The organism is Kitasatospora papulosa (assembly GCF_000717245.1).
Classification (GTDB): domain Bacteria; phylum Actinomycetota; class Actinomycetes; order Streptomycetales; family Streptomycetaceae; genus Streptomyces; species Streptomyces papulosus.
The window spans coordinates 1-226,070 of record NZ_JNYQ01000003.1 but is presented as its reverse complement, the minus strand read 5'-3'; the positions used below and the strand labels follow the sequence as shown (position 1 = coordinate 226,070).

Here is a 226,070-nt window from a genome sequence, read left to right as displayed (position 1 = left end):
GCCTTCTCGAAGGCCGCACGGTAGAAGCCGACGTTCTCGTAGGCGTGCCGCAGGGTGGCCCGGAGGCGCTCCAACTGCAGGGACTCGAGCTCGGCGCGGCCGAGCCGCTCGCCGGCGTCCAGCACCGCGGTCATACGGATCATCCCCTCGGCGAACGGCGACCGACCATTCGGTCGCCTCCTGGGAGCAGTAATTCAGGAGGCCGGGGGTTCTGGCAAGGGGGAAGGCGTGGCCTGTGGAAAACTCCTGTTCGGAGACCGCGCTCGGTGGGCCCGGGGTGACGGTCCGGCCGCCGTCCTGCGTTCTCCCCGCCGAGGCGCGACGGCCACCGCGACCGTCGCCGGAACCCCGAGCCCGCGTGCGGGGCGGGCCCGACGGCCGCCCGGCTCCTGGCGGGGAGCACGGTCGAGTGCTTCGCTGTGGGCGTACGCACCCGCCCCGGGCCGTTCGGCCTGTTTGGATGACACCCATGCCGATCTTCAGCTCGTACGACGGAACCGAACTCGCCTACCGTCTGGTCGGCGAGGGAGAACCTCTGATCTGCCTGCCCGGCGGCCCCATGCGGGCCGCCCGCTACTTCGGCGACCTCGGCGGCCTGTCCCGGGTGCGGCAGCTCGTGCTGCTCGACCTGAGGGGCACCGGGGAATCAGCTGTTCCCGAGGACACGTCGACCTACCGGATCGACCGCCTCGTCGACGACGTCGAGGCTCTCCGCGCGCACCTCGGCATCGACCGGGCCGACGTGCTCGGCCACTCCGCCGCCGGGGAACTCGCGGCGCTCTACGCCGCGACGCATCCGCAGCGGCTGCGCTCCCTCACCCTGGTCACCCCGGCGGCGGCGACCCTGGGTCTCCCCGCCACCGACCAGGACCGGCGCGACGCCGCCGCGCTACGCGCCCGCGAACCCTGGTACGCCGAGGCCAGGGCCGCGCTCGACGAGATCCAGGCCGGACGTGCCACCCCCGACACCTGGGCCGGCATCAGGCCGTTCATGTACGGGCGCTGGGACGCCGCCGCACAGGCGCACGCCGCGGAATCCCCCGCGCAGCGGAACGCCGTCGCTGGTTCGCTCTACTATCCCGCGAGCGGTGTGGACCTCGCCTCCTCCGCGGTCGCCGCGCTCCGGGAACTGCAGGTGCCCGTGCTCGTCCTCGCGGGGGAGTACGACGGCGGCCCCACCCCCGACCGAGCGGCGGAGCTCGCCGCACTCTTTCCCCACGCGGAGTTCGTCGTACAGCGCGGTGCCGGCCACTTCCCGTGGATGGACGGCCCCGGTGACTTCGTCCGCGCGGTCGCCGCCTTCCTCGACCCCGGCGTCAGCAGCGTCCAGGCGGGAGGGACCCGTCTCGCCTACCGGACCTGGGGCGATCCCTCCGCACCGCCCGTCGTGCTCGCGCACGGGCGGGGCGGGAGCAGCCTGGACTGGACGGAGATCGCCGAGCAGCTCGCGGCCCGTCACCGGGTGTACGCGCTCGACTTCCGGGGACACGGCCTCAGCGACTGGCCGGGCCGTTACTCCTTCGAGTTCTTCCGCGACGACCTGCACGCCTTCCTGGAGGCCCGCAACCTCTCCGGCGCCACCGTGATCGGACACTCCATGGGTGGCGTGGCGGCGCTCCTGCTCGCCGAACGGCACCCGGCGCTGATCGGGGCACTGGTGGTCGAGGACGCACCACTCCTGCTCCCGCTCGACCCGCCCCGCCCGCCGGCCGAGCGGCCGTCGGAGGAGCTCGGATTCGACTGGCAGGTCGTGGCGTCCATCGACGCCCAGCTGAACGACCCGGACCCGGGAGCGCGGGAGCGCCTGGGCGAGATCACAGCTCCCACGCTCGTCGTCGGAGGCTCCCGCAGCCACGTCGACCAGGTCCAGCTGGAGTGGACGGCCCGGCAGATACCCGGAGGGCGGTTCGCCTCCGTCGACGCCGGCCACCTGGTGCACACCGACAACCCGAAGGCCTTCCTCGCCGCCCTCGAGGCGTTCGGGATCGGCTGACGAGCACGGCGGGCCCCCGCGGGGCCCACCGCGTGTCCGTCGCTTCAGTCGCGGTGGAGCAGGGTCATCATGACCTCGTACAACGTCGCCTCCGGGTCCGCCGCGGCGCCCTCGGAGCGCCAGGCCACGAAACCGTCCGGGCGCACCAGGACGGCTCCCTCGTCCGACGTCCCGTGGGCGGCCGCCCAGTCCGCCCCGCCCTCGGGCTTCAGGTCCGCACCCGGCACTGAACCGATGCCGAAGGCACGCAGGGGGACCGAGAGGCGCTTCGCCACCGCCTCCGCCGCCGGACGCCACTCCTGGTACCGGGCGTCGCACAGCAGGACGAACGACTTCTCGTACAGGTCCAGGGTCGACACGCGCCCACCGTCACGGCCGAGCCACATGTGAGGTGCCCGTGTGCCGGGTTCGCCCGTCAGACCCATGCCCTCGGGGACCACCGGGAGGTCCGGGTCGACACCGAGTACGGCACCCCGCACATAGCGGTATCCGAGCGCGACCGTGAGCATGCCGCCCTTGCGGCCGCCGCCCGGGCCGGGCGTGCCGGCGTATCCCGGGTGACTGTGCTCGCTCGAACGGGCCGACGCACGCGCGCTCGTGGCCCGCGCCACCGGCAGTCGTTCCGCCTCGTAGGTCCGGAGCAGCCCCGGACCCGCCGCCTCGTCGAGCACAGCGGCCAGCTTCCACGCCAGGTTGTGCGCGTCCTGGATACCGGTGTTGGAGCCGAACGCCCCGGTGGGTGACATCTCGTGCGCCGAGTCGCCCGCCAGGAAGACCCGGCCGGAGCCGTACCGCTCGGCGACCCGCTCGGCCGCGTGCCACGGAGCCTTGCCCGTGATCTCGACGTCCAGGTCGGGGGCTCCGACCGCCTTGCGGATGTGCTCCGCGCACCGCTCGTCGGTGAAGTCCTCCAGCTTCTCGCCCCGGTCGGGCTGCCACGGCGCGTGGAACACCCAGCGCTCCACGTTGTCCACCGGCAGCAGCGCCCCGTCGGCCTCCGGGTTGGTCAGATAGCAGACGATGAACCGCCGGTCGCCCACCACGGACGCGAGCCGACGGGAGCGGAACGTGATGCTCACGTTGTGGAAGAGGTCGCCCGGACCCGTCTGACCGATACCCAACCGCTCCCGCACCGGGCTGCGGGGCCCGTCGGCGGCCACGAGGTAGTCGGCCCGCACCGTGGTGTGCTCCCCGGTCTCCCGGTCCTTCACCACGGCGGTGACCCCGTCCGCGCCCTGCTCGAAGGACAGCAGCTCCGTGGAGAAGCGCAGCTCGCTCCCCTGGGCACGGGCATGGGTCACCAGTACCGGCTCCAGGTCGTTCTGGCTGCACAGGCACCAGCCGCTCGGGCTGAACCTGGCCAGCCCGCCGCCCGGGTCGATCTCCTTGAACAGCCACTCCTGGTCGTCCCCGGTCAGCGACCCGGCCTGGAGGATGCCGTGGTTGTCCGCCAGGACGGACGCGGCGTCGCGGATCAGCCGCTCCGCACCCGCGGTACGGAACACCTCCATCGTGCGGACGTTGTTCCCGCGTCCTCGGGGGTGCGTCGAGGTGCTGCTGTGCTTCTCGACCAGCAGGTGGCGTACTCCGAGCCGGCTCAGGAAGAGGGAAGTGGACAGGCCCACCAGGGACCCGCCCACGATGAGGACCGGTACGCGGAGGTCGGCGTTCTCGTTCATCTGTTGCTCCAGCTCGGACGCGTGACGGATGCAGTGTCCATGCCCTCGCGCGGAGCCCTCGGCCGGACTTCGGACGACTCCTCACCTGAACGGTTCATAAATCTCGCGCCGCCCGTACCAGCGTTCCACGATCAGTCGCGGGAGCGATGTCCGTGCCGCGGAGGAGTACCTCACGCCGACGTGCAGGAACTGCGCAGCCCCCACCGAAACGACGGATGACGAGGGGCCACAGGATGTGGCCGCCGCACTGTCCCGAAGGAGAGCGCACCATGGCGAACGTCTCGGAACGCATATCCCAGTCGGCCTTCGACGGATCGAGGCTCCGGGTCATATTGATGATGGACCTGTACGACGGTGCTCAGAACGAGTTCCTCGAAGCGTACGAGCACATGCGCAACCAGGTGGCCTCGATCCCCGGACACATCAGTGACCAGCTGTGCCAGTCCATCGAGAATCCTTCGCAGTGGCTCATCACCAGTGAGTGGGAGAGCGCGCCGCCGTTCCTCGCCTGGGTGAACAGCGAGGAGCACGTGGCCACGGTGCAGCCGCTGCACAACTGCGTCCGCGACACCCGCTCCCTGCGCTTCAGCGTCCTGCGGGAGACCGGCGCCGCCTTCGAGAGCACCTCGGAGAGGGCCAAGGGCGGCCTCCAGGCCGCACCGCGTCTCGGTGACGGCGTCGTACGGCACGCACTCACCTTCACGGTGAAGCCGGGCACGGAGGAGATGGTCGCGAAGATCCTCGCCGACTACGACTCGCCCCAGGCGCGCGTCGACGAGAACACCCGGCTGCGCCGTACCTCGCTCTTCATGCACGGCAACCGTGTCGTGCGCGCGGTCGAGGTCGAAGGAGACCTCATGGCGGCGCTCCGCCACGTCTCCCGTCAGCCCGAGGTCAGGGCCGTCGAGGAGGCCATCAACCCGTACCTGGAGCAGGACCGCGACCTCAGCGACCCCGATTCCGCCCGGATGTTCTTCACCCGTGCGGCGCTCCCGACCGTCCACCACGTGAAGGCGGGGCGTCACGCCCCCGAGGACGTGGAGCGGCACTCGCTGTTCTACCAGGCCAAGGAAGGCTGTGGCATGGCACTGGCCAGGCTGCTCGCCGGCCAGGACGAGGAGGCGGCCGACGACGCCTCGAGTCCCATCGAGAGCAGCACGATCTTCCAGCGCGACGACGTCGTGGTGCGGCTCCTCGAAGTGAACGGCCCGCTCGGCGCGGAGCCGACGCAGGCCCTCGGCATCGGCGGACCCCGCAAGGCGGCCATGCTGGGCCGGCTGCTCGACGGCGGTGCGAACGGCATGCCGACGACCGACCAGGAGGCCTCGCGCTTCCTCGCGCAGGCCGAGATGAACCTGATCACCGACCGTCGGGCCACCGAGTCCTGACGCGTCACCGGCGGCGGGGCCACCCCGTGCCGCCCCCACACCGCACAACGTGCCTGGAGGAGAACAGCCATGACCACCCACCGGCCTCGCATCGTGGACCTCAGCGAGACTCAGCCCAACCGCAGGCGCGGAGGCGACCTGCGCGCCCTGCTCACCCCCACGGCCGTGGGCGCCACCAGCGGTTTCATGGGGCTGGCCATCGTCGAACCCGGTGACCGCATCGGTGAGCACTACCACCCGTACTCCGAGGAGTTCGTGTACGTCGTGGACGGACTCCTCGAAGTCGACCTGGACGGGGAGACGCTCGCCATGCGGCGCGACCAGGGTCTGCTGATCCCGCCGCACGTGCGCCACCGCTTCCGCAACGTGGGTGACGTGGAGGCGCGCATGGTCTTCCACCTCGGCCCGCTCGCCCCGCGCCCCGAACTCGGGCACGTGGACACCGAGGTCACCGAGACCACGGACTCCCGTGACGGCTACGCGCCGCCAGAACGAACGGGGGCTGCCTCGTGACCCGGCGTCGTGTGGCCGTGACCGGGGTCGGCGTCGTCGCCCCCGGGGGCATCGGAGTCCCGGCGTTCTGGGACCTGCTCGCCAACGGCCGTACCGCCACACGCGGCATCACACTCTTCGACCCGGCCCAGTTCCGTTCGCGCATCGCCGCGGAGTGCGACTTCGATCCCGTCGCCCACGGCCTGGACGCCGACCTGATCGCCCGCTCGGACCGCTACATCCAGTTCGCCCTGGTGGCGGCCAGGGAGGCGCTGGGCGACGCCGGCCTCGACCTCGAGAAGGAGGACCCCTGGCGCATCGGGGTCTCCCTCGGGACCGCGGTCGGCGGCACCACCCGGCTGGAGCACGACTACGTCGCCGTCAGCGGCAGCGGCGCACGCTGGGACGTCGACCACAGGCCGGCGGGAGCCCATCTCCAACGGGCTTTCGCTCCGAGTACCCTCGCCTCCGCGGTCGCGGAGGAGGTCGGGGCGCACGGTCCCGTGCAGACGGTCTCGACCGGCTGCACCTCCGGCCTCGACGCGATCGGCTACGCCTTCCACTCCGTCGAGGAGGGCCGGGTGGACGTCTGCGTCGCCGGGGCTTCCGACACGCCGATCACCCCGATCACGGTGGCCTGCTTCGACGCGATCAAGGCGACCTCGGCGAACAACGACGATCCGGAGCACGCCTCCAGGCCGTTCGACGCCCGCCGGGACGGCTTCGTCATGGGCGAGGGCGGCGCCGTCCTCATCCTCGAGGAGCTGGAGCACGCCCGCGCACGCGGGGCGACGGTCTACTGCGAGATATCGGGCTACGCCACCTTCGGCAACGCCTACCACATGACCGGGCTGACCAGCGAAGGACTGGAGATGGCCGAGGCCATCAACACCGCCCTCGCCCACGCCCGGATCGACGGATCGCAGGTCGACTACGTCAACGCGCACGGTTCGGGCACCAAGCAGAACGACCGGCACGAGACCGCGGCGGTGAAGCGGGCCCTGGGCGCACACGCGTACAAGGTGCCGATGAGTTCGATCAAGTCGATGGTCGGCCACTCGCTGGGCGCCATCGGAGCGATCGAGATCGCCGCCTGCGTCCTGGCCCTCGAGCACCAGACGGTGCCGCCGACGGCCAACTACGAGACCGCCGACCCCGAGTGCGATCTCGACTACGTACCGCGCACCGCACGGCCCCTCAAGCTGCGCAGCGTGCTCTCGGTCGGCAGCGGCTTCGGCGGGTTCCAGTCCGCCGTCGCCATGACCCGATCAGGCGGGAGGACCCCATGAACGGCCCGGCAAGTCCGGCACGCCGCAGCTCCGTCATCACGGGGATCGGAGTCGTCGCCCCCAACGGGACCGGCGCCGGTGCCTTCTGGAAACAGACCCAGGAAGGTGTCAGCGTCCTCGACCGCGTGTCCCGCGAGGGCTGCGAGAACCTCCCGCTGAGGGTCGCGGGCGAGGTCAGGGACTTCGATCCGGTCGCGTTCATCGAGGAGCGCTTCCTGGTCCAGACCGACCGCTTCACGCACTACGCGATGGCCGCGGCCGACCTCGCCCTGGACGACGCACGCCTGGGACGCGCGGACTACGAGGGCGCGCCGTTCAAGGTGGGCGTGGTCACCGCCGCCGGATCCGGCGGCGGTGAGTTCGGCCAGCGCGAGCTGCAACGGCTGTGGGGCGAGGGCTCACGGTACGTCGGCCCCTACCAGTCCATCGCCTGGTTCTACGCGGCCAGCACGGGCCAGATATCGATCCGGGGCGGCTTCAAGGGGCCGTGCGCCGTCGTGGCCAGCGACGAGGCCGGCGGCCTCGACGCGCTCATGCACGCCGGACGTTCCATCCGGCGGGGCACGGACGCCGTCGTCGTGGGCGCGGCCGAGGCACCGCTCGCCCCGTACTCCGTCGTCTGCCAGCTCGGCTACTCAGACCTCAGCCTCTGTGACGAACCCACCCGCGCCTACCGGCCGTTCACCGCGGACGCCTGCGGGTTCGTCCCGGCCGAGGGGGGAGCCATGCTGGTGGTGGAGGAGGAGACGGCGGCCCGCGCACGCGGTGCCAAGGCCCGCGCCGAACTGGCCGGTCACGCCGCCACCTTCACCGGTGCGGCCCGCTGGGAGGAGTCCCGCGCGGGACTCGCCCGGGCGATCGAAGGGGCGCTCCGCGAGGCGGACTGCGCGCCTGAGGAGATCGACGTCGTCTTCGCGGACGCGATGGGCGTGCCCTCCGCGGACCGCGCCGAGGCCTTGGCGATCGCCGACGCCCTCGGCGCGCATGGGCGCCGTGTCCCCGTGACGGCCCCGAAGACCGGGACCGGCCGCGCCTACTGCGGCGCACCCGTGCTCGACACGGCCGCCGCGGTGCTCGCCATGGAGCACGGCCTGATCCCGCCGACGCCCAACGTCTTCGAGGTGTGCCACGACCTCGACGTCGTCACCGGGCGCGCACGCCCCGCCGAACTGCGGACGGCGCTCGTGCTGAGCCGAGGCCTCATGGGTTCGAACGCGGCCCTGGTGCTGCGGCGACCCACCGACAACCCAGTGTGAGAAGGAGCAGTCCCTCATGAACGATCAACTGACCTACGAAGAGCTGGCCGTGCTCATGAAGAACGGCGCCGGCCTCACCGTGGACCCGTCCGAGATGGCCGCCCGCCCCGGCTCGGCCTTCGACGAGTACGGCCTGGACTCGCTCGGCCTGCTCGGCATCGTGGCCGCGCTCGAGAACCGCTTCGGGCGCCCCCTGCCGGCCGACGCCGACCGCTGCAGGACGCCGGGCGAGTTCCTCGACCTCGTGAACAACACCCCAGTGACAGGAGTCTGACGTGTCCGGACACACCGAGAACGAGATCACCATCGCCGCGCCCCTGGACCTCGTCTGGGACATGACGAACGATCTCGAGAACTGGCCGCAGCTGTTCAGCGAGTACGCGGCCGTCGAGGTGATGAAGCGGGAGGGCCAGAAGACGACCTTCCGGCTCACCATGCACCCCGACGACAACGGCAAGGTCTGGAGCTGGGTCTCCGAGCGCACCACGGACCGTCAGGGCCGCAACGTCCGCGCACGGAGGGTCGAGCCCGGTCCCTTCCAGCACATGGACATCCGGTGGGAGTACTCGGAGGTCCCGGGCGGCACGCGCATGCACTGGCGCCAGGACTTCGCGATGCGGCCCGACGCGCCGGTCGACGACGCGTGGATGACCGACAACATCAACCGCAACTCGCGCGTCCAGCTGGAGCTCATCCGCGACAAGATCGAGCAGCGGGACCGGGAACGCCGCTCCGCCTCGGTCCCCGCCAACTGATGCCCCGAAAGGCAGCCAGATGCACCACGCACTGATCGTCGCCCGGATGGCACCCGAGTCCGCGCCGGACATCGCGAAGCTGTTCGAGGCCTCGGACAACACCGATCTCCCGCACCTCGTCGGCGTCAACCGGCGCACGCTGTTCCAGTTCGGCGACGTGTACCTGCACCTGATCGAATCCGACAGGCCCCCGGGCCCGGAGATCGCCAAGGTGATGGAGCACCCGGAGTTCAAGGCCATCAGCGACCGGCTCACCTCCTTCGTGAGCCCCTACGACCCGCAGACCTGGCGCGGTCCGAAGGACGCGATGGCGCAGCAGTTCTACCGGTGGGAGAGCGACAGCTCCGCCTGACACACGATGATCGCCCCGGGTCCGGCACTCAGGTGCCGGACCCGGGGCGATCTCCGTGCGCCGGAGCGAGGCGCTACGGCACGGTGCACTCGAACGCGTGCAGGTACGCGTTGACGGGGTGGACCTCGCCCACCCGCAGGCCCGCGTCGGACATCCGCCCGACCAGACTCTCCCGGGTGTGCTTGGCGCCCCCGACGTTGAGCAGGAGCAGCAGGTCCATGGCCGTGGTGAACCTCATCGACGGGGTGTCGTCGACGAGGTTCTCGATGATCACCACACGGGCACCGGGACGGGCGGCGGCGACCACGTTGCGCAGCGTCCTGCGGGTGCTCTCGTCGTCCCATTCGAGGATGTTCTTGATGATGTAGAGATCCACCTCGAAGGGGATGTCCTCGCGGCAGTCACCGGGCACGATCCGCACACGGTCGGCCAGCTTGCCACCGTCCCGCAGCCTGGCGTCCGCGCGGGCCACGACGCCCGGCAGGTCCAGGAGGGTCCCGTGGACCGAGGGGTGCTTCTCCAGCAGGCTCGCGAGGACGTGTCCCTGGCCGCCACCGATGTCGGCGACCGAGGTCACCCCGGTGAGGTCCAGGAGGTCCGCGACGTCCTGCGCCGACTGCACGCTGGACGTGGTCATGGCCCGGTTGAACACCTGGGCGGACTCGCCGGCGTCCTGGTGGAGGTACTCGAAGAAGCCCTTGCCGAACGTCTCCGGGAAGACGGTCGTGCCGGAGCGCACCGCGTCGTCGAGCCGCGGCCAGACCTCCCAGGTCCAGGGCTCCGTGCACCACAGGGAGATGTAGCGAAGACTGTTCGGGTCGTCCTCGCGCAGCAGCCGGGACATCTCCGTGTGCGTGAACGTGCCGTCCGCGGTCTCACTGAAGATCCCGTAGCAGCACAGCGCGCGCATCAGGCGCCGCAGAGGCACGGGCTCGGCGTCCACGACCAGGGCGAGCTCCGCGGCCGAGGCCGGAGTCTCGCCCAGCGCGTCGGCCACGCCCAGCCTGGCCGCCGCGCGGACGGCCCCGGCCACGGCCGCTCCGAACGCGAGCTCCCGGAGCCGCATGGACGGCGGCGGGTTGTGGGTGGCGGAGACCTGCGGTGTGCCGAGGGCGGTCGCCACAGGTGTGGTGTCGGGGGTGGGGCTCACGGTGGTCATACCGTCTCGTTCCTCCTTGTGCGGCGCGGCGCCGTCATCCGGCACACATCCCGGCCGGGACGGACGTCCCGCAGGTGTTGCTGACGAAGGTGTTGCCGGTGCCCGAGGTGTCGCGGTCGGCGAGGTCGGCCGGCTTGTTGCCCTCCACGAGGTTGCGGCTGATGGTGTTGTCGGTGTTGAGAGCGCCCGCGAAGCTCTTGAACAGCAGGATGCCGCCGGAGAGCGGGGTCGAGCCGACGTTGTCCCGGATGATGTTGGAACGTACGTCCGTGGCCTCGCTGCCCGTCAGGACGATGCCGGATCCCTGGATCGCGGACAGCCGAGGGGTCGCCGCACAGAACTTGTTGTTCTCGAGGATCCGGTTGCCGCTGATCGTCATCGCCCCTGCCGCCGGCTTGGACTCGTCCCCGACGACGAAGACCCCGCTGCAGTTGCCCGTCAGCAGGTTGCCGTCGATGACGAGGTTCCTCACCCGGCGGGCCGTCACGCCGATGCGGTTGCCGCTCACCGAGTTGTCCAGGACGAGCGTCCCTCCGGTGTCGGTCGCCCCGCCCTCCTCGCTGACCGAGTTGGCGATGAAGATCCCCGCGTCCCCGTTCCCGGTGGCGGTGTTGCGCCGGAAGTCACCACGGGTCGAACGCTCCTGGGCGATGCCCCAGGTGCCGTTGCTCCGGGCGGTGACCTTGCGGACGCTGAGTCCGTCGGTCCAGGACGCCCAGATGCCGCTCTTGTCGAAGCCCGAGACGGTCAGCGAGCGGATGCTGACGTCGTCGACGGTGTGGCCCTTGGTCCCGATGACGCAGATGCCGTTCCCACCGGTGGCGCACGCGTTGGCGGCCTTGGCGCCGTCGGCCGCCGGCGGCGCGACGACCGTGCGGCCACGGGTGCCGAGCAGGGTCAGGCCGGGCTTGGTGATCAGGACGCTCTCACGGTAGGTACCGGGCAGGACGACGATGGTGTCACCCGGGCGGGCGGCGTCCACCGCTCTCTGGATGGAGTCGCCCGGGCGCACCACGAGATCACCCGGTCCGGCCGCGCTGGAGGGGACGGCGGCGAGACCCAGGGCGGTGGCCGTGGAGAGGGTGATCCCCGCCAGGCATTTCATGTGTCTTTTCCTCATGAGCCGAAGCTATGGGCGAACAACCACCGGTGCCACGCAAGGTGAGCGTATGGACACATGGCGTGCCTGAATGGCTTACCCGCGCGTGCGTTCCGGCCGGGGCGCGGGTGCGTCCGGGTGGCCGTAGCGTGGTCCCATGACGGGCGAGCGCGATCTTCGAGTACTGCTGCACGGCATGCGGCCCGAGCTGAGGCCCGGCCGCTACGTCTACGCGACCCTGCCCGCCGGAGAGTTGCCACCCGGTGTCACCCCCGTGGTCACCGTCTCCGAGCGGGAGGGGACGACGCTCGTGGTGCCCGAGGCGCAGGCCGTGGCGGCGGGGCTGCCGTACGGGTTCGTCGCCGGCTGGATCACTCTGCGTGTGCACTCCGCGCTCGACGCCGTCGGACTCACCGCAGCGGTCTCCCTCGCCCTCACGGACGCCGGGATCAGCTGCAACGTGGTCGCCGGATACCACCACGACCACCTGTTCGTGCCGCACGCGCGTGCGACCGAGGCGGTCCGGGTGCTCGAAGCGCTGGCGGCGGAGTCCGGGTAGCAGTGCCCGGCTCCGCGAGGTGAGCCGGGACACGTAACATGGCCCCATGTCCTTCCTCCGCCGCCGTAGCGCCGCCACACCCGCGGGCCCGGACTTCGACGTCCTGGCCATGGACCCGGGGGACTGGCCCGGCAACCTCGGCGCCGGTCTGCTCCCCGCTCCCGACGGGAGCTGCCAGGGCGTGTTCCTGCGCTACGACCTGTTCGGCGGCCGCGGCCCCGCGATGATCATCGGGAATCTCCCCGAGGGTTCACCGGCCCGCGAGACCGAGGAGGGCCAGGTCCCCTTCGAGGTCGCCCAGCTGCTCCTCGCCCTCGAGAACGACGAGCCGGTCGAGGTGACGGACACGGAGGACGTGCCGGTCATGCAGGGCGACAGCCTGCTGATCGTGCGCCGCATCAAGCTCTCCGAGAGCCGGATCTCCTGCGTGCAGTTCGACCGGAGCGACGGTGTGCTCGTCACCATCGCCAGCTGGGACCGGCCCATCACCGACGACCTGTACGCACTGCTCAAACCGCTGCCCGCCGAACTCTTCCAGCAGGGCTGAAACGTCCCTGCTCCGTCAGCAGCCGGATCACCTGGGCGGCCGACGTCCCCAACCCCGTGGGCCCGCCGAGGTGCCACGGGGCGCCGCTTCCCCGCCGCAGGTCCTCCTCGCGGTAGCGCCTGCAGCCCCGGTGCCAGATCAGGATTCCCGCCAGCCAGTGCCGGAGCTCCCGCACATAGCCCGACAGTGTCTCCCGCGCCTCCGTGTCCAGGCCGAACTCTTCGCAGAGAAGGGGAAGTTCGTGCTCGGCCACATGCTGGAACTGCTCCATCCGCCCCTTCATGAGGTCGTGCACGATCGCCACCCCCGTCGGGTAGTCCACCCCGAAGAAGTTCTGCACGACCAGGACGCCGTTGTGCACCTCACCCTCGTACTCGATCTCCTTCTGGTAGGAGAACAGGTCGTTCATCAGACACGCGTAGTCGGCCGCCGCGTTCTCCAGTGACCGCAGCGGACCACTGCGGTAGACCTCGTCCGGCACCTTCCTGCCGTGGCCCAGCCGGCACAGGCTCATCGTGAGGTCCGAACCGAACGTGGCGCGGCGCATCTCCATGTAGTCGACCGGGTCGGGGATCCGGTTCTGCGCCTGGTTCGCCAGCTCCCACAGCCAGCTCGCCGTCATCGATTCCACGGCGGCCCGGAACATGCGCCGCGCCGCGCCGTCCATCGGTGCCGCCGTCCGCCTCCACAGATCGGCCAGCCCCCGTTCCAGCGCGTTGGCCGGCTCGGGCGCGGAGGCCCCGTCGAGCGGCATGAACAGCGACAGCCGCTCGTTGGCGACGCGTGCCCCCGCCAGATCGCGGGACCGGCCGTGCACCACAGGGAACCAGTCGTCGCCGTACGTCCCCCAGGTCAGCCAGCCCGACGACAGGTCCAGTTCCTCCGGTGTCGCGTCGGGGTGCAGGCCTGCCGCGCACAGCGGCAGGTCCGTGGCGATCAGCCGGGCCTCGTCCCAGATGTACGAACCCGGTACCCCCGGCTGCGCCTCCAGCAGCCCCATCCGCCGTGACCACTCCACGATCCGCACCCGTGCCCCGCCGAGATGGGGGCTCAGCGTGGTGGTGAAAGGCATCTCGAAGTCCGGCAGCAGTGACGGGCCGACGTGCCTGTACGGGACATGGGTCAGGCTCCTGAGCCGAGCCGACTCCGAGCGGGGCGTGAGGCGGACGGACGCGGCGGCCATCCCGAAGCCGGACGTGGTCCCGGTGGCCGAGGGCCCGCCGTTCATGTACCGGCTGGAGCGCATGTGCCACTCGTGCCCGCCGGACTGCCAGTCCTGAAGACCCTTGACGTACGCGAGAACGGCGGCCGTCTCGTCCGGGCCGAGGCCCTTCTCCGCGCAGAGCGGGGGCAGTTCGGTCAGGGCGGTGTTCTCGAACTGGTGGAGACGTGAGGTCAGCAGATCGTTGACGGCGTCCGCCGCCTCCTGGGTCGAGCAGTCGAGGAACCTCTCCAGGACCAGCACGCCGTTGCTGTTCTCGCCCTCGTCCTCGACCTCACGCTGGTAGGAGAAGAGGTCGTTGCGCAGATGGACCCCGTCGGAGAACGCGTCCCGCAGCACCCGCAGCGGACGGGCGTCCGCCAGCGAGGCGGGAACCTCCGCGTTCGCCGCGTACTCCACCAGGCCCGCCGACCAGGGGGCCCCGCCCACCTTGCGCCGCATCTCGATGTACTCGACCGGATTCGCGATCCTGCCCTCGTTGATGTTCGAGAGCTCCCACAAGGACTCGTTGAGCAGGTTCGCCGTCGACTCCGCGAACCGGGCCCGCCAGGCGTCCGACATCGCCGGAACGGTCCTCGTCCACAGGTCGGCCAGTCCCGCCTCCACCGGATTGGCCGGCTCGGGTGTCGCCGCACCCCTCTCCATCGGCATGAAGGCGGGCAGCCGGTCGAGGTACTTCCTGCCGCCCTCCCTGTCCGGAGTGCGTTTGAAGAGCTCCAGGAAATGGTCGTCGAAGAAGAAGACCCACACATACCAGTCGGTGACCAGGGACAGCGCCTCGGACGAGCAGTCGGGATGGGTGTACGCGCAGAGCAGCGCGTAGTCGTGGGACTCGAGGTCCTTCTCCTCCCAGATTCCGGACCCCTCCAGCATCCCCATCCCGCGCGCCCACTCCCGGGTGTGGCTGCGGGCCGCGTCCAGGTGAGGGTTGAGACGCGCCGGATACGGCACGTAGAACTCCGGCAGTGAGAAGGGCTGTGCCATGTGCGTCCGGCCTTTCCGAGAACTCCGTGCGGTCCACGCGGACCCGTCCTGTCGGCGCCAGCACTACCCCTCGGCCATCCGGGGCACGCGCAGCGCGGAATAGTCACACAAGCTCAGGTCCACGGCACACTGCACTCTTGACTCACCAACACCTCCCGCCACAGAGTGTGCGCCGACCGATGAACGCGGGGACGCCGACAGGTGAACGCTCTCCCGCCCCTGGCCCAAGAAGGGTTGTCATGACGTCGAAGCAGAGGATGAGACTCGCGCTCGCACTGACCGCGGCCGGGGCGCTGAGCGTGGCGCTCCTCTCCCCGGCCGCAGCCGGCGCGGACACCGTACGACCGGAATGCCCGCGGTCCCTGGCCTGCGACTGGGTCCCCGCGGCCTACCAGCAGACCGGAGATCCGGAAGACAAGGACACCTACGGCAACTACGACACGGCGAACCGCCCCGACAGCAACGCCGTCAAGTTCATCGTCCTGCACGACACCGAGGTCGACTACGACACCACCCTGAAGATCTTCCAGAACCCGGCCAACCAGACGTCCGCCCACTACGTGGTGCGCTCGGCGGACGGCCACGTCACACAGATGGTGAAGAACAAGGACGTCGCCTGGCAGGCGGGCAACTGGTACCTCAACACCCACTCCATCGGCATCGAGCAGGAGGGCGTCGCAGCGGAGGGTGCCACGTGGTACACCTCCGAGATGTACCGGTCGACCGCGCGCCTGGTGCGGTACCTGGCCGCGAAGTACGATATCCCGCTCGACCGGCAGCACATCCTCGGGCACGACGGTGTGCCGCCCACCAGCGCCGCCGGAACGAAGAACATGCACTGGGACCCGGGACCCTACTGGGACTGGAACCGCTTCATGGCGCTGCTCGGCGCGCCCACCGCGCCCAGCGCCCCGAAGCGCAGCGAACTGGTCACCGTCAGCGCGGACTTCGCGAGGAACCAGCAGGAGTTCCGCGACTGCGAGAAGAACGTCGACCTTCCCCGGCAGGGGAGCAGCGCGGTCCCTCTGCACACGGAGCCGTCGGCGGACGCGCCTCTCTTCTCCGACCCGGGGCTGCACCCGGACGGCTCGCCGGGGACGAACTGCGCCGCTGACTGGGGCAGCAAGATCAGTGCGACCCAGCAGGCCGTCGTCGCCGACCGGGTACCCGGCTGGACGGCGATCTGGTGGTACGGGGAGAAGGCTTGGTTCAGCACTCCGCCCGGTACCAGGGTCACCACCCCGACCCGCGGCAGTGTGGTGCGGCCGAAGCCGGGCACGTCCGAAGTGCCGGTGTACGGCGTCGCCTACCCCGAGAAGGCCGAGTACCCCACGGACTTCGTCAAGCCGACCGTGGGCACGCCGCTCGTCTACACCATCAAGGCGGGTCAGGCCTTCCCCGGCGGCGGCGAGGCGCCCACCGGCTACTACTACGCACCGACGATCGACGCCTCGAAGCCGTACGACCACACGTACTTCGGTGGTGCGCAGAAGTACGTGACGGTCCAGATCGGCCACCGCATCGGCTTCGTCAAGGCATCCGACGTGGACGTGGTCCGAGCCGGCTCATGAACGAGGGCTGACAACGAGGGCTGAGACGGAGAACGGCGCGCTGCGGGACCCATGTGTCGGCATCGGTCCCGCAGCGCGCTTCCCCCGTTCGTCAGGCCGGTCGAGCCGACGTGGTCAGCGTGTGCCCACCGCCGCGCGCACGGCCCGCCTGGCCATGGCGCAGTCGTCGTGCAGCCTGCGCAGCAGCAGCCGCTGTTCCTCCCCGGAGGACAGCACGCCCTGCCGCCCCTGGCCGGCCCCGGCCGGAGCGCCGTCGCGCATGGCGCGCTGGACAGCCGTCTCGTACGTACGGATCTCCCGCGTCAGCACGATCATGAGGTTGACCAGGAAGGCGTCACGGGCCGCGGCGCCCGATGCCTGCGCCAGCTGGCTGATCTGGCGTCGCGACGCGGGCGCGTCCCCGAGCACGGTCCAGAGTGTCGCCAGGTCGTATCCGGGCAGATACCAGCCGGCGTGCTCCCAGTCGACGAGCACTGGCCCGGTGGGCGGTAGCAGGATGTTCGAGAGGAGGGCGTCGCCGTGGCAGAACTGGCCCATCCCCTGCCGTCCGCCCGCGTGGGCCAGACCGTGCAGCAGCTTCTGCAGGTCACCCAGATCACGGTCGGTGAAGAGTCCCAGCTCGTGATAGCGCGCGATGCGCGCGGCGTAGTCGAGGGGCGCGTCGAAGAGGCCGGCCGGCGGCCTCCAGGCGTTGACCTGACTGATCGCTCCGAGAACGGCGCGTAGGTCGGCGCGGGGCGGCGCCTCCGCCGGATGCCTCGTCAGCGCGGCGACACGGCCGGGCATCCGCTCGATCACCAGGGTGCAGTTCTCCGGGTCCGCGGCGATGAGCCGAGGCACGCGGACCGGCGGACGGTGCCTGACGAAGGCACGGTATGCAGCTATTTCGTGCCGGAACCGCTCGGTCCACGCGGGGGAGTGGTCGAGTAAGCACTTCGCCACCGCGGTCGCGCGGCCGGTGGTGCCCACGATGAGCACCGAGCGCCCGCTCCGCCGCAGCACCTGCACCGGATTGAACTCAGGGCAGATGCGGTGCACCGAGGCGATGGCCATCCGGAGCTGCGCGCCCTGGGCACCGGACAGGTCCAGTCTTCCGCTGAGCGGTTGGGAGCCCGGCCCCGCCGCCCGCCGGGTCCGGCCCGGGGCGGACGCCTGTGGCGCGGCGCGGGGGGCGAGATACGGCCCGCCGCCCGCGCCCAGAGGACGAAGCGGCCGGGGCGGGGCGGACACGGAGGACGATGCTGTGTACATGGGCTAGACAGATCCCTTCGTGCGCCGACAAGTTGCGTGCGCCGCCCCGGCCGGCGGCCGTTCGGCACCCTGGGGAGTACCTAGGGCTGCCGGGCGGGGTGGCGCGTTCCTACCTGACACCGGCGTGCGGGTGGCACAACATCTAGCGACCCCTGGCGAACCCTGGCGAATATTCGCCCGGCATCCGCCTGGGGGCTAGGGTCAAGTCAGCCGAGAACCTGGGGGCTTGACGTGACCGGAGAACCCAACACCCGCCTGTCCGACCTGTTCGGCCTGGCCGGCTGGTCCAAAGGCGAACTGGCGAGAATGGTGAACAGGCAGGCGGCGGCCATGGGCCACCTCCAGCTGGCCACCGACACCTCGCGGGTGCGGCGCTGGATCGACATGGGGGAGTCCCCCCGTGATCCCGTGCCGGAAGTGCTGGCGGCTCTGTTCACCGAGCGACTCGGCCGTGTCGTGACCATCGAGGACCTCGGGTTCGGCCGGCGCGGGCGTGTGGGGAAACGGCGAAAGGCCGGGACCGAAGACAATCCCGACGGCTTGCCGTGGGCGCCCGAACGGACGGCAGCGGTCCTCACCGAATTCACGGGAATGGACCTCATGCTCAACCGACGCGGATTGGTCAGCGCGGGCGCCGCGCTCGCCGCCGGCTCAGCCATCACCGGCGCCATGCACGACTGGCTGCACTCCGAGCCCGCTCCGGCGGCCCGGGCCACCCGCCTCCACGACCCCCTGTACGCCGACAACGCCGGCTTCGACCTGTACGAGGCCGCGCCCATCGGCTCCGAGGAGATCGAGGCACTCGAGCGCTCGGTCGAGGTGTTCCGCGCCTGGGACGCCTCCAGAGGCGGCGGACTCCAGCGCAAGGCCGTCGTGGGCCAGCTCAACGAAGTGGGCGGCATGCTCGCCTACCGCCACCCCGAGCACCTGCAGCGCCGCCTCTGGGGTGTCGCCGCCAACCTCGCTGTCCTCGCCGGCTGGATGTCCCACGACGTCGGCCTCGAACCCACCGCCCAGAAGTACTTCGTGATCGCCGCGCACGCGGCGCGCGAAGGCGGCGACCGGCCGCGCGCCGGTGAGGCGCTCTCCCGCGCCGCTCGTCAGATGGTCCACCTGGGCCGGCCGGACGACGCCCTGGACCTGATGAAGCTCGCCAGAACCGGATCCGGGGAGGAGACCCTGCCGCGTACCCGGGCGATGCTGCACACCATCGAGGCCTGGGCACAGGCGGCGATGGGCCACGGGCAGGCCATGAAGCGCACGCTCGGCGAGGCCGAGGAGCTCTTCGTGTCGGACAAGGGCGATGTACCGCCGCCGAGTTGGATGCAGATGTTCGACGATGCGGACATGCACGGGATGCAGGCTCTCGCCTACCGGACGCTGGCCGAACACGACCCCGCCGCTGCCTCCACGGCCCAGCGGCACGCCAAGCAGGCGCTGGATCTGAGGGTGAACGGCCGCCAGCGGTCCAAGATCTTCGACTACATCTCGCTCGCCTCGGCGTGCTTCATCGCCGACGACCCCGAACAGGCCGACCGCTACGCACGGCTGGCCCTGGTGTCGATGGGCGAGACGTCCTCGCACCGGACCTGGGACCGGCTGCGGGAGATGTACCGGCTCACCGGCCAGTTCGCGGGGTACGCCAGGATCGAGGACCTGCGCGAGGAGATCGAACGCGTTCTGCCGCCGCGTACGTCCGACAAGAAGGCCAGAGGCTCGAGGATCTGACCCGCTCTCTTCGTCAGGTCCGTCGCACCGGCTGCCGAGGGTTCGGACAGGCCCCGCCGAGTACATCTCAGGGCATCACGCGCTCAGGAAGCCCCTGTAGGACCGGATCAAAGGCCTTTATGTGGCCGGCAGGACCCGGTCATGCCTCGACGCGGGCCACCAACACGCAAGCATCGTCCACTCGTTCGTCCGTACCGAGCTGCTCCACCAGCATGCGCACGCACTCCTCTGCGGTCCGCGCCTGCGCGAACCGGGGCGCCAGCCGCAGAAGCACGTCCGGACCGGCGCTCCGATCGGCGCGAGGCGTCAGACCGTCGGTGTGGAGCACGAGCACATCGCCCGGCAGCAGGTCCATCCGGTCCTGCTCGTAGGTGACTCCGGAGGTCGCACCGAGCAGAACCCCGTCCGGTGCGGGCAGAGGACACCCCACTCCGTTGCGGAAGAGCAGCGGCGCGGGGTGCCCTGCCTGCGCCCACACGAGAGTCCTGGTCGCGGGATCGAAGCGGCAGCACACGGCGCTGCCCAGAGCAGGCTGGGCCGAGCACTCGATCAGCTGGTTCAGATGACCCATCGCCGGCCCCGGGTCGATACCTGCCAAGGCCGTGCCGCGCAGCGCTCCGAGCAGCATCGTCATGGCCGAGGTCGCCGGGATACCGCGGCCGGTGAGGCCCCCGACGGTGAACAGCGTCCTGCCGTCCGGGAGCGGCAGCGCGTCGTACCAGTCACCGCCGATCAGTTCACCCGACCCCGACGGCAGATAACGGGCGGCGATGTCCAGACCGCTCGCCCCCCGGCCCGGTATCGGCAGCGAGCCGCGCCACGACGGCAGCACGGCCTCCTGCAGCTCCGCCGCCATCCGGTGTTCGGCCCGGGCCATCTGTTCCTGGTGCCGCAGGGTGTCCTGGGTCCTGCCCACCAGGTGTGCGCCGCGACGCAGTGTGCTGACGTCGCGCAGGACCGCCCACATCGACGCGGTGCAGCCGTCCGTGTCGAGAACGGGTTCGCCCATCATGTGCAGCGTCCGCATGTCGCCGTCGGGCAGCAGGATCCGGAATTCGCCGTCTATCGGCCGGCCGTCCACCAGGCAGTCGGTCACCATGGACGTCAGGAGGGGCTGGTCCTCGGCGAGGAGCACCGACGGCAGCTCGTCGAGGGACAGGCCTCCGACGCCCGGAGCCCTGCCGAAGATCTGACAGAGCTCGTCGGACCAGCTGACCTCGTCGGTGAGCAGGTTCCACTCCGCGCTTCCCACTCGGCTCAACAAGGAGCCCGTCGACGGCCCGGCCGGCGTCCGGGCGGGCCCGTCTCCCGGGGGCTCGGCGGCAGGCATGTCGGGGATGCCGTCCCGCAGCTGTCCCAGATTCTCGCCGAGGTCGTCCAGCTGATGGACGGCGAGGTCGCAGAGTGCCCGCTGCCAGCGCAGCTGGGGATCGTCGTCGTCGATGACGGAGGCGTCGCGCCGTACCGCGTCCACATCGCCGCGCAGCAGCCGGGTCCGGTTGATCAGGGCGTCGACGGCGTCCCGCTCGGGCGGTTGTGGGGCGGGGGGGTCCGCAAACAGATGGGACGGCATCTGGTACTCCGATACAGGCGGTACGGCCGGTTCGTGGGGGTGGACCGAACACGACTGTTGCACAGGCTCGAAGGCCCCGTAAGGGCTTTGGCAACACTCGATACGTTCTTGCTTCTGGCATATGCCGTCGGCGGGGTGGGGCGGGGGTCCGCCGAACACCCTTGCCCCTGGCGGCTGGTTGACGCAAGTACACCGGCGCATGCGGCCCGGCGCGCGCCCGCGCGCGCCATTCCGTGCGACGCACATGGCTCGGGAGCAGGGCGCATGCGGGGTGGTGCGGGCTCACGGATCGACGGCGTCCGTCGCCGTGGGTCGGAGAGGGTGCGGAAGGTTTCCGATGGTGCGGTCGAAGGTTCGTCGGCCGGGTGTTCGGGGTCTGGTCGCGCGGGACGAGAGGGAGTCCCCCTGCCGAGGGAATGGCTGCGCACCTGTGCGTGTTGTGCCGACCAGAAGTGAAAACGACACCCATTCCCAGTTCCGGGAACGGGGTCGGATCCCGTCTGGAGGTCCCATGGCCCGCAGTGAGACCAGGCCTGTCGTCCTGCTCCGGTCCACGGCCGGAACCGGCCACACCTATGCGACGCGGAAGAATCGGCGCAACGACCCCGACCGGCTGGAGCTGAGGAAGTTCGACCCTGCCGCGGGCCGCCACGTCGTGTTCCGCGAGACCCGCTGACTGTCGGCGTAGCCGTGTCCCGTCTGCCGTCGGAGCCGCTCCGGCCTGCGCGAACGTGGCGTGGATCACATCTGGTGGGGCGATTTCCGGGAACGGTGGACGGTGGTTTATCGTTCATCTACACGTGGGGGTGAACGGCCTGACACCAGTCGCCCTTCGCCTCCGCACACGAGCCGCCCCGGCTGGATTCCCCCGATCCGGCCGGGGCTTCTTTCTGTCTCCTGGCCCGCCGCGGGCGGGATCCGGGCGGCCCGCGCTCGAGAAGCGGGAGGCGCGGCGCCGCTCCCGGACGGCCTGCGCCTCACATGGTCCGGGTGAGATCCGCCGCGTAGTGCTCGATGGCGGGCCGGTACCGCTGCACGTGTGGACTGTCGCTGGTCGCCGCGACCAGTCGCAACAGGAGCTGCGTGGCCTCGTGGTGCTCCCCCGTGTTGAACAGCGCCATGGCCAGGAAGGTCTGCAGCGCCCCGTCGTCCGGGAACTCCGACACCCCCTGCCGGAGCGTCTCGACGGCCTGCCCGAACCTGCCCAGGACGCGGTAGGTGCTGCCGAGCCCCAGCAGCGCACCCCTGCGGTCCTCCTCCCCGAGTCCGTCGTCCTGCAGACTCCGCTCGTAATAGGGGACCGCCTCCGCCTCCAGACCCAGCACATCGTGGACCCAGGCGGTCTGATAGGCGACGTCCACGGCCTCGGGGAACGCCGCAGTGAGGGAGAGAAGACGTTCCCGGGCCTGTTCGGGATGTCCCTCTTCGCGCAGCCTCACGGCCTGCGCCAGCAGTTCGTCCTTCTCCTGTGCGTTCATGCGCCCATCGTCGCACCCGATACCGGGTGTGGCGGACAGGGTTGGGGGCATCCGTTCCGCCATGACAGCAGAGGCGGATCGTAGTGCACGACGCAGAAGTTTGGGACGACGGCTGCTGCGTGCGGCAGTTCTGGCCGCGGCATTCGTGGCACTGGTGGCGTTCTCCGTCGTCCTGGCGAAGGTGACGCTCACGCCGTCACCGGCGTCGGAGGACATCGTGACGTCCAATTTGAGGCCGGGGCGCTCCCTGCGGCAGTACGCGGAGGACTACACCTTCCTCGCCGCCTGCAAGCAGGCGGGCGGAAATCTGTTGCTGGGCGCGCCGTTCGGCGTCCTGCTTCCGATCCTGGTGCCGCGCCGTCTGCGGATGATCCGGATGACGGTGCTGACCGTCCTGGTCATCGCCGTCGTCGAACTCGTGCAGGGCGCGCTCGTGGCGGGACGGGCCTTCGACGTCGACGACGTCATCCTCAACACCGCCGGAGCGCTCCTCGGGTACGCGATTCTGGGGCGGCGCCTCAGTCACCACTACCACGCGCTCTCCGACGAACGGCCCGCGGCCGAGGCGGCGAAGAACGCGCCGCGTTCCCCGGCAGGGGCCGAGCCGGGCGACAAGGCGAGGCAGGGCTGGTGGTCGAAGCCCGGCACGGCCGCGAAGCCCGTGACAAAGGCGAAGGCCGACACCGGGACGAAGGCCGGCACGACGAAGGCCGGCGCCAAGGCGAAGCCCGCTGCGGGGACGAAGACAGCCGGAACGTCGAAGACCGCGAGCAAGGCGAAGCCCGCAGGCGAACCGGTGGCACGCCGGAGCGCGTCCGCGCAGATGGCTCGCGGACGCGCTCTGTTCGACAGGTGGCGCGGTCGCCGGGAGGGCCCGGGCGGGGGAGCGCCCGGGGCCCGACGACGCGGAGCCTAGAGCGCCGGGTAGGCGTTCTTCATGAGCTCCTGGAACTGGGCGGAGAACCACTTCCCGGAGATCGGGGCGTCGCCCAGGGCCCCGGACATGTTGTTGTTGTTACGCGCGTTGCCCGTGTACGTCGGGTCGCACATCCGGTCGAATCCCTTGCCCTCGGTGTTCGGGATCTCCTTGCTGGACCCGTCCGACTCCCCCGGGGGCTTCATCCAGACGTACGCGTCGATGCCGGCCTCCGGGGCGGCCTTCGGCCGCTCGCCGAGCCCGGCCCCTGCCTGGTTGCACCAGTTGCCGAGGTGGATGCGCCGGTCGTTACGGCCGCCGTCCACGTAGGTGTCGACGCTGGTGGTGGCACCCGGACCGGTCGGCCGGGCCGCCCCGCCCCACCCGTTGCGCGAGGTGTCGATGAGCATGCCGATGTCCGACTTGAAGCCGACCGAGACCAGCTTGGTCCGGAAGGCCTGCGCGAACGAGAGCTCATCCGTGTAGCGGTTCCAGTCGACCCACTTCGACTGGCGCACCGAGGTCCCGTTGACGGAGTCCTCGATCTTGAAGTTGGTCTCCTTCAAGGCGCTGTAGTTGGCCGTGTTGGTGATGAAGCCCTGGACGTCGTCGACGGTCGCGCCCTCGGCGGTCGCGGCCTGGTGGAAGACATCGGCGGAGGCACCGAAGTTGTCGTCCCAGCCGATCCAGCCGTGGTGCCCGGCGTCGATGTAGTTGTAGACGTTGCCGGCGTCTCCGAGCTTGTTGAGCGCGTAGCCGACCCCCTTGACGTAGTTGCCGTTGGCCTTCATGACGTCACAGGCGGGGGTGGCCGTGGGGCGGCCACCCGCGTTGGTCACGAGGTTCGGCAGGGAGTCGATCTCGACAGTGGTGACGATGCGCAGGCCGGCGTACTTCGAGTCGGCCAGGATCGCCGCGATGGGGTCGATGTACTCCGTCTTGTAGCGTCCGATCTCGGTGGGGCCGAGCTCACCGTTGGAGGCGAGCGCCGAACAGTCGCGTCCGGGCAGGTTGTAGATGACGAGCTGGACGACGAGCTCGCCGGAGCCCTTCTGCGCCAGGGCCGCGTCGAGGTGGTCGCGCAGACCCATCCCGCCGTTCGCTCCCTCGATCGCGGCGATGCGGTCGAGCCAGACACCCGTCGGCTGGTTCGCGACCCGGCTGCCGCCCGGCTCGGCAGCCGCGTTCGCGGACCATTCCGGGTTCACGTAGACCTTGGCGCCCGCGTAGGGGTTGTTCACCTTGCTGCCCGCAGGAGGATCGGTCGGCGGATCGGTCGGGTCCGGCGGGTCGGTCGGACCCGTCGAGTCGCCGTTGCAGGTGACTCCGTTCAGCTTGAAGGTCGCGGGGACGGTGCTGTTGCCGTTGCCGGACGCGTTGAAGCCGAAGGAGGCGGAGCCGCCGGTGGCGAGAGCGCCGTTGTAGGAGAGGCTCTTCGCGGTCACGGCGGCGCCGCTCTGCGAGACGGTGGCGTTCCAGCCCTGACTGATCTGCTCACTGCCGGCGAACGACCACTGCAACTGCCAGCTGGAGAGGGCGGCACCGTTGTTGGTGACACTCACCGCAGCGGTGAGACCGCCGTTCCACTGGTTCTGGATCTTGTAGTCGACCGTGCAGCCCGCCGCCGCTGCGGCAGTGGCTCCGAAGGGCGCCACCGCGGCGGCGGAGCCCGCGGCTGCGGCGACGAGGGCTCCCGCGGCTATGAGCGCCATGCGGGATCGGCGCAGGTTGGTGCGGCTCGTGCGGCTCATGCGTATTCCGTTTCCTCAGCTGTAGAGGGCGCGCGAACGTCGCGCAGCCCGATCCGTACGGGGTGGGGGTAACCGTCGTGGTCGCTGATCAAGGCCGGGGCCGTGGAGTGGTCCCAGGTGTTCCAGGTCCGTCCGTGCGGGGATTCCGGTCCGGTCCATGAGGCCGGGGACGCGGGCGTCCTCGGTCCTCACGGATGGCGCGCGTCCGTGTGGGCGCCACCGGGTGGCGGGCTGGTCCGCGTGCCCGCCCTTCCTTGTGGCCGGTGCCGTGTACCTCTGCCCACAGGGGCGTCGTCGACTGTCGCGGGTCTGTGGTCATCGGGCCAAGCAGGTACTCCTCGCTCAGGGGATGGGGGACAGCGCGGTCGTCGAGCTCGTCGCTCGGACGACCGCTCCCGGTGATCGGTCCACGAGGGACGGGGGATCCGGCGGACCTGTGGAGCCGGTCGGATCCATGGTGCGGAGAGTGCTGTCGAGCCTGGACGGAGCGGGCGCGTGGCCCGGTTCCGTACCGGAGGCCTAAAGGCCGCCGCGGAACCCGCACCGTTCGCCTGTGTCCTGTTCGTGCCCTCGCCGACCGCGGTGCCCGTTCCCGGAGATCCGCCGTCGCAGCCGTGTGTGGTGCTGTTCGGGCACCGTGCGTACGTGGACGGATCCGGAAGCCGTGCGCATGGCCGGGAAAGTGCTGCCGGCCATGTCGGGCACCACTCCGAGGAGCGGTCTGAACAGGTGCGACACGTGCGGGAGATGACACATGAGCGACTCCTTGCAGACCGGGCGTGCCCCCTACGGCACGTCGACTGGTGGAACCGCTCCCACTGGTGTGGCTTGACGTTAGAGCGTCAAGTGGTGTCGGTCAACACACCAGTTCCCATCTCTTGTCATCGAAATAATTCGACTCTTCAAGTCTCTTGACTCTCTTTTTCCTCCTCCCCATGCTGGGAGCGCTCCCACTGGTTCAAGGCTTGTGCTCAACTCCGCACGCCCCCCATGTCGCCGAGCCGCGAGGAGGTACCGCGCATGCCATCGGTACGCGCACGAAGAACGTGGTTACCGAGAAGACCGGGTAGAACCGGAGCCGGAAACCGACGCTTGATGACCGCATTGGTGGCCGCGCTGGCCCTCCCTCTGGGAATGACCGCCGCAGCCGGTACGCCCGCCCAGGCCGCCGCCGTCCAGTGCAGTGTCGACTACAAGGCGAACGACTGGGGTTCGGGCTTCAGCACCGAACTCACCGTCACCAACAGAAGCACCGCCGCGATCGCGGGATGGACCCTGACCTACGCGTACGCCGGCAACCAGCAGCTGACCAACGGCTGGAACGGGACCTGGTCCCAGTCGGGCAAGAACATCACCGTCAAGAACGCCGCCTGGAACGGCTCCATCGCCGCAGGCGCCGCCGTCACGACGGGTGCGCAGTTCTCCTACAGCGGCACCAACGCCGCTCCCACCTCCTTCGCGGTCAACGGCACCGCCTGCGTCGGTGCCCATCAGCCGCCGATCACCGTCCTCACGAGTCCGGCGGCGGGCGCCGTCTTCTCCGCCGGGAACGCCGTTCCGCTGGCAGCCACCGCGGCAGCCGCGGACGGGGCCGGGATCAGCAAGGTCGAGTTCTACGACAACACGACCCTCCTGGGTACCGACACCACCTCTCCCTACACCTACAGCGCCCAGGGGCTCGCCGCCGGTGCGCACTCGGTGTACGCGAGGGCCTACGACAGCCTCGGCGCGTCGGCGGAGTCCACCCCCGCGGGCATCACGGTCGTCGCCGGCCCCGCCGTCGTCGCGACCCCCGCGCAACTCGGCGTACAGCAGGGCAAGTCCGGGACCTTCAACGTGTCCTTGTCCACCGCGCCCTCGGCCAGCGTCACCGCGACGGTGGCCCGCACCGCGGGCAACACCGGACTCAGCGTCGCCGGCGGCGCGAGTCTGACATTCACGCCGTCGAACTGGTCCACGCCGCAGAAGGTCACCGTGGCCGCCGCCGCGTCCGGCACGGGAGCCGCGACCTTCACGGTGACGGCCCCCGGCCACAGCAAGGCCGAGGTCACCGTCACCCAGCTCGCCGCCGCCAAGGACTACGACGCACGGTTCCTCGACCTCTACGGGAAGATCACCGACCCGGCGAACGGCTACTTCTCCTCGGAGGGCATCCCCTACCACTCCGTGGAGACGCTGATCGTGGAGGCTCCCGACCAGGGCCACGAGACGACGTCGGAGGCGTACAGCTATCTGATCTGGCTCCAGGCGATGTACGGGAAGATCACCGGGGACTGGACGAAGTTCAACGGTGCGTGGGCCACCATGGAGAAGTACATGATCCCCACCCACGCCGACCAGCCCACGAACTCCTTCTACAACGCCTCGAAGCCCGCCACCTACGCGCCCGAGCACGACACACCGAACCAGTACCCCGCCGTCCTCGACGGGTCGGCCACCTCCGGCTCGGACCCGATCGCGGGCGAACTGAAGAGCGCGTACGGCACCGACGACATCTACGGGATGCACTGGATCCAGGATGTCGACAACGTCTACGGGTACGGGAACACACCCGGCAAGTGCTCGGCCGGCCCCAACGCGACCGGACCGTCGTACATCAACACCTTCCAGCGCGGTTCGCAGGAGTCGGTCTGGGAGACCGTCACCCACCCGACCTGCGACAACTTCACCTACGGCGGGAAGAACGGCTACCTCGACCTGTTCACCGGGGACGCCTCCTACGCCAAGCAGTGGAAGTTCACGAACGCCCCGGACGCGGACGCCCGAGCCGTGCAGGCGGCCTACTGGGCCGACGTCTGGGCCAAGGAGCAGGGCAAGTCGAGCGAGGTCTCGGCGACCGTCGGCAAGGCGGCGAAGATGGGTGACTATCTCCGCTACTCCATGTTCGACAAGTACTTCAAGAAGGTCGGCAACTGCGTCGGCCCGACCACCTGCCCCGCCGGCAGTGGCAAGGACAGCGCTCACTACCTGATGTCCTGGTACTACGCCTGGGGCGGCGCCACCGACACCTCGGCGGGCTGGTCCTGGCGCATCGGATCCAGCCACGCCCACGGCGGCTACCAGAACCCTATGGCCGCCTACGCGCTGAGCTCGGTCGCGGACCTCAAGCCCAAGTCGGCCACGGGTCAGCAGGACTGGGCCAAGAGCCTGGACCGGCAGATGGACTTCTACCAGTGGCTCCAGTCCGACGAGGGGGCCATCGCGGGCGGCGCGACCAACAGCTGGAAGGGCAGTTACTCCCAGCCCCCGGCCGGTACACCCACCTTCCACGGCATGTACTACGACGAGAAGCCCGTCTACCACGACCCGCCGTCCAACCAGTGGTTCGGGTTCCAGGCGTGGTCCATGGAGCGCGTCGCCGAGTACTACCACGAGTCGGGCGACGCCCAGGCCAAGGCCGTACTCGACAAGTGGGTCGACTGGGCGCTGTCGGAGACGACCATCAATCCGGACGGCACCTACCTCATGCCGTCCACCCTCAAGTGGTCCGGCGCCCCCGACACATGGAACGCGTCGAGCCCCGGCGCCAACTCCGGGCTCCACGTGACGGTCGCCGACTACACCAACGACGTGGGAGTGGCCGGTGCGTACGCCAGGACGCTGACCTACTACGCCGCGAAGTCCGGTGACGCGGCGGCGAAGGCCACGGCCAAGGGGCTGCTCGACGGCATGTGGAGCCACTACCAGGACGACGCCGGTGTCGCGGTGCCGGAGACACGTGCCGACTACAACCGGTTCGACGACCCGGTGTACGTCCCCAGCGGCTGGACGGGCGCCATGCCCAACGGGGACACCGTCGACAAGAACTCGACGTTCCTCTCCATCCGGTCGTTCTACAAGGACGACCCGAACTGGCCGAAGGTGCAGGCATACCTGGACGGCGGCGCCGCCCCGGTCTTCACCTACCACCGGTTCTGGGCGCAGACCGACGTGGCACTGGCTCTGGGGGCGTACGCCGACCTTCTGGAGTGAGACCGCCCGGCACCCAGGGGTCCCGGCCGCCGGCCGTCCAGCCGGCGGCCGGGACCCCGCTCGCGCGTCCGGTCCGCAGGCGAGGACGTTCGGCGACGACGGGCCAACACCCCTCGCCCGTAAAGGATCTGACGTATTCGGTCCCCGGGCGGACTGAAATCGCCCGACCGGGTCACACGGAAGGAATGACGTCCACTGACGTAAGGACAGACAGCACCGGTGACCCCGGTCAGGGCAGCGCACCGCACCGTCGCGGCCGCATGCGAGGGTGTCTGCCGTTCGCCGGGGTATGCGCCGCGGCGCTGGTCCTGCTGTTCCTCGGCTCCCGGCTGAGCCTGCTGCCAGGGCTCGGTGACCTCTTCGAGGAGAAGACCACGGACCGCTCCGGCCCCGCCGTGCTCAAGTCCATCCAGGACATGAGTGCGTACGAGGCCGCGTCCGGGAACTTCCAGGTCGTCGTCGACCTGGAGAAGGACGCGAAGTACCTGCCCGACGCGATCCGGGGCACCCGGACGCTGTACGTCGGCGCGGGCACCGTCGGAGCGTCCGTCGACCTCGGCGACGTCGGGGCCGACGGGGTGACCGTGAACGAGGACCGGACCACTGCCGAACTCGTGCTGCCCCACGCGGTGCTGGGAAAGCCCGCACTGGATCCGGACCGCTCCTACGCCGTGTCCAAGCAGCGCGGCATCCTGGACCGGCTCGGCGACTTCTTCTCCGACAACCCCGGGAGCGAGCAGGCGGTCAACAAACTCGCCGCCAAGCACATCGGGAAGGCGGCCGAGGAGAGCGGGCTGACGAAGCGCGCCGAGAAGAACACCACCTCCATGCTCCAGGGCCTGCTGGGCTCCCTCGGATTCGAGAGGGTCACGGTCCGCTACGCCGATCCGCCGCGCTGACCCCTTCACGACGCCCCGGTGGATGCCGACACGCCGCTGACGGAGCGGCCGCACCCGTGCGGCCGCTCCGTCAGCGTGTCGCAGCCGGGGCCCTGTCGGCGGACCGGGGAGGGTGGGCATATGAACAGTTCAGGCATTCTCGTCGATGCGTTCGAACGCATTCATGAAGCGGTACACGCCGCGGTCGAGGGCCTCCCGCCCGAGGACCTCAACGCCCGGCTCGACGACGACGCGAACTCCATCGCCTGGCTCGTGTGGCACCTCACACGGGTCCAGGACGACCACATCGCCGACGCGGCGGGCACCGAACAGCTGTGGTTCGCCGAGGAGTGGGCGTCCCGCTTCGAGCTCCCCCTGGAGGAGGGCTCGACCGGCTACGGCCACAACAGCACACAGGCCGGGTCCGTGAAGGTCGGATCGGCGGACCTCCTCCTCGGCTACTTCGACGCCGTGCACGAGCACACTCTCGCCTTCGTCCGGGACCTGGACGGCCGCTCCCTCGACCGGGTCGTGGACGACGCCTGGTCGCCGCCGGTGACCCTCGGCGTGCGGCTGGTCAGCGTCGTCGCCGACGACCTGCAGCACGCGGGGCAGGCCGCGTTCGTCCGGGGCGCGCTGGAGCGCCGTTAGGAGCGTGTGAAGGCCGCGACTCCGGTGCGCGCGTAGTGGCCGGGGCTCGTGCCGACCACGCGCTTGAAGTGCCGGGAGAAGTGGGACTGGTCGTAGAAGCCGGCCGAGGCCGCGACCTCCGGCACGCGCATGCCGCCGAGCAGCAGGCGCCGTGCCAGATCCACGCGCCGCCCTGTCAGGTACTGGTGCGGCGCCATGCCGAACTCGCGGCTGAAAGCGCGCACCAGGTGCGTGTGATGGCTGTGCAGCTTCTCCGCCGCCTCGCGGAGCGTCAGGCCCTCCACGAAGCGCGCGTCGAGCAGATCCCGGAGCGCGTACGCGATCCGGCGGTCGTGAGCCTGGGGGGCCGCGGGTTCGTCGCGCAGATGCCGGTCGAGACGCTCGGAGACGAGAGCGAGACGGCTCTGCGCCTCCAGCTCGTCCCCGGGACGTGCGAGCGTCCGGTGCAGCTGGTCCACACGGTGACGCAGACGAGGGTCCCGCAGGACGGGCCGGTCGACCGCGCGCCCCACGAGGTCCGCGCCGATCTGCCCGGTGTCCAGATACAGGACGCGCTTGCGGAACCCTCCCGGAGTGGCCGCGACACCGTTGTGCGGGACGTGCGGAGGCAGCAGCGTCACCACCGAGCTGGGCGCCCCGTGCTCGTGGCGGTCCAGGTCGTAGCGGACCAGGCCCTCGTCCACGATGAGGAGCGTCCACGCGTCATGCGTGTGCATGGGGTAGGCGTGGTCGGCGAAGTGCGCGTGGAAGACCTCGTCGATCCCCTCGACATCCGGACGCCACGCGGTGATGTCCGGACGTGCACCCATGGGCAGAGCCTACAAGAGCCCCGTGGACGCACCGGCACGTGCAAACTTCGTACAAGACGGCAGGTGGGCGGGCTCGGCAGACTCGTGGCCATGACCGACGACAACGCACCCGTACGCTTCGACACCAAGATCGCCGTGCTGCTCCGCGACGACCTCGAGACCTGGCAGCGCCTCAACGTCACCGCCTTCCTGGTCAGCGGTCTGGGAACAGAGGTGCCCGAGTTGATCGGCGAACCGTACGCCGACGCCGACGACACCCCGTACCTGCCCATGTTCCGGCAGCCCGTCCTCGTGTTCACCGGGTCCAAGGAGCTCCTGTCGACCGCGCACGGCAGGGCGGTCGGCCGTGGCGCGACCCTGGCGGTCTTCACCTCGGACCTCTTCGCGACCGGACACGACAAGGCCAACCGGGCAGCGGTACGGGCGGTGCCCCGGGACAGCATGGACCTGGTGGGCCTGGCCGTCCACGGGCCGCGGAACGGCGTGGACAAGATCCTCAAGGGTGCGTCGATGCACCCCTGACCCGGGATCCCGACGTCACCGGACGGATACTCACGGGCACACCCGTGCGAGTGATGGTGCCCGGTGCCATACTCAAGACAAGTCCGCTTGACAGGCTTGTCACTGTCCCGAAAGGCGACGCGTCATGAACTGGGCATCGTGGACCACCCTCGGTGTCTTCGCGGGAACCGGCGGAGTGCGCACCGAAGAGGTAGGTGTCGTGAGCGGTGATCTGACCGTGCACACGACGTGGACCGAGAGGCAGGCCGAGGTAGCCGTGCAGTACAGCGGTGCTTCGGACTGGTTCACACTGGCCGGCAGTCCGGTGCCGTGCCGATCGGAGGAGGAAAGCAGATCTCTCCACCAGAGCGTCGTGGAGGCGGTACGCGCCGGCGGCGGAGCCACGGTTCCTGCTCCGCACTCGCTGGCCTGATCCGCCCCGCCTTCGCGGCATCCGTTCAGGCTGCCGCGAAGCGCACCACGTAACGACGCTGCCAGGGCGTCTCCACGGCCCTGGGGTGGTAGTTCCGGCGGACGTAGGCGACCGCTTCCGCCGCCGGAACCCCGTCCAGCACGGCCAGGCAGGCCAGTGCCGTGCCCGTGCGTCCCCTGCCCCCCGAGCAGGCCACCTCGACCCGCTCGACCGGAGCCCTGTTCCAGGCCTCCGTCAGTACCGCGCGCGCCGTGGCACGGTCGGCGGGCAGGCGGAAGTCGGGCCAGCGCAGCCACACGGACTCCCAGGTCACCGACGGCGGGGGACATCCCAGCAGATGGACCGCGAGGGTCGGCTCAGGTCCCGGGGGGAGCGGGTGTCGCAGACCGCGCCCGCGGATCAGCCGGCCCGTCGGCAGCCGCAGGACGCCCGCGCCCGCCGGATCCCAGGTGTCCGTCATCTCAGTCCTTGCCGTCGAGGTCCTGGGACAGCAGGCCGGCCAGTTCCTCGACGGCGTCCGGAGCGCTGTCACCGACGGCCGACAGCACCAGGAGGTCGCCGTGCCGGGCCGCCAGCGCGAGCACCGACAGCATGCTCCGGGCGTCCACCGGGGCGTCGCCCTCACGTCCGACGGTGACGGCGACCGGCTGCCGCATGGCGGCCTGGACGAAGAGAGAGGCGGGACGGGCGTGCAGGCCGCTGCGGGAGCCGACGGAAACGGTGCGCTGGTACACGGGTTCACTCCTGGTTCCAGGGGATCTGGGGTCCGGGCGGGAGGTGGGCTCAGGCGGCCACGGCGACGGCCGGACCGTCGTCGGCGGGAGCACCGGAGCCGGGGGTTCGCCGCATGCCCTTGAGTACGACGACCAGAGCGGTGGACACGGCGGTGCCGACGGCGATCGCCAGCACGTACAGGAACGGCTCGCCGATGAGCGGGACGACGAACACGCCGCCGTGCGGGGCGCGGAGAGTGCAGCCGAACGCCATGGACAGGGCGCCGGTGACCGCCCCTCCGGCCATCACGGACGGGATCACCCGCAGGGGGTCCGCCGCGGCGAAGGGAATCGCGCCCTCGGTGATGAACGAGGCGCCCAGCACCCACGCCGCCCGGCCGTTCTCCCGCTCGGTGCGGGTGAACAGACTGCGGCGCAGCGTCGTGGCGAGCGCCATCGCCAGCGGCGGCACCATGCCGGCAGCCATCACGGCGGCCATGACCTTGAGACTGCCGGGCGTCGGATCGGCCAGACCGCCGACCGCGAAGGCGTAGGCCACCTTGTTCAGCGGCCCGCCCATGTCGAAGCACATCATCAGGCCGAGGACGACGCCGAGGATGACCGCGTTGGAGCCCGACAGCCCGTTCAGCCAGTCGGTCAGAGCGTTCTGCAGGGAGGCGATCGGCTTACCGACCACGATGAACATCAGGAAGCCCACTGCGATCGACGCGAGCAGGGGGATCACCAGCACCGGCATGATGCCGCGCAGCGTGGGGTGCACCTTCACCCGCTGGATCGCCATCACCGCGGCACCGGCCAGCAGACCCGCGACGAGACCTCCGAGGAAGCCCGCGTCGATGGCGAGCGCGATGGCGCCGCCGACGAATCCCGGAACGAGCGCGGGACGGTCGGCCATCCCGTAGGCGATGTACCCCGCCAGCACCGGGACCAGGAAGCCGAACGCGGCGGTGCCGATCTGGTTGAGCAGCGCCGCCCAGCTGGCGGACTCACCCCAGACGAAGTGGTCGGCCACCGACTTCGCACCGGCGATCTCGTAGCCGCCGATCGCGAAGGACAGGGCGATGAGAAGTCCGCCGGCCGCGACGAACGGAACCATGTAGCTGACGCCGGACATCAGGTAGGTCCGCAGACGGACACCGAAGTGTCCGGAGGGTCCCGACGGGCCGCCCGTACCTTCGGCCGGCCCGGCACCGTCCTCGGCGATCCCGCTGATCTCGCCCCGCTCCGCCTTGGCCCGGGCCTCGGCGATGAGCTCGGCCGGCCGGTTGATGCCCGCTTTCACCCCGGTGTCGACGACCGGCTTGCCGCCGAAGCGCCCCTTCTCCCGTACATCGACGTCGTGCGCCCAGATGACGGCGTCTGCCGCGGCGATCACCGCCGGGTCCAGACGTTCGAACCCCGCCGATCCCTGCGTCTCGACGTCCAGCACCACCCCCTGGGCCCGTGCGGCCGCTTCCAGGGACTCGGCGGCCATGTACGTGTGCGCGATACCGGTCGGGCAGGAGGTCACCGCGACGATGCGGAAGGGCTTCGCGGCGGTCCGCTCCACCGTCGCGGTCTTCTCCGTCGCGGCCTCCGCGGGCTCCGGAGCCGTCGCGGGCGCCTCCTCGCCGCGGACCAGTGCCGCCGCCACGGCGGGATCGGCCTCCGCCCGCAGCGCGTCGGTGAAGCCGGGATCCATGAGCCGCCGTGCGAGGCTCGACAGGATGGTGAGGTGGTCGTCGTCCGCACCCGCGGGCGCGGCTATCAGGAAGACGAGGTCCGCCGGACCGTCCGCGGCACCGAAGTCGATGCCCCTCCGGCTCCGGCCGAAGGCCAGCGTCGGCGCGGCGACATGTTCGCTCCGGCAGTGCGGGATGCCGATGCCGCCGTCCAGACCGGTCGGCATCTGGGCCTCGCGGGCCGCCACGTCGGCGAGGAAGCCGTCGAGATCGGTGACACGGCCGGCCGAGACCATCCGCTCTGCCAGTGAACGGGCGGCTTCGCTCTTCGTCTCGGCGGACAGGTCGAGATCGACCAGTTCCGCGGTGATCAGCTCACTCATCGCGGGGCTCCTTGCTCGTGGACCGTCCGGGGACGGGTGCGGGGGTACGGGGCAGTCGTTCGGCCGGACAGGGGTGGTGCGGTCATGGGGCCGGCACGGGAAGGGCCAGGTCCACCGGGACGTCCGCGGTGGTGACCACGGCGGACAGGTCGAGGTCGGCGGGCGTCGGCATGGCGCTTCCGGGCAGCTGCACGGCGGCGGCGCCGTGCGCCACGGCGGAGGCGAGGGCACCCGGACCGGTCCCGCCCGCGGACAGGAATCCCGCGAGCGAGGCGTCGCCCGCGCCGACATCGCTCCGGACGGCATCGACCCGGGCGCCGGCGAAGTGGGCTCCCGAGGACTCCACCAGCAGCTGCCCGACCGCACCCAGGGAGGCGAGCACCGCACGCGCGCCGAGCTCGCGCAGCTCCTGCGCGGCCTTCAGCGCGTCGCCGACCGTGGTGAGCGGCCGGCCGACCGCCTCGGCGAGCTCCTGGGTGTTCGGCTTGATCACATCGGGCCGTTCACGCAGCGCGGCGACGAGCGCGGCGCCGGAGGTGTCCAGAGCGATCCGGACACCGGCACCGTGGCTGCGGGCCACCAGCTCGGCGTACCACTGCGGTGACAGCCCACGCGGCAGGCTCCCGCAGCAGGCGATCCAGTCCGCGCCGGCCGAGCGGGCCCGCACCGTGTCCAGCAGACGTCCGGCCTCGGCCCGGGTGATCTCCGGCCCCGCCGCGTTGACCTTGGTGAGAGTGCCGTCGGGTTCGACGAGCGTGACGTTGACACGGGTGCTGCCGGCGATCTGCACGCCTGCGGCCTCGATGCCGTGTTCACCGAGCAGCCGGGCCAGCAGCGCGCCCTCGGGCCCGCCCAACGGCGCGACGGCGACGGTGCGGTGGCCGGCCGCGGCGACCGCCCGGGAGACGTTGACGCCCTTGCCCCCGGGGTCGACGCGGTCCGCGGTGGCGCGCAGGACGGCGCCACGCGTGAGCCCCGGCAGTTCGTATGTGCGGTCCAGGCTCGGATTGGGGGTGACGGTCAGGATCATGCGCGTACCACTTCCGTGCCCCGGCTCTCGATGGCCCGGGCGTCCTCGGGGCTCAGCCCCGTATCGGTGATCAGCAGGTCTACGTGGGAAAGGTCGCCGAAGCGCGCGAAGTGCTCCTGACCGGACTTGCCCGAGTCGGCGAGGAGCACCACTCTGCGGGCAGCCGCGATCACGGCACGCTTGACCGCGGCCTCGGCCAGATCGGGGGTGGTCAGTCCGGCCTCGGGGGAGAAGCCGTTCGTGGCGAGGAAGACGACATCCGCGTTGATCTCGGCGTACGCGCTCAGCGCCCAGGCGTCCACGGCGGCCCGGGTGCGGTGCCGGACCCTGCCGCCCACCAGGTGCAACGCGATCCCCGGGTGGTCGGCGAGGCGGGCGGCCACCGGCAGGGCATGGGTGACCACGGTGATCCGCGAGTCGATCGGCACGGCGGCCGCCAGTCTGACGGTCGTCGTGCCCGCATCGATGATGACGTTGCCCTCGGCCGGGAGTTCGGCGAGGGCCGCGGCAGCGATGCGGTCCTTCTCGTCGGCGGCCACGGTGTCGCGCTCGGCGAGATCGGGTTCGAATCCGAGCCGCCCGGCCGGGATCGCACCACCGTGCACCCTGCGGAGGAGCCCCGCCCTGTCGAGAGCCTTGAGATCACGCCGTACCGTCTCCGCGGTCACCTGGAACTGTTCGGCCAGGGACGGCACATCGACACGCCCGCTCTCGCCGGCGATGCGGAGGATCTCTTGCTGTCGCTCCGGTGCGTACATGTGGTTACGGATCCGTTTCGTGCCCGAGTCTGTGGTTTCACGGGCACACTACGGTCGCGCGTCAGGAAAGTAAACACATTCGGGCGAAGAGTGGGCATGAACGGACTTCAGTTGTGGTGGCTGCTCCGATCTTGGGCGTTCAGGCGGTGCCGCGGTTGGACGCGGGCGGGCCCAGCGGCCGGGCGAGCAGCGGTGCTCCCAGGACCTGATGGCCCCCGCTCGCCTGCATACGCACCTCGCCGCGCTCGCTGATCTCGGCACGCACGATTCCGGTCTCGTCCGCGTAGACCGGGTACCCGCCGGCTCCGGACCGTGCCGTGAGATGGACGACGACCACGTCGTCCTCGGCGCCGCCCGCCTGGAAGATGAGTTCGTAACTCTCCGGGTAATCCATGACCGACCTCCCGACCGGGCGCGGCAGTGGCCGCTCGCCCGTCATCTCCATTGTTTCCCAGCGGAGCGCGCGGCGCTCAGGGAACGGGCAGGTGACCGTGCGTGTCTGGGGATGCGGAATGGGTGAGGCGGGGCGACCATCGTGTGCAAGGGACCGGACGCGTGCTGACCACTTCGCACGGCCGGGCCGTGACGCCAGGCGGCACCGCCGGCGCGATCGGACTTCGTCGGCGCGGGGCCCACGGGCTCCCGGCCGCCCTGTGGAGAGGAACTGCCGTGCTGATGGCCAATCCCGCAACGCTGCGAAATCTCGTCACGCGCTACGAGACCCTGCGAAGCACCCATGCACGGCTCGGCACTCCTGAGAGCAGGCGTCAACTCGAGGACGTCTCCTACACACTCTGCGTCACCACGGGGACGAGGGCCGTGCCCGACGCCCTGGCCGCCGCGGCGGCCCGGCTGCACGCCGTGCCGTCGGCGGCGTCGCCCGGCCCCGCAGACGTGCAGCTGACCGCCTGAGGACGCGCGCTCCCGTGGACGGCGCCGGTTCTGCCGAACCGGCGCCGTCCGCACGTCCGGAGCCTCCCGGCCGCGCGACACGCCGAATGGGCGGACGGTGCCGTCGAACGGGTGACACCCCCCTGTCGGACAACATGACTGTTCACGGAGGCGGCTAGGCATCCAAGCATGAGATTTGAGCCCCGTCGAAACCAGACCGTTTCCCCGCGCACCCACCGGCTCCGTGTCGCCGGCGGCGCCCTGTGCGCCGTCGCTCTCGCCGCCGCCCTTGTGACCGGTTGTGGTCAGAACAGCGGTGACGACACCGCCGCGGAGACCTCCGAGGCTGCGAAGGTCCTTCCGAACCAGACCACCAGCCCTTCCGGCAGCCCCTCCGGAACGGCGAAGCTGACCGAGGACCAGACCGAGCGCAAGGACCTGCTGTCGACCGTCAAGGTCACCTTCGACTCGGCCGCCACGACGGCTGTCGGTGAGGTGTCGGGCGGCAAGCTGACCGACCTGGACCTGGAGGGCCTCGACGACGAGGACGACGCCTCCGGCAGTCCGAGCCCGTCCGGCAGCTCCGCCAGCGCGAGCCCCGAGGCCAGCGCGAGCCCGAGCGGCAGCCCGAGCCCGAGCGGAAGCTCCACGAGTCCGAAGTGGATCGCGGAGGTCGCGGAGAAGGACGGCACCGCTCACAAGGTGACCATCGACGCGGTGTCCGGGGACGTCATCGACTCCGCACCGGAGGCCGACCAGAGCGACGCCGACAAGCAGAAGCTGGCGGACCAGCTCTCGAAGGCGACGCAGACACCCCAGCAGGCGGCCAAGGTCGCCACGGACAAGCAGCCGGGCTGGGTCACCTCGATGGGCCTCGACGAGAACGACAGCAACGTTCTGGTCTGGCAGGTCGACGTGGTCTCCAAGGACTGGAACAAGACGACCTTCGACATCGACGCCGCCAAGGGCACCATCACGGACGAGCAGGTCGACAACGACTGATCACCCGCGAAGAGGTCTCCGGTGGCGCACCGCATCGCGGTGCGCCACCGGTGTGTGCGGTACGCGGGGGAGCGGGTCAGCGGTCCGCGTCCGTCAGACGACGGGTGAAGTGCAGGCCCGGCCTCCCGGACAGAGTGGTCCGGCCCGCCTCCACGAATCCCGTCCGGGCCAGGACGGCCCTCGACCCCGTGTTGTCCAGCGTCGTCATGGCCCGGAGGGAGGTCAGGCCGTAGTCGGCGACGGCCAGCGCGCACACCTGGCGCACTCCCGACGTGGCCAGCCCTCGTCCGGCGGCCCGCTCCGCGATCCGGTACCCCAGTGACGCCGAGCCGTCGGCGACGTCGACGAGGTTGACGCGCCCCAGCACCGTCCCGTCGTCGTCCGCCAGAACGTGGAAGTGCAGCATTCCCGCCGCCTGGTCGGTGAGTAGCCCGGCGTGACGCACGTCGAATCCGGAGAAGTAGTCGTCCCCCCGGTCCGGGATCGAGGCGGCGAAGTACGCACGGTTCTCCCGCTCGAAGGCGAGAAGCGCGGGAGCGTGATCGGGACGGAGACGTTCGAGGACGGCCATGCGGTGACGATACCGAGCCGCGGAGCCCGTGCGGCTCGGCCGGCCCCCCCCCGGTGCGGGCAGTGCCAGGGCCCGACCTCTGGACGCACCGTCAGGGCAGCGGTCAGGGCGCGATGCCGACGTCCCCGAGGCGGCTCCACCGCCACTCCTGGGCGCGGGTCATCGCGGGCCAGTGGGTGGCTCCGGGACGTGGGTTCACCCGCGAGGCGTAGGCGGAGGGACGGTAGCCGGGCCGGAAGAAGCACCCGGTCCGGTACACCGCGTCGAAGGCGGGACAGGAGGACGCGACGGACGCGGCCGTGGGCTTGTGCCCCGTGCGGACCCACCCGGACAACGCCGAGACGGCGCCCGCGTACTCCGCCGCGCTCAGCCCGCTGTGCTCGCTCTCCTGGGTGAAGGTCTGCAGGAGGTGCCGGTCGCGGTGGGCTCCTTCCAGGCTGTCGAGATACGCCGACTCGTGCTCGACGAAGGCGGTGGGGTCGTCGATGGCGTGCAGGGTGAGTACAGGGACGGAGACCGCGCCGGTCAGATCGCTGTCGTAGGACAGGTTTCGTCGGGCCGCCGGGTCTGCGTCGAACCGTTCGACCCCCGCGTTGAGCGCCGCGTCGTCGTGCGACCCCCGGTAGCGCACGTGCCTGTTGCCGAAGGGGCTGCGCAGCCCGACGCGGCGCACGAGGTCGCGGAACGTGAAGGTGGCGAAGGTGAGGTGCGACTCGAGTGTCCGCTCGGGAATCCTCGTGACCGCCAGGATGTCGTCGAGGTTCCGCTGCTGGAGAGCTGTCCGGTCGGCGGGCGGGGAGCTGTACCCCGTGCACTCCTGGAGCCTGGCGCGCAGCCCCGCACCCGTCATCGCCGAGTCCTCACGGAGTCCCATCCACAGGGGGTACGCCGGCTCGGTCGGGCGCGGGTGGTTCCGGCAGTAGTACTGGTAGACGACGCGCAGGTCCACCCGGTAGTCGTATCCGCGCGAACCACCCGCCAGGACACCGTTGGTGAGCAGGGCGCCGTCGTAGGGCGAGTCGGCGCCCGAGCCGTACATCTCGATCGTCTTCGCGGCCACGTTGCCGCCCCAGGACTGCCCGTGGATCAGTGTGGTGCTCGGGCGCCCGAACCTCTCGGTGAACAGCCGGCGCAGATTCTCCGTGTCCGAGGCCGCCATCCTCGTCCCGTATCCGCCCCGGCGGTAGGCCGATCCGGCCCACGCGTAACCCTGGTCGACCATCACCGACCAGCGCTCCAGGTCGTCGCCGCTGCGCTCCGGGTCCGACTCCTCGCCCAGGCCGGGTCCACCGTGGGCGTGCAGGACCAGTGTTTCGTTCCACGACCGGGGAACGGCGACGGTGTAGTGGGCGCCGTGGGAGTCCTGGCCCGAGTAGCACGTCGCCTTCTCCGCCAGGTCCGCCGGGCAGGCGACGGCGGCCGGTGCTTCCTCCGCCGTCGCGGCCTGCGCGGGGCTGACGAGGCAGCCCGCGAGAATCCCCGCGGCACCCCCGACCGCCACGGCGGACAGCCTTCCGCGTGGACGCCGCCTCGGGGGAGAAGCGGTCATGACAGTTCCGGTCGCGTACTCGCTCACGTGCATGGCGGCTGATGCTAGTCACGCCAGGGCCGTTGGCCAGAGGCCTCGCGTTTGCGTTCATATCGTTCACCGACGATCGCTTTCGGACATACATCGGCGCGGACGGTGACCTCGTGTCTCCGCGCGCGTTGTGCAGGGCGTGTCCTCATCCCTCAACGCACCCTTCGCCCCGGCCGTACCGGTGGTGGCCCCGAAGCCTTTCCTGCTGACGCCCCACCAGGGAGAGGCCGCACGCGCGCTCCTGGTCTACGTGAGCGCGCTGCCGCTGACGACGGCCGACGCGCAGCTCCTCGCGACCGTCGTCGCCATCCGGGCCGCACGGTCCGGTGTCGGCAACCTGACCGGCCAGGATGTGCGCACCCTCCGCCTGGCCGACCCGGAGGGAGCGGTCACCGCCTTCGCGTCCCTCGGCTGGCAGGGGCACGAGGCGCTGCTCGGCGGAGACATGGTGACCCCCGTGGGCGTGACCGTGCCGGACCTCGCGGGCCGGCCGGACGCACGGCTTCCCTTCGGCAAGGTGATGCGTTCACGGGTGTCGGGCTGGACCGTCAGGACCCTGTCGGCCAAGCCGGTCAAGAAGACCTCGACGGCGGCTCGGCTGGCCGCGCTGTTCCTGGCGGCCCACGGACCTGCCGATGAGCACGGCGCGCTGCCCGCCCACCTCCCGGACCACTGCCGGGCCGCCCTGCCGGAGCTGCTCGAGAAGGGCTTCCTGCGGGAGTTCGACGGTGAGAGGTACCTGCTGGCCGACGCGGTGCGTCATCTGGCGGGGATGCGGCCCCTGCCGGATGTCCGGCCCGGCGCGCGTGACGAGCCGGAGGAGGAAGGGCCCAGCTGGCAGGAGTGGAAGGATCGGGCGAGCGTGGCCCTGCGACGCCATGTCGAGACCGTCGAGGGCTGCCCCGAGTGCGCGCTGTCCACGGCCAGGGTGTCGGAGGCGTTCATGCGCAAGGCCCTTCCCGCCCAGTTCGGCGAGAAGGCGCGCACTGCCTACGGTGTCTGGGCTGCCAAGTATCCCGACCAGGGGCCCGCGGCGGCCGAGGCCGCCGCCGCGTTCCGTGCGGCGCACGGCCATGGGCCTTCCGTCAAGCAGCTGTGCAAGGCGCTCGGCTGGGGAAAGATGTCCCGGGAACTGCGGATCCACGTGATCCGCCGGCTGATCGCCGAGGGGTGGCTGACGAACACCGACCCGGTGCCGTGGACCCTGCGCCCGGGCAAGGCCGCGCAGGCGGGGACGGCAGGTGCGGCCGCCCCCGCTGCCGCCCGCGGGCGCTGAGCGCGGACAGCTGCCCGCGAGGCCCTGCCCACCCGTCGGCTGACGTCACTTCCACCGGCGTGCTTTCGCCAACTCGACTTCAGCAGGCGTTCGTTCACAGGGTTCAAAGTGATTGCGATGGGCATGCCAGGCGTAGCCGCGTGCCCCCCCCACAGACACGCGCCCACCGGGAGGACTCAGTGAGAAGCAGCGCCCCGATCCGCAAGGGCATACTCGTCGTCACCAGTGCCGTCGCTCTGGTCGTCGCCACCGCCGGCAGCGCGTTCGCCGCCCCGCCGGCGGCCTTGCCCGCCTCCGCGGACGCCATGGAGCAGGCCTATCAGCCGGCGTTCGACTACGACACGGACGGCTGCTATCCGACGCCGGCGATCGGCCCCGACGGAACCATCGCTCCCGGCCTCAACACCACAGGTGCGGTCAACGGCAGCTGCCGTGACGCCGTTGATCTGGACAACACGAACGGCTACTCCCGTTCCCTGTGCAACAACGGCTGGTGCGCGGTGATGTACGGGCTCTACTTCGAGAAGGACCAGGCGGTGGCCGGCAGCGGTCTCGGCGGGCACCGGCACGACTGGGAGCACGTCGTCGTCTGGATCCAGAACAACGAGGCCCGCTACGTGTCCACCTCCGCCCACGGAGACTTCGACATCTACAACCGCGACCAGATCAGATGGGACGGAACCCATCCCAAGGTCGTGTACCACAAGGACGGAATCGGAACCCACTGCTTCCGCCCCGCCAACTCGAACGACGAACCGCCGGAGAACCACTACCACGACTGGCGGTTCCCCACCCTCGTCGGGTGGAACGGCTACCCCGCCGGCCTGCGGGACAAGCTGGTGCAGGCGAACTTCGGCAGCGCGGTCTTCGGCCTCAAGGACGGGAATTTCGGCGCCCACCTGGAGAAGGCCCGTCCTGCCGGAATCCCCTTCGATCCCTACGCCTGATCTCCCCGGGCCGGGCGACACCACAGCATCGGTCCGCCCGGCCGCACAAGGGACGCCGCGTCTACCATGAGGGGCCGGGAGGCGCGGCTTGAGGAGGTGCAATGATTTCCGAGCCGGAGATGGCAGGGGAGCTCGGCGCGGCCGGTACCCGCGAGGTGATGGACGGTTTCGCCCAAGATGCCGCAGGGGGACCTCGTCACCGAAAGCCATGGCTGTGGGGTCTGGGCGGTATGGCCATGGCGTCGGTCCTCTGGACGGCGGCGCTGTCGGTCCACGGACCGGGCGACCGGCGTCCGGACATGCACGGGTACCGGCTCGACCAGGACCCTTGTCCGTCCCTGCGGTTGAAGTCTCTCGGCGCGGCGATCGCACCGAGGACGGCCGACCGAGATCTCGGAACAGGGCTGCTGCAGCATGCCGCCCTCGACCGGATCCAGTGCTACATTCCTCTTCGTTCCCGGGCAGGGGAGGAGTCGGCCGAGGGCGGCTGGTCCATCGAGTACACCGTCGGCATAGCCGTCGCACTGCACAAGGAGACCGATCCCGGGGTCGAGTTCGAGGCGCAGCGCCGGGTGACGGACCTCGGGTTCGAACCGGAGGCGAAGCTGGAGACCGTACCCGTCCTCGGCGACAAGGCGTATCTGCTGACCAGGGACGAGGGTGACACGGAGCTCCGCGTGCTGGAGGGCGGAGCGGTCCTCTCACTCAGCCTCACCGCGACCACGCTCTACGAGAGCGACGGCCACGGCGACGACGGGGCCGGTGACGAACCGGATGTCCCTGACCCGGCCCCGTACCAGGCTGCCATGATCAGTGACATGCGTGACCTGATGTCGAGCCTGAAGCACTGAGCACGGCGATCGGCCACCGCCGACCGCGGCGGTCGTGCCGGCGGGCCGAGGGTCAGCGGGCGGACAGCTCCGAAGGGGCTTCCTGAACCATCCACCCGTTGCCGTCCGGATCGGTGAAGGACATGAACGAATTCCAGGTGTCCCCCTTGCCCTCCTCCCAGCCCGTCGCGCCCACGTGCCGGATCGGGGAGACGTCCACGCCCCGGCCCGTCAGCTCCTCGCGGGCGGCCTCGATGTCCGTCACGCAGACCTGGAGGCCCTGGAGTGCGCCCGGAGCCATCGCGCGCTCTCCGGGGAACGGCGGCATCCCCTGCAGGAGGGCGATCGAGCACCGCGACCCCGGCGGGGTCATCTGGATGATGCGCACGCCCGGTGCCACCTCGTCGTCCAGGTCCAGTTTGAAGCCCACCTTCTCGGTGTAGAACGCCTTCGCCCGGTCCATGTCGGTGACGGGGACCGGGACCACCTCGAGTGTCCAGTTCATGAAGCCTCCTCAGCAGTGCCGGTTCCAGGCCGGATTCCCTGCCCTCGGAGCGGCCCCGGCGGCAGAGGCCACGGCGCACTCCGAAGGACTTCCACCGTCACCCACGGAGGCGGTGCGGCGCACCCCGAAACGCCAGCCGGCTTCCGAACTTCGACCGTTCACCGCGTCGGTGGGCCGGCCGGCCGGCCCCCGCTGCTCGGAGAACCCCGGCGGTGTCAGCAGGGGAGCCGTCGTCCGGCCCGGCCGTCGACCACCGTGATCACGAGGGACGGGTGTCAGGCGGTGGCCCCTCGCCCACAGGAGGCACCGGTGCGCATGTTGCTGGTGGTATCCGCGATCACCGAGTCGAGTCGGGCCCGGGCATGGACGAGGTCGGTGACGCGCCGTTCGACGAGCTCGCGCTCCTCCGCCAGGCGATCGAGCAGCGCGGGAGTGGCGCGGCCCCCGACCACGGATGGCATGAGCTCGACGATCGTCCTGCTGGACAGCCCGGCGGCGTACAGCTGCTGGATCAGCTGGACCTGGTCCACAGCGCTCTCGGGGTAGTGCCGCTGGCCGCTCGGGCTGCGCTCCGCGTCGAGCAGGTCCTGCTCCTCGTAGTAGCGCAGGGCCCGGACACTGACGCCGGTACGGGCGGCGAGTTCACCGATGCGGATCGTGCCTCCTCCATGGCCTCCGTCGAGCTACTTGACTCTGACGTCAACGTCAGGTTCTAGCGTAACCGACGTGCGCCGGGCCGGGGGACTCTCTCCGGTCCGGTCGCCGGCCCGCACAGGATCGCACCGGTGCGTACGAACGCGTCCGCCACCGGGACAGAGCCTGACCGCATCGCATCCGGAAGAGAGCCAACCATGACCACGTACAGGACGACCGGTCTCACCGGTCCCGCCTCCACCCCGACCGTGTCGGTCGGACCCCTCATACTGCCCGCGCCCCGGCGCGGCGAGGACCTGCACGTACGCGTCTCCGCCCCGGTGACCGGAACCCGTCTGCCGATCGTGCTGTTCGCGCACGGGTTCGGATCGAACCTGGACGGCTACGCACCACTGGTCGACCACTGGGCATCCCACGGCTTCGTGGTGATCCGGGCCACCCACCTCGACTCCCGGCGCCTCGACGTCGTCGCGCGCGACGACCCCCGCAGGCCGCACCTGTGGCGCTACCGCGTCCAGGACATGCGGCGGATCCTCGACGACCTCGACGTCCTGGAGGCGTCCGTGCCCGGACTGGCCGGCCGGGTGGATCACAGCCGTGTCGTCGCGGCAGGGCACTCCTTCGGCGGCCAGACCGCCGGCATCCTCGTCGGCCTGCGTGTGACCGACCCGGTAACCGGAACCACGTGGGACATGTCGGACCACCGCGTCATGGCCGCTGTCCAGCTGGCCACGGCCGGCAAGGGAGGCGACGAGCTGACCCCCTTCGCCCTGGAGCACGCTCCCTGGCTGCGCGGCCAGGACTTCGCCCACGTGACCGCACCCTGCCTCGTCGTCGCCGGGGACGAGGACGAACTCCCGCTCTCCACCCGGGGGCCGTCCTGGACGACCGACCCGTACACCCTCAGCCCCGGCGGCAAGAGCCTGCTGACGGTCCACGGCGGTCAGCACTCCCTCGGGGGCATCTCCGGCTACGAGGCGGCGGAGACCACCGACGAGGACCCCGGCCGCGTCGCTTTCGTCCAGCAGGTCACCCTCGCCTACCTGCGCCATGTCACCGGGACCGACCACTCCGACTGGGAGTCGGCGAAGGCGGTCCTCATGGATGGTTCGCACCCCCTGGGGCGGCTCGAGTCGAAATGAACACCGTGCCGCACCCCGATCGCCCGGGTGCCCTCGTGTTCCGGGCGCTGCGAACCGGTTCGTCAGACGATGCGGGGGACGGTCTCGTTGCGCTTGGTGGACCAGTTGGTGACGATGGGCTTGTCGACGGTGGCCGTGTCGGGGAGCTCGAGCTCGGCGGGGTCGGGGTCGTCCTCCGTGACGGCGATGATGACGTTCTCGAATTCCTTGCCGCCGTCGGTGTTCGTGGTCTTGGGGTTGATTCCGGTGTACGCCACGGCGGAGCCGGTGAGTTCGATGGGGTCCTCGCCGCCCTGCCCGACGGGGGAGGCGACGCCGTCGGCACCGGAACCGAAGGAGACGCTCGGGGTGTTGACGTCCAGGTAGCAGGTGATGCCGGACTTGGCCTTGGCGGTGACGAGGTAGTACCCGCCGGCCTGGGACTCCGCGGTGACCGTGAACTCCAGGTCGTTGGTACCGCAGGACTGCCCGTAACCGCTCTTGTCCCCGCTGCCGCCGGAGCCGCTCTTGTCGCTGGATCCGCTGGAGCCGGATCCACTGGACTTGTCGCCACTCGCCGTGCTGCCGCTGGTGGAAGGGGCGTCGCCGCCTTCACCGGCAGAGGGGGCGGTGGTGGCGGAGGAGGCCGCGGAACTGCTCGTGTCCGTGGTGTCCTCGGGTCCGCAGGCGGTGGCGGTGGCGGCGAGGGCGGCCACCGCCGCGGCGGCGACGGCGAGACGGGCGGAACGCGAGCGCATCTTGATCTCCAGCGGCTGTCGGTTGCGGTACTTCCTGCTGACACCGACGACACTAGAGCCGAGGCGATCTTGAAATGATCGCGTGCATGTCCAGGTTCTGTCTCAGTGGATCGGTTCCATGAAACGGCGTCGAATCCTGTTCCGGGAGATCGGGTGGAGCGACGGTCCAGGAACCGTGACGGCACCGCTGGAGGATGACGTCGACCTGGACGCCGGTGTCGGATCGGCCCGCGCGCTCCCGGGTGCCGTCGCCGGACGACGCGCCGCCCGTCCCGACAGGCGGTGAGGACGACTGCCGTGCACCGGATGCCGTCAGCCCCCGGCCGGTGACTGACGCGTTCGTCGTGCGCCGACCGGACACGGCGCGACGCCCTGACGCGCCGTCGACCGGGTCGTGCGCCGAAGTCCGGCCGGGAGAATCAGGTCGCCGCCTGGGAGCTGTCCCGGAAGCCGCCCCAGCCGTGCCAGCGGTCGATCTCGATCCAGGCGTTCACCCGGCCGCGGTCACGCTCCGCATAGGGCCGGCCGAGGTACTGCTGTGACAGCCGGTCGATGCCGGCCAGGCCCTCGTCGTCGCTGATCTCGACGACACGCCCGATCAGCGTCACATGGGTGTACCAGTCGGAGTCGTCGAGCACCGTCAGGGTGACGCGGGAGTCCCGGCGCACATGGTCGAGGCGCTTGCGGCCCTCGTCCATGTTGACCAGCACCCGGCCGTCGTCCCAGAGGTACCAGGTGGCCGTGGACACCGGCTGCCCGTCCGAACGGAGGGTCGCGATCACAGCCGGGTTGGGCTTGCGCAGCATGGTGACCGCGGCATCGGGAAGGGGCGGCTTCGACATGTTCTCTCCTCTGCTGACCGCTGCCCTCCCTGTGGTGCTGAACCACACGGTGTGGTCCGGAGGGTGCGCCTCCACGCTGCCACACCGCACGGGCGGCACGACGTAGCGCCCGCGCCGCGAACCGCGAGTTCCGCACGGCTCCGAAGTGGAACCTACGTCGGCTACGGCGCCAACTCCAACACCACCTCCCGGTTGCGACGGTACGTCGGTGAGGCCGGCAACCGTCCACTCCTGCTCGACCACACGGAACCCCTGCTGAGGGCCGGCGAGCCCAACCGGGTCCGGATCGTCTCGGACGGTTCGACCGTGCAGTGGTGGAACAACGGGCGCCTGGTGTTCGACCACCGGGATCCTGAGCCGTACACCAGCCGGCACTTCGCGTTCCGGACGGTCACCAGCCACTTCCGGATCAGCGACTTCACGGTCTGGCGCCCGCCCGCACGCGGGTGACGGACCGGAGCCGCCGCCGACCGCGGGGACTGTCAGTGGCGACTGTGATGCTGGAGGCATGGACGAACTGATGAGGCGCCGCGTCTACGGCGCCGACCACGACGACCCCGATCCGGGGCCCCGCCCCGGGCGCGTCTACGTGGAGCTGGTGGCCGGCCCGCTGGACGGGCTCCTCCTGGATGTGACCGGCTGGCCCGGCGAGCGCCTCGCGTCGGGTGCCGCGCTCGGCACGGAGCTCGGAAAGTTCGGGGCGGGAGGAAGCGCCGTGTACGGGCCCGTGGAAGGCGACCCGAAGCGCTGGGCCTGGGAGGCGGACAGCCCGTGAGCCGTCCGCCTCCCGTGGGGCTGTGAGCGCGCCGCCCCCGCCGGGGCCGGCTGTCGTGCGGCGCTGACGGACCGGATCACAGAGGAGCCGGGTCAGTTCACGCAATGGGCGGGGCGGTGCCCGGTGGTGAGGAAGCGGGTCACGGCGCGGTCGCCGCATTCGTTGCCGTTACCCAGATACATCCCGTGCCCGCCCTGGCCGACGGTGACCATCCTGGCTCGGGCACCGAGCGCCGCACGCATCTTGAGCGCGCCGGCGTACGGGGTCGCGGGATCGCGCAGGCTCTGCACCATGAGGATGTCCGACGGCCCCTCGTCGGTGATCCGGGCGGGCTCCTCGGCCGGGGCGTCCTTCCAGAAGGCGCACGGGGTGACGTTGACGGGCATCCCGGCCGTCAACGGATACCGCGCCCGGTCGGCGGCCACCCGTCGCGCGTACCCGGAGCCGGGAGCGGGCCAGCGCACGTCGTTGCAGATGGTCGAGACCATGAGTGACGCGTCCTCGTCGGGGATGACCTGGGCGAGGTCCGGCGGCAGGGACGGGAGGGCCTGCGGGTCCCCGGCCTCCAGGATCAGACGGGCCATCCCCGGGAACGACCGGTCGCTGTAGAGGGCGTTCTGCAGCGCCTGCCTCAGCCCGTTGCCGGTCAGCGGCACGCCGGGCGTCCCCGAGTCGCGTGGAGCGCCGTCCAGCTCCCCGGCCAACGCGAGGAACAGCGGCTCGACGTCCTCGGCCCGCGCGGCCAGCCGCAGTCCCTCCGCCTCGCGCGCGGGGTCCGCCGACCAGGCCGCGAAGTCCGCGAAGCGGTCGGCCGCACCGCGCGACATGTTCTCGAGCCACCCCCGGGCCACCCGCGACGGATCAGGGTCCCCGGTGCTGTCGAGGACCACGCGGTCGACGCTGCCGGGGTGCGTCCGGTCGTACACGGCCGCCACGTAGGCACCGTACGAGGTACCCCAGACCGAGACCTCGCGCTCGCCCAGAGCCTGCCGGAAGAGGTCGATGTCGCGGGCCTCGTTCCTCGTCGTGAACGACCGTAGCACCGCGCCCCCGTTCGCGGCACACGACCCTGCCGTCCGGCGGGACCGCTCGGCGCTCTCCGTGGTCCCGCCGCCCGGCGTGGGCCACGACCGCAGGGTGACCAGGCGGCGATCCGCCGCCGGAATGCCGCAGCGAGCCTTGACACTGCCGCCGACTCCGCGCGGATCGAGACTGACGAGGTCGTAGGCGCCCTTCAGTTCCTCCTGCAACACCGCCCCCTTCTGCGCCAGCCGCTGGACTCCGGACGATCCGGGACCACCCGGGATCACCACGAGGGTTCCGCGCCGGTTCTCCGGCCGGTCGCTGAGCAGCCGCGTGACAGCGACGGGGACGGTGCGTCCGCCGGGCCGGAGGTGGTCGAGGGGGACCGGCAGGATCGCGCACTCCTGACCGGCGGGTCCGGTGGTGCCCGGGGGCAGGGCGCACGGTTGCCAGTCGAGGTGGGGCACGGGCGTGCTCCCCGCGCCGGCCGCGAGGGCGACCGGCGGGGTGGCGGTCATCGCGGCGGCAACGGCGGTGGCACAGAGCGTCGGAATGAGAGTCCTGCGCATCCAGTTCGTCATGGGTCAAGCGTGGTCGGGTCGCGCCCGGGTGCCCATGAGGCAGGCCTGCGTCCCGGCCCGGGGGCCAGCCCCTCGACCGTCCTACGGAGAGCCCCCGGGGCGCATCTCGCAGGCGGTGGGCGGGCGTTCGCGGCCCACGTGGCCGACGTGCTCGATATCATCGGCCCATGAGTGCCGAGCCCTCGCATCCCGTTCCCCTGCGCGCCTCCGACGCCGACCGCGAAGCGGTGGTGGCCGAGTTGCAGGACGCGGCGGCCGACGGCCGCATCGACCTCGACGAACTCGGCACCCGGCTGGAAGTGGCCCTGTCGGCACGGACCCTCGTCGAACTGGCGCCGCTCACAGCCGACTTGGTGTCCGCCGTGCAGCCCGCTCAGCCGCTGCTGCTCAAAGGCGGCATGGCGGGTGCGGTCAAGGGGGGATCCTGGCGCGTGCCCGAGCAGATCCGGGCGTACGGCGGCATGGGCGGTGTGAGGATCGACTTCACGCGGGTCGAGTGCCGGCTGCGCGTGGTCGAGATCGAGGTGGACGGACAGGTCGGTGGTGTCGAGATCGTGGTCCCCGACGGCTGGGCGGTGGAATCGGATCAGGTCGACCCCGCGCTGGCCGGTCTGCGGGACAGGACGACCCCGGAGAAGCTCCCGGGTTCACCCCTGATCCGCCTGACAGGGACCTGCGGGATGGGGGGAGTGACCGTCCGTCATCCCAAGCGCGGCGAACGACGCAAGCTGCTCCGGGAGAGCAGGTGAGCGAGGTCCGCCATGCCCGGGGCCGAGCAACTCACACGTCCCTCCGCATGAGCACGCACATCGTCTCGTAGCGACGGACCGCTCCGTCGGGCCCTTCGGCGTCCCAGGCGTCCGGTGCGCGGCCGTGGGCGACGTAACCCAGTCGCTCGTACAGGGCGCGGGCCCGCGGGTTGTCCTCCTCCACAGCAAGTTCCGCCCTGCCCAGGCCGCGGTCCCTGATCCTCTGTTCGGCCGCCCGGATCAGCAGCGTTCCCAGACCGTGCCCCTGCAGCGCGGGGAGCACGGCGAGCTGCCACAGGGTTCCGGCCCCCTCGGAGACCCGGTAGTCGACTCCGCCGATCGCCACCGGCAGATCCGCGGCGGTGCACACGGCCAGGTAGTCCACCTCTCCGGCCGTGGCGCGCACCAACTCCTGCTCCACATGCCGCAGATGCGTGGCGGAGCCCGACCAGGTACACGCGGGCAGGTCCCGTGCCAGCAGGTCGCGGACGTGGAGGCGGACGGAGACGCCGAAATCGACTGCTTCACGCGAGGGGTTCACGGAAGTGAGCATGTCGATCGACGCGCCGGCTCCGCAACACCTTTCCCCGGGCCCGTCGCACTGTCTGGACCGCCGCGCCCGGCAGCAGGCACAGGCGCATCAGGTCCCGCACCGGACGTGCGGCCACCACTGCCGATCCGATGGCGTCGTCTCTCTGCCGAACACGCCGTTACCGGCGCGCTGTTCCAGGTCTGACGCGAGCATCCGGGGGCACATGCGTTCCAACGGCGAAAGGAGCCACCTCATGTTGGGTATTGCTGCGGCAGTTCTGTTTTTCATCGCTTTTCTGATCAACGCGGCCGAGATAGCGACGAACGACGTCTTCTCTTCGACGAACGTCATGCTGATCGGCCTGATCCTGTTGGCCCTGCACGTGGCCGGTATCGGAAACGGTCGCAGAATCGGCCGACGATGACCCTCGCGTGCCCGGCCGGAACCGCCGCGGAGGCGGCATTCCGGCCGGGCACGCGTGGAGGGGCCTGAAGCATCCGTCCGGCCCCGATCGCTCCATGTTCATCTGCGCGGGCTCCCCACAGAGCGTGAGTCCGCCCCTCCGCACCACCGTCGGCACGCGCCAGCACGATCCGACGAGAACGGCCTCATGCGCATCCGCCCCGCGAGCATCGACGAGCTCGCCCTTCTCGCGGATGTCGCGTGGAACGCGCCCTTCTGAACGCGCTGCCTAGATCCGCCGCTCGACGACCACGCGCCCGGCCCGGAGCTCCGTGAGATCCGACGTCAGGAAGCCGCTCACGGTCTCGACCGATGGCCGAGGGTCTGTATGCGCGGAGACCTGTGACCCGATGTTCCCAGCGTGCGCTCCACGGCCGTGTTGCGTCTCCACGGCTGATGCGTCCCACGAGGCCGATGACTTTCCCGTGCGGACACAGTCTCCACCTCTGTCGTCCTGACGGGGCTCGGCCTGCTCCTGCCCAGGGCGTCGCCCAGAACATCTGTGACAGGAGACATGCCTTGACGACCGATTCGACACCGGTGGCGGAAAACGGCCCTGGCGCCGGCGGAACCTGGTCCCTGATCCGCTCCGAGCGAGCGGCACTGGCGTCCGACCTCTCCCGCCTGTCCGACGCGCAGTGGTCGACCCCCTCACTGTGCAGCGAACTGACGGTGCGAGAGGTGCTGGCGCACCTCACCGCGGCGGCGAGCCTCAACGCGGTGCGATGGATGGCCGGTGTGATCCGATGCCGGTTCGACTTCGACCGGCAGGTGGCCATGCGGCTGGCGGAGCACCTGGGGGCGTCACCGGCCGAGACGCTGCAGCGGTTCCGGAGCATCGTGCCGAGCACGACGAAGCCGCCGCTCCCTGTCGTCGCCATGCTCGGAGAGTCGATCGTGCACGCGGAGGACATCCGGCGCCCGCTGGGGATCCACCGCGACCACCCGATCGAGACGGTCACCCGGGTCGCCGACCACTACCGGAGCTCGGACCTCGTGCTTCCCGCCAAGCGACGCGTCCGTGGGCTCCGGCTCGTCGCGTCCGACGGCCCCTTCACCGCCGGTTCCGGACCACTCGTGTCCGGCACCACCACGGCTCTGGTGATGGCCATGGCCGGTCGTGCCTCGTACCTCGGGGAACTGGAGGGCGAGGGAGTCGGCCTCCTCCGGGAACGCTGTGGGTCGGCATGACGTGCGTCGTCGCAGCCGGGACGTACGGAACGCGAGCACCTTGCACCTCGGCAGCCGGTGGATCCGCGTCGTCGATCCGCCGAACCGGCCGGAACACCGAGTAGAAGAGAGGCATGGGTGAGTACGCGATCACGACCGCCGGAATCCGCGAGATGACGATCTTCCTGCGGTGGGCCGAGGACGAGGGATGGAACCCGGGGAGAGGGGACCGGCTCCCTTTCCACGCCGCCGACCCGCACGGGTTCCTCCTGGGCAAGCTGGACGCCGAACCCGTCACCTCCGTCTCCGCCGTACGGTACGGAGCGGGGTACGGGTTCATCGGCTTCTACATCGCGAAGCCCCCGGTCCGCGGTCAGGGCTACGGGATCCAGGCGTGGCGGGCGGCCATGAAGCACCTCGAAGGCCGGAACGTGGGCCTCGACGGCGTGGTCGAACAGCAGGACAACTACCGCAGGTCGGGATTCCGGACCGCCTGGAACCACGTGCGGTACGCGGGAGTGCCGCACGCGGAGGAGGCCCCCGGAGACATCACGCTCGTCGACGCCGGAACCGTTCCCTTCGGAACGCTGGCGTCCTACGACCGCCGATTCTTCCCCGGGCCTCGTGACGCCTTCCTCTCGTTGTGGGTCGCAACACCCGGCCACACCGCTCTGGTGGCCCTGCGGGACGGCGAACTGAGGGGGTTCGGGGCCGTGCGACCGGCCGGGACCGGGGCACGTGTCGGACCGCTCCACGCCGCCTCCGACGACGTCGCACTCGCCCTGCTGAACGGCCTGTCGGCAGCTCAGCAGGGCGAGCCGGTGACCCTGGACGTGCCCGATGCGAACGGAGCGGCGATCAGACTGGTGGAACGTCTGGGGCTCGAACCGAACTTCGAGTGCGCCCGGATGTACACGGGGGGCGTACCCGAGATCGACCTGCCCGGCATCTACGCCGCCACCACCATCGAGCTCGGATAGCGGCCTAGGACGGAGCGGGCTCTACAACTCGTCGGCGAACGCCCCGGCGAGCTCACGCCACTCGGTCCGGGGCAGGCCGCCGCCGCCCTCGTCGGCGGTCAGGATCTGCAGGGCCACGTGATCGGCCCCGGCATCGAGGTACTCAAGGGCCCGGGCCCTGACACGCGCGGTGTCACCCAGGGCGAAGAGGGCGTCGAGAAGACGGGCACTGCCGCCCCCGTCGAAATCACTCTGGGTGAATCCCAGGCGCAGCAGGTTGTCGGTGTAGTTGGGAAGCCGGAGGTACATGGACAACATGTTCCGTGCGGTCGTGCGGGCCCTCTCGACGTCGGTGTCGAGGACCACCGACAGCTCAGGGGCGAGCAGCGCGTCGGGTCCGAGCGCGGCGCGTGCCTCCGCGGTGTGCTCGGCGGTGACGAGATAGGGGTGGGCGCCCGACGCCCGGTCGGTGGCGAGCTTCAGCATCCGCGGACCGAGCGCCGCGAGGACCCGGTGCCCGGAGTCCACCGGCGGTGTCGCCGCGTCGAGAGCGTCGAGGTAGGCGACCATCGCGCTGTAGGGCTTCGCGTACTGGGGCACCATCGGGCCGTGGCTGACGCCCAGACCGAGTACGAACCGTCCCCGCGCGCTCGCATCGATCGCGGCGACCCTCGCCGCCACGTCCTCGGCGGAGTGGTCCCAGATGCTCAGGATGCCGGTCGCCACGGTGACCGCGCGGGTGGCGCCGAGGACCGCTGCCGCGTCCTCGACCGAAGGGCTCCCTCCGATCCAGAGGGTGCCGTACTTCATCTCCTCGAGTTCGGCGACGGCTTCCGCGATCGCCCCCCTGCCCGCGTCGTCCGTCCGCGACCCGTGCAGGGCGCTGCTCCAGATGCCGATCCGTCCGAATGTCCCGTGTTTCTCAGAAGTCATGTCGAGGCCAACCACGTACCGTCCCCGCTATTCCCGGCCGGACGCGGGTTCATCCGAACGGCAGCGGACGGCGAGCACGGTGAGGCCCCGTGCTCGCGGGACGCGGGCGACCGGGCGCCGCCGGCCACGGCATCCGCGGACGCCTGCCCGGGAGAACCGGTCACACGGTGTCCGCCGCCTGGTGCCGTGCCTGCACGCGTGCCACGACACGCTCCTTGCCGATGCGCTCCGCCCGGCGGAGCTTCGCCTCGGCGGCGAACAGGGGTACGTACAACAGCCAGCCCCACAGACTGAATTCCAGGGCTCCGCTCCACACCAGCGCCTTGTTCAGCCCGAACGACAAGGCGAACGTCAGAACGTACGCCGCCACGCGGTGGGCGAGGAGCAGACGCAGCGGGGCGTTGCGGGCCCCCTGCAACAACTCGACCGCGGCGGCGACCGCGGCCGTGTCGAGATCCTCCCCGGCCTCCTCCCGGGATTCGCCGCGTGCGTCGCGCCGCAGCGCATCGGTGACCAGCACGCTCCGTTCCTCCGTGGCCGCCCGCTGAGCCCGCCCGAGTGCCGCACCGGCCATCAGGTCGTCCCAGTAGCCTCTCCCGGCCCAGCCCGTCGCGTCGTCCACGCGCTCGCGCTCGGGTGAACCCGGGCGGAGCCAGCTCTTCGACGCGTTTCTGCAACTCGACCGCACGGCGTGCGCGCGACGGGTGGTCGAAGGAGTCCGAACGCAGACACAGCTCCATGTACGACACCAGCAGCCCGAGATCGTGCGGCGCCAGGGCGAGGCCCTTGCGGTAGGCGGTTTCGGCCTCTCGGTCGTGATCGTCCTCGTCCTCCGCGGCATGGGCCTGGCCGAGCCATCGGAGAAGAACCGGATCCGGCCCGTACTCGTCCAGTCCTGCCTCGGCCGTCTCCCGTACGGCGGCGAAGCCGCCCACGGCGAACAGTTCCGAACACCGCTCCACATACCTCTGACGTTCCACTTCCGCCCCACCCCAGTCGTCCGGGCAGCACCTTCCGGCACGCCGTGTGCGGATGTCAACATGGTTCGTCCGAGGTCACCGGGCCGCATCGGGCCCGGGCACGACCGCCTGAGCGGGGCTCCTCACACGCGCCGGCCTTTCGCCGGCGTTCACGAGGTGCTTACCGTGGGTCTCCGTGCGGGCCGTGTGCCCGGGGTTGGCTTCCCGGTGTCCTGCTCGACGTGACAGACGAGGCACTCATGTCCTTGAGGCGCGTAATCGCCGGTTTGGCCCTTCTTCCCGTCCTCGCCGTCCCGGCGACCGCGCACGCGGCCGTGGCGCCCCACCGGCACCAGCCTGTTCACCGGGCCGCTTTCGACCTCCAGGCCCATCGTGGCGGCCTCGGCCTGACCACGGAGTCCTCCCTCGAGGGCTTCGGCAAGGCCATACGTCTGGGTGTCAGCACCCTCGAGCTGGACACCCAGATCACGAAGGACCGGCGAGTGGTGGTGACCCATGACCGTCAGGTCAGCGCGCAGAAGTGCAGGGACACCGGCCCGTCGGCGTCGGACGATCCGATGTACCCGTACGTCGGCAAGTACATCAAGGACCTGACGCTCGTCCAGATCAGGACCATGGACTGCGGATACCAGCAGTTGCCCGGCTTCCCGGAGCAGGAGCGGGCCGAGGGCTTCCGCATGGTCGAACTCAAGGACGTCCTGGGGCTGGTGAGGGCCTACGGAGCGAAGAGGCTCAAGCTCAACATCGAGACGAAGGTGGAGGCCGGGGCTCCCGAACAGACAGCGCCACGCGAGCTTTTCGTCCGCCGCGTCTACGAGGAGATCCACCGCTCCGGCATCGAGGACCAGGTCTCCGTCCAGTCCTTCGACTGGGGGGCGTTGAAGGAGATGCACCGACTCGCGCCGCACTACCCCCTGGTGGCGCTGACCAACTTCGACTTCCTCCAGGTGGGGAAGCCCGGAGCCTCCCCCTGGCTCGGCGGGATCGACGTCGACGACCACGACGGAGACTTCGTGAGGGCCGCCGCCGCCGTTCGCGGCGTGACCGCACTCTCCCCGAACTACGGCTTCCCGCAGAACGGCACGGTCACGGACCCGGGCTTCCGTTTCTACCCGGACAGGAAGATGATCCGCGACGCGCACCGACGCGGACTGAAGGTCATCCCCTGGACCTGCGACGACCCCGCCACCATCGAGGCCCTCCTGGACATGGGGGTCGACGGGATCATCACCGACTACCCGGACCGCGTCCGGGGCATCATGGCCGCGCGGGGCATGCCGCTGCCGAAGGCCTACCCGGCGCCACGCCACTGACGTGCCGCAGGCCTTCCGGAACGTCCCGCGCCCGGACGGGTTTCCTACGGGAGGACCCGGTCGGACCAGGGCGGGTGATGCCCCTGAGCACCGCCTTGACGAGGAAACGCCTGAACGGGGCCCGGCCGGCCGCGACAGCCCCTACGGGAATGCCGTGACGGCCGGCCCGTGGGCGGCGTCGTCCACCTGGCGACGGGCTTCGGCTACTTGGCCGGCGTTCCGGCGGCCGTCTCGACGTCCGCGGCCGGGACGGGGCTGTAGTAGACGGAACGTCCTTGCTTGGAGCGCTCGAGCAGCCCATGTGCGACACCCTGCTCGAGGGTGTTCCGCACGACGGTGACCTGGGTCGTGCGCTGGGGGTGAGCCTCGGTCAGTGCCGCGGCCACCTCGGCGGCGGACTTCGGTTCCCTCTGGTCCGCGAGATACCCGGTGACCAGTTCGCGCCAGGTCGGCTCGCCGGCCGCCTTGGACGCGGCGTTCCTCCCGGCAGGGGCCTTCTGCCCGGCACGCGCGCGGGCCTTCGGGGCACTCCCCGCCTTTCCGGCCGCAGCCCCGCTCTTGGCCCGCCGCGCGGCGGGCACGGACACCGACGCCTTGCGGGCCTTGCCCTTGCGCGGGGCAGGCGTCTCGGCGGCACCCAGCACCTCTTGCATCTTGACCAGGATCTGCTCACCCTCCTCCAGCTGGACGAGCTCGTCCTGCAGACGGGTCAGCTCGGCACGCGCCCGGTCCTGCTCGCTCCGGTTCGCCGCGAGGTCATCCGTGATCCGCTGCGCGTAGTCCGCGCTGATGCCGGATGTAGGTGTGTTTTCGGACATGCAGTCCTCGTCCTTCGGTCGTTGTGTCTGAAACAGGTAGGGCGGTTGATGCTACCGACACCGACGAAGGCGGGGCGGCGGTAGTGCGGATTGGCCATGTTCCGGCCCTCGGGCCCGGTAGGGGCCGTTCACAGCCGACGGTGTGCCGGTCCCCAGAGGTGAGCGAATCGGACACGGTGTCAGTGGATCACGTACTGCCCGTGCCCTGCGTAGGAGTGAGTCGAGCGCACAAGTCCCACACATCCCGTCGTTGCTCTCTGGTGGGGGCCGGTTTCGCCATGTAGCGTCACTGCCAGATGCCGTGGTTCGCCGTACCAGCCCGCGCTTCGGTGCGGGCGTTGTGCTGTTCGGTGCGGACCACGGCGCCTCCGGGACCGCGTGGTGCGGATCCGGATCTCAACGGGAAGGCACGAGCATGGCCAGCGGAACCGTCAAGTGGTTCAACGCCGAAAAGGGTTTCGGCTTCATCCAGCAGGACGGCGGCGGGCCGGACGTCTTCGCGCACTACTCCGCCATCAACGCCACCGGCTTCCGTGAGCTCCAGGAAGGCCAGGCCGTCACCTTCGACGTCACCCAGGGCCAGAAGGGCCCGCAGGCGGAGAACATCACGACCGCCTGACGGTGTAGGTCGAGATCACCCAGGCCCCGGGGAGCACGATCCCGGGGCCTGGTCGGCGTTCACGGTCCGGTGCGCGCGACGGACGGCGTCGGTGAGTTGCCCTCTGCGGTCGAAGCGGGTCGTACGCACGCGGCCGGGGCCACATCACACATCCGGTCACGTCTTCGCCACCGGCAGCGGGAGGATGCGCCCGGCTCCCACCGGGTAGGTGCTCCGTGCGCAGACCCGGAGCCGGGTCTGCCGGACCGATCGCGATCCCGGTGCCGCACCGGACCGCCGGCCGCCCGTCTCATCGAGGAGCCAGGACGTGGAGTCAGACGAGGGTGTGGGTAACGGCGACCATCAGGCGCAGGTGATCGTGGTGGGGGCGGGCCCGGCGGGTTCGGCCGCGGCGCTGCACCTGGCGAGGGCCGGAGTGGACATACTGCTCCTCGAGAAGGGCACCTTCCCCCGGGACAAGGTGTGCGGCGACGGCCTCACCCCACGAGGCGTGCAGCAACTGGTCCGTATGGGAGTCGACATCGACGCTCCGGGCTGGATGCGTACCAAAGGCATGCGGTGGGTGTGCGGCGGCCGTCAGGTACACATCGACTGGCCGCGCTCGGGCAGTCACCCGGATTTCGGACTCACCCGGTCACGGCACGACTTCGACGACATCCTGGCCCGCCACGCCGTGGCCGCCGGGGCGCGGCTGTGCCTGGAGACCAGGGCGACGGGCCCCCTGACCGACCGGGCCGGCCGTATCGTCGGTGTCAGCGCCGTCACGGGAGCTGACAAGCAGCCGAGGACCTACCGTGCCCCCGTGGTGATCGCCGCCGACGGTGCCTCCGCCCGCACAGCCCTGGCCATGGGCCTGGAGCGGGACCGCGGCAAACCGATGGCCACGGCTGCCCGGCGCTACTACCGCAGCGAGGCCCGTACGCGCGACCCCTACCTCGAGCTCTGGGCCGATCTGCGCTGCTCCCGGACCGGACGTGATCTGCCGGGATACGGATGGATCTTCCCGCTCGGCGACGGCCGGGTGAACGTCGGCCTGGGCGCGCTGCCGCACCGCGGCCACGGGACGGTCGACCTGCGGGCCACCATGGACCGGTGGATGGCCCGCATGCCCGCGCACTGGGAACTGCGGGAGGAGAACGCCGAATCGCCCCTGCGGAGCGCCGCCCTGCCCATGGGGTTCAACCGGAGGCCCCAGTACGGCCGCGGTCTGCTCCTGGTCGGCGACAGCGGGGGCATGGTCAGTCCGTGGAGCGGTGAGGGCATCGTCCAGGCCATGGAGGCGGGTGAGGTCGCCGCCGAGACCGTCGCCCTCGCCCTGCACCGCCCGGAGGGTCCCGGGCGTGAGCAGGCTCTGCACCAGTACGCGAGCGAGGTGAACCGCCGCTGGGGGCGTTACTACCGACTCGGCAACACCGTCGCGGATCTGGTGTTCGCCCGCTACGGCTACCGGCCGCTCCTCAACCGGCGCGTCATGGCCTCACCCGCGCTGGTGCGTACCCTCGCGCGACTTCTGACGCACGGCAGCGACGCTCCCACGGACGACCTGATCGACAGCGTCGTACGCGGGGTCGTGCGGATGGTTCCCGCGTCGGGCCGTCGCGCACGGGACCTGGAGACGCGCCGCCGGTGACCTGAGCTGCCCTCAGCCGAGGGTCCCGTCCGTCCTCGTCCTCGTCGTGAGGCGCGTCCCGAGGCCGTCCTGCACCTGTTGCTCCGCTCCGCCGCCCTGCTGAGCGTTCTCGGCGGCGCCGCTGGGCGTGTGTTCCCAGCCGGCACTGTCGTGCCGCGCGCCGTGCTCCTGGGACGGGACCGGCCGCTCCTCGGCCCCCCGTCGAGGCGGACGGGGGAGTTCTGCGCTCCGGATCGCCCCGGACGTCAGAATGACGGCCACGCCCAGGCAGGCGAAGGCACCGCAGCCGACGAACACCGGGGCGCTGCCCCAGGCGCCGATGGCGGCGCCGACCAGCGGATAGCTGAGCGGGGCGAGACCGACCATGGCGAGCATGACGACGGAGGTGACCCGGCCGAGGTAGGCGGGAGCGGTCGCGGTCTGGACGAGCGCGTTGTTCAGACCGCCGAACACGCCCGCGCACGACCCGGTGACCAGGGCCATGACCACCGCCATCCACAGGGAAGGCACCAGCGCGACGGAGACGGCTCCCGCGGAACAGACGAGCAGCGTGCCGGCCAGCGCGAGGCCGGCACGGGGCAGCCAGCCGGCGACGGTGAGCAGCGCGGCACCGGCAACCGCCCCCGCACCGAAGCCGCTCACGATCCAGCCGTAGCCGGAAGGCCCCCAGCCGCGCTCCGCGTTGAGGAGGACCATGCCGACGTTCAGGGTGCTGATGAGCCCGAGTTCGCAAAGGGCGCCGGCCACGACGAGCGGACCGACGAGGCGGTGGCGGCGGATGTAGCGCAGCCCTTCCAGCAGGTCCTGACGAGCGGTGCCGCTTTCCGGCTGTTCCCCCTCGCTCCTCTCGAGGGGGCGTACGCGCGTCGTCCACAGGAACGGCACGGACAGCGCGAACAGCAGACCGGCCACGGTGAACGCGGCTGCCGCGCCTCCCAGCCCCATGGCCAGGCCGCCGATCGGCGGGCCCGCGATCTGGCTGAGGCGCATCGACAGGGAACGCATGCCGGTGACACGGGCCAACTGGTCGGGGCTGGTGATCCTCGGCGGGAGAGCCCCGATCGCGGGTACGAACAGCGCGTCCACGGCGCCGAAGACGAGCGCCACCGCGACCAGAATCCACAGAGCCGGTGCGGTCAGAGCGATGCCGGCGGCCACCGACAGGATGAGGAGGCAGCGCAGCACGTCGCTGCCGAGGATCACGCGGCGCGGGTCGAACCGGTCCGCCACCACGCCCCCGACGAGCATCAGTAACGCCCGTGGCAGAGCTCCCGCGGCCATGACGAGTCCGACTTCGGCGGGCCCGGCGGCCTTCTGGGCCGACCAGCCGAGGGCGACGAAGTACACGCTGTCGCCGACGAGCGAGGCGGTGTGCGCGGTGAGCCACCGCAGCACGTTGCCGTCACGGTGGGCCGGCCGGGTGGCGTGTCCGGGCATGCTGTGGTCGGTCGTTGTCATACGGGGCTCCTGCGCGTGGGCGGCGGGCGGCGTCATGGCCGGAACGGGAAGCTGTGGAGGTGCACGGACACGTGTTCGCGGTCCTCCGTGGCCCCGGCCTTCTTGGCTTCCTCGCCGCGATCCCGCCAGCGCCGGGCCACCGCGGTGAACTCCTCACTCATCTCGGCGAGTTCGGCGGGGGTCAGGTCGAGAAGCCACTCGGAGCTGAACGCGGCATCGGTCCACGCCTTGCCCCAGGCGGCCGACTGGTCCAGATAGGTGCGGTAGTGGGACACGCGGGTCTCGAAGATGCCCCGGGCCAGAGCGCCGGTGACGGCCGCACCCTCGGGTGTGTCCGCGAAGTCCGAGCTGCGGAAGCCCCATCCCTCCTCGGTCGCCACCTGCCACCAACGCTCCCGGCCGTCGGTGCCCCGCCCGTTCGCCTCGTGCACGAATCCGTGCTCGGCCAGCTTGCGGAGGTGATAGCTGACCAGCGAGGGGGCCTGGTCGACCTGTTCGGCCAGCTGGGAGGCGGTCGCGGTGCCCGCCGCGTACAGCAGTCGGTAGAGCTGCATACGCAGGGGGTTGGTGAAGGCCTTCAACCGGCTCAGGTCGGTGATCTGTTCGGGCTCGCGCTTCTCGGGCATGCGCTCACCGTAGATAGGAAAGATTTGTTGCGCAATAATTTTTTCGCATTTTTCTCCGGATGCGGTGCGGGGCCGGGCACCTGCCCGGCCCCGCGGCAGGCGACCGCGCTCGGACACGCGGGGTGGAATCGCCGTGCATGACCCGACAGGACCGGGGGAGCGAAATACTTCGGTCAGATATTTCGGTCCACGATGTCGAGAAACGGCATGCGGCTCCGTCCCCGCAGTGAACGCGACCACGACGGGCCGCACCGCACGGAGGAGCAAACCGATGGCCAAGTACCTTCTGCTCAAGCACTACCGAGGCGCACCGGCTCCGGTCAACGACGTATCGATGGACCGGTGGACGCCCGAGGAGATCTCGGCGCACATGACATACATGCGGGACTTCGCCACCCGGCTCGAGGGCACCGGCGAGTACGTCGACGGCCAGGCGCTCTCCCAGGAGGGCACGTTCGTCCGGTACGACGGCGAGGGGCGCCCGCCGGTCACGGACGGGCCGTTCGCCGAGACGAAGGACCTCATCGCCGGCTGGATGGTGATCGACGTCGACAGCTACGAGCGCGCCGTCGAACTCGCCGGGGAACTGTCCGCCGCGCCGGGTGCGGGCGGGAAGCCGATCCACGAGTGGCTCGAGCTGCGTCCGTTCCTGGGCACCCCGCCCACCGTCACGGAATGAGCGCAGGGGTGGACGAGGCCCGGATCCGGAGCCTCACGCCGAGTGTGCTCGGAATTCTCGTCCGCCGCGGAGCCGACTTCGCGGCGGCCGAGGACGCCCTCCAGGACGCACTGGTCGAGGCGGTCCGCGTGTGGCCGGCCGACCCGCCACGGGACCCCAAGGGCTGGCTGGTCACCGTGGCCTGGCGCAGATTCCTCGACGCGGCCCGGGCGGACGCCGCCCGGCGCCGGCGCGAGGACCTCGCCGACGAGGAGCCGCCGCCCGGTCCGGCGCCCGCAGCCGACGACACGCTCAACCTCTACTTCCTGTGCGCCCACCCGTCGCTGACGCCGTCGTCCGCGGTCGCACTCACCCTGCGCGCCGTGGGCGGTCTGACCACCCGGCAGATCGCTCAGGCCTACCTCGTGCCCGAGGCCACCATGGCGCAGCGCATCAGCCGGGCCAAGCGCACCGTGTCCGGCGTGCGGTTCGACCGGCACGGCGACGTCGCCACCGTGCTGCGCGTCCTCTACCTGGTCTTCAACGAGGGCTATTCCGGGGATGTCGACCTCGCGGCCGAGGCCATCCGGCTCACCCGGCAGCTCGCCTCGTCGATCGACCACCCCGAGGTGTCCGGGCTGCTCGCGCTGATGCTCCTGCACCATGCCCGGCGCGCCGCCAGGACCGCTCCCGACGGGAGCCTGGTGCCGCTCGCCGAGCAGGACCGTACGAGGTGGGACACCGGTGCGATCGCCGAGGGTGTCCACATCCTGCAGGCCGCCCTGGCCCGGGACCGGCTGGGGGAGTTCCAGGCCCAGGCAGCCGTCGCCGCCCTCCACGCCGACGCGCCCACCGCCGAGGAGACCGACTGGGTGCAGATCGTCGAGTGGTACGACGAACTCCTGCTTCTCACGGACAGCCCGGTGATCGGGCTCAACCGCGCCGTGGCCGTCGGCGAGGCCGACGGGCCGCGCGCGGGTCTGGCGGCGCTCGCGGCCCTGGACGACTCCCTGCCCCGCTACGACGCGGTGGCGGCGTACCTCCACGAGCGCGACGGCGACCTGACGGCCGCGGCGCGTCTGTACGCCGTGGCGGCCGGGAAAGCCCACGACCTCGCCGAACGCGATCACCTGACGCGCCAGGCCGCCCGGCTCCACACCCTCCTGCGCGGCTGACAGGCATGAGGTCCGCCTCGGTCCGAGCACCGGATCCGCCCGGCCGGGCCGCGCACGGCATCCCTTACGCTGAGGGATTCGAGAACGGCTCGGCTACGGGGACACGGTGCGGACATGACGGCGGCAACCCGATCGGACACTCCCGGTGCGGCGAACCGCGAGACCCGGCACGGCCCACTGATCACCACCCTGTTCGGGCTCTACGCGCGGGGTGAGGCCAACTGGCTCTCGGTGGCGTCCCTCGTGCGCATCATGTCCGACCTGGGCGTGGAAGCGCCCGCGGTGCGGTCCTCCGTCTCGCGCATGAAGCGCCGCGGCATCCTGGAAAGTGTGCGGCACGGGAGCACGGCGGGCTACTCCCTCGCCGACTCCACACTCCGCACCCTCGCCGAGGGCGACGTGCGGATCTTCGAGCGCGCGCGGGCCACGGTGGAGGACGGCTGGCTCCTGGTCGTGTTCTCCGTCCCCGAGACCGAGCGCGAGAAGCGCCACGAACTCCGCACCAGCCTGACCCGGCTGGGCTTCGGCACCGCCGCCCCCGGAGCATGGATCGCCCCGGGAAATCTGGGCACCGAGACACGGCGAACGCTGGAGAGCCGTCGGCTCACCGGCTACGTGGACATCTTCCGCGCGGATCACCTCGCGTTCGGAGACCTGCGCTCCAAGGTCAGCACCTGGTGGGACCTGGACGAGCTCGCCGAGATGTACGCGGACTTCCTCCGCCGGCACAGCCCGCTCGCCGACCCGTCCTCCTGGGCCCGGGCCACTCCGCGGGAGGCGTTCCGGGCCTATGTCCCGATGCTCACCGAGTGGCGCCGGCTGCCCTACCGTGACCCCGGCATCCCCCTCGCACTGCTCCCGGACGACTGGAAGGGGAACACCGCGGGTGCGCTCTTCGACGAACTGGACGACATCCTGAGCGAGCGGGCGCGGGAGCACGCCCTCACGGTCATCCACGGCGCCGCCCGCTGACCCACCACGGCGCTCGCGGGCCGGGAAGCCGAACACCTACTGCGAGGCGATCTGAATCAGGTTTCCACAGGTGTCGTCGAAGACCGCGGTCGTCACGGGACCCCTCTCCAGGGGCTCCTGGGTGAAACGGACACCGAGCCCGCTGAGACGCTCGTACTCCGCCTGCACGTCGTCGACGGCGAACTGGGCGAGCGGGATGCCGTCCTCCACCAGCGCGTCGCGGTAGGTCGCCGCAGCCGGGTGCCCGGCGGGCTCCAGGAGGAGTTCGGTGCCGTCGGGTTCCTCCGTTGAGACGACGGTCAGCCACCGGGCCTTCCCGCCCAGCGGGACGTCGTGCTTCTTCGCGAAGCCGAGGATCTCGGTGTAGAAGTGCAGGGCCTTCGCCTGGTCGTCGACGAAGACGCTGGTCAGATGGATCCTCATGGGGCGCTCTTCTCCGGTCCGGGGTGCGTCGGGCACGAGCCGCCGCTCGGTGATCTGCCATAGCGGGGCCGTGCTCAGGTCATGGAATTCGTAGCGGCCCTCCCGCCTGGTCCCGACGAGGCGCGCCGCACGAAAATACGGTGGATCGGGAGCGGCCCCGGTGTCTAGGGTCGCGGGATGAGTACTCGTACCTTCCGGATCACGGTCCGTGGCGTGTTCGACGGGCTGGGCGCCGATCAGCGTGCCGAGCTCCTGAGTCATGCTGCGGAGCACGACGTCCTGCGGGCGGCCTTCACCCCCGAGGGGCACCTCTCCTACGACGCGACCGCACGGTCGGCCTTCACCTTCCGTTTCTCGGACTCGGGGGACGAGGAGGAGGACATCCTGGAGGCCACCGAACGCGCCGAGGCCGCGGCGAAGGCCTGGCTGGGCGAGCGAGGCTACGGCTACAAGAACCTCAGGAGCAGTGCGGAGGACCTTTCGCAGGCGCCCCTCGGGAAACGCCAGAAGCGCGCGGCCGCCCAGGGGAAGGTCTGAGAGGGAGCGAGCCGGCCCGGTCCGGGCCGACGGATCCTCCCGGACCGCTCGGTCGGCGCCTCTCCCGCCGGCGCTGTGCCTCACCGTCTCGGCCCCCGTGGTGCGCAACCGCGACCGACGGGCTCAGAAGGACCAACGGGTGTGGCTGTACACCCCGTCGTCGCGGCCGAAGCCGTACGCGGTCGACGGAGTCACCGCGAAGACCACCGCGTCCCCGCTCCGGAACGCGTCTCCGATCCCGTGGAAGGTGCCGTCGGGTGAGGTGATGTGCGGGCCGTACTTCGCCTCGTACGCCGTGATCACCTCCTCGATCACCGCCGGGTCGGCAATCCGCTCCGCCTCGCCCTCGACGACGATGTCCAGTCCTTCGGTGAGCGAGTTCCTTCCGGTGGTCAGCGCGCAGTGCCCGTCACGGGCGAGATTCTTCGCCTTCTGCTCCTGCGGGCCGGTGGAGAAGTACATCACCCCGTCGTGCCAGGCGGCGATCACGGGAGTGACGTGCACCCTGCCGTCGGGCCGCACGGTGGACACCCAGAAGATCTCGGCCCGCTCCAGCTGTTGCTCGGCCTCGCTCCAGCGGGTGGCGGTCACGTCCGCGGCACCGGGGCGCGGATGGAGCGCCGAGCTGTAACGGGCGTCGAGTTCGGCCGTGGGCCGCTGCTCCGCTGACTGTGCCGACATGGACCATCTCCCTCTCTCCGCGTCCCCCGACGTCCCCTGTGGGCGACCAGGCCGGTGTCGTCGCCGCACAGCTTCCCGTCGCTCCGCGTCAGACGCAAGGAACGAGGCCGGTGTCCGCCGTCATTCCAGTGCGAGGGTCGGCCCGGGACGGTCGCCGTGGTGTGCGAGCGCGGTGTGATCGGTGTGGATGGTCGCGGCGGTCAGGCGCGGAACCGTGTGGATCAACGCGTGTTCGGCCGCGACTGCCAGTTCATGTGCCTGGACGACCGTCAGATGCGCGGGGACCACGATGTCGGCCTCGGCCCGGAGGGCGTGGCCGATCCACCGCATCCGTACCGGTCCGATGCCGATCACCCCGTCCACGCTCCGCAGCGCGCTCTCCGCAGTGGCGACCAGAACGGGGTCGACGGAGTCCATCAGACGGTGGTACACCTCGCGGGCGGCGTCCTTGAGGACGAACAGGATCGCGGCGGTGATGACCAGCCCGACGACCGGATCGGCCGTCCGCCACCCGAGGGCCGCTCCGCCGGATCCGAGGAGTACGGCCAGCGAGGTGAATCCGTCGGTGCGGGCGTGCAGCCCGTCGGCGACGAGGGCGGCCGAACCGATCTTCCTCCCGGTGCGGATGCGGTACCGGGCGACCCATTCGTTGCCGACGAAGCCCGTGAGTCCGGCGGCGGAGACGGCCCACAGATGCGTGATGTCACGGGGGGCGAGCAGACGGTCGAACGCCACCCAGGCGGCCAGGACCGCGGAGGCGGCGATGGCGGCCACGACGAGGATGCCGGCGAGGTCTTCGGCACGTCCGTAGCCGTAGGTGTAGCGCCGGTTGGCCGCCCGGCGTCCCAGCAGGAATGCCATGCCGAGCGGGACGGCGGTCAGCGCGTCCGTGGCGTTGTGGATCGTGTCACCGAGCAGAGCCACCGAACCGGACAGGGCGACGATCAGTGCCTGCACGGCGGTGGTCGCACCCAGAACGGCGAGGGAGATCCACAGTGTGCGCATTCCCTCGCGGGAGCTTTCCATCGCCGTGTCGACCTTGTCGGCCGCTTCGTGGCTGTGCGGTGCCACCGCGTGGGCGAGACCGTGGCGCAGTCGCTTCAGCCGTGCTCCGGCTGACCGGTGCCGGTGCTCGTCCTCCACGTGGGTGTGACCGTGTCCCTGGCGGTGGTCGGGTGAGTGCGGGTGGCCGGGCGCGTGGGCGTGCTCATTCCCCTCCATGTCCGCCACCGTGGCACACCGATCCGATTGCGGCTACGGCCGTCATACCCGCCGTGACCAGGTGCGGTGAGCTCGCAACAGCGGCGCGCGGGCAGCAGCTTGCCGTCCCGGCTGCACCCGCTGTCATGGTCGTGGTCCGGTACGGAGCAGTGGCCTGGGAGCGCACCCACGGCTACGGCAGGGGGCCGAGGTCTCCTCCGGAGATGGGGGAGAGGGGCACTCGGCCTCCGTCCGGGGCCGGGCGGTGCGGACGGAAGGTCCGGCGGTAGGTGTCGGGGGGGAACACCGACCGTGCGGTTGAAATGCCGGCGCAGCGTCGCGGCGGTGCCCATGCCGGTGTTGGCCGCGATGGCGTCCAGTGTGTCGTCCGTGGTCTCCAGTAACTCCTGTGCGTGGCGTATCCGTTGCGTGAGCAGCCATTGCAGCGGGGTCGTGCCGGTCACCGTCCTGAAGTGGCGGCTCAGGTTGCGCGAACTCATCCGTGCCCGGCGGGCCATGTCCTCGACGGTGAGTGGGTGGTCCAGGCGTCGGGCCACCCACGGGAAGAGCTCGGCGAGCGGGTGGTTGTCCGGGGCGGGGACGGGCGTGGTGACGAACTGGGCCTGACCGCCGTCCCGGTGCGGCGGCACGACGAGCCGCCGGGCGAGGGTGTTGGCGACCGAGGAGCCGTGGTCGAGGCGTACGAGGTGCAGGCACAGGTCCATCGCGGCGGCCTTGCCGGCGGAGGTCAGCACGCTCCCGTCGTCCACGTAGAGGACGTCCGGGTCCACCGTCACGCGGGGGTGGCGCCTGGCCAGCTCCTGCGTGTGGGCCCAGTGCGTGGTCGCCCGCCTGCCGTCCAGCAGACCGGCGGCGGCGAGCACGAAGGCACCCGTGCAGAGGGACGCCACGCGGGTGCCCGCGTCGTGAGCCGCGCGTACCGCGTCGACCAGCTCGGCCGGCGGATCCGTGTCGACGTCGGCCCACCCCGGCACGATCACCGTGTCGGCGCGCCGGAGGTGGTCGAGACCCTGATCGGGTTCCAGCCGGAAGCGGCCGACCCGTACGGCGTCGGGCCCGCAGACCGAGAGGCGGTACCAGGAGGCCGCCGAGCCGGTCATGTCCGCTCCGAAGACCTCGCACGCCAGGGACCGCTCGAAAGGCAGCATGCCGTCGGTGACGGCCAGCGCGACAGTAGCCATGCCGGAAGATTACGGGGCACGACGACGCATCTGATCCGCACGGCAGCTCGCCCTGGCCACCTTGGACCGCCGGCTCCTGCTCGAACGGCGTCCAGCGGCGCTACGGACACTGGTGGGACAAGGGAATTCCCGGCGCCGAGACGACGGAGGTCAGGGCCTGACCGCGTCGGGCCACGCCGGCCAGGGTCAGTGCGGGGCTTCGACGTACGAGGCCAGGTTCGCCAGCGAGGAGGCGATGCCCGCTTCGTGGTCCGCCTGGCCGATGCCGGGTGGTACGTCCACCGCGGTGACGGTCACCTCCGTACCCTCGTCGCTGCCGACGAGGTGCCAGGTCATCGTCATCGTGCCCGCGTACGCCGGGTCGTCGGCCTCGAACACCGCTCGCTGGACCACCCGCTCCGAGGGCACCAGCTCGGCGAAGCCGATGTCGACGACGTCCGTCGCGTCCGTGGTCTTGCCGGGAGCGCCGGCGGGGTCCACGTAGGTGAGCGCCATCCGGAACCCGCCGCCGGTCCGGGGATCCCAGCGCTCGACCCGCCCGCGCATGCCCTCCGGAGGCAGCCAGGCCTCCAACGACTCCCGGTCGAGGAGTGCCTCGTAGACGGCCGCCGGTGATGCCGCGACCATCCTGACGGCACGGTCGGTTCTGCTCATGCCCCGATCCTAGGGCCGGGAGCGGCCGAGCGGGAGCCGGCCGTGTGCACGGCCACTCAGCCGGTCGTGCCGCGTCCCGCCGCGCGGGGCCGCAGGGTGTACGGCCCTTCTGGCGGTGGTCCCCGGCGACCCGGCCGGGCAAATTGTTGAAACTTCACGCATCGGTTAGGGTCGAGATGTCGCTTGAAAGTTCAAGTTCACCTCGTTAGGGATCTGTGCCGATGACTTCCGTCCTCAACCGCTCCGTCACGTCCTCCTCGACCGCCTCCGAGGGCGCGTCGCCGCACGCGTATGACGCCGGTCTGCTGCTTGTCCGTGTCGTCCTCGGACTGACCGTGGCCGCACACGGCGCGCAGAAGCTGTTCGGTTGGTTCGGAGGCGGAGGGCTCGACGGCACCGGCCAGTTCTTCGCCCAGAGCGGATACCCCGCCGGGCGGACGATGGCCGTGATCGCCGGTCTCAGCGAGACCCTGGGCGGACTCGGTCTCGTGCTCGGGATTCTCACACCGCTGGCCGGCGCGGCGGTCCTGGGCACGATGATCAACGCGCTGGCCGTCAAGTGGGGTGGCGGATTCTTCGCTCCCGCCGGCGTCGAGTTCGAGGTGCTGCTGCTGGCCGGAGCCGCCGGACTCGCTCTCACCGGGCCCGGCCGGATCGCGGTGGACCGCTTCCTGCCCGGTCTGCGCGCACACCGGCTCGTGTACGGAGTGGCCGGCGTCCTGCTCGCGGCCGTGCTCGCCGCCCTCGTCCTGCTGGTCCGCAACTAGGAACCGCGGCGGGCCGGCACCGGGGCGGCCGCTGCCGCACGTGCGGCCTCCGCAACGGCCGGTACGGCGTACCGGTCAGTCCGGCGGCGCGTCCTTGGCCCGCCTCGTCCGTACCCCTCCCGCGACCGCCCCGCACAGACGCGTCAGAGAGGTCAGCCCTCCTGGGCCGAAGAGCAGCACCCACAGGGCGGGCTGACCGGGCGAGGACCGGTCCGCCGCCACCGTCAGAGCCACGGTGGCGGCCAGATGGGCGGTGGTGAAGACCAGCCTGGGGGTGCGGCGGGGCAGCGGGAGCAGCGCGAGCAGGAACCAGGCCAGGGCGATGAACAGGACGAGCAGGATGAGTCCCATGTGCCGGACGGTCTCCAGACGGGAAAAGGGGCCGGCCGGCCGCGCGATCGCGGCCGGCCGGTCGTGGACAAGGGTCCCACGGGAGGACCCGCGGTCAGTAGCTGCTGTACCCGGCGTCGAGCGGAATGCTCTTGTCGAGGCAGAAGTGCGCCGGGGAGGGGTCGGTCCCGGCCGATGCCGGTGCCGTGATGTCCCAGGGGTTACCGCTCTGGTCGGTGCCGAAGTTGCACGGACCGTACGGGTTCGGCCACAGCGGATAGTCCTGGTTCGGGTCGGGGATCTTGCTGAAGTCCTGGAAGTCACCCTTGATGACCGGCGCCGCACCACCGGCGCCGCCGTCCAGGTTCATGGCCTTGCCGTCCACGTAGAGGTACTGGTCGGGCATGTGGCTGGAGCGCAGGTAGGGCCGCCCGCTCACCTTTCGCACCGATCCGTCCGCGCAGACCTTCAGGCTGAGCTCCTGCCAGATGGGCGGTGCCTGGCCGAAGGCCGTGCCGACCAGGGGGGAGAGCAGTTCCGTCTGGAAGAAGTTGGACCAGATGCCGCTCGCCAGGTCGGCTACGGCGTCCGGCACCCGGCTGTCGCCGTCGGCCTTCTTCTGCCAGCTGTCGATGTTCTGCTTGGGCGCGTCCGCGCTCAGCATGGGCCGGTACCCGATGGAGCCGCCCGAGGCGTAGAGCGTGGCGACGCAGGTGCCTCCGGTCTCGACCGGGGTGTCGTCGTCCTTCACCACGGTCGGCTTCTTGCCGGCGAACGCGTAGGAACGCCCCGGCAGGACACCGGTCGCCAGTGGGTCGGCGGCGTGGCTCTTGTTGTCGTGCTGGTTGAGGTTCTTCACCGAGTAGCGCAGGTCGGGCCTGGCGATGCCGTAGTCCGTGGCGAGCGCGGAGAACGTGTCCAGCATGAACTTGGGCAGGTGCGTGTTGCCTGTGCGGTTTCCGTAGTCGACGTACTCACTGCCCGGGATGACGGTGCCGGCGGCGTCCTTGACGAACGAGACGGTCGTCCGCGAGCGGATCTTGTACGAGTTGTCGTCGGTGTCGAACCTGGTGGGCTTGGTGGAACTGGTCGGCCGGTCGGTGTACGGGTTGGCGAACCCCACCCAGGTGCCCTGGCTGGTGCCGTCGGGGTGGTTGACCGGGTCGGTTCCCGCGGCTGTCACCTGGGAGCGCCAGGCCGTCATGGCGCTCTTCGTCGCGGGCATCGCGCACCCGGTGGTGGGACCCGCCGTGCACGAGGGCAGGGAGGTGATGCGGCCCGTGAGGTCCATGGCCCAGTCGTAGAGGTTCTGACGGCTGGTGAGCGGCCCGCCGATCCAGGACGCCGGGGCGGAGGTGTCGAGGTTCTGGTCCTCGTCGAAGAGGGCCACGGCGTCGACGCTGCGCTCGACGTAGGTGCCCGTGATGGGTACGAAGGCGACGGCGTCGTAGGCGATGTCGTCGTCACCGGTGCCGTCGGACGTCACCGAACTGAGCGTGACCTTGGGGACGTTGTCGAACATGAAGGCGCCGATGGAGACCCATCGGTTGCCGTTGCCCGGCTGCCGGACGATGCGGGAGCGCACACCGGTCTTGGTGGTGACGTCGTACTGGGCGAGCTGGGTCTGTGCCCCGTGGTCGGGCAGGTGGACCAGGACGCGGGCCGGCTGGCTGAGCGTCTTGTTGAGCGTCCAGGTGCCGGTGACCTTCATCTTGCCGCCCTCGGCGCTCGCCTGGCGGGTGTGGGCGAACGAGAAGTGGCCGCCGTAGCCGGCTCCCAGCTGGTGGAAGTCGATCTTCGAGGGGTAGAGGCCCTTGGAGTCGGCGGCGAAGTTCAGCGCGAAGTTGCCCTGATTGCTGGTGGGTGTGGTGCAGCCCGGCCGGACGGACGGTGTGCCGTCCGGAAGGTCGTCGATGACGAGGGCACCCGACGGGAGGCCCGCCGTGGAGCAGTTGGGCGGGTACGGAGTCCCGTCGGCCTGTTCGTCGTAGGTGCTGTTGAAGCGGACGAGTTCGTTGCCGCAGGAGTAGGAGCAGTCGCTCTTCCAGGTGGTGCTCTGGTGGTACCAGCACTTCAGGTCGTACTGGCCGGAGGCGTTCTTGTGAGCGCAGGGGCCGGCCTTGGCGCCCGCCACCTCGGGGGCGTTCGGGGTGTACGACTTGCCCGGCTCGCAGGTGTTGCTCGCGTCGCAGAACTGGTTGACGGGCGGCTTGGCGTTGGCGCGGTTGAGCGGGGCGGTGACGACATCACCGTTCCACCAGGCCGGACGGTAGGCGGAGACGGGCGTGTTGGGGGCCTCCAGCAGCTCCGGCGGGTGGCCGGCGAAGCCGATCACCTTTTCCGGGTAGGGCCAGTCCTGCGGGTGGGCGGCGTCCGCGTACGAGGTGTCCATGAAGGAGGCGCGGTTGGCGGGGTACTCCGGGTTCGCCGGGTTGTTGGCCCATCCCACGCCCCAGGCGCCGCCGTTCTTGCTGCTGTCGGCCTGCGGGTAGAAGCCCGAGTTGTAGGCCCAGAGTGCGAAGAACCAGTTCTCGATCTTGGTCGCGTCACCGTTGTTGATCTTCATTCCGGCGCCGCGGGTCTGGTTCCACTTGTCGGTGAGGATCTGCAGGCCGGCCGCGACGTTCACCACGTAGTCCAGGGCGACGGCACGCTGTGTCTGATAGGCCCAGGCGGTGTCGGAGGGGCCCTTCTCCTTCCCGGCGAGGCGCATGTGGTCGGTGACCTGCGTGATGCCGTAACCGCAGTCGGCCTCGGCCCAGTTGATGTCCCAGTCGTCGGCGCTGCTGCTGTTGTAGATCTCCAGCCCGTAGTAGTTGCCGATGAGCGGGTTGGCGGTGACGCCCGGGACGGCGAAGCGGGCCGCCTGCCACATGTTGGATTCCTGGGCCGTGACGCCGAGCATCACCTGCGCCGGTACGTGATCGCCCTCGACGAGTGTCCTCTTCGGGAAGAGTGTCTGCGGCGCGTACGCCGGCATCCCGAGGTTCTTCCAGTTGGCGGGACGTGAGGCCTTCGCGTTCAACGTGCCCATGATGGCCTGGTCGACGGCCCATTCCACCTGACGCGGCTTGGGCTGCATCGCCTGGTTGCGGGGATCGTTGCGCGGGACGGAGCAGTACCGTTCGTCCTCGACCGGATCGCTCGGCGAGGTGGCCGCGGCGAGGCTGCTCGTCGCCTGGCCCTTCTTCGCCGTGCCGGTGCCCGTGCCGAGGCCGGGCGTGGGCGCGACGCCCTGACCGGCGTCGGAGCCGACGACCGCGGCGGGGTCGACGACGAAGGTCATCGTACGGCCGCGGGCGGGGAGGCTGACACCGAGCGTGACGGGACGGGGATCCGCCGCGGCCTCGGCCGTTACCCGTGAGTCCTTGCCGTCCGTCCAGGCCGCGCTGGTGATGACGGCCCGGCCCGTGGTGGACACCCGGGCTCCCGGGGGCGCGTCGAGCAGCCGGACGGCCTTGGGAAGGGCACCGGTGACGCCCTTCCGCGCGGTACCGCTGAGGTACACCCGGCCGTCGGCGGAACGGGTCACGTCGACGGCGTCGAGCTTGCCGTGCCCGAGCGGCGAGGCCGTGCGCCGGGAGGCGGGGGATTTCAGCTGTCCCGCGGTCAGGTGCCGTGCGGTGGCCCGGTCACCGGAGCGGTCCAGGAAGGTGAGTCCGCCGTCCTGGTCGGGGGTGAGCCGGAAGGGCACGGCATCGGTCGCGGCCAGCGTCGAGCGCCGGCCGTCGGCGGCGACGGAGACGATCCGGGAGGTGTCGGCCGCCACGATCCGTCCGCCACCCGCCGGTACGGCGGACGTGAGCTGTCCCGTCACCTCGACGGGCTCGGCGACCTTGCCGGTCGCGGCGTCGACGCGCAGGAGCCGGGTGGACGACTTGTCCTCGCCACCGCTCTGCGTGAGGACGGCTTCCTCACCGGCGCCGCAGCCGGGGTTGTAGTAAGCCAGACTGACCTGACGCCGAAGCTTGGTGACGTCACCCGTCGTGAGGTCGACCACGGCCGCGAACGCGCCGCGGGAGAAGAGCTCCGCCTTGTTGGTGAATGTCCGGGGCGCGTAGACGACCACGGCCCGCTTGCCGGAAGCGGTCACGCAGGCGTTGCCGATCCAGGCGTCGGTGTCGAAACCGGGCTCGGCGAGGGTGGCTGCCGTCCGCCAGGCGTACCCTGACCGTTCGTCGGCGACCAGCAGGTGCATGCCCCGTGCGTCCCCGGTGGTCGTCCACATCCGGTCGTGCGAGGTACGCCAGCCCGGGCCGAGCGTGGCGTCACGCTTCTTCTCCGGTATGCCGGCCTCCGCGGCGTCGGGCCGCCGCTCGGGCGCGTCGGCGCCCCGTGATCCGCTCCAGGGGGTGTCGGACGCGGCGCCGGACGAGGCCGGCTCGGGGCCGGGGGGCGCAGGAGCCGCCGCCGCCTGCAGGGTGCCGGCCAGCAGTCCGGCCAGCACGGCGGGTACCACCGTTGCGAGGCGGAAGCCGCCTCTGGGTCTTGGCATGGGGGTTCACTCTCTGTCCGCGCCATCGGCGCTCATCCGGTGCGAGCGGACAGGTGCGCCCACGGGGCGCCGTCAGCTCACAGCCGACCATGCTGTGACCCATCCGTCTCAGGGCGCTCTTCCGGCGGTCTCGCGGCCGTTGAGGAACGTCCCGAGCCGTGTCTCCGCACCCGGCCGACCACGTACTCCGAGCGGCGCGTGGAGGGACGGAGGACGCGTCGGACCACCGGCGCTGCCGCCCGTGAGTGCGATCCGGCCGGATCCCCGGGCCGCGTCGGGTCTCACCGTGCGGCGCCGGTGGTCCCCGTGAGTCCGCGGTGCACGAAGGTCCTTTACGTCCCGGGATGCTGTGGCAGGGCGAGCCAGTCCGACCAGGACATCTCGCGGCCGGGGAAACGCGGCTGCTCGAAGGGCCAGTCGGCGGCGATCCACCGCGGCACCAGCGCGTCGAGGGCCTGCTCGACCTTGCTGCCCACCAGCTCGTCCACCACCCACCAGGCGATCTCGCCGTCGGCGCCGGCCCTCTCCGGCGGGTCGATGTAGACGCAGCCGAGCAGGGCCGTCTCCGCCGCGTCGAACAGCGCGTAGTTGAAGGACTCGTGCGCGGCGATCTCCTGCTCGTGCCGCAACAGGTCGGCCCGGTCGGCCTCGTAGGTCATGGTGGCCGCGGGCCAGCCCCAGGCCGGGCCGAAGATGGTCCACAGCCTCTCGCGCGAACCCATCACAGCCGGGTGGTCGAGCGGGGTGTCCGCCTCCCGGATCGGGCGCAGGTGATGGCCACCGCCCGGCAGGGGGACCAGCACGGGGTGCACGAAGTCATCGGGGAGCCAGCTCATGGCGCCCGACCGTAACAGCGTGCGGCCGCCCGCTCCTCCGGATTTCCCCCCTACGTCCGCCAGGCCCTGCCGTCACGCCGGGCAGGGCCCGCGCCACCACCCGACCGGGGCTCCCGTTCGACCGACAGCTCCATGATCGGTACGGCGACGGCTTCTACGCCTGGATCAGGCCACCGACTTGCTGCGGAGTGAGGCCGGTGAGCTGGACGATGCGCGGTGCTGGAACGCCGGCGGTCAGCGCGCGCTGGACGAGGGCCTCCCAGTCCTGGGTGGTCTCCCGGAAACCGTGAAGTTCGGCTTCGAGGTCCGCGATGGATTGCGGCGCGCTCTCCCGGTGGACGCGCAGCGCTTCATCCTCGCTCAGTGGGACGGGCAGACTTTCGGCGTCTTCCGGGATGAGGATCTCGGCGTCCGCGGGAAGGATCCTGACCCGCTCGGACGTGGCCGGGACCCCGTGAGCTTGCAACCATGCGTGAACTGCGGGTGTTTCCGAACAGGCCAGGGGACCGACTGCGCCGAGAGCGGCTCCGATCCGGGGAGCTCCGTCGGACAGCAGGAACAAACGAGCGTCATGATCCATCGTGCACAGTACCTTCTCGAGCAAGGGCGACAGCGGTACCGCGATGGTATCCGCGTACCGAGCGGCGCCGGGTCGACCGGGCTCGTCCATCGACGCCCCCGACGTGCCGCAGGACGTCGAACGCGTGACAGGGACGACTGCCGATTCCTGCTTGTGACAGTTTTGCTTGTCGTCAGATTTCCTGGCAGGTACGCTTGTCGCATGGATGATGTGACAGGCATTCCGACCCCCGGCAAGGACGACGAGACCTTCTGGGCGACCGTCATGACCCAGGTGGAACCCGCCTGGATCGAGCCCACCGACGACGACGCGTTCTCCATGGACGACAAGGTGCTCGATGCGGTCCGGGCGCTCGCCCGGCGGATCTCGACACGGGCACAGGCCTACCGCGCCGCAGGCCAGGACTTCGATCCCGCGCTCATGGCGGCGCCCGATGTGCAGCTGGCGCTGCTCCGGGCGCTCTACGAGACCAAGCAGTCCGTCGACCGGCTGGCGGAGAGTGCCGCCACCGTCGCCGGCCGCAGCGGGGCGAGCTACGCGCAGCTGGGCGCGGCCTGGGGCGGCATCAAGCGCCAGTCCGCCCGTCTCAAGTGGCCTCACGCGGTGGCGAAGAGGACCGCGGGTCAGTCCATCCCTCTCCAGTACGCGGGGGGCTCCGCTCTCATCCACCACGACCCGGACTCCGATTCCTGGTGGTTCGCGGCCTCCGCCGCGGACCAGCAGCAGGAGGAGTCCGAGGCCGTCCACGCCACCTCCACCGAGGCCATCGCCCGGGCGACGGAGTTTCTCCTGGCGCACGGCCTGCCCACCGGGCAGGCATCCGCGTGAGGTGACCGCCAGGCCGTTGCCGAGCCGTACGCGGCCCGGCGACGGCCGCGTGCCGGCCCGCCGGAACTCCGGGCGCCGGCCCGGGAAGGCATCGGACGATCGGCGTGGGCCCGCACGGGTTCGGAATCGGCGGCACGGCTCCCGGGGCGCGATGTCGTCGGCCCTACGAGAGTTCCCGCTGACCCCTGTCCTCCGCCGAGGGGGACAGGACGGTCATGGGCAGCAACTGGGGGCGTTTCGCGGTGCGTCCGTCACCCGAGGACCGGGCGCGCAGGCGGCGTCCGAGCCACGGGCCGAGGAACGCGGCCGCCCAGCGCAGCTCGGCTCCCGCCGTCCGCCAGCCCGTGGGAACGGTCTGCGGCGGCAGGGGAAGTGACCAGGCGTCGTCGCTTCCCGGCAGGCCGATGGTGTGTGCGGTGGCCGCGGCGATCCGCTCATGGCCGAGAGGGCTGGCGTGAAGGCGGTCCGCACCCCATAGCCGTGGATCGGTCGCGACCGCCGATCGGCCCGTCTCGACGACCGTGACCCCGTGGCGGCCGGCCGCGGCACGGATGCGGTCGTTGAGATCCAGGAGCCGGGGCCTGACCGGCCGGGCGAGCGGCACGATCCTCGACACGTCGGGGAAGGTCAGCGTCACGACATGGGCCCCGGTCCGCGTGAGCGCGGCGAACATCTCCTCCAGGTGCCCGGTCACCTCCGCGGCGTCGAAGCGGGGCCGGAGCACGTCGTTGACCCCGGCGACCACGGTCGCCAGGTCGGGCCGCAGGGCCAGGGCGGGCCCCAGCTGTTCGGCTCGGACCTGGCCGGCGAGGCGGCCGCGTACCGCGAGGTTGGCGTACAGGATCTCCGAGCCGCCGGCGGCGAGGTGTTCGGCGAGCCGGTCGGCGAAGCCGCGCAGGCCGACGGTGTCGTCCCCGTCGCCGAGCCCTTCGGTCTGGCTGTCGCCCAGGGCGACGTAGCGCAGGTACTCACCGTTCGGCATGGTTCGACTGCCTTTCCCTGAGGATGCCTGCGATCCGGAGGCACCAGGTCAGGTGCTCCTGCTCGAAGGCCAGGCCTCGCAGGCATGTGAGGTACGGCCCGATCCGTGCGCCCCGGAGGAGGAATTCCTCCTCGTCGACGTCGCCGCGCAGTTGACGGAGCAGCGCGCCGAGGAGTTCGATCTTGGCCTCGGCCGCGGACGCCCGCTCCTCGAGTTGTCCGATCACCGACGCTGTGCCAACGCGGTCGGCGACCTGGACCTTCACCAGCAGGTCGTCGCGGATGAACGAGGGCTTGGCCGCGGTTTCGGCGAACGCCTCCAGCTCGGCGCGGCCGGCGTCGGTGACCCGGAACAGCCGCTTGTTCGGCCGGGTCTCCTGGACCACCTGCCGCCCGGAGACCAGCCCTTCCTTCTCCAGCTTGGCCAGCTCGGCGTACAGCTGCTGCGGCAGGGCGTGCCAGAAGTTCGCGACGCCGATGTCGAAGGCCTTCGCCAACTGGTATCCGCTGTACTCGCCGTCCAGCAGTGCCGCGAGCACCGCATGCCGCAAGGCCATCGACCCTTCCCTTTCCTCGTTCTCCGCTGCATCATACTCAACAAACTGATTAGTCATATTCTTGAGTAATGGGAGAGGCCATGGAGACTGCCGAACGCTTCCGCGAAGCCGTGGAGAAGGGTGAACTCGAAGCGCTCGGAGCGCTGTTCGCGGAGGACATCCGTCTCTACAGCCCCGTGAAGTTCACGCCCTTCGAGGGCAGGCCCATGGTGCTGGGACTCTTCGGGGTCCTGCTGCGCACCTTCGAGGACTTCCGCTACGTCGGAGACTTCGAGGGCACGGCGGAGACCAGCGGCGACGGTGAGGCGGCCCGGTCGGCGATCCTGGTCTTCCGGGCCACGGTGAACGGCAAGGAGATCCACGGAATCGACCTGCTCCAGTTCGACGAGGCGGGCCTGATCAAGGAGTTCACCGTGATGGTCCGGCCCCAGTCGGCTGTGCACGCCCTGGGGCAGGCGGTGCTCGAAGGCCTGGTCGCCGACGGCCTCGCCCCCCGGGCCGTCGACCGTTAGACGTCCTTTCCCACCGCTCGGCGGCGCCGGCTGGAGGGTGTGCCGGGAGAACGTCGCGTAACGCGTGCGCGGACGACGTCCTTACTCGCTCGTCGGGGCCGGCTGAACACATGCGTGTGGCCCCCACCGGAGGGTGGGGGCCACCATGGTCGACCGGCGCTTCCGCTGCGGGCCGGTACGGGAAGGGTTCAGGCGTCCTGCCTGGCCCGTGCCATCTCGCGCACCCGTCCCCGGACGAGGAACCAGCCACCCACCAGCGCCGCGGCGATCAGTGGCACGAGGGTCACGGTGGTCCTGCCGACCCCGCCGCCCCACCACATCAGGAAGACCACGCCCACGAGGAACAGCAGGGTGACGATCTGTGTGTACGGGGCCCACGGCAGGCGGTAGGCGGGCCTGGTGGCCCGGCCGTCCTGCGACCGGTACCAGAAGGCCAGGGAGCAGAGCATGATCATGCCCCAGGTGCCGAGGATCCCGATGGACGCGAAGTTCAGCACGATCTCGAACGCCTGGCCGGGCACCACGTAGTTCAGCCCGACGCCCAGCACCCCGAAGCCCGCGGTCAGCAGAATGCCGCCGTAGGGCACCTGCCCCTTGTTCATCAGCCCGGTGAAGCGGGGCGCGGAACCCGAGAGCGCCATGGAGCGCAGGATGCGGCCGGTGGAGTAGAGGCCGGAGTTCAGGCTGGACAGGGCGGCCGTGAGCACGACCAGATTCATCACGCCGGCCGCGCCCGGCACCCCGAGCTTGTCCATGACGGTGACGAACGGACTCTGGTCCCCGGAGTACGCGGTGTAGGGAAGCAGCATCGCGAGCAGGACCACCGAGCCCACGTAGAACAGCCCGACCCGCCACATGATGGAGTTGATCGCGCGGGGCATGATCTTCTCGGGGTTCTCCGTCTCACCGGCGGCGACGCCGCACAGCTCGACCGAGGCGTAGGCGAAGACGACGCCCTGGATCACGAGCAGCATCGGAAGCGTGCCGACAGGAAAGACGCCGGTGTCCGAGACCGTGCTCAGCCCGGGGGTGTGGCCGTCCACCGGATGCTGGGTGACGACGAGGAAGATGCCGACCAGCATGAAGGCGACGAGTGCCGCCACCTTGATGATCGCGAACCAGAACTCCATCTCGCCGAAGTACTTCACCGAGATGAGGTTGGCCGTGAGCACCACGGCCAGGGCGATCAGCGCGAGGACCCACTGGGGGATGTCGCTGAACATGCCCCAGAAGTGGGCGTACGTCGCCGCCGCCGTGATGTCCGCGATCGCTGTGGTCGACCAGTTGAGGAAGTAGAGCCAGCCGGCCGCGAAGGCGCCCTTCTCGCCCATGAACTCACGGGCGTAGGACACGAAGGCGCCGGAGGACGGGCGGTAGAGGATCAGCTCACCCAGCGCACGCACGACGAAGAACGCGAAGACACCGCAGACGGCGTACGCGATGGCGAGGGAGGGACCGGCGTCGGCGAGGCGGCCGCCCGCGCCCAGGAAGAGCCCGGTGCCGATCGCGCCGCCGATGGCGATCATGTTGATGTGGCGGGACTTGAGGTCCTTGCTGTAACCGGCGTCACCGGCGTCCACGTGGGGGGAAGTCGTCGCCGGCGTGCCGGCGCCGAGCTGATCGGCTGCCTTGATGCTGCCGTCACTCATGTAGGGGGGTCGCCTTTGTGAGGGGGGAGATGGTCGGTCCCGGCCGGGCCCGTGGGGGGTGGGCATCCGGCGATGGCTCGAAGGCGCATGATCAGGAACCCTGTGATTCTGGCAGCGCGGTGAGCCTGGCGAAAACAAATCTGAGGTATTTCAGAGGTTTCGGCTGGGTAAAGTGGCCTCGGATGAGTGGGAGGGCCGGACCGGGTGACCGGCGCCGCTCTCCCGGGACGGCCCTGCCGCGAGCACGGCCGCCGTTACCCGTGTCCGACCTGGGAGAGTGGCTCCATGAACGACATGTGGACCGGCGCCAAGGTGCGCCTCCGTGGAGTCGAGCCGGAGGACTGGAAGGGATTCCGGGACCTGGCCCGGAACACCGTCGACGCGCGCGCGGCCGACCAGGTCGAGCCTCCGCGCTCCGACGAGAGCTACAGGTCCTGGACCGCTGACCGCGCCGGGCGGCCTCCTGGCGGCGAAGCGTTTCGGCTGGTGATCGAGGCGCTGGCCGAACGTGTCTTCGCGGGGTCCGTGACCGTCGGGGAGACCGACAACCGAGCCGGACGGTTCAGGACGGGCATCGAGGTGTCCCGTGACCACCGCGGGAAGGGCTACGCGACCGAGGCCACCGAGCTGATCCTCACCTACATGTTCGGGGAGCAGCGCCTCAACAAGTGTGAGGTGGAGGTCCATGCCTTCAACGAGGCGTCCCTCGCCCTCTACCGCAGGCTGGGATTCGTCGAGGAAGGACGGCTTCGCCAGCACGAGTACTTCGCGGGCGGGTACCACGACTCGGTGCTGCTGGGCATCACCGCCGACGAGTTCTGGGCCACGCGCCGACGTCCTTCGGTCCGGTGACCCGCGGGAGGCCAGGGTGTCTGCGTCCCCGGCGCCGCCTCACACAGGCCGTGCCGCCCCGCCGTCCTCGACGGGGATACCCAGCCGTCCGGCCACGGTGGCCAGGGCGGTGCCCAGCGGGAGCGCGATGCGGGTGACGGCGTGCCGGTCGCCCCGGGTCACGTCGCGGTTGACGATCAGCACCGGCTTGCCGTCCTGAGCCGCCTGGCGGACGAACCGGAGCCCGGACATGACGGTCAGCGACGACCCCAGGACCAGCAGTGACGCCGCCCCGCGGACCAGTTCGCGGCACTGCTCGACCCGTCGCGCGGGCACGGTCTCGCCGAAGAAGACCACGTCCGGTTTGAGGACGCCTCCGCAGACCGTGCAGGGCAGCACATGGAAGTCCCCGACCTGTTCGTCGGTGAGGTCGGCGTCGCCGTCCGGATTGATCGCCGTGGCCACCGGCCGGAAGCCCGGATTGGCCTCCTCCAGCCGTCGGGCCAGTTCACGGCGGAGACTGAAGTCGCCGCAGGTGAGGCAGACGACCCGGTCCAGGCTCCCGTGGAGTTCCACGACACCCTCGCTGCCGGCAGCCTGGTGCAGACCGTCGACGTTCTGGGTGATCACGCCGGAGAGCATGCCCTCCCGCCCGAACGCGGTCACGGCCCGGTGGCCCGCGTTGGGGCGGGCGCGGCCGAAGGTGCGCCAGCCGAGGTGGCTGCGGGCCCAGTAACGGCGCCGGGCCTGGGGGCTGGAGGTGAAGTCCTGGTACGTCATGGGCGTGTGCCGGCCGAGGCTCCCGCCCTCGCCCCGGTAGTCGGGGATGCCCGACTCCGTGGAGATGCCCGCCCCGCTGAGGACGAGCACGTCACCGGCGCTCAGGGCCTCGGTGACCGGTCCCAGATCCGTGGTGCCCGGCGACACGTCTTCGGTAGGGGTCCAGCTCAGGGTCGGGCGCATACGCATGCCCCCAGGGTACGGAAGGCGCGTCAGGGACGGCGGCCGTGCCCGCCGAGGAGCGCCACAGGGGCCGGTTCCCGGCGGCGCCCTTGCCGGCACGGTCCTCCCCGGCGGTCCGGGACTCCGTCGACTGAACCGGTGGCCACGGCCCGTCCGCGGGTGACGCACCGGCGGACCGTAGGGTACTGCCTCGTGCCTCGACTCGAGATATCCGATCTGATCACCGCCGTGGATCCGCGCACCGGCCGCCGGCTCCCCGTCCGGCGGGCCGAGGTGATCCGACAGCTTCGCGGGAGCGGCGACGCACGCGCGGCCGCGCTCGTCGCCGGCCTGCCCGTGGACGCCGACGGCATACTCGACCCACTCGCCGTGGACCGACTCCTCATCAGCGTGCACACGGAACTGCAACGCCTGAACGAGGAGCTCCGCATGGCCGATCGCCTGGTTCACGTACTCGGTCCGCTCTTCGCCGCGATCCGCACGACCACCGGACAGCACGGGCCCTTCCGCCTCGTGGACATCGGCTGCGGCCTCGGCTACCTGATCCGCCGGCTGGCCTCCACCAACGCCCTCGGCACGGACGTCGAGCTGATGGGGGTCGACCTCGACGCCTCCCTGGTGGGCGAGGCCGGCCGTCTCGCCCGCGCGGAGGAGCTCGACTGCGCCTTCGTCCACGGCAATGCCTTCGCCCTGCCCGAGGCGGCGACCGTCTACGTGTCCACGGGCGTCCTCCACCACTTCCGCGGTCCCGACCTGGCCACGTTCTTCCAGGCCCAGGCCGCCTCACCGGCACAGGCCTTCTGCCACTTCGACATCGCCGCGACCGGCCTCGCGCCCATCGGCGCCTGGATCTTCCACCGCGCCCGGATGCGCCATCCCCTCGGCCGCCACGACGGCGTGGTCTCCGCGCAGCGCGCACACAGCGACGAGACGCTGCTGCGCGCCGCCGATGTGCCCGGCATCCGGCCCCTGCTCTACGAACCGCGGAGCGTGGCGAACCCGTTCTGCACCACGTTGCGTCCGGTCATCGGGGTGCGTCCGCCGCTGGAGGCGCCCTTCCGGCTGGCCCTCGGGCGGGCCGCGCGCCGTCTGGCCGGTCCCGAGCATCTCGCCGGGGCCACCCGGTGACGCCCGCAGTGCCGCTCCTGCTCCTGGGGATGGCTGACGCCGCGTTCAGCGGCTTCCGTGCCTACGCCGGTCGCGACGCGCGCATCCGTAAACACCGGTCGATCATGCGTGCCGCGCTGCGCGGGCTGGCCGTCGGGTGCGCCCTTCTCCTCGCCCCCGTGCTGACCGCGGGCGTCGTGCTGCTGGCCGCGCCGGACCAGGCCCGGACCTACGGCACCCTCACTGCCGGCGGTGTCGGCTACCTGCTCCCCCTCGCCGTCTACGCCACCGCCGTGCTGCTCTCGCTCGCCGCCTACTTCGTGCTGCCCTTCCGTGCCGGCACCCTCGCCATGGTCGTCGGCCTCGGCCCGCTGACCCTGCTGCGTCCGCCGGCCGTGGTGGCCGCCTGTCTCGGTGCGGTGCTCAACGGCGGGGGCTGGTCGTCCCTGCTGGTCGGTGCGATCGCGGGCGCCGCGGTGCTGTGCGTGGAGCCGGTGGTGCACCGGTGCTGGTACCACCAGGTGCTGTGAGGAGACCGGGCGCGCGCTGTGCGGCGGCTCTCAGCGGTCGACGCAAGGGGTCGACCGTGAACACCCCCCGGGCCGGCGTCTCAGCCCGGTGCCGCGGATCGGGACGCTTGACGTGCAGGAGCCATCGCCCAGCGGATCGCGGTGGTCAGAGCCCGCCCGGTCGGGGTCACGCATGCCTCGCCCACGCCGGACAGCCGGGGCAGATCCAGCGACGTACGGGCCCAGCGGGGGAGAGCGGCCACCGAGTTCGCGGCGAGGACCGCATAGGGTGCGCGGGCGGCCCAGGGCAGGGGCGGGTGCAGCAGGATGAAGCGTGCCGCCTCGCGCGCCTCTCTCGTGGAGCGCAGTTCAGCACGGTACGAACCGAGCCGGGCGACGAGCTCCGCCCGGCTGCGCGGAGGATCGATGACGCCGAGGGCCTCCGCCACATGTGCGGTGTCGGCGACGTAACCGTCGTAGCCGGCGGCGTCGAGCGGCTCGGCACCGAAGCGCCGGTGGGCGAGCAGGAAGCTCTCGACCTCGGCCACGTGCACCCAGCCGAGAAGGTGGGGATCGGAGGCGTCGTAGGGCTCGCCCGCGGGGGTCGTTCCGCGCACCGTGCCGTGCACGGCACGAACCCGGTCGACCGCCTGCTGTGCGTGGTCCGCTGTCCCGTACGTGGTCACGGCGAGGAAGGTGCTGGTGCGCTGGAGCCGGCCCCAGGGATCGCCGCGGTAACCGGAATGGGCCTCCACGGCCGCCATCGCCAGCGGGTGCAGGGACTGGAGGAGGAGCGCCCGAAGACCACCGATGAACATGGACGCGTCGCCGTGGACGGTCCTGATCGGCCGGTCGGGGCCGAACCAGCGGGGGCCGGGTGTTCCGTGGATGCGGGCGCGGTTCTCCGGCCCCGCGGGGCCGGCTACCCGGGCGAAGACCGCGCTGCCGAGCCGTTCCCGCAGGCCGGGTGCGGCACCAGTGGACGAGTCCATGGGCCCAGTATGCGCTCGCGGACCCACGTACGGCCGGGCGGCGCCTCCGGACGGAGCGGCGTCACCACCGCCGCTCCGCTCACGCCCCGCGGCGTGCGGCCCAGACCTTCCGCTCCGTGCGCACGCTCAGGTCGGTGCGGCGCAGGATGCTTCGAGGGCCGTCGGTGTCGAGGAGCTGGTCGAGGGCGGCCAGGTCCTCGGGCGAGAGCGATTCTGCGGCGGCACCGCGGATGCGCTGCAGGGTGCCCAGGGCATAGCGGGGGATCGCCTCGGTGCGGGCTCCTTCGATGTCCACCTCGACGGTGCGCGCGCCTTCGACGGTGAAGCCGGCGGCGGTCAGCATCGGTCCCCAGTCGGCACCACGGTGTGGCACGTGCTCCGCGTGGAGGTGGTCGGTCGCGGTGTGACAGCGCTCCTCGAGACCGGGCCGCTCCTCGGGCGCGTCCGGAGGCAGGAAACGGGGGAAACCGGCCAGCTCGACGACGGCGAACAGGCCGTCGGGTGCGAGCACGTCGTGGACCTGGCGCAGTGTGCGGTCGGGCTCGGCCATGTGGTGCATCGAGGCGGAGGCCCAGATGAGCCCGGGTGTTCCCAGATCGGGCCAGTCGGCGGCGTCGAGATCGGCCCGCACCGTGCGCACACGGCCCTCCACCCCATCGGCGCCGGCCTTCTCCCTCAGCCGCTGCAGGTGCTCGGCGGATGAGTCGACCGCCGTGACGTGCGCCTCGGGGAAACGGGCCAGGAGAGCGAAGGTGCCCGCGCCCGTTCCGCAGCCCAGGTCCACGATTTCCCGCGGGGACGCCTCGACGGGCAGCCATGCGGTGATGGAGGCGGTGTGTTCGGCGAGGACTTCGGCGTCCAGGTCGAGGATCTCCGCCTGGCCGCCCGGGTCGGCGGCGTGGTCAGGGTGGTGGGCGTGGTGGCCGGGGGAGTGCGGGTGTCCGTGGGTCATGCCCTCACGCTAGGCGGGCCATGCGCCAGGAGCACAATAAGTTGCTGAATACGCAAGTGGATGACCGTCAGGTGTGCCGAACACGCATGACGCCCGCCGCGGAGGTGGTCACGAGCGGGAGCCGTTCGACGCGCGGCGCTCCTCACCACCGGGGCGGTCCTCCTCACGCTGATGGCCGCGGCGGGCGTCGCGGTCGAAGATCCCCAGGATCTCGCAGGGGCCGCCCTCCGCGCCGATGGCGTGCGGAAGCATGGTGGGGAACTCCGCGGCCTGGTCGGTCTCCACACGGAAGCGGCGATGCCCCAGCATGAGGACCGCGGTACCGGACAGGACGACGAGCCATTCCCGGCCGGGATGCGCGCGCATGCGCGCGGGATTGTCCGGCGGCGGCTCCGTCATACGCTGGCGCACGACGCTCATGCCCGGGTCTCCTTTGACCGCCCAGCGCATCAGGCCGTGGGCCGCGTCGATCGTCGGGCTGGTGACTACATCGTCGGAAGCCGTCTCGACCAACTGGTCCAGCGACGTGTCCAGCGCACGAGCGAGGGTCACCAACTGATCCAGCGCGAGGCGCCGCCGGCCGTTCTCGATGCGGGAGAGCGTGGACTGACCGATGTGCGCACGGCCGGCCAGTTCCTCCAGCGACCAGCCCTGGGCCACGCGCAGAGCGCGGATCCGTTTGCGTACGAGGCTGTCCAGTTCGTCATCGTTCTGCGTCACGGGCGACATCGTAGGCACAGCATGTGGTGCGCTCCCTCGCCCCGTTCGCGTGCCGGGACGGACCGGGCGTGCCGGAGTGAACGGGCAGGAGGAGCGGCCTCCTCCATCGTGTGATGGAGGGGCTCGGTCAACAGGCCACGAGCCGGGCGGCGTCGCCCACGAACACGGCCCGGCCGGCGGCGATCCGGCGTTCCCGGCCTGGGCCGGGACGCGCCAGCCGGTCCAGCGCGCCGAGCAGCGCGGCATCGCCGGCGGCGTACTCGGAGATACCCGCCTCGGCCATCTCGCGCACGCCCTCCACGCCGTGACCGGGGATCGGACGGTATCCGACGACCGGCACCCCGGCGGCGAGGGCCTGCACCGCGGTCTGCCCCGCCGCGTTGTCGACCAGGGCGCTCGAAGCGGCCATCAGGTCGGGCAGATCGTCGATCCAGCCCAGCGGCAGCACGCCGGGGAGCCTCGCGGCGTCGGCCCGCAGCCTTTCGTCGTTGCCGCACAGCAGCACCGGCAGGTGGCCCGCGTCGGCGAGCAGGCGCGCGGTGGCGGTGAGCCCCCGGCCGACTCCCCAGGCACCGGCGGACACCAGCACCACCGGCCGGCCGGGTCCGATCCGTGCCAGCTCGGTACCCCAGCGGGACGGCTGCCGCCCGGGAGCCTGCCGGCCCTCGGCGGTGAAGGCCGCCGGTACGACCGGGCCGCACACCTTCGCCGGGCGTCCGGTCGCGGCCGTGACGCGTGCCGCGGCGGCATCGGTCACGCACAGATAGAGGCTGTTGTCCGGGTGGAGCCACTGCCGGTGCACGGCGAAGTCGGTGACCACGACGGTGCTCGGTGGACAGTCACCGCCATGGGCCGCCCGCAACCGCCCTGTCGCCTGGGCGGCCTGATGGAAGGTGGAGACGAGGGCGTCCGGGCGCCACCGGTCGACGACGCGGCGCAGGCGTGGCGCGAGTGCCGCTGCCAGCGGGGCGGCGGCCGTCGGCCGGCCGTCTCCGCCACCGCCGCGCCCGCGGTCCTGGAAGAGCTTCGAATAGACCGTCTGGTAGGCCCAGGGGCAGCGGCGGAGTGCCGTGCGGTACGCGGCGCGAAGCCCACGGCCGGCACCGTGGGGGAGCAGGCTCAGGAGGTCCACGCAGGAGGCCTGGTGACCGTCGGTCCTCAGGCGTCCCGCCAGTTCGGAAGCGACGGCGTCGTGACCCGCGCCCATGCTCGCACTGATGATCAGAAACCTGCTCATTCCCGTATGTTCCCCGCACGGCGGCCCGTGTGCCAGACACGGACCGGGTGAGCCGTTAGCCCAGTGCGGTCACGCGCGTTTGCCGGTGCACCCGTTGCACCGAAGGATGACTGCGTACGGTCCGGTGCACCCGGGCTCGGAACGGAGCCCCGCGTGGCCGGTGGCCACGGAGGACGGAAGGCCCATGCGCGCGAGCCCAGCACCACGCAGCAGTCCGGCGGCCGGAGCCGATGAGGCGCCGTCGTGCGCGGGCGGCCGCCCCGCCCCGGGCCGGCGGCGGGTCGTGCTGATCACGGGCGCCTCGTCCGGCATCGGTGCCGCGGTCGCCTCCCGGCTCTCGGCGGGCGGCCGATGGGAGCTGCTGCTCAACGGGCGGGACGAGGAGCGGCTCGGTGCGGTCGCCGACCGCACCGGCGGTGTCGCGCTGCCGATGGACCTGGCCACTCCGGAGGGCTGCCGGAAACTGGCCGAGGCCGCTCTGGCACGCGTTGACCGGATCGACGCGCTCGTCGCCGCCGCGGGGCTCGGGTGGGCGGGTGCCTACACCGACATGACACCCGCCGTGGTGAACCGTCTGGTCAGCGTCAACGTCGGTGCCGTGCTCCATCTCGTCAACCTGGTGCTGCCGCACATGGTCACGCGCGGATCGGGCCGGCTGGTCCTGCTCGGCTCCGTCGCCGGCCGGTTCGGCGTACGGGGCGAGGCGGCGTACGCGGCCACGAAGGGCGCCCTGATCCCCTTCGCGGAGAGCCTGCGCTACGAACTCCGGGGCACAGGCGTCCATGTCTGCCTGGTCCAGCCCGGCCCCGTCGACACCCCGTTCTTCGCGCACCGGCGCACCCCTTACACCCGCTCCTGGCCGCGGCCGGTGCCCGCCGGGCGCGTCGCCGCCGCGGTCGAGGAAGCCCTGACCGGGAGGCGGGGCGAGATCACCGTGCCGCGCTGGCTGGGAGCCCCCGGCCTGGTCCAGGGTCTGGCCCCACACCTCTTTCGCCGGCTGGCCACACGCTTTGGCTGACCGGGCCCCTCGACACCGACACGGTCGCGGAGGGCGCAGGACATGATCATCCTCTCCGTCGTCATGGCACTGCTCGCCGCGCTGGGCAACGCGGCGGCCTCCGTACTGCAGCGCCACGCCGCGGCGGCCGACCTGGCCGACACGGCGGGCGGACGGTTCGGCTTCGTACGCCGCCCCGCCTGGCGCTGGGGGGCGGGGCTCCTGGCCCTCTCCGGGGCGGCGCAGGCCCTGGCCCTGGCGACGGGACCGCTGGCGGTGGTGCAGCCGGTTATGACGACCGAGCTGCTGTTCACGCTCGTACTGGCCGCTGTCGTCTTCCGGTGGCCGCCGGGCGGCCGGACCTGGGCGGCGTTCCTCGGGATGGCGCTGGGGCTGGCCGCCTTCCTCCTGCTGGCCGGTCCGACCGGCGGCACGGAGACCGTCCCGCCGAAGAGGTGGCTGATCAGTGCCGTTCCCGCCCTTGCCGTGTCGATCCTGCTGGTCGTGGTGGGCAGGAGACTGCGCGGGGCGGCGCGCGCGGCGGTGCTGGGATCGGTCACCGCCATCGGCTTCGCCTTCACCGCGGCACTGATCAAGGACACCCTCGGCCTCGTCTCCGGCGGTGCCGGGGACGTCTTCACCCGGTGGCAGATCTACACGGCCGCAGGGGTCGGCCTCGGCTCGTTCCTGATGCTGCAGGCCACGTTGCGGGCCGGTTCCCTGGCCGCGTCCCAGCCGGCCCTGACTCTCGGCGACTCCCTGTTGAGCGTGATCCTGGGAATCTCACTGTTCGAGGAACGGGTCGACCTCGGCTGGCGGGCGCTGCCGGAAGCGGCGTCGCTCGGCCTCGTCGCGTTCGCCTGCGTACAGCTGAGCAGGTCCCCCCTGGTCTCGGGCGAGGAGGCCCAACGATGGTGAGACACCCCGGCTCCGTCGGCGCGGGCGTGCTGGCGGGAGCCCTGGGAGCGGCTGCCGCGTGGCACGTCGGCCCCGCCGCGACGTGGCTGCCGCCCGTACGGAAGATCCTCAGCCCCTCGTTGGACGGCAGGGGCCGCCCCGACCACGTGGCACTGACGTTCGACGACGGACCTGACCCGGACAGCACCCCGCACTTCCTGCGCGTCCTGGCGGAGCACCGGGTACGGGCAACCTTCTTCCTCGTCGGCGCGTCGCTGATCCGCCATCCCGCCCTCGGCCGGGCCCTCGTGGCGGCAGGACACGAGGTCGCGGTGCACGGCTGGCACCACGACCGGCCCTGGTTCCCGGCGCCCCTGCGCGACGTACGGGAGGTGGGCCTGGCCGCCGACGCGGTCCGGCAGATCTGCGGGTCGGGCCCGCAGTGGTACCGGCCGCCCTACGGCATCCTCACCGGCGGCCGGCTGGCGGCAGCACGTCGCGCGCGACTCCGGCCGGTGCTCTGGTCGGCATGGGGCCAGGACTGGACGGCGCGAGCCGACGCCCGCTCCGTGACGGCATCGGTCCTGAAGGACCTGACCGGCGGAGGCACCGTGCTGCTGCACGACGCGGACCGGTGGAGCGCGCCGGGCGCGTGGAGGGCCACGCTGGACGCACTGCCCGTCCTGCTCGCCGAGTGCCGACGACTCGGTCTGCGCGTGGGACCACTGCGCGAGCACGACATCGAGCGCGGCCAGGAGCGTCCCCCTCCGCACCCCACGCAGCGACCTGCATCCCGGTGAACACGGCCCGGTGAGTACCCAGCCCCCCGGCGAACCGCCTGCCGGGCCGGCCGGACGGCCCGCTCCGCGTGACTGCTGCGAACCGGCGTGGACGGCGCGCCGGAAGGGGCGTGGGCGCGGTACGGCAGTGATCCGTGCGGTACTCCGCGCGCCCTGCCCGGGCCCTCCGGGCCGCAGCGATGATGAGCACACCGCACGTGATCCGAGCGACTCCGCACACCTGTCCCCGGCAGGTGGAACTACGGTGGAAGGAACCCACGTTGTTGCTGCTCATCTCTCCTGACAGCGTCGAGGAAGCACTCGACTGCGCGAAGGCCGCCGAACACCTCGACATCGTCGATGTCAAGAAGCCCGACGAGGGCTCGCTCGGCGCGAACTACCCGTGGGTCATCAGAGACATCCGCGCCGCCGTCCCGGCGGACAAGCCGGTGTCCGCCACCGTGGGAGACGTCCCGTACAAGCCGGGCACGGTGGCCCAGGCCGCGCTCGGAGCGGCTGTGTCGGGTGCTACGTACATCAAGGTCGGCCTCTACGGGTGCACGACGCCCGAACAGGCCGTCGAGGTCATGCGCGGGGTCGTCCGCGCCGTGAAGGACTACCGTCCGGACGCGTTCGTCGTCGCCTCGGGCTACGCGGACGCCCACCGGATCGGCTGCGTCAACCCGCTCGCACTGCCCGACATCGCCAGGCTCTCCGGCTCCGACGCGGCCATGCTCGACACCGCGGTCAAGGACGGCACCCGGCTGTTCGACCACGTACCGCCCGACGCCTGCGCGGAGTTCGTCCGGCTGGCCCACGAGGCCGATCTGCTCGCCGCCCTGGCCGGCAGCATCAAGGAGGAGGACCTCGCGACGCTGACCGGCATCGGCACGGACATCGTGGGAGTGCGCGGAGCGGTCTGCGAACGCGGAGACCGGACCACCGGAAGGATCCAGCCGCAGCTGGTGGCAGCCTTCCGGGCGGAGATGGACCGGCATGCCCGCGCGTACGCGGCGACCGCGAGCTGATCACCCGGCATGCCGACGCGACAACCCACCCGCGCGCCCGGGGGCCGTGCCGAGTGCTTCGACGTGCTCGACCCCGCGACGGGCGAGCCCTTCGACGAGGCCCCCGACCACGACCCGGACACGCTGGACGCCGTCGTCGACGCGGCGCACGTCGCCTGGCGCGAGTGGCGGTCGGACCCCGCCACCCGCACCGGTGCGCTGCTCGCGGCAGCCGACGACGTCGAGGCCGCCGGGGCCGACCTGGCCCCCCTGCTCACCCGTGAACAGGGCAAGCCCCTGTCCGAGTCGTACGCGGAGGTCGCCCGGACGGCGGCCCGTCTGCGCTATTTCGCCGAGCTGGACCCCGGCTCACAGCCCATCACGGACGGGCGGCCGGTACGCAGCGAGATCCGCTGGCGCCCGCTCGGCCCGGTCGCCGCCATCGTTCCGTGGAACTTTCCCCTCCAACTCGCCTCGGCGAAGTTCGCGCCCGCGCTCGCCGCGGGCAACACGGTGGTCCTCAAACCTTCGCCCTGCACCCCCCTCGCCACACGGCTGCTGGGGTCGGTCCTGTCCAGCGCCCTCCCCGAGGACGTACTGACGATCGTCACCGGGGGCGAACCCCTCGGCGCCCGTCTCGCCTCCCACCCGGGGATCCGCCATGTGACGTTCACCGGCTCGATCCCCACCGGACGGGCCGTCGCGAAGAGCGCGGCGGCCTCACTCACCCGCGCGACCGTGGAGCTGGGCGGGAACGACGCCGCCGTCCTGCTGGAGGACGTGGACGTGGAACGCGTCGCGGACCGGCTGTTCTGGGCCGCTTTCCGCAACTGCGGACAGGTGTGCATGGCGGTCAAGCGCGTCTACGCCCCGGCCCGGATCTACTCCCGGGTGGTCGAAGCCCTCGCGCATCGCGCGAGGACCGTGGTCGTCGGATCCGGCCTCGACCCCGTCTCGGAGCTCGGGCCGGTGAACAACGCCGACCAGCTGGCCCGGGTCGAGCGGTACACGGCCCAGGCACTGTCGGACGGCGCCCGAGCGGCGGCGGGCGGGCACCGCCTGGACCGGCCGGGTTACTTCTTCGCTCCCACCATCCTGGCCGATGTCCCGTCCACCAGCCGTGTGGTGACGGAGGAGCAGTTCGGCCCGGTGCTGCCGGTGCTGCCGTACACCAGCGTCGACGAGGCCGTCGAAGCGGCCAACGGCACCGGTTTCGGGCTGGGCGGCTCGGTCTGGGGCACCGACCTCGACCGGGCCGAGGCGATCGCCGACCGGCTGGAGTGCGGGACGGCCTGGATCAACCATCACGCCGAACTCTCCCTCGCCCAGCCCTTCGCGGGTGTCAAGGAGAGCGGTGTCGGCGTCGCGGGAGGCCCCTGGGGTCTCTACGGCAATCTCAGGCCCTTCGTCGTGCACCGTCCGGACCGTCCGGAGGAGGCATGACGAAGAGGTTCGAGGCGGCGGTACTGCGCTCCTACGGGAAGCCCTTCGCGGTCGAGGAGGTGGCCCTGCACGAGGAACCGGCCGACGGCGAGATCCTGGTCAGGATCGCGGGCTGCGGGATGTGCCGGACCGACCTCGCGGTCCGGAGCTCGGCGGGCCGCACACCGCTTCCCGCCGTGCTCGGTCATGAGGGCGCAGGGGTGGTGGTGGGGACGGGCGGCCCGGACACCGGTCTGAGCACCGGCGACCACGTCGTGCTGAGCTTCGACTCGTGCGGTCGCTGCCGCAACTGCATGGGCGCGGCACCGGCCTACTGCGACTCCTTCGCCTCGCTCAACCTCTTCGGGGGACGGAAGGAGAACGCCGCACGGTTCACCGACGCGACCGGGGGTGAACTGGCCCCCCGATGGTTCGGCCAGTCCTCGTTCGCCGAGTACGCCATGGTCAGCGCACGCAACGCCGTCCGGGTCGATCCCGCCCTGCCGGTGGAGCTGCTGGGGCCGCTCGGTTGCGGCTTCCTCACCGGGGCCGGAGCCGTTCTCCACTCCTTCGGTGCCGGTCCCGGCGACACCGTGGCCGTGTTCGGCGCCGGAGCGGTGGGCCTTGCCGCGGTGATGGCGGCCACCGCCGCCGGAGCGGTGACCGTGGCCGTCGACCGGCATCCCGAACGGCTGGCCACCGCCGAGCGGTTCAGTGCGATTCCCCTGCACGCCTCGACGGCCGACCTGCCCGATCGCATCCGGCGGCTCACCGACGGCGGCACGCGGTACGCACTCGACACCACGGGCTCACCCGAGATGATCAACGACGCGCTCCAGGCCCTGCGCCCGACCGGCCATCTCGGTCTGGTCGCACGGATACGCACACCGCTCCCGCTCCGGCCGGGCTCACTGGACCGAGGCCGGAAGATCTCCCACATCTGCGAGGGAGACGCGGTCCCGGGACTGCTGATTCCGCGGCTGACGGAACTGTGGCGGGCCGGGAAGTTCCCCTTCGACCAACTGATCCGTACCTACCCGCTCGCCGACATCAACGAGGCCGAGCGTGACTGCGACGCCGGCCGGGTGGTCAAGCCCGTCCTGATCCCGTGAGGGAGGGGCCGAGGAACGGCCCCCAGGGCCGCAGCTCGCGGGCCGACCGCGGATCCGGCACGCGCGGCGGCCCCGCGTCCCATTTTTCGCACAGAAGGAGAGCACATGGTCGACACGGTTCGTCGGAACACGGATCTGGAGGGCGTGGCAGGGGGCATCGGGCTCACCGCCCTCCTGGTCGCCGCCTCACGGGCGATCGAGACCCACCGCCACGACAGCCTGGCACGCGACATCTACGCCGAACACTTCGTGCGCGCCGCACCGGCGTCCGCGGACTGGCCGGTCCGCATCCAACAGGTCCCGGACGGTGACGCGAACCCGCTGTGGGGGCGTTTCGCTCGGTACTTCGGTCTGCGTACGCGCGTCCTCGACGACTTCCTCCTCCAGGCGGTGCACGCCGGAGCCCCTCGCCAAGTGGTGCTGCTCGGCGCGGGTCTGGACGCACGGGCGTTCCGGCTCGACTGGCCGGCCGGCTGCGTGATCTTCGAGATCGACAAGCCGGGAGTGCTGGATTTCAAGCACGACGTACTCGACGGACTGTCGGCAACGTCGAAGGCGGCGCGCGTCCCGATCCCGATCGATCTGCGCGCCGACTGGGTCACCGCGCTGACCGACGCCGGCTTCGACCCGGCCGCCCCGAGCGTATGGCTGGCGGAGGGGCTGCTGTTCTACCTGCCCATCACCGCCGAGACCTATCTCATCGACACGGTCGACCGGTTGAGTACGGGAGGAAGCGCACTGGCCTACGAGGTGAAGCTCGAGAAGGACCTGCTGGAATACCGCGAGAGTCCGCTCTACACCTCCACGGAGCAGCAACTCGGCATCGACCTGCTCAACCTGTTCGACGGTGGACCACGGCCCGACTCCGCAGGAGACCTGGAGGGCAGGGGCTGGTCCACATCGGTCCACACCCCCTTCGACTTCACCCGTCGGCACGGACGCGGCCCCCTACCCGAGCCGAACGACGCACTGGAGGGCAACCGCTGGGTCTTCGCGAACAAGTCCCCATCCTGACCGAGCGTCAGAGAGCTGCCTGGACGGGGAGACACGGTCGGGACAGGGGGATCCGGGCCGCCCCACGGCGTCCGGTTGCGGGGTCGAGTGGCGAGGGCGTCTGCCATGCAGGAACCGCGCTTGCCGCTCGGCCGCCCGCGAGGTGTCATGAGCGGCATGGCGCAGAAGGGGGAGGGGGTTCCGGATCATCGGGTCGGTGTGGACCAGGCGCGTCTCGTCACGGGAAAGCGGTTGACGGTTCCTGTGGCCTGAAGCAGCCGCCGCACGGCCGTCGACGGCGAGGCCAGCACGACCTGGATGTCGTGAGCGTGAGGGGTCAACAGCGCACGCAGGAAGGCGACGTCGGCAAAGGTGACGGCCGAGCAGTCGATCACGATGCGCCAGGCCCGCTGCCGGCAGGCGTCGTCGAGCACATCGGCCAGTGGGCCGGTGGTGGCCTCGTCGAACTCTCCCGCCACGTACAGCTGCCATTCACCTCCTGTGTACGCCTCCCGGTACGCGGTGAGCTCAGCCCCGCCGTTGTGGTGCCGAGTCCTGTGCACCGTGAGCATCGCCGCCCTCCTTCCGTAGCCGTACGACGGCCATGATCGGTTGCTCGCTGACGGCCCCCCTCGGATCCTCGGGGTGCCCACGCCCCGGTCAGCAACACCCCTCACCCGGGCTGGTCCCGTCAGGGTTTCGCGACAGAGGCTTCGACGGTTCGTTTCCTGACCTTCTCCGAGTGAGCTCCGTGAGAAGGGGGGAGGCATCACAGACACGGCGTGCCCCGTGAAGCCGCAGCACGAGCCGTGTGATGGCGCGGTGGTCCCGGTCTTTCGGCGCCGCCGCTCGTCGCCTGCCCGGAACCGGACGGCGTACCGTGAGTCGGGGACCCGCACCGGGCTCCGCAGCCGCGGGTGGAGGGGAAGTTGGAGACGGAGCGTTTCGACAGCGGGAGCCTGGAGGCGACCGAGGCGTTTCTGTCGCGGGCCTACACACCCATGAGGATCGGCGGACGGCCGCAGGACACGAGGACCCGCATAGTCCGCAACGCGGCCGAAGGGCTTGTCGTCGATCGACTCGACTTCGGCTACACCATGACCTACGACGCCGACCAGCTGGACGCGATCTGCCTGATCACCGTGCACAAGGGCAGCATGGTGGACACCACGGACGGTCGGAACGACGTCTACGGCCCCGGGGAGACCTTCCTCATCGCCCCTCCTGACCGCCCCTACACCGGTGCCCTCCACTCGGCCCGCTACACCATCACCATGTTCGACCCCGCCCTGCTCGACCGCGTTGCCGCCGCGGGCGCGAACTCCGACGGACCGGTTCGGCTCACCGGCCAACGCCCGGTGGACGCGGCCGCCAACCGGCGCCTGGGCAGCACCGTCGCCTTCCTCCGGGACCAGGTGCTCACCGGCCCGGCCGTCGAGGGCCTCGTCGTCGCCACCGCCGTCCAGCACCTGGCAGCGGTGACTCTGAGCGCGCTGCCCAGCATCACGGCCCAGGAGGAGGACCACCGCACCGACAGCCGTGACGCGCACACCGAGACCCTCCGCAGGGCGAAGGCCTTCATCGAGGAGAACGCGCACCGCACCATCGGTCTGGCGGACATCGCGGCCGCCGCGTTCGTCACCCCCCGCGCCGTGCAGTACGCCTTCAGCAGACACACCGACACGACGCCCCTGGGCCACCTGCGCCACGTCCGGCTCACCCGGGCCCACGTCGATCTGGTGAAGGCCGACCCGCACGTCTCCAGCGTGACGCGGATCGCGGCGGCATGGGGCTTTCCGCACGTCGGACGCTTCGCCGCCGCCTACCGGCGGCACTACGGTGTGACCCCCGCCGTCACCCTTCGCGCTCACGACTGAGCGGCGGATCGACCTGATCCGGCCGGGTGTCGTCACGGCCGGACCATCAGCGATCAGGCAGGCTGAGCGCGGTCGCACAGGTCCTGAGCAGCCGCCGGCGTACGCCGCGGGTGTCCTCGGCGCCGTCGAAGGGCGCCGATGCCCAGGACCTCCGGTGTGGGAGCGACGTCAGATGCGTACAGCGGCCTCGTAGGAGCCGACGGTACCCATCGACTCGTAGCGGACATAGGCGCCCGGGTACGGGGCGTGCAGCACGGTGTTGTTGCCGGCGTAGAGGCCCACGTGCGAGGTGTTGCTGAAGAACACCAGGTCGCCCGGCTTGAGTTGACTGCGCGCGATGCGGGTGCCCTGGTTGATCTGCGTGAACGTGGTCCGGGTGATGTCGGCGCCGGCCTGCGCGTAGGCCCACTGGGTCAGACCCGAGCAGTCGAAGGAGCCGGGACCGGTCGCTGTACGGACGTACGGCATGCCGACCCGGGTGCTCGCAGCCTGGAGGGCGGCGGCGCCGAGCGCCGATGCCGGGGCCTCGTCGCCGAGCCCTGCGCCTCCGTGCGCTGCTGCGCGAGGGTGCGCTGCTTCGCCTGGATCTTCTGGAGCGACTCGGCCTGCTTGGCCGTCAGCTGGTCGAGCGCGGATGCCTGGTCCAGGAAGCTGTCCGGGTCCGAGGAGAGCAGCCTTCGCCTTGACCTCGCTCTTGGTCGGCTTCGGGTCGGCGTGGGCCGCCTGGGAGGTCAGGGCCACGGCCGCGGCGGCGGTCGCGGTGAGCACGGTCACCCGGGCGCGGCTCGGCTGTTTGGGACGGCGGTGGGACGCCACGATGGCGAGCTCCTTCGTTCTCGAGCCCGCCTGCCGGGTCGTGGGGGACGACGAACGGATCCCCGGCTCCGTGCAGGTCACGGACTCGGCGGTTCCTTCGCAGCCACCCCGGATAGGTGAGCAATCGCGCGAAGGTTCGATGGCTGACCTTAGTAATCGTCCTGTGATCTACGCAATCTTCACAGGAGGAATGTCGACACGTGGGGGACTTCTTTACCCTCATCGCACGCCGTGTAGCCGGGACTTGACGATCCGTCCCGCTTGGCCGCGGCGCTGCGATCCGGCCCGGATGTGGGGGTGTTGTGGGGTTCGCGGTCACGCGGCACGGTGGACGGGTGCGCCAGAGTGCAGCTCGGCCGTCCGTGACCCCGGCGCGTCTCCGCCGCGTTCCACGGGGGACGGCGCGCCGGACTTCCTCAGTGGGCGTCACCGTGATGGAGGCGGTGGTGCAGTTCCCGTACCTCGTCCACCAGCTCGGGCACAGGGCCGTCGGCGGGCACGCCCGGCGCCACCTCGTTGATCGGCAGCGCCCTGACCGGGGGAGGGGGTACGCCCCAGTCGGCCAGCCACTGGCTCAGCTGCCGGGACGACGCCACGTAGACGATGCGGCCCAGGCCGACCCAGGCGTGCGCCGCCGCGCAGCGCGCGTCCTGGCCGGCGGTGCGTCCCGCCCGGCGAAGGGCGGGACGCACCGCCGGTACCGTCGTCTCAGAGTGTCCTGAGCGCGGGGTCGGAGACGCCCGGAAAGCCGTTCTCCACGTGCCCGGCGAACCGGCGCAGGAAGGCGGGGTCCGCGTCGGAGACGACCTCGACGTCGTACCAGCGGGCGCCGGCCCGCAGATCGACCGTGTGGGTCACGGTCGCACCGGGATTGACCTTGAACGTCTGGGGCGCTCCACCGTAGGTGTTGGTCACCGTCAGGTTGACGGCGGTCGAGGCGGAATTGGTCATGCTGAGCGTCAGGTTGCCGCTCGTGCTCACATGGCGGGCGGTGACTTCGGGCCCGCCCGTCTTCACCGGGCCACGCCAGGTGCGCAGGAAGCCGTTGGGGCCCCAGACCGTCAGGTCGATCCGGTTACCGGTGGAGCTGCTGGTGCTCCAGGTGTCCGAGAGGGTCTTGCCCGCCTCGACCGTGTAGGGCCAAGGGCCGTCCGTGCGGTTGCCCGAGGTGCTGTGGAAGTGGGCGCCCAGGGTCGGGCCGCCGGCGAAGGTCAGGGTGAACTTCCCGGTGGAGACGGTGGCCCGGCCGTCCACGTACGGGCTGTAGCCGAGGGCGCGGGTCGGCTTGGAGCCCGCCTCCTGCCTGGGGAGTGCGCCCGTGGGCGGCGGGGTCGGGTGGTAGGACGGATGGCGGTTCCTGTCCGGCGGCGTGTATCCGGCGGTCGAGGGGAGGACCGGGGGAGCCGCGTCCGCGCGGCCGAACTCGAAGGCGGAGGTCAGGTCCCCGCAGACGGCGCGGCGCCAGGGCGAGATGTTGGGCTCCCGGACTCCGAAGCGCTTCTCCATGAAGCGGATCACCGAGGTGTGGTCGAAGGTCTCGGAGCAGACGTAGCCGCCCTTGCTCCACGGCGAGACGACGATCATCGGCACGCGGGGGCCGAGCCCGTACGGGCCGGCCGCGTAGTTCCCGCCCCCCGGATACAGGTCCTTGGACACGTCCGCCGTGGACAGTCCCCACGCCGAGGAAGCCGGCGGGTACGGCGGGACCACGTGGTCGAAGAAGCCGTCGTTTTCGTCGTAGGTGAGGAACAGGGCGGTCTTCGCCCACACCGCCGGGTTCGCCGTGAGCGCGTCCAGGACCTGGGAGATGTACCAGGCACCGAAGTTCGTGGGCCAGTTGGAGTGCTCGCTGAAGGCCTCGGGTGCGGCGATCCAGGAGATCTTGGGGAGCGTCCCGCGGGTCACGTCCGCGCGCAGCTTGTCGAAGTACGTGCCGCCCGCCTTGACGTCGGTGCCGGTGCGGGCCTTCTCGTACAGGGCGCTGCCGGGCTGGGCGTTGCGGTAGCTGTTGAAGTAGAGCAGGGAGTTGTCGCCGTAGTTGCCGCGGAAGGCGTCGTTGATCCAGCCCCAGGACCCGGCCGCGTTCAGACCGTCGCCGACGTCCTGGTAGACCTTCCACGAGATCCCGGCGGACTCCAGTCGCTCGGGGTAGGTCTTCCAGCTGTAACCGGCTTCCTGGTTGCCGAGCACGGGGCCGCCGCCCGTGCCGTCGTTTCCGGTGTGTCCGGACCAGAGGTAGTACCGGTTGGGATCGGTGGCTCCGATGAACGAGCAGTGGTAGGCGTCGCACACGGTGAACGCGTCGGCGAGGGCGTAGTGGAACGGGATGTCGTTCCGCGTCATGTACGACATGGTCGTGGCCGTCTTGGCCGGTACCCATCTGTCGTACTTTCCGTTGTTGTAGGCCTGGTGGCCGCCGGCCCAGTCGTGGTCGAGCCCTTCCAGGAACTGCATCCCGAGGTCGGCCACCTGCGGGTTGAAGGGCAGGACGTCCTTCGTGCCGTTCGACTGGTGGAAGACGGACCTGCCGTTGTCCTGGAGCACCGGCCTCGGATCCCCGAAGCCGCGTACCCCCTTCAGTGACCCGAAGTAATGGTCGAAGGAACGGTTCTCCTGCATGAGGACGACGATGTGCTCGATGTCCTGGATCGTTCCCGTGCTGCCTTGTGCCGCGATGGCGGTGGCCCTCGCGATGCTCTCGTTCAGCATCGTGAAGGCGGCGGTGCCTCCGGCTATCTGCAGGAACCTGCGACGGTCGAGCTCTGTCATGGGTGGCGACCTCTGGGTGGTGGGGGGGATCAGGGGCGACCCAAGGACAGCGGTCCCGGGGTACCGGAGGGGGGTGGGTTCGTGACACCACGCCGTACACCTGGAGAACGGAAGCTCTCCCCGCGGCCCGTACCCGCCCACGCCGGCGGCTGGTGGGAGGGTACGCGCAACGCGTCGGCGGCAACAGGCTCCGGCCCAAGGCGCTTCGCTCGCGGGCACGTTCCCGCCACAGGAGGTCCGGTCCCGCGCGGTGGACCGGTCGGATTCCGTCCGTGGCCCCACAGGTGGCGCTGCGTCCTCCGGGGCGGCATCGACGGCCCGGGGGCGGTGTGGCGGTTCGGATCTTTGCAACTAAGCTAAACCTAACCTAATTACGGTGTCGCTTGTTTGTGGGGAGTGGTCCTTCGATGTCCGAATCGCTTGCAGTCCGTCCGGTGCCACCTCAGCGGCCCATGTACGTGACGGTCACCGAGGTGCGCCGACTCGCGCCGCGCATGGTCCGGATCACGCTGACCGGTGACGACGTGGGCGATTTCGACTACGTCGGCCCCGACCACCTGGTCCGGCTCTTCCTTCCGGTCGGCGATGATCTGCCCCTGCCGACCGGTTCGGACTGGTGGGCCGAACTGCAGGCGATGCCGGCCGACCGGCGTCCGGTGGTCCGCAACTACACGGTGCGCCGCATCGACCACGCCCGTCGGCGTATCGACATCGATTTCGCGCTGCACGGGGACAGCGGGCCGGCTTCGGCCTGGGCCGGTACCGCGGCGCCGGGCGACAGGATCGGTGTCCTCAGTGACGGAGCGCGCTACCGGGCGGGCGACGCGGACTGGCAGCTCCTCATCGGTGACGAGACGGCCATGCCCGCGATCGCGTCCATGCTCGAAGGAGCCCGTACCCCGGTTCACGCGTTTCTCGAGGTCCAGGACGACCAGGACGTGCTGAGCCTGGCCGGGGAGGTGAACTGGCTGTACCGCTCGAACGCTCACGGCGCTCGCGGATCCCGAACGGTGGAGGCGCTGCGCGGCCTGGCCTTCCCGCCCGGTACGCCGTACGTCTGGGTGGCCGGCGAGTCCGCCCTTGCCACGTCCGTGCGGCGCTATCTGGTGAACGAGCGAGGGGTCGACAAGGAGCGGATCTACTTCTGCGGTTACTGGCGGGAAGTCCCGTCCGCCCCCCGGGTGACCGCCGGTACGGAACGCGAGCCGGCGCTGGCCTGACGGGGCACCGGTACCAGGGAACGGCGACGCCTGCGAGGAGCCGTGGAGCGAGCGGGCTCGGATCGGCGGCCTCCGCCGGTGTCGCCCGTCGGCCGGGCCGTGATCCGGGCAGGCCGACGGCGACCGGCTTTCGTCTCCGGGGCGTTCACCCGTCGAGTGCCTCCGTCATGGAGTCGAGGTCGGCCAGAAGGGTGGTCAGCCGCCGCGCGGGGATGTTTCCGATCATGCGCTCCTCGATGGCGTAGACCGCACCGCGGGCCGCGTGCAGGTGCTGCTGCCCTGCCGTCGTGAGGTGGATGGGCAGGGCCCTGCCGTGGTCGGTGCTGGTCGCCTGGGTGATGAGGCCGGCGTCCTTGAGGCCGCGCAGGACGACATTGGCGGACTGGCGGGTGACGAAGGTGCCGCGCGCCAGATCGGCGTTGGACATTCCGGGGTGTTCGTCGAGGAATTCCAGACAGGAGTACTGCGGGACGGTCAGGTCGTGTTCGCGCAGGGCCCTGTCCATGGCCCCGCGCAGGGCGGCGGCTGCCTTCTTGAGGCGGTATCCCACGTGCTCGGTGATGTCCTGCGCGGGATGGGGCGGAGGTACGGTCTCGCGATCTTCCATGTCAGCATTTTGACATGCCGGTCACGCGATGCCTACAGTCACTCATGTCAAAGTCCTGACATGCCTCGCCGGTGCGTCCCGTGCCGGCGCCCTATCGAGGAGACCCCGTGACCGCCACCGTCGAAGGCCCCGACTTCATCGCCCTGCAGGTCAAGGACGTGCCCGCCGCAGCCGCGTTCTTCGAGGAGCGGCTCGGGCTGCGGCGTGCCCCCGCCGCGCCGGCCCACGCGGTCGTGTTCGCCACCTCGCCGATCCCGTTCGCCGTCCGTGAGCCGCTTCCCGGGGTCGATCTGGACGGTGTCACGTCTCCCGGCACGGGCGTGGCGCTGTGGCTGCGGACCACCGACGCCACGATGCTGCGCGAGCAGTTGGTGGCGGCGGGAACGGAGGATGTCGGACCGTTGCAGGACAGCCCGTTCGGCCCGGTGTTCTCGTTCACCGGCCCCGAGGGCTACCGGCTCACCGTTCACGGAGGCTGACCCGGGCGGCGTTCGCGGAGTCCCGTGCGGGACCGGTCCGCGGCACCTGCCGCAGCCTGTCGCCCGGACGTACTCCGAGCCTGTCATCATGTGCCTGACATGCCGTCGACTCCCCGGGAGCGCTCCCCATCATGCGCATGAACCGTCTTGCCGCCGCCGTCCTGGCCCCTGTGCTCGGCTTCGCGGGGGTGCTCCTCGGCGGCCCGGTCGCCGACGCCTCGGCGCAGGCGGGTTGCCAGTACAAAGTCGTCTGGCCGACCGCAGGAGTGTACGAGAACCCGAATCCGAACAGCGTCGTCGTCAAGACCAAGTACGCGGGTGACATCGTCGGCGCGTCGACCTGTGAGGGCGCGTCCTGGAACGAGTACGGCTACGTGCTGGTCGCCACGGACGCGGCGGCGGACGGACGGGGCTGGATGCGGACCGGGGCGGTCGTCCCCGTCTGACCGTTCCGCGTCCGGCCGGTCCGCCGTGTACGGCGGCGGACCACGACCACCCGGTACCCCGGCACGGCTCGCCGGCTCCGGGCAGCCCGCTCGCACCTTCCGCGGCTGTCCGGACACTCCGGTCCGGAACCTCTCAGAGCCGCACGACGACCAGGGCGATGTCGTCGTCGCCGCCCCCGGCGACGCCGAGCCGCGCCAGCAGGGTGTCCGCCAGCCGGTCAGGAGAGAGGTCGGTCATGCCGACCAGCGCCTTCCTGAGCAGGTCCAGACTGGTGTCGATGTCCTCCTCACGGCGCTCGATCAGCCCGTCGGTGTACAGGATCAGCGTGTCGCCACCGCGATAGGCCGCACTGGCCTGTGGGCGCGGCACGTGCTCGGGGCGCGCGCCCAGGGGAGGATCGGTGGCGTTCTCGAGGAGCTCGTACGTGCCGTCGCCGTGCAGCAGCGCCGGCGGAAGGTGTCCCGCGCTGGAGTAGACCAACAGCTTCGACCGGACGTCGACGAGCACCGTGACCGCGGTTGTCGCGAGTGCGCCGTCGACGGAGCGGGCGTACATGCCCAGCACCTCGAGGGCCTGCGCGGGCCCGGTCACCGCCCGGCTGGCCGCGGACAGCGCGCTCCGGAGCATACCCATCACGGTGGCCGCTTCCAGCCCGTGACCGACGACGTCACCGACGGCCACGGTGAACCGTCCGTCGGCCAGGTCGACCGTGTCGTACCAGTCGCCGCACACGTTCAGGGAGCCGATCGCGGGCAGGTACCGCACCGCGACGTCCTTGTGGCGAGCCAGGTCCGGTGAGTGCAGCATCGACTCCTGCAACGTCACCGCGACCTCCCGCTCCCGCCCGTGCGCAGCCCGCAGTTCCTCGTTCAGACGCTGCAGTTCACGGGCCCGGATGTACAGTTCGGCCTCCATGCCCTCCTCCCGCTCGGTCAGCTGCTCGCCCGATCCGCGGTTGGAGGTCCGGCGGGCCCGCACGAACGCGGTCACGTCCTCCACCCGGTGGATGATCCACGCGACACGGCCGTCCGGGTCGAGGACGGGCGTGTTCACGGTCGACCACCAGCGCTCCTCGAACATCCCCGGCCGGGCGACCACGGGGATGTCGTACCTCTGCATGGCCAGGACGTCCGCCCTGCCGGTCGCCAGCACCCGCCCGAACGACGCCTCCACGTTGTGCACCCAGTCGGCGTTCGGGTCGGCGAGGTTGTCGGGAAACGCATCGAAGACGTGCTGGCCGACCAGGTCGTCCCAGGTGCGGCGGGTCGCCCGCAGATATGCCGTGTTGACGTCGACGATCACGAGATCCGCCGCCAGCACCAGATAGGGGCTGGGCGTCGCTGCGAACAACGATCTGTAGTTGAGTTCGGGCTTCACAGGTTTCCGCCCCGTGCGCGTCATCGGCCTCGGGGGCCCTGGCCCCTCCACGCTATGCGGCACCACCGGGTCGCGCGCGCTGTGGCACTCGCCCGGAAGCGGCCGCACGCCCCTCGGAGCCGCGCGGCCACCGTCTCGGGGCCTGCGGGTCCGGGATGCCTGCTCCGGCGTGTGGCGGGGGTGCCCCCACCGCAGCCGGAGCGGTGGGCTCCGGTACCTGCCGAGGAAATGACCGCGAAGTTCCTTCGCGACAGATCCTTCGTTCATATGATCGAGCTCGGCTCCCGGGTGGCCGGGAGATCGACAGGGGGAGGGATCGTGTCGGACATATCCCGACGCAAGCTGCTGGGTTACTCGGGGACGGCCGCTGCAGGAGCGGTGTTCGCGTCCACCGCAGCTGCTGCCGATGCCGCGGAAAGGGACGAGGCGGCGACGACGACAACGCCCGAGTTCATGGAGGGGACGGATTTCCGGGCGGACGCGAGTATGGCCGAGAGCGACCTGATGATGGACCTGACCTTCAAGATCCGCGTGGACAAGCCGAACGGCTATCCGTCCGCGCAGGACATCACTCCGCTGGAGGTGGCGCAGGCGCTGTCGGCGCTGGCCCAGTCCAAGGGCTGGCCGCCACTCACCTTCTACGGCACGCCGCCCCCCGTCGCACTGAACTGACGCACCGGGACGCCGGGGCCCCGGCCCACGGTCCCCTGGCCGGGGCCCCGGCGTCCCGTCGAGCCGAGTGGCGACGGGCGGACGGCGCGGGCACGCAGCCGGCCGGAGGCGATGCCGGTGTGAGGTGTCCTGATGGAACTCGCCACCGGCTGAAGCCCTCACGCACGACGAGGGTCCGGCCCCGGGACAGGCGCCGGGCCACGTGACTCGCCTCCGGAGTCCGGCGAGTCGCGATGAGTCCTGCGGGGTTCGGCAGTCGTAATGTCGAACCCGTCACCGAGGAGGACTTCCGATGCGCAGCGTGGTCTATTCGATGAACGCGTCGCTCGACGGCTACATCGTCGGCCCGGACGGCGGCTTCGACTGGACGGTGCCGGACGAGGAAGTCTTTCGTTTCTTCATCGACGAGATCCGTGAGGTCGACGTCCATCTGCTGGGCCGACGGCTCTACGAGACGATGCTCTACTGGGAGACCGCCGGGCAGGATTCGTCGCTCGACGCCACCGAGCTCGAGTGGGCGGCGCTCTGGAATCCGCTGCCCAAGGTGGTCTTCTCCACCACGTTGTCAGAGGTGCGGGGCAACGCCCGCCTGGCCTCCGTCGGTCTCGTGGAGGAGATCGAGCGCCTGCGCGCCGAGCCGGGGGAGGGGGACATCGCGATCGGGGGAGCGGCTCTCGCCGCCGAAGCGGCCGCCTCGGACCTGATCGACGAGTACCGGGTGACGGTACACCCGGTACTGGTGGGCGGCGGCATTCCGTTCTTTCCGCGGGGCGAGCGCCGGGTGGATCTCGAACTCGTGGAGACCCGCACCTTCCACTCACGGGTGGTCCACCTCCGCTACCGCGTGGCGCGCCAGGATCCGTCGGCGGGGTAGAGCCCGCGTCCGACGACCGTGCCTCGGCCGGGAGCCGTCATCACTCAGCCGAGCAGGACGTCTTCGTCGCCCAGGTTCTTGAGCTCGCGGTAGAGGACCGCGAGGCCCGTCACCGTCTTGGCCGTGCATATCACGGCGTCCACCAGGCGGAGGGTGTCGTGCTCCTTGCGTGCGAGCTGGGCCTGCTTCACCACGCTCAGCATGCCGAAAGCCGTGGTGCCGAGCGACAGGTAGACCCTGGACCTGGACTTTGTCTTGACCGATGCACTCATGGGTCGCGGAGCCTCCTCAGGCAGCGGAGCCCCGTTCCGAGGGGATCCGGTTCTCTACGGTTGACACAGGGCCCTCGTGGACCTCTGCGTGCGGCTGTCCGGCGCACACCGGGAGCGTGCGCTCAGGCGGCGGAGACGTACGCCGTGTCGAGCGCGACGTCAACGTGCGTATGCACGACCAGCCTTGACCCGCAGGTGTCGGCGTTGTCCTCCAGGAGGCGCCGGGTGGCGGCATCCTGGGTGGCGACCGACAACAGCGTGTTCAGTTCGCCGACCTGCCGGTGGGCGCGCAGGACGGCGCTGGCGGTAGCGGGCGTGCTCGCCGCCCGGTCGATGACGAGCAGCACGGGTGATGTCCGGTAGGCATGGACGAGTTCCGTGATCTCCGTCGCCAGCCCGGCACGCCCGCTGACCCCCGGGTCCTCTTCGATCGTGATGACGAGTACATCGCGTTCCAGTCTGTGGGACAGCACCGTGACCTCCGTTTCAGGCCCGTCCGCGGGCCTGTGTGCACTGCGTCTGCCCTTTGTGTCCGCTCCCATGCAACGAGTTCCCGCCCGGACGGGAACTCGCTTCCCCCCGCTGCTTCCCGGCCCGGTTCACCCGCACGAAAGGATGAACCGGGCTCCGAACCCCGCGTGTCACCGATCACCGGTCAGCACTGTGCGTGGGGGGACAGTCGCGGCGTACCCACCGAGGGGCGCGGCGGCGTACGAGGGGAGTTGGGGCAGTGGAAACAGCGAAGGAACGGCCACGGGTGTCGCTGCGGGACAGGGCGGGCTACCTGTTCGACCGCACGCTGGCCCGTTCCACCGGCACCCTGATGGGCTGGCTCGTGATCACGTGCCTGGCTGTCGTCCTGCCGGTGAGTACGTTGCTGGTGTGGACGGATCCCGGATCGCCCAGGTCGTTGTCGGGGAGACTCACCGCGGCGTGGCGGACCAGTGCGGAGACGCTGCGTCTGGGGGCGGCATCCGGCACACCGCTCCGACTGGTGCTCTCGGCCGTGCTCGGGCTGGTCGCCCTGCTGTGCGTGTCGACCCTGGTCGGAGTGATCACGACGGGCCTGGCCGAGCGGATGGCCGAGCTGAGCCGCGGACGGTCCACGGTGCTGGAGCAGGACCACGTCGTCGTGCTCGGCTGGTCGGACCAGGTGACCACGGTGGTCAGCGAGTTGGTCGCCGCCCAGGCCCCGCACCGGCCGCAGGCCATCGTGCTCCTCGCGGACCGGGACAAGGTCGAGATGGAGCGGCTGCTGACCGCCCGCGTCCCCCCTGCCGCACGCGGTCTGATCATCTGCCGCAGTGGTCCCGCCGGCGACCCGGAGGTGCTCGCGCTCGTCAGCCCGCGGACGGCAAGGACCGTCGTGGTGCTGCCGTCGGCGGAACCGACGGGCGACGCCGAGGTACTGCGCATCCTGCTGGCTCTGCGCGCGGTGCTCGGTGAGGGCGCGTACGGGCCGCCGGTACTCGCAGCGGTCCGCGACGACCGGTACCGGGCCCCTGCGCGGCTCGCCGCCGGCCCGCGCGGCACGGTGCTGGAGACCGACACGGTGACGGCCCGGCTGATCGCGCAGTGCGTCGGCCGACCAGGTCTGTCGGTCGTCCTCGGTGACCTTCTCGACTTCGCGGGCGACGAGTTCCACCTCGCCGACGGCACGGCGTTCCATCTGGACTCCTTCGGCGCCACCTTGTTGGGCCACCCGAACTCCTGCGTGGTCGGGCTGCTCACGCCCGAGGGCCGTACGCTGCTCAACCCGCCGGCCGACACCGTCGTCGTGCCGGGAAGCCGCCTCATCGTGCTGGCTCGCGACGACACCAGCACACGGGTGGAGTCCTGCCGCCACCTCGTCGACCCGTCGGTGATCGTCTCGGCCCCGTCCGAACCCGACCGCCCGACCAGGTTGCTGCTGCTCGGCTGGAACCGGACGGCACCGCTCGTCGTCGGCCAGTTGCGGCGTACGGCCCCTCCTGGATCCGTCCTGGACGTGATCACCGACAGCGCCGTACCCGGCCCGAGGCAACCCGAGCCGGAGGACACGAAGAGGAGCGGGGCGGACGTGCGTTTCCGGTCCGCGGCGCTGTCACGGCCCGAGACGCTTCTCGGGCTCGACGTCAGTCCGTACGACGGGCTGGTCGTCCTGGGCCCGGACCAGGGGGAAGGACCGGACCGTCCCGACGACTGGACCCTGGTCACCTTGCTGGCCCTGCGGCTGCTTGAGGAACGCACCGGACACGAGGTCCGCCTGGTCACCGAACTCGTGGAGGACCGCAACCGCCCCCTGGCGTCCGTCAACAAGGGTTCCGACGTGATCGTCAGTGGGAAGCTGACGGGCCTTCTGATGGCGCAGATCGCACAGAACCGTCATCTGGCACCCGTCTTCGACGAGTTGTTCTCCCCCGAGGGCGCCGGCGTGTCCCTACGACCCGCCGGCAGGTACGTCCTCCAGGACGCCGAAGCCACCTTCGCCACCCTCGTCGCCGCAGCACGCGACCGGGGCGAATGCGCGATCGGCTACATCGGTCACGAGTCGCGCACCGATGCCGCCACGCAGGGGGTCCGGCTCAACCCGCCGAAGTACGAACGGCGGGTCTGGAACGCCGAGGACCACCTGGTGGTGCTGGCGACGGACCCCGGCACCGCGCCGGCACCCGTCGACCAGGCCGACTCCACCGGCGCGGCCGCCTCCGCCGCTCCGTGAGGACCGATGCTCACGGGGTGCGAGCGATTCGGCGAAGCCGGACGGATCGGCGCGAAAACGCCGGTCGGTTCCCCCCCGGGGAGGGGAGCCGACCGGCGTGCGGTGCCAGGTTCGAAGGTTCCTGCGTCAGGCGTGGCGGCGGTTTCCCGTGACCAGTCGGTAGAGGGCGAGCAGGATGATCGAACCGACGATGGCGGCGACCCATGTGGAGAGGTCGAAGAAGCCGTCGATGGAGTCGACGCCGAAGATCACCTTCCCGAGCCAGCCCCCGAGAAGGCCGCCCGCGATACCGATCAGCATGGTGATGATGATGCCGCCGGGGTCCTTGCCCGGCATCAGCGCCTTGGCGATGAGGCCTGCGAGCAGTCCGATGAAGATCCAAGCGATGATGCCCATGATGCGTCTCCTGCCGCGTCGTACCGCGTCGTATGCACGTACTGTCAACGCGTCGTCTTTACCGCTCCGACACTTTCAAACGCCACGGGCACCACTTCTCCGTTTTTCGTCCGTCGGTTCCGGACGCGCCGACCGGACGGTGCTGCTCGGGAGCGGGCGTTCCCGTGTGGCAATCGGCGAAACACCTCGACACGTGGCATGGACCACGTGGAGAAGCTGCTTGCCGGCCGGAGCGATCAGGGAAGCCATGAAGCGCCAAGATCGGCTTGAAAGGTGGCATGCACCCGTGACGCTCGTAACGCCTCCCCCCATACCCAGAGCAGCAGGATCAGTTCCGCTCCTGGGTCACGCGATACAGCTCATACGCGACAAACTCGGCTTCATCGCCTCATTGCGAACCAACTACGGCCCGCTGGTCGAGATCACGCTCCAGCCCGGCACCCGCACTCTGATCGTCCAGGATCCCGCGCTCATCCGCACCATGCTGATCGACCCCGGCCCCAGCCTCGACAAAGGCCGCTTCTTCGAGAAGATGGGCCAGCTGCTCGGTGATTCCGTCGTCACTGCGGCGGGCCAGAACCACGTGCGCCGACGACGCCAGCTCCAGCCGGCGTTCGGCCGCCCGGAGATCGCCCGTTACGTCGACATCATGCGTGCCGAGACCAACGCCGCCGTCGACACCTGGATACCAGGTCATCAACTGGACGTCCGCGAGGCCATGGTCGCACTGTCCCTCGACATGCTCGCCAAGACCATCTTCGCCGGCAGCCTGGACGAAGCGACGTTCCGTCGACTGCGCGACGACCTGTCCGTGGTCATGAACGGCGTCGGCGCCCGCGTCATGCTGCCCGACTGGGTGGAACGCCTGCCCCTCCCCTTCAGCCGCCGTTTCAACGCCGCCCGGGACGCCGTCAGGGCGACCATCAACCACGCCGTGGCCGAGCTCCAGGAGGCGGGACAGGACACCGGCGACATGTTGTCCCTGCTGCTCCAGGCCACGGACGAGGAGACCGGTGAGCCGCTCACCGGGCAACAGATCAGTTCGGAGATTCTCACTCTGGCCGTGGCAGGAACCGAGACCACAGCATCAGTACTGGCCTGGGCGTTGCACGAGATCACGCGCGACACCGAGATCGAACGCGCGGTCCTGGACGAACTCGACGCGGTCATCGGAGACCGCCCCATCACGTTCGAGGATCTGCCCCGTCTGCCCTACCTCGACCGTGTCGTCCGGGAAACGCTGCGGTTGCACCACACGGGCTGGCTCGTCACGCGACGCACCGCTACCCGGACACGGCTGGGGGCATGGTCGGTCCCCGCCGGCACCGAACTCGCCTACTGCCAGCACGCCCTGCACCGCGACCCCGAACTGTTCCCCGAGCCTCTCACCTTCGACCCCGACCGCTGGCTGGACGAGGCGCAGGGTGAAGCGTTCATGCCGGGGGCCTTCCTCCCGTTCGGGGCGGGCAAGCACAAGTGCATCGGCGACCGGTTCGCTCTCACCGAGCTGCTTACCGCCGTCGCCACGATCATCCGGCGCGTACGCTTCGAGCCTCTCTCGGGCCAGGAGGTGTGGCCCGTCGCGCGTGCAACGGTGCGACCCAGCCCTGTGCTGATGGCTGTGCACCTGAGAAGCGACTCCGCCGAGCAGAAGCAGGACTGACCGGCGGCGTCCTCCTCCGTGCGGGACGGCGCGCACCTGGGGTGCGTGCCGTCCCGTCCCTGAAGAGAAGCGCCGGCTCGGAACTGTCGCTCCTCGCCTCAGCCGCGTACCGCCTTCTCCCCTGCACGCTCCGCGACGGGTACGTCCAGCGGGCGTGCGAGCCCGACCACTCCTTCGTCGAGCCGCTGCAGGTGGCGCAGTACGCGGAACGTCACGGTACCGGACGGCGGGGTCCCGGACCCGTCGTCGCGTAGCGTGGAGGCGATACTGGCAGCCGCTCGGACCTCGCCCCCGACGTCCTGGTCGCCGACATGGGCCGCGAGTACCTCGATGTTGTGCGCGATGCGCTGCCCGGCCCGGTGCAGACGGGGATCGGCTGCGACGGTCCTGCTGTGCGGCACGAGCTCGGCGGTCGCCGCGAGCGAGCGCGCGTGGTACGCACACGTCTCCAGCAGGGCCACCAGATAGCGCACGGTCTGCCGCCGGCCGCGCAACGGGGTGATCGGGTAGGTCAACGGGTTCGTCGAGTCACGCAGTTCGTCCAGCGCCGTGTCCAGCGCGCGGGCCTTGCCGAGCAGGTCGGACGACGGTCCACCGCTGAGCTGCTCCACCGCGGCCGAGGCGACATCCCCCAGCTTGTCGAGGACGGTCCCCAGCAGTTCGTCCGTACGTCGGTCCGTGTGCACCGGCAGCACCAGCACGGCGGCGATGACCCCGCAGGCGGCGCCGATCGCGGTCTCCTCGATGCGCAGTACCAGCACGTCGAAACTGTAGGAGTTCAGCAGGGTGTAGAGCAGGCCCAGCATGGCCGTCACGAAGAAGGACATGACCGCGTAGGACAGGGGAGCGGTGAAGAACATCGCGAAGATGAAGAGGAGGACCAGCGCGAACGCGACCCAGGTGTGGTCCCCGACCAGTCCGGCCAGCGCGACACCGGCCACCGCGCCCAGGAGGGTGCCGATGAGCCGGCGGTAGCCCTTGACCAGGATCTCGCCGGTGGAGGCGGTGTTGAGGAAGACCACCCAGCACGTCAGAACGGCCCAGTACCAGCGCTGGGTGGACAGGAGCTCACCGCCGATGATCGCCAGGACCGAGCCCACCGAGACCTGGAAGGCGGCCCGTGTGGTGGGGCGCTGCAGACCTGTGCGGTCGTCGTCGGTGGGCTTCTCGGACGAGGAGGCGAGGGCGATGTCCTCCGCGTCGAACTCCTCGCGGGACCGGGTGGTCGCCGGCGAGTCGTCGGACTCGTCCTGCGGCCCGTCCAGCGCCAGCCGCAGACCCAGGACGGAGCGAGCCGCCTCACCGATGCCACGGAAGGCGTCCTGGATCCCCGCGGGGGCGGGGGGAAGCTTCTCCTCGTCCCGGTAACCGAGCAGCCGGTTGCGTATGTGCGCGACGGCTGTCCCCCCGTCGCTCGTCGCGGGCCGGTCCACCAGGAGGTGCAGCGCCTTGAGATCCCGGCGCAGGGCTATGGTCGCGTCGTCCTCGGACGGCCGCCAGTCCCCGGTGAGCGGCACGGGAGCGTGCGGCAGATGCAGAGTGAGGGTGTCCGCACGCTCGGCGCTCCGTGCGTTGAGCAGCAGCATGCCGAGCCGCTCCGTGGAGATCTCGGCGTCCGCGACGCGTCGTTGCAGCAGCGCGGCCTTGTCCGCGTCCGGTGTGCCCTCCTCCAGGCGGCCCTGGATCATCAGGGCGGCTTCGTGCAGCCGCGCGGTGCTCCGCCGCATCTCGTCGAGCACCTTCTCCAACTGCTCGGGTCCGGCGTCGAGCAGTTCGATCTGCAGCGAGACGAGCTGGGCGACTCGCGTCCGGAAGGCATCGCGCAGTCGTGTCAGGACGCGCCTGGGTGTCTCCGGGACCACGGCGAACCGGACCACCGCACTGCAGCCGAATCCGATGAGCAGAGCCACGCAGAGCGCCGGCAGGGCAGACGTCGAGGCGCCGACGAACAGGCAGAGGAAGTAGATCTGAAAACCGATGAGACCGAGTGCCGTTCCTCGTTCACCGAACCGACGGCAGTAGACGGCGCCGAAGATGAGCGCGACGAAGAAGAGGTCGCCCGCGACGACCTGAGAGGTCAACAGCGCACTCAGCGCCGCGGCGCCGAGAGCCACCGGCAGGCCCAGGGCGAGGGTGACCGCCTGGTCCCGGACGAGCGTGTCCTTGATCGCGAAGGTCGCCGTCATCGCGGTCATCGCACCGGCGACCATGAGTGTCACGTCGGTGCCGAGCACCGCCAGGACCGCCAGCGTGAGGCCGATCGCCGCGACGGTACGCAGCCCTGCGGTGAGCCGCAGCAACCCCGGGTCTGACGCCGCGAACCGATCCCACATCATGGCCCCGCCCCGCCGCCGCACTGCCCTCACCCTGCACTTTCTTCCGCTTGCCGCCACGATCCACGTGCCGTTCAGCATTGCACGGCGGGGAACCGGAGGACCAACGCAGGCCGACATGCGATACGGCCCCGGCCCGTCCGCCGGCTGTTCCGCAACTGGGCGCCGCAGCAACCCGTGAGAAAGCGGGACGCGTGCCGGGAGCGAAGCCGGGAACCTGCGGAGCATGGCAATCCTGAGGAAAGTCGCGCGTCCACTGCTCGCATCCGTCTTCATCTCCGGCGGGATCCGCACGCTTCGAGATCCTCACGCCGTGGCCGGTGCGGCCGAGCCGGTGGCCCGGCCCGTCTCGATGCGCGTTCCGCAGCTCCCGGACGACACGGTGCGACTCGTACGGATCAATAGCGCAGTGCAGGTCGGAGCCGGAGTGCTGCTCGCGGCGGGTCGCTTCCCGCGCGCCTCCGCGCTCGCACTGGCGGCGTCGCTGGTGCCCACCACCCTGGCCGGGCACGCCTGGTGGAAGGCGCAGGACCCCGAGGAACGGGCACGTCAGCGTGTCCAGTTCACCAAGAACCTCTCCTTGCTCGGGGGGCTGTTGATCGCGGCGGCCGACACCCATGGCAAGCCCTCCCTGGCCTACCGCTCACGGGCCGCGGCCAGCGTCGGTGCCCGCAGCGTCCGCAGGACGGGCAACGCGGTGGGCAACGCGGTGGCGGACAAGGCGCACGACGTCCGGTCGGCAGCCGGAGCCGTGCGCGAACACCTTCCGACCGGCTGACGCCGCCGCGACGCCCCGGTTCCCCTGCGGGTACTGACTCCGCAGGGGAACCTCGTCAGAGACGTGAAGACGCCTGTGGGCGGGCACGCATGGGTGCGTGCCCGCCCACAGGGCGGTTCCGATCGGTGGGGGAGCGCGACACAGGCTTGTCGGCGGCGCACGGCGCCGACAAGCCGGACGGCGGCAGCGCGGCGGCCGGGGGCCGCGACACCCGCCGCGCTCCACGTGCAAGGAGGGCCCGGACGGTCAGGCCAGCATCCCCGCGCGGAGCTTGCCCAGGGTGCGTGTGAGCAGACGGGAGACGTGCATCTGGGACACGTCGAGCTCCGCGCCGATCTGGGACTGTGTCATCTCCTGACCGAACCGCATCTCGATGAGCCGCCGCTCACGGTCGTCGAGCTGCTCCAGAAGAGGAGCCAGGGCGTGCAGGTTCTCCACCGTTTCCATCGCGGAGTCCGGTTCGCCCAGGATGTCGGCGAACGTCCGGGACGCCGTCCCCGTCGTCTCGCCGGTGTCCGTGGGCATGTCGAGCGAACCGGCCGTGTAGCCGTTCGACGCGATGATGCCCTCGATCACCTCGTCCTCCGTGCGGTCCAGGTGCGCGGCCAGTTCCTTCACCGTCGGATCACGGTCCAGGCGGACGGCGAGTTCGTCCTTGGCCTTGGCCAGCTCCACGCGGAGCTCCTGCAGTCTGCGGGGGACGTGGACGGCCCAGGTGGTGTCGCGGAAGAACCGCTTGATCTCACCGACGATGTAAGGGACGGCAAAGGTGGCGAATTCGACCTCCCGCGAGAGTTCGAACCGGTCGATGGCCTTGATGAGGCCGATGGTCCCGACCTGGGTGATGTCCTCCATGTCGCCGCTGCCCCGGTTGCGGAAGCGGCGCGCTGCGAAGCGGACGAGAGAGATGTTCATCTCGACCAGGGTGTTGCGCGCGTACTGGTACTCGTGCGTTCCCTCTTCGAGGACCTGCAGGCGCTCGAAGAAAAGTGTCGACAGAGCGCGGGCGTCCTTCGGCGTGATCTTGCCCGCATCCTCGATCCAGGGCAGCTCACCTATGTGTTCCGATGCGGCACCGGAAGCCGGCACCCCATCGTTCCTTACGGTTCCGGCAGTCTGTTCAGCGATCACTGTTCCCACCCTCCCTGGTGCTGAGTGCGCTCTTCAGACCAGCCCCTGCCCTGCCTCGGAAGCCCTATGCACGGGGAGGCCAAATTTTCTTGCTGCGTGGAAACAGTTGCCCCTGGACATCGTAAGATGAGCACTGCCGTCCACCGGCGCGACCTTCGGGGGACGCCGTGCTGGATCGGGTACAGGCCCCGTACGCTGGAGGCCGGGGGCCGGGTCCCGAAGGCGGTCCGGGTTTCGGTGCAGCACGACGAGAAACAGGATCACGTGGACAGATTCGCTGCGGTCGAGCGGGAGCTGCGCAAGGCAGCCCCCCACCGGCTCCTCGATGTCGTCTCGGCGGCTCTGCGGGAGCGGTTCCACGTGGAGAGTGTGGCGTTGAGGCTCGCCGACTACGGCATGACCACACTGCAGATGGTGTCCGAGATTCCGATCGCCGAGCCGGTGCACGTGCACGACAGCCCGCAGGGCAGGGCTTTCGGTGCCCAGGAGCCGTTCGTGGAGAAGCGGACCAGGCCGGGACCGGTGACCGCTCACCTCCCGGTCACGGTGCGCGGCGACCGGCTCGGTGTCCTGACCGTCACCCTGCCGGAGAGCGGCTGCTCCCAGTCGGATCTGGCGGACATGCAGCAGATCTGCGAGGCGCTCGGCCACGAGATCCTGGTGGCCGAGCGGGACACCGACCTCTACCTCCTCGCCCGCCGTGCCACACGGCTCACCCTGGCCGCCGAGATGCAGTGGCAGTTGCTGCCCGGCCGTTCCGTGGCCCGTCCTGAATTCCGGCTGGGCGCCCATCTGGAGCCCGCGTACGCGATCTTCGGCGACAACTTCGACTGGTCGGTGTCGGCCCACCACCTCACGCTCACCGTGACCAACGGCATGGGCAAGGGGATGGAGGCGGCCCTGCTGACCAATCTCGTCGTCAACTCGCTGCGGAACGCCCGGCGGGCCGGCCTCGACCTTCCCGGCCAGGCCAGCCTCGCCGACCAGGCCGTCTATACGCAGCACCGAGGCGCGCTGCACGCGGCGGTCCTCCTGCTGCGGTTCGACCTGGCCACGGGGGAGGTCGAAGCTGTCGACGCGGGGTCTCCCCGGATGTGGCGGCTCAGGGGCCGGACGGTCGATCCGGTCCACTTCGAGGCGCAGCTCCCGCTGGGCATGTTCGAGGAGACGGAGTACGTCGCACAGCGTCTGCGCGTCGAGCCCGGTGACCGGCTGCTGATCGGCAGCGACGGGGTCTACGACAGCGCTTCGGGCGCGGGGGAGCTCTACGGGCAGCGGGCGCTCGCGCGGTCGCTCTCCGCACACCGGTTCCTGCCGTCCGAGCAGGTGCCGCTGGCGGTGCTCCGCGACCTGCGGGACCACCGGGGCTCCGCACCGCTGGACGACGACGCTCTGGTCGTCTGCTTGGACTGGTTCGGCCGGCAGACATCCGGCGGAGACGCGTCCGAGTGAGGAGGCGGGCCGACCGGGCCTGTCTTCACCCGGTCGACCGCAAGGGTCTCGCTCCGTCGCTGTCCTGCTGTCCCGCGGCAGCGCCGCGGAAGGCTCTGAGTCCTTCGAGGAGCGAGCGCCGCGCCTTGGCGGGCATGGCGTCGATGGTGGCCATCAGGATCTCCTCCCGGCGTGTGCGCAGGTCGACGAGGTACGCCTTGCCGTGGCTGGTCAGCCGGAGTTCCAGCTCGCGGCGGCTCACCGGGCTGGGGGCGCGCTCCACGAATCCGGTGGCCTGCAGCCGGTCGCACAGCCTGCTGACCGAGGGTGACGCCGACCCCAGGGCCTCGGCGAGCATCCGCAGATTGATGCCCTCCTCGCGGTCCAAGGTGTACAGGACGCGGAGTTGGGAGGGGGAGACCGGGCCGGTCGGCACGGCGTCACGACCGTGTTCCCAGAGGACTTCGAGGAGTTCGACGAATTCGGAACCCTCTCGGGCCGCTTCCCGGGACCGCTGGTCGGCTTCGGGGTTCAGGCCCATTTTGATGACACTCCGATTCGGCATTGCCTCACTCGTCCGTCCGGCCACCGGACCGAGCGAGGCGGCCGGACATCCGATGTGCTCGTACGGAAAGCCAGGACAAAGATTCCGGGACACACACGCATGGCCCCGCCTATCGTACCCCCGCCCGCCACAGGCTTCCGAGCGTCACGCCCGAACCGATTATGTTGTCGCATGGCAACAGTTGTCATCAGGTACGGTTCCGCATGCGGCATCCGATGCGTGATCATCCGGCGGTCACCGTCGTTCCGCCACGACGGCACCCGCTCCCCGGCCAGGAGTACTGATATCCATGACACCGAACCAGCCCCTCACCCTCACAGTCCGGCACCCGGCGGACTCGATCGCGGTCCTCACCGTCGAGGGCGAGATCGACGTGGACAGCGTCCCGGCCCTGCGGACGACGGCACTGGAACTGATCAGACGAGGCAGACCACACGTGGTCCTCGACATGGCGCCCGTACGATTCTGTGATTCCTCCGGCCTCAACACGATGATCGGCATCCTCCGCTACGCGAAGGACCGGCACGGGTCCCTCTCGCTCGTCGGGGCGCCCCCGCACCTCAGGAGGCTGCTGGACGTGACGGGAGTCGGTGAGCTGATGCCCGTCCTTCCCACCGTCGCCGAGGCGCTGACCCACATCGTCGGGGCCGGAGAGGCCCCGGAGGGTCAAGGGGCCCGCTAGGCCAAGCCGACGAAGGAATCCCGAGGCCGGTGTGCCGACGGCCCCGCGGGGCAACGCGCAACGCCGTGGGCGGGCGGCGCTCCCGCCACCCACGGCGTGCCGGCCGCGTCCGTTTCCGGTCACGGCCCGCGCCAGACATTCGCGAACGCGGCGTTCTCGATGGCCCGCCGCTGCCGTACGGCCTCCAGTTCCATCACCGCGTCCCCGACCGCGAGAAGCACGGTCGTCACGGCCTCGTCCCCGGAACCCGGCGCATCCTCCGGTCGCGAGCCGGGAACACCCGCTGCGGACGCGAGTGCGACCAGGACGGGCTCCTCGACCTCCCAGCGGTCGAGAGCCTGCCGGCGGGAGGGGGTGTCGGCCGGTTCCACCCGGTCGGCTCCGGACGGGAACAGGCCTCGGCGGCCCGGCCGCAGTTCACCGTCCTCTTCGAGTGCCGCTTGGTACGAGTCGGCCAGATCGCGTCCCCGACGCCACAGCCAGTCCTCGACCCGTTCGTACGGAGTCTGTCCTTCCAGCGCCGCCGCGGCCTCGGCCAGGAGACGATCGTCCGCCGTCGGCCCGCGGTCAGGGACGATGCGGTCGCCGTCCAGGGAGACGGCACCCGCCGTGACGAGATCGACGAGCTCGGCGCCCGCCAGCGCGAGCGACAGGTCTCCCTGCCCCACCGGACGGTCCGGCGACCCCAGATGCAGGGCGATGATGAACAGGTCCTTCGCCGTGGTCATGAACGGCCCCCTCGTATTCGTGTGCCTGCTGGTGGACGCCAGCCTGCCCGTGGTGTCCCGCAAAGGACAGCATGCCGCCCTCCGCGCCCCGGTGTTCGGCCGGGACGCGGAGGGCGGGGGCCCGCAGGTTGCCGCTGCCGCGTGACGCGGTAGGTACAGCGATCAGGCCTTGCCCTGCATGGAGCGGCGTGCGGGATTGCTCTGCTCCGAGGCCTTGGGGTCCTTCTCTCCCGCCTTGGAGCGAACTCCCTGCTCGATCCGCTTCCCGATCGTCTTGTCGATGTTCGACCAGTACTCGAACGCGCGGAGCAGCACCGGCTCGGTAACGCCGTTGAGCAGGTGCCCGACGACGTTGTCCACCAGACGGTCCCGAGCCGCGTCGTCCAGGACCTCGCGCACCAGGGTGCCGGCCTGGCCCCAGTCGTCGTCCTCCGCGTGGTCGACGTACGCCGCCCGGGTGATGTCCCCGTCGGCGTACCAGCTCGGCGGGGAGCCGTAGCGGGCGGTGTCGGCAGCCGGACCGCCCTTGGAGTTCGGCGCGTAGACGGGGTCGGCCGTCTTCCGGTACGCCATCGCTCCGTCCTTGGAGTACGTGTTCACCGGCACGACGGGCGCGTTGACGGGGAGCTGCTGGTAGTTCGCCCCGATGCGGTAGCGGTGGGCGTCCGCGTACGAGAACAGCCGGGCCAGCAGCATGCGGTCCGGGCTCGGGCCGATACCGGGGACCAGGTTGTTCGGCTGGAAGGCCGCCTGCTCGATCTCCGCGTGGTTGTCCGTGGGGTTGCGGTCCAGCGTCATCTTCCCGACCTTGATCAGCGGGTAGTCGCCGTGCGGCCACACCTTCGTCAGGTCGAACGGGTTGAACCGGTAGTCCACCGCGTCCCCGTAGGGCATGACCTGGACGTGGAGCGTCCAGCTCGGGTAGTCGCCGTCACGGATGTGCTCGAAGAGGTCACGCGTGTGGTAGTCGGTGTCGGCCGACGCCATCTGGTCACCCTCGTGCTGGGTGAACGTCTCGATGCCCTGGTCGGTCTTGAAGTGGTACTTCACCCAGAAGCGCTCGCCCTGCGCGTTGATCCACATGTACGTGTGGGAGGTGTAGCCGTTCATGTGGCGCCAGCTGCGCGGGATACCTCGGTCGCCCATCAGCCACGTGACCTGGTGGGCCGACTCGGGCGAGAGGGTCCAGAAGTCCCACTGCATGTCGTGGTCGCGCAGGTTGCTGTCCGCGCGGCGCTTCTGGGACCGGATGAAGTGCTGGAACTTCATCGGGTCCTTCACGAAGAACACGGGGGTGTTGTTGCCCACCATGTCGTAGTTGCCTTCGCTGGTGTAGAACTTCACCGCGAAGCCGCGCGGGTCACGCCAGGTGTCCGGGCTGCCGCGCTCACCGGCGACGGTGGAGAACCGAATGACCAGGTCGGTCTTGGTGCCGGGCTGGAAGAGCGCGGCCTTGGTGTAACCGCTGACGTCCCCGGTCACCTCGAAGTGGCCGAAGGCACCGCTGCCCTTGGCGTGCGGCTGACGCTCGGGAATCCGTTCACGGTTGAACTGAGCCATCTGCTCGATCAGGTAGGAGTCCTGGAGCAGGATGGGACCGGCTGGACCGACGGTGAGCGAGTGTTCGTCGCTCTCGACAGGGATGCCGGCGTCGGACGTGGTCGGCTGTTGCGATGCGCTGGTCACTTTCGTTCCCCTTCGTCGTGGGGTGTGGGTGCGGAAGGTGGGTCGGGGTCATGGACACGGGGCGGCTCGTCGACGTCGAGACCGGGCGTGGACCTCTGTGCGGGCCACTCACGCCGACCGGTGTCTCCCCGCTCTCCAAACATCGCCGTACCAGTAACCGGTATCAACGTAGCCAAACATGGACGAGGGGGCCATCGGAGGTTTCGGCTCGGCCGCCTCCTTCCGCGGAGCGGCGCCTGCGGCCGGCTCGGCAGGACACCGCTGCCGTGGAATTCCGGCCGTAGGCCCGCCGTGAGGATGCCCGGATGCGCTCCGGCGGCGCGCCCGCCACACCCCCACGGGCCGGCGACCGCGCGGTGCGGTAGGTGAGGAAACCCGGGCGGCCCCTCGCCGGCGGTCCGTCTCCGTCCTGACCGCCTCCTCGTCGGGGCGGCTCACAGCCCGACGCGTGGTCGTCAGCCCCAGACAGGAGCCGAGAAGACGCTGGCCGAGGTGTACCCGGCGTGCGGGATCGCGGGCCAGCCCGCGGGTTCGTGCTGGGTGCGGTGGAAGTCCGCGGCCACGAGTGTCGCCAGGTTGAAGTAGGCCTCGCGGGTCTGGGGCTTCATCCTGTCCAGGTCGATCTCCGCCCCCGCCGAGAGGTGCTCGTCGAAGGGGACGACCACCACCCCCCGGCAGCGTGCCCGGAAATGGGCCACCACGTCGTCCAGCTTGACGATCTTGCTGGTCCTGCGCGGTTCGGACACCACGGTGATGCTCCGCTGGACCAGGTCCGCGTAGCCATGGGCGTTGAGCCAGTCCAGCGTGGTGCTCGCACTGGCGGCGCCGTCCACGCTGGAGGTGGCCACGACGATCAGCTGGTCCGCAAGGGCCAGCACGCCGCCCATGGCGCTGTGGAGCAGCCCGGTTCCGGAGTCCGTGAGGATGATCGGGTAGTGCTGCCCGAGGCAGTCGACGACCTTGCGGTAGTCCTCGTCGTTGAAGGAGGTGGAGAGGGCGGGGTCCACGTCGTTGGCGAGAACCTCCAGCCCGCTCGGGGACTGGGACGTGTAGCGGCGTACCGCCATGTAGTTGGGCAGGTTCGGGAGGTCGGCGACCAGGTCACGGATGGTCGCGTTCGTCTCCCGGCGCACCCGACGGCTGAGTGTGCCCGCGTCCGGGTTCGCGTCGATCGCCACGACCCGGTCCTGCCGCTCCGAGGCGAGCGTCGCGCCCAGGGCTGTCGTGGTGGTGGTCTTGCCGACTCCGCCCTTCAGGCTGATGACGGCGATCTTGTAGCAGTCCATCACGGGTGTGTGCAGGACGGCCAGCTTCTCCTGTCGTACCCGTTCGGCGTTCCTTCCGCCGATGCGCAGCTTCTTCAGGTTGCCACGGACACCGGCCTTGTTGCGCAGGAGCCGGTCGGACGAGAGCTCGACCGAGGAGCTGTGACCCAAAGCGCTGCCGTGCCCGGGGAACCCGGGCGGGGCGGGGGCATACGCCGGAGCGGGCCGGTGGTTCGTCTGCGGGCCGGCGGAGAACCGTGACGGCTGTGTCGCCCCGGTGTACGGGCGCGACAGAGGTGCCGCGCCCGGATGGGCGGCGCCGACCCCGTCGGCGGAAGGCTGCGTGGCGAATTCACCTGGCGTCAGCGCATCGGTGGACCGTACCAGCGGCCGGGACTCACGCGACGCGGACGTCTGGGGCTCGCCCGCCCCGTACCGCTCCGGAGGCATGTGGCCTCCGAGGTCGTCCGCGCATCCCTCCTCCCGCTCGGGAGCGTGGCTTCCAGCGCTGATGTCACGGTCATTAGTCATACTGTTCAGTCCTTTCGATGATCCTGAAGAGCTCATGGGAATGGTCCCGGCGCGTCGGTGGCGGGATGGTTCGACGGCCGATCTACCTTGTGGTTCCGGTTGCCGAGACGCTTCTTCGCGAGGGCGGCTCCCGATATCGGGCGCAGACAGCTGTGGCCGACCGACAGGAAGGCATTGCTGGGTATCGGCACCTGTATCCCTGGGCCTGACGGCACCGGGCACGGGGCTTTCGGGGCGTCGCAGACCCTGGGGGCGGGCCGGGCTGAGGTGTCTGGACGAAAGGAGTTCAGGAGCGTCGGCTCCCTTGGTCCCGAGGTCCTTCACAACTCGAAGGTGCGACGGCTCGGCGCCGGGGCGGAAGCGTCTTCGGACCAGCATGCCGTTGTTGTCGATCGACAATTCATGCTCTATGAACTGTTCTACGGTCAGTACTTGCTTCTGCCTGATCGCAGAGCGCGGCGGTTGCCTCCAGGTCATGGCCTGCCCGTGGCCTCCCCACTCGCGCACGGACAGTGCGCGGTGTTCGGCGGCGTCCATGGCCCGCTGGACATCCGGCGGGATCTCGATGCGACTCCGGACCCGGTACCGTCCGGTCGCCAGATCGTCCGCACACTGCAACTGCACCTTCAGCGGGCCCATGAAGGAGTAGTGCTGCGACTCTGCGTACGCGCGCACCTGCTCGACCAGTTCCTCGCCGAGCACCACCAGGCACGCGCTGTGCAGGGCATGATCATCGGTGTTGAGCTCGATGACGAAACCGTTGGGGGCGACGGTACGGTCATGACTCCAGATCCGGGCGTTGACATCGCACTCGCGTCGGAGCGCGCCGACGAACTCCAGGGGCTGCACCGCAGACTTGAAAGCTTTGGCGAAGGCGCCGTTGACCCAGGCCTCGAAGCGCCGCTCCAGCTTGTTCAGCGTTCCCACTGTGAGCCTTCCAGTATGGATCGCCCTCCATTCGAGCGAATGCGCGTTCACTGACTGGATCCTTTTTAGCCAGATTTGGGACGTTGCTGCGCTGTGTCGTGGCGATTCACTCGATCGTCTCCGCAGTAGCCCGCTTCGGCCGATTCCGGGCCCTGTGGCCGGCGTGGGATCCGTGCGCGACCGGGCGGTGGCAGTGGTGATGAGGAGGGGCTGGGGCCCCGTCCGAGCTGGGACTTCTCGGCTTCCGTCGCGTGTTCCGGCCCAAGAGCGGGTGGGGCCGGAACGCGCGTCATGGGAGGGGTTGGCCCGACGGAGGCGGGTCGGTCCCGTCGCCTGGTGCGGTCTGCCGGTCGCCTGTACATCCTTCATGTGCCGGGGCTGGCCGTCGCCTGCCGCCCGACGCACCGCGAAGCCGCCCTGCCGGGCGGCGAGGCGCAGGGAGGTGTCAGGCCGGCTGCCAGACCTGGGCGAGCGCCGACTCGGTGAGGACGTCCTCGGGGTGGCCCTGTCCCGTCAGGCGGCCGTCACGCAGGAGGAGGCAGGCGTCCGCCGAGCGTGCGGCCCCCAGGTCGTGCGTCGCCTGGACGACCGTCACTCCGTCGGTGACCAGCTGGGTGAGGACCGCCGTGATCCGGGCCCTGGCCTCCGGGTCGAGTCCCGTGGTCGGCTCGTCCAGAAGCAGCAGGTCCGACTCCTGCGCCAACCCCTGTGCGATCAGGGCCCGTTGGCGCTGGCCGCCCGACAGTTCGCCGAGCTGCCGGGTGGCGATCTCCCCTATGCCCAGCCGGTCGAGAGCGGTGTCCACCGCGGCGCGGTCCCGCCGGGTCAACCGGCGCCAGAGGCCCCGTTCGCCCCAGCGTCCCATCTCCACGGTCTGCCGGACGGTCAGGGGCAGGGTGTCGCCCACGGCGCCGCGTTGCGGGACGAAGGCCGGTGGCCGGGAGCCGGTGTGGCGGAGATGTCCCGATGTCGGCTCGATCACACCGGCCATCACGCCGAGCAGTGTCGACTTCCCGCTGCCGTTCGGCCCGACGAGTGCCGTCGTAGCCAATGACGGTATGGCTGCACTGAGTTCGTGGAGGACCGGCCGTCCCGGATAGCCGGCGCACAGCTCGGTGAAGTGCACGCGTGCCGTCCGGTCCGGGAGGTCGGAGGGTGAGGGGTGATGTTTGTTGAACATGATTTTCATTGTAGTGTCGCGGCATGGACTGGTTGACGGCACCGTTCGAGGTGACCTTTGTGCAGCGCGCCCTGTGGGGCGGAATCCTGGTGTCCGCCATCTGTGCGCTGGCCGGGACCTGGGTCGTGCTCCGCGGCATGGCCTTTCTCGGGGACGCGATGTCCCACGGGCTGCTGCCGGGAGTCGCGTTGGCCGCCCTGTTCGGCGGCAACCTGCTCGTCGGTGCGGTGGCGAGCGCCGTGGTGATGACGGCGGGGGTGACCGCGCTCGGCCGCACTCCGAGGATCTCCCAGGACACCGGCATCGGCCTGTTGTTCGTCGGGATGCTCTCGCTCGGCGTCATCATCGTGTCGCGATCACAGTCCTTCGCCGTTGATCTGACCGGCTTCCTGTTCGGTGACGTCCTCGCCGTCGGGGAGCAGGACCTCGTCCTGCTGGGGGTGGCTCTGCTGGTGGCGACGGCCGTCTCGGTCCTCGGCCACCGGGCCTTCCTCGCCCTGGCGTTCGACCCGCGCAAGGCCCGCACCCTGGGACTGCGCCCGCGCCTCGCGCACGCCGTACTGCTCGCACTCCTGGGCCTCGCGATCGTCGCCTCGTTCCACATCGTGGGGACGCTGCTGGTCCTGGGACTCCTCATCGCCCCGCCGGCGGCGGCCCTGCCCTGGGCGCAGAGCGTCCGCGGAGTCATGCTGCTCTCCGCACTCGTCGGCACCACCGCCACCTTCGGCGGACTGCTGGTGTCCTGGCACCTGAGCACCGCCGCCGGAGCGACCGTCGCGGCCCTCGCGGTGAGCCTGTTCTTCGTCTCCCACCTGGCATCCGGCCTGCGCCACCGCCGCACGAGCCCCGCCAACTCCACCCTCCCGAAAGCCGACTGAAGGAAAGCTGTGGCGATCGCCCCGACCGTCCGAAGAAACGTCACTCCGTGGGCCTCGGCCGCCCTGGCCCTCACCGCGCTGCTCACCACGAGTTGTGCGGGGAAGCACTCCGACGCCCCCGCCCCGCAGAAGAACTCCTCCGCCACCACTCCGCACGGGTACGTCGAAGGAGCGAAGGAAGCCGCCGAGCAGCAGTCCCGTCTGCTGCTCAACGACCCCGGCACCGGTGACAGCCGGGTGCTCGACCTCATCACCGGAAAGGTGCGCTCGACGGCTCAGGTGGCCGGCGCCGAACAGCTGGACACGGACGGCCGCTTCGGCTTCTTCCACACCGCCCGGGGCACACACGTGCTCGACAGCGGCGCGTGGACGGTGGACCACGGCGACCACGTGCACTACTACCGCGCGGCGATACGTGACATCGGCGTTCTCCCTGCGGGCGCGGGCGCGCAGATCCGCAGTGACGCCGCGGTGACCGCGGCCACCGACAAGGACGGCCGGACGGGACTCTACGAACGTACGGAACTGGAGAAGGGGAGCATCAGCTCGATCCGCACACTTCCCGGGCCGCACACCGGAGCCGTCATACCGTACGCGGAGCACCTGCTGGCCCTCGTGGAGCGGGACGGTACGGCGAAGGTCTCGGCGTACGACCGTGCGGGACGGCCCGTCGCGTCACCGGACGCCGAGTGCGACGAGCCACGAGGCGATGCCGTCACCCGGCGCGGAGTGGTTCTCGGATGCGCGGACGGCGCCCTGGTCGTGGGCGAGAAGGACGGTGTCCTCACCGCCGACAGGATCCCGTACGGCCGCGACGTACCCGCGGCGGAGCGTGCCACCGCGTTCCGCCATCGCCCCGGCAGCGACACCCTCACAGCCCCGGCCGGCGACCGGGCCGTCTGGGTACTGGACGTCACCGACCGTGCATGGAAACGGGTGAGCACCGGCCCCGTCGTCGCTACGGGCACCGCGGGGGAGGGTACTGCGCTGCTCGTCCTGGAGACCGACGGAGCGCTGCACGGCTACGACATCGACACCGGCGAGGAGGTCGCCCGCACCGAGCCGCTGCTGACCGGATCCCAGCGGACCGGCACGAGCACGAGCGGGCCCACGATCGAGGTCGACCGCAGCCGCGCCTACGTCAACGACCCCAAAGGCAAACGCGTGTACGAGATCGACTACAACGACGACCTGCGCGTCGCGCGCACCTTCGACGTGGACATCGAACCGCGTCTGATGACGGAGACAGGCCGATGACCACCACGGCGGAGTCGGGCGCCGGCAAGCGCGCGAGGGTCCGGGTGGCGCGGCTGCGGAGCCTGCTCATGGGCCTGATCGCCCTGACGACAGTCGCTGCGGGAACAGCATGCACCACCGATGGCGACCAGCCCCGCATCGTCGTCACGACGAACATCCTCGGCGACATCACACGCCAGATCGTCGGCGACGAGGCCGAGGTCACCGTGCTGATGAAGCCCGACGCGGACCCGCACTCCTTCGGTCTGTCGGCCGTGCAGGCCGCCGAGTTGGAACGCGCGGACCTCGTGGTCTTCAACGGCCTGGGCCTGGAGGAGAACGTACTGCGTCACGTGGACGCCGCACGCGAGTCCGGGGTGGCCACCTTCGAGGCCGGCAAGGCCGTCGACCCGCTCACCTTCCACGCGGGAGACGACGGAGGCCCGGAGGAGGAGGCAGGCCAACCGGACCCCCACTTCTGGACCGACCCGGATCGGGTACGCAAGGCGTCCGGGCTGATCGCCGACCAGGTCGTCGAGCACGTCGGCGGTGTGGACGAGCAGGCGATACGCGCCAACGCCGCACGCTACGAGAAGCAGCTGGCGGACCTCACCACCTGGATGGAGAAGTCCTTCGCCCTGATCCCCGAGGACGAGCGCGCCCTGGTCACCAACCACCACGTCTTCGGCTATCTCGCCGACCGCTTCGGCTTCCGCGTGATCGGAGCGGTCGTTCCCAGCGGCACGACTCTCGCCTCCCCCAGCTCGTCCGACCTGCGCGCGCTCACCCGGGCCATGGAGGAGGCCGGAGTGCGGACCGTCTTCGCCGACTCCTCCCAGCCCGACAAGCTCGCCCAGGTGCTGCGCACGGAACTCGGCGGCCAGGTGAGCGTCGTCGAGCTGTATTCGGAGTCGCTGACCCGGAAGGACGCCGGCGCAGGCACCTACCTGCAGATGATGCGCGCCAACACCACTGCCATCACCGACAGCCTGGCCGGCGGCTAAACACACCCTGCCCCCGCGGAGAACGGCGTCACCGAGCTCGTTCCGCACCACGGCCGCGACCCCGCGGCCAGAAAAGGAAGCAAACCGATGAACAAGGCGATACGCAACAGAACCCTCACCGGAGCGGCACTCGCCCTGGCGGTGTCCACGGTCCTGACGGCCTGCGGCGGGGAGACCACCTCCTCGTCCACGGCGAAGGCGAAGGACGCGCCGAGTGCCGGATCGGCCGACCCGGTCGGCAACCCCCTCGTCGCCACCTTCGACGGCGGCCTGTACATCCTCGACGGCAAGAGCCTCGAGCTCGCCGAGACGATCGAACTGCCCGGCTTCAACCGCGTCAATCCCGCGGGGGACGCCGACCACGTCGTCGTGTCCACCGACAAGGGCTTCCGCGTGCTGAACGCCACCGGGAAGGCCCTCACCGACATCGAGTACGAGGGCGCCAAGCCCGGCCATGTCGTCCGGCACGCCGGGAAGACCGTCCTCTTCACCGACGGCACCGGACAGGTCGACGTCTTCGATCCCGCCGAGCTGGGCGGAGGGAAGAAGCCGGCAGGCCGCACCTACACCTCGGCCGAGGCCCACCACGGCGTCGCCATCGAACTGAGCAACGGTGAACTCCTCAGCACCCTGGGCACCGAGGAGAAGCGCACCGGAGCCCTGGTCCTGGACAAGAACGACAAGGAGACCGCGCGTAACGAGAACTGCCCCGGCGTCCACGGCGAGGCGGCGGCCCAGGGAGAGGCGGTCGCCGTCGGCTGTGAGGACGGCGTACTGATCTACAAGGACGGAAGCTTCACCAAGGTCGATGCCCCCGACGACTACGGGCGGATCGGCAACCAGGCCGGCAGCGAGGAGTCCCCGGTTCTCCTCGGCGACTACAAGACCGACCCCGAGGCCGAACTGGAACGGCCGACCAGGGTCTCCCTGATCGACACGGAGACCTCGAAGATCCGCCTCGTCGACCTGGGAACCAGCTACTCGTTCCGCTCGCTCGCCCGTGGCCCGCACGGCGAAGCCCTCGTCCTCGGCACCGACGGCTCCATCCACGTCATCGATCCGGACACCGGCAAGGTCGAGAAGAAGATGCCCGCGGTCGGCAAGTGGCAGGAGCCGCTCGACTGGCAGCAGGCCCGTCCGACCCTCTTCGTCCGCGACCACACCGCGTACGTCTCCGAACCGGACAAGAGCGCCCTGCACGCCATCGACATCGACAGCGGCAAGAAACTCGCCTCGGTGACCCTGCCGAAGAGCACCAACGAACTGTCGGGCGTCGTCTCCGCCCACTGACCCGCACCGCCCCGGACGCCGGGTGGAACCGCGTCGTGTGGCCGCTCCGGACATGCCGGAGCGGCCACACACGTCCGGTGTCCCTGCCGCGAGGAAGGTACGGACACCGGCACGTTCACAGGCAGTCGCAGCCCGTGCCGTAGAACAGAAGGAAGACCGCCGTGGTCGCGGTCAGTGTGAAGAAGGCCGTGGTCATGGCGGCGACTCCTCGACGACGACGTCCCTCCGCAGTGTCGCGGTACGTCCTCCAGCCTCCGTGGGCGAACAAGAGGCTCAGCACCCCCCAGGCCGACGACCGTGGACCGAGGGCTGAACGACCAGCTCAGGTAGAGACCGAGACCCAGCCCGAGGACCAGAGCACAGGCGAGCACGCCGAGAAGCATCTCGGCGACCACTTCCCCGACCGTCTCCATCAGGAACTCGGCGACCCCCTTGCGTACCCCCACCGCACTCCTCTGTCCCTTGCGAGCGTCCCCGGCCTCGCACGGACCGGTGGCAGATCAGAATGTATCGGGAAGCCGAGGGAGACAAGGGGAGTCGGCTGCCCCCCCCGTGCGGTGACGGCGCGGAGCGCCTGGCGCACGCCCACAGAGCGCGTGTCGAGGCGTGGTGCCTTCCACCCGGCCGAAGCCGTGAGCTACGTCCGTGATGCTCGCCCGGGGCGCGGGCGCGACGGGCGACCGCGGTCCTCGATCCGTCTGGCGGGCCTCCTGGGCGCGGCGCACACTGACCTGAGAGGGCTTGTGGTCCGGAGAGGACTGGGGCATGGGTGACTACGTGGACCTTCCCGGTGTCAGGACGTGGTACGAAACCGACGGAAGCGGCGAGCCGCTGGTCCTGCTGCACGGTGGCTTCTGTACCAACGCCACGTGGGGCGCGCAGCGCGCCGACCTCGCCGCCGCCTATCAGGTACTCCTGCCCGAGCGGCGTGCGCACGGGCACACTCCCGACGTCGCGGGGCCACTCTCCTACCGGGACATGGCCGAAGACATGCTGGCCTTCGTGGAGAGGGTCGTGGAAGGACCGGCACATCTGGTGGGGTGGAGCGACGGAGGTGTCGTCGCGCTGCTCATGGCCATCGCCCGGCCCGACCTCGTACGCAGGGTCGTGGCGATCGGAGCGAACTTCCGGCCGTCGTCCGAGTGCTTCGTCGAACCCGCGATGCTCGACGCGATGACTCCGGAGGGGCCCGACCTCGCGCTGTTCCGGGAGATGTACGAGGCGGATTCGCCGGACGGCGCCGGCCACTGGCCGGTGGTCGCGGCGAAGATGATCGAAATGTGGCGCACCCAGCCGACGCTCACCACCGAGGACCTCATGCGGGTCGAGGCCCCCCTGCTCGTCATGGTCGGCGACGACGACATGATGACGCTGGAGCACACGACCGCGCTGTACCGTGCGGTCCCAGGTGCCCAGTTGGCAGTCGTCCCCGGTGCGTCCCACCTCGTCCCCCTGGAGAAGCCGGCCCTGGTTGACCGGCTGATACTCGAACATCTCTCACAGGACGAGGTGGACACGATGATGCCCGTCCGACGCGCGCCGGCGGCCGGGGCGCCAGGCGGCGGCGCGAGCTGAACGCCGGGGCCGGATCGTCCGGCGACTGGCGGATGTCGAGCCCTCCGTTTCGGGATCGTGTGGCGCACCGGAGACCGCTGTGTCGTCGGAAAAACTCCTGAGACGTGTGCCGAGCCCCCCGCTATGGTGACCCGATGGCGTCGATCAAGCAGGTCCAAGTCACCTTCGACTGCGCGGAACCCGAGCGCGTCGCACGTTTCTGGTGCGAGGTGTTGGGTTACGTCGTACCGCGGCCACCGGACGGGTTCGCGACCTGGGACGACTACCACCGCACGCTGCCCACGGAGCAGCAGGGGGCGTCGTTCTCGTGCAGTGACCCCTCGGGCGTGGGCCCGCGGCTGTATTTCCAGCGCGTTCCCGAAGGAAAGGTCGTCAAGAACCGGGTCCATCTCGATGTGCGAGCGGGTGCCGGGCTCGTGGGTGAGGAGCGCCTCGCCACGCTTCAGGCCGAGTGCGCGCGACTGGTCGCGCTCGGCGCCGTGTGCGAGCAGGTGATGCCCGCCAACGAGGAGAACGAGTCGTGCATCCGGATGCACGACATCGAGGGCAACGAGTTCTGTCTCGACTGAGCGGCGGGGACTTCCCCGTGCCGGCCGGCTACGGACGAACGGCCGGAACCCTGCCCGGAGCCCGCAGGGTTCCGTACGGCTCACCGCCTCCCCTCGCTCCGAGCGGGCCGGACCTGTGGGGGAGTGGCAGGCTGGAGAAGGCGGCCGGGACGGACCCGCCACTCACCCTCGGTCGCAGGTCACACACCGCAGGTCGTGGCGGTGCACCCTGCGTCGCTCCGGGCGCAGGGGGTACGCGACGTGCGACACCGGCTCGCCCCGTACCAGGAGGGGCGCGCACCGACGGGAGCTACGACATGACCGACCGCAGGCCCCAGGGAACCGCCTACACAGGGGCGGAGGCCAGCCCGCCGCCGATACCCGCCGACATGCCGGACCAGCAGGTACAGGAGGGCGAGGACGCCCTCGACGTGATCGTCCCGCCCGGTGCGGCGGACCCGGATTCCGAGCCCGACGGGGACGTGCCCGACCCCGACGAGGCCGGATCAGGCCGCGACGCCGCTCGCCAGGCCGGAGTACACCCGGAACATCCGGCGCCGGACGAGTCGACGGGCTGACGTCTCCGCGGCGCGGATTCCGTGCGCCGCAGTGGCCTGCCGTCGGAAGGCAGGAATGAGTCTGCGGCTTGCCGCGCCCGCCGTGTGCAGCGGACCTGCCCCGGGGGCAGGTCCGCTGCACATGTGATGCTGGTCGGATGACTGATCGACGTGACATCTCCTTCGTCCGCCGGCCGGCGCAGGGCCCCCGCGATCAGGATGGACTCGCTGTCCTGCTGGCGGCCTACCACCTGCGGACGCAGGCGGAGAAGGGCGCGGCCGTCGCTGACGTGGACCGGCTGCCGGAGCGCTACCGGGCAGAGGTCCTGGACCCGGACGGCGCGTTCGCCGACGATGTCGTGCTGCTGGCGCTGAACGGGGACGCCGCTGTCGGCTGTCTGGTGGTGACCGCTGCCGTCGGCGGGCGGTGCGAGGTCAAGAGGCTCTGGACGGTTCCTGAGCTCCGTGGGAAGGGCATCGCGTCCGGCTTGGTCACCGCGGCTCTGTCGCACGCTGCGGACCTCGGGGTCGAAACGGTGTGCCTGTCGGTCTGGCAGTGGCGGACGGACGCCATCGCCCTGTACGAGCGGCTCGGTTTCACCGCCACCGAGTCGTGGGACGGTCGGAGCCGACTCGTGTGCATGGAGCGCGCCGTCTGAGCAGCTCGGGCCGTGCGTCCCCGGCAACGAACAGGGCGGCGTACAACGGCGTGCCGGTGGTGTACGCCGCCGTCCGACCGGAGCGGACGGGACAAATCGCGGCGGGCGCTCGACCGGCCGGCCCGTAGCTGGCCCGCTACTCGGGGTCGCGGCCGAAGAGCGACGTGGACCAGAGGTGGCCGAGCACGGCCAGTCCCAGGCACCAGGCGAGAGCGAGCCAGCCGTTGTGGCCGATCTCGCTGCCCAGGAGCAGCCCGCGGAGGGTTTCGATGGCGGGGGTGAAGGGCTGGTACTCGGCGATCGGCTGGAACCAGCCGGGCATCGCGTCGATCGGGACGAACGTGCTGGAGATCAGCGGCAGGAAGATCATCGGGAGGGCGTTGTTGCTCGCCGCCTCGGCGTTGGGGCTGGACAGACCCATGCCGACCGCGATCCAGGTCAGCGCCAGGGCGAACAGCGTGAGCAACCCGAACGCCGCGACCCACTCCAGCGCGGTGGCCTCGGTGGCCCGGAACCCGATGGCCACCGAGACCACGCCGACGAGTACCACGCTCATCACGCACTGCAGCACGCTGCCCAGGACGTGCCCGACGAGAACCGACTCCCTGCGGATGGCCATGGTGCGGAAGCGGGCGATGATGCCCTCGTTCATGTCCGTGGAGACGGAGACTGCGGTGCCCACCACGGTGGAGCCGACGGTCATCAGCAGGATGCCGGGGACCAGATACGCGATGTACTCGTCACGGTCCGCCCCGCCGCCTCCCAGACCCGCACTCATCACGTCGCCGAAGACGTAGACGAAGAGCAGCAGGAGCATGACAGGTGTGAGCAGAAGATTCAGCGTCAGGGAGGGATAGCGGCGGGCGTGCAGGAGGTTGCGGCGCAGCATCGTGTGGGAGTCGCGCACGGAGAGGGTGAAGGCGCTCATCGGACCTCCTCCTAGGTCTGGGCGGGGACGGTAGCGGGGCCGGTGAGGGCGAAGAACACGTCGTCGAGGTCGGGGGTGTGGACGGTGAGTTCGTCGGCGTCGATGCCGGCGGTGTCGAGGCGGTCGAGGATGGTGCGCAGGTCGCGCTGGCTGCCGTCGCTGGGGCCGGTGGTGGGTTCGTCGAGGAAGATGATGCGGGGGTCGCCGACCAGGGTCATGGCGATGTCGAGGCGGCGTTTCATGCCGCCGGAGTAGGCGGAGGCGGGTTTCTTCGCGGCGTCGGTGAGGTCGAATCGTTCGAGGAGTTCGGCGGCGACCCACCGCCCCTCGGCCTTGGGCAGGCGGTGCAGGTCGGCCATCAGGAGCATGTTCTCCTCGCCCGTGATCAGCCCGTCCACGGCGGAGAACTGCCCGGTGACCCCGATCGCCGCCCGTGCGGCCTGCGGGTCGGTGGCGAGGTTGTGACCGGCGACCTGTGCCTGTCCGCCGTCGGCCGAGACGAGGGTGGAGAGGATCTTCACGGCGGTGGTCTTGCCGGCGCCGTTCGGGCCGAGCAACGCGAACACGGACCCGGCGGGAACACGCAGATCGATGCCGTCCAGGACGGTCCTGTCGCCGTAGGACTTGCGCAGCCCGATGGCGGAGACGGCGGCCGGAGACCGGAGAACGTCGGCGGAATTGGATGTGGGCATGACAGATGGGGACATGGTGCCTTCCCGGCGAAGGTGGAAGTGGTGGGGGGAGTGGGTGAGTCGGCCTGCCCTGCTCAGCCGTGGGCGCGGCGGACGTCGATGTTGCCCCAGCGGGTGCGGGCGCGGATCTTGACGGTGTCCTCGGTCTCCCCCGGAGTGTCCGACGAAGTCAGGGCGTTGCGTACCTGGCCGCGGCCGGAGCTGGCGTCGAGCCAGGCGGCGGTGCCCTCCCGGACGCCGATGTCGATGGCCCCGTGATTGGTCTCCAGCTGGACCGTGCCGCGGCACACGCTGTCCACGCGTAGCGTGCCGTGGGCCGTGGTCGCCGTGACGGAGTCCTCGGCCCGGCGGATCTCGATGTCGCCGTTGGCGCCGCTCACCCGCAGTTCGCCGGTGGCGGAGCCGACGGTCGTGCTGCCGTGCGAGTTCTTCAGCACGGCGGGGCCGTCGAGGAGGCCGACGCGCATGCTGCCGGAACTCGTGGTGATCTCGGCCCTGCCCTCGACGCGGTCCACGGTGATCGACCCGTGCGACGCGGTCAGGCGCAGGGGGCCGGTGGTGTCCAGGCGTACGTCGCCGGACGACGTCTTCACGCGGACCTCGCCGAGCCGGCCTTCGCCGAGCACCTGGGCCCATGCTCCGGTCGCGTCGACGCGGGAACCCGTGGGCAGTTCGACCGTCACGTCGACGACGCCGGTACGGCCGAGACCGAACAGGCTCGACTTGGGTGTCCTGACTGTCAGTGCACCGTTCGCACAGGTGACCTCGGTCTGCTCGGCCGTCCGCACGTCCAGGTCCTTCCGCGGATCACGGGGCCGCACCTCGACGACCGTCGTGCGACTGTCGCTCGCGGTGAACTGGAGGGACCCGGCCTCCATGTGGGCCGTGGCCGAGATCGGTTCGGGAGTGTCGAAAGAAGGCATGGCTGTCCCGTCCTCTTGGGTTCTCAGGGCGTCCCCGCTGTGGGACGTGAAGTGGGTGAAGCAGACGTGGGGCCGGGTGCGGTCAGCGCACCCAGCCCGTGAAGCTCTGTCCGACGCTCCTGGACTTCTCCGTCGCGCGTGGTCGTGCGCCTCCGTCGACCGCGTACGACACGGCGCGTACCAGCCACGCGTTGACCGACAGGCCCTCGCGGGCCGCCGCCTCCTCGGCGCGGGCCTTCAGGTGAGCCGGCAGGCGCAGGTTGACGCGGGCGGTGCCTCCTTCGTCGCCGTCGGCCGGGGCGGGGGGCGACGACGGCCCGGCGGACGTGGACGGCTCCGTGGGGGCGCCGCCGTCGGTGGGCGGGAGTGTCACCACGAAGTCGGGGTCGAGGCCTCGCAGCCGTACGTCGACCGAGCCGGGTGCGAGTTCACGGGTGATCTCGTCCGTCGCGGCGGAAAGCACGTTGAGCATGGTCAGCCGGGCCGCCGACTCCAGGGGGGCGGTGAGCCTCTCCGCCAGCTCGCGGGCTTCGTCGCCACCGGCTTCGGCGGCCACCGCGAGTTCGCGGCGGAGGGTGTTGACATACGGCGTGAGATCCATGACGCCATAATGGCACCACTGTGGTGCCACACGCAACCGACATGCCCCCATCTCTCGGCCTCCGTGCATAGAAACCCTCTTGACCTGCTGGGATGGGCGGGTTTTCGTTCAGGTGAGGTGTGTCTCGCTCTGGTTCAGGCAGTAGGTGGCGTCCGAGATGGCGCCGATTGGCACTAAGTGGCGCCATATGGCGTCAATCTTGAGCCGTGTGATGCCATGCAGGCGATGCGGGTGAGTCCGGCCCGAAGGATTCAGGCTGAGCTGGAACCGCCCGGCGCAGCCCGTACCCGCCTCCCGGTGAGGCAGCATGAGCCGTATGGATTCACCTGCGCAGCCGGAGCGGACTCCCGATGGGCGCTACATCGTGGTGAAGGGCCGGAAGTGGCGGGCGACGGACCCGGAGATCCCCGAGGACGTCGCAGCCCGTCTGCGTCGCCACCTCATGGCGGCACGACGCGCGGTAGCCGCTTCACGGCGGAAGGACGACACCGCTGCCGAGAAGCGGGCCCGGCGCCGGGTGCACACGGCGAAGGTGGCGCTCGGTGAGCGCGGTACTCCGTGGTGGGAGGAATCCCTCACGGAGCGGCGCCGACGGTGGGAAGACGGCGTCGGCGAACTCGACGCCGACCAGCCGCTGTAGGGGATACGGCCCGGCGTCGGCTCGCAGAGGAGACGCCGTCGATCCCTTCGATCGTGTTCAGATCAGTGGCGAGGTGGCCCGCTTCGTCGAGGGCGAGGAGGCGCACGACCGCATGGACCGGCTGGCCCGGAAGTACCTCGGCAGTGAGCGGTTCGAGTGGACCATGCCCGTGGAGCGGCGGGTGGCGGTGATCGTACATCCGACCAAGGTGCGGCACATCGTGGGTGTGGAGCGATTCCGGCCCGGCGGACCCGTTCCCGCTGCCTCCTGACAGCCGTGCCTGACTCACCGCCACCCGGTCGGCCCGAGGTCCCGAGCCGCCGCGCGCGGTCCGACAACTCATCCGGCCCTCGTCCTCCTTCCGTTCCTCACGGTGGGGGCTGACACGGTGAGGGCGACGGTGTTCGCACCGACGATCACCATGACCGCCGCCCAGGAGGTGGGGGCGAGATGCTGGTCCAGCACGACCAGGCCCACAACCGCGGCGAGGACCGGGTTGACGCTCATGAACACGCCGAAGAAGTGCGCCGGGACACGGCGCAGTGCGAGCAGATCGGCAAGGAACGGAACAGCTGACGACAGCAGTCCGGCGGCCAGAGCGCAGCCGAGAGCCGCAGGATCGGGGGGATTCCGCCAGAGCGCGACGGCTCCTACGGGAATGTAGAGCGCGCCTGAGACGGCTGCGGCCGCCGCCGAGCCCTCCATACCGGGCAGGCGTCTGCCCACGGTCCGGTTCAGCAGGATGTAGCAGCCCCAGCACACCGCGGCGAGCAGGGCCAGGCCGATGCCGAGGTAGTCCGTGGACGGGGAGGGGCGGGCCAGTACGACGACCGCGCCGGCTGCCGCGAGGGCGCACAGGGCGTCCGTCCGCCTACGGGATCCGGCGAGGGCCACCGCCAGTGGACCGAGGAACTCCAGGGTGACCGCCAGTCCGAGCCCGATACGGTCGATGGCCGTGTAGAGGGACAGGTTCATCGTGGCGAACACCAGCGCCAGTCCCAGCACCGGTCGCCATTGTGCTGAGGTGTACGACCGCAGACGCGGTCTGCCTGCCGCCCAGAGAAGCCCGGCCGCCACCCACTGGCGTACCGCGACGACCCCCACCGGTCCGATCACCGGGAAGGCCAGTGCCGCCACGGACGCCCCGACCTGGTTGGACAGCCCGCTGCCCACCATCAACGCCACTCCGCCGAGGCGGCCTGCTCGCCGAGCGGACGACGTCTCGTCGACAGCGGCAGCAGCCCGGCCGGCGGCGCTCCCAGAAGTTCTCAGCACCATGCGCTCACGGTGCGGGATCCAGCACCATGCGCAAAATGCATCAATGGCGCTGTCGATACGCTGGGCGTATGGATACGCATCGAGGAGCCTTGGCGGGACTGGAGCTGAGGCACCTGCGCTGTCTGACGGCCGTCATGGACGCCGGCAGCTTCACCGATGCCGCGATCGAGCTGGGCATCTCCCAGGCCGCCGTCTCCCGTAACCTGCTCGCCCTCGAGAAGATCCTCGGTGTCCGCCTGCTGCACCGCACCAGCCGGGCGGTCGCGCCCACACCCGCGGGAGTGCAGGTGCTCGCCCGCGCCAGGCTCCTGCTCTCCGGTGCCGACGAACTCGTCACCGCCGCGGCCGCCGGGCACGCCCGGCTGCACATCGGCCACGCCTGGTCCGCCTTCGGCCGCCACACCACGGAGTTCCAGCGCCGCTGGCACCGCAGCCACCCCGGGACGGAGCTCCGGCTCATCCGGCACAACGCCCCCACCGGTGGCCTCGCCGAGGGGCTGTGCGACATCGCCGTCATCCGTGCTCCTCTCGATCTGAAGTCCTGGTCGCACGCGCTCGTCGGCCACGAGCGGCGCGTCGTCGCTCTTGCATCCGACGATCCCTGGGCCCGCCGCCGCAGCGTCCGTATCGACGAGATCGCCACCCGCACCCTCGCCATCGACCGTCGCACCGGCACCACCACGATGAATCTGTGGTCCGGCACCGCACAGCCCGTCGTGGAGTACACCCATGACATCGACGACTGGCTCGCCGCCATCGCCACCGGGCGCTGCGTCGGCGTGACGCCCCAGGCCACCGCCGTTCAGTACCGCCGCGACGGCATCACCTACCGTCCTGTGCGCGACGCGGATCCCGTGCCGGTCCACCTCATGTGGCGCCGCCAGGACGCCCACCCCGCCACCCACGCCGCTGTTGCCCTGGCCATCGAGCTGTACCGGAACGATGAGCGCACCCCCGCGAGTTGAGCGGTCGGGAGTGCAGGGGAGGAGACGATCGTGGAGCGGCACATGGAATTTCAGGAACACGTGGAGCGGATCACGGACGAGGTCGTCGGAGGGTTTCCGGCCGGCGACGGGATCTACGCGGTGACCTTCCGGATCGACAGTGTCGATCAGGACCCCAGGTTCCCGTACGTGGCGGTCGGATACACCACCGAGGCGTACGCCGCGGAGCACGCCGCCCTCGCGTCGGACTCCTGGGAGGCGCGATGGAGTTACGCGTCGTTCCCCGCGACGGGGCTGGAGGGGGTGCGGGAGGTCGGACGTGATCCCGCCGGCGCGGCCGCACACCGGCGGGAGGCGGAATCCCGGGGGTTCTGGTACGAGGACGACGACGAGCCGGACGGCCGCGACGAGCTGCTGGTGGAATGGTTCTACGAGGTGTGCGTCGGGGTGGCTCGGCGCCTCCACGGGAGCGGACGGATCATGGAGGCGCTGGGACGGCCCGTCCCGGTGATCCTGTACGACATGTTCGACCCGGACGCGATGTTCACGCTGACCTCGGAGGCCAATCCGGCGGAGCTGGTCGCGGATTTCATGTCCGAGGCCCCTCGCTGAACGGTGCGAACGCGGTCCGTCCCGCGATCGGCACCCGACCGCCCGAGGCGCACGACGTGCGGCATACGCGGGTACGACGCGCGGGACCTCCCTTCCTCAGTGCGTCTCGGAGACCGCCCACCGTTGACACCGCCAGAAGCCTTCCCTACGGTTTCCTCGCGGTTACATCGTTGTAATTGAGTAGCGCCCCCCAGCTGGAACGAGCTTCTCCCGTCCTAAGGAGCCATCCATGCGCGCCTCCCGTGCGTCGTCGAGCTGCCCGGCCGTCCGCCGTTGCGCCGCCGTGCTGGTCGCTTTCCTCGCCCTGTTGACCGGCCTGCTGAGCGGTGCGCCCGCCGCGTTGGCGGGTGACGCGGAATCGGGTTCCGCAGCGCGGGTCGCGGCAGCCGGTACGTTCCGCAATCCGCTGAACACCGGCCCCGACCCGTTCATGACGCACTGGAACGGGATGTACTACCTGACCGCCACCCAGGGCGACAGCATCCGGATGTGGCGTTCGCCCTCGCTGAGTACCCTGCTCACCTCGGACCCGGTCACGGTCTGGACCGATTCCGATCCCTCCCGCAACCGCAACATCTGGGCGCCGGAGTTCTACCGGTTCGGCGACCGCTGGTACCTCTACTACACGGCCGACGACGGCGTGGACGACCACCATCGCCTGTACGTCCTGGAGTCCGACCGGGACGATCCGGCCGGCCCGTACCACTTCAAGGCCAAGCTGGCGCCACCCAACCACGCGAACGACTTCGCCATCGACGCCGGGATCCTGCAGCACAACGGCCGCCTCTACCTGGCCTACAGCGGGATCAACCAGTACCAGCACAACGGCCTCAACATCGCCCCGATGTCCAACCCCTACACCGTCTCCGGCAACGCGGTCGCCGTCGACGGCGCCGGAGGCTGCCCGGAGGTCCGTGAGGGGCCGGAGTTCCTGTACCGGAACGGCCGGACCTGGATGACGTACTCCGCCTGCGACACGGGCAAGCCGGACTACCAGATCCAGATGATGTCCCTGCCGTCGGGATCCGACCCCCTCGTGCCCGGCAACTGGACCCAGCACCCGGGGCCGGTGTTCTCCCGAGCCGATGACCGGGGCGTGTACGGGCCGGGGCACCACGCCTTCTTCCGCTCACCAGACGGCACCGAGGACTGGATCGTCTACCACGCGAAAACGACGTCCGACTACACCTACTCCAACCGCACCACCCGCGCACAGAAGTTCACGTGGAAGGCGGACGGCAGCCCCGACTTCGGTCGCCCCCTCGCGCTCGGAGCCACTCAGAACGTGCCCTCCGGCGACCCCGGATCCGGCAACTACTGGATCAACGACGACGGACGGTCGAGTGGCGACGGGACCGTCACCTACACGGGCACGTGGAACTCAGGGACCGGATGCGCGGCCCAGTGCTTCTGGAGCGATGACCACTGGACCGACAGGGCGGGCAACACCGCGACGTACACGTTCACCGGCACCCGCATCGCCCTGTTGTCCGTCCGTGACACCGGCAACGGCATCGCGGCCCTCAGTGTCGACGGCGGTCCGGAACAACGCCTCGACTACTACGGGTCCCCCCGTACGGGCGAGACGCTGCAGTATCTCAGCCCCAAGCTCCCGAACGGTCGCCACACCCTGAGGATCCGGGTCACCGGTGAGCACGGCGACCGGTCGGGCGCCTCGTTCATCAGCGTCGACCGCGCGGAGGTCTACACGAACTGACCGACGCTCCTGTCGACGGGGAGACGTTCAACCGGCAGCGGCAGGCCCCGGCGAAGAACCGGGGCCTGCCGATCTCGGCTTTCCCGGCCGGTCACCTACGGCGGCCGAGGCTCGCAAAACCACGTCTCCTGCCCGGCCTCCGTTCCGCAGGTGCCGGACGCCGGGGGACACCGACATGGCCGAGATGTTCCATGGGCTCGGACACGGGTGCTTAGCATCCACTGCCTCAGAGGGGGGTTGCGGAGCGGAACGCACTTCCGCGCGCATTCGAACAACTTCAGGAGTCGTCGTGACGGATCGTGCGGAGCCGATCGAGTCCATGGAGCAACTCGCCGTGGTCTGGCGTGCCATGGTGCTCGACCGGGATGACAACGCGGATGTGCGTGATCTGCCCGGCCTCGCCGTCCGCTGGGCCGACTGCCGGTTCGCCTTCTGGAACTGCGTCACGCTGACCGAAGTCGGCGCGGACGCGAGGGTCACGCGACGCCGGCTGCACGAGGCGGCGGACATCATGCGTTCGAAGACGCATGCCGGTTTCCTCTGGGTCTTCGAAGAGCTCCTCGACGAGGCTGCGCGGGTCGCTCTGGACCCGGCCGCGGAGCGGGCCGGCCTCCAGTACGCGTTCGCCGGCACCGGGATGGCCGGGGATCTGCTGCCCATCGGCGAACCGGCCCACCGGGACCTGACGTTCGTCCGTGTGCGTACCGACGAACACCTGCGCGCCTACGCGGACCTCAACTCCCGTGCCTACGGTTTCCCTCCGGAGGACGGCCGTGACGGGCTCGTCGGCTCCGCCCTGTGGAAGGACGGCGTGTACGCCTACCTGGGTCTGCGTGACGGTGAGCCGGTGACGTGCGCCGCGACCGTGGAGGCGGACGGCCGCCTGTTCGTCGTCCTCGTCGCCACCGACCCGGAGTGGGAGCGCCGCGGCTACGGCGAGGCGGTCACACGGAAGGCGCTGTTCGAAGGGGGGCGGGCGACAGGCCTCCGGCGCGCCACCCTTCATGCCACGGCCGCCGGTGCGCCCGTCTACCCGCGCATCGGATTCAAGCCGAACTCACCGATGCGCTTCTTCGCGCTGCAGGACTGACGGCGGTGGGCCTCGCACCACAGGATCCGCCGCTCCTGTGTGGCGTCTGCGGACTGGTGCCGACGCACTCGTGAGACGCCCGGGATTCCGGGCGCGGGCAGGGCTGAGCTCGCCGGGTGAGAGCTGATGCAGCACGTGACGCGGAGGCCGCCCTGCGCCGCACCGGGCTCGGAGGCCCCGGCAGCGTCGTGGCGTGGCGCCAGAGCTCGTGGACTCCGTCCCGATCCCGATCCCGAGCCCGGCCGGTGGATCCCGCGTAGATTGGAATGGTCAGAGGTCTCTCTCCCGGACCGTGGAGAGCGCGTGATGACGGCCGACATCAACTTCGGAGCTTTCTTCGACGCCACACCGAGCCCGTATCTGATTCTCGACACGGACTTGACGATCGCGTACGTCAACGCGGCGTATCTGCACACCACCCGGCAGACCAGGGGGCAGCTGGTCGGCAAGTACTTCTTCGACGCCCTGCCTGAGCGACCCGGGGCCCCCGGTGACGCGGAACAGAACATGAAGAGGTCACTGCACCGGGTTCTGGACACCGGGGAACCGGACACTCTGGTGCTGCAGAGGTACGACATCCCCGCACCCGACCAGCCGGGCGGGTTCGAGGAGCGCTGGTGGTCCTCCATCCACACGCCGATCACCGGGTCCGGCGGCACGGTGAAGTGGATCGTTCAACGGGCCGAGAACGTAACGGAGTTCGTCCATTCACGCCACGCACGCCAGCTCACCGAGGAGTTCACCGAGCGGGAGAAGGGCATGGCGGCCGAGCTGTACGCGCGCGCCGATGAGCTCTACCGGCTGAACCGGGAGCTGCGTTCGGCCCATGCCCGCGAACGACAGGTGGCCGTCACCCTGCAGGAAGCCATGCTCACCGTCCCCGACCTGGACCGGCACGACGACAACATCGCCGTGCGCTACCGTCCGGCGACGACGTCGCTGAACGTGTGCGGAGACTGGTACGACGTCGTCGACCTGCCACCGGACCGCTACGCCGCCGCAGTCGGTGACGTCGTCGGCCACGGCCTGCACGCCGCCGCCGTCATGGGCATGCTCCGCAGTGCCCTGAGCGCGGTCATCCGCGCCATCCCCAGTCCCGCCCAGGCTCTGGAGGTGCTCGGTCTCTACGCCCGCTCCCTGGACGGCGCGACGGCCGCGACCGCCGTCAAGGTGCTCATCGACACGCGCAGTGAACTGATCATGTACAGCAGTGCCGGACACCCGCCGCCGGTGCTCCGCCACTGCGACGGGTCCTGCGAACTGCTGGACCAGGCGACCGATCCGCCGCTCGGCGCCCGCCCCCACCACGTGCCCCGTCCACAGGCGGGGCTGCCCTACACCCGCGGGGACACGCTCGTGATGTACACCGACGGCCTCATCGAGCGCCGCGACGAGGACATCGACGTCGGCCTTGCCCGCCTGAGCACAGCCCTCACCCAGGAAGGCTCTCTCTCCCCCAACCGGCTGGCCGACGCGCTGCTGGACCGTCTCGGTGTCGCGGGGGGTGCCGCCGACGACATCGCCCTCGTCGTCATCCGTCTCTGAACCGGCCCGCCTCGGGCTGCCCGGGCCCGACCGGCCGAAAGCGGTGGTCAGTGGTAGGCGTGGACGACGGCGTGCCCCCTGCCCCGTCCGATCATCCACTTGTTCACCGGTGTCGTGACGAGGAAGGCGACGGCGAGGCTGCCCAGAAGTGCCGACCAGAAAAGCCCGTCCGACAGCTGCGCGTCCATCGCGCCGGGGACCAGGGCGATGATGCCGTTGTCGATGAGTTCCATCACGGCGATGGACACGGTGTCGGCAGCGAGGGCGACCTTGATCGCAGTCCTGAGGTCGAGGCCCGCCCGCCGGACGGCGAGCAATGTGAACGAATAGCCGAACACGAAGGCGAGCGCGATCGCCAGAACCATGGTCGCGACGTTGCCCCACATCAGGGCGGTGCCGACGACCATGCCGAGGATCTCACCGATCGCGCACCCCGTGAGGCAGTGCAGTGTCGCCTTCGCCGCCATGGGCCAGGATGCCTTCGGCGCGTGCCGATGAGGTTCGGCGTGGTGCTGATCGGTGGCGAGGTCGTGCGCGTGACCGGCGTGGTGCGTGCTGTGATCCATGACCATCATCCCCACTTCTGTCCAGTGTGGACCCGTATCCGTGCTTCCACAGAGTGAGAACGTTATACCCCCTGGGGGTATTCCGATACCACCCGCAGTCACCCCGGACCAGCCCTGAAGCCCTCCGTTCAGGCGACACGGGACACGGGGAATGGCGCGTCGATGGCTTGGGCGAGGCTGAATCCGCATGGTGAAACGCAGCCGTCGCGTCCGAGCGACGGCACTCGATCTGCGGAGACCTCATGTTCAAGCTGGGAAGTGCGGTAGTCATGACCGTGGCTGCAGGTGCCATGGCGTTCGGCGGCGCGGGCGTGGCCAGCGCTGACGCAGGTGCGGAAGGCTTTGCCCACGGCTCGCCCGGAGTCCTCTCCGGCAACGTCGTCCAGGTCCCTGTCCACGTTCCGATCAACGTCTGTGGCAACTCGCTGAACATCATCGGTCTGCTGAACCCGAGCTTCGGCAACACCTGCGCCAACGGCGACTTCGACCGTGCCCACGAAGACGGCAAGGGGGAGCACCACAGCGACGCCAAGGGCAAGCACCACGGCAAGTAGGACTGCCGAAGGCGTGTGAGCGTACGGACGGAGGCGGCCCGGACCCGCGCGAGGTGCGGCCGCCTCAGTCCTGGCTCGGGCCCTTGCTCCCCAGGGCGCAGACGCCCGGTGCGTACGCCACGTCTTCCTGCGGCGCCCGGCCGTCGGCCGACAGCTATCGGCCGGACGCCCGGTCGCCCGCCTTCCGCGAACCGGCCATCCGGAAGACCCGTGTCCCGACGAGGACGAGGAGAGCGAGGGCGGCCGCCCCGAGGACGACCTTGGAGTAGGCGGAAACGTACTCGGAGACCACCTCCCAGCGCTCGCCGAGGAAGAATCCGGCCAGGACGAAGGCCGTGTTCCACAGTGCGCTACCCAGCGTGGTCAGCGTGAGGAAGACGGGAAGGGGCATGCGCTCGACGCCCGCCGGAATCGAGATCAGGCTGCGGAACACCGGGATCATCCGGCCGAAGAAGACCGCTTTCGTCCCATGGCGTTCGAACCACGCCTCCGTCTTCTCGATGTCGGCGACCTTCACCAGCGGAACCTTGGTCGCGAGGGCGACCATCCGGTCGCGCCCCAGGGCGGCCCCGATGCCGTACAGTGCGAGCGCTCCGACGACCGATCCGATGGTCGTCCACACCAGGGCGGCGTAGAGCCCCATCCCCCCGGCGCTCGCGGTGAATCCCGCCAGCGGGAGGATGACCTCGCTGGGCAGCGGCGGGAAGATGTTCTCCAACGCGATGGCCAGCCCGGCGCCCGGTGCCCCGAGGGTGCTCATCAGGTCGGTCACCCATCGGGTCGCGCCACTGTCGATCATGCGGGCCACGCTAGCGACCCCAACCTGAAGCCAACCTGAAGAGGTCAGGTTCCGACAGCGGGGCGCCGGTCACGGCGACAGCCCCCCCCTGAGCGGAGCGCCGTCAGCTCTTGTGCTCGTCCCTGCTCCACGGATGCCGCATCCGGATCCACACGTCGCGTGCCTGCCGCCCCGCTCGTGTCCTGCTACGTGCCACGAGCGCACGTGCTTGTTCCGGGGTCTCCACCATGGGTCCCGAACCGCGCAGCGGCTTGCCGGCGGTCTCGTGCAGGAAGAAGGACGAGATGAGTCCGATGACACCGGCGACCATCAGGTAGTAGGCGGGGACCATGTCGTTGCCCGTCGCCTCCACGAGCGCGGAGGCGAACAGCGGGGTGGTCCCGCCGAACAGCGAAACGGAGATGTTGAAGGCGATCGACAGAGCGCCGTAGCGGATGCGTGTCGGGAACAGCGCCGGAAGCGTGGAGGCGGACGTCCCCGCGAAGCAGACCAGGAGCAGTCCGAGGATGCCGCACCCGATCGCCGGCAGCAGGATGCCGCCTTCCCGGATGAGCAGGAAGGCCGGGATCGCGAACACGATGAGCGCCGCGCTCCCGGCCATGAAGACCGGCCGCCGGCCCCACCGGTCCGATGACCTGCCGACCGCTGTGATCGTCAGGACCACGAGCAGCATGGTCCCGAGGACCAGGAGCTGAGAACTCGTCTCCGGTTCGCCGAGCGTCCCGGACATGTACGTCGGCAGGTAGGAGGTCACCATGTAGTTCGTGACGTTGTAGAGCAGTACCAGACCCATGCAGATGAGGACTGCCTGCCAGTGCTTGGTGAAGATCTCCTTCAGCCGTCCCTTACCGGACTGACGGGCCTGTTCGACCGGGTCGCCCTCGGACAGGGCTTCGGCCTGCGCCTCCTCCTCGCGCTGGAACACAGGAGTCTCCTCCAGTTTCAGCCGCATGTAGAGACCGATCAGACCGAGCGGCCCCGCGACGAAGAATGGGATGCGCCACCCCCAGTCCGTCAGTCCCTCCGTGCCGATCGTCGCGGTCAGTACGGTGACCAGGCCGGAACCCAGCGAGTAGCCCACGAAGGTACCGAAGTCCAGCCAGCTGCCGAGGAAGCCCCGTCGCTTGTCCGGCGCGTACTCCGCGATGTACGTGGTGGCGCCCGCGTACTCGCCGCCGGTGGAGAAACCCTGAACCAGACGGCACACCAGCAGGAGCAGGGGGGCGGCGAAGCCGATGGTGGCGTAGGAAGGGAGGAAACCGACCGCGAACGTGCTCGCCGCCATCATGATCATGGTGACCGCGAGCACCTTCTGGCGCCCCACCCGGTCACCCAGCGGACCGAAGACCAGCCCTCCGAGCGGGCGCACGAGGAAGGCGGCGGCGAACGTCGCGAACGTCGACACCACCTGCGCGCCCGGCGAACTCGACGGGAAGAAGACCTTGCCGAGGGTGCCCGCGAGATAGGCGTAGACACCGAAGTCGAACCATTCCATGGTGTTGCCGAGGGCCGCTGCCGTCACGGCGCGGCGCACCTTGGGCGGATCGGTGACCGTCACATCCTCGGCGGCCAGGACCTTCTTGCGACGCCGCAGCAGCGTCCGCACCATCTGGTCCGTCGCCCCCCCGGTCACTCCGGCGCCGGGGAACGCGCGGCTGTCGTCTCGGTCCCGGCATGAATGACCTGCCCTTCGCTTCTGCTCTGCTCGTCCCGCCGTCACACTCGCCGCGGTCCTGCTGGCGTCCTCGGCAGGCCCACCTTCCCCGCCCCGTCGTCGGAACGCTGTGTGACTGTGCCGAAGGGGTGAGTCAGGCGACCCGTATGGACGAGACGGGAAGGACAGGAGTGCGCTCTTCCGGAGGCCGTGGCGATCGTCGGCGCGGCCCGGGTTCCCGTGAGGAGGGATCGGCTCGTCCTCGGTCGCGTCGCACCGGGGGAGGCCCGGGCACCGGGACCGTGCGTGACCGGCCGGGCTGTGCCACCGCGCGCGAGGCCCCGGGGTCTGCGCCTTCCGGCAGAGCGACGAGTGACGGACGCCGACGTTCCCGTTACGGCACTAGCGGGTGGCGAGCCGCTCCAGCAGGGCGGCGCTCTGCGTGAGCAGCGCCCGCTCCTGATCGGTGAGTTCGGCCTCGATGGCCTGCGCGAGCCAGCCTGCCCTGCGGCCACGCTCCGCTTCGAGGGCCGCCCGGCCGGCGTCCGTCAGTTCGACCAGTGACTTGCGGCCGTCCGTCGGATGGGCCCGGCGTGTGATCAGGTTCTGTTCCATGAGCAGCCCCACCGCACGGGCCATCGACTGGGGGCGCACGCGCTGATCGGCGGCGAGGTCGCTGGTGGTCATTGCGCCGTCGCGGTCCAGTGCGCCGAGCACGGCCACCTGGCCCAGCGGGATGCGGTCCTCGTGTCTGACGCGTCGGGTCAGCTTGCCCATCGCTGTGCGCAGTTCAGCGGCGAGGGCGGCGGCTTCCGAGGTGGGCATAGGGCACTTTACCCCGGTGGTCAGCACGACTGTGCGGCCGGTCTGCACAGCAATGCTGTACAGCCAAACTGATCAGCATTGCTGTAGAGTTTTCGTCGTCGGGCTCAGCGCCAGCGTTGTCGCAGCCGGAGTCACGGCACACGAACCAGGGAAGGAACTCCCATGTCCGCAGCCGCAGCCGCAGCCGCAGCCGCAGCCGCAGCCGCAGTCGGAACCGTCGACCGCTCGATCGAGACCGTCACCGCCCGCCGGATCATCGACAGCCGGGGCAACCCCACGGTCGAGGTCGACGTCGTACTGGCTGACGGGTCCCTGGGGCGTGCGGCCGTCCCCTCCGGAGCCTCCACCGGGGCCCGGGAAGCCGTGGAACTGCGCGACGGTGACACCGGGCGCTGGCACGGTCAAGGCGTCGACCGTGCGGTGGCCCACGTCAACGGAGAGATCGCGGCGGCAGTCCGGGGCAGGGACGGTGCCGATCAGACGGGCCTGGACGCCGCGCTGATCGCCCTCGACGGCACCACGACGAAGTCCCGGCTCGGGGCGAACGCGATTCTCGGAGTCTCCCTCGCCGCTGCCAAGGCCGCCGCGGCGGCACACCGCCTGCCTCTCCACCGCCACCTCGGAGGTGGAGAGGCGAACCTCCTGCCGCTGCCGATGATGAACATCGTCAACGGCGGCGCCCACGCCGACAATCCACTGGACTTCCAGGAGTTCATGATCGCGCCCGTCGGTGCGGACACCTTCGCCGAAGCCGTCCGCATGGGCAGCGAGGTCTTCCACACACTGCGCCGTGACCTGCGGGCCGCCGGCCATTCCACGGGCGTCGGCGACGAGGGCGGGTTCGCACCCGCACTGCGTACGGCCGAGGAGGCGCTCGACTTCGTGATGACCGCCATCGAGCGGACCGGCTACCGCCCCGGCACGGACATCGGCCTGGCCATGGACCCTGCCTCGTCGGAGTTCTACCGGGACGGGGTGTACGTCTACGCGGGCGAGGGGCTGCGCCGTACTCCCTCCGAGCAGGCGGACTACCTGGCCCACCTTGTCGACGCCTACCCGGTCGTCTCCATCGAGGACCCGATGGCCGAGGACGACCTGGACGGCTGGCGCGAGCTGACCGCCCGCGTCGGTGACCGCTGCCAGCTCGTCGGTGACGACGTGTTCTGCACCGACGCGACACTCTTGCGCGAAGGTATCCGCACGGGCGTGGGCAACGCGGTCCTGGTCAAGGTCAACCAGATCGGGACGCTGACCGAGGCGCTGGGAGCGGTGTCCCTGGCCCATGAGGCGGGCTGGACTGCTGTCATGTCGCACCGCTCCGGGGAGACGGAGGACACCACCATCGCGGATCTGGCGGTGGCGACGGGCTGCGGTCAGATCAAGACAGGGTCGCTCTCCCGCTCCGACCGAACGGCGAAGTACAACCAGTTGATCCGGATCGAGGAGGAACTGGGCGACTCGGCGCGCTTCGCGGGCCGCTCCGCACTGCGCCGGGCTTGAGCGGCGGACACAGGGAGAAGCCGCGTGGGCTTCCGGTCACGATCGGGACCCCACCGGCGGGGGAGACGCGTTCGTGAGAACACCGGAGCGGGCGGCCGGGCACGGCACCCCGACACCGTCACATGTTCTCGGCGCCGGCTCGGATGGCTTCACGAATGCGGACGTACGTGCCGCAGCGACAGATGTTGCGGATGCCGTCGAGGTCGGCGTCGGTCACCTCGCGGCCTTCCTCCGCCGCCCTGCGCACGACCGCGACCGCCGCCATGATCTGACCTGGCTGGCAGTAGCCGCACTGGGCGACATCCTGGTCGATCCATGCCTGCTGCATCGGGTGCAGGTCCGCGGACACCGTGTCCGCGAGCCCTTCGATCGTCGTCACCTCGTCGGTCGGTGTCAGCTCTCCCACCGGGATCGCGCACGGATTCACCGCCCTGCCGTTGAGGTGGCTGGTGCACGCCTTGCACACGTTGATGCCGCAGCCGTACTTGGGGCCGGTGACACCCAGGACGTCGCGCAGCACCCACAACAGACGTACGTCGTCGCCGATGTCCACGGTGACCTGTTCGCCGTTGAGGCGGAATGTCTGCTCGGGCACGGAGGGATCCTTACGTCAGTAGGCGTGGTCCAGGCCGTCGGTCGGTGACTGGGGGACCGGCGGGGTGGTCGGTTTGGGTTCGAAGGAGAGGGTGCCGTGGTTGACCGGGAACGTGGTCGGCATCGTCCCGGTCGCCCGGCCGTAGGCGCAGGCGACCGCGGCCATCGAGGCGGCGACGCCCAGCTCTCCCGCTCCGCCGGGCTTCCCCGTGGTGTCAGGCATGATGACGATGTCCAGCTCGGGCGGTGTGTTCCACTGCCGGGTGTAGAAGTAGTTGTCCCAGCTCGCTTCCAGGAAGTACCCGTCGCGCAGGTGCAGACTGGAGGTCAGCGCCAGGGCGATGCCGTCCATGGCGCAGCCCATCATCTGAGCCTCGAGCCCGCGTGGGTTGACGGTGAGACCGGCGTCGACGGCCAGGACGACCTTGGTGACGCGTGGCCCCGTCACCCCGTCGCGGACGGGGCGGCCGACGGTTCCGGGCCGACAGTCGATCTCCACCAGGACCGCGCTGGCCGAGTGGTACTCGGAGTGGAAGGCGATGCCCTGCGCCGTGCCGTCCGGCATCACCCTGCCCCAGCGCCCGACCTCGGCGACCTTCTCCAGCACGGCCCTGGACCGCTCGTCCTTGAGGGAGTCACGGCGGAACCGGTAGGGGTCCTTTCCCGTCTTCGACGCCAGCTTGTCGATCATGAGTTCCCGGGCGCAGGTGACATCGGGTGAGTAGACGTTGCGCATACTGCCCGTGTTGAAGCCCTTGTCGGTCTCGTTCAGGAGCCGGCTGCTGACTCCGAAGTCGTACGGCATCGACTGGGAGAGCTGGAAGAAGGTCTCCGAGAATCCGAGGTCGGCCACCGGCAGTCTCGCTGCCATGGCGGTGAGGATCTCACCGAAGCCGTGGCCGAGGTCGGTGGCTACGCTGGTGTGCCGTTGCTTGTAGCTCAGGACGGTGTCCCCGACGTGGGCGATACGGACGCGGGACGTGGCCATGGGATGGGTGCGGCCCTGGCGGGAGTCGTCTGCGCGATGCCACATGAGCTTGACCGGTTTCCCCGTCTTCCGGGAAACCTCGACCGCTTCCAGTGCGGCGTCGAAGAAGAGCTTGCGGCCGAAGGACCCGCCCCCTTCGGTGACATGGACCGTCACGGCGCCGAGCGGCAGGCCGAGCCGCGCCGCGATCGCCTCCTTCGCGACGATCGGTGCCTTGAGGCTGGACCAGACCTCGGCGCGGTCGGACCGCACGTCGGCGATGGCGCAGTTGGTCTCCAGCGCACTGTTGCTGCGGAAGTGGAAGGTGAATCTGCCTTCCACGCTCGGTGTCAGTGGCGGCAGTCCGAGCGGGAGTTCGGCGGCCGCCAGTTCCCGGCGTACGGTCTCGTCGGACTTGCCCTCCGCGCTGCCCGGCTTCCATGACACGCGGAGAGCGCGCACGGCGTCGATGCACTGCCCGAAGGTCCGGGCCCGCACGGCCACCCCGGTGGTGATCGCGACGACGTCGGTGACGCCCGGCATGGCCCGGACCTCGTCGGCGTTGGCCACTGACCCCACCCGTCCGTTGATCGTCGGCGGGCGGCACACCATGGTGGGCGCGGCGCCCGGGACGTCGAGGTCCATGGTGAACTTCTTGCGCCCGGTGACCGCGTCGAGGGCGTCGATGCGGCCCTGCGGCGTACCGATGACGGTGAAACGATCGGATTGCTTGAGTGCGGTGCTGACCCGCTGGGTGCGCAGGGCCGCGGCTTTCTCGGCCAGTGCGCCGACGGTGGTGCTCCTGCCCGCGCGCCCGGTGATCACCCCCGCTCTGATGGTGAGCTCCGTGACGGCGCTGTCGAGCGCGACCGCCGCGGCTTCGAGCAGTCGGCCGCGTGCGACGGCGGCTGCGACCCGCACCGGGGTGTAGGTCGCGATGGTGGTGTTGGATCCGCCGGTGAGCTGGTTGAAGACGAGTTCCGGCCGCGCGTCGGCCAGGGTGACCCGCACGTTGGCTAGAGGTACGTCCATCTCCTCGGCGATCAGCATGGCCGTGGAGGTGGTGATGCCCTGTCCCACCTCGGCCCGCGGCAACGCGAAGGACACCGTCTCGTCCGTGTGCACCTGGACCGTGATCAGACCGGAGGTCGGCAGGGCCGCCGCGGACATGACGTCGTTGAGGTCGACCAGCTCCGTGACGTCCGCGGAAGGGATGTCGGCCGCAGCGCTTTCGGCCCTTGCCGGTTCTGCGGGGGCGAGTTCGGCGGCCGTCACCAGGGTCGGCGCGGCCAGTACGTATCCCAGGAAACGTCGCCTGCCCAGAGCAGGGCTTCCGGAGGACGGCGGGGCCGGACGGTCAGCGCCGGGCATCGGCTGCGCTCCTTCGCTCGTGCCTCTGCGGAGTCACGTGACCCGGGGTTCGGCGGAGGACGCGTGTCGTCCCGCTGCGGTGCGTTCGCGTCGAGGGCTTCATGTGTGGGCTTCGGCTCCGGGTGGGATGGCGGGCGGGCGACGGCCAGGGGCGGTGCGGAACCGCCCCTGGCGGTGGAGGGCGGCCGGCTGCGGCGGCCTCCGACGTCCGGACGGTTCAGGACGGGCGGTTGACGTCCGGGATGTCGATGGCGATGCGCCGGCCCTCGGAGAGGAAGAGCAGGACGAACTTACGGAGCGCTTCCTCGAGTGTCCAGAGGACCGCCGGCACGGCGGGAAGAGGTATCAGACCTTCGCGGAAGGCCACGAGCAGGGGCCAGGCCGTCGCGATCAGCCGTTCCAGGACCGGCTGCTTGGCCAGTCCGATCATGTCGCCGACCTCGCCGCCGAGTGTGTACCTGGAGAACGCGCCGATCAGGGGGCGGGTGAGGCCGGCGTCGAGCTCGGCCACGATGCCGAGGAGGACCTCTGTCAGCGCCTCCCCCTCGGGCGTGTGGGCGAGGATCGGGTCGAGGACCTGCTTCGACTGCGCGTTGGCCGCGTCCCAGGTCGCGGGGATGTACTCGTCGCTGACGCCGAGCATGTGCGCACTGACCTGCCACACGTGAAGGTACGCCTCCGCGTCGGCGGTGTTGACCCGGACGCCCCACTGCTTCATCTTGCGCATGACGAAAGTGGCCAGGCTGTGCCAGGTGACCATGATGTCGGCCTGGCTGATCGGGATCTTCTGGCCGCCGCTGGTCTGCGACCAGGCCGGGGACTGCGGCAGCAGGTGGCGCACCGCCGCGTGCACCATCCGTGTCTTGACGGCGGTCACGATCATCGAGCCGTGCGGCAGATAGGCGTCCAGGTCTCCGATGTCGTACCCGAGCCGTGCGGTCTTGGCGATGCGGTCCTTCATGTCCGCGCCGCCCTTGGAGTAGTAGACGGCGCGCGACTCCCTGGGTATGGCGGTGCTCATCAGTCCACTGCCGAGGCCGTACAGGGCTCCGACGTAGATCCCCTTGGTCTTGCTGAACTGGGCACCGTGGTCGAGTGCTGCCTTGTCCGCCCAGGACGGCATCCCGCGCGCATGCTCCATGAACTCCCGCAGGTCTCCCGGGAGTCCGCCGGGCAGCGCCTGGTCGTTCCGCGTCCACTGTTTCAGCAGCGCGTTGACCGCGGGCACCTCCCCGCGGTCGATGACTGCGGCGAGTACCGGGTCGGCCTCCTCGTCCCAGACGTACTCCGGATCGACGCCCACGCCCGTGCCCGCCACCGACGCGCTGGGTGACCACGTCCACAGAGGCCGGGCGAGGGCCGGCGAAGCCGCCCCTAACGCCCCGACGGCCCCCAGAGCACCGCCCGTCATCAACATCCTGCGCCTGCTGAATCCGTCCATTGCTCCGAACTCCTTCGTGATTCCTGATCGATGAGAACCGGGAAGACGCGAACCGCGAACCGCTGAACATGGCGTGCTGACGGAGAAGCACGAAGCGCCGGTCGATCCCGCCCACCGCCTCGAACCCCTCCTCGAGTCCCGCTGCCGTCGCTCCGCACAGTGGAACAATGAAACACAAGAGGCATCTCTGTGTCATCAGGGGAGCACAGGTGATGTGCGAACGCCAGGGTCTTTGCGGAATCAGGTGGGGACGGGAGTTCGTCCTTCCGGCCGCGGGGCGCCGGGCGGAAGGCGGATCGCGGGGCCCTGCGCCGGGGGCCCGGGCGCGCCAAGCGGAGGCCGACAGCTTCGATTCGCGGGTCCGCGGTGCCGCAGGCGCCCGGGGCCGGGCGCGCGTCCACGCGCTTCGGGTCTTCCCGCCTGTCACGGACGCCCCGGGGAGGGGGTGCGGGCTCAGCGGTCCCGGCCCGTCCAGGCGGTGACCACCGGCTCGATCAGGGGCGTCCGCCGGAGAAGCGGAACCCGCGCCCGGGCGCGAGGTTCATTCCAGGGCCCGGTACTCGACCGACGGCTGGGCCAGTCCGGGAAGTTCCACCATGTACCGATCGCCATGAATGACGGACATCGCCCAATGCCAGGCCTCGTCGTGAAAGACGAGCCCGCGGAACGGGGCGTCGTCCGGCTCGTACGGGTAGCGCTCCAGGGCGGCTGCGCGCGCCTGCGACGGCGTCAGCCCTCCATGGTGTCGCATCACCCATGCGTAGCCACGACGCTCGGACCGCAGGCAGTCGAGGTACTCCGCCTCACTCCACTTCACGTCAGCGATGCCGAGCGCCCGTCGACATGCCCGAACTCCGGGGCGGCACGGCGTCCGCGCCCCCCGGCCCGGCCGGACCGGAGCAGAGGTCATTCCCCTCCAGGCCGACCGGCTTCCGTACCGTGGGCCCACTGCCGCACGTCATCCCGGTCGGGATCCCTGGTCCGGGACCACGGTCGTTCCCGGAGCCTCGCCGGACGTCATGCCCCGCAGGGTCGCGTTCGGTACACGGCCGTCCAGGATGTGCGCGCTGCGGACACCCGCACGAACGGCCCTCAGACAGCCGTCCATCTTCGGGAGCATGCCACTCGCCAACTCCGGCAGTAGCTTCTCGATCTCGTCGGCCGTGATCCGCCGGACCAGCTCGGTGCTGTGCGGCCAGTTCGCGTACAGCCCCTCGACGTCCGTCAGCATCACCAGCTTCTCCGCATCGAGAGCGACCGCCAAGGCCGCCGCCGCCAGATCGGCGTTGATGTTGTAGACCTGTCCGTCCGCCCCGCGCGCCACGGGGGAGACGACGGGAACGCGGTCCTGCTCCAGCAGCGCCCGGACGGTCTGCGGGTTCACGTCGACGACTTCGCCGACCAGACCGATGTCCACGGGCTCGCCGTTCACCCACGCCGTTCGACGTACGGCGGTCATGGTGTGCGCGTCCTCACCCGACAGCCCCACGGCGAAGGGGCCGTGCGCGTTGATCAGGCCCACGAGCTCACGCTGGACCCGCCCCGTCAACACCATGCGTACGACATCCATCACTTCCGGAGTCGTCACCCTCAGACCCGCCTCGAAGTGGACGTCGAGGTCGAGGCGTTCCAGCATCGCGCTTATCTGCGGACCGCCGCCGTGCACGACCACCGGGAGCAGACCGGCGCGCCGCAGTGTCACGACATCCTGCGCGAAGGTCTGCTTCAGTTCCTGGTTCACCATGGCGTGGCCGCCGAACTTGATCACGACGACCCTGCCCCGGAGCCGCTCGAGGTCCAGTTGTTCCACCATCGGTGGATCCTCGAGGTCCGCGACCTTGATCGCGGCTCTTACGGCACCGAGTGGCCTCATCCGTATCCCTGTTCCGCTCATTCCACGCTCGCTCGATGCCAGGCCCTGTGTCGGGCGGAACTCTTATGGGTGCCAGGTGTGTTGCCCGGTTCGTCAGGAGTGACCGCCGACCGGATCCGGGTACACCGGTGACGTGTTCGGCGCCGAGCCCGTGGCCCCTCGACTACTTAGGTCAGGCTAACCTGGATCGAGGAACGGTGGTGAGGAATCAGTGAAGTCGTCCGCCCGGACCGAGATCCCGACCAGGGGCTTCGACTCCGCAGGTTGGTCACTGCTCCTCGTTCACTGCGACTACTGCGGCTGTGGAGCCAGGGCGGCGGCGACGAAGCAGCCGCCTTCTCCCGGCATCCGCTGCATCCGCGGCGGCACCCACACCTCCGTGTCGCCGGGGCCCACCCGGGCGAGCAGGCAGTCCTGCGCGTCGACGCCGTTGCCCTTGACGGAGAGGAGGACGCCGACCTGGCCGCCCTCCGTCTTCACCTCGCTGCGGATGGCCGGATGGAGGTCCAGGCCGGCGAGGGCGCGGCGTACCTCGGCCTCGTCCACCCGGCCGCCCTCGGGGACCCGGGGGAGTCTCGCGCGGAGTTCCTCGTGCGGGAGCCGTGGCGGTTCGGGTGGCGGGGCGAAGGCCAGCGGAGGGCTGTCCGGGCAGTCCACGTCACGGGGGTCCTCGCCCCACTCCGACGTCCCCGACACCCGTATCGTGAAACAGCGCCGCACGGTGACCTCTTCGGGCGCCAGCCATCCTTCGTACGCCGAACCGGAGGTGCGGACGACCACGTCGACGCCGTCCTTGTCGCGCGTCGAGGTGCCCGTCAGTCGCAGAACCTCCACCCCGTCGATCCCGGCAGCGGAGCGCCCGATCTCCTCCGCCGTGCGAGGGCTCTGACCGTACATCCGCTCGCCCACCTTCCTTGCCGCCTCCCGTGCGGCGTCCGTCGCCTCCTCCTCGGGGGACGGCACCACCCCGCAGCCGAGGGAGAACGACAACAGTGTGGCGAGCAGCAGCAGTCGGCGCATGCGTCCACCTCTCCGGCGCCGCGCGCGGCGGGCGACCGCTCATGTTTCGGGGACCGGTACAGGCGATCGTACTCATCCGTCGTGACACCGAAGGGGCTGTTCCTTGCCTTCTGCCGCTGCGCGCTGTTCACTGTGCCGCGCGACTGCGGCGGGCCCGCGCCGCATGGTGATGACACCGTCCTCGTCCCCGTCGGACGAGGCCGACCGGAAGGCAAGCCGAACATGACTGGGCAACAGGACCGCTGGGCGGAGCTGACCGGGGGGCAGGCGGGGGAGGAGTACGCCCAGCGTTTCGCGCGACTCGTCCGCTCGGGCCACGACGTCCACGGCGAGGCCGCCTTCTGCACCACGCTGCTGCGGCCGGGCGGGCGGGTACTCGACGCGGGCTGCGGCACCGGCCGTATCGCGATTCGGCTCGCCGAGCTCGGCTACCACTGCACCGGTGTGGACATCGACTCCTCGATGCTCGCGGTCGCGCGCCGCGACGCTCCTGCGCAGGAGTGGCTCCTCGGTGACCTGGCCCGCCTGGACGCCCTCGGCCTGGAACCGGAGTTCGACCTGGTGCTTGCCGCCGGAAACGTCATCCCCCTGCTGGCCCCCGGCACGGAATCAGCCGTCATCCGTCAGCTGGCCGCCTTGCTGAAGCCTGGTGGTCTCCTGGTCACGGGCATGGGACTGGACGCGGCGCACCTGCCGCTGCCGGAACCGCCGCTGACGCTGACGGACTTCGACCACTGGTGCGCCCAGGCCGGTCTGATCCTGCGACAGCGCTACGCCACGTGGGGCGGGGAGCCCTATCGAGCCGGATGCGGATATGCCGTGAGTGTGCACTCCCGCCCCGTGCCTGCCGGTCGTCCGTGAGTGGCACCCCGACGTGCCGGAGCTACAGCGCGCCGCCTCGCTCCTCACGCCCTGACCGGCGGGGGACGGGTGACCATACCGTGATGCGGGGGAGCGCAACCGGGAGGCGGCCTCCGTGGTCGAACCTGCGTGATCAGAAGCCAGCTTCGCCTCCTGTGCGCCGTCGTCGTGCCCACCCTCGTTCTGACCGCCTGTTCGGGCAGCCCCGCTGACCAGCGGCCCGCTCACCCCGTCTTCGACGCACCGGTCGGACAGCAGCCCCGTCAGGCCCTGCTCGAGACCCAGGACAGCCGGAGCGCTCGTTTCACCCAGACCCTGACGTTCGGATCCCCCTCGGGGGACACGGTCCAGCGGTCTGCCGGCCGCGTCGACTTCGCCGAAGGCCGTGCGGCTGGTTCCATCGAGTGGTCGCTGGCACCGGACCTGCCGGAACCGGCCAAGGACGCGCTGCTGGGCGTCCGGCTGGGCCCAGGGCATGCCCCGGCCCGGACCCGGATAGCCGTGGACCGTGACGCCGTGCGACTGCGCGCGGGTGAGGCAGGCTACTGGCTGACGTACGGGGGCACTCTGGAAGCCTTCGGTGGTGAGGCCTCGGTCAACGCGCTGCGGGGCTCCGAGTCCGCCTTCGGCGGCACCTTGCTCGAGATCGTGAGCGGTGCCCAGGACGTCAAGCACGCCGAGGACGCGGAGGGCGGCCGCACCTACGAGGCGAAGCTCACCGCGTACAACGCACTGCGCATGTTCTCCCGGGACCTGCAGGCCGAGCTCACCAGCAACATCGACCCCAGCGGCACGGACACCCCCGTGACGCTCGGCCTCGCTGTGGACGCCGACGGGCACATCACCCGTGCCGAGGCCGACTTCACCGAACTGCTCGACAGGAAGGACAGCGCTCTGGCGGAGATGACCGGGCTTCACGCGGTGATGACGTTGAACAAGCAGGGCGACTCCCCGCCGGTCATGCCCGCCCCGTCGGAACCGGCCCTCGACGCCAAGACCGCCGTCAGGGCGGTCGGTGATCTGAAGAGGGGGTCGTGTGCTGACCTGGCGACCGGGAACCGCACGGTCGACATGGTGGTCGCTGTGCCCTGCACCCAGCCCCATGACGTCCGTGTGTTCGCCCATGCGCGCCTGGGCACCGAATACCCCGGCGACGACATGGCTCAGCGGAAGGCGGGCGAGGCATGCCGACGGGACCACCTCGCGGCCCCCCGCGAGTGGCGGCGTGAGTCGGCCGACGAGGACGAGTACTGGTACACGTGGCCCGAGGAGGACGGCTGGGGCGTCGGCGGCGCCGCGACGGCCTCCTGCTACATCGTGACCCGTGACCCGGTGACCACCACGACCGTGGCCGCCTGACGTCCGGTCAGTGGGCGATGCGGGCGCAGCCGCTGGGTCCGCGAGGCAGCGACGCCGGAACGAACAGGGCGCGTCGGCGAAGCTGACGGTCCAGTGTGGGAGGGCTCCCGCCTATGTGCGCAGCGCTTCGGCGAACCGGGCGTACGCCTCCTCGTCGAAGAGGACGAAACGGACCTCGGTGACGGGCGGGTGCGCAGCCTCGCGGACCGTACGCACGGCGATGCGCGCTCCGTCGTCGAGCGGCCAGCCGTAGATGCCGGTCGAGATCGCCGGAAACGCCACGGTCCGGGCTCCCAGGTCCGCCGCCACTCGCAGGGACTCCCGGTAGCAGGAGGCCAGCAACGCCGATCGGTCCTCCGTGTGCGACCAGACCGGGCCCACGGTGTGAACGACGTACTCCGCGTGCAGGCGGCCGGCTGTCGTCGCCACGGCCTGCCCGGTCTGCAGCCCCTTGCCGTAGTGCGAAGCCCGCAGGGCGCGGCATGCGGCCAGGATCTCGGGTCCGCCTCGCCGGTGGATCGCACCGTCGACCCCGCCGCCACCGAGGAGTGACGAGTTGGCGGCGTTGACCAGGACGTCGGCGTGCTGCTCGGTGATGTCCCCGTGCGCGAGGGTGATCGTCGGAGGTGGTGTCATGCCGCCATTCTCCCGCTTGCCGGTGAGGGCTGCGGGCCGCGGCCTCATGGACCGGGCAGGGCACTCCTCCTCAGGCGCCGCGCGTCCGCAGGATTCCCTCGACGCCCAGCAGGAAGGTCTCGGAGATCAGTTCCGGGTCGAAGAGGCAGCCGGCGGCCATGGCGCCGTCCCGGAGCATGACGAGGTGCCGGCCCGCCTCGGCGGCGGGCGAGTCACCGATCTGTGCCAGCAACCCGGTGACGGTGTCAAGGAACCACTGGCGGTGGGTCAGGACAGCCTGGTGGATGGGGTGGGTGGGGTCGGGGTACTCCGCCGTCGCGTTCAGGAAGGCGCAGCCCCGGAACTGGGGGCTTTCGATGCTTCCGGTGATGAACCGGCCGACAGCCCTGACCTCGTCGGCCGCTGACTGCTCACCTGCGCGCGCGGCCTCGACCCCTGCCCGGATCCCGCGGTCGGCCTGGTCGAGGTAGGCGAGGACAAGCTCCTCCTTGCCGGTGAAGTGGCGGTACAGCGTGGCGCGCGTGACCTGCGCCTCCGCGATGATGCGGTCGACGCCGACGGAGTGGATGCCCTCCGCGTAGAAGATTCTGGTCGCCGTGGCGAGCAGTCGCGCCCGCGCCGCTGACGTGCTGCCGACTCCCGTGCCCTCACTCATGCGGCAAGGGTACCCGACGAGAGAGGGAGAACGTTCGGTCTTGACAACCCCCGAGGCTCCCCGTTCAATGCTCAACGAGACCGAACGTTCTCCCTCGTCGGTTGGTCAGGCCCCTCGCCTTGCCGCTCCAGCACGGTCACGCCCGCCTGAGTGGCGGGTGGGCCCACGACGGCACGACCGACGACGACATGCTTCCCTCGAAAGGAACCCCCATGGACACCCTGGTCGTTACCGCTCCCGGCGCCGGCGCCGCCGCCGCCCTGCGCAAGTTGTACATGCTGCGTTTCGCGTTCGCCGCGGTGTGGGCCGGGCTCCTGTTCGCAGGGGCGGATACGCTGGGCGCGTCGACCGTCACCCTGCTGGTGATCTACCCGCTGTTCGACGTGGCGTGCGCGGTCATCGACATCAGGTCCGCCCGGGAGGACGGCCGGTCCGCGCGCGGCCTGTATGTGAACGTCGCGCTCAGCGCCCTGACCGTCATCGGCCTGGCGCTCGCCGCCGCCTCGGGCGTCCCCGCCGTCCTTCGGGTATGGGGTGCCTGGGCCGTCACCGCGGGCATCGTCCAGCTCGTCGTCGGCGCGGCCCGGCGCCGGCTCGGCGGGCAGTGGGCGATGATCGCCAGCGGGTTCATCTCCACACTCGCCGGAGCCTCGTTCGTGGCGCAGGCGGACAAGGGCGGCGCATCCCTGGACAGCCTCGCCGGCTACGCCTTCCTCGGCGGTGTCTTCTTCCTCGTTTCGGCCCTCCGCCTTGGACGCGCCCGCGCGAGGGCGTGACCGGCCCCTCGCTCCTGTCCGCTGGTGCCGGGCTCGACGAGGTCCAAGCCGGCGGCCCGTCAAGGGTGGCCGCCGGCTTGTCCGGAGCTTCGCCTCTCCCGTGTGTCAGGAGGCGATGGCCATGTCGAAGATGTGGACGTTCCGGTTGGACGGGAGTACCACGAACTCGACCTGCTTCGTCGCGTCCAGCGCGACCGAGTGGGCGAAGACCCGGTAGGCGATGCCTGCGTTCCCGTAACCGTCCGGCCGGTTGCGGCCGTCCGTGGAGGCCACCAACGTCGCGCCGTGGGCGTCTGCCGGGTCGAACGACCAGTTGGGGAAGCCGAACGAGCCGCTGGTGCTTGAGCCGTCGGTGTAGTACACGGTAGCCGTGCCGGTGGCCCCGCCGGTCACGCCCGAACCGAGGAAGACCAGTTTGCCGCCCCGGCCGCTCAGCGCGATCGCCTGGCCGGCGCCCGCGACGTTGTCCTTGGCGCCCGGCGACACTCCAGGCCACTCCAGCTCGGCGCCCAGTGCCTCGACCCGGCCGCTCGGCTCCAGGCCTGCGGCGGCCAGCTTCTGGGCGGAGAAGCTGTTGCCCTCGCCGTCGTAGTCGCCCGGCCCGGTCTCGCCCTCGTCGGTGATGCCCACGTTGTTGTAGGCCGCCGCGAGGTTCGCGAGCGGGGCGCCGTTCGTCTCGGTCCGAGTGGCGGTCGCTGAGCCCGCACCGTCGCCGCCGGCGTACGTGGCCGTCGCGGTGAAGGTCCGCAGAGTGAATCCCTCGCGCTTCCCGGGTACCTGTACCCGGAACTCCGCGGCGGTGGTGGCGCCCACCCCGAAGGTGCCGGGGACGCTGGTGAGGGCCGGCTGGACGGCCCAGCCGACGGGTCCCGCGAACGACACCTTCAGCGACCGCATCCGCTGTGGTCCGGTGTTCTTGACGGTCACCTTCACCGTCGAGACGGCCGGACCGTCGAGGTCGACGGACGACACCGACACCTCGGTCCGTGGGGCGGAGGGCTCGGGCGCAGGCCCGGCGCCGGCCGCGACGGGCGCAAAGGTGATCATGACCAACGTCGCCAGCGCTGTGGCCCCGAGGAATCTGAGAGGTCTGACGGTTCTCATGGACTGCTCCTTCTGCGGGTCGGCACGGACGAGGGCTCAGGCGACGGGAGGCATGTCCGTCTCACGGGAGTCCAGACCCATGCGCAGGTTCACCCAGGAGCCGCGGGTGAAGTCGGGGATCTCCACCGGACGTCCGCCCGCGGCGAGGGACTTGACGCTCAGCGGTACGGGTGAGCACCAGGCCGCCGAGTCGTAGACGTCGATGTCGGGCACGAGACCGGCGCGCATCAGCTGGACGGTGCGCCACTGCAGCACGTAGTCCATGCCGCCGTGACCGCCGTTGTTCGCCGCGTCGTCGCCGATCTTCCTCCACAGCCAGTGGTCGAACTCCTTTCGGTAGGAGTCGAAGTCGCGCCAGGAGTGCCCGCTGTGGTCCGGCTCCACGTAGATCCGTCCGCCGGTCGACGACGTTCCCGCGTAGTCCTCGAAGATGCCTCGGCTACCGGCCAGGCTGTTGATCCTGCTGTACGGCCGGGGCGAGCTGACGTCGTGCTCGGCCCTGATGACGCGGCCCTTGGCGGTGTCGATCAGACAGGTGACCAGGTCGCCGTTGACATAGGTCTCCTTCCACGAGGGGTGGGACCTGTCGATGAACCGCTCCCGGTAGTCCGCGAGGCCCTTGGGCTCGGTGGCGGTGGCCCGCAGCACGGTCATGCGGTCCCCGCGGTTGATGTCCATCGCGGCGGCGACCGGCGCCAGTCCGTGCATCGCGTAGAAGGAGGCGGTGCTGCGGGTGTGCCACTTGCGGCGCCAGGAATCGGTGTAGTACGTGTCGGAGAACAGAAGGTCCCGCAGGTCGTGCAGATAGCCGCCGTGTCCGTTCGTGACGTCGCCGAACAGCCCTTCGTGGGCCATCTTCAGCATCGCCAGTTCGTTGCGGCCGTAGGAGCAGTTCTCCGAGAGCATCAGATGCCGGCGTGTGCGCTCGGAGGTGTCGACCAGGTCCCACAGCTCGTCGAGCTCCGTGGCGACGGGGAGTTCGACGACGACATGCTTGCCCGCCAACAGCGCGTCCCTGCTCTGCCGGTGGTGGAACTCCCAAGGCGTGGCGATGTAGACGAGGTCGATGTCGTCGCGCTTCAGCATCGTGGTGTACGCGTCCGTGGAGCCGCCGTACTCCGCCGGGCGGGGCTTTCCCAGGGCGACGATGCGGTCGGCAAGCGCCTTCGCGCGGCTCTCACGTATGTCGCAGACGGCGGTGACCCGGCAGCCAGGCACGACGGCCCAGCCCTCGCCCATGCCGCTCCCGCGGTTGCCGATGCCGATCACGCCGACACGGACCGTCTCGTGGATGTCGAACGGGACGTCGAACATCGGCCGCTGGCCCTTGCCGCGCCGGGGCGACGGAGAGGGGAGCGCCGAGCCCTGGGCGGCGGACTTCGCCTGGGCGGGACCGGCGCCGACAGCCACCGCCCCGGTAGCCAGGGCCCCTCCCAGGAGTAGACGGCGTGAGACTGCGGGGATTCCAGGCATGCAGGAGCTCCTCTGATCCGCGACCGGGCGTCACTGGCGAGGATGACTTTGATGGAATGAGCGCGGTCATGTCAATAGATGCTCAAAGAAGCTGCCTTTCAATCAGAAACAAGCAAGGAAGGGGCTGTTGTGACCTCGAAGTGGGCCCCCGGGTCATGAGGGCGCCCTCTTCGACGGTCCTTGCGGGCTGACCTGCTGTCCTTTCACCGGACGTCGGAGGCCTGCTGTTCGGGAGGCCAGGAGCGCGCCTCATCTGGAAGGTGTGTGCCCGCTGTTGTCCCTGAGCGACTTCTCGATGGCGGTCGCGCACGTGGTGAACATTTCGACCTGGTCGGGAGTCAGGTCGCGTACGGAGATCTGCTCCAGGGTGCGCCACATGTCGGTGATGGGCTCCTGAAGGGCCAGGCCGGCCGCGGTGAGGCTGACCACCATGACGCGCCGGTCGTGCGGAGCCGGTTCCCGGGTGAGCAGTCCGGCCTCCTGCATGCGGCGCAGTGACTTGGAGACGGTGGAGTGGTCGAGGCCGACGCGCTCGAGCAGTTCCGCCTGCGTCTGGCCGTCCTGGTCGAAGAGCTGCATCAACAGAAGTTCCTGTCCCGGGTGCAGGTTCAGGGCGCGCAGCATGGCGGCGGCGTGGCTGCGGTGGGCGCGGGCGAGCTGGAAGACGGCGTAGCTCAGCCGCCCCTCGCGCGCCGTGTTCGGCAGTTTGGCGGGGGTGGTGTCGGACATTGCTTTTCCTCGTCGTGGGAGTGGGCGTGACCGGTCAGTCGACGGTGAGGACGATCTTCCCGCGGTTGTGGCCGGCATCGCTGGCCTGCTGTGCCTTGGCTGCTTCTGCCAGCGGGTAGGTGGCGCTGAGCGTGGTCACCAGTGTGCCGTCGGCGGCCTCCTCGGCCAGTTCGGCCAGCCGTGCGGCGGAGCGGCGCTGCGGGCCCTCGGCGAAGATGATGCCGAGCTCACCGGCGCGGAAGTCGGCGGTGGTGACGATACGGGTGGTGCCGCCGCGCAGGGTGATGGAGTCCTCCAGTGCGCCCTTCCCGGCGGCGTCGAAGACGGCGTCCACCCCTTCGGGGGCGAGCTTGCTGACCCGCTGGACGAGGTTGTCCCCGTAGACCAGCGCGGTCGCGCCGAGCGAGGTGACGTATTCCTGGTTGGCCGGGCCGGCGGTGCCGATGACGCGGGCACCGCGTGCGACGGCGAGCTGGACGGCGATGGTGCCGAGCGCGCCGGACGCCCCGTGGATCAGCAGCGTCTCACCGGCGGTGACGTCGAGCAGGTCCAGTACGCGTTCGGCGCCGTCGCTCGCCACGGGCAGGGCGGCGGCGTTCGCCCAGTCCAGGCCGGCAGGCTTGGGTGCGAGGACGGTGGCCTGTGCCAGGGCGTACTGAGCGTAGGAACCGGTGTCGGACCAGCCCAGGACCTCGTCTCCCACCGTCAGTTGGTCGACGTCCTCGCCGACGGCGTCGACCACCCCGGCGATCTCCCCGCCGGGCACCGCGGGCAGGGTGGTGGGGAAGATGGCCTCCATGGCACCGGAGCGGATCTTGCCGTCCACCGGGTTGACGCCGACCGCTCGCACGCGCACACGGACCTGGCCGGGGCCGGGCTGCGGAATCCCGATCTCTGCCTCGTGCAGGACCTCGGTGCCGCCGAACGCGTCGAAAACAATGGCCTTCATGACTGTGGTCTCCTCATGCGGGGTGGTGCTCCGACCACTTGTGTGGCCAGCCACATAAAAGCTAGCACCGATTGTGTGGCTAGCCAAGTAACTACCTCCAGGGAGCTGCGGGGCCGGTCGAGGCGGCGCCGCCCGGAGGCGGAACCGCCATGCGGGCGACCTGAAGCGCAAAGAGTTCTTCGCGAATACATCTTTGCGAAGAACTCTTTGCGGTCTACTCTGAGTCGCATGACTGATGCTGTGGAGAGGTCGGACGACCCGAACGTGGAAGAGGACTCGGTCGTCCTGGACGCCAAGGGCCTGCGTGCCCTGGCGCACCCGGTACGCGTGCAACTGGTCGGGCTGCTGAGGAAGTACGGCCCCTCGACGGCCACCCGCCTCGCGGAGCGGCTGGGCGTGAACTCCGGTACGGCCAGCTATCACCTTCGGCAGCTCGGTGCCGCGGGTTTCGTCGAGGAGGACACCGAACGGGGCAACGCGCGGGAGCGCTGGTGGCGGTCCGTGCACCGGACCACCTGGTTCAACGATCCGGAGCTGGCCGAGCAGGAGCCCGAGGCGGCACTGGCCTACCAGCAGTCCGTTGCCGCCATTTACACCCTGCGCACCCAGCAGACCCTGAACGGGCTTCAGACGATGCCCCGCGCATGGCGGAACACCTTCGACATGAGCGACTGGGCCCTGCGGCTCACACCCGAGGAAGCCGGTGCCCTCTACCAGGAGCTGGCGGACGTCGTCGCGCGCTACCGGCGGGACTCACCGGAGACGGCGGCGAGTGCCCCCGAAGGAGCCGAACGGGTGGCCGTGATCACGCAGATCCTGCCCGAACTGGACGCCTCTGCCACCTCGTCGCTCCCTTCCGGCCCCAGCGACGCGCAACGAGGGCCGACGGCATGACCGGCGAGGTCCCGGAAGCCGGCGACATACCGGGCAAGAGGTCCTTACGGCCGCTCGGCGGAGTGCTGGCGGCCATGGCCGTGTCGTTGACCGGCACGCGGATCTCCGTGGTGGCAGTGCCTTGGTTCGTCCTCGTCACCACCGGCAGCGCCACCCAGACGGGACTGGTCGCCTTCTGTGAGATGACCCCCTACGTGGTGGTCAAGGCGTTCACCGGACCGCTGGTGGACCGGATCGGCCCCCGGGTCGTCTCCTGGACCACCGATCTGGCCAGTGCGAGTGCCGCCGTGGCGGTCCCCCTGCTCCACTCCCTGGACCTGCTGTCCTTTCCTCTTCTGCTGGTTCTGGTCGCATTGATCGGCGCGGCCCGGGGACCTGGTGACCTGGCCAAGGAGGTGATGGTCCCCGAAGCGGCGGAGCGCGGCGGGGTACCGCTGGAGCGGGCCACCGGCCTGTCCGGTGTGACCGACCGGCTCGCCTCCACCGTCGGCCTGGCGGCCGGCGGATCCCTGGTGGCGCTGCTCGGCCCCCTGACGGCACTCGCCGTCGACGCGGGGCTCTTCGTCCTCGGATCGGCGATCATCGGACTCGCGCTGCCCCGCGGCATGGGGCACGCGGCCGAGGAACCCCCCTCGCCGGCGGAAAGGAGCGAACCGGGCTACTGGAAGCGGTTCGGCGAGGGCTTCACCTTCCTGCGCGGCGAACCACTCCTGCTCACCGTCATCGTCATGGTCGGCATCACCAACCTGCTGGACGCGGCGATCTCCTCCGTGCTGGTACCCGTGTGGGTCAAGGAGTCCGGCAACGGACCGGCGGCGATCGGTCTGATGGGCAGCGTGATGGGGGCCGCGGGAGTCGGCGGGAGCCTGATCGCCGCGACGGTCGCACACCGGCTGCGGCGCCGTACGGTCGTCCTCACCGGGTTTCTGCTGGCCGGAGCGCCGAGGTTCCTGATCCTCGCCCTCGATGCGCCCCTGGGGGTCGTACTCGCCGTCTTCGCGGTCAGCGGGTTCGGCGCCGGCTTCGTCAATCCGGTGCTGGGCGCCGTCCTCGTCGAGCGGGTGCCGCGTCGCATGCTGGGCCGGGTCAACGCGCTCGGCGACTCGCTGGCCTGGGCCGGTATCCCCCTCGGCGGGCTGCTCGCAGGCGCGGCGGTGACCGCTGTCGGACTCGTGCCGGTGCTGCTCGCCTGTGGTGCCGCGTACGTCCTCACCACGAACCTGGCCGGCCTGCGGCCGGAATGGCGCCAGATCGACCGGACGCGTGGCCGAGGCGTCCTGAAGCCGCAGCCCGAGGAAGACGTCTCGCAGGACAGTGCCGGCGCGGCGACATGACGGCCCGTCCGCCCACGCCTCGGACGTGATGACATGACGGCCCGTCCGCCCGCGCCCCGGGCGTGGTGACATGCCGCCACACGGACTTCGCGCTGCCGCTCGACGAGCTGATCCGTCTCCTGGCTGCCGGGGCCGGCATTCCCTGTGTCCCCGGAGGGCGCGGTCGAGGGCCGCTGCGAACGGGCTCCCCGCGCGGACACCGCCGCGGCCGGCGGGACGTCAGGCGCTCGCGGGCAGCAGCTCGGCGAGCAGGGCCCGGACGCGCCGTTCGATCTCGTCGCGGATCGGCCGGACGGCCTCGACGCCCTGACCGGCGGGGTCGTCCAGTGACCAGTCGAGGTACCTCTTACCGGGAAAGACGGGGCACGTGTCGCCGCAGCCCATCGTGACGACGACGTCGGAGGCCTGGACGGCTTCGACGGTCAGCACCTTGGGTGTCTCCTCGGACAGGTCGATGCCGCGCTCCGCCATCGCTCGTACGGCGACCGGGTTCACGGCGTCGGCCGGCGCCGACCCGGCGGAGCGGACCTCGACGCGGCCCCCGGAGAGACGGGTGAGGAAGGCGGCGGCCATCTGCGAGCGCCCGGCGTTGTGGACGCACACGAACAGCACGGACGGCGCGGAATCAGACATGGGCGGAACCTTCCGGAGTTGCGACCGTCGCGGCTGTCGCTGCGGTCCGAGGGAAGAAGCGGCGGGCGGCGAGGGCGACGTGGACCAGGCCGATGAGGACCGGTACCTCGATGAGGGGGCCGACGACTCCGGCGAGGGCCTGGCCGGAGGTGGCGCCGAAGGTGGCGACGGCGACCGCGATAGCCAACTCGAAGTTGTTTCCGGCGGCGGTGAACGCCAGCGTGGTCGCCCGGGGGTGGTCCAGCCCGGCCATGCGACCGACCGCCATGGACCCGGCCCACATCACGGCGAAGTACGCCAGCAGCGGCAGCGCGATCCGTACGACGTCGAGCGGCTTCGAGGTGATGGCGTCTCCCTGCAAGGCGAAGAGCACCACGATGGTGAACAGCAGTCCGTACAGGGCGAAGGGCCCGATGCGCGGGATCAGCTTCGTCTCGTACCAGGTGCGCCCCTTGGCCTTCTCGCCCAGGAGGCGGGTGAGGAACCCGGCCAGCAGCGGGATGCCGAGGAAGATCAGCACGGAACGGGTGATCTCCCACACCGACACGTTCATCGCTGTCTGCTCCAGCCCCAGCCAGCCGGGCAGCACACCGAGGTAGAACCAGCCCAGCGCGGAGAACGCGAGCACCTGGAACACCGAGTTCAGTGCCACCAGGACGGCGGCTGCTTCGCGGTCGCCGCAGGCGAGGTCGTTCCAGATGATGACCATGGCGATGCAGCGGGCCAGGCCGACGATGATCAGACCGGTGCGGTACTCGGGCAGATCAGGCAGGAAGACCCAGGCGAGCGCGAACATCAGTGCCGGGCCGACGACCCAGTTCAGCACCAGCGACGGGATCAGGAGGCGCCGGTCGCGGGTGACGGTGTCGAGCCGGTCGTAACGCACCTTCGCCAGCACCGGGTACATCATCACCAGCAACCCGAGTGCGATCGGCAGCGACACCCCGGTGACGGTGACCTCCGCGAGCGCGTCCCCCAGCCCCGGAACCATGCGGCCGAGACCGAGCCCGGCTGCCATGGCGGCCAGGATCCAGACAGCGAGGAACCGGTCCAGGAACGACAGCCGGCCTGCGGGCCCGGTGCTCACGAGGCGGCTCCCGCAGGCTCGGTCGCAGGCGCTCCGGCGGGCCGCGTGAGGATCGCGGCCAGCTGGTCGGTCGTCTCGGGCAGCAGCCTGTAGTACACCCACGTCCCGCGCCGCTCCGAGTCGATCAGGCCGGCCTGCTTCAGCAGCTTCAGGTGGTGGGAGATCGTCGGCTGCGAAAGGTCGAAGGCCGGGGTGAGGTCGCAGACGCAGACCTCCCCGCCCGCACGCGAGGCGATCATCGACAGAAGCCGCAGTCGCACCGGGTCGCCCAGCGCCTTGAACACCTTCGCCAGCGTCTCGGCCCGGTCCTCGTCCAGGGGGGCGGTCAGCAGGCCGGGGCAGCAGCCGTCGGCGCCGTCCTGGCCCAGCACCACACACTCTTGTTTCGACATGCCTCTATGTTGACGTTCTTCGATCCAAGATGCAAGCTTGAATCGAAAGGCATCAATGCAATTAGTTCGAGGAGACCGTCATGTCACGTGCCCAGCTCGCGCTCAACGTCGCCGACCTCGAAGCGTCGATCACTTTCTACTCCCAGCTGTTCGGGGTCGAACCCGCCAAGCGGCGCCCCGGCTACGCGAACTTCGCGATCACCGCTCCGCCGCTCAAGCTCGTCCTGATCGAGGGCGAGCCCGGACAGGAAACCCGGCTCGACCACCTCGGCGTCGAGGTCGAGTCCACCGAGGAGGTCACTGCCGCCACCACCCGTCTCAAGGACGCCGGACTCGCCACGTTCGAGGAGAACGACACCTCCTGCTGTTACGCCCTCCAGGACAAGGTGTGGGTCCATGGACCTGGAAAGGAGCCGTGGGAGGTCTACGTGGTCAAGGCTGACGCCGACCAGCTCGGCAAGAGCGTCGTCCTCGGCGGCGACACCTGCTGTGCCGGCGGTCAGCCGGAGACGAAAGAGGACGCGCCGGCTGCCGCAGGCTGCGCCTGCGGCAGCTGAGCCGTCGTCGCCTCCGGCGGACGCGCCACGCCCGCGGGCGGCCCGCCACCGGCATTCCGGTGGCGGGCCGCCCGCGAGGCGAGAACATCAGCAGATCCTGGCCTCGGTCTGTCAGCCGTTCTCGCATGTCGCGCCGATCCGGGAGCGCAGGAGCCTCGGGGACACGGATCTCCTTCACGATGAGGACCGATGGTTCAGCGGCCGGCCACCGGTTTCGCGTGGGCGAAGCCCCTGTGGTGCCAGACCAGGCCTCCGGCCGGCCGGCCCATGCAGTCCGACGCGGCCACCCGGCCCACGAGGATCGTGTGGTCACCCGCCTCGATCGTGTCGTGCCGTGCACAGGTCAGCCGCAGCGCACTGTCGGCCAGTTGGGGTGCGTGGCGTGAGGTCGGGCCGGACGCCAGCCGGACGTTCTCGAACCGCTGGTCGGTGGGTCCCGCGAACGTGCGGGCCAGGTTCTCGTTCTCCGGGCCGAGCAGATGGAGCGTGAAGGCGTTCGCCGCGACGAGCACGTCATGGGTGCGTGAGCCCCGGTCCAGGCAGACCAGGATCAGCGGGGGGTCCAGCGACAGTGAGGACACCGCGCTCGCCGTGAGCCCCCGAGGGTTGCCGTACTCGTCGTAGCACGTCACCACCGTGACAGGGGCGGCGAGTGAGGCCATCGCGGCACGGAACTCGTCGGCGGGTATGTCACCGGACATCGGCGGGCTGGACAGCACCGGGGCCGGACGGACGGAGGCGTTCGGCAGTCCGTGGGACGGGGCGGACAGTTCTGCCGTATCCGGCGCGGACTGTGCCAGCAGGCTCGTGGCGCTCATCGGACAGCTCCTTCCAGTTCCCGTGCCTGCACGGCCGGGGTCTCCGTACGAAGATGATCCTGAGCAGGCAGGGCAGGCCCGGGAAGCCAACGGCCGACGGGTTCCCCCACGGTTCCGCGGGCCAGGTCCCAGGCGACCCGCCCGGCCCTCACCACCGTGGTGAACCGTCCGGTGAACATCCATCCCTCGTAGGCCGACCAGCCGCACAGGGACTCCACGTGGGCCGCGGACATCTGCCACCGCTCGCTCGGGTCGAGGAGCGCCAGATCTGCGTCGGCACCGACCGTCAGTCTCCCCTTGCCCGCCAGATCGAACAGATCCGCGGGTCCCGTCCCCATCAGCCGCGCGAGGTGGGCGGCCGCGGTGTCGGGCTCCATCCCCCGGGCGAGCATCCCCGTCCAGACGGAGACCGCGAGCTCCTGGACACCGGGCAGCCCCGGGGGCGCCTCCGCCGGCGGCCGGTTCTTCTCCTCGACGGTGTGCGGAGCATGATCGCTGCCGATGGTGGAAGCCTCCCCGCCGAGCACCGCCTGCCAGAGCCGCTCACGGTCACGCGGCGCGCGGATCGCGGGGGACAGCCTGGTGCGGGGACCGCGACGGGCGGTGTCGTGATCGGTGAACGACAGGTGGTGCCCGGTCACTTCGAAGCTGATCGGGAGTCCCTCGCCCGCAGCGGCGACCAGCAGGTCGGTCTCCTCGGCCGACGACACGTGGAGAATGTGCACCTTGGTGCCGTGGGTACGGGCCAGCTGGACCACCTTGGCGACGGCGACGATCGCCCCGGAGCGGGGCCGGTGGGGTTCGTAGCCGGCGTACGTGTCGGGGTCGCCGCCACGGGAGTCGAGCAGATCGAAGACGTGCTGGTCCTCCGCGTGCAGCACGAGGCGGACGCCGCCGCGCGCGGCGGAGGCGAAGGCCGCCTCCAGTTGGTGCGCCTCGCGGAAGACCACGGGCGCGGTGTGGTGCCCGGCCATGAAGGCCTTCGCCGAGGTCGCGACCGCGGGGTCCAGGTGCGCGAGGACCTCGGGGTGATCGGGATCCGCTCCCATGTGGAAGCGGTGGTCCACGTAGGAGCGGCCGGCTATCAGGGCCGCCTTCGCTCGGAGCGACGCCGTGTCCAGCGACGGGGGACGGGTGTTGGGCATGTCCATCACCGTGGTGACGCCGCCCGCGAGGGCCGCCCGGCTGCCGTTCTCCCAGGTCTCCTTGTGCTCCAGACCGGGGGTGCGGAAGTGCACGTGCGAGTCGATGAGACCGGGCAGGACGTACCGGCCCCGGGCGTCCAGCCGCGGCCCGGCGGGAAGCGGGCCGCCAGGTGCGACGAGGGCCGCGATCCGGCCGTCACGGACGACGACGCTGCCTTCCGTCACGCCTTCGGGGGTGACGAGCCGGCCACCCTCCACCACCAGGTCCGCCTCCGCGGCGGACGCCCGGGGGGAGGCCGGGGACGGGGACGTACGGGAGAACGAGGAGGTTTTCAACGGTTCCACGGCAGACTCACCAGTTCCTTGCAGAGGTCGTTGGTCGGTCCCATCAGGGCGACGGCACGGGCATCGCGCCCGAACCGGTTGATCGGGTGCGTCTCGACGTATCCGGCCGAGCCGAGGAAGCGGGCGACGTCGGCCACCACGCGCTCGGCGGCCTCGGAGGCGGCCAGCTTGGAGTGGAGCGTCGCCATACCGGGGTCGGCAGCGGTTCGCCGTCCCGCCCGCTCCACCACCGCGCGGGCGGACTCGACCTGGGTCGCCAGGTCCACCAGGCGGTGACGGACCGCCTGATGGGCATAGAGTCCGCGACGCCCGGCGTGTGCGTGCGCCGCGTCGAGTGCGGCCTGGGCGACGCCCACGGCGACCGCGCCGAGCGAGGCGCCGCTGTTGCGGACCCGGGCGATGATCGAAGCGGCGACGCCCGGCGCGCCGAGTCGTGCCGAGTCCGGGACGCGGCACTCCCGCACCGATACGAAGCCGGTGGCGGATCCGCGCATTCCGGACAGCCGCATCGACGTGTCGGGCAGCAGACCGGGATGTCCTCCGGGGACGAGGAAGAACGTCTGCCCGGCGGCCCCGTACCCGGTGTCCTGTGCAGCGCCGTCCGGTCCGGGGGAGTCGTCCCGTGACTGTGCCAGGACGAGATACACGTCCGCGAGGCCCGCGCTGGTGGTGAAGGACTTCGCACCGTCGAGGATCCATTCCCCGTCAGGAGTGCGGCGGGCCTGGGTGGCGAGGTTCTTCTTGTCCGCCCCGGCTCCGCTCTCCGACCACGCGGAGGCGGCGAGCCACCGGCCAGCGGCCAGCTTGGGAAGCAGGTCGCGGTGCTGGGCGGGTGTGCCGTTCTCGACGATCCGGCTGGTGACGGCGCAGTGCTGGAAGAGCATGATCGCGGCGGACGCGTTCACCGAGGCGACCTGCTCGACGCACGTGTTGAGTGCCACCGCGTCGGCGCCGGCCCCGCCGTGCGACTTGGGGACGACGAGCGCCAGCAGTCCGCTTTCGCGGAGCACCTGGACGGCGTCCCTGTCCGGCTCACCGCTGACGTCGGCAGCCTCGGCGCAGGCCGCCAGTCGTTCCAGGACCTCGGGGGAGGGGACCAGTGCGGTGACCCGGACGGGCTCGGGCCTCGGGGCCCGGCGGTGGCCGGTCGCCGGGAACGGACCAACGGTGTACGAATCGGTCAGGGTCCGCGCGGACGTGCTCCCGCGCAGGGGGGTCAGGCTGTCAACGGAACCCACGGGGTCTCCTCGGAAACGTGGTCGGACGAGGGGCGTACGGAAGCGAGGGGTGCGGCGAATGCTTTCTGCGGGGCCGGGCGCCGCAGACGTGGCAGCAGCCCCCGGTACTCGACCTGCTTCTCGGCGACGGACACCCAGGCGAGCCTGTGCTCCCCGTCGGAGCCGTACGTCGAGTGGGCGGCCACCCGCACGGAGCCGCCCGGAGTGCGGACCGGCAGCAGTGCGTCGGTGTCCTGGGCGGCCTTCCGCCCGGACAGGGACCAGGGCACCGTTCCCTCGATGCCGGCGGCCGCACCCAGGCAGATCGCACCGGTGAGAGCGACCGTGGGGTGCCAGGACGGTACGGACACGGCGCGTACGTACAGTCCACCGCCCTCCTGCGGCAGCAGCGCCGCGATCTTCGGGAACGCCCCGAAGGTGTCCCAGCCCAGTGATTCGCAGACCGCGACACGCAGCCGCCTCATGGCGTCGAACAGCAGGGGGTCGTCCGCGAACAGCGCCCCGGGCCCGCTCACCCCGAGGTGCGAGGCGTCCACGAAGGCGTACGGATTCCCCATCGACACCAGCGAGACGGGGACGATGCTCCCGTCGAAGGGGACAGCGGTCACCGGGTCGCCCGTCATGAGCAGCTCCGGCATCCTCAGCGGCGGCGAGCACAGGAAATGTGCGGTGAACCGGGTGCCGCCGTCGGAGGTCTCCTCCGTCTCGCAGACCACGTTGTCGCCGTTGTTGAGCACGTTGACCCGGACCCGGCAGCCCGGTACCAGCGGCTGGATCATGCCGGTGCGGGCAGCCGCCTCGACAGCGGCCAGGATCGAGTGACCGCACGATCCACGCAGGTCGAAACTGTCGTGACTGTCCGGAAGGGACTGCACGAACCGGTAGTCGAGGTCGAACAGCGGGTGGCGGGAAGGGCGCACGATGGCGTTCTTGAGCACATCGCCGGCGCCCTGCACCGACAGCTCGGCCCGCAGGTCGGCCAGCGCGTCCAGCAGCTGGGGTTCGGATTCGGGAAACGCACGGCCGTCCAGGACCGCGGTCGGGCAGGGTGCGCCGTGTGCTCGGGCGAGGGAGACGTTCATCCGGCAGCTCCCGCCAGCTCGCGCGTGCGCGGGGTCGGCTGCCCGGCAGGCCTGCCGAGGAACTCGCTCCGCCACATCTGGTGCGACATCAGCGCCCAGAGCGCCAGCGACGCGTTGTCGGAGGGCCGTTCGGCCTGCTCGGTGAAGAGGGCGTCGACAACCTCGTACCGCAGCCGTCCGTCCGAGCGCAGTGCCTGCGGGGACAGGACGTCGCGGGCCATCGCCCACAGCCGCTGGCCCGGGGCCAGCATCGCCGTGATCGGCAGGGTGAACGGCTGCTTCGGCCGGTTCAGCACGCTCTCGGGCAGCAGCCCGTCGGCTGCGCGGTACAGCGCGCGCTTGACGCCGACACCGGGGACCGTGCGGTGCCGGTCGGGCAGCGTCGCTGCGAAGCGCACCACACTCGGCTGGCAGAACGGCAGCCTGGCCTCCACGGAGCTCGCCATGGACAGGTGGTCGACCCTTCGCAGGTGGTAGGCGGGAAGCCGGTAGCGCTGCTCGATCCGGGAGATGCGCTGGAGCCTGCTGCCCGTGCCGTGCTCGAGGATGTCGGTGAGACCCGGCGGCATGGCCGAGCCACCGGACGCGAGGACTCGGTCGGCGTACTCGGCCGTGTACAGCTCCTCCCGCAGGGCGCGGGGAACGGCGGCAAGGTGGTCGAGATAGGCGCCGGCCCAGTCGGTCCCCTCGGGTGCGGCGACCGCCTGCGTCATTCGCGCGTACCCGCCGAAGAGTTCGTCGGCGGCGTCGCCGGTGAGGGCGACCTTGAACCCCGCGTCGCGGACCGCCCGGAAGAGCGAGAAGGTGCTGAGGGTGATCGGATCGGCGTTGGGCTGGCCGAGATGGCGTACGACGTCGCCCATCAGGTCGGGGAAGGTTGACGGGTCGATCTCCACCTGGTGGTGGACGGTGCCCGTGTGCCGGGAGACCTCCGCGGCGAAGGCGCGCTCGTCCCCGGGCCAGTTCCCCGTGTAGGCGATGTTGAAGGTGTGCAGGGCGCCGGACGCCCCCCGGTCGTGCAGGGTGCGAGCGGCGAGCGCCGTGACCAGGCTGGAGTCGAGCCCGCCGGAGGTGATGGCGGCGACCGGCGCGTCGGCGATCAGCAGCCGGGACACCTCCCGGGAGAGCAGCTCGCGCAGTTCCTCGCCGGCCCGGGCGAGGCTGCGCTCCTCGTCGACCGGCGGAGCGGACTCGTAGCCCATCCTCCGGGTCGTGAGACGCAGCCCGTCCTCCCGGGTCACGACCGCGGTGGCGGCCGGCGGAAGGACTTCGATGCCCTCGAACATGGTCCGCCGGCCGAAGGGCGTCTTCGCCGCCAGGTAGGTGTGCAGACCCAGGTCGTCCTCGTACGGGCGTACGTCCGTGAAGCCGAGGAGGGCGGGGAGCTCCGAGGCGAAGTGGAAGCGGCCGCTGCGCTCCTCCCAGTGGTAGTAGAGCGGCTTCATCCCGGAGGCGTCGGTGGCGATGACCAGCCGCGGGGCACCCCTGAGGTCCATGACGGCCACGGAGAACATGCCGTCGAGCTGCTCGGCGAACCGCTCGCCGTACGTGAGGTAGAGCGCCGGCAGAATCGATCCGTCGCACCGGTCCTCGAAGTGGAAGCCCTGCCTGATGAGTTCGGTGCGCAACCGGTCGTGGTTGTAGAGCTCGCCGTTGAAGACGACGGTGATGTCACCGAGCCGGTACGGCTGGGCACCTCCTTCGGGGTCCATGATCGACAGCCTGTTGTTGCCGAGCGCCCAGCCGGAGTGCTGGGCGAAGGACTGGGCGTCGGGCCCTCCGTGATGCTGGAGGGCGGCGACGTCGCGCATCTCCTGGGCGGTGGTACGGGCGTGGAAGGATCCGTGGATTCGGCACATGACTCAGATCACCTGACGTCGGAGGAGAGGCCGGCGGCGGAATAGAGCGCCGGGTCGTACGGGCTGGGACCGCCGCAGGTCACGAAGCGCCTGGCGTCGGGACCGGTGTGCGGGTTGCGCGCTCCGTGCAGGACGCCGGGCGCCGCGTACAGGACGTCCCCGGCGGCGACGTCGATCCAGCGGTCGCGGAGGTACATCTGGCCGATGCCCTCGAAGGCGATGAACGCCTCGTCGCTGTCGGGGTGCAGATGCACGTTGAACGTCTGGCCCGGCTGCTGGATGCCGCAGTGCAGGCAGAGCTGGCTGCTGCCGTTGCCCGGCCAGAAGACGAAGTTCATGGTGGCGCGGTCGGAGTCGGGAGCTATCTGGCCGGTGCCGCCGAAGCCGCGCAGCTGGGTGGTCTCGTCCCAGAGGGTGGAGAAGGGCTCGGGGTCCGTACCGGGCCGGCGGCCCGCCGTGAGCGGCGTGCGCCAGACGTAGACGGTCAGCCCCTCCGCGTCGGCGGTGAGACTCAGAGCCTGCCCGGTGGGCGCGTACACGGCGTGGGCGCGCTCGACCGGGTGACTGCGCGACCCGACCGTCGCGGTGCCCCGACCGTCGAAGACGACTGCGGTGTTCTCCTCCCCGACGCTCCCGTCCGGGCTGAAGGACTCGCCGGCCGCGACGCGCACGACGTGCAGAGTGACGTGCGTGGCGCCCGCGGCCGGGCTCACCGGAGTGGCGATCGTGGTGCGCCGGCCGGCGATCCGGGTGAACTCGAACTCGGCGGCCGTGACGATCCTGGCATCCCCGAGAGGGGACGCTGCGAGGGTTCCCGAGAAGGATGTGCGCGTCATGCGAAGAGCTCCTTGAAGGGGGGGAGGGGAAGGGAGGAGGACCGGGAGGGATGGACCCGTCCTCGTCCTGTGACCTCAGGCTCGCTCCGGCCGGTCCCGCCGTACTCCCGCTTCGCTACCGGGGAGAAGGAGATGACCGGGAACCACCCCGTATCGCGAGGACCCTCAAGGAGGTCTCAACACCCATGTAAAACAAGGGAGTTGAGGATCCTCGGGTGGAGGTCCACGCACAACGGGGCCGGCGCGGGCACCCCTCATGGGTGTCCGCGCCGGCCCCGGCTCGGTGTGGTGTGCCGCGCTGTGTCTACGGGCAGGCCTTCTCCGGGACACGAGCTGCCGCGACCGGTGTCTTCGGTGCCGGCTTCGCACGCCACGGCAGAGCGGAGAAGCGCCCCTCCGCGACGGCGAGCGCGGCGATCACGACGATGCCGCCCACCGGCACGTTCCAGGTCAGCGGTTCGCCCAGGGCCAGCACTCCGACGATCACGGAGAACACCGGCACGAGATAGTTCACACCCGAGGCCGTCGTCGGACCCGCGTCCGCGATCAGACGGTTGAGCAGGGCGAACGCGATACCGGTGGAGGCGGCGCCGAGGACCAGCAGGGAGAGCAGGGGCTTGGCGGTGAGGTCGCCGTGCAGCGTCCATCCGGTCATGAACGTGGTGACCACCACGGTGATGACGGCTGCCGCGCTCAGCTGGGCCGCGGTCACCGAGAGCGCCGGCAGCTTGTGGGGACCGATGAAGCGGCGGATGTAGACGAAGCTGACGGCATAGCTGGCCGCGGCGCCCACACAGGCGAGCTGCCCGCCGAGCGTGCCGAAACCGTCCGTGTTCCACGGTCCGACGACCACGATCAGTCCGATGAACCCTCCGACCAGTCCGGCCACCTTGCGGGTCGTCGGCCTTTCCTCGGAGAGCGCGAGAGCGGCGACACCCATGGTGATGAGGGGGGTCGCCCCCTGGATCACCCCGGCGATGGTCGCGGTGGTGTGCTGCTCACCGATCGCGAAGAGCGTGAAGGGGATGACGTTACCGAAGACGGAGGCCACGGCGATGTGGCCCCACAGCTTCCGGGAGGGCAGGGTCAGCCGCTTCAGGGCGAGCATGCCGAGGACGACCAGGGCGCCGACGATCAGCCGGCCCGAGGCGAGCTGGAGGGGTGCGAAGGCCTCCAGGGACATCTTGATGAAGGCGAAGCTGCAGCCCCAGAGGGCGGCCAGCAGGCCGAAACGGCCCCAGTTGACGAGATTCATGCGGTGTTCTCCTCGGAGGGACAGGGCGAATGACGCCCGTCGGTCAGTGGTGATGGTGCGGGACCGGGTGGTGGTGGGTGCCGTCCGGGCCGTGAGTGTGCGAGGGGTCGTTCCCGTGCGGGTGGTCGTGATCCGTGTCGGGGGCATCGACCTCGAACTGGTCGTACTTCTCCATCAGGGCGACCATCTCCTCGCGCGACGGGCGGTTCCCGTCGGCGAGAAGACCGGCCAGACCCTCGAAGTACCCCTCACGGTGCTCGGCGGGAGTGAAGATGATCAGCATCTCGACGAGCGAGTCGCTCTCGTTGCGGAAGCCGTGCACGGCGTTCTCCGGGACGTGCAGGAAGTCACCCGCTCTCGCCGTGCGCCAGCCGGTGCCGTCGTGCAGACGCACCTCACCCGTCAGCACGTAGAAGGACTCGGAGATCCGCGAGTGGTAGTGCGGGTCGGCGCCGCCGGCACCCGGCAGCATCGAGTGGTGGAAGAGCCCGAACCGCCCGTCGGTGGTCTCGGCGAGTGCGATGAAACGCGTGGTCGTGGCGGTTCCGATCTCCGCCTTCACCGCGTCCGCGTACGCACGGAACATCGCGTGACTCATGCTCAGCTCTCCCACATGCTCAGGTAACGCTCTCCCGTGTCGGGCAGCAGCGTGACCACGACGCTTCCGGTCAGCTCGGGCCTGCGGGCGACCACCTCGGAGGCATAGGCGGCGGCACCGGAAGAGACGCCGGCGAACAGCCCCTGGCTGATCGCGAGTCGGCGGGCCGTCACCAGGGCGTCCTCGTCGGACACCGTCAGGACCTCGTCGATCAGCGAGACATCGGTCGTTTCGGCGACGAAACCGCCGTTGAGCCCCGGGATCCGGTGCTGGCCCGCGTACCCCTGGGACAGGATCGGCGACTTCTCCGGTTCGACGGCTATCACCCGCACGTCCGGATCCTGCTCCTTGAGGTGGCGGGCGATGCCGGTGAGCGTGCCCCCGGTGCCGACCGCACACACGAAGGCCGCGATACGGCTGCCGGTGGCCGCCACGGCGGAGTGGATCTCGGGGCCGGTGGTCTCGTAGTGCGCCCGGACGTTGTCCTGGTTCTCGTGCTGGCACGGGAACCAGGAACCCGGCGTGGCCGCGTGCAGCCGCTCCGCCTCGGCGATCGCCCCCGGGTAGCCCAGCGCGCTCGGCGTCTGGACTATCTCCGCTCCGAACGCGCGCAGCAGCTTGACCCGCTCGGTCGTGGCGTTGTCCGGGAGCACGATGACACAGCGGTAGCCGCGGGAGGCGGCGAACGCGGCCAGCGAGATCCCGGTGTTCCCGGAGGTGGCCTCGATGACGGTACCGCCCGGCAGCAGTGCGCCGCGCCTCTCCGCGGCGCGCATCATGTAGAGGGCGGCACGGTCCTTGCTGGACGACATCGGGTTGGCGAACTCCAGCTTCGCCAGCACCCGCGCTCCGGGCGCCAGGTCACGCAGACGCAGCTCCAGCAGCGGGGTCGAGCCCACGAGTTCCTCGATACGCGAGGCGACGGCCGGGCGGGCGGGGGCGGTGTGGGCCGAGGGGGCCTGTGTGATGGTGGGCACGGTTCTCATCTCTCGCAATCGGGGGAGTCGGTCGGCAGGGACTTGGGGCGGGTCACCAGGAACCGGAGGAGGCGATGACGGTGAAGACGTCCTCCATCAGCTCCGGCCGGCGGCCGGGCTCCTTGATGACGGCGGTGGGCGCGAGCACCCGGGCACCGCGGGGTACGTCCTTGTTGACGAGGGCCTGGGCGCCGATCACCGCACGGTCACCGACGGTCACCGGCCCCAGGACGGTGGAGTTGGCGCCGAGGATCACGCCACTCCCGACGACGGGGTGACGACGGTCGCCCTCGGGCCGCTTGTTGTCGCTCCACCAGCCGACCGCGCCAAGGGTGACCTGGTGGTACATCGTCACGTCGTCGCCGACCACGGCGGTCTCGCCGATCACCACCCCGGCACCGTGGTCGATGAAGACCCGACGGCCGAGGACGGCGCCGGGATGGATCTCCACGGCGGTCACCCTGCGGGCCCACCGGGCCAGCAGCCGCGCCGGGATCCGCAGACCGCGGCCGTGCATGCGGTGGGCGATCCTGTGCGCCCACAACGCGGTGAGCGCCGGGTGGAGAATGGCTTCCTTCTTGCCCCGCACGGACGGGTCGCGTGCCACGACGACACCGAGATCCTCGCGGAGGGCGGACAGCAGACGGGGTGTGGCGGACGCGGGGGTGGCCCACGCCGTTCCGGAGGCCCCGGCGCTGACGGTGCTGGACGCGGGGCCGGAGGGCGGATTCGACTCCGCTTTCGTCGGACTGAACAGGCTCATCGTGGCTCCAGTGGCGGGGTGGGCCTCTTGACTGGAACAGAGCCTGCCGGGCGGCCTTCCCGCCGGAGTCCCGGCACGTTCCCGTCCCTCGGAGTCCGGCACGTTCCCGTCTCCCGGGGCCGCCGGAGCCCTCGACGGAACAAGAAGGGAACGTGGCGGGAAACATTCGGGAACGGCTGCTCCCACACTCACCTGAGCACCACCCGGTTGCGCATCGGCGCACCGGCGACCGTGAGCCGGTGCGCCGGCCACGCCCGCCAAGTGGTTCACCGCGAGCAGAGGAGCTCCCCGTGCCTGTGATTTCCGTTGACTGGTGGAAAGGCAACGACCGTGCCCGACGTCAGGAACTGGTCGGTGAGCTGACCGCCTGCGTATCCCGTATAGCGGGATGCCCCGAGGACGCCGTCACCGTCATCGTGCGCGACGTGGACCCCGACCACTGGGGGAAGGGCGGCCGGCTCGCCGACGAGCTCGTTCCCGGCCCTGCCGACGAGCCCGCCCCCACGCCCGCCGCGGAACGTCCCTCGACCTACGCGACCGTTCCGCCCGCCCCGCAGGACGCCGGGGGACAGAAGCCATGACAGCGTCCGTCGGCCTCGGGTCCTCCGACCCGAGGCCTCTGCTCCTCGTCTGTCCGACGCCCAAGCTGGTGGCTGAGGCGAAGGAGGCCGGATTCCCCGTCGTCACGATCGCCGAGACGACCGGGTTCACGGATGACCAGCTGCGCGACCACCTGGTGGAGACCGTCCGTACCCACCAGGTGGGCATGTTGATCGCCTGCGGAAACGCGAGCACCCTGCCCGCCGTACTGGAGACGGCGGAACGTCTCGGCGTGTCGCCGAACCCGGCCGCCTCCGCACGGCTGCTCGCCGACGCATCACAGATCAGGGGCCTGCTGACGCGCAGCGGGCCCCAGTGGGAAGCGCTGGCCCTGCCCACCGGGCCGGGGGACACACCACCGCCGTACGACATCGAATACGGCGTCGAGACGCTGACGGTGGAGGGGATGCACCGGGTCACCGGCATCGTCGAACTGCGTTACACGGGGAAGGAGGCGACCTGCGCAGGTTCCGTGCCCGATCCGGTCACCGGTGACGCGACCGCCGGCACGGATCTTCGCGGTGCGCCTGTCCACACCTTCCCCGCGCCCCTCACCCGGCAGGAGGAAGCGGAGATCCGGGCCCTGGCCACGGGCCTCCTGGATCTGGCCGGGTACGAGTTCGGGTACGCCTTCACCCGCGTCGCCCGTACCGACGAGGGGCCGCGCGTCGTCGAATCACTTCCACGCCAGGCGAGCTGGCCCGCCTCCCGGCTGATCGAACTGACAACCGGACTCATGGCGGAACGTGAACTCGTCCGCGCCCTCTCGGGCATCCCCCTGGACGCGCCCGTGATGGTGGGCTGCGCCGCCGCCGTCCCGTCGCCCGGCCCGTCCGACGCGCCGGACCACGGCACGGCACTGCCGGAGGTACGGGAGGTGCGGGACGGGTACGCCCTCCTCACCGCCCTCACCCCTGCCGAACTGGCCGCCCGCAGGGACGCTGTCCTCGACTGCCAGGCCTCCGCCGGTCTCCTTGCGGCCGGTGAAGGGCCTGCCTGACCGGCCGCTCACCGAAGTGCCTCGCCCCACGTGATCGTGCCGGCCGGGCCGTGAGGATCCGTCGCAGAAAGCTCGGCCGGGCCATCCCGGCCGAGCTTTCTGCGTTGGGCGGCCGGCCGGGACCGGCTGAACACCCCTGCGGCGAGGTAGGACCGCGATGCGCCTGCCGCAGCGGACGGAGCCTCGACGCACGCCCGACGCTCCCCTTGATACCGACGCCCCCACACGTCCCTGCCCTGCACACGCGCTGCCGCGGAGCCTGAGGGCGGAGCCGCCCCGCATGATGGCCGGCCCGGCTCCTGAGACACAGGCCGCTGAGCCGGATGCCGCGGGATTCCCTTGGGCGCGGACCACTCGACAGACCACTCACACGCGCCCCTCACTCCTGGCTCCCCGCCTCCGGGAGCGCGACCGGCAACAGGTCTCGGGCCTTCGCAGAGGCTTTCCCGCTGCGTTCCCGGCCCGCGTCCGGCAACAGGTAGCCGAAGCGGAACGACCCGGGAGCGGGACACGCGAATGTCATTCCTGTCAGAAGGAAAGCCCAGGCAGAACCACTTCAGAAGGCGGGATTCAGATGCGGAACTCGGTGCTCGCGACGGCGGGAATCCTTACGGCGATCGTCCTCTCGGTCAGCGGCGGGTCCGGTGACCTGACGAGTTCGACGAGCGGTTCCCAGATCGGTTCCGAGGCCGCTGCGCACCTGCTCCTGCACGGCGGCACCAGCGTCGAAGCCTTCGTCTTCGACTCGGGTGAAGGCCCGAACGTGGCTCTGGTGTCGGATGGTGAGGGCCCCAACGTGGTCCCGGTGTCGGATGGTGAGGGCTCCAACGTGGCCCTGGCATCGGATGGTGAGGGGCCGAACGTGGTTCCGGTGTCGGATGGTGAGGGGCCGAACGTGGCCCTGGCATCGGATGGTGAGGGGCCGAACGTGGTTCCGGTGTCGGATGGTGAGGGGCCGAACGTGGTTCCGGTGTCGGATGGTGAGGGGCCGAACGTGGTTCCGGTGTCGGACGGTGAGGGCCCCAACGTGGCTCCCTCGTCCAGCGGCGAGGGCCCCAACTTCGCCGCCTGAGAACCGAGGTCCGAGAGCCGAGGCCTGAGCTGCGTCTCGACGCAGCCTCGGCCTCCCGCGGACAGACCGGTGCCGCCTGGATCAAGAGCTGGGACACCGCGCTCCTGGCGTCGGGGATGTGACCGCCAGGAACGGTTCCGAGCGGCCGGTCCCGCTCAGCATCGGACTCGCCAGGGCGTCAGGGCGCCAGGTCCGCAGGAATCCCCATGGCCTCGAACGCTTCGTTCGCCGTCCGGAGACGGGCCTGAGCCTCATCGTGTTCGCCGAGTTCCTCCAGAGCGTGCGCGACTCCGGCGAGCGCGTGCGCCTCCTCCACCCGGTAGCCGATCCCGGATGCCGCCTCCTGGGCGTACCGGTGCAGGTCCAGGGACAAGGAGTAGCGGCCGTTGCGGGCGTGCAGCCGCCCGATGATGTTGCCGACCGCGGCCTCACGCATCGGCGCGCCGCTCAGGTCCCCCAGCTGCATTGCCGATTCCGCCCATTCGCCGGCGAGCTTGCTCTCGCCGAGCCGGTCGGCGGCTTCCGCGGACAGAGCGAGCACCAAGGACATGTCGGCGGGCGACATGACGTCCACCGCCAGTTTGCGGGCACGGCCCAGCAGATCGGCGGCCGCCTCGATCTCGCCCAGGCCCAAGCGGGCGACCGCCAGATCCATGAGCCCCTCGACTTCCTTGTCGACGGAACCGATGCTGCGCGAGAGTGTCACCGCACGGGTGGCCGCCTCCACCGCCTCGGGGAATCGCCTCCACTCGGAGTACAGGTTGCTCAGGTTGGTCAGTGATTCGGCCTCGGCACGCTCCGCCCCGAGCTCCCGTTTGATGGTGATGGACTGTTCCAGCCGGGGGAGTGCTTCGTGGTACCTGCCCAGTGCGCCGAGCAGGAGGCCCAGGACGCCGGTGTCCTTGGCTTCACCGCGCCGGTCGGCGAGAGCGACAGCCAGCCCGAACGCCTCCTCCGCCGACTCTATGCCCTCCTCGAAGCGGCCGAGCTTCCAGCAGGCCACGGCCAGGTTGGACAGGCTCAGCCGCAACAGGGCCGGGTCGTCCACTCGGCGGGAAGCGGAGATCGCGGTGCGGCTCAGCTCGCGGAATTCCTCCAGGCGACCACGAAGGTCGAGTGGAAAGACAACGTTGGCGGCGAGCAGTCCGACGTGGCTGTCCAGCTCCCAGCGGTATGCGAGGGAGACGGCGGCCAGCAGCGAGTCCTGCTCCCTCTCCAGCCACTCCCGGGCTTGGTCAGGGGTGTTGAGCGGGGGCAGTTCTGCGGGCGACAGGTGTTCGGGGCGGCCTATCCGGACACGCCCGGGGAAAAGCATGTCGCAGGCGGCGTCCGTGGCGGCCAGGGCGAAGTCGAGAAGCCGGCGCACTGCCTGCGCGGCCTCCTCGTCACCTCCGCCCCCGCCCGCCCCGCCGGAGCCGGCACCCGCACTGCCGCGCGAGAGGTTCTGGGCGAAGCTCCGGACCAAGTCGTGGAAGGTGTAACGACCGGTCTCGTGCTGCTGGAGCAGATGCATGTCCAGGAGGTACTCCAGCACCCCCTCCGCCTCCCGGGTGCCCTTGTCCAGCAGTGCGCCGGCCGCGTACACGTCGATCTCGGTCCCCGGATGCTGGCCCAGCATCCTGAACGCTTCCCGGGTCTCGGCGGCCAGACCCTCGTACGAGAGCCTCAAGGTCACCTCGACGCTGCGCTCGCCCGAGTTGAGCTCGGCCAGCCTGTGGGCGTCGTCGCGGAGCCGGTCGACGAGGTAGCGGACGGTCCATCGGGGACGCTTCCGCAGCCGGGCGGCGGCGATGCGCAGGGCAAGCGGGAGATGGCCGCAGAGCTCGGCCAGTTGTGCGACGGCTTCCGGTTCGGCGCGGGTGCGGGTGCGGCCGAGGACGCCCTCGACGAGGGCGACGCTGTCGCCGGGCGGCATGACACCGAGCGAGATGGTGTGCGCGGCGTCGAGATCCGCGAGGAGGCTGCGGCTGGTGACCAGTACGAGGGTTTCTGTCGGCGAGCTGAGGAGCGGCCTCACCTGGGACTCGTCCAGGGCGTTGTCGAGCAGCAGGATCATGCGGTGGGCGCTCATGGTGCGGCGCCACAGGGCGATGCGCCCCTCGGCGTCGTCCGGGATCCGGTCGCCCGGCACGCCCAGAGTCCGGAGAAGGGCCTCGGCTGCGGCGCCCGCGCTGAGGGGCTGTCCGCTCGGTGTGAACCCGCGCAGGTCGAGGTGGAGCTGGGCATCGGGGTAGCTGTCGGCGAGCTGATGAGCGGCCCGTACCGCGAGGGACGTCTTGCCGCTGCCCCCCATGCCGTCGATGGCGATGATCAGAGGTCCCGTGCCTGGCGCCTCCTCCACGAACCCGAGCAGTTCGCGGACCTCCGCCTCCCGGCCGGTGAAGTCGCGCAGGTCGTAGGGGAGGGTGGAAGGCTTGTCCTCCGGGGCGAACGCAGCCGGGGCGGCCTGCGGTGGAGCCGCGAGATCCGGGCTGTTGCGCAGTATGGCGTTGTGCAGTTCGCTGAGTGAGTCACCGGGGCCGATGCCGAGTTCGTCGATCAGGAACTCGCGGACCTTGGCGAACTCCTCGAGCGCCTCAGCCTGGCGGCCGGACCGGAAGAGGGCCAGCATCAGTTGGCCGCGCAGAGTTTCACGTAGTGGATGCGAGTCGATGAACTCTCTTATCTCGCCGACGAGTTCGCTGTTCTCCCCTGAACTGAGCCGTAAGTCGAAGAGTTGCTCGACAGCCGAAAGGCGCCGTTCCTCCAGGGCTGCGGAGGCGGCCGAGAGCACCGATCCGCCGCTGCCCGACAGCAGCGGTCCCCGCCACAGGTCGAGCGCCTCACGGAGTGCCGTGGCGGCGAACGCGCTCCGTCCCGCGGCCGTGGCTTCTCTGGCCTGTTTCAGTCCCTCGGTGAACCGGCTGAGGTCCACCTGGTCAGGCGTGGTGAGTGCCCGGTAGCCCGGCCCCTCGGTGACGATCAGATTGCGTCCGTCGGGGATGCGCTGACGGAGCTCTGCCACAGCCTTACGTACCTGGTGGGCGGCGGTCGCGGGCGCGTTCTCGTCCCACACGGCCTCCACCAGGCGGAAGACGGGAAGCACACGCTGGGGTTCCAGCAGGAGAGTCACCAGAACCTTCTCGTGCACCGGGCCGCCCACCCGTACGCGTTCCGTCCCGTCCCAGCATTCGAACGAGCCCAGAATCCGGAACCGCACTCTGTGTTCCCCTGCGTCCTCGCCCATGTAACTTTCCCTCCAGCGGGCCTTGGAGCGGCGTCTGCTGCCACCCCACGAATGCCGACGCTCCCAGTCCTGCCGGTCCGAATGGTTCATCACACCAGGGCGGCGAGGCGGGCGGCAAGACGGCCCTCCGCTTAATGGCCACAAGGCAACGTTTGTCGTACAGAATTGATTTACTGTCAACATTCACCGCTGCTGACCCGTCTGTCACGCGGCCCGACGACGCGGGGAACCCGTGACCGCGACCGCAGGACCCCTTTTCCGGCATATTCATCTCTGGACCTGGGGCCCGCCTCGCCGGACCGCGCAGGCCTGCGGCAGCCGCACCTCCACCGCGGTCACGCCGCTCCGGCGGTGAGCGGCCCGCACGCATCGTCAGATGTGTGGAGCGACCCGTCGCCCGCGTGATGCTGTCAGCCGGCGCGTCCGCATACGCCGGCCGGCCCCCGCTGCCCTCGCCGCGACGTATACACGAGGACCGGACGCGGGTGAGGCGTGAGGAGCGTGAGGAGTGGGAGGCGGACGGGCGGGCACACGAGGCCCATGTCCGGAGAGCACGCACGTCCCATGGGTCTCCCCGTCCGCTCCGTCCGTAAGGCGCCCTCGCGCAGAGCCCGACACGGACGCCGGCCGGTGTTCGGCAGGCGACTGCGCCTGAGGATCTTCGCCTACCGTGGCATCGAGTTCCTCTCCGCCCAGGTCCCCGGTGAAGCCGGACCCGGGGAGGAGTGTCTGCTCCTCGTCCACGTCCGCAAGGTCGTCGGCCAGATCCGCTACCGGATCTGCACCGCCTGCGGCGAGGGTGTGATCAGCGGCGTGGACATCGACGGCCGGCTGCACTCCACCGGGCTCGGGACGCGTGCCCTGTCACACCTTCGGTCCCTCCACCCCGGTATCACCTGGCGCAGCACCCTCACCCTTCGCGCCACCCGCGATCTGCTGCGCCGCATGCGCATCCTCCCCACGGCGAGGGAACCCAGGTGCGGACACGTCCTCACGCTCGGACCGGCGGGCTGACCGCACGCTGTATGCCGGTGCGTTCCCCGGTGGTGGCAGCCTGCGCCGGTCGGTGCCGGAGCGAAACCTCTGCCTGTGCGGCGGGCCGACGGCCCTTTCCGAGCGCTGCGGTCAGCGAGACGACGTCCCGCTGCCCGGCTCGCGGGTGCAGGACGCCCCGACGCGCCGAAGACGTGGCCCTGCCCCGGCCGACCCCGGTTCCGCTCCCCGCCCGCGCGGCCGGTCGACCACGGACGCAGGCACTTTGTCCCCCCACGGATAAAAGTTCGGACCTGAGGTGCCAAAGGGGTTTCTAGTCGGCGAAAAAGCCATTACCTTCCTGACCTGTACCTGACTAGAAGGGCCCGTGCGCCTCCCTTCCCCGGCGTCCGTGTCCCCGGCGCGACGGCGCGCGCCTGTGCGAGACCACCCAGCCCCGTTGACCCACGGAGGATGCGCGTGCACAGGAGACTCAACCGGCCCCTCGCGGCGCTAGCCAGTACCCTGCTCGCTGCCGCGGGTGCCCTCGGCGCTCAGCAGGAACCGGCCGGAGCAGCCCCCGCAGCAGCCGAGTTCCAGCAGGTCACCCTCGCCAAAGGGGTGGCTGAGACGGGCGAACCGATGACGCTCGCCGTCCTGCCCGACCGGTCCGTCCTGCACACATCGAGGGACGGAACCCTGCGCCTGACCGACGCGGCCGGCACCACCAAGGTCGCCGGCAGGCTGAACGTCTACACGCACGACGAGGAGGGCCTCCAGGGCGTCGGAGTCGATCCGGGCTTCACCACGAACCGGTTCGTCTACCTCTACTACGCTCCGCAGCTTTCCACGCCCGCCGGAGACGCACCCGCGAACGGCTCGACAGCCGACTTCGCGCCCTTTGACGGCGTCAACCGGCTCTCCCGATTCGTACTGAGGACGGACGGGACCCTGGACACCGCCACTGAGAAGAAGGTCCTGGACGTTCCCGCCAGCCGGGGGCTGTGCTGCCATGTCGGCGGAGACATCGACTTCGACGCCCAGGGAAACCTGTACCTGTCCACCGGCGACGACAGCAATCCCTTCGCCTCCGACGGTTACACCCCCATCGACGAGCGGCCGACCCGCAACCCCGCCTACGACGCCCAGCGCTCGGCGGGCAACACCAACGACCTGCGCGGCAAAGTGCTGAGGATCAAGGTCGGCGCCGACGGGAGCTACACCGTGCCCGCGGGTAACCTCTTCGCCCCCGGCACCGCGAGGACCCGGCCCGAGATCTACGCCATGGGCTTCCGCAACCCCTTCCGGATGACCGTCGACAAACCCACCGGCGTGGTCTACCTCGGTGACTACGGTCCCGACGCGGGCACCGCGAGTGCGGCACGCGGCCCCGCCGGACAGGTCGAGTTCAACCGGATCACCAAGGCCGGGAACTACGGATGGCCCTACTGCACCGGCAGGAACGACGCCTACGCCGACTACAACTTCGCCACCTCGGCCTCCGGCGCCGCCTTCTCCTGCTCGGCGCCCCGGAACACCTCGCCGAACAACACCGGGCTGACCGACCTCCCCGCGGCCCAGCCCGCGTGGATCCCGTACGACGGCGGTTCCGTCCCGGAGTTCGGCAGCGGATCGGAGTCCCCGATGGGCGGTCCGGTCTACCGTTACGACGCGGCCTCCACCTCACCCGTCAAATTCCCCGAGAGCTTCGACGGAGACTTCTTCGCGGGTGAGTTCGGCCGCAAGTGGATCAAGCGTATCGAGCAGGCCGGGGACGGCACCGTACAGTCCGTCAACGCGTTCCCATGGCAGGGCACCCAGGTCATGGACATGGCCTTCGGGCCCGACGGCGCGCTGTACGTGCTCGACTACGGCACCGGCTACTTCAACGGGGACGAGAACAGCGCGGTCTACCGCATCGAGAACGTCACCGGAGGGCGGTCCCCGCTCGCCCAGGCATCGGCCGACCGCACCTCGGGCACGTCCCCGCTCACCGTGCGCTTCTCCTCCGCGGGAACCTCCGATCCCGACGGCGACCCGCTGACCTATGCCTGGAAATTCGGTGACGGAGGCACATCCACGGCGGCCGGCCCGTCGCACACCTACACGGCGGACGGGCAGTACACGGCCGAGCTGACCGTCTCCGACGGCACCGGCCGGACGGCGACCGCCTCGGTGGCCGTGACGGTCGGCAACACGGCACCCACGGTGAAGCTGGAACTGCCCCTCGACGGCAGGATCATCGACCCGGGTGCGGCGGTGCCGTTCCGGGTGACCGTCACCGACCCGGAGGACGGCACCGTCGACTGCTCGAAGGTCAAGGTGACCTTCATCATCGGCCACGACAGCCACGGCCATCCGCAGACCTCGGCCACCGGATGCTCCGGCACCGTGCAGACCATCGCCGACGGGGAGCACGATCCCAACGCCAACATCTTCGGTGTCTGGGACGCCGAGTACACCGACAAGGGCGCGAACGGACAGCCCGCCCTGACCACGCACGACGAGCACATCAGCCAGCCAAGCCACCGCCAGGCCGAGCACTACGGAGGCTCCGCCGGGGTGTCCGTCATCAGCCACGCGGCGGCCCGGGGCGGCAGGACCGTGGGCAACATCGAGAACGGGGACTGGATTTCCTTCAAGCCCTACGCCCTCGACAACGCCACCGCGCTGACCGCCCGCGTCTCCTCGGCGGGCGCCGGCGGCACCCTCGAAGTACGCGCCGGCTCGCCCACCGGAGCCCTGCTCGGATCCGTGGCGGTTCCGGTCACGGGCGGCTGGGAGACGTTCCGCGACGTCTCCGCGAACCTGACCGACCGGCCGGCCGGCACCACCACGCTCCACCTCGTATTCAAGGGCGGCAGCGGGGCACTCTTCGACGTGGACGAGTTCACCGTCACCACGTCCGGAGCCGCACCCCGCGAAGGAGCCGTCACCGGTATCGGCGGCAAGTGCGTCGACGTGGCCGGAGGGGCCACGGCGGACGGGACACAGATCCAGCTCTACTCCTGCAACGGGACGGCCGCCCAGAAGTGGACGGTCGGCACCGACGACACCCTGCGGGCCCTCGGCAGGTGCATGGACGTCAGCGGAGCCGGCACGGCGGACGGCACCAAGATCCAGCTCTACGGATGCAACGGCTCCGGGGCCCAGAAGTGGACCCCGCAGGCCGACGGGACCCTGAAGAACCCGGCGTCCGGCAAGTGCCTCGACGCCGAGGGCGTCTCCTCCGCGGACCGCACCAGGCTCCACCTGTGGACCTGCGGGACCGGCGCCAACCAGAAGTGGATCCTGCCATGAGCCGACGACCTGCCGGACCTCTCGTACGCCTCGCCCGCTGGGCCGCCTGCGGCCTGCTCGGCGTCGCCGCCCTGCCCGCGACGGCCGCGGCCGCGGCGTCGGAGCCCTCCGCCCTCGCACCACGGGTGTCCGCCGGTGCGCAGACCGCCGCCGATCCCGCGTACGACGTACTGGTCTTCTCCAGGACCGCCGGCTTCCGCCACTCCTCCATCGACGAAGGTGTCACCGCCCTGCGCGAGCTGGGCGCGGCGAACAACTTCACCGTCACGGCGACCGAGGACCCCGCCGCCTTCACCCCCTCGAACCTCGCCGGTTACGAAGCCGTCGTCTTCCTCTCCACCACCGGCGACGTCCTCGACCCCACCCAGCAGACCGCCTTCGAGGGATACATGGCGGCGGGAGGCGGCTATGTCGGCGTGCACGCGGCGGCCGACACCGAGTACGACTGGAGCTGGTACGCCGGCCTGGCCGGCGCCCTGTTCCAGTCCCACCCTGCCGTCCAGCCCGCCCGCATCAAGGTGGAGGACCGGGCCCACGACGCCACCGCCCACCTCGGTCCGGTCTGGCAGAGGACCGACGAGTGGTACGACTACCGCACCAACCCCCGAACGTCGGCCCACGTCCTGGCCTCGCTCGACGAGACCAGCTACAGCGGCGGCAGCATGGGAGGCGACCACCCCATCGCCTGGTGCAAGGACTACGCCGGCGGGCGCGCCTTCTACACGGGCGGAGGCCACACCGAGGAGTCGTACGGTGACCCGGCCTTCCGCCGCCATCTGCTCGGCGGCATCCGCTGGGCGGCCGAACTGACCGAAGCCGACTGCAGGCCCGAGACCGGCTACACCCCGCTCTACGGGACGTCGGGCACCACCGGCTGGAAGCAGGCCGGTCCGGGCTCGTTCGCGGAATCCGACGCCACCCTGACCTCGCGCGGCGGCCTCGGTCTCCTCTGGTACCAGGCGAAGGAGTACTCGGCATACTCCCTGAAACTCGACTGGCGCCAGGCCGGCGACGACAACTCCGGTGTCTTCGTGGGCTTCCCCGCCTCCGAGGACCCCTGGTCGGCCGTCGACCACGGCTACGAGATCCAGATCGACGCCACCGACACCCCCGACCGCACCACCGGCTCCGTCTACGGCTTCAAGTCCGCCGACCTCCCCGCCCGTGACGCGGCCCTGAACCCACCGGGGGAGTGGAACACCTACGAGCTACGGGTCGAAGGCGAACGCCTCCAGGTGTTCCTCAACGGCCACCGGATCAACGACTTCACCAACACCGACCCCGCCCGCAGCCTCCAGCAGGGCCACATCGGCCTTCAGAACCACGGAGACGGTGACGACGTGTCCTTCCGGAACGTCCGGATGAAGGAACTGAGCGTTTCCCCCGGCCCCCGGGAGGGCGCGGTCACAGGGATCGGCGGCAAGTGCGTGGATGTGGCAGGGGCCGCGTCGGCGGACGGGACACAGATCCAGTTGTACACGTGCAACGGGACGGCGGCGCAGAGGTGGACGGTCGCCGCGGACCGGACACTGCGGGCGCTGGGCAAGTGCATGGACGTCAGCGGTGGTGGCACGGCGAACGGCACCAAGGTGCAGCTCTACGGATGCAACGGGTCCGGGGCGCAGATATGGGCACCCGGGGCTGACGGGACGCTGCGGAACCCGCAGTCCGGAAAGTGTCTCGACGCGGAGGGCGTGTCCTCGGCGGACCGTACCAGGCTCCATCTGTGGACGTGCGGCACCGGAGCCAACCAGAAACGGGTCCTCCCCAGCTGAGTGACCCGTTGGACACCGCCACCGGCACGGAAGGGTGCAGGTGGCGGGCCGGCCCCGCAAGGGCCGGTGACGGCGGCAGGGCGCGACGCCGGAACGCCCTGCCGCCGTTCCCTGGGCACCCGGATCGCCGGGCGCGTCGGTGAATCGCCACCGCGACGCCACCCATGGGCATGCACCGGTCGAGGGTGCGGCTGCCGTGCCCCGGGAGTCACCTCCGTCCCGGAGGGGCCGACGCCGACCGCACGGCCGGACCGGGAGCATCGGCCCCTCCGACCGTGACCCGCACTGTTCTTCCGAAACGCTCCGCTCAGGACAAGTCAATATCTGTGGCCGTGAGATGAGGGTTCGACGCGCCGCGTGGGGGAGCGTTTCTGTGGCCAGCAACAGAGAGGAATTATTTTCCGTACAGAATCCGTGACCTCGTGCTACTGTCGATCTCAGTTGCAGTTGTGGTTCCCGAACTTCAAGCGCCTTCGCCGGAAATCTCGGCCTCTGGAAGCGCTTTTACTGCCGGTCATTTTTCCGGTTGGGGCATCATCGCGGCGACCCGGATACCTGCGATCGGGATCCCGGCGCACTGCCCCGAAGGAGACGTGCTATGTCATCAGGTACCGTGAAGTGGTTCAACGCAGCCAAGGGTTTCGGCTTCATCGAGCAGGACGGTGACGGTGCTGAGGTGTTCGCCCATTTCTCGAACATCGCAGCCCAGAGCCTTCCTGAGCTATTCGAAGGCCAGAAGGTCAATTTCGACGTCACGCAGGGGCCGAAGGGTCCGATGGCCGAGAACATCGTTCCGGCCTGACGCTGTCGCGTACTTCGTAGCTGGGGCCCACACCCCGTGGGGTGTGGGCCCCAGCTATCGGGTGTATCCCGCACCGCTCTCCCCTGAGCGTCCCCTTTGTCCCGTCGAGGGGCCGTGAATCTCCGGAGTCGAAGCCGGTCGACATCCGGATTTCACGTGGCGTGCGACTCGATTTTCCGCCACCGTCGTCCCGCATCGGACTTCACGGCACGTAGACCATTCCCACATTCCCGGCAGGTCTGTTCCTTGTGTTCTCTGTAATGTAATGCGTGGGGGAATTTCTTGGTGGTTCCGTGGAAGTTCGCCCTTGACGCGATCGCATGAGAATTTCGTGATCAGGAAGCCGACCCATCTCTGCAGGAGGCACCTTTTGACGTTGGTTCAGACACACCCCCGCCCGACGACTTCCATCGCCGTGCACGGCACGGTGGCCGACCTCATGGACACCGCTGGACCGCAGGTCTGTGACGACATGACCGTCGAGGTGGCCTTGTCCGTCATGGCCGCTGCCCGTACCGGGCATCTGCTTGTCTGTGACGACAGCGGCCTGTGTACCGGACTGGTCGCCCGGGCTCAGCTCACAGCAGCCCGTGACGGCTCGTCGTATTCGGACAGGGTTCAGCTGCGGGACATCCTCGAGGAGCGCGGGCCGTTCACCTCGCCGGTGACCACCATGGCCGAAGCCGGGCACGTGATGCGCCACAGCCGGGTTGACGCCCTGCCTGTGGTCGACGAGCACGGCAGTGCCTTGGGCGTCCTGGCCTTGGCCCGCTGAGCCGTCTCGGCGGCAGAACAGCTTCCTCTCCTTTCTCTCCCCTGTGAGGCATCATGCGTTGTGTCATCGCCCGCTTCCCGTTCGACCTCACCAGGAGCGGTGTCCTGGAAGCGATGAGAGGCGTCAAGCCCGAGCACGCTGTCGGCGAGTCCGTAATCATCGGTCGGCGCACCTACCCCGTCAAACAGGTCGGCCAGGTCATCACGCGCCAGGATCGCCGTGACTTCAGCGCAGGGGAAGTCCTGCGGGCCATGAGACAGCTCGGCTTCACCTGCCCCGGCTCAGCCCCGGCCCCGGCACGCAGTCAGGTTCTCGACCCGTTGCAGCAGGCGTCCGCGATGCTTGGTGCCCCCGTGGCCTGACACCGACGGGCGGACTCGGCTTTGCGCCGTGCCCGCCCGTCGGTCTCCGTATCGGAGCCGGACTGGTGACGTCCCGTCAGCGCTGCAGTGTCAGCAGACCCGGACGGTAGGGGAGAAGGCCGTAGTCACCGCCGGAGTTGGGGCTCCGCCCTTGGTAGAGCAACTGCAGATTGCAGGGATCGACGGTCATCGTCTGATCGGCGTTGGTGCGGAGCAGTTCGCCGTGGCTGATGTCATTGGTCCAGGTGGCGCCACTGTTGGTCTTGCCGGCGAAGGGGTTGCTCTCGGTCGCGGCCTGAGGCGTCCACGAGCCGCTGAGGCTGGTTGCTGTGAACGAGCGGAAGAAGCGGCCCTGCGAGCCGATCGCCTCGACGATCATGAGGTAGCGGTTCTGACCCTGGAGTTTGTACACCTGCGGGGCCTCGAACAAGTTGTTCGTCGTATCGCTCATGACCACGGTCGATGTCGCGCCGAAGCTGCCCGGGAAGTTCACGATCGGCATGGAGGCCCGGTAGATCTTGCCGTTGTCACCGGCGAAGAACAGGTACATGTTCGTCCCGTCACCGATGATCGTCTGGTCGATGGGCCCTGTTTTGGAGTCGGAAATGCTTCCGGAGAAGAGCACCTGCGGTGACGACCAGCCGTTCGGGTTGGTGGGGTCGCTCGACGTCCGGTAGGAGAACGCGCTTCCGCCCCACTGGTAGGTGAGCACCCAGATGTTCTTGGGCGCGAAGTAGAAGAGCGAGGGCGCGACGGTGGAGGCCGACATCGTGTTCTGGCCGGCCGAGGCCATCTCCGACCAGTTGGTGAACAGCCCGAAGTTCATCGACCCCCAGCTCGTCCCCGTGTCGTGCGTCGTGGCATAGACGAGCTGCCTGCCGTTGTAAGGGGCCACGGTGAAGTCCTTGAGCGAGACCCAACCCTGCTTGGGTTGCGCCAGCGCCCCCGTCGACGTCCATCGGTAGGCGGACGGAAGATCGCACGAGCCGGAGCTGTCGCCGCCGGCCTTGACCAGCTGCCACTGCTGGTTGGCGCCTCCCCAGTCGTCGTACTGGACGATGTTTGCGTTGTCGGCGGTGGAAGCGCCCTGCACTTCGAGGGCCTTGCCGCTGTGGCGCGAGATGAACCGGACGTAGCCGTCCGAGCTGTCGGCCAGCCGCCACTGCTGGTTGGTGCTGAGTAGGTCGGTCCACTGGACGATCGAGCCGCCGTTCGCGGTGGACCAGTTGTGGACGTCGAGGACCTTGCCGGAGTGCCGTGACTTGATGCGGTAATAGCCGTCCCCGGAGTCGACGAACTGCCACTGCTGCTGGGTCTGGTCGTTCCTGGTCCACTGGGTGATGCGGGCGCCGTCATCGGTCGCCATGTTGTAGACGTCCAGCGCTTTGCCGCTGCCGCGGTTGACCAGCACGTACGAGGTGCCGGGGTCCACGGGCGCCGCGGCGGCCGGCTGGGCCCCGAGGAAGGCGGCCACGAGCAGCAAAGGCGCAAGCAGGGCGAGTAAGCGCGTCGGGCTGACTCGGGACGGGGGGTGAAACCACATCAGGGAGGCTCCTTATGGCAGTAGCGGGCCGGGGCGATCTCATGGGCAGCGGATCGCATGAGGAGGGGACAGTCTCGAAATGTTTCGGAAAGTCCTCGGATGCTGTGACGCCACAAGCTAGGAATGTGAGGCCGTTCGGTCAAGACCTGGCGCCGATCTGCCCACAAAAGGCCTCGCTCCCACTGTTGTGACGGGCTGCCGCGCTCGACCTGGGCGACGTCCTGATCTGATGAATGCCCAGTTGGCGGCTCTGGACGGACTGTTGGCCGGGTTGCCCGACCGCCTCGCAGCCCGCTTTCCTGGTGTCGAAAATTTCGAGTTACTGAAAGAAACTTCTGCAGTTGTATTGACGATCCACCGTCAATAAGCCCACCATCCTGTCTGAGAAACCGGCCGCGGTTCGAGATTTCGGACATCCGGGGTGGCGTGGGCGGCTGATTCCGTCCGGTCCGGCCTGTGGTGTCCGTCTGTCCACCGGGGAAGGGTGGCGCATTCCCTGCGTCTCGGCCCTCTCCCGATCTCAATCCTGGAGGCACAGTGATGGGTTCCTGCACCGTCCCCAAAGCGCCGATCCGGCGGAAGATCCACGATCTTCTCTTAGCGCTGCTCGTCGGCAGCCTCGGAGTGGTCGCCGCACTGGTCGTGCCGCCCTCCGCCCACGCCGCCGAGAGCACGCTCGGCGCCGCGGCGAAGCAGAGCGGCCGCTACTTCGGCACCGCCATCGCCTCCGGCAAGCTGGGCGACTCCGCGTACACCACGATCGCGGGCCGCGAGTTCAACATGGTGACGGCCGAGAACGAGATGAAGATCGACGCCACCGAACCGCAGCGGGGCCAGTTCAATTTCAGCTCCGCCGACCGCGTCTACAACTGGGCGGTGCAGAACGGCAAGCAGGTGCGTGGCCACACCCTGGCCTGGCACTCCCAGCAGCCCGGCTGGATGCAGAACCTCAGCGGCAGCGCGCTGCGCCAGGCGATGACCGACCACATCAACGGCGTGATGGCCCACTACAAGGGCAAGATCGTTCAGTGGGACGTCGTGAACGAGGCCTTCGCCGACGGAAGTTCGGGCGCACGGCGGGACTCCAACCTGCAACGGAGCGGCAACGACTGGATCGAGGTCGCCTTCCGCGCCGCGCGCGCCGCCGACCCCGCGGCCAAGCTCTGCTACAACGACTACAACGTCGAGAACTGGACCTGGGCCAAGACCCAGGCCATGTACTCCATGGTCCGGGACTTCAAGCAGCGCGGCGTGCCGATCGACTGCGTCGGGTTCCAGGCGCACTTCAACAGCGGCAGCCCCTACAACAGCAACTTCCGGACCACCTTGCAGAACTTCGCCGCCCTCGGCGTCGACGTGGCCGTCACCGAACTCGACATCCAGGGCGCCTCGGCCTCGACCTACGCCAACGTGACCAACGACTGCCTCGCCGTACCGCGCTGCCTCGGCATCACCGTCTGGGGTGTGCGCGACACCGACTCCTGGCGGTCGCAGGACACGCCGCTGCTGTTCAATGGTGACGGCAGCAAGAAGGCCGCCTACACCACCGTCCTCGCCGCACTCAACGGTGGAGGCTCCACCACACCGCCCGAGGGCTCCGGACAGATCAAGGGCGCCGGTTCCGGGCGCTGTCTCGACGTACCCGACAGCAGCACCGCCGACGGTATCCAGCTCCAGCTCTGGGACTGCGGCAACGCCGCCAACCAGCAGTGGGCCCTCAGCGGTGCCGGCGAACTCAAGGTCTACGGCAACAAGTGCCTGGACGCCGCCGGCACCGGCAACGGCACCAAAGTCCAGATCTACAGCTGCTGGGGTGGCGACAACCAGAAGTGGCGCCTGAACTCCGACGGTTCCATTGTCGGTGTCCAGTCCGGCCTCTGTCTCGACGCCGTGGGGGGCAGCACCACGAACGGCACCCTCATCCAGCTCTACTCCTGCTCGGGCGGCAGCAACCAGCGGTGGACGCGCACCTGAGGGAAGCGCCATGACGCCCCGGACCGCCACGGCGGCGGTCCGGGGTGATCGGTGTGCTCGACCCGGCGGATCCGGTCCCTCCCGGGGGCCGGCCCGCGCGGCGGAACACGCCCTTCGCCGGGCTCACCCTGCGCACGGCGTCGCCCGGGTGCGCCGGAAGCCCGCCGGCTCCGTGCATCGCGGGAGGCAGGCTCGCAGGCAGTCCCGGTCCGCGCGCGAGCTTCGCCGGGCTCTTGGACGCGTGAAATCTTCTTTGCGGGCCCAGGCCCAGCGCGTTCACCTCCCGTCGCGTGGACCTTGAGCAGGACGCCCTCGTCAGCCCGCGTTCGGCCGGGGTGCCGCGGACAGGCCCTGCTTGACATATCGGCTTGTCTCGTCGGCGAGGATCTCGGGCAGCCCGGTCTCGATCCCGTGCAGGGCCTGGGCCGCGACGTCGGCGGCGGCGACCTTCTGGTCGGCGGGTACGTCGGCGGCCATGTCGGTGTCCATGTAGCCGACGTGCAGCGCCGAGACGGCGATGCCGCGAGGCGCCAGCTCGTCGCGGGTGGCGCCGGTCAGTGCCCAGGCGGCGGCCTTGGAGGCGGAGTAGGAGCCGAGGGCGGCCGGGTGGAACCAGGACAGGGCGGACAGGACGTTGAGTACGGCGCCGCCGCCATTGCCCTCGATGACGGGGGCGAAGGCGCGAGTGGCGGTGAGCGGGCCGAAGAAGTTGGTCTCCATCTCCCGCCGCACCTCGGCCATGTCGCCTCGCATCAGCGTCGCGCCCGTGGAGATGCCCGCGTTGTTGATCAGCAGCGTCGCGTCGGACGCCGCACGCGCGGCCTCCTGGACCGAGACCTCGTCCAAGACATCCAGCTGCAGCGGGATGACGCCCGGCACCTCCATCGTCTCGGGGCGTCGGACCGCGCCGTACACCTTCGCGCCGCGCCCGACGAGCTGGACGGCCAGATGCCGCCCGAGACCCCGGTTGGCACCGGTGACGACTGCGACCGCGTTCTTGAGTTCCATGTCAGCTCCTGGCCGTGGCGGGCGCCGTCCGCCACCCGCAGTTCATTAGATTACGTACATAATCTAAACACGGGTCTATGATAGATGCCAGTCGACATCCAAATGGGAGATGGTCATGGGCCGCGTATCGCAGGCGCAGGCGGAGGAGAACCGCAGGCGGGTGGTGGACACCGCATCCCGACTGTTCAGGGAGCAGGGCATGCAGGTCAGCGTCGCCGACCTGATGAAGGCGGCCGGTCTGACCCACGGTGCCTTCTACAAGCAGTTCGCCTCCAAGGAGGCGCTCGTCGACGAGGCGACCGCCCACGCCTTCGCCGAGCTCGCCCGGCGCCACAGCGCCGGACTCGAGCGGCACCACGGACAGCACGCCGCCGCCCGGCAGGCGCTGATCGACACCTACCTCTCCGACGAGCACCGCGACGCCCCGGCGGACGGCTGCCCGGTCGCCGCGCTCGCCACGGACATCGCCCGCGAGGGCGGCGGGAGTGAGGCCCGTCACGTCTACGCGGAGGGTGTGGCCGACTTCGCCGATTTCCTGGCCGACGACGACCAGGACGGCATCGTCCGCCTGTGCACCCTGTTCGGTGCGCTGGTCCTGTCCCGGGCCACCAAGGGGTCCCCGCTCTCCGAGGAGATCCTTGCCGCCGGACGCGCGGCCCTGACCGAAGCAGGCTGATCACGGGTGCGATGCGGGTGCACACCGACCGCGCTCGTGGGCCGATAGGCGTCCGCGGTCAGGCGGAGGAAGGGGGCCGCTGCCGGCGGCCTGGGATTTCGCCGGGCTGCGGATACGCGTCCTCTGTACCGGTGCACCCGCAGCCCGCAGCTCGATAGAACGGGGCCCTCGCGTCACCTTCTCCAGAACAGGTGGTGCATCACGCCACTCGGGCTGGGCACGACCTCCAGGTGGAACCGGTCGAGCAACTCGTCGGGGGACTCCCAGAGGCGTAGCCCGGAACCGAGCTCTACCGGCGAGACCGCCACATGCAGGGTGTCGACGAGGTCTGCTTCAAGGAACTGCCGGACGGTGGTGACCCCACCACCGAGCCGCACGTCCTTTCCCTGCGCCGCCCCCCGCGCCCGATCCAGGACCGTGGCCGGGTCGGCGTCGACGAAGTGAAAGGTGGTGTCTGCGAGCGTGAACGACGGACGCGTGTGGTGGGTCATGACGTACACGGGGGTCCGGAACGGGGGCTCGTCACCCCACCAGCCGCGCCAGTCATGGTCCTGCCAGGGACCCCGGTGAGGCCCGAACTTGTTGCGGCCCATGATCTCGGCGCCGATGTCGCGCGCGAAGTCCCGGGTGAAGTAGTCGTCGAGGCCCCTGCTCCCCCCAGGGTCCGTACGCATGGGCCAGCTCGCCGTGGCCCCCGCCCAGGCGAAGAGCCTCTCCGGGCTGTCCAGGCCGAACGGCCGCTCGAGACTCTGGTGCTCACCGGCACCGATGCCGTCACTCGAGACGTTGAAGTTCATCACTCTCAGCAGCTGATCCACGTGTGTCCTCGTTCGTTCTGTCGTGCCATCGTGCGGCGAAGGGCCGCACATCATCACGTCGAACGGGACGTGGCCGGATCGACAGCGGCCCGCAACGTTTTTCCGAAGCGTGTCGGAAAACGTTGCGGGCATCGCACCGAACGGCACCACCGAACCGGTGAACCTGTGACGACCGGGGCGCCGGCCGTTGCCGGCCCGGCCCCGGCGGGGAACGGCGCGTACCCTGCCACCGCGGCGCATCGTTGCGCCACCTTCCGCCGTGCGGAGTGCAGTTCGGCCCCGTAGTCGGGCGGGACCTCCCGCCCGACTACGGGGCCGAACCGGTTACCGCCTTCGAAGAGGGACGCTTCGCGTCACCCGCGGTCCGTGTCGTGGCCGGAGCCGACAACGTGTCAGAACGGCATGCGGCTGCGGGCCCGACGCCCGGCGGAGCCGCTGCTGCCCACGGCCTTGGAGCTGCTTCGGAACGGCTTGCTGAAGAGGCGGCCGAGCACCCCAGGAGCCTTGCCCCCGGCGCGCGAGCCGGCCCCGAGGGTTCGCTGGGTCCCGCGTTCGGGGTGGCGGGACAGCCGAGGCACGAAGAAGGCAAGAACGGCCAGAACCACACAGACAGCGACAATGCCAACGATCACCATGAAGGTCTCCCAGGTTGATGTGTCCTGCCGTGTGCCCTCCCGCTCCACCGGTATGCGTCACCGCTTTCGGTGGAAAGCCCGCGGGCGTTCTCGGACGCGTGGTCGTCCCGCGCGTCCGGCCGGTCCTTGCTGCGCCTGGCAGGAGAACATCGTGCTGCCGGTGAGCCGGCCCCTCGTGCCCAGGAGGGCTGCCTTACGTCCCCCTGTCCTCACCCGCTCCAGCGGCCGAAGGTCCGTGCGCGCCGCCTTCGACCGGGCGCACCGGGCGACAGCCTGCACTCCTTCGACGGGGCAGTCGGGTCAGCTTCGGCCGTCGGGTCCGGGCTCGAACCTCGTCGGGGGCGGTCCGCCGGGTGCGGCCGCACCTGTAGCTTTGTCGTGATCACCCCCATCCCCGTGCTCGGCAGGCGTGAAGAAGGAAGTCCCCATGGTCCATGTGGAACGACAGGTCACCGTCCGGCGCCCGTTGGCTGAGGTCGTGCGCTATCTGGCCGATTTCTCCCATGCGGTCGACTGGGACCCCGGGACGCAGGAATGCGACCGCATCGACAGCGGCCCGCCGGTCGAAGGCGCTCAGTGGCACAACGTCTCCGAGTTCCGAGGCCGGCGCACGGAACTCACGTACCGCTTGGTCACGCTGACGGATGACCATGTGGTCTTCGTCGGCACGAACAAGACCGCCACCTCACGCGACGACCTGAGCTTCCGGACCGAGGGGGATTCCACGGTCATCACCTACCGCGCGACGATCCGGTTCCACGGCCTGGCGCGACTCGCCGACCCCTTCCTGCGCCGCGAATTCGAGCGACTGGGCGACGAGATCACGGTCAGCATGCCCGCCGCGATCGAAAGGAACGCGGCCTGACGTCTGCTCGGAATCGGAGCTGCCGACCCCCGGCGTCACACGCGAGCTCTCCTTGCCCGGTCTCTCGCTGCTGACGGGGACGAGCTCCGTCCTTCGCGCAGCGGCACATACCCCGGTCGGTGACAGGGGTGTGGAACTGCTCTGATTCCGGGCATACGTCCTTCCGTGAAGAGCACCAGCGAGAGTTCGAAGCCGGGAACGCACCGGAAGTGGAAGAGTTACGCTGCCGCCGCGGCGGCCGTGGCCGCGACGGCGGTCGTGGGCGCACGGGCCGTCGACGCGGACAGCGCCTGGTACAAGGCGCTGGACAAGCCACAGTGGCAGCCGCCGTCCTGGGCATTCGGCGTGGTGTGGACGCCGCTCTACGCGTCTGTGGCGTGGGCCGCCGGCCGAGGGCTCAGCCGTGCCCGGGGCTCCGAGCGTTCCCGCTTGGCGGCCGGCGTGGGAGTGAACCTGGTGTTGAACGCGGCGTGGAACCAACTGTTCTTCCGCCGCAGGAGCCCGCAGGCCGGGCTGGCCGGCACCTTGCTGCTGGATGTCAGCAACGTGCACCTCATCCGCCGCATGGCGGCCACCGACCGTGCCGCTGCCGCCGCCCTCACCCCCTACGCCGCCTGGTGCCTCTTCGCCACCGCCTTGAACGTCTCGCTCGTGCGACGCAACCCGCGCCGGCGAGATCACCTGTGAGCACGTTTGTGCGCGGGTCCCGGGGGGACCGCTGCGCCCCGTCGTCAGGGCGGTGAGGATCCTGGCGAGCCGACGCGGTTCGACCGGCGCGCACAGGCCGGGGCGGGGAGGCAGGCGGGTCTCGGGCCTTGTGTGCCACCGGTGGTCGGCTGCTCCTCGCCCGGGGGAGCGGTAGGAGCAGCATCTGACGTGGGTGTCGCCCGGCGCGCGGCAGGCGCGCGGATCGGCGGCTCGGTCGGGGGAACGTGCTCGGCCGGACCACCGACACCCGGGGCGGAGACCACGGATGCCCCGGGACAGGACAAGCCGCCCAAGCGACCGTATCTCCGTCCTCCCGGCCCGCCGGGGAACTGTTGACAGGCCGGATCGGCATGATCAATCATCGCGGGACGGCAGCCTTGATCGCTTCTGTTCGGTCGTGAGGCCGGTGCGGGCCGGGTAGCGCGCGCGACACGGTCGGCATGTGGTCGATCCCGTGCGCCAGCGGCTCCGCGGCCCGTGCTCACACCACGCAGCGAGGCGCGGGGCCGCGCGGTCCCACCGTCACGCACGTACACAGTCGGGAAGGCAGCCCCCCGGTGCCACACGCCTCACGCCATGTCACTCCCCCCTCGCCGACGGCTCCGGAGCCGGTCGGGCCACGCGATTCCGGTGTCCCGGCGGCTGTCAGGCCGGCCTCGTTCGCCCAGAAGCGCCTCTGGTTCCTGGCCCAGCTCCCCAGCGGGAACGCCGCGTACAACGAACCGCTCGCCTTCCGGCTCGACGGGCCGCTCGACCGCGACGCCCTGGCCCACTGCCTCGACATGCTGACAGAGCGTCATGAAGCGCTCCGGACACGCCTGGTGGAGAGCGAGGGGGAGGTGTGGCAGCACATCGACCCGCCCGGCGCCGGTTTCTCCCTGGCTCTCGTCGACCTCACGGACAGCGCTGACCCCGAGGCGCGCCTCGAAGCGCTCAGGGCGGAGGAGGCCGGCACCCCCTTCGACCTTGCCGTCGGACCGCTGGGACGCGGAACCCTGGTCACTCTGGGGGAGGGGAGCCAGATCCTCCTGCTGACGTTCCATCACACCGTCTACGACGGACATTCGATGGGCGTCATGATGCGAGAGCTCGGCCGCCTCTACGCGGCCCGGACATCCGGTGACACCGACCCGCTGCCTCCGCTCGACGTGCAGTACGCCGACCACGCGCAGGTTCAGCACGACGCCGTCACCGACGGTGCTCTGTCCGCCCAGGAGTCCTACTGGCAAGGCGTGCTCGCGGGCGCCCCCGCCGTGCTGGAGCTGCCCGCCGACCGCACGCGCCCCGCCGAGCAGGCCTACGAGGGCGGCCGGGTCGAGTTCGCGGTCGACGCGGCGACCACCGACGCGCTGCGAGCCATGGCACGCAGGCACGGCGCCACGCTCTTCGTGACCGTCCTGACCGGGTGGGCGATCCTGCTCTCCCGGCTCTCCGGACGCGAAGACATCGTTGTCGGCAGCCCGGTCGCCAATCGCCGAGGGCCCGCCGCCGCGGACCTGATCGGCTTCCTCGTCAACTCGCTGCCCCTACGGGTCGACCTGTCCGGCTCACCCACAGCGGCCGAGGCGCTGACGCGCACCCGCGCCGTCGTACGCGAGGCGCTCAGGAACCAGGACCTGCCTTTCGAGCGCATGGTGGAACTGGTCAACCCGCCTCGCAGCGCCGCCCACACGCCCCTCTTCCAGACGATGTTCGCCTGGCAGCCGGACCGGCACGACCTCCTCGACCTGCCCGGAGTGCAGGTGCGGCCCCTTCCGATCGGCCATGCTCCCGCGCGTTTCGAACTGTCGCTGGTGGCGGTCGACGCCGGGGACCGCGTCACCGGCCACCTGGACTACGCGACCTCCCTCTACGACCGGGCGACGGCGCAGCGCTGGGCCCGACACCTCGAACACCTGCTCCGGGACATGGCCCGCGCGCCGGAGCGGACCATCGGGGCGCTGGAGCTGATGGAAGACGAGGAGCAGTTGCGCCTGCTGCGCGACTGGGATGCCACCGGCAGCGTCCTGGAGCTCTCACCGCACGCCCCCGAGGGCTCGGTGACGCCGAAGTCCGTCCTGGCGGCCACCGGGCTCGTGGAGCTGTTCGAGGATCAGGTGCGCGCGCGGCCGCACCACACCGCCGTCGTGGGTCGGGACGGTACCTTGGACTACGCGGCCCTCGACCGTCGCGCCGACCGCCTCGCCCACGCTCTCACCGCCCGCTCCGTGGGGCCCAGCGACGTGGTGGGCCTGCATGTCAGCCGCACCACCGCACTGGCCGTCGGCATCCTCGGCATCCTCAAGGCTGGTGCCGCCTACCTCCCTCTCGACCCCGGGCAGCCTTACGAGCGGCTCGCCGCCATGATCGAGGACGCGGCCTGCCCGGTGGTGCTGAGCGACGGTGTCGGCGACGGACGCCCGGGCGGGTGGCTGGACCTGGCGGCCGTCGAGGCCGAGGGAACCGGCGAGCGGGCGCCGGGCGGCATCGGCCACACCCCGGACCGCCTCGCCTACGTGATCTTCACCTCCGGTTCCACCGGACGGCCCAAGGGCGTCGCGGTGGAGCACCGCAGCGTGCTCAACCTGTTCGCCAACTGGCAGTCCCGCATGGGGTCCGGCCCCGGCGAGCCCGGCTCCGCCTGGTCGAGCATCGGGTTCGACGCCTCGGTCCACGAACTGCTGCTCCCACTGATCACCGGGGGAACGCTCCACATCGTCCCCGAGGAACTGCGCGGCGACCCGGCGTCCCTCATGACGTGGATGGGCGAGCACGGCATCACCCAGGCCTTCCTGCCGCCCGCCTACGTGAAGTGGATCGACGAGGACCCCGCGCTGCGGCTGGCCGGACTCCGGCTGCGTACCCTGCTCACCGGCGTCGAGTCGCTCACCGAGGCCGCCCTGCACCGCCTGACCCGGCACCTGCCCGGCCTGCGGATCTGCTTCGGCTACGGACCCACCGAGACGACGCTCTACAGCACCGCCTACTACGAGCCCGGCCCGCTGGAGCGGCAGTGCCCCGTGGGGCGCCCGCTCGGCAACACCCGTCTGTACGTGCTCGACGCGGACCTGCGACCGGTCCCGCCCGGCGTGGTCGGCGAGGTCTACCTCGGCGGTGACTGCCTCGCCCGGGGCTACCTCAACCGCCCCGACCTCACCGAGGAACGCTTCCTGCCCGACCCGTTCCTGCCCGGCGAACGCGTCTACCGCACCGGTGACCTCGCCCGCCGCCTCCCCGACGGCCAGGCCCATTACGCCGGCCGCGCCGACGACCAGGTGAAGCTGCGCGGCTTCCGGATCGAGCCGGCCGAGATCGAGGCCGCGCTGGGCACACTGCCCGGGGTCCGGGAAGCGGTCGTCCTGGTCGACCCGGACACGGAGGGGCAGCCCCGGCTCGTGGGCTGTGTCGGGCGGGGCGAGGCGGTACAGCGCACCACCCAGGACTGGCGCACCGAGCTCTCCCGCCTGCTGCCCGACTACATGGTCCCTGCCGTCTTCGTGGACCTGCCGGCCCTCCCGCTCAACCGCAGCGGCAAACTCGACCGGGAGGCGCTGCTCGAACTCGCACGCTCCCGGACGTCCCACGGGGTCAACGCGGCCAGCCCGCGCGACCACATAGAGCACGAGCTGTACCGGATATGGGGAGAGATCCTGCTCGCCCCGGACATAGGCATCAGCGACGACTTCTTCGAGAGGGGCGGCACCTCCCTGTCCGCGATCAAGATGGCCCACCGTGTCTCCGAAACCTTCGGCCGCTCCATGCCGGTGGCCGAGATCATCCTCCGGCCGACCATCGAGGCCCTCGGCGCGGTACTGCGCGAGGGAGGGACCCCCGGCGCCACGGGCAACGTCATCGAGTTCCGGGGCGGCACGGGCGCGCGGGTGATCTGCGTACACCCCGCCGGAGGCACGGCCTTCTGCTATCTGCCGCTGGCCGGACTGCTGCCCGACTCGGTGGCCCTGCACGGCATCCAGTCCCCGGGGCTGAACGAGGGGGAGAGCCACCTGCCGAACGTCGAGGCGATGGCCGAGACGTACCTACGGCTCCTGGAGCCGCTGGGTCCGGGGCCGATCGTGCTGACCGGCCTGTCCTACGGCGGGCTCGTCGCCCACGAGATGGGACGCCGACTCGCCCTCGGCGGCCGCACCGACGTCAGCGTCGTCCTGCTCGACACCCAGGCCACCGACGACCCGGCCGCCCGCGAAGCCGTCGCCCCCGTGGACATGGCCGAGTTCCGCGACAAGCTGGTGCGGTTCAACGGCATGTACCCCGGTATCGAGGACGCCCAGGTGGAGCGGTACTTCCAGATCTACAACCACAACCGGATGACCGCCCGGGACCACGTCCCCGCCACCTCCGGTGCACGGGTCGTCCTCGCCCAGGCGGTGCCGGGGCTGGAGGACACCCCCTTCCACGCGGAGGTGCGCGACTTCTGGCGTCGCCGTTGCGCCGGGCTCCGGATCGAGACCATGGACTGCGACCACTGGGAGATACTGGAAAGCGCCGAGGTCCCACAGGTGGCGGACATCATCGCCGCCGAGCTCGCGCACCACACGGCCCTGCCGGTCACCGGTGACGCTCTCCCGGCCCGGGAGGCGTGATGCGCGACCACCTCCTCCCGTCGGCCGGTGCCCCGGCTCTCCCTTCGCTCCCGCCGAACCCGAGCCTGGCCGAGGCCGTGCTCGCCCGCGCCCGGCACACTCCCGGCGCACCTGCCGTCGAGGACGGAGCGGTCGTCGTCGACTACGCCGGACTCGACCGCCTCAGCGGCCGGGTGGCGTCAGCCCTGCGTGCCGCCGGTGTACGCCCGGGGCAGGCGGTCGCCGTGTGCCTTCCCCGGTCGTGGCAGCTCGTCTGCGTCATGCTCGGCATCCGCCGTGCCGGGGCGACCGTCGTGCCGCTGGACCGTCTCAGCCCCGACCGGCGCCGCCGGCACGTACTCGAGGACTCGGGTGCCGTGGCGGCCGTCCATCGCGCTGCGGACGGAATCGACCTGCCGGCCTCCCTCCCGGCGCTCGACGCGGACCTGCTGATGGCGGGAGAGGACGAGCCCGCCGACGCGTCGCCGCCCGCCGAGCCGCGGCAGGACCCCGCCGGCGAGGCGGCCTTCGTCTTCTACACGTCGGGGACCACGGGCCTGCCCAAGGGCGTCGAGGTCACCGACGCGGGCGTACTCAGGCTGGCCGGAGCGCGGTACGTGACGCAAGGGCGGAGCAGCCGCTTCGGCTGCCTGTCCAACCCCGCCTTCGACGCACTCAGCTTCGAGGTCTGGACACCGCTCCTGACCGGCGGCGTCTGTGTGGTGCTCCACGACGAGGTGGTGCAGAGCCCTCCGCTGTTCGCCACGGCCCTCCGCGACCTGGGCATCGACACGATGTTCATCACCGTGTCCCTGTTCAACACCGTCGTGGCGGCGGTGCCCGACTGCTTCACCACCGTCGGACGGGTACTGATCGGGGGCGAACAGCTCAACGCCCACGTCGTACGGCGCTGGTACGAGAACAACCCGGACAGCGGCACGGTCCTGTTCAACGCGTACGGACCCACCGAGGCCACCACGTTCGCCCTGTGCCATCCCGTCCCCAGGGAGTTCACCGGTGACGCGGTCCCCATCGGCACCGCGCTGCCCGGCACCGGACTCCTCCTGCGCACCTCCGACGGGCGCATCGCCGAACCCGGCGAGACGGCCGAACTCCTGCTCACGGGCGAGGCGCTGGCCCTCGGCTACCGCAACCTTCCCGAGGAGACCGAGCGGCGCTTCGTCCTCCTGCCACGGGAGGACGGCGGCGAGGAACGCTGGTACCGCACGGGCGACCTCGTACGGGCGGACGACGAGGGCCGCCTCACCCACCTCGGCCGCGCCGACCGCCAGGTCAAGGTGCGTGGTTTCCGCATCGAGCCGGGGGAGGTGGAACGCAACCTGCTGGCCCATCCCGCCGTGTGCCAGGCCCACGTGTGCACCCGGCGCGAGGACGCCGACCAGCACGAACTGCTGGCGTTCCTCGTGCTGGAAGGCGGCGTAGCGGAAGACGAACTCTCCTACGAGGCCTACGAACGGCACCTCGCCGACACCCTTCCGGCGTACATGCGTCCCCACCGCACATACCTGGTCGAGCGGATCCCTCTCAGCGCCAACGGGAAGACGGACGAGGTCGCCCTGCTCGGCACCGCCGGCACCCAGGAGCCCTGGCGTGGCGGACACCGTGACGACCAGGTGGCGACCGCCGCCCAGCGGGAGATTCTCGACCTCGCCGCCGACGTGCTCGGGATCGCAGGGCTGCGTCCCTCCGACCGGCTGACATCGAGCGGCGGCGACTCGCTCAAGGCGCTGCGCCTGCGGTTCGACATCCAGCGTCGGTTCGGTGTGGACCTTCCCCAGGACCTCGTGCTGCGGGCCGACTTCGCCGCCATCGCGGACGCCGTGCACGCCCCGGACGCCGCCGGTGACATCCACCCGCCCGTACCGACCGCCGCCCCGGGCCCCACCTCGCCCGCCACCAGCGAGCAGGAGCGCCTGTGGCTCCAGTACGAACGCGACCCCGAGGACGCCGCCTACGACGTCCCGCTCGCCTTCGAGGTGCGCGGGACCGTACGCCTCCCCGCGCTCCGGCGGGCGGTGCGGACGGTGGTGGAGCGCCACACATCGCTGCGCACCCGCCTGGTCCCCACCGCGCAGGGACTGCTGCAGGAGGTGGAAGCCCCCTACGACCCGTGGCAGCCGTGCGAGGCCGACGCCGACGAGCCGTGGCAGGACTCGGCCTCCCGCTTCTTCGCCCACCGCTTCGACCTGCGCTCCCCGTACATGTGCCGTGCCACCTGGCTGCCGTCCGCCGAGCCGGACACGGACGGCCCGGAGCGCGGCGACGGCGCGGCTTCAGGCGCCGCCCACGGGGGAACCCTCCTGCTGCACCTGCACCACATCGCCGTGGACGGCTGCTCGCTCGGCATCATCCTCGGCGACCTCACCGAGGCGTACGGAGCGGCGTGCGAGGGCGCGGAATCCCCGGCCGCCCCGGGCCCGGCCACGACCGTCGCGCAGTTCGCGCACTGGCAACGGGCCTGGCGCGCGAGCCCCGCCTACGACGAACGGCGCACCCGTCTGCGCGCGTACTACGAGCAGGACGCCGAGACCGCGCCCGCCGCCGCGGTGTCCCGCGCACCCTCCAGGCCCTCCGCCCGCCTGCTGCGCACCACCCTGGACACGGTCCGGCGCGGCGCGCTCGACCGGCTCGCCGCCGAGCAGGGCCGCACCCGCTTCCAACTACTGCTGTCCGCATACGTGTGGAGCCTCTACGGCGTGACCGGCCAGACCCGGCCACTCGTGGCCGCACCGGTGGCGAACCGGCCCCGGCCCGAGTTCGCGGACACGGTCGGCATGCTGGCGAACACCGTGCTGCTGCCGCTGGACATGGAGCCCGAGGCCCCGCTGCGTCTCCTGCTGGACCGCCACGCGGCGACGTCCGAAGAGGTCCTGCGAGGACAGGAGGTGCTGCTCGCCGACGTGGTGGCGGACCGGCCGGCCGGCTCCCGGGGCGAACTCTTCGACTACCTCTTCGTCCAGGAGAACACCGACTTCTCGGCCCTGCGGCTTCCCGGCTGCACCGTCGGCCCGCTCTGGCCGGCCCCGCTCGGAGCCAAGTGCAGGATCACCCTCTCTGTCGTCGAGCACGCCTCCGGACTCGACTGCCTGTGGGAGTACCGCGAGGACGTCGACGAGAATGAGGTACGGGCCGCCGCCCGCCTCCTCGGGCAGGCCGTCGACAGGATGGCCGACGGAGCCGACATCTCCCTGCGCCGACTGGTGGCACCGTACCGCCGCACGCTCCCCGAGCACGGCCGAGGTCCCGCGTCCGAACCTGAGTTCGCCACCGTGGCCGAGGGTTTCGAGCGCCAGGCGCGCCGTACCCCTGACGCCCCGGCGGTGGCGACGGCTGACACCACCCTCAGCTACGCCGAACTCGACGCACGGGCAGCCGTGCTGGCGGAGGACCTGCGCGCCTATCTGCCCGCCGATCCGGCAGCACCGGCGGCCGTCGCCCTCTACCTGGAGCCCTCGGTCGAGCACGTGGTGTCGCTCCTTACCGCCGCCCGGCTCAACCTGACCGCCGTGCCGCTGGACCCGTCGTACCCGCCGTCCCTGCTGCGCCAGGTTCTCGCCCAGGCCGCGCCGGTGTGCGTCCTGGTGCCACCGGACCGTGCCGACGCGCTCGACGCCCTCGCACCCGCGGACCTGCCCCGCCACCCCCTGGTGTGCCCGGCGGACCCCCCTGCCGCGAAGCCCTCGCCAGGACACCGGGCGCTGCGCCCCCTGTACACCCTGTTCACCTCGGGCTCCACCGGGACACCCAAGGGCGTGCAGGTGCCCGACCGTACGCTGTGCAACCTCCTGACCTGGCAGCGCGAACACGGCGGACTGACCGCTCCCGCCGTCACCCAGCAGTTCTCCATGCTGTCCTTCGACGTCTCCTTCCAGGAGATCTTCACCACCCTGTGCTCCGGGGGCTTGCTCCGCCTGGTCGACCCCGCCTGGCGGCAGGACATGCCCACCCTCCTGGACCGGTTGGAGAGCGCGGGCGTCGAGCGGCTCTTCCTCCCCTACGTCGCCCTGCAACTCCTCGCGGAGCACGGAGTGCGGACCGGCCGCCATCCTTCCCGGCTACGGGATGTCATCACCGCGGGCGAGCAGTTGGTGTGTACGGACGCGATCCGCCGATGGTTCGCCGCGATGCCCTCCGCGCGGCTCTTCAACCACTACGGCCCCACCGAGACACACGTGGTCAGCGGCCTCCGACTGGACGGCGACCCCGCCCGATGGCCACTGCGGCCGGCGATCGGACGGCCCGTCTCGGGCGCCCTGCTCCGCGTGGTGGACGAGGACGGCCACGCCGTTCCGCCCGGAGCGACCGGCCACCTCTGGCTCGGCGGCCCCATGGCCGGGCGCTGCTACCTGGGCGACACCGAACTCAACCGCACCCGCTTCGTGGACGACCCCGAGGCGGGCACCTTCTACCGCAGCGGCGACCTCGCCCGCTTCGACCGCGAGGGCCTGCTGCACTACGCGGGACGGACCGACACCCAGGTCAAGATCAGTGGACACCGGCTGGAACTGGGCGCCGTCGAAGCCGCGCTGCTCCAGTACCCCGGGGTGACCAACGCGGTCGTCACAGAGACGCACGGCTCCCTCGTGGCCTGCCTCCAGGCCGACCAGGACCCCGACGCCGACGCGCTCGACCGCCACCTGAGCGCGATGCTCCCGTCCCACGTCCGCATCAGCCGCTTCCGTCGCCTGCCCCGGCTGCCGCGCACGCCCAGTGGAAAAGTGGACCGCCAGGCGGCCCTGTCCGCCTCCGGGCACGACCTGCGCCCCGGCGGGGGCGCCGCCCCTGTGCTCACCGAGATGGAACAACGGCTCACCGACCTGTTCCGGTCGGTGACCGGCCGGAACCCCGGTGCGCGGCAGCGGTTCTTCGACGCGGGAGCCACCAGCCTGGACCTCATGCGCTTCCAACTGCGCTGCGCGGGCGAGGGCGATCTGCACTTCGGCGTTCCGGAGCTGTTCGAGCACGTCACGATCCACTCCCTGGCGCGCCTCATCGAGGAGAGAGCCGCCCAGGCGGCCGGCGCCGGGACACCCCCCGCAGCCTCCGCACCCGCCGCCTCCGGCCCGGACCTCCCCGAGGCCGCCCCGGACACCGGCCGCACACCTCCCGCCGGGGGCAACGAACCGGTCGCCGTCATCGGTATGGCCGTCCGCCTGCCCGGCGCCGCCGACCTGGCCGCGTTCTGGGACCTGGTCACCTCCGGCGGACGCGGCATCGAGGACTTCCCCGCCGCCGACGGACTGGTCGGGGCCCGCAGCCAGATGGACGGGCTCCTGGCCTTCGACCCGGGCCACTTCGGCATCAGTCCGCACGAGGCCCGGCTCATGGACCCGCAACAGCGGCACCTGCTGATGGCCTGCGTGCAGGCCCTCGCACACGCGGGCATCGCCGACGCCGGAGCCGGGCGGGTCGGCCTCGTCGCCGCGTGCGGCGAGAACACCTACTTCCAGAGCCTGCTGAGGGAGGCCGATCCCGCGACACTGCCCGACTCCTTCCGGCTCGCCCTGCACCACGAGAAGGACTTCCTGTCCACCCGGGCCGCGTACCACCTCGGCCTGCGGGGGCCGGCGCTCACCGTCCAGTCGGCCTGCTCCAGCTCCCTCGTCGGCGTCCACCTCGCCGCCGGGCTGCTGCGACAGGACGACGCCGACGTGATGCTCGTCGGCGGCGTCCTCGTGGACCGTGAGCTGACGGACGGGTACATCCACCGGCCGAACCGCATCTTCTCCCCGGACGGCCACTGCCGGCCCTTCAGCGCGGACGCCGCCGGCACCGTGGGCGCCAGCGGTGTGGGCGTCGTCGTCCTCAAGCCGCTCGCCGCGGCGCGCCGCGACGGCGACACCGTCTACGCGGTGATCACGGGCTCCGCCGTCAACAACGACGGTGCCGACAAGATGAGTTACAGCGCTCCCTCGTTGGCCGGACAGCGGGCCGCGGTGAGCACCGCCCTGCGCCGCAGCGGTCGTACGGCCGTCGAGGTCGGCTACGTGGAGGCCCACGGAACCGGAACCCGGCTGGGCGACCCGATCGAAGCCGCCGCCCTGCGCGCCGGTTACGAGCTGGCCGACGACGCGGGTCTCGCCCTGTCCTCCGTCAAGAGCCAGATCGGGCACCTGGGCGCGGCCGCGGGTGTGGTGGGGCTGGTGCGGGCGGTGCTCGCCGTCCACCACGGCACCATCCCGCCGACCGTCGACTTCGACCGTCTCAACCCGGCCGTCGACGCGGGTCCGTTCCGGATACCGGTGACCGCGCAGCCCTGGCCCTCCACGGCGCCACGCGTCGCGGGCGTCAGCAGCTTCGGCATCGGCGGTACCAACGCCCATCTGCTGGTGGAGAGTCCGGACGGCACGGACACGGCACCGCGGCCTCGCGACCAGCCTCTCCGGCCACCGACGCCCTGCCTCGTCCTGTCCGCCGACTCACCCGCCGCCCTGATCGAGGACGCCCGCCGGATCGCCGCCCACCTCAGCGCCGGCCCTGGCGACTACGCACAGGTGTTGCGCCACCTCCAGGCGGGCCGTCCCGTACGGGCGTACCGGGCCGCCGTCATGTGCGAGGACCCCGAATCGGCCGTCGCGTGGCTGCGCGCACTCGTACCGCCGGCCGACCCGGTGTCACCGAGCGGCGTTCCGGCCTCGGGCATCGACGCGCTGGAGCCGGCCACGGCCTGGACCGCCGGCCACACCGTCGACTGGACGCCCGGTCCGGCCTCCGCCCCCTGGGACTTCCCGCCGCCCGCGTTCGACCTGGCGGACTACGACTTCCCGCGCACGGGACCGACGGCACGGACATCGGCGGACGTCCCCGCTCCGCGCACACCGACACCGGTGCCGGGCCGGACCCCGGACCCGCAGCGGCTCCCGGCCGACCGGTGGACGCACCAGCCGCAGTGGACCCGGCTCCGCAGGGCACGGACCGACGTGTCGGCACCGACACGGACCGCCGTGATCGTCGCCGACGAGCGGACCCACCCGACGGCATGGGCGGAACTGGAGCGGCGGTACACGCGGGTGGTGTGGCTGCTTCCGGGCAAGGACCTCGTACGGATCGACGACGACCGCTACGAGGCGGACCCCTCGGACACCGGGCACCTGGCGGCCGTACTGCTCGAGGCGGGCGCACCCGGCCCGGCGGGCACCGCGGTCGACTGGCTGCACGCACTGCCCCTCGCCATCGACGGGGACATCGGCGAGGAGTCGCTCGACACCGCCCGGTGGGCCTGCCTCGACACCGTCGCCGCCCTGTCCCGGGCCGTCGCCGACGTCGTGCGGACACACGGCCGCGACCGGCCCCGCGTGTGGTTGCTGTCCTGCGGGGCCCAGCCGGTCACCGGTCCGGTGCGGCGGCCCGAGGCGGGTCTGCTGACGGCGGCGACGCAGGTGCCCCGACAGGAGCTCGGCACGGAGATGAACTGGATCGACCTGCCCGGCCCCGACCCCGCCCCGTGGGCCGCGTTCCTGCCCGACCTCCTTCTCGACGCCCCGGCGGAGACGGCCGCCGTCGCTCTGCGCGACTCCTTCTGGTGGCACCGCGGCGTCCACCCCGTGGCGGCCCCGGCGACGCCCCGGAGCGACACGGAACGCGGTCGCGAAACAGGGGCACGGAGCATCGGCACCCACCTGGTCCTCGGCGGCACCGGGGGCATCGGCGCCGTCCTGGCCGCCCGGATCCTGCGGCACCCGGAGAACCGTGTCGTCCTGCTGTCCCGCCACGCCCTGCTCCCTCCGGCCCTGGAACCATCGCGAGACCGGATCACCCTGGTGCGCGCGGACCTCGCCCTGGAGGAGCCCGCCGACCTCGCGGATCGCCTGGCACCCCACCTGGGAGGAGGCCTGGCCGGCATCGTGCACGCGGCCGGAACGGCCGCCGGTGGGCTGCTCGCGCTGCGCCACGCGGAAACCGCCCGCCGGGGCACGGAGGCCAAACTCCGTGGCGCCCTGCTCATGGAGCGGCTCATCGCATCGCACCACCCCGGCCACGCCGTCTACTGCTCGTCCATGGCCTCCCTGTTCGGCGGCGTCGGACAGTTCGACTACGCCGCGGCCAACGGTTGCCTGGACGCGTTCGCCCAGTACGGGGGCGACGACGGCACGAGCCGAACGGTCCGCATGGGCATCGGCTGGGACGTCTGGCGCGACACCGGTATGGCGCTGAGCGCGCTCGGCCACGACGGACAGCACCAAAGACACCTGCTGACCGGCCTGACATCCGACGAGGGTGCCGCCGTGTTCGAGCAGGCCATGCGGCTGCAACTCCCGCACCTCATGGTCAACACCACCGACCTCGCCCAGGCACGGAGCTTCTACGAACGCCCCGCGACCACCTCCGAGGAGACGCCCCACCCTCCCACCGAAGCGGCACGGCCGACGCCCGGCCACGACCGCGTCGCGCAACTCGTCGACATCGTGGCCCCGCTGCTCGGGGTGGACGACGTGGCGACCGACGCGTCGCTGTACGACCTCGGCGCGGACTCCCTGATGATGCTGGAACTGGCGGACCGGATAGAGCAGCGCTTCGGCGTGGACCTCGACCTCTCCCGTTTCAGCCACCGGGTCAGCGTGGCGGAGATCTCCGGCCTCATCGACGCCGCCGCACGCGACGCACGTCCCACCACCTCGGATGCTCCGGTGCAGGTCGAGGTGTGGCAGCGGGGCGTCGACGGTTCGGACGTGCTCTGTCTCGTCCATCCGGTCGGCGGTGACATCCAGGCCTACCGCCCGCTCGTGTCCGCGCTGGGGGACCGGCTCACCGTATGCCTCATCGCGGACCCGGCACTGCGCACCGCCCCGGACCGGCCCGCCGAGCCCCTCGCCGACCGTGCCGCACGCTACCTGGAGGCGGTCCGGGCCGAACAGTCCGGATCCGGTGGCCGGCTTCTCCTGGCCGGCTGGTCCTTCGGCGCCTGGATGGCCCTGTCGATGGCCGCTCTCGCGGAGGAGCACGACCTGCCTGCCGCCGGCCTGTACCTGCTGGACCCGCCGCCGCCCGGGGCGGGCGCGGCGGTCGCGGCCTACGACGACCGGCAGGTGGACGCCGTCTTCGTCCGCGAACTGGGCGGCAACCGCGCGGGCGGGCTGAGCGGGAGCGGACGTGAATACGCCGAACAGCTGGCCCGGTGCTGCCGTGCCAACCTGTCGGCCATGGCCGGCCACCGGCTGCCACGCCTGAGCCGCACCCCGAGCTCCCTGTGGATCGCGGAACGTACCGTCCCCGACGTGCCGTCCCTCGCGCCGGAGCCGGTGCCCACCGAGGAGTGGGAGGCCCATCTCCCGTCCCCGGTCCGCGCCCACCGAATCGACGCGGACCACTACACCCTCGTCGCCGCACCCCATGTGGAGTCCATAGCCGCCGTCATCCTGCAGGACGCGGCACCGCGTGGAGAGGCCGGACACGGGCACCGGACCGACACCGACGAGGGACTCCCGGCCCCACGCTGACCACCACCGACTCACCCGACACAGCGCGCACGAGTGACATCGCGCACGAGCAGAAGAGGTTCCTTCCATGGAGGAGTACGCACTCCAGGCGGTCGAACGCCTGACGACCCGTCCGGCCGAACCGTACGAGACGATCTCCGTCACCCCCGTCACCCCGGTACTGGGTGCCGAGGTGACGGGCCTCGATCTGTCACAGGAACTGACGGACCGGCAGGAAAAGGAACTCGTACACGCGTTCCTCGCCCACCATGTGCTGGTCTTCCGCGACCAGGACATCACCCCCGAGCAGCACAAGCGGTTCGCCGCCCGCTTCGGTGAGCTGCACCCTGTGGCGCTCGCCGCCGAGGGTTCGGACCCGCACATCCTGGAGATCAGGGCCACGAAGGAGTCCCGGGCCATCGCGGGCAACGGCTGGCACGCCGACGGCACTGCCGACACCGACCCCTCGCTCGGCTCCATGCTGTACATCACGGAGATCCCCGAGGGGGGCAGCGGTGGAGACACCCTGTTCGCCAACATGCACCTGGCTTACGAACTCCTCTCCCCGGCCATGAGGTCCTTCCTGGACGGGCTCAGCGCCCTGCACGACGGCGCCCTGCCCTGGGCCACCGCCGGACAGACCCCGCCGGCGGACTACGACATCCCCCGTACCGAGCATCCCGTGGTCGTCCTGCACCCGGAGACCGGACGCAAGCTGCTCTTCGTCAACGGCCCCTACACCTCCCACATCACCCAGCTCGCGAGGCCGGAGAGCGATGCGCTCCTTCAGATGCTCTACGCCCACATAGCCCGCACACCTCTGCTCCAGTGCCGGATCCGCTGGCAGCCGCGCACCCTGGTCTTCTGGGACAACCGCTGCGTACAGCACCACGCGGTCTGGGACTACTTCCCCCACGGCCGCTACGGCCAGCGGGTGGCCATCAACGGAACTCGTCCCCAGCGGGGTTCGACGACCTGACCTCGCGGTGCAGGCCGGCCCACCGCCGACGGACCGTCCGGTGGCGGTGTCGTCGGTGCGCCCGTGGCCAGGGAAGACCAGATGTGCCGGGTAGGGGCCGCGTCGCCGTCCCCCGCCTGACCGGCCCCTCGTCGGGACCGACGAGGGGCGGGACCGACAAGGGGCGGGACCGACGAGGGGCGGGGTCAGCGGCGCCGGGCGGCCTGGGCCGCGGCGACGGAGGCGGTCAGCAGCTCGGCGTCGAACAGCGTGGCCTCGCCGAGGCGGTGGGCTCCGGCGTAGGAGTTCAGCATGGCCTTCGTGCTGCGCAGGGCCGAAGGGGAGCGGCGCAGCAGTGGCTTGATCCAGCGGTCGACGGTGGCGTCGAGCTGCTCCTCCGGAACGACCTTGTGCAGGATGGCCAGTTCCGCGGCCCGGTCGGCGTCGAACCGGTCGGCCGTGAGCAGCAGCTCCCGAATCCGGGCGGCACCCGTCTCGTACAGCATCCGGGCGGTGATCCCGCCCCAGGCCGGTGGAACACCAAGGCCCAGCTCCGGGATCCGGTAATGGCTGGTGTCTGCTCCGACGCGCAGGTCGCAGAAGACCGCGAGTCCCAGTCCCGCCCCTACGACGCCGCCGTGCAGCCGTGCGATGGTGACGACTCCGGTGTTCGCCAGCAGGTCGCACATCCGGCGCGCCTTGTTGGCGAGCGCACGCATGCTCGCGTTGCCGGTCTCCGGAGAGAGCAGGGAGGGGAATTCGGTGCGGTCCCCGCCGAGGCAGAAGTCGCTGCCCGCGCCGGAGAGGACCAGGACACGGGTGGTGGGATGGTCGTCCAGCGCGCCTAGGACGGCGAGGAGTTCGTCCAGGAGCAGTCCGGATATCGCGTTTCCGGTCTCGGGACTGTTCAGCCGGACTCTCACCACCGCGTCGTCGTGCTCGACGTGCAGGGCCTTGAGGTCATCGATCATTTTTCTTGATTCCTGACGTACGGTTTCTGGAGCTGGAGTGCGGTGAAACGGTTCTTCTCTTCGGCGCGGGGCCCGGTTCAGGCCGGTGTCACCATGAGGTGGTTGAGCCGGCGGAACGAGACCCGAGGCTCCCAGGCGGGCGGTTCGCTGATCCGGAGCCGGGGCAGCCGCCTGAGTATCGAGGCCAGCAGCAGGCTGCCCTCCAGCCGGGCCAGAGGCGCACCGAGGCAGTAGTGGATTCCACTGCCGAAACCGAAATGCGGCGGCTTGCGGCGGACGTCGAAGTCCTCGGGATTCTCGTACTGCCGCGGATCGTGCTGGGCCGCTCCCACCATCAACTGCACCATCTCGCCCTCGCGGACCAGGGCGCCGCCCAGCGTGATGTCGTGCGGAGCCGTCCTGCTGATCGCGTGGATCGCCGGGTCGTAGCGCAGGGTCTCGTCGACCACGTGCGGGATGTACTCGGGGTGGGTGCGCAGCCGTTCCAGCTGCTCGGGGTGTTCCAGCAGTAGCCGGACCATGCCGGACAGCAGGTGCTCCGTGGTCTCCAGGGCGGCGACGATCACGAAGACCGCCATGGAGTGGGCCTCGGCGTCGGCCTTCTCCCGGTCCGGTTCCAGCGTGTCCCAGGTCGCTATCCACGAGGAGACCGGGTCGTCCCCCGGCCTCGCGCGGCGCTCCCGCACCAGTGCGGTGAAGTACTCCTGGAGCCCGCGGGCCGCTGCGTCCGCCCGCGCGAGTTGGCTGGGCGAGGGGAAGAATTCCTGGCTGAGGGTCTGGTCGTTGGTCAGGGACCTGAGCACGGAATAGTCACCTGCCGGAAGATTCAGCCATTCCCCTATGGCTCGGACGGGCAACTCCTCGGCGACCAGGGAAGTGAAGTCCGCAGGCCCCTTGAGCAACTCGCCCTCGAAAACGTCGAGCACCTTCTCGACGTTCTTCGCTATCGAAATCTCTATTTCCGCCAGCTTTGCTCGGTCGAACATGCTGCCCGCCGAACGCCGCACCTTCGTATGATGGGGCGGATTGAGCATGGGAAGTGATTTCGCCGTTTGGAGCGAGGCCGGAGTGTTCCAACGCGCAGCATTGGCCTGACCGGCCCTCCACTCGGTATCGGGCACCCTCCACGTTCTGCTCCGCATGACCTCGTCGCAGAGCGCGTACGAGGTGACGAGATGTCCGCCCCAGGGGGAGGGGAAGATATCCCCGAGCGCCCTCAGTTCCGCGTAGAGGGGCCGGGGATTCGACTGGCCTTTCCCGGTACGCAGCCGGGAGAAAAGAGAGGCCACGGTGCGGCGGTCGACGGTCGCGGTCGGCAGGGTGGGTTCCACGAGAATCTTTCTCTCAAAGGATCACGTAAGGTATCCAGCCCTGACTACCCCTCGGACGGAACGCCCATGCGACTGCGATCACCTAGTTGGTGTGGTGGATGTCACCCCTTCCACCAGGAGAGGAAGCCGCTCCAGAAAGTTCCCTTTCGGGCGTGTCCCTGTTGTTCGCCTGCCGGATTCGCCGGAGCGGAACGGGTATCGGCCGAGAAGCGTGCGGCGGCCGAACCCTCCCTGCGTACCGGGGTGAACCGGGCGGGCAGCGAGGTCAGCGCGCGGTGCAGCGGGCCCGGACGCCACGTCAGCGATTCGACCGGGACGCTCAGCTCGATGTCCGGCAGTTTGTTGAGGAGCTTCTCGATCGTCAGGATCGAGATCAGCAGCGCCGGGTCCTTGGCGGGGCACGCGTGCGGCCCCGCGCCCCAGGCCAGGTGGGCCCGCTTGCTGAGCGTCTGACGGCTCGTCGAGAGGCTCGGGTCGCTGTTGGCGGCCGCGAAGCTGATGAGGACGGGGTCCCCGGCGTTCAGCTTCGTCCCGGAGAGCTCGACGTCGTGCACCGGGTAGTGGCCGGCCCAGTTGGCTATGGGCGGGTTGTTCCAGAGCACGTCGTTGATGGCGTCCTCGACCAGCAGGCTCGCGCCGTACTGGTCGCCCGCGTACTTCTCGTCGGACAGCAGGAGCCGCAGCGCGTTGCCTATGAGGTTCTGGGTGGGCTCGGCGCCGCCTCCGATCAGCGTCATGATCTCGGAGATCAGTTCCTCGTCCGTCAGCCGGCCCGGGTGCTGCATGAGCCAGGAGGTGACGTCGTCACCGGGCTGGGCACGCTTCAGCGCGATGAGCTCCATCAGCGTCTCGGTCAGCAGCGTGATGGCCTTGTCCGCTTCGACGCCGTCCATCAGGCAGGAGATGCTGAAGACCAGCTGGTCGCCCAGCTCCGCGGGGCAGCCGAAGAGCTCGTTGAAGACCAGCAGCGGTACCAGCTGGGCGTAGTCGGCGACCAGATCCACCCGGCCGCGGCCGTTGAACTCGCTGATGAGGTAGTCGGCGACCCGGTCCACGTGCCGGCTCAGCCGGTGCGTGTCGATCCGGGCGAACGTCTCGGTCACGACCTGGCGGTGCCTCATGTGCGCCGCGCCGTCGGAGTAGAGCGAGTTCGGCCGGTACAACATCATGGGGACGATCGCGCTGTCCAGGGGGATCTCGCCCGCGTTGAGCGCGCGCCAGCGGCGGGCGTCCCGGACGAAGGTCTCCGGATTCTGCAGGACGTGCAGCGCCGCCGCGTAGTCGGTGACCAGCGAGGCGTGCACACCGGGAGACAGCTCGACGGGCGCGGCGGGGCCGAACGTCCGCAGGTACTCGTAGAAGCCGTCCGGGTCGGCGGCGAACTCGGGGCCGTACAGGGGAACGCTCGCGTTCCCGCCGTTGCCGTGTGCGGGGCAGCCCGGTGGCGGGGCGGAGAAGTCCGAGGGGGATTGCATGGGGGTCGAGCTCCTAGTTGAGGCGTGACTGGAGGTAGCGGACGAGCGTGATCAGTGCGTTCGCCGAGGAACGCTGGTCGCGGGCGTCGCAACTGACAAGAGGCGTCTCGGGCAGCAGGTCGAGTGCCTCCCGGATCTCCTCGTCCGCGTGGTCGGGGCGGTCACCGAAGCGGTTCACGGCGATGGTGTACGGAATCCCGTAGTGCTCGACCAGGTCCATCACGGGGAAGGACTCGTCGAGGCGCTCCGGGTCCACCAGCACCAGTGCCCCGAGCGCACCGCGTGAGATGTCCTCCCAGACCTGTACGAATCGCTGCTGCCCCGGTGTCCCGAAGAGGTAGAGCACCAGCTCCTCGCTGAGCGTGAGCCGGCCGAAGTCCATCGCGACCGTGGTCGTGGTCTTGCCGGTCGTGCCCTTGAGGTCGTCGATCCCCTCGCCCGCCCGCGTCATGACCTCTTCGGTGCGCAGCGGCGGGATCTCGGACATGGTTCCTATGAACGTGGTCTTGCCCACGGCGAAGTGCCCGACCACCAGAATCTTCGCTGCGGTCTGAACCGACTCCCGGAGATAGACGCTCTCATCCGAATCGGGCTTGAAGGCCATGCAGCACCTGCTCCAATATGTTCCGGTCGACAAGCTTCGCGGCGGGGATCGGGGCCCGTGTGACGAGGTACCCGCCCTGGGTGAGGTCGGACAGCAGAATCTTGACCACGCCGACCGGGAACTGGGTGTGCCCGGCGATCTCGGCCACCGACAGGTGTCCGCCGGAGCACAGCTCCAGAAGGCGCCGTTTCTCGGGGTCGAGATGCTGTACGGCCGGTGCGTCCTGAGCGGTCGTCACCAGAGTGATCAGCGAGAGCGTGTCGTCGTCCAGGAGACTGCGTCCGTTGGTGATGACATAGGCCGGGACTAAGGGGGTGGCGGGCTGTTCCTGTTCCGGCTCGTCCGGTGTTGTCATGCCTTGGTGTCGGCAATCTCGCGAGGGGGCGTGGTGAGGGCTTTGCCGAGCTGTCCGACGAGCTGCTGCATGCGGAACGTGATCTCGGCCATGTCGACGTCGGGCGTCGCGGAAACCGCGAGATAGGCGCCCTCGCCGGCGGAGATGAGGAAGACCCAGCCGTGGTCGAACTCCACCAGGGTCTGGCGCCACTGCCGGTGCCGGCTCGCCGGTGTGCCGCAGAAGTCGACCACCGTCCGGCTCAGCGACTGGATTCCGCTCATGGCGGCGGCAATGGTGTCGGCCTGGTCCTTGCCGACGTCCTTCGAGCGCGCCATGAGTAGACCGTCGGCAGACACGAGAAGGGCGTGCTGCGCCGCGGGCACTTCCAGGGCGCTGTCAAGCATCCATGACAGGTCGTAATTCACTGAGTCTCAGGCCCTTCGCTGCTTGCGTTGGTGGAACTGCGGCCGGACTGTGTTCCACGCTGGAACGCGCCCATGACCGAAGCGGTCTGTTCGCTGGAACGAACCGGCACGTCCGGTGAGTCGACGGCGGGCACGATGGACATCGCGCCTCTGCGCCGGCGTTTGGGCAGACCGCCGAGGGTCGTCGAGGGTGCCACCGGGCTCTCCTCGGGCGGCATCGAGCGGGGTGCGGCCACCGTGGGGAACTCCTTGGGCTGTGGCTCGGGCTGAGGCTCGGGCTCGGGCGCCTGGATGGTCGTGAGGAGATCCTCCGGGAGCAGCAGGACCGCTCGCACGCCGCCGTACGGGGAGGTCGAGTCCACGGACACGGTGAAGCCGTACCGGGCGGCGAGAACGCCGATCACGGTGAACCCGAACTGCGGCGGATTCCCCAGCCCCGAGACGCCGGGGGAGTTCTCGCCCGAAAGGAGCTTCGCGGCCCGGTCCTTCTCCTCCTCGTTCATACCGACGCCGGCATCGTCGACGATGATGCAGACGCCCTTGGGTACGGGGCGGATGTTGATCTCGATCATCGTTTCCGGCGCGGAGTAGCTGGTCGCGTTGTCCAGCAGTTCGGCCAGGGTCAGCGCGACCGGTTCGACGGCGCGGCTGGCGATCGCGAAGTTCGTCTGGGCCCGGATCTCCACACGGGTGAAGTAGCGGATACGGCCCTTCGCGCTCCTGACCACGTCGTAGAGCGATGCGGCGGAGCGCTGCCTGCCGAGCCAGCCGTCGCAGAGCACGGCGATGGACTGCGCGCGCCGGGCGAACTGCGAGTTCATGTGGCTGATGTCGAGGAGGTCCTGGAGAATATGGAGTTCCCCGTACTTCTCCTGCAGCTTCGTGATCGCCAACTGCTGTTCGCCGGCAAGGCCCTGGAGCGTACGCATGGCCGACTTCAGTGCGGTCTTCGTCGCTTCCTCGGCCCGGTCCTTGGCCTCTTCGACGGCCTCGGCGTAGTGGTTTTCGAGATTCGCGTAGTGAGTCTTCAGATCCTCTTTCTCTCTGCGTAGCTCGGATATCCTCTTCCTGTCGCGCGATATCGCGATAATTGCGACAAGAATGCCTGCGAGCAGAACCCAAAAAATTGGATCCTGGAGGTATTGCGTCATAAGGCTCTCTTCGGGCGACTGGGCCACCGGATACTCAATGTCTGGCGGGTGCTGTCGAGTACGTCCCCGGTCACAGGTGTGCTGCAGCCACAAATATGCGGGATCGGTCGCGCGTGCTCGCCTGGGCGGACGGCCCTGACTGGCGTGGCCGATGGCATAGGTCTCCCCCGGGGGATGGCGGATTTCTGGGCCGATGCGCTGACTTTCCTGTGATGCCATAGCGGGTTGAGTACCGCTTGGCAAGCTCGGTGATCGTATCATCACGGGCTGATCGGATCGTGAGCGGATCTGTTCCTTTTTGGGCACCTGACGGCTATTCGGCAATGTCATCGATTTGGGGGATTTGGTGAGCGTTGCTGATCGCTTCCGTGCGGTGCGAGTCCGGCGGTATTGCCTGCCTATAGGGCGAATCATCCCTTCGATCGCATGCCCAGGCACGTGCCACGGGCATGCTCGTGATGAATTGGTGCGGAACCGGTGCGGATGTGGCGGCCCCCGCAACCACGCGGTCTCCGGCCGGGTGGACGCCTTCCGCCGCGCCCCGCCGTCCCGCCCTCCATCGGCCGGGGGAGCGGGGGCATCGCCCCCCCCGCACCGGGAGGCGGCGGCTTCCCCGACCGGCGCGGTCGGCGGCTGCCCACGGTGCCGCCGCTTCGGACACCTCGCGCACCGCCCCGCCGTCCGTTCAGCGTCGCCGCGCTTTTCCCGCAGCCGGCCCCGCTGGCGCGGGCAGCGCGACCCGGCCGCGCGGATCAGCAGCCGACGCGCTCGCCCTGCACGGCAGTTCGGCCGGTGCGGCCCGCTCGGTGGGGTTTGCTCCTGCGGCGCGGCGACGAACCGTGTCTGCGGACACGACGGAATCCCATGTGATCACATTGTTGTGATCATCGGTCTTTTTGGGTCATCGCTGCTCGTTAAGGTCAAAGCGTGTCTGATCTTGGACAGCGCAGTTCATCGACCTAGGGCCTGTCTTCAAAGGGTCATATCCACATCAGGAGTGACGCGATGGTGAGTGCTGCTTCGTAGGATTCGCGGGTTTTGTCGTAGCGGGTGGCTA

207 protein-coding genes and 5 pseudogenes (1 of these 212 running past the window's edge) are annotated in these 226,070 nt (G+C 70.4%); 102 read left to right on the top strand and 110 right to left on the bottom strand.

The genetic code is table 11. From position 1 onward, the window contains the following. Nucleotides 1-134 carry the 5' portion of a phenylacetate--CoA ligase PaaK gene (gene paaK, locus IA22_RS0109520; protein ID WP_015575867.1) on the bottom strand. It extends 1,156 nt beyond the left edge of the window, so only the first 134 of its 1,290 coding nucleotides appear in the window; its start codon is at nt 132-134; its stop codon lies beyond the left edge, outside the window. Between the two features lie 335 nt (nt 135-469). Between paaK and IA22_RS0109515 the strand changes: the two genes are divergently transcribed. Further along, nucleotides 470-1,993 (top strand): alpha/beta fold hydrolase, encoded by a 1,524-nt coding sequence (locus IA22_RS0109515; RefSeq protein WP_030123303.1) that lies wholly within the window; start codon nt 470-472, stop codon nt 1,991-1,993. Between the two features lie 44 nt (nt 1,994-2,037). Here IA22_RS0109515 and IA22_RS0109510 read toward each other — a convergent pair whose 3' ends face one another. Continuing rightward, the gene (locus tag IA22_RS0109510) at nt 2,038-3,672 is read right to left on the bottom strand and encodes an FAD-dependent oxidoreductase (protein WP_030123301.1); all 1,635 of its coding nucleotides are present in this window, start codon (nt 3,670-3,672) and stop codon (nt 2,038-2,040) included. A gap of 269 nt (nt 3,673-3,941) precedes the next feature. Between IA22_RS0109510 and IA22_RS0109505 the strand changes: the two genes are divergently transcribed. The 7 genes from IA22_RS0109505 (at nt 3,942) to IA22_RS0109475 (ending at nt 9,204) form a co-directional block, all read left to right on the top strand. Continuing rightward, a complete protein-coding gene (locus IA22_RS0109505; protein WP_030123300.1) occupies nt 3,942-5,060 on the top strand; it encodes a TcmI family type II polyketide cyclase in 1,119 nt (372 codons plus the stop codon). A 69-nt stretch (nt 5,061-5,129) separates the two neighbouring features. Beyond that, nucleotides 5,130-5,573, top strand: coding sequence for a cupin domain-containing protein (locus IA22_RS0109500; RefSeq protein ID WP_014158006.1), 444 nt, complete (start codon nt 5,130-5,132; stop codon nt 5,571-5,573). Next, complete coding sequence (locus tag IA22_RS0109495) at nt 5,570-6,841, top strand: beta-ketoacyl-[acyl-carrier-protein] synthase family protein (protein WP_014158007.1); 1,272 nt, start codon at nt 5,570-5,572, stop codon at nt 6,839-6,841. The genes IA22_RS0109500 and IA22_RS0109495 overlap by 4 nt, the downstream gene beginning before the upstream one ends. Beyond that, nucleotides 6,838-8,097, top strand: coding sequence for a beta-ketoacyl synthase N-terminal-like domain-containing protein (locus IA22_RS0109490; RefSeq protein ID WP_030123299.1), 1,260 nt, complete (start codon nt 6,838-6,840; stop codon nt 8,095-8,097). The genes IA22_RS0109495 and IA22_RS0109490 overlap by 4 nt, the downstream gene beginning before the upstream one ends. Before the next feature lie 16 nt (nt 8,098-8,113). Further along, nucleotides 8,114-8,371: an acyl carrier protein gene (locus IA22_RS0109485; protein WP_014158009.1), complete on the top strand. Its 258-nt coding sequence runs from the start codon at nt 8,114-8,116 to the stop codon at nt 8,369-8,371. 1 nt (nt 8,372) lies between these two features. Continuing rightward, the gene (locus IA22_RS0109480; RefSeq protein WP_014158010.1) at nt 8,373-8,852 is read left to right on the top strand and encodes an SRPBCC family protein; all 480 of its coding nucleotides are present in this window, start codon (nt 8,373-8,375) and stop codon (nt 8,850-8,852) included. A 19-nt stretch (nt 8,853-8,871) separates the two neighbouring features. Then, complete coding sequence (locus IA22_RS0109475) at nt 8,872-9,204, top strand: TcmI family type II polyketide cyclase (protein ID WP_014158011.1); 333 nt, start codon at nt 8,872-8,874, stop codon at nt 9,202-9,204. A 73-nt stretch (nt 9,205-9,277) separates the two neighbouring features. Here the strand turns inward: IA22_RS0109475 and IA22_RS0109470 are convergent, their stop codons facing one another. Both IA22_RS0109470 and IA22_RS0109465 read right to left on the bottom strand, forming a co-directional pair. Next, the gene (locus tag IA22_RS0109470; protein WP_014158012.1) at nt 9,278-10,363 is read right to left on the bottom strand and encodes a methyltransferase; all 1,086 of its coding nucleotides are present in this window, start codon (nt 10,361-10,363) and stop codon (nt 9,278-9,280) included. Nucleotides 10,364-10,397: 34 nt separating this feature from the next. Continuing rightward, a complete protein-coding gene (locus IA22_RS0109465) occupies nt 10,398-11,468 on the bottom strand; it encodes a right-handed parallel beta-helix repeat-containing protein (protein WP_030123298.1) in 1,071 nt (356 codons plus the stop codon). Between the two features lie 151 nt (nt 11,469-11,619). Between IA22_RS0109465 and IA22_RS0109460 the strand changes: the two genes are divergently transcribed. Together IA22_RS0109460 and IA22_RS0109455 are read left to right on the top strand one after the other, a co-directional pair. Beyond that, nucleotides 11,620-12,021 (top strand): ACT domain-containing protein, encoded by a 402-nt coding sequence (locus IA22_RS0109460; RefSeq protein ID WP_030123297.1) that lies wholly within the window; start codon nt 11,620-11,622, stop codon nt 12,019-12,021. 46 nt (nt 12,022-12,067) lie between these two features. Then, entirely contained in the window at nt 12,068-12,568 is a 501-nt protein-coding gene (locus IA22_RS0109455; protein ID WP_014158015.1) for a hypothetical protein, read from the top strand. On the opposite strand, the gene IA22_RS0109450 is transcribed toward IA22_RS0109455, so the two are convergent. Further along, nucleotides 12,531-14,774, bottom strand: a complete 2,244-nt coding sequence (locus IA22_RS0109450; RefSeq protein ID WP_014158016.1) for a family 2 encapsulin nanocompartment cargo protein terpene cyclase — start codon at nt 14,772-14,774, stop codon at nt 12,531-12,533. The genes IA22_RS0109455 and IA22_RS0109450 overlap by 38 nt on opposite strands. Before the next feature lie 239 nt (nt 14,775-15,013). Between IA22_RS0109450 and IA22_RS0109445 the strand changes: the two genes are divergently transcribed. After that, complete coding sequence (locus IA22_RS0109445; protein WP_015575861.1) at nt 15,014-16,345, top strand: N-acetylmuramoyl-L-alanine amidase; 1,332 nt, start codon at nt 15,014-15,016, stop codon at nt 16,343-16,345. Between the two features lie 114 nt (nt 16,346-16,459). On the opposite strand, the gene IA22_RS0109440 is transcribed toward IA22_RS0109445, so the two are convergent. Beyond that, entirely contained in the window at nt 16,460-17,596 is a 1,137-nt protein-coding gene (locus IA22_RS0109440; RefSeq protein ID WP_014158018.1) for an aminoglycoside phosphotransferase family protein, read from the bottom strand. A 231-nt stretch (nt 17,597-17,827) separates the two neighbouring features. On the opposite strand from IA22_RS0109440, the gene IA22_RS0109435 reads away from it, so the two are divergent. After that, on the top strand, nt 17,828-19,324 hold the full coding sequence (locus IA22_RS0109435; RefSeq protein WP_030123296.1) for a DNA-binding protein NsdB: 1,497 nt from the start codon (nt 17,828-17,830) through the stop codon (nt 19,322-19,324). Nucleotides 19,325-19,463: 139 nt separating this feature from the next. Here the strand turns inward: IA22_RS0109435 and IA22_RS0109430 are convergent, their stop codons facing one another. Beyond that, nucleotides 19,464-20,897 carry a PP2C family protein-serine/threonine phosphatase gene (locus IA22_RS0109430; RefSeq protein ID WP_030123295.1) on the bottom strand — a complete coding sequence of 478 codons (1,434 nt, stop codon included), beginning with the start codon at nt 20,895-20,897 and terminating at the stop codon, nt 19,464-19,466. Between the two features lie 511 nt (nt 20,898-21,408). On the opposite strand from IA22_RS0109430, the gene rpmG reads away from it, so the two are divergent. Further along, nucleotides 21,409-21,573 (top strand): 50S ribosomal protein L33, encoded by a 165-nt coding sequence (gene rpmG / locus IA22_RS0109425; RefSeq protein WP_014158021.1) that lies wholly within the window; start codon nt 21,409-21,411, stop codon nt 21,571-21,573. 301 nt (nt 21,574-21,874) lie between these two features. On the opposite strand, the gene IA22_RS0109420 is transcribed toward rpmG, so the two are convergent. Next, on the bottom strand, nt 21,875-22,375 hold the full coding sequence (locus tag IA22_RS0109420) for a tetratricopeptide repeat protein (RefSeq protein WP_030123294.1): 501 nt from the start codon (nt 22,373-22,375) through the stop codon (nt 21,875-21,877). 61 nt (nt 22,376-22,436) lie between these two features. On the opposite strand from IA22_RS0109420, the gene IA22_RS0109415 reads away from it, so the two are divergent. Beyond that, nucleotides 22,437-23,291: a VanZ family protein gene (locus tag IA22_RS0109415; RefSeq protein WP_030123293.1), complete on the top strand. Its 855-nt coding sequence runs from the start codon at nt 22,437-22,439 to the stop codon at nt 23,289-23,291. Here the strand turns inward: IA22_RS0109415 and IA22_RS0109410 are convergent. Continuing rightward, nucleotides 23,288-25,042, bottom strand: a complete 1,755-nt coding sequence (locus IA22_RS0109410) for a glycoside hydrolase family 6 protein (protein ID WP_078468359.1) — start codon at nt 25,040-25,042, stop codon at nt 23,288-23,290. The genes IA22_RS0109415 and IA22_RS0109410 overlap by 4 nt on opposite strands. A gap of 1,095 nt (nt 25,043-26,137) precedes the next feature. On the opposite strand from IA22_RS0109410, the gene IA22_RS0109405 reads away from it, so the two are divergent. From IA22_RS0109405 to IA22_RS0109395, 3 genes are all read left to right on the top strand, one after another. Then, nucleotides 26,138-29,014 (top strand): glycoside hydrolase family 48 protein, encoded by a 2,877-nt coding sequence (locus IA22_RS0109405; RefSeq protein ID WP_015575853.1) that lies wholly within the window; start codon nt 26,138-26,140, stop codon nt 29,012-29,014. 260 nt (nt 29,015-29,274) lie between these two features. Further along, nucleotides 29,275-29,913, top strand: coding sequence for a DUF4230 domain-containing protein (locus IA22_RS0109400; RefSeq protein WP_014158027.1), 639 nt, complete (start codon nt 29,275-29,277; stop codon nt 29,911-29,913). A 120-nt stretch (nt 29,914-30,033) separates the two neighbouring features. Then, the gene (locus IA22_RS0109395) at nt 30,034-30,543 is read left to right on the top strand and encodes a mycothiol transferase (RefSeq protein WP_030123289.1); all 510 of its coding nucleotides are present in this window, start codon (nt 30,034-30,036) and stop codon (nt 30,541-30,543) included. On the opposite strand, the gene IA22_RS0109390 is transcribed toward IA22_RS0109395, so the two are convergent. Then, nucleotides 30,540-31,352 (bottom strand): helix-turn-helix transcriptional regulator, encoded by an 813-nt coding sequence (locus tag IA22_RS0109390; protein ID WP_014158029.1) that lies wholly within the window; start codon nt 31,350-31,352, stop codon nt 30,540-30,542. The two genes, IA22_RS0109395 and IA22_RS0109390, sit on opposite strands and share 4 nt — an antisense overlap. A 90-nt stretch (nt 31,353-31,442) precedes the next feature. Here IA22_RS0109390 and IA22_RS0109385 point away from each other — a divergent pair, with 90 nt between their 5' ends. Next, the gene (locus IA22_RS0109385) at nt 31,443-31,874 is read left to right on the top strand and encodes a DUF2000 domain-containing protein (RefSeq protein ID WP_030123288.1); all 432 of its coding nucleotides are present in this window, start codon (nt 31,443-31,445) and stop codon (nt 31,872-31,874) included. 124 nt (nt 31,875-31,998) lie between these two features. Continuing rightward, nucleotides 31,999-32,286 carry a hypothetical protein gene (locus IA22_RS0109380; protein ID WP_014158031.1) on the top strand — a complete coding sequence of 96 codons (288 nt, stop codon included), beginning with the start codon at nt 31,999-32,001 and terminating at the stop codon, nt 32,284-32,286. Nucleotides 32,287-32,311: 25 nt separating this feature from the next. Here the strand turns inward: IA22_RS0109380 and IA22_RS0109375 are convergent, their stop codons facing one another. From IA22_RS0109375 to IA22_RS0109350, 6 genes are all read right to left on the bottom strand, one after another. After that, nucleotides 32,312-32,746 carry a protein-tyrosine phosphatase family protein gene (locus IA22_RS0109375; protein WP_030123287.1) on the bottom strand — a complete coding sequence of 145 codons (435 nt, stop codon included), beginning with the start codon at nt 32,744-32,746 and terminating at the stop codon, nt 32,312-32,314. Nucleotide 32,747: 1 nt separating this feature from the next. After that, entirely contained in the window at nt 32,748-33,020 is a 273-nt protein-coding gene (locus IA22_RS0109370; RefSeq protein ID WP_030123286.1) for an HPr family phosphocarrier protein, read from the bottom strand. A 49-nt stretch (nt 33,021-33,069) separates the two neighbouring features. Continuing rightward, nucleotides 33,070-35,064: a PTS fructose transporter subunit IIABC gene (locus tag IA22_RS0109365; RefSeq protein WP_015575851.1), complete on the bottom strand. Its 1,995-nt coding sequence runs from the start codon at nt 35,062-35,064 to the stop codon at nt 33,070-33,072. An 82-nt stretch (nt 35,065-35,146) separates the two neighbouring features. After that, entirely contained in the window at nt 35,147-36,094 is a 948-nt protein-coding gene (gene pfkB / locus IA22_RS0109360) for a 1-phosphofructokinase (protein ID WP_015575850.1), read from the bottom strand. Further along, nucleotides 36,091-36,852, bottom strand: a complete 762-nt coding sequence (locus IA22_RS0109355; RefSeq protein WP_014158036.1) for a DeoR/GlpR family DNA-binding transcription regulator — start codon at nt 36,850-36,852, stop codon at nt 36,091-36,093. The genes pfkB and IA22_RS0109355 overlap by 4 nt, the downstream gene beginning before the upstream one ends. Nucleotides 36,853-36,991: 139 nt before the next feature. After that, nucleotides 36,992-37,246 carry a DUF6296 family protein gene (locus tag IA22_RS0109350; RefSeq protein ID WP_030123285.1) on the bottom strand — a complete coding sequence of 85 codons (255 nt, stop codon included), beginning with the start codon at nt 37,244-37,246 and terminating at the stop codon, nt 36,992-36,994. 275 nt (nt 37,247-37,521) lie between these two features. Here IA22_RS0109350 and IA22_RS0109345 point away from each other — a divergent pair, with 275 nt between their 5' ends. Beyond that, nucleotides 37,522-37,764: a DUF5133 domain-containing protein gene (locus IA22_RS0109345; protein WP_015575849.1), complete on the top strand. Its 243-nt coding sequence runs from the start codon at nt 37,522-37,524 to the stop codon at nt 37,762-37,764. A gap of 168 nt (nt 37,765-37,932) precedes the next feature. Next, nucleotides 37,933-38,745 carry a PepSY domain-containing protein gene (locus tag IA22_RS0109340; RefSeq protein ID WP_014158039.1) on the top strand — a complete coding sequence of 271 codons (813 nt, stop codon included), beginning with the start codon at nt 37,933-37,935 and terminating at the stop codon, nt 38,743-38,745. A 76-nt stretch (nt 38,746-38,821) separates the two neighbouring features. On the opposite strand, the gene IA22_RS0109335 is transcribed toward IA22_RS0109340, so the two are convergent. Together IA22_RS0109335 and IA22_RS0109330 are read right to left on the bottom strand one after the other, a co-directional pair. Next, a complete protein-coding gene (locus tag IA22_RS0109335) occupies nt 38,822-39,316 on the bottom strand; it encodes a GNAT family N-acetyltransferase (protein WP_014158040.1) in 495 nt (164 codons plus the stop codon). A 103-nt stretch (nt 39,317-39,419) separates the two neighbouring features. Continuing rightward, nucleotides 39,420-40,817: a hypothetical protein gene (locus tag IA22_RS0109330; RefSeq protein ID WP_014158041.1), complete on the bottom strand. Its 1,398-nt coding sequence runs from the start codon at nt 40,815-40,817 to the stop codon at nt 39,420-39,422. Between the two features lie 217 nt (nt 40,818-41,034). Between IA22_RS0109330 and IA22_RS0109325 the strand changes: the two genes are divergently transcribed. From IA22_RS0109325 to IA22_RS0109315, 3 genes are all read left to right on the top strand, one after another. Further along, a complete protein-coding gene (locus tag IA22_RS0109325) occupies nt 41,035-42,171 on the top strand; it encodes a hypothetical protein (protein WP_245229560.1) in 1,137 nt (378 codons plus the stop codon). Between the two features lie 179 nt (nt 42,172-42,350). Then, nucleotides 42,351-43,118 (top strand): NPP1 family protein, encoded by a 768-nt coding sequence (locus tag IA22_RS0109320; protein WP_014158043.1) that lies wholly within the window; start codon nt 42,351-42,353, stop codon nt 43,116-43,118. A 101-nt stretch (nt 43,119-43,219) separates the two neighbouring features. After that, nucleotides 43,220-43,969, top strand: a complete 750-nt coding sequence (locus IA22_RS0109315; RefSeq protein WP_014158044.1) for a hypothetical protein — start codon at nt 43,220-43,222, stop codon at nt 43,967-43,969. A gap of 52 nt (nt 43,970-44,021) precedes the next feature. Here IA22_RS0109315 and IA22_RS0109310 read toward each other — a convergent pair whose 3' ends face one another. Continuing rightward, the gene (locus IA22_RS0109310) at nt 44,022-44,453 is read right to left on the bottom strand and encodes a VOC family protein (RefSeq protein ID WP_014158045.1); all 432 of its coding nucleotides are present in this window, start codon (nt 44,451-44,453) and stop codon (nt 44,022-44,024) included. Nucleotides 44,454-44,728: 275 nt separating this feature from the next. Beyond that, the gene (locus IA22_RS0109305) at nt 44,729-45,109 is read right to left on the bottom strand and encodes a MerR family transcriptional regulator (RefSeq protein ID WP_014158046.1); all 381 of its coding nucleotides are present in this window, start codon (nt 45,107-45,109) and stop codon (nt 44,729-44,731) included. A 195-nt stretch (nt 45,110-45,304) separates the two neighbouring features. Here IA22_RS0109305 and IA22_RS0109295 point away from each other — a divergent pair, with 195 nt between their 5' ends. Next, nucleotides 45,305-46,249, top strand: coding sequence for an alpha/beta hydrolase family protein (locus tag IA22_RS0109295; protein ID WP_014158047.1), 945 nt, complete (start codon nt 45,305-45,307; stop codon nt 46,247-46,249). A 62-nt stretch (nt 46,250-46,311) separates the two neighbouring features. Here the strand turns inward: IA22_RS0109295 and IA22_RS0109290 are convergent, their stop codons facing one another. Then, entirely contained in the window at nt 46,312-46,986 is a 675-nt protein-coding gene (locus tag IA22_RS0109290) for a DUF4232 domain-containing protein (protein ID WP_030123283.1), read from the bottom strand. A 118-nt stretch (nt 46,987-47,104) separates the two neighbouring features. On the opposite strand from IA22_RS0109290, the gene IA22_RS36770 reads away from it, so the two are divergent. Beyond that, nucleotides 47,105-47,272 carry a hypothetical protein gene (locus IA22_RS36770; RefSeq protein WP_157840923.1) on the top strand — a complete coding sequence of 56 codons (168 nt, stop codon included), beginning with the start codon at nt 47,105-47,107 and terminating at the stop codon, nt 47,270-47,272. A 133-nt stretch (nt 47,273-47,405) separates the two neighbouring features. Here the strand turns inward: IA22_RS36770 and IA22_RS0109280 are convergent, their stop codons facing one another. Continuing rightward, entirely contained in the window at nt 47,406-47,828 is a 423-nt protein-coding gene (locus IA22_RS0109280) for a PPOX class F420-dependent oxidoreductase (RefSeq protein ID WP_014158049.1), read from the bottom strand. Between the two features lie 153 nt (nt 47,829-47,981). Here IA22_RS0109280 and IA22_RS0109275 point away from each other — a divergent pair. Both IA22_RS0109275 and IA22_RS0109270 read left to right on the top strand, forming a co-directional pair. Continuing rightward, nucleotides 47,982-48,278 (top strand): annotated as a pseudogene (locus tag IA22_RS0109275) (DUF6250 domain-containing protein); the annotation flags it as partial. 58 nt (nt 48,279-48,336) lie between these two features. Next, complete coding sequence (locus IA22_RS0109270; RefSeq protein ID WP_030123281.1) at nt 48,337-48,603, top strand: hypothetical protein; 267 nt, start codon at nt 48,337-48,339, stop codon at nt 48,601-48,603. 92 nt (nt 48,604-48,695) lie between these two features. On the opposite strand, the gene IA22_RS0109265 is transcribed toward IA22_RS0109270, so the two are convergent. After that, nucleotides 48,696-50,207 carry an alpha/beta hydrolase gene (locus IA22_RS0109265; protein WP_030123280.1) on the bottom strand — a complete coding sequence of 504 codons (1,512 nt, stop codon included), beginning with the start codon at nt 50,205-50,207 and terminating at the stop codon, nt 48,696-48,698. A gap of 167 nt (nt 50,208-50,374) precedes the next feature. On the opposite strand from IA22_RS0109265, the gene IA22_RS0109260 reads away from it, so the two are divergent. Then, complete coding sequence (locus tag IA22_RS0109260; protein WP_030123279.1) at nt 50,375-50,956, top strand: DUF1707 SHOCT-like domain-containing protein; 582 nt, start codon at nt 50,375-50,377, stop codon at nt 50,954-50,956. Nucleotides 50,957-50,987: 31 nt separating this feature from the next. On the opposite strand, the gene IA22_RS0109255 is transcribed toward IA22_RS0109260, so the two are convergent. Further along, entirely contained in the window at nt 50,988-51,509 is a 522-nt protein-coding gene (locus tag IA22_RS0109255) for a GNAT family N-acetyltransferase (RefSeq protein ID WP_030123278.1), read from the bottom strand. Between IA22_RS0109255 and IA22_RS36765 the strand changes: the two genes are divergently transcribed. The 3 genes from IA22_RS36765 (at nt 51,508) to IA22_RS0109240 (ending at nt 54,100) form a co-directional block, all read left to right on the top strand. Further along, entirely contained in the window at nt 51,508-51,912 is a 405-nt protein-coding gene (locus IA22_RS36765) for a hypothetical protein (RefSeq protein ID WP_143685066.1), read from the top strand. The genes IA22_RS0109255 and IA22_RS36765 overlap by 2 nt on opposite strands. 557 nt (nt 51,913-52,469) lie before the next feature. Further along, entirely contained in the window at nt 52,470-53,141 is a 672-nt protein-coding gene (locus IA22_RS0109245) for a maleylpyruvate isomerase family mycothiol-dependent enzyme (protein WP_051694784.1), read from the top strand. Nucleotides 53,142-53,254: 113 nt separating this feature from the next. Next, complete coding sequence (locus IA22_RS0109240; RefSeq protein ID WP_030123276.1) at nt 53,255-54,100, top strand: GNAT family N-acetyltransferase; 846 nt, start codon at nt 53,255-53,257, stop codon at nt 54,098-54,100. 21 nt (nt 54,101-54,121) lie between these two features. Here IA22_RS0109240 and IA22_RS0109235 read toward each other — a convergent pair whose 3' ends face one another. Further along, entirely contained in the window at nt 54,122-55,012 is an 891-nt protein-coding gene (locus IA22_RS0109235; RefSeq protein WP_030123275.1) for an LLM class F420-dependent oxidoreductase, read from the bottom strand. Between the two features lie 160 nt (nt 55,013-55,172). Further along, a complete protein-coding gene (locus IA22_RS37525) occupies nt 55,173-55,634 on the bottom strand; it encodes a hypothetical protein (protein WP_245229559.1) in 462 nt (153 codons plus the stop codon). A gap of 597 nt (nt 55,635-56,231) precedes the next feature. Here IA22_RS37525 and IA22_RS0109225 point away from each other — a divergent pair. Continuing rightward, nucleotides 56,232-57,305, top strand: coding sequence for a glycerophosphodiester phosphodiesterase family protein (locus tag IA22_RS0109225; protein ID WP_030123274.1), 1,074 nt, complete (start codon nt 56,232-56,234; stop codon nt 57,303-57,305). A gap of 203 nt (nt 57,306-57,508) precedes the next feature. On the opposite strand, the gene IA22_RS0109220 is transcribed toward IA22_RS0109225, so the two are convergent. Continuing rightward, nucleotides 57,509-58,123: a hypothetical protein gene (locus IA22_RS0109220; RefSeq protein WP_030123273.1), complete on the bottom strand. Its 615-nt coding sequence runs from the start codon at nt 58,121-58,123 to the stop codon at nt 57,509-57,511. 415 nt (nt 58,124-58,538) lie between these two features. Between IA22_RS0109220 and IA22_RS0109215 the strand changes: the two genes are divergently transcribed. Both IA22_RS0109215 and IA22_RS0109210 read left to right on the top strand, forming a co-directional pair. Continuing rightward, on the top strand, nt 58,539-58,742 hold the full coding sequence (locus IA22_RS0109215; protein ID WP_014158060.1) for a cold-shock protein: 204 nt from the start codon (nt 58,539-58,541) through the stop codon (nt 58,740-58,742). A gap of 307 nt (nt 58,743-59,049) precedes the next feature. After that, on the top strand, nt 59,050-60,372 hold the full coding sequence (locus tag IA22_RS0109210) for a geranylgeranyl reductase family protein (RefSeq protein ID WP_015575825.1): 1,323 nt from the start codon (nt 59,050-59,052) through the stop codon (nt 60,370-60,372). Nucleotides 60,373-60,384: 12 nt separating this feature from the next. Here IA22_RS0109210 and IA22_RS0109205 read toward each other — a convergent pair whose 3' ends face one another. Both IA22_RS0109205 and IA22_RS0109200 read right to left on the bottom strand, forming a co-directional pair. Next, nucleotides 60,385-61,830: an MFS transporter gene (locus IA22_RS0109205; protein WP_015575824.1), complete on the bottom strand. Its 1,446-nt coding sequence runs from the start codon at nt 61,828-61,830 to the stop codon at nt 60,385-60,387. Between the two features lie 32 nt (nt 61,831-61,862). Then, nucleotides 61,863-62,456, bottom strand: coding sequence for an ArsR/SmtB family transcription factor (locus tag IA22_RS0109200; RefSeq protein ID WP_015575823.1), 594 nt, complete (start codon nt 62,454-62,456; stop codon nt 61,863-61,865). 271 nt (nt 62,457-62,727) lie between these two features. On the opposite strand from IA22_RS0109200, the gene IA22_RS0109195 reads away from it, so the two are divergent. From IA22_RS0109195 to IA22_RS0109185, 3 genes are all read left to right on the top strand, one after another. Beyond that, nucleotides 62,728-63,135 (top strand): YciI family protein, encoded by a 408-nt coding sequence (locus tag IA22_RS0109195; protein WP_030123272.1) that lies wholly within the window; start codon nt 62,728-62,730, stop codon nt 63,133-63,135. 8 nt (nt 63,136-63,143) lie between these two features. After that, a complete protein-coding gene (locus IA22_RS0109190; protein WP_030123271.1) occupies nt 63,144-64,289 on the top strand; it encodes an RNA polymerase sigma factor in 1,146 nt (381 codons plus the stop codon). A gap of 114 nt (nt 64,290-64,403) precedes the next feature. Next, entirely contained in the window at nt 64,404-65,261 is an 858-nt protein-coding gene (locus IA22_RS0109185; RefSeq protein WP_030123269.1) for a PaaX family transcriptional regulator, read from the top strand. 36 nt (nt 65,262-65,297) lie between these two features. On the opposite strand, the gene IA22_RS0109180 is transcribed toward IA22_RS0109185, so the two are convergent. Further along, nucleotides 65,298-65,684 (bottom strand): VOC family protein, encoded by a 387-nt coding sequence (locus tag IA22_RS0109180; protein WP_014158067.1) that lies wholly within the window; start codon nt 65,682-65,684, stop codon nt 65,298-65,300. A 177-nt stretch (nt 65,685-65,861) separates the two neighbouring features. Here IA22_RS0109180 and IA22_RS0109175 point away from each other — a divergent pair, with 177 nt between their 5' ends. Beyond that, entirely contained in the window at nt 65,862-66,221 is a 360-nt protein-coding gene (locus tag IA22_RS0109175) for a DUF6204 family protein (protein WP_030123268.1), read from the top strand. Between the two features lie 123 nt (nt 66,222-66,344). Here the strand turns inward: IA22_RS0109175 and IA22_RS0109170 are convergent, their stop codons facing one another. The 4 genes and pseudogenes from IA22_RS0109170 to IA22_RS0109155 all read right to left on the bottom strand — a co-directional run bounded on the left by IA22_RS0109170 (nt 66,345) and on the right by IA22_RS0109155 (nt 69,958). Further along, nucleotides 66,345-66,902 carry a pyridoxamine 5'-phosphate oxidase family protein gene (locus IA22_RS0109170; protein WP_030123267.1) on the bottom strand — a complete coding sequence of 186 codons (558 nt, stop codon included), beginning with the start codon at nt 66,900-66,902 and terminating at the stop codon, nt 66,345-66,347. A 120-nt stretch (nt 66,903-67,022) separates the two neighbouring features. Beyond that, the gene (locus IA22_RS0109165; RefSeq protein WP_030123266.1) at nt 67,023-68,123 is read right to left on the bottom strand and encodes a cation diffusion facilitator family transporter; all 1,101 of its coding nucleotides are present in this window, start codon (nt 68,121-68,123) and stop codon (nt 67,023-67,025) included. Between the two features lie 172 nt (nt 68,124-68,295). Beyond that, nucleotides 68,296-69,304, bottom strand: a pseudogene (locus IA22_RS34025) (helix-turn-helix domain-containing protein). 186 nt (nt 69,305-69,490) lie between these two features. Further along, the gene (locus tag IA22_RS0109155; protein ID WP_014158072.1) at nt 69,491-69,958 is read right to left on the bottom strand and encodes an SRPBCC family protein; all 468 of its coding nucleotides are present in this window, start codon (nt 69,956-69,958) and stop codon (nt 69,491-69,493) included. A gap of 221 nt (nt 69,959-70,179) precedes the next feature. On the opposite strand from IA22_RS0109155, the gene IA22_RS0109150 reads away from it, so the two are divergent. Next, on the top strand, nt 70,180-70,725 hold the full coding sequence (locus tag IA22_RS0109150; protein ID WP_014158073.1) for a DoxX family protein: 546 nt from the start codon (nt 70,180-70,182) through the stop codon (nt 70,723-70,725). Between the two features lie 75 nt (nt 70,726-70,800). Here the strand turns inward: IA22_RS0109150 and IA22_RS0109145 are convergent, their stop codons facing one another. From IA22_RS0109145 to IA22_RS0109130, 4 genes are all read right to left on the bottom strand, one after another. Beyond that, complete coding sequence (locus IA22_RS0109145; RefSeq protein ID WP_030123265.1) at nt 70,801-71,076, bottom strand: hypothetical protein; 276 nt, start codon at nt 71,074-71,076, stop codon at nt 70,801-70,803. A gap of 94 nt (nt 71,077-71,170) precedes the next feature. Then, the gene (locus IA22_RS0109140) at nt 71,171-75,550 is read right to left on the bottom strand and encodes a golvesin C-terminal-like domain-containing protein (protein ID WP_030123264.1); all 4,380 of its coding nucleotides are present in this window, start codon (nt 75,548-75,550) and stop codon (nt 71,171-71,173) included. Nucleotides 75,551-75,882: 332 nt separating this feature from the next. Beyond that, nucleotides 75,883-76,386 carry a GNAT family N-acetyltransferase gene (locus tag IA22_RS0109135; protein WP_030123263.1) on the bottom strand — a complete coding sequence of 168 codons (504 nt, stop codon included), beginning with the start codon at nt 76,384-76,386 and terminating at the stop codon, nt 75,883-75,885. Nucleotides 76,387-76,540: 154 nt separating this feature from the next. Continuing rightward, nucleotides 76,541-77,056 (bottom strand): DUF6003 family protein, encoded by a 516-nt coding sequence (locus IA22_RS0109130; RefSeq protein ID WP_386295361.1) that lies wholly within the window; start codon nt 77,054-77,056, stop codon nt 76,541-76,543. A gap of 111 nt (nt 77,057-77,167) precedes the next feature. Between IA22_RS0109130 and IA22_RS0109125 the strand changes: the two genes are divergently transcribed. After that, nucleotides 77,168-77,794 carry a hypothetical protein gene (locus IA22_RS0109125; RefSeq protein ID WP_030123261.1) on the top strand — a complete coding sequence of 209 codons (627 nt, stop codon included), beginning with the start codon at nt 77,168-77,170 and terminating at the stop codon, nt 77,792-77,794. A gap of 163 nt (nt 77,795-77,957) precedes the next feature. On the opposite strand, the gene IA22_RS0109120 is transcribed toward IA22_RS0109125, so the two are convergent. Further along, complete coding sequence (locus IA22_RS0109120) at nt 77,958-78,776, bottom strand: SGNH/GDSL hydrolase family protein (protein ID WP_014158079.1); 819 nt, start codon at nt 78,774-78,776, stop codon at nt 77,958-77,960. Next, nucleotides 78,763-79,332 (bottom strand): PadR family transcriptional regulator, encoded by a 570-nt coding sequence (locus IA22_RS0109115; RefSeq protein ID WP_014158080.1) that lies wholly within the window; start codon nt 79,330-79,332, stop codon nt 78,763-78,765. The genes IA22_RS0109120 and IA22_RS0109115 overlap by 14 nt, the downstream gene beginning before the upstream one ends. An 80-nt stretch (nt 79,333-79,412) precedes the next feature. On the opposite strand from IA22_RS0109115, the gene IA22_RS0109110 reads away from it, so the two are divergent. After that, complete coding sequence (locus tag IA22_RS0109110; protein ID WP_014158081.1) at nt 79,413-79,844, top strand: nuclear transport factor 2 family protein; 432 nt, start codon at nt 79,413-79,415, stop codon at nt 79,842-79,844. 188 nt (nt 79,845-80,032) lie between these two features. On the opposite strand, the gene IA22_RS0109105 is transcribed toward IA22_RS0109110, so the two are convergent. Further along, a complete protein-coding gene (locus IA22_RS0109105) occupies nt 80,033-81,493 on the bottom strand; it encodes an amino acid permease (RefSeq protein WP_030123260.1) in 1,461 nt (486 codons plus the stop codon). Nucleotides 81,494-81,778: 285 nt separating this feature from the next. Here IA22_RS0109105 and IA22_RS0109100 point away from each other — a divergent pair, with 285 nt between their 5' ends. Next, nucleotides 81,779-82,345 (top strand): GNAT family N-acetyltransferase, encoded by a 567-nt coding sequence (locus IA22_RS0109100; protein ID WP_014158083.1) that lies wholly within the window; start codon nt 81,779-81,781, stop codon nt 82,343-82,345. A gap of 39 nt (nt 82,346-82,384) precedes the next feature. Here IA22_RS0109100 and IA22_RS0109095 read toward each other — a convergent pair whose 3' ends face one another. Then, nucleotides 82,385-83,293, bottom strand: a complete 909-nt coding sequence (locus IA22_RS0109095) for an NAD-dependent protein deacetylase (RefSeq protein ID WP_030123259.1) — start codon at nt 83,291-83,293, stop codon at nt 82,385-82,387. A 186-nt stretch (nt 83,294-83,479) separates the two neighbouring features. Here IA22_RS0109095 and IA22_RS0109090 point away from each other — a divergent pair, with 186 nt between their 5' ends. Together IA22_RS0109090 and IA22_RS0109085 are read left to right on the top strand one after the other, a co-directional pair. Next, entirely contained in the window at nt 83,480-84,415 is a 936-nt protein-coding gene (locus tag IA22_RS0109090; RefSeq protein WP_030123258.1) for a class I SAM-dependent methyltransferase, read from the top strand. Nucleotides 84,416-84,444: 29 nt separating this feature from the next. Further along, nucleotides 84,445-84,924 carry a hypothetical protein gene (locus IA22_RS0109085; protein WP_245229558.1) on the top strand — a complete coding sequence of 160 codons (480 nt, stop codon included), beginning with the start codon at nt 84,445-84,447 and terminating at the stop codon, nt 84,922-84,924. Between the two features lie 80 nt (nt 84,925-85,004). On the opposite strand, the gene IA22_RS0109080 is transcribed toward IA22_RS0109085, so the two are convergent. The 4 genes from IA22_RS0109080 to IA22_RS0109065 form a co-directional block, all read right to left on the bottom strand. After that, nucleotides 85,005-85,895, bottom strand: a complete 891-nt coding sequence (locus IA22_RS0109080; RefSeq protein ID WP_014158087.1) for an oxygenase MpaB family protein — start codon at nt 85,893-85,895, stop codon at nt 85,005-85,007. A 79-nt stretch (nt 85,896-85,974) separates the two neighbouring features. Continuing rightward, complete coding sequence (locus IA22_RS0109075; protein WP_014158088.1) at nt 85,975-86,847, bottom strand: class I SAM-dependent methyltransferase; 873 nt, start codon at nt 86,845-86,847, stop codon at nt 85,975-85,977. Nucleotides 86,848-86,955: 108 nt separating this feature from the next. Then, complete coding sequence (locus tag IA22_RS0109070; RefSeq protein ID WP_014158089.1) at nt 86,956-87,576, bottom strand: helix-turn-helix domain-containing protein; 621 nt, start codon at nt 87,574-87,576, stop codon at nt 86,956-86,958. 118 nt (nt 87,577-87,694) lie between these two features. Further along, entirely contained in the window at nt 87,695-88,804 is a 1,110-nt protein-coding gene (locus IA22_RS0109065) for an MGDG synthase family glycosyltransferase (protein WP_030123256.1), read from the bottom strand. Between the two features lie 184 nt (nt 88,805-88,988). Here IA22_RS0109065 and IA22_RS0109060 point away from each other — a divergent pair, with 184 nt between their 5' ends. The 7 genes from IA22_RS0109060 (at nt 88,989) to IA22_RS0109030 (ending at nt 96,032) form a co-directional block, all read left to right on the top strand. Beyond that, entirely contained in the window at nt 88,989-89,822 is an 834-nt protein-coding gene (locus IA22_RS0109060; RefSeq protein WP_030123255.1) for an SDR family NAD(P)-dependent oxidoreductase, read from the top strand. 42 nt (nt 89,823-89,864) lie between these two features. Then, entirely contained in the window at nt 89,865-90,719 is an 855-nt protein-coding gene (locus IA22_RS0109055) for a DMT family transporter (protein ID WP_030123254.1), read from the top strand. Continuing rightward, the gene (locus IA22_RS0109050; protein WP_030123253.1) at nt 90,713-91,498 is read left to right on the top strand and encodes a polysaccharide deacetylase family protein; all 786 of its coding nucleotides are present in this window, start codon (nt 90,713-90,715) and stop codon (nt 91,496-91,498) included. The genes IA22_RS0109055 and IA22_RS0109050 overlap by 7 nt, the downstream gene beginning before the upstream one ends. Nucleotides 91,499-91,758: 260 nt before the next feature. Further along, the gene (locus IA22_RS0109045; RefSeq protein ID WP_030123252.1) at nt 91,759-92,505 is read left to right on the top strand and encodes a (5-formylfuran-3-yl)methyl phosphate synthase; all 747 of its coding nucleotides are present in this window, start codon (nt 91,759-91,761) and stop codon (nt 92,503-92,505) included. A gap of 9 nt (nt 92,506-92,514) precedes the next feature. Further along, a complete protein-coding gene (locus tag IA22_RS0109040) occupies nt 92,515-93,927 on the top strand; it encodes an aldehyde dehydrogenase family protein (protein WP_030123251.1) in 1,413 nt (470 codons plus the stop codon). After that, nucleotides 93,924-95,018 carry an NAD(P)-dependent alcohol dehydrogenase gene (locus IA22_RS0109035; RefSeq protein ID WP_015575793.1) on the top strand — a complete coding sequence of 365 codons (1,095 nt, stop codon included), beginning with the start codon at nt 93,924-93,926 and terminating at the stop codon, nt 95,016-95,018. Before IA22_RS0109040 ends, IA22_RS0109035 begins: the two co-directional genes overlap by 4 nt. Nucleotides 95,019-95,123: 105 nt before the next feature. Then, entirely contained in the window at nt 95,124-96,032 is a 909-nt protein-coding gene (locus IA22_RS0109030) for a class I SAM-dependent methyltransferase (RefSeq protein WP_030123250.1), read from the top strand. A 185-nt stretch (nt 96,033-96,217) separates the two neighbouring features. On the opposite strand, the gene IA22_RS0109025 is transcribed toward IA22_RS0109030, so the two are convergent. Beyond that, nucleotides 96,218-96,583 (bottom strand): STAS domain-containing protein, encoded by a 366-nt coding sequence (locus IA22_RS0109025; protein WP_014158098.1) that lies wholly within the window; start codon nt 96,581-96,583, stop codon nt 96,218-96,220. Between the two features lie 357 nt (nt 96,584-96,940). On the opposite strand from IA22_RS0109025, the gene IA22_RS0109020 reads away from it, so the two are divergent. Then, a complete protein-coding gene (locus tag IA22_RS0109020) occupies nt 96,941-97,888 on the top strand; it encodes a helix-turn-helix transcriptional regulator (RefSeq protein WP_014158099.1) in 948 nt (315 codons plus the stop codon). A gap of 168 nt (nt 97,889-98,056) precedes the next feature. Here the strand turns inward: IA22_RS0109020 and IA22_RS34020 are convergent. From IA22_RS34020 to IA22_RS0109005, 3 genes and pseudogenes are all read right to left on the bottom strand, one after another. Next, a pseudogene (locus IA22_RS34020) lies at nt 98,057-98,704 on the bottom strand (C40 family peptidase). A 416-nt stretch (nt 98,705-99,120) separates the two neighbouring features. Next, a pseudogene (locus tag IA22_RS0109010) lies at nt 99,121-99,345 on the bottom strand (hypothetical protein); the annotation flags it as partial. 67 nt (nt 99,346-99,412) lie between these two features. Continuing rightward, the gene (locus IA22_RS0109005; protein WP_030123249.1) at nt 99,413-101,473 is read right to left on the bottom strand and encodes a phosphocholine-specific phospholipase C; all 2,061 of its coding nucleotides are present in this window, start codon (nt 101,471-101,473) and stop codon (nt 99,413-99,415) included. A 434-nt stretch (nt 101,474-101,907) separates the two neighbouring features. Between IA22_RS0109005 and IA22_RS0109000 the strand changes: the two genes are divergently transcribed. Beyond that, entirely contained in the window at nt 101,908-102,693 is a 786-nt protein-coding gene (locus IA22_RS0109000) for a siderophore-interacting protein (protein WP_245229557.1), read from the top strand. A gap of 145 nt (nt 102,694-102,838) precedes the next feature. Here IA22_RS0109000 and IA22_RS0108995 read toward each other — a convergent pair whose 3' ends face one another. Further along, the gene (locus IA22_RS0108995; protein WP_030123247.1) at nt 102,839-103,300 is read right to left on the bottom strand and encodes a MarR family winged helix-turn-helix transcriptional regulator; all 462 of its coding nucleotides are present in this window, start codon (nt 103,298-103,300) and stop codon (nt 102,839-102,841) included. A 107-nt stretch (nt 103,301-103,407) separates the two neighbouring features. Here IA22_RS0108995 and IA22_RS0108990 point away from each other — a divergent pair, with 107 nt between their 5' ends. After that, nucleotides 103,408-103,779 (top strand): VOC family protein, encoded by a 372-nt coding sequence (locus tag IA22_RS0108990; RefSeq protein ID WP_030123246.1) that lies wholly within the window; start codon nt 103,408-103,410, stop codon nt 103,777-103,779. A 137-nt stretch (nt 103,780-103,916) separates the two neighbouring features. Further along, nucleotides 103,917-104,225: a glycosyltransferase gene (locus IA22_RS0108985; protein WP_234435454.1), complete on the top strand. Its 309-nt coding sequence runs from the start codon at nt 103,917-103,919 to the stop codon at nt 104,223-104,225. Nucleotides 104,226-104,358: 133 nt separating this feature from the next. Here the strand turns inward: IA22_RS0108985 and IA22_RS0108980 are convergent, their stop codons facing one another. After that, entirely contained in the window at nt 104,359-105,603 is a 1,245-nt protein-coding gene (locus IA22_RS0108980; protein WP_030123245.1) for a PP2C family protein-serine/threonine phosphatase, read from the bottom strand. A gap of 318 nt (nt 105,604-105,921) precedes the next feature. Between IA22_RS0108980 and IA22_RS0108975 the strand changes: the two genes are divergently transcribed. Both IA22_RS0108975 and IA22_RS0108970 read left to right on the top strand, forming a co-directional pair. Then, a complete protein-coding gene (locus IA22_RS0108975; protein ID WP_014158109.1) occupies nt 105,922-106,275 on the top strand; it encodes a hypothetical protein in 354 nt (117 codons plus the stop codon). A gap of 292 nt (nt 106,276-106,567) precedes the next feature. Further along, complete coding sequence (locus IA22_RS0108970) at nt 106,568-107,149, top strand: dihydrofolate reductase family protein (protein ID WP_014158110.1); 582 nt, start codon at nt 106,568-106,570, stop codon at nt 107,147-107,149. A 44-nt stretch (nt 107,150-107,193) separates the two neighbouring features. Here IA22_RS0108970 and IA22_RS0108965 read toward each other — a convergent pair whose 3' ends face one another. Beyond that, nucleotides 107,194-107,421 carry a hypothetical protein gene (locus tag IA22_RS0108965; protein ID WP_014158111.1) on the bottom strand — a complete coding sequence of 76 codons (228 nt, stop codon included), beginning with the start codon at nt 107,419-107,421 and terminating at the stop codon, nt 107,194-107,196. Between the two features lie 122 nt (nt 107,422-107,543). Continuing rightward, a complete protein-coding gene (locus IA22_RS0108960) occupies nt 107,544-107,894 on the bottom strand; it encodes a hypothetical protein (RefSeq protein ID WP_014158112.1) in 351 nt (116 codons plus the stop codon). Nucleotides 107,895-108,151: 257 nt separating this feature from the next. Between IA22_RS0108960 and IA22_RS0108955 the strand changes: the two genes are divergently transcribed. Beyond that, entirely contained in the window at nt 108,152-110,122 is a 1,971-nt protein-coding gene (locus IA22_RS0108955; RefSeq protein WP_030123244.1) for a CASTOR/POLLUX-related putative ion channel, read from the top strand. A gap of 126 nt (nt 110,123-110,248) precedes the next feature. Here the strand turns inward: IA22_RS0108955 and IA22_RS0108950 are convergent, their stop codons facing one another. Next, nucleotides 110,249-110,518 carry a GlsB/YeaQ/YmgE family stress response membrane protein gene (locus tag IA22_RS0108950; RefSeq protein WP_014158114.1) on the bottom strand — a complete coding sequence of 90 codons (270 nt, stop codon included), beginning with the start codon at nt 110,516-110,518 and terminating at the stop codon, nt 110,249-110,251. A 247-nt stretch (nt 110,519-110,765) separates the two neighbouring features. Here IA22_RS0108950 and IA22_RS0108945 point away from each other — a divergent pair, with 247 nt between their 5' ends. Then, a complete protein-coding gene (locus IA22_RS0108945; RefSeq protein ID WP_245229556.1) occupies nt 110,766-112,181 on the top strand; it encodes a cytochrome P450 in 1,416 nt (471 codons plus the stop codon). Between the two features lie 98 nt (nt 112,182-112,279). On the opposite strand, the gene IA22_RS0108940 is transcribed toward IA22_RS0108945, so the two are convergent. Next, nucleotides 112,280-114,517, bottom strand: a complete 2,238-nt coding sequence (locus tag IA22_RS0108940; protein WP_014158116.1) for an FUSC family protein — start codon at nt 114,515-114,517, stop codon at nt 112,280-112,282. Between the two features lie 223 nt (nt 114,518-114,740). Here IA22_RS0108940 and IA22_RS0108935 point away from each other — a divergent pair, with 223 nt between their 5' ends. Beyond that, nucleotides 114,741-115,292, top strand: coding sequence for a DoxX family protein (locus IA22_RS0108935; protein WP_014158117.1), 552 nt, complete (start codon nt 114,741-114,743; stop codon nt 115,290-115,292). Nucleotides 115,293-115,538: 246 nt separating this feature from the next. On the opposite strand, the gene IA22_RS0108930 is transcribed toward IA22_RS0108935, so the two are convergent. After that, nucleotides 115,539-116,381 (bottom strand): SigB/SigF/SigG family RNA polymerase sigma factor, encoded by an 843-nt coding sequence (locus IA22_RS0108930; RefSeq protein ID WP_015575778.1) that lies wholly within the window; start codon nt 116,379-116,381, stop codon nt 115,539-115,541. A 306-nt stretch (nt 116,382-116,687) separates the two neighbouring features. Here IA22_RS0108930 and IA22_RS0108925 point away from each other — a divergent pair, with 306 nt between their 5' ends. After that, complete coding sequence (locus IA22_RS0108925) at nt 116,688-117,875, top strand: PP2C family protein-serine/threonine phosphatase (protein ID WP_186819336.1); 1,188 nt, start codon at nt 116,688-116,690, stop codon at nt 117,873-117,875. A 25-nt stretch (nt 117,876-117,900) separates the two neighbouring features. On the opposite strand, the gene IA22_RS0108920 is transcribed toward IA22_RS0108925, so the two are convergent. Continuing rightward, nucleotides 117,901-118,395 carry a MarR family winged helix-turn-helix transcriptional regulator gene (locus IA22_RS0108920; protein WP_014158120.1) on the bottom strand — a complete coding sequence of 165 codons (495 nt, stop codon included), beginning with the start codon at nt 118,393-118,395 and terminating at the stop codon, nt 117,901-117,903. A gap of 313 nt (nt 118,396-118,708) precedes the next feature. On the opposite strand from IA22_RS0108920, the gene IA22_RS0108915 reads away from it, so the two are divergent. Further along, nucleotides 118,709-119,101: an STAS domain-containing protein gene (locus IA22_RS0108915; protein WP_030123239.1), complete on the top strand. Its 393-nt coding sequence runs from the start codon at nt 118,709-118,711 to the stop codon at nt 119,099-119,101. A gap of 119 nt (nt 119,102-119,220) precedes the next feature. Here the strand turns inward: IA22_RS0108915 and IA22_RS0108910 are convergent, their stop codons facing one another. From IA22_RS0108910 to aztA, 5 genes and pseudogenes are all read right to left on the bottom strand, one after another. Further along, nucleotides 119,221-119,829, bottom strand: coding sequence for a GOLPH3/VPS74 family protein (locus IA22_RS0108910; RefSeq protein WP_030123238.1), 609 nt, complete (start codon nt 119,827-119,829; stop codon nt 119,221-119,223). A gap of 162 nt (nt 119,830-119,991) precedes the next feature. After that, nucleotides 119,992-121,515: a catalase gene (locus IA22_RS0108900; RefSeq protein ID WP_015575773.1), complete on the bottom strand. Its 1,524-nt coding sequence runs from the start codon at nt 121,513-121,515 to the stop codon at nt 119,992-119,994. 455 nt (nt 121,516-121,970) lie between these two features. Continuing rightward, entirely contained in the window at nt 121,971-123,311 is a 1,341-nt protein-coding gene (locus IA22_RS38215; protein WP_386307909.1) for a MinD/ParA family ATP-binding protein, read from the bottom strand. 633 nt (nt 123,312-123,944) lie between these two features. Beyond that, nucleotides 123,945-124,607, bottom strand: a pseudogene (locus IA22_RS38210) (DUF3662 domain-containing protein); the annotation flags it as partial. 76 nt (nt 124,608-124,683) lie between these two features. After that, a complete protein-coding gene (aztA, locus tag IA22_RS0108890; RefSeq protein ID WP_030123236.1) occupies nt 124,684-125,427 on the bottom strand; it encodes a zinc ABC transporter ATP-binding protein AztA in 744 nt (247 codons plus the stop codon). Between the two features lie 14 nt (nt 125,428-125,441). Between aztA and aztB the strand changes: the two genes are divergently transcribed. From aztB to aztD, 4 genes are all read left to right on the top strand, one after another. Beyond that, complete coding sequence (aztB, locus tag IA22_RS0108885; RefSeq protein WP_030123235.1) at nt 125,442-126,296, top strand: zinc ABC transporter permease AztB; 855 nt, start codon at nt 125,442-125,444, stop codon at nt 126,294-126,296. Between the two features lie 9 nt (nt 126,297-126,305). Further along, on the top strand, nt 126,306-127,553 hold the full coding sequence (locus tag IA22_RS0108880) for a hypothetical protein (RefSeq protein WP_033248003.1): 1,248 nt from the start codon (nt 126,306-126,308) through the stop codon (nt 127,551-127,553). Beyond that, nucleotides 127,550-128,536 carry a zinc ABC transporter substrate-binding protein AztC gene (aztC, locus tag IA22_RS0108875; protein ID WP_030123233.1) on the top strand — a complete coding sequence of 329 codons (987 nt, stop codon included), beginning with the start codon at nt 127,550-127,552 and terminating at the stop codon, nt 128,534-128,536. Before IA22_RS0108880 ends, aztC begins: the two co-directional genes overlap by 4 nt. 87 nt (nt 128,537-128,623) lie before the next feature. Beyond that, nucleotides 128,624-129,826 carry a zinc metallochaperone AztD gene (gene aztD / locus IA22_RS0108870; RefSeq protein WP_015575766.1) on the top strand — a complete coding sequence of 401 codons (1,203 nt, stop codon included), beginning with the start codon at nt 128,624-128,626 and terminating at the stop codon, nt 129,824-129,826. A gap of 115 nt (nt 129,827-129,941) precedes the next feature. On the opposite strand, the gene IA22_RS37520 is transcribed toward aztD, so the two are convergent. Further along, complete coding sequence (locus IA22_RS37520; protein ID WP_245229555.1) at nt 129,942-130,094, bottom strand: hypothetical protein; 153 nt, start codon at nt 130,092-130,094, stop codon at nt 129,942-129,944. Between the two features lie 497 nt (nt 130,095-130,591). On the opposite strand from IA22_RS37520, the gene IA22_RS0108860 reads away from it, so the two are divergent. From IA22_RS0108860 to IA22_RS0108845, 4 genes are all read left to right on the top strand, one after another. Further along, nucleotides 130,592-131,401 carry an alpha/beta fold hydrolase gene (locus tag IA22_RS0108860; RefSeq protein WP_030123232.1) on the top strand — a complete coding sequence of 270 codons (810 nt, stop codon included), beginning with the start codon at nt 130,592-130,594 and terminating at the stop codon, nt 131,399-131,401. Nucleotides 131,402-131,535: 134 nt separating this feature from the next. Next, nucleotides 131,536-131,970 (top strand): VOC family protein, encoded by a 435-nt coding sequence (locus tag IA22_RS0108855; protein WP_030123231.1) that lies wholly within the window; start codon nt 131,536-131,538, stop codon nt 131,968-131,970. 296 nt (nt 131,971-132,266) lie between these two features. Continuing rightward, nucleotides 132,267-132,527, top strand: a complete 261-nt coding sequence (locus tag IA22_RS0108850) for a hypothetical protein (RefSeq protein WP_014158133.1) — start codon at nt 132,267-132,269, stop codon at nt 132,525-132,527. Between the two features lie 137 nt (nt 132,528-132,664). Beyond that, a complete protein-coding gene (locus tag IA22_RS0108845; RefSeq protein ID WP_030123230.1) occupies nt 132,665-133,165 on the top strand; it encodes a GNAT family N-acetyltransferase in 501 nt (166 codons plus the stop codon). 136 nt (nt 133,166-133,301) lie between these two features. On the opposite strand, the gene IA22_RS0108840 is transcribed toward IA22_RS0108845, so the two are convergent. The 4 genes from IA22_RS0108840 to IA22_RS0108825 form a co-directional block, all read right to left on the bottom strand. After that, nucleotides 133,302-134,093: an ABC transporter permease gene (locus tag IA22_RS0108840; protein WP_030123229.1), complete on the bottom strand. Its 792-nt coding sequence runs from the start codon at nt 134,091-134,093 to the stop codon at nt 133,302-133,304. An 11-nt stretch (nt 134,094-134,104) separates the two neighbouring features. Continuing rightward, nucleotides 134,105-134,785 (bottom strand): ABC transporter ATP-binding protein, encoded by a 681-nt coding sequence (locus tag IA22_RS0108835; RefSeq protein ID WP_030123228.1) that lies wholly within the window; start codon nt 134,783-134,785, stop codon nt 134,105-134,107. Nucleotides 134,786-134,859: 74 nt separating this feature from the next. Next, nucleotides 134,860-135,708 carry a DUF4097 family beta strand repeat-containing protein gene (locus IA22_RS0108830; protein WP_030123226.1) on the bottom strand — a complete coding sequence of 283 codons (849 nt, stop codon included), beginning with the start codon at nt 135,706-135,708 and terminating at the stop codon, nt 134,860-134,862. A gap of 82 nt (nt 135,709-135,790) precedes the next feature. Beyond that, a complete protein-coding gene (locus IA22_RS0108825) occupies nt 135,791-136,309 on the bottom strand; it encodes a toxin-antitoxin system HicB family antitoxin (protein WP_014158138.1) in 519 nt (172 codons plus the stop codon). A 316-nt stretch (nt 136,310-136,625) separates the two neighbouring features. Between IA22_RS0108825 and IA22_RS0108820 the strand changes: the two genes are divergently transcribed. Then, nucleotides 136,626-136,949: a hypothetical protein gene (locus IA22_RS0108820; protein WP_038272047.1), complete on the top strand. Its 324-nt coding sequence runs from the start codon at nt 136,626-136,628 to the stop codon at nt 136,947-136,949. Nucleotides 136,950-137,022: 73 nt separating this feature from the next. Next, nucleotides 137,023-137,220: a hypothetical protein gene (locus IA22_RS0108815; protein ID WP_081889782.1), complete on the top strand. Its 198-nt coding sequence runs from the start codon at nt 137,023-137,025 to the stop codon at nt 137,218-137,220. Between the two features lie 68 nt (nt 137,221-137,288). Here the strand turns inward: IA22_RS0108815 and IA22_RS0108805 are convergent, their stop codons facing one another. After that, complete coding sequence (locus IA22_RS0108805) at nt 137,289-138,125, bottom strand: EamA family transporter (RefSeq protein ID WP_030635282.1); 837 nt, start codon at nt 138,123-138,125, stop codon at nt 137,289-137,291. Nucleotides 138,126-138,295: 170 nt separating this feature from the next. Here IA22_RS0108805 and IA22_RS0108800 point away from each other — a divergent pair, with 170 nt between their 5' ends. From IA22_RS0108800 to IA22_RS0108780, 5 genes are all read left to right on the top strand, one after another. Further along, nucleotides 138,296-139,192, top strand: a complete 897-nt coding sequence (locus IA22_RS0108800; RefSeq protein ID WP_030123222.1) for a LysR family transcriptional regulator — start codon at nt 138,296-138,298, stop codon at nt 139,190-139,192. Between the two features lie 42 nt (nt 139,193-139,234). Next, complete coding sequence (locus IA22_RS0108795; RefSeq protein ID WP_030123221.1) at nt 139,235-139,783, top strand: hypothetical protein; 549 nt, start codon at nt 139,235-139,237, stop codon at nt 139,781-139,783. Between the two features lie 229 nt (nt 139,784-140,012). Continuing rightward, nucleotides 140,013-141,500 carry a glycoside hydrolase family 43 protein gene (locus IA22_RS0108790; RefSeq protein ID WP_014158143.1) on the top strand — a complete coding sequence of 496 codons (1,488 nt, stop codon included), beginning with the start codon at nt 140,013-140,015 and terminating at the stop codon, nt 141,498-141,500. Between the two features lie 289 nt (nt 141,501-141,789). Further along, entirely contained in the window at nt 141,790-142,590 is an 801-nt protein-coding gene (locus tag IA22_RS0108785; protein ID WP_014158144.1) for a GNAT family N-acetyltransferase, read from the top strand. A gap of 306 nt (nt 142,591-142,896) precedes the next feature. Next, on the top strand, nt 142,897-144,135 hold the full coding sequence (locus IA22_RS0108780) for a SpoIIE family protein phosphatase (protein ID WP_030123220.1): 1,239 nt from the start codon (nt 142,897-142,899) through the stop codon (nt 144,133-144,135). A 47-nt stretch (nt 144,136-144,182) separates the two neighbouring features. Here the strand turns inward: IA22_RS0108780 and IA22_RS0108775 are convergent, their stop codons facing one another. Beyond that, complete coding sequence (locus tag IA22_RS0108775; protein WP_030123219.1) at nt 144,183-144,701, bottom strand: DUF4396 domain-containing protein; 519 nt, start codon at nt 144,699-144,701, stop codon at nt 144,183-144,185. Nucleotides 144,702-144,943: 242 nt separating this feature from the next. On the opposite strand from IA22_RS0108775, the gene IA22_RS0108770 reads away from it, so the two are divergent. Further along, complete coding sequence (locus IA22_RS0108770) at nt 144,944-145,255, top strand: chaplin (RefSeq protein WP_015575749.1); 312 nt, start codon at nt 144,944-144,946, stop codon at nt 145,253-145,255. Nucleotides 145,256-145,409: 154 nt separating this feature from the next. Here the strand turns inward: IA22_RS0108770 and IA22_RS0108765 are convergent, their stop codons facing one another. The 3 genes from IA22_RS0108765 to IA22_RS0108755 form a co-directional block, all read right to left on the bottom strand. Continuing rightward, nucleotides 145,410-146,054, bottom strand: coding sequence for a DedA family protein (locus IA22_RS0108765; protein ID WP_030123218.1), 645 nt, complete (start codon nt 146,052-146,054; stop codon nt 145,410-145,412). A 103-nt stretch (nt 146,055-146,157) separates the two neighbouring features. Continuing rightward, nucleotides 146,158-147,663 (bottom strand): glycine betaine/L-proline transporter ProP, encoded by a 1,506-nt coding sequence (gene proP, locus IA22_RS0108760; RefSeq protein ID WP_030123217.1) that lies wholly within the window; start codon nt 147,661-147,663, stop codon nt 146,158-146,160. A 447-nt stretch (nt 147,664-148,110) separates the two neighbouring features. Then, on the bottom strand, nt 148,111-148,533 hold the full coding sequence (locus IA22_RS0108755; RefSeq protein ID WP_014158150.1) for a MarR family winged helix-turn-helix transcriptional regulator: 423 nt from the start codon (nt 148,531-148,533) through the stop codon (nt 148,111-148,113). Nucleotides 148,534-148,695: 162 nt separating this feature from the next. On the opposite strand from IA22_RS0108755, the gene eno reads away from it, so the two are divergent. Beyond that, nucleotides 148,696-150,033 carry a phosphopyruvate hydratase gene (gene eno, locus IA22_RS0108750; protein WP_030123216.1) on the top strand — a complete coding sequence of 446 codons (1,338 nt, stop codon included), beginning with the start codon at nt 148,696-148,698 and terminating at the stop codon, nt 150,031-150,033. Between the two features lie 118 nt (nt 150,034-150,151). Here the strand turns inward: eno and IA22_RS0108745 are convergent, their stop codons facing one another. The 6 genes from IA22_RS0108745 to IA22_RS0108720 form a co-directional block, all read right to left on the bottom strand. Continuing rightward, nucleotides 150,152-150,628: a (2Fe-2S)-binding protein gene (locus IA22_RS0108745; RefSeq protein WP_014158152.1), complete on the bottom strand. Its 477-nt coding sequence runs from the start codon at nt 150,626-150,628 to the stop codon at nt 150,152-150,154. Between the two features lie 15 nt (nt 150,629-150,643). Continuing rightward, complete coding sequence (locus tag IA22_RS0108740; RefSeq protein WP_030123214.1) at nt 150,644-152,965, bottom strand: molybdopterin cofactor-binding domain-containing protein; 2,322 nt, start codon at nt 152,963-152,965, stop codon at nt 150,644-150,646. A 217-nt stretch (nt 152,966-153,182) separates the two neighbouring features. After that, on the bottom strand, nt 153,183-154,406 hold the full coding sequence (locus tag IA22_RS0108735) for an oxygenase MpaB family protein (protein ID WP_030123213.1): 1,224 nt from the start codon (nt 154,404-154,406) through the stop codon (nt 153,183-153,185). A gap of 541 nt (nt 154,407-154,947) precedes the next feature. Continuing rightward, entirely contained in the window at nt 154,948-155,223 is a 276-nt protein-coding gene (locus IA22_RS0108730) for a hypothetical protein (RefSeq protein WP_014158154.1), read from the bottom strand. Between the two features lie 141 nt (nt 155,224-155,364). After that, on the bottom strand, nt 155,365-156,219 hold the full coding sequence (argB, locus tag IA22_RS0108725; RefSeq protein WP_030123211.1) for an acetylglutamate kinase: 855 nt from the start codon (nt 156,217-156,219) through the stop codon (nt 155,365-155,367). A 351-nt stretch (nt 156,220-156,570) separates the two neighbouring features. Next, on the bottom strand, nt 156,571-157,299 hold the full coding sequence (locus IA22_RS0108720; protein ID WP_030123210.1) for a hypothetical protein: 729 nt from the start codon (nt 157,297-157,299) through the stop codon (nt 156,571-156,573). Nucleotides 157,300-157,521: 222 nt separating this feature from the next. Here IA22_RS0108720 and IA22_RS0108715 point away from each other — a divergent pair, with 222 nt between their 5' ends. Continuing rightward, nucleotides 157,522-158,160, top strand: a complete 639-nt coding sequence (locus IA22_RS0108715) for a class I SAM-dependent methyltransferase (protein WP_030123209.1) — start codon at nt 157,522-157,524, stop codon at nt 158,158-158,160. Nucleotides 158,161-158,289: 129 nt separating this feature from the next. After that, complete coding sequence (locus IA22_RS0108710; protein ID WP_030123208.1) at nt 158,290-159,519, top strand: hypothetical protein; 1,230 nt, start codon at nt 158,290-158,292, stop codon at nt 159,517-159,519. 111 nt (nt 159,520-159,630) lie between these two features. On the opposite strand, the gene IA22_RS0108705 is transcribed toward IA22_RS0108710, so the two are convergent. Beyond that, nucleotides 159,631-160,155: an O-acetyl-ADP-ribose deacetylase gene (locus tag IA22_RS0108705; protein ID WP_015575736.1), complete on the bottom strand. Its 525-nt coding sequence runs from the start codon at nt 160,153-160,155 to the stop codon at nt 159,631-159,633. 70 nt (nt 160,156-160,225) lie between these two features. After that, nucleotides 160,226-160,810, bottom strand: a complete 585-nt coding sequence (locus IA22_RS0108700) for a TetR/AcrR family transcriptional regulator (RefSeq protein ID WP_015575735.1) — start codon at nt 160,808-160,810, stop codon at nt 160,226-160,228. A gap of 212 nt (nt 160,811-161,022) precedes the next feature. Between IA22_RS0108700 and IA22_RS0108695 the strand changes: the two genes are divergently transcribed. Next, complete coding sequence (locus IA22_RS0108695) at nt 161,023-161,586, top strand: hypothetical protein (protein ID WP_030123207.1); 564 nt, start codon at nt 161,023-161,025, stop codon at nt 161,584-161,586. Between the two features lie 105 nt (nt 161,587-161,691). On the opposite strand, the gene IA22_RS0108690 is transcribed toward IA22_RS0108695, so the two are convergent. From IA22_RS0108690 to IA22_RS0108675, 4 genes are all read right to left on the bottom strand, one after another. Beyond that, nucleotides 161,692-162,690: an NEW3 domain-containing protein gene (locus IA22_RS0108690; RefSeq protein WP_030123206.1), complete on the bottom strand. Its 999-nt coding sequence runs from the start codon at nt 162,688-162,690 to the stop codon at nt 161,692-161,694. Nucleotides 162,691-162,726: 36 nt separating this feature from the next. Further along, on the bottom strand, nt 162,727-164,163 hold the full coding sequence (locus tag IA22_RS0108685) for a Gfo/Idh/MocA family protein (protein WP_014158163.1): 1,437 nt from the start codon (nt 164,161-164,163) through the stop codon (nt 162,727-162,729). Nucleotides 164,164-164,412: 249 nt separating this feature from the next. After that, on the bottom strand, nt 164,413-164,892 hold the full coding sequence (locus IA22_RS0108680) for a MarR family winged helix-turn-helix transcriptional regulator (RefSeq protein ID WP_014158164.1): 480 nt from the start codon (nt 164,890-164,892) through the stop codon (nt 164,413-164,415). 34 nt (nt 164,893-164,926) lie between these two features. Continuing rightward, nucleotides 164,927-165,841: an NADP-dependent oxidoreductase gene (locus IA22_RS0108675; RefSeq protein WP_030123205.1), complete on the bottom strand. Its 915-nt coding sequence runs from the start codon at nt 165,839-165,841 to the stop codon at nt 164,927-164,929. 228 nt (nt 165,842-166,069) lie between these two features. Here IA22_RS0108675 and IA22_RS0108670 point away from each other — a divergent pair, with 228 nt between their 5' ends. Beyond that, nucleotides 166,070-166,735, top strand: coding sequence for an ArsR/SmtB family transcription factor (locus IA22_RS0108670; RefSeq protein WP_014158166.1), 666 nt, complete (start codon nt 166,070-166,072; stop codon nt 166,733-166,735). Further along, the gene (locus tag IA22_RS0108665) at nt 166,732-168,069 is read left to right on the top strand and encodes an MFS transporter (protein ID WP_030123204.1); all 1,338 of its coding nucleotides are present in this window, start codon (nt 166,732-166,734) and stop codon (nt 168,067-168,069) included. The genes IA22_RS0108670 and IA22_RS0108665 overlap by 4 nt, the downstream gene beginning before the upstream one ends. Before the next feature lie 219 nt (nt 168,070-168,288). Here IA22_RS0108665 and IA22_RS0108660 read toward each other — a convergent pair whose 3' ends face one another. The 3 genes from IA22_RS0108660 to IA22_RS0108650 are packed head-to-tail and all read right to left on the bottom strand — an operon-like array spanning nt 168,289 to nt 170,181. Then, nucleotides 168,289-168,702, bottom strand: a complete 414-nt coding sequence (locus tag IA22_RS0108660) for an arsenate reductase ArsC (protein ID WP_015575730.1) — start codon at nt 168,700-168,702, stop codon at nt 168,289-168,291. Further along, nucleotides 168,695-169,789: an ACR3 family arsenite efflux transporter gene (gene arsB, locus IA22_RS0108655; protein WP_014158169.1), complete on the bottom strand. Its 1,095-nt coding sequence runs from the start codon at nt 169,787-169,789 to the stop codon at nt 168,695-168,697. Before arsB ends, IA22_RS0108660 begins: the two co-directional genes overlap by 8 nt. Beyond that, nucleotides 169,786-170,181, bottom strand: a complete 396-nt coding sequence (locus IA22_RS0108650) for an ArsR/SmtB family transcription factor (protein WP_014158170.1) — start codon at nt 170,179-170,181, stop codon at nt 169,786-169,788. Before IA22_RS0108650 ends, arsB begins: the two co-directional genes overlap by 4 nt. Nucleotides 170,182-170,261: 80 nt before the next feature. Between IA22_RS0108650 and IA22_RS0108645 the strand changes: the two genes are divergently transcribed. Continuing rightward, complete coding sequence (locus tag IA22_RS0108645) at nt 170,262-170,738, top strand: ArsI/CadI family heavy metal resistance metalloenzyme (protein ID WP_014158171.1); 477 nt, start codon at nt 170,262-170,264, stop codon at nt 170,736-170,738. A gap of 194 nt (nt 170,739-170,932) precedes the next feature. Here the strand turns inward: IA22_RS0108645 and IA22_RS0108640 are convergent, their stop codons facing one another. The 10 genes from IA22_RS0108640 to epsC all read right to left on the bottom strand — a co-directional run bounded on the left by IA22_RS0108640 (nt 170,933) and on the right by epsC (nt 181,654). Beyond that, nucleotides 170,933-171,556, bottom strand: coding sequence for a flavin reductase family protein (locus IA22_RS0108640; RefSeq protein ID WP_014158172.1), 624 nt, complete (start codon nt 171,554-171,556; stop codon nt 170,933-170,935). Beyond that, on the bottom strand, nt 171,553-173,046 hold the full coding sequence (locus tag IA22_RS0108635; RefSeq protein ID WP_014158173.1) for a dihydroorotase: 1,494 nt from the start codon (nt 173,044-173,046) through the stop codon (nt 171,553-171,555). Before IA22_RS0108635 ends, IA22_RS0108640 begins: the two co-directional genes overlap by 4 nt. Beyond that, nucleotides 173,034-174,284, bottom strand: a complete 1,251-nt coding sequence (locus tag IA22_RS0108630) for an acyl-CoA dehydrogenase family protein (protein WP_014158174.1) — start codon at nt 174,282-174,284, stop codon at nt 173,034-173,036. Before IA22_RS0108630 ends, IA22_RS0108635 begins: the two co-directional genes overlap by 13 nt. After that, complete coding sequence (locus IA22_RS0108625) at nt 174,263-175,366, bottom strand: PrpF domain-containing protein (protein ID WP_014158175.1); 1,104 nt, start codon at nt 175,364-175,366, stop codon at nt 174,263-174,265. The genes IA22_RS0108630 and IA22_RS0108625 overlap by 22 nt, the downstream gene beginning before the upstream one ends. Continuing rightward, nucleotides 175,363-177,225 carry an asparagine synthase (glutamine-hydrolyzing) gene (asnB, locus tag IA22_RS0108620; protein ID WP_014158176.1) on the bottom strand — a complete coding sequence of 621 codons (1,863 nt, stop codon included), beginning with the start codon at nt 177,223-177,225 and terminating at the stop codon, nt 175,363-175,365. Before asnB ends, IA22_RS0108625 begins: the two co-directional genes overlap by 4 nt. Before the next feature lie 8 nt (nt 177,226-177,233). Then, complete coding sequence (locus tag IA22_RS0108615) at nt 177,234-178,061, bottom strand: cupin domain-containing protein (protein ID WP_014158177.1); 828 nt, start codon at nt 178,059-178,061, stop codon at nt 177,234-177,236. A gap of 304 nt (nt 178,062-178,365) precedes the next feature. Next, entirely contained in the window at nt 178,366-179,316 is a 951-nt protein-coding gene (locus IA22_RS0108610) for a DMT family transporter (RefSeq protein ID WP_014158178.1), read from the bottom strand. A 43-nt stretch (nt 179,317-179,359) separates the two neighbouring features. After that, nucleotides 179,360-179,914, bottom strand: a complete 555-nt coding sequence (locus IA22_RS0108605) for a cupin domain-containing protein (RefSeq protein WP_014158179.1) — start codon at nt 179,912-179,914, stop codon at nt 179,360-179,362. Nucleotides 179,915-179,916: 2 nt separating this feature from the next. Continuing rightward, entirely contained in the window at nt 179,917-180,900 is a 984-nt protein-coding gene (locus IA22_RS0108600; protein ID WP_014158180.1) for a PLP-dependent cysteine synthase family protein, read from the bottom strand. A gap of 43 nt (nt 180,901-180,943) precedes the next feature. Then, nucleotides 180,944-181,654 carry a serine O-acetyltransferase EpsC gene (epsC, locus tag IA22_RS0108595; protein ID WP_014158181.1) on the bottom strand — a complete coding sequence of 237 codons (711 nt, stop codon included), beginning with the start codon at nt 181,652-181,654 and terminating at the stop codon, nt 180,944-180,946. Between the two features lie 290 nt (nt 181,655-181,944). Between epsC and IA22_RS0108590 the strand changes: the two genes are divergently transcribed. The 3 genes from IA22_RS0108590 to IA22_RS0108580 all read left to right on the top strand — a co-directional run bounded on the left by IA22_RS0108590 (nt 181,945) and on the right by IA22_RS0108580 (nt 184,326). Further along, nucleotides 181,945-182,235, top strand: coding sequence for a tautomerase family protein (locus IA22_RS0108590; RefSeq protein WP_014158182.1), 291 nt, complete (start codon nt 181,945-181,947; stop codon nt 182,233-182,235). Beyond that, nucleotides 182,232-183,254, top strand: a complete 1,023-nt coding sequence (locus IA22_RS0108585) for a hypothetical protein (protein WP_030123201.1) — start codon at nt 182,232-182,234, stop codon at nt 183,252-183,254. The genes IA22_RS0108590 and IA22_RS0108585 overlap by 4 nt, the downstream gene beginning before the upstream one ends. A 586-nt stretch (nt 183,255-183,840) precedes the next feature. Further along, nucleotides 183,841-184,326 (top strand): hypothetical protein, encoded by a 486-nt coding sequence (locus IA22_RS0108580; RefSeq protein WP_245229554.1) that lies wholly within the window; start codon nt 183,841-183,843, stop codon nt 184,324-184,326. Nucleotides 184,327-184,504: 178 nt separating this feature from the next. Here the strand turns inward: IA22_RS0108580 and IA22_RS0108575 are convergent, their stop codons facing one another. After that, nucleotides 184,505-187,552: an AfsR/SARP family transcriptional regulator gene (locus IA22_RS0108575; RefSeq protein ID WP_030123199.1), complete on the bottom strand. Its 3,048-nt coding sequence runs from the start codon at nt 187,550-187,552 to the stop codon at nt 184,505-184,507. A 630-nt stretch (nt 187,553-188,182) separates the two neighbouring features. Here IA22_RS0108575 and IA22_RS0108570 point away from each other — a divergent pair. The 6 genes from IA22_RS0108570 to IA22_RS0108545 all read left to right on the top strand — a co-directional run bounded on the left by IA22_RS0108570 (nt 188,183) and on the right by IA22_RS0108545 (nt 195,538). Next, nucleotides 188,183-188,566, top strand: a complete 384-nt coding sequence (locus IA22_RS0108570; RefSeq protein ID WP_015575719.1) for a hypothetical protein — start codon at nt 188,183-188,185, stop codon at nt 188,564-188,566. A 438-nt stretch (nt 188,567-189,004) separates the two neighbouring features. Continuing rightward, nucleotides 189,005-191,824 (top strand): PQQ-dependent sugar dehydrogenase, encoded by a 2,820-nt coding sequence (locus IA22_RS0108565; protein WP_030123197.1) that lies wholly within the window; start codon nt 189,005-189,007, stop codon nt 191,822-191,824. Beyond that, a complete protein-coding gene (locus IA22_RS0108560) occupies nt 191,821-193,599 on the top strand; it encodes a ThuA domain-containing protein (RefSeq protein WP_030123196.1) in 1,779 nt (592 codons plus the stop codon). Before IA22_RS0108565 ends, IA22_RS0108560 begins: the two co-directional genes overlap by 4 nt. Nucleotides 193,600-194,197: 598 nt before the next feature. Beyond that, nucleotides 194,198-194,401 (top strand): cold-shock protein, encoded by a 204-nt coding sequence (locus IA22_RS0108555; RefSeq protein ID WP_030123195.1) that lies wholly within the window; start codon nt 194,198-194,200, stop codon nt 194,399-194,401. 370 nt (nt 194,402-194,771) lie between these two features. Further along, nucleotides 194,772-195,176, top strand: a complete 405-nt coding sequence (locus IA22_RS0108550) for a CBS domain-containing protein (RefSeq protein WP_014158191.1) — start codon at nt 194,772-194,774, stop codon at nt 195,174-195,176. A gap of 53 nt (nt 195,177-195,229) precedes the next feature. Further along, on the top strand, nt 195,230-195,538 hold the full coding sequence (locus IA22_RS0108545; protein WP_014158192.1) for an SCO5918 family protein: 309 nt from the start codon (nt 195,230-195,232) through the stop codon (nt 195,536-195,538). Between the two features lie 76 nt (nt 195,539-195,614). On the opposite strand, the gene IA22_RS0108540 is transcribed toward IA22_RS0108545, so the two are convergent. Further along, entirely contained in the window at nt 195,615-197,081 is a 1,467-nt protein-coding gene (locus IA22_RS0108540; protein WP_030123194.1) for a non-reducing end alpha-L-arabinofuranosidase family hydrolase, read from the bottom strand. A 540-nt stretch (nt 197,082-197,621) separates the two neighbouring features. Between IA22_RS0108540 and IA22_RS0108535 the strand changes: the two genes are divergently transcribed. Then, on the top strand, nt 197,622-199,055 hold the full coding sequence (locus tag IA22_RS0108535) for an endo-1,4-beta-xylanase (protein ID WP_030123193.1): 1,434 nt from the start codon (nt 197,622-197,624) through the stop codon (nt 199,053-199,055). A gap of 315 nt (nt 199,056-199,370) precedes the next feature. Here IA22_RS0108535 and IA22_RS0108530 read toward each other — a convergent pair whose 3' ends face one another. After that, entirely contained in the window at nt 199,371-200,063 is a 693-nt protein-coding gene (locus tag IA22_RS0108530; protein WP_015575713.1) for an SDR family oxidoreductase, read from the bottom strand. A 115-nt stretch (nt 200,064-200,178) separates the two neighbouring features. On the opposite strand from IA22_RS0108530, the gene IA22_RS0108525 reads away from it, so the two are divergent. Beyond that, the gene (locus IA22_RS0108525) at nt 200,179-200,739 is read left to right on the top strand and encodes a TetR family transcriptional regulator (protein ID WP_030123192.1); all 561 of its coding nucleotides are present in this window, start codon (nt 200,179-200,181) and stop codon (nt 200,737-200,739) included. 173 nt (nt 200,740-200,912) lie between these two features. Here the strand turns inward: IA22_RS0108525 and IA22_RS0108520 are convergent, their stop codons facing one another. Beyond that, a complete protein-coding gene (locus IA22_RS0108520) occupies nt 200,913-201,557 on the bottom strand; it encodes a dihydrofolate reductase family protein (protein ID WP_030123191.1) in 645 nt (214 codons plus the stop codon). Between the two features lie 392 nt (nt 201,558-201,949). Then, nucleotides 201,950-202,192 carry a DUF6411 family protein gene (locus IA22_RS37515; protein ID WP_014158198.1) on the bottom strand — a complete coding sequence of 81 codons (243 nt, stop codon included), beginning with the start codon at nt 202,190-202,192 and terminating at the stop codon, nt 201,950-201,952. Nucleotides 202,193-202,619: 427 nt separating this feature from the next. On the opposite strand from IA22_RS37515, the gene IA22_RS0108510 reads away from it, so the two are divergent. From IA22_RS0108510 to IA22_RS0108490, 5 genes are all read left to right on the top strand, one after another. Next, nucleotides 202,620-203,057, top strand: a complete 438-nt coding sequence (locus tag IA22_RS0108510; protein ID WP_014158199.1) for an SRPBCC family protein — start codon at nt 202,620-202,622, stop codon at nt 203,055-203,057. A 165-nt stretch (nt 203,058-203,222) separates the two neighbouring features. Beyond that, a complete protein-coding gene (locus IA22_RS0108505; RefSeq protein WP_015575709.1) occupies nt 203,223-203,744 on the top strand; it encodes a TspO/MBR family protein in 522 nt (173 codons plus the stop codon). A gap of 578 nt (nt 203,745-204,322) precedes the next feature. Then, the gene (locus IA22_RS0108500; protein ID WP_030123190.1) at nt 204,323-208,345 is read left to right on the top strand and encodes a non-ribosomal peptide synthetase; all 4,023 of its coding nucleotides are present in this window, start codon (nt 204,323-204,325) and stop codon (nt 208,343-208,345) included. Beyond that, the gene (locus IA22_RS0108495) at nt 208,345-217,782 is read left to right on the top strand and encodes a non-ribosomal peptide synthetase (protein ID WP_030123189.1); all 9,438 of its coding nucleotides are present in this window, start codon (nt 208,345-208,347) and stop codon (nt 217,780-217,782) included. The genes IA22_RS0108500 and IA22_RS0108495 overlap by 1 nt, the downstream gene beginning before the upstream one ends. A 67-nt stretch (nt 217,783-217,849) precedes the next feature. Further along, entirely contained in the window at nt 217,850-218,740 is an 891-nt protein-coding gene (locus IA22_RS0108490; RefSeq protein ID WP_015575706.1) for a TauD/TfdA dioxygenase family protein, read from the top strand. 185 nt (nt 218,741-218,925) lie between these two features. Here IA22_RS0108490 and IA22_RS0108485 read toward each other — a convergent pair whose 3' ends face one another. From IA22_RS0108485 to IA22_RS0108455, 7 genes are all read right to left on the bottom strand, one after another. Beyond that, a complete protein-coding gene (locus IA22_RS0108485; RefSeq protein ID WP_015575705.1) occupies nt 218,926-219,690 on the bottom strand; it encodes an enoyl-CoA hydratase/isomerase family protein in 765 nt (254 codons plus the stop codon). A 77-nt stretch (nt 219,691-219,767) separates the two neighbouring features. Then, nucleotides 219,768-221,021, bottom strand: a complete 1,254-nt coding sequence (locus IA22_RS0108480) for a cytochrome P450 (protein WP_015575704.1) — start codon at nt 221,019-221,021, stop codon at nt 219,768-219,770. Between the two features lie 101 nt (nt 221,022-221,122). Beyond that, a complete protein-coding gene (locus tag IA22_RS0108475) occupies nt 221,123-222,496 on the bottom strand; it encodes a cytochrome P450 (RefSeq protein WP_014158207.1) in 1,374 nt (457 codons plus the stop codon). A gap of 13 nt (nt 222,497-222,509) precedes the next feature. Beyond that, nucleotides 222,510-223,100, bottom strand: a complete 591-nt coding sequence (locus IA22_RS0108470; RefSeq protein ID WP_014158208.1) for a GTP-binding protein — start codon at nt 223,098-223,100, stop codon at nt 222,510-222,512. Beyond that, the gene (locus IA22_RS0108465) at nt 223,075-223,455 is read right to left on the bottom strand and encodes a DUF742 domain-containing protein (protein ID WP_014158209.1); all 381 of its coding nucleotides are present in this window, start codon (nt 223,453-223,455) and stop codon (nt 223,075-223,077) included. The genes IA22_RS0108470 and IA22_RS0108465 overlap by 26 nt, the downstream gene beginning before the upstream one ends. Next, a complete protein-coding gene (locus IA22_RS0108460) occupies nt 223,452-223,862 on the bottom strand; it encodes a roadblock/LC7 domain-containing protein (protein WP_014158210.1) in 411 nt (136 codons plus the stop codon). Before IA22_RS0108460 ends, IA22_RS0108465 begins: the two co-directional genes overlap by 4 nt. Next, entirely contained in the window at nt 223,859-225,013 is a 1,155-nt protein-coding gene (locus IA22_RS0108455) for a sensor histidine kinase (protein WP_015575702.1), read from the bottom strand. The genes IA22_RS0108460 and IA22_RS0108455 overlap by 4 nt, the downstream gene beginning before the upstream one ends. Nucleotides 225,014-226,070 lie beyond the last annotated feature (1,057 nt).

What these genes read in the sequence shown, in the direction of transcription:
- IA22_RS0109515 (WP_030123303.1), top strand. Translation starts at nt 470, where the DNA reads ATGCCGATCTTCAGCTCGTACGACGGAACCGAACTCGCCTACCGTCTG.
- IA22_RS0109510 (WP_030123301.1), bottom strand. Translation starts at nt 3,672, where the DNA reads ATGAACGAGAACGCCGACCTCCGCGTACCGGTCCTCATCGTGGGCGGG.
- IA22_RS0109505 (WP_030123300.1), top strand. Translation starts at nt 3,942, where the DNA reads ATGGCGAACGTCTCGGAACGCATATCCCAGTCGGCCTTCGACGGATCG.
- IA22_RS0109500 (WP_014158006.1), top strand. Translation starts at nt 5,130, where the DNA reads ATGACCACCCACCGGCCTCGCATCGTGGACCTCAGCGAGACTCAGCCC.
- IA22_RS0109490 (WP_030123299.1), top strand. Translation starts at nt 6,838, where the DNA reads ATGAACGGCCCGGCAAGTCCGGCACGCCGCAGCTCCGTCATCACGGGG.
- IA22_RS0109485 (WP_014158009.1), top strand. Translation starts at nt 8,114, where the DNA reads ATGAACGATCAACTGACCTACGAAGAGCTGGCCGTGCTCATGAAGAAC.
- IA22_RS0109475 (WP_014158011.1), top strand. Translation starts at nt 8,872, where the DNA reads ATGCACCACGCACTGATCGTCGCCCGGATGGCACCCGAGTCCGCGCCG.
- IA22_RS0109470 (WP_014158012.1), bottom strand. Translation starts at nt 10,363, where the DNA reads ATGACCACCGTGAGCCCCACCCCCGACACCACACCTGTGGCGACCGCC.
- IA22_RS0109465 (WP_030123298.1), bottom strand. Translation starts at nt 11,468, where the DNA reads ATGAAATGCCTGGCGGGGATCACCCTCTCCACGGCCACCGCCCTGGGT.
- IA22_RS0109460 (WP_030123297.1), top strand. Translation starts at nt 11,620, where the DNA reads ATGACGGGCGAGCGCGATCTTCGAGTACTGCTGCACGGCATGCGGCCC.
- IA22_RS0109455 (WP_014158015.1), top strand. Translation starts at nt 12,068, where the DNA reads ATGTCCTTCCTCCGCCGCCGTAGCGCCGCCACACCCGCGGGCCCGGAC.
- IA22_RS0109450 (WP_014158016.1), bottom strand. Translation starts at nt 14,774, where the DNA reads ATGGCACAGCCCTTCTCACTGCCGGAGTTCTACGTGCCGTATCCGGCG.
- IA22_RS0109445 (WP_015575861.1), top strand. Translation starts at nt 15,014, where the DNA reads ATGACGTCGAAGCAGAGGATGAGACTCGCGCTCGCACTGACCGCGGCC.
- IA22_RS0109440 (WP_014158018.1), bottom strand. Translation starts at nt 17,596, where the DNA reads ATGTACACAGCATCGTCCTCCGTGTCCGCCCCGCCCCGGCCGCTTCGT.
- IA22_RS0109430 (WP_030123295.1), bottom strand. Translation starts at nt 20,897, where the DNA reads ATGCCGTCCCATCTGTTTGCGGACCCCCCCGCCCCACAACCGCCCGAG.
- rpmG (WP_014158021.1), top strand. Translation starts at nt 21,409, where the DNA reads ATGGCCCGCAGTGAGACCAGGCCTGTCGTCCTGCTCCGGTCCACGGCC.
- IA22_RS0109420 (WP_030123294.1), bottom strand. Translation starts at nt 22,375, where the DNA reads ATGAACGCACAGGAGAAGGACGAACTGCTGGCGCAGGCCGTGAGGCTG.
- IA22_RS0109415 (WP_030123293.1), top strand. Translation starts at nt 22,437, where the DNA reads ATGACAGCAGAGGCGGATCGTAGTGCACGACGCAGAAGTTTGGGACGA.
- IA22_RS0109410 (WP_078468359.1), bottom strand. Translation starts at nt 25,042, where the DNA reads ATGAGCCGCACGAGCCGCACCAACCTGCGCCGATCCCGCATGGCGCTC.
- IA22_RS0109405 (WP_015575853.1), top strand. Translation starts at nt 26,138, where the DNA reads ATGACCGCATTGGTGGCCGCGCTGGCCCTCCCTCTGGGAATGACCGCC.
- IA22_RS0109400 (WP_014158027.1), top strand. Translation starts at nt 29,275, where the DNA reads ATGCGAGGGTGTCTGCCGTTCGCCGGGGTATGCGCCGCGGCGCTGGTC.
- IA22_RS0109395 (WP_030123289.1), top strand. Translation starts at nt 30,034, where the DNA reads ATGAACAGTTCAGGCATTCTCGTCGATGCGTTCGAACGCATTCATGAA.
- IA22_RS0109390 (WP_014158029.1), bottom strand. Translation starts at nt 31,352, where the DNA reads ATGGGTGCACGTCCGGACATCACCGCGTGGCGTCCGGATGTCGAGGGG.
- IA22_RS0109385 (WP_030123288.1), top strand. Translation starts at nt 31,443, where the DNA reads ATGACCGACGACAACGCACCCGTACGCTTCGACACCAAGATCGCCGTG.
- IA22_RS0109380 (WP_014158031.1), top strand. Translation starts at nt 31,999, where the DNA reads ATGAACTGGGCATCGTGGACCACCCTCGGTGTCTTCGCGGGAACCGGC.
- IA22_RS0109375 (WP_030123287.1), bottom strand. Translation starts at nt 32,746, where the DNA reads ATGACGGACACCTGGGATCCGGCGGGCGCGGGCGTCCTGCGGCTGCCG.
- IA22_RS0109365 (WP_015575851.1), bottom strand. Translation starts at nt 35,064, where the DNA reads ATGAGTGAGCTGATCACCGCGGAACTGGTCGATCTCGACCTGTCCGCC.
- pfkB (WP_015575850.1), bottom strand. Translation starts at nt 36,094, where the DNA reads ATGATCCTGACCGTCACCCCCAATCCGAGCCTGGACCGCACATACGAA.
- IA22_RS0109355 (WP_014158036.1), bottom strand. Translation starts at nt 36,852, where the DNA reads ATGTACGCACCGGAGCGACAGCAAGAGATCCTCCGCATCGCCGGCGAG.
- IA22_RS0109350 (WP_030123285.1), bottom strand. Translation starts at nt 37,246, where the DNA reads ATGGATTACCCGGAGAGTTACGAACTCATCTTCCAGGCGGGCGGCGCC.
- IA22_RS0109340 (WP_014158039.1), top strand. Translation starts at nt 37,933, where the DNA reads ATGAGATTTGAGCCCCGTCGAAACCAGACCGTTTCCCCGCGCACCCAC.
- IA22_RS0109335 (WP_014158040.1), bottom strand. Translation starts at nt 39,316, where the DNA reads ATGGCCGTCCTCGAACGTCTCCGTCCCGATCACGCTCCCGCGCTTCTC.
- IA22_RS0109315 (WP_014158044.1), top strand. Translation starts at nt 43,220, where the DNA reads ATGATTTCCGAGCCGGAGATGGCAGGGGAGCTCGGCGCGGCCGGTACC.
- IA22_RS0109310 (WP_014158045.1), bottom strand. Translation starts at nt 44,453, where the DNA reads ATGAACTGGACACTCGAGGTGGTCCCGGTCCCCGTCACCGACATGGAC.
- IA22_RS0109295 (WP_014158047.1), top strand. Translation starts at nt 45,305, where the DNA reads ATGACCACGTACAGGACGACCGGTCTCACCGGTCCCGCCTCCACCCCG.
- IA22_RS0109290 (WP_030123283.1), bottom strand. Translation starts at nt 46,986, where the DNA reads ATGCGCTCGCGTTCCGCCCGTCTCGCCGTCGCCGCCGCGGCGGTGGCC.
- IA22_RS36770 (WP_157840923.1), top strand. Translation starts at nt 47,105, where the DNA reads ATGAAACGGCGTCGAATCCTGTTCCGGGAGATCGGGTGGAGCGACGGT.
- IA22_RS0109280 (WP_014158049.1), bottom strand. Translation starts at nt 47,828, where the DNA reads ATGTCGAAGCCGCCCCTTCCCGATGCCGCGGTCACCATGCTGCGCAAG.
- IA22_RS0109270 (WP_030123281.1), top strand. Translation starts at nt 48,337, where the DNA reads ATGGACGAACTGATGAGGCGCCGCGTCTACGGCGCCGACCACGACGAC.
- IA22_RS0109265 (WP_030123280.1), bottom strand. Translation starts at nt 50,207, where the DNA reads ATGACGAACTGGATGCGCAGGACTCTCATTCCGACGCTCTGTGCCACC.
- IA22_RS0109260 (WP_030123279.1), top strand. Translation starts at nt 50,375, where the DNA reads ATGAGTGCCGAGCCCTCGCATCCCGTTCCCCTGCGCGCCTCCGACGCC.
- IA22_RS36765 (WP_143685066.1), top strand. Translation starts at nt 51,508, where the DNA reads ATGTCGATCGACGCGCCGGCTCCGCAACACCTTTCCCCGGGCCCGTCG.
- IA22_RS0109255 (WP_030123278.1), bottom strand. Translation starts at nt 51,509, where the DNA reads ATGCTCACTTCCGTGAACCCCTCGCGTGAAGCAGTCGATTTCGGCGTC.
- IA22_RS0109240 (WP_030123276.1), top strand. Translation starts at nt 53,255, where the DNA reads ATGGGTGAGTACGCGATCACGACCGCCGGAATCCGCGAGATGACGATC.
- IA22_RS0109235 (WP_030123275.1), bottom strand. Translation starts at nt 55,012, where the DNA reads ATGACTTCTGAGAAACACGGGACATTCGGACGGATCGGCATCTGGAGC.
- IA22_RS0109225 (WP_030123274.1), top strand. Translation starts at nt 56,232, where the DNA reads ATGTCCTTGAGGCGCGTAATCGCCGGTTTGGCCCTTCTTCCCGTCCTC.
- IA22_RS0109220 (WP_030123273.1), bottom strand. Translation starts at nt 58,123, where the DNA reads ATGTCCGAAAACACACCTACATCCGGCATCAGCGCGGACTACGCGCAG.
- IA22_RS0109215 (WP_014158060.1), top strand. Translation starts at nt 58,539, where the DNA reads ATGGCCAGCGGAACCGTCAAGTGGTTCAACGCCGAAAAGGGTTTCGGC.
- IA22_RS0109205 (WP_015575824.1), bottom strand. Translation starts at nt 61,830, where the DNA reads ATGACAACGACCGACCACAGCATGCCCGGACACGCCACCCGGCCGGCC.
- IA22_RS0109200 (WP_015575823.1), bottom strand. Translation starts at nt 62,456, where the DNA reads ATGCCCGAGAAGCGCGAGCCCGAACAGATCACCGACCTGAGCCGGTTG.
- IA22_RS0109195 (WP_030123272.1), top strand. Translation starts at nt 62,728, where the DNA reads ATGGCCAAGTACCTTCTGCTCAAGCACTACCGAGGCGCACCGGCTCCG.
- IA22_RS0109185 (WP_030123269.1), top strand. Translation starts at nt 64,404, where the DNA reads ATGACGGCGGCAACCCGATCGGACACTCCCGGTGCGGCGAACCGCGAG.
- IA22_RS0109180 (WP_014158067.1), bottom strand. Translation starts at nt 65,684, where the DNA reads ATGAGGATCCATCTGACCAGCGTCTTCGTCGACGACCAGGCGAAGGCC.
- IA22_RS0109175 (WP_030123268.1), top strand. Translation starts at nt 65,862, where the DNA reads ATGAGTACTCGTACCTTCCGGATCACGGTCCGTGGCGTGTTCGACGGG.
- IA22_RS0109170 (WP_030123267.1), bottom strand. Translation starts at nt 66,902, where the DNA reads ATGTCGGCACAGTCAGCGGAGCAGCGGCCCACGGCCGAACTCGACGCC.
- IA22_RS0109165 (WP_030123266.1), bottom strand. Translation starts at nt 68,123, where the DNA reads ATGGAGGGGAATGAGCACGCCCACGCGCCCGGCCACCCGCACTCACCC.
- IA22_RS0109155 (WP_014158072.1), bottom strand. Translation starts at nt 69,958, where the DNA reads ATGAGCAGAACCGACCGTGCCGTCAGGATGGTCGCGGCATCACCGGCG.
- IA22_RS0109150 (WP_014158073.1), top strand. Translation starts at nt 70,180, where the DNA reads ATGACTTCCGTCCTCAACCGCTCCGTCACGTCCTCCTCGACCGCCTCC.
- IA22_RS0109145 (WP_030123265.1), bottom strand. Translation starts at nt 71,076, where the DNA reads ATGGGACTCATCCTGCTCGTCCTGTTCATCGCCCTGGCCTGGTTCCTG.
- IA22_RS0109140 (WP_030123264.1), bottom strand. Translation starts at nt 75,550, where the DNA reads ATGCCAAGACCCAGAGGCGGCTTCCGCCTCGCAACGGTGGTACCCGCC.
- IA22_RS0109135 (WP_030123263.1), bottom strand. Translation starts at nt 76,386, where the DNA reads ATGAGCTGGCTCCCCGATGACTTCGTGCACCCCGTGCTGGTCCCCCTG.
- IA22_RS0109130 (WP_386295361.1), bottom strand. Translation starts at nt 77,056, where the DNA reads ATGGACGAGCCCGGTCGACCCGGCGCCGCTCGGTACGCGGATACCATC.
- IA22_RS0109125 (WP_030123261.1), top strand. Translation starts at nt 77,168, where the DNA reads ATGGATGATGTGACAGGCATTCCGACCCCCGGCAAGGACGACGAGACC.
- IA22_RS0109120 (WP_014158079.1), bottom strand. Translation starts at nt 78,776, where the DNA reads ATGCCGAACGGTGAGTACCTGCGCTACGTCGCCCTGGGCGACAGCCAG.
- IA22_RS0109115 (WP_014158080.1), bottom strand. Translation starts at nt 79,332, where the DNA reads ATGGCCTTGCGGCATGCGGTGCTCGCGGCACTGCTGGACGGCGAGTAC.
- IA22_RS0109110 (WP_014158081.1), top strand. Translation starts at nt 79,413, where the DNA reads ATGGAGACTGCCGAACGCTTCCGCGAAGCCGTGGAGAAGGGTGAACTC.
- IA22_RS0109105 (WP_030123260.1), bottom strand. Translation starts at nt 81,493, where the DNA reads ATGAGTGACGGCAGCATCAAGGCAGCCGATCAGCTCGGCGCCGGCACG.
- IA22_RS0109100 (WP_014158083.1), top strand. Translation starts at nt 81,779, where the DNA reads ATGAACGACATGTGGACCGGCGCCAAGGTGCGCCTCCGTGGAGTCGAG.
- IA22_RS0109095 (WP_030123259.1), bottom strand. Translation starts at nt 83,293, where the DNA reads ATGCGTATGCGCCCGACCCTGAGCTGGACCCCTACCGAAGACGTGTCG.
- IA22_RS0109085 (WP_245229558.1), top strand. Translation starts at nt 84,445, where the DNA reads ATGGCTGACGCCGCGTTCAGCGGCTTCCGTGCCTACGCCGGTCGCGAC.
- IA22_RS0109080 (WP_014158087.1), bottom strand. Translation starts at nt 85,895, where the DNA reads ATGGACTCGTCCACTGGTGCCGCACCCGGCCTGCGGGAACGGCTCGGC.
- IA22_RS0109075 (WP_014158088.1), bottom strand. Translation starts at nt 86,847, where the DNA reads ATGACCCACGGACACCCGCACTCCCCCGGCCACCACGCCCACCACCCT.
- IA22_RS0109070 (WP_014158089.1), bottom strand. Translation starts at nt 87,576, where the DNA reads ATGTCGCCCGTGACGCAGAACGATGACGAACTGGACAGCCTCGTACGC.
- IA22_RS0109065 (WP_030123256.1), bottom strand. Translation starts at nt 88,804, where the DNA reads ATGAGCAGGTTTCTGATCATCAGTGCGAGCATGGGCGCGGGTCACGAC.
- IA22_RS0109060 (WP_030123255.1), top strand. Translation starts at nt 88,989, where the DNA reads ATGCGCGCGAGCCCAGCACCACGCAGCAGTCCGGCGGCCGGAGCCGAT.
- IA22_RS0109055 (WP_030123254.1), top strand. Translation starts at nt 89,865, where the DNA reads ATGATCATCCTCTCCGTCGTCATGGCACTGCTCGCCGCGCTGGGCAAC.
- IA22_RS0109050 (WP_030123253.1), top strand. Translation starts at nt 90,713, where the DNA reads ATGGTGAGACACCCCGGCTCCGTCGGCGCGGGCGTGCTGGCGGGAGCC.
- IA22_RS0109040 (WP_030123251.1), top strand. Translation starts at nt 92,515, where the DNA reads ATGCCGACGCGACAACCCACCCGCGCGCCCGGGGGCCGTGCCGAGTGC.
- IA22_RS0109035 (WP_015575793.1), top strand. Translation starts at nt 93,924, where the DNA reads ATGACGAAGAGGTTCGAGGCGGCGGTACTGCGCTCCTACGGGAAGCCC.
- IA22_RS0109030 (WP_030123250.1), top strand. Translation starts at nt 95,124, where the DNA reads ATGGTCGACACGGTTCGTCGGAACACGGATCTGGAGGGCGTGGCAGGG.
- IA22_RS0109025 (WP_014158098.1), bottom strand. Translation starts at nt 96,583, where the DNA reads ATGCTCACGGTGCACAGGACTCGGCACCACAACGGCGGGGCTGAGCTC.
- IA22_RS0109005 (WP_030123249.1), bottom strand. Translation starts at nt 101,473, where the DNA reads ATGACAGAGCTCGACCGTCGCAGGTTCCTGCAGATAGCCGGAGGCACC.
- IA22_RS0108995 (WP_030123247.1), bottom strand. Translation starts at nt 103,300, where the DNA reads ATGGAAGATCGCGAGACCGTACCTCCGCCCCATCCCGCGCAGGACATC.
- IA22_RS0108985 (WP_234435454.1), top strand. Translation starts at nt 103,917, where the DNA reads ATGAACCGTCTTGCCGCCGCCGTCCTGGCCCCTGTGCTCGGCTTCGCG.
- IA22_RS0108970 (WP_014158110.1), top strand. Translation starts at nt 106,568, where the DNA reads ATGCGCAGCGTGGTCTATTCGATGAACGCGTCGCTCGACGGCTACATC.
- IA22_RS0108965 (WP_014158111.1), bottom strand. Translation starts at nt 107,421, where the DNA reads ATGAGTGCATCGGTCAAGACAAAGTCCAGGTCCAGGGTCTACCTGTCG.
- IA22_RS0108950 (WP_014158114.1), bottom strand. Translation starts at nt 110,518, where the DNA reads ATGGGCATCATCGCTTGGATCTTCATCGGACTGCTCGCAGGCCTCATC.
- IA22_RS0108945 (WP_245229556.1), top strand. Translation starts at nt 110,766, where the DNA reads ATGAAGCGCCAAGATCGGCTTGAAAGGTGGCATGCACCCGTGACGCTC.
- IA22_RS0108940 (WP_014158116.1), bottom strand. Translation starts at nt 114,517, where the DNA reads ATGATGTGGGATCGGTTCGCGGCGTCAGACCCGGGGTTGCTGCGGCTC.
- IA22_RS0108935 (WP_014158117.1), top strand. Translation starts at nt 114,741, where the DNA reads ATGGCAATCCTGAGGAAAGTCGCGCGTCCACTGCTCGCATCCGTCTTC.
- IA22_RS0108920 (WP_014158120.1), bottom strand. Translation starts at nt 118,395, where the DNA reads ATGGGCCTGAACCCCGAAGCCGACCAGCGGTCCCGGGAAGCGGCCCGA.
- IA22_RS0108915 (WP_030123239.1), top strand. Translation starts at nt 118,709, where the DNA reads ATGACACCGAACCAGCCCCTCACCCTCACAGTCCGGCACCCGGCGGAC.
- IA22_RS0108910 (WP_030123238.1), bottom strand. Translation starts at nt 119,829, where the DNA reads ATGACCACGGCGAAGGACCTGTTCATCATCGCCCTGCATCTGGGGTCG.
- IA22_RS38215 (WP_386307909.1), bottom strand. Translation starts at nt 123,311, where the DNA reads ATGACTAATGACCGTGACATCAGCGCTGGAAGCCACGCTCCCGAGCGG.
- aztA (WP_030123236.1), bottom strand. Translation starts at nt 125,427, where the DNA reads ATGAAAATCATGTTCAACAAACATCACCCCTCACCCTCCGACCTCCCG.
- aztB (WP_030123235.1), top strand. Translation starts at nt 125,442, where the DNA reads ATGGACTGGTTGACGGCACCGTTCGAGGTGACCTTTGTGCAGCGCGCC.
- aztC (WP_030123233.1), top strand. Translation starts at nt 127,550, where the DNA reads ATGACCACCACGGCGGAGTCGGGCGCCGGCAAGCGCGCGAGGGTCCGG.
- aztD (WP_015575766.1), top strand. Translation starts at nt 128,624, where the DNA reads ATGAACAAGGCGATACGCAACAGAACCCTCACCGGAGCGGCACTCGCC.
- IA22_RS0108860 (WP_030123232.1), top strand. Translation starts at nt 130,592, where the DNA reads ATGGGTGACTACGTGGACCTTCCCGGTGTCAGGACGTGGTACGAAACC.
- IA22_RS0108855 (WP_030123231.1), top strand. Translation starts at nt 131,536, where the DNA reads ATGGCGTCGATCAAGCAGGTCCAAGTCACCTTCGACTGCGCGGAACCC.
- IA22_RS0108850 (WP_014158133.1), top strand. Translation starts at nt 132,267, where the DNA reads ATGACCGACCGCAGGCCCCAGGGAACCGCCTACACAGGGGCGGAGGCC.
- IA22_RS0108845 (WP_030123230.1), top strand. Translation starts at nt 132,665, where the DNA reads ATGACTGATCGACGTGACATCTCCTTCGTCCGCCGGCCGGCGCAGGGC.
- IA22_RS0108840 (WP_030123229.1), bottom strand. Translation starts at nt 134,093, where the DNA reads ATGAGCGCCTTCACCCTCTCCGTGCGCGACTCCCACACGATGCTGCGC.
- IA22_RS0108835 (WP_030123228.1), bottom strand. Translation starts at nt 134,785, where the DNA reads ATGCCCACATCCAATTCCGCCGACGTTCTCCGGTCTCCGGCCGCCGTC.
- IA22_RS0108830 (WP_030123226.1), bottom strand. Translation starts at nt 135,708, where the DNA reads ATGCCTTCTTTCGACACTCCCGAACCGATCTCGGCCACGGCCCACATG.
- IA22_RS0108825 (WP_014158138.1), bottom strand. Translation starts at nt 136,309, where the DNA reads ATGGATCTCACGCCGTATGTCAACACCCTCCGCCGCGAACTCGCGGTG.
- IA22_RS0108820 (WP_038272047.1), top strand. Translation starts at nt 136,626, where the DNA reads ATGGATTCACCTGCGCAGCCGGAGCGGACTCCCGATGGGCGCTACATC.
- IA22_RS0108805 (WP_030635282.1), bottom strand. Translation starts at nt 138,125, where the DNA reads ATGGTGGGCAGCGGGCTGTCCAACCAGGTCGGGGCGTCCGTGGCGGCA.
- IA22_RS0108800 (WP_030123222.1), top strand. Translation starts at nt 138,296, where the DNA reads ATGGATACGCATCGAGGAGCCTTGGCGGGACTGGAGCTGAGGCACCTG.
- IA22_RS0108795 (WP_030123221.1), top strand. Translation starts at nt 139,235, where the DNA reads ATGGAATTTCAGGAACACGTGGAGCGGATCACGGACGAGGTCGTCGGA.
- IA22_RS0108790 (WP_014158143.1), top strand. Translation starts at nt 140,013, where the DNA reads ATGCGCGCCTCCCGTGCGTCGTCGAGCTGCCCGGCCGTCCGCCGTTGC.
- IA22_RS0108780 (WP_030123220.1), top strand. Translation starts at nt 142,897, where the DNA reads ATGACGGCCGACATCAACTTCGGAGCTTTCTTCGACGCCACACCGAGC.
- IA22_RS0108775 (WP_030123219.1), bottom strand. Translation starts at nt 144,701, where the DNA reads ATGGATCACAGCACGCACCACGCCGGTCACGCGCACGACCTCGCCACC.
- IA22_RS0108770 (WP_015575749.1), top strand. Translation starts at nt 144,944, where the DNA reads ATGTTCAAGCTGGGAAGTGCGGTAGTCATGACCGTGGCTGCAGGTGCC.
- IA22_RS0108765 (WP_030123218.1), bottom strand. Translation starts at nt 146,054, where the DNA reads ATGATCGACAGTGGCGCGACCCGATGGGTGACCGACCTGATGAGCACC.
- proP (WP_030123217.1), bottom strand. Translation starts at nt 147,663, where the DNA reads ATGGTGCGGACGCTGCTGCGGCGTCGCAAGAAGGTCCTGGCCGCCGAG.
- IA22_RS0108755 (WP_014158150.1), bottom strand. Translation starts at nt 148,533, where the DNA reads ATGCCCACCTCGGAAGCCGCCGCCCTCGCCGCTGAACTGCGCACAGCG.
- eno (WP_030123216.1), top strand. Translation starts at nt 148,696, where the DNA reads ATGTCCGCAGCCGCAGCCGCAGCCGCAGCCGCAGCCGCAGCCGCAGTC.
- IA22_RS0108740 (WP_030123214.1), bottom strand. Translation starts at nt 152,965, where the DNA reads ATGCCCGGCGCTGACCGTCCGGCCCCGCCGTCCTCCGGAAGCCCTGCT.
- IA22_RS0108735 (WP_030123213.1), bottom strand. Translation starts at nt 154,406, where the DNA reads ATGGACGGATTCAGCAGGCGCAGGATGTTGATGACGGGCGGTGCTCTG.
- argB (WP_030123211.1), bottom strand. Translation starts at nt 156,219, where the DNA reads ATGGTGGAACAACTGGACCTCGAGCGGCTCCGGGGCAGGGTCGTCGTG.
- IA22_RS0108720 (WP_030123210.1), bottom strand. Translation starts at nt 157,299, where the DNA reads ATGCGCCGACTGCTGCTGCTCGCCACACTGTTGTCGTTCTCCCTCGGC.
- IA22_RS0108715 (WP_030123209.1), top strand. Translation starts at nt 157,522, where the DNA reads ATGACTGGGCAACAGGACCGCTGGGCGGAGCTGACCGGGGGGCAGGCG.
- IA22_RS0108705 (WP_015575736.1), bottom strand. Translation starts at nt 160,155, where the DNA reads ATGACACCACCTCCGACGATCACCCTCGCGCACGGGGACATCACCGAG.
- IA22_RS0108700 (WP_015575735.1), bottom strand. Translation starts at nt 160,810, where the DNA reads ATGAGTGAGGGCACGGGAGTCGGCAGCACGTCAGCGGCGCGGGCGCGA.
- IA22_RS0108695 (WP_030123207.1), top strand. Translation starts at nt 161,023, where the DNA reads ATGGACACCCTGGTCGTTACCGCTCCCGGCGCCGGCGCCGCCGCCGCC.
- IA22_RS0108690 (WP_030123206.1), bottom strand. Translation starts at nt 162,690, where the DNA reads ATGAGAACCGTCAGACCTCTCAGATTCCTCGGGGCCACAGCGCTGGCG.
- IA22_RS0108685 (WP_014158163.1), bottom strand. Translation starts at nt 164,163, where the DNA reads ATGCCTGGAATCCCCGCAGTCTCACGCCGTCTACTCCTGGGAGGGGCC.
- IA22_RS0108680 (WP_014158164.1), bottom strand. Translation starts at nt 164,892, where the DNA reads ATGTCCGACACCACCCCCGCCAAACTGCCGAACACGGCGCGCGAGGGG.
- IA22_RS0108675 (WP_030123205.1), bottom strand. Translation starts at nt 165,841, where the DNA reads ATGAAGGCCATTGTTTTCGACGCGTTCGGCGGCACCGAGGTCCTGCAC.
- IA22_RS0108670 (WP_014158166.1), top strand. Translation starts at nt 166,070, where the DNA reads ATGACTGATGCTGTGGAGAGGTCGGACGACCCGAACGTGGAAGAGGAC.
- IA22_RS0108665 (WP_030123204.1), top strand. Translation starts at nt 166,732, where the DNA reads ATGACCGGCGAGGTCCCGGAAGCCGGCGACATACCGGGCAAGAGGTCC.
- IA22_RS0108660 (WP_015575730.1), bottom strand. Translation starts at nt 168,702, where the DNA reads ATGTCTGATTCCGCGCCGTCCGTGCTGTTCGTGTGCGTCCACAACGCC.
- IA22_RS0108650 (WP_014158170.1), bottom strand. Translation starts at nt 170,181, where the DNA reads ATGTCGAAACAAGAGTGTGTGGTGCTGGGCCAGGACGGCGCCGACGGC.
- IA22_RS0108645 (WP_014158171.1), top strand. Translation starts at nt 170,262, where the DNA reads ATGTCACGTGCCCAGCTCGCGCTCAACGTCGCCGACCTCGAAGCGTCG.
- IA22_RS0108640 (WP_014158172.1), bottom strand. Translation starts at nt 171,556, where the DNA reads ATGAGCGCCACGAGCCTGCTGGCACAGTCCGCGCCGGATACGGCAGAA.
- IA22_RS0108625 (WP_014158175.1), bottom strand. Translation starts at nt 175,366, where the DNA reads ATGAACGTCTCCCTCGCCCGAGCACACGGCGCACCCTGCCCGACCGCG.
- asnB (WP_014158176.1), bottom strand. Translation starts at nt 177,225, where the DNA reads ATGTGCCGAATCCACGGATCCTTCCACGCCCGTACCACCGCCCAGGAG.
- IA22_RS0108615 (WP_014158177.1), bottom strand. Translation starts at nt 178,061, where the DNA reads ATGACGCGCACATCCTTCTCGGGAACCCTCGCAGCGTCCCCTCTCGGG.
- IA22_RS0108610 (WP_014158178.1), bottom strand. Translation starts at nt 179,316, where the DNA reads ATGAATCTCGTCAACTGGGGCCGTTTCGGCCTGCTGGCCGCCCTCTGG.
- IA22_RS0108605 (WP_014158179.1), bottom strand. Translation starts at nt 179,914, where the DNA reads ATGAGTCACGCGATGTTCCGTGCGTACGCGGACGCGGTGAAGGCGGAG.
- IA22_RS0108600 (WP_014158180.1), bottom strand. Translation starts at nt 180,900, where the DNA reads ATGAGAACCGTGCCCACCATCACACAGGCCCCCTCGGCCCACACCGCC.
- epsC (WP_014158181.1), bottom strand. Translation starts at nt 181,654, where the DNA reads ATGAGCCTGTTCAGTCCGACGAAAGCGGAGTCGAATCCGCCCTCCGGC.
- IA22_RS0108585 (WP_030123201.1), top strand. Translation starts at nt 182,232, where the DNA reads ATGACAGCGTCCGTCGGCCTCGGGTCCTCCGACCCGAGGCCTCTGCTC.
- IA22_RS0108575 (WP_030123199.1), bottom strand. Translation starts at nt 187,552, where the DNA reads ATGGGCGAGGACGCAGGGGAACACAGAGTGCGGTTCCGGATTCTGGGC.
- IA22_RS0108560 (WP_030123196.1), top strand. Translation starts at nt 191,821, where the DNA reads ATGAGCCGACGACCTGCCGGACCTCTCGTACGCCTCGCCCGCTGGGCC.
- IA22_RS0108555 (WP_030123195.1), top strand. Translation starts at nt 194,198, where the DNA reads ATGTCATCAGGTACCGTGAAGTGGTTCAACGCAGCCAAGGGTTTCGGC.
- IA22_RS0108545 (WP_014158192.1), top strand. Translation starts at nt 195,230, where the DNA reads ATGCGTTGTGTCATCGCCCGCTTCCCGTTCGACCTCACCAGGAGCGGT.
- IA22_RS0108540 (WP_030123194.1), bottom strand. Translation starts at nt 197,081, where the DNA reads ATGTGGTTTCACCCCCCGTCCCGAGTCAGCCCGACGCGCTTACTCGCC.
- IA22_RS0108535 (WP_030123193.1), top strand. Translation starts at nt 197,622, where the DNA reads ATGGGTTCCTGCACCGTCCCCAAAGCGCCGATCCGGCGGAAGATCCAC.
- IA22_RS0108530 (WP_015575713.1), bottom strand. Translation starts at nt 200,063, where the DNA reads ATGGAACTCAAGAACGCGGTCGCAGTCGTCACCGGTGCCAACCGGGGT.
- IA22_RS0108525 (WP_030123192.1), top strand. Translation starts at nt 200,179, where the DNA reads ATGGGCCGCGTATCGCAGGCGCAGGCGGAGGAGAACCGCAGGCGGGTG.
- IA22_RS37515 (WP_014158198.1), bottom strand. Translation starts at nt 202,192, where the DNA reads ATGGTGATCGTTGGCATTGTCGCTGTCTGTGTGGTTCTGGCCGTTCTT.
- IA22_RS0108510 (WP_014158199.1), top strand. Translation starts at nt 202,620, where the DNA reads ATGGTCCATGTGGAACGACAGGTCACCGTCCGGCGCCCGTTGGCTGAG.
- IA22_RS0108495 (WP_030123189.1), top strand. Translation starts at nt 208,345, where the DNA reads ATGCGCGACCACCTCCTCCCGTCGGCCGGTGCCCCGGCTCTCCCTTCG.
- IA22_RS0108490 (WP_015575706.1), top strand. Translation starts at nt 217,850, where the DNA reads ATGGAGGAGTACGCACTCCAGGCGGTCGAACGCCTGACGACCCGTCCG.
- IA22_RS0108485 (WP_015575705.1), bottom strand. Translation starts at nt 219,690, where the DNA reads ATGATCGATGACCTCAAGGCCCTGCACGTCGAGCACGACGACGCGGTG.
- IA22_RS0108475 (WP_014158207.1), bottom strand. Translation starts at nt 222,496, where the DNA reads ATGCAATCCCCCTCGGACTTCTCCGCCCCGCCACCGGGCTGCCCCGCA.
- IA22_RS0108470 (WP_014158208.1), bottom strand. Translation starts at nt 223,100, where the DNA reads ATGGCCTTCAAGCCCGATTCGGATGAGAGCGTCTATCTCCGGGAGTCG.
- IA22_RS0108465 (WP_014158209.1), bottom strand. Translation starts at nt 223,455, where the DNA reads ATGACAACACCGGACGAGCCGGAACAGGAACAGCCCGCCACCCCCTTA.
- IA22_RS0108455 (WP_015575702.1), bottom strand. Translation starts at nt 225,013, where the DNA reads ATGACGCAATACCTCCAGGATCCAATTTTTTGGGTTCTGCTCGCAGGC.